The sequence below is a fragment of the bacterium genome (assembly GCA_036504735.1).
Lineage (GTDB): Bacteria > Electryoneota > RPQS01 > RPQS01 > RPQS01 > DASXUQ01.
Genome location: DASXUQ010000002.1, coordinates 1 through 230,686, shown reverse-complemented (window position 1 = coordinate 230,686; position 230,686 = coordinate 1). Strand labels below are relative to the sequence as shown.

The 230,686-nt window shown below is 58.3% G+C and carries 188 protein-coding genes and 2 tRNA genes (1 of these 190 cut by a window edge); 141 read left to right on the top strand and 49 right to left on the bottom strand.

Going from position 1 to position 230,686, the window contains the following annotated elements; translation table 11 throughout:
* The 33 genes from VGL38_01320 to VGL38_01160 all read left to right on the top strand — a co-directional run.
* Window positions 1-967, top strand: the 3' portion of a protein-coding gene (locus VGL38_01320; GenBank protein HEY3294057.1) for a prenyltransferase/squalene oxidase repeat-containing protein. It extends 701 nt beyond the left edge of the window; only the last 967 of its 1,668 coding nucleotides appear in the window; its start codon lies off the left edge, out of view; the stop codon is at window positions 965-967.
* A gap of 9 nt (window positions 968-976) precedes the next feature.
* Window positions 977-1,963, top strand: a complete 987-nt coding sequence (locus VGL38_01315) for a hypothetical protein (GenBank protein ID HEY3294056.1) — start codon at window positions 977-979, stop codon at window positions 1,961-1,963.
* Window positions 1,964-2,014: 51 nt separating this feature from the next.
* Window positions 2,015-2,848: a hypothetical protein gene (locus VGL38_01310; protein ID HEY3294055.1), complete on the top strand. Its 834-nt coding sequence runs from the start codon at window positions 2,015-2,017 to the stop codon at window positions 2,846-2,848.
* Between the two features lie 23 nt (window positions 2,849-2,871).
* Window positions 2,872-3,609 carry a hypothetical protein gene (locus VGL38_01305; GenBank protein HEY3294054.1) on the top strand — a complete coding sequence of 246 codons (738 nt, stop codon included), beginning with the start codon at window positions 2,872-2,874 and terminating at the stop codon, window positions 3,607-3,609.
* 18 nt (window positions 3,610-3,627) lie between these two features.
* Window positions 3,628-4,695: a magnesium/cobalt transporter CorA gene (gene corA, locus VGL38_01300; protein HEY3294053.1), complete on the top strand. Its 1,068-nt coding sequence runs from the start codon at window positions 3,628-3,630 to the stop codon at window positions 4,693-4,695.
* A 178-nt stretch (window positions 4,696-4,873) separates the two neighbouring features.
* Window positions 4,874-5,155: a hypothetical protein gene (locus tag VGL38_01295; GenBank protein ID HEY3294052.1), complete on the top strand. Its 282-nt coding sequence runs from the start codon at window positions 4,874-4,876 to the stop codon at window positions 5,153-5,155.
* A gap of 108 nt (window positions 5,156-5,263) precedes the next feature.
* On the top strand, window positions 5,264-5,944 hold the full coding sequence (locus tag VGL38_01290; GenBank protein ID HEY3294051.1) for a hypothetical protein: 681 nt from the start codon (window positions 5,264-5,266) through the stop codon (window positions 5,942-5,944).
* 65 nt (window positions 5,945-6,009) lie between these two features.
* Complete coding sequence (locus tag VGL38_01285) at window positions 6,010-6,705, top strand: hypothetical protein (protein HEY3294050.1); 696 nt, start codon at window positions 6,010-6,012, stop codon at window positions 6,703-6,705.
* Window positions 6,706-6,751: 46 nt separating this feature from the next.
* The gene (locus VGL38_01280; GenBank protein HEY3294049.1) at window positions 6,752-7,402 is read left to right on the top strand and encodes a hypothetical protein; all 651 of its coding nucleotides are present in this window, start codon (window positions 6,752-6,754) and stop codon (window positions 7,400-7,402) included.
* Window positions 7,403-7,418: 16 nt separating this feature from the next.
* Window positions 7,419-7,802 (top strand): VOC family protein, encoded by a 384-nt coding sequence (locus VGL38_01275; GenBank protein HEY3294048.1) that lies wholly within the window; start codon window positions 7,419-7,421, stop codon window positions 7,800-7,802.
* 59 nt (window positions 7,803-7,861) lie between these two features.
* Window positions 7,862-8,902 (top strand): aldo/keto reductase, encoded by a 1,041-nt coding sequence (locus VGL38_01270; protein HEY3294047.1) that lies wholly within the window; start codon window positions 7,862-7,864, stop codon window positions 8,900-8,902.
* 176 nt (window positions 8,903-9,078) lie between these two features.
* Window positions 9,079-10,377, top strand: coding sequence for a hypothetical protein (locus tag VGL38_01265; GenBank protein ID HEY3294046.1), 1,299 nt, complete (start codon window positions 9,079-9,081; stop codon window positions 10,375-10,377).
* A 105-nt stretch (window positions 10,378-10,482) separates the two neighbouring features.
* Entirely contained in the window at window positions 10,483-10,818 is a 336-nt protein-coding gene (gene yedF / locus VGL38_01260; GenBank protein HEY3294045.1) for a sulfurtransferase-like selenium metabolism protein YedF, read from the top strand.
* A 15-nt stretch (window positions 10,819-10,833) separates the two neighbouring features.
* Entirely contained in the window at window positions 10,834-11,334 is a 501-nt protein-coding gene (locus tag VGL38_01255) for a hypothetical protein (GenBank protein ID HEY3294044.1), read from the top strand.
* 51 nt (window positions 11,335-11,385) lie between these two features.
* A tRNA-Ser gene (locus VGL38_01250) sits at window positions 11,386-11,476 on the top strand.
* Between the two features lie 152 nt (window positions 11,477-11,628).
* A complete protein-coding gene (locus VGL38_01245; GenBank protein HEY3294043.1) occupies window positions 11,629-12,351 on the top strand; it encodes a creatininase family protein in 723 nt (240 codons plus the stop codon).
* Window positions 12,352-12,425: 74 nt separating this feature from the next.
* The gene (locus VGL38_01240) at window positions 12,426-12,857 is read left to right on the top strand and encodes a DUF1801 domain-containing protein (protein ID HEY3294042.1); all 432 of its coding nucleotides are present in this window, start codon (window positions 12,426-12,428) and stop codon (window positions 12,855-12,857) included.
* A gap of 139 nt (window positions 12,858-12,996) precedes the next feature.
* Window positions 12,997-13,434, top strand: a complete 438-nt coding sequence (locus VGL38_01235) for an ester cyclase (GenBank protein HEY3294041.1) — start codon at window positions 12,997-12,999, stop codon at window positions 13,432-13,434.
* 12 nt (window positions 13,435-13,446) lie between these two features.
* Window positions 13,447-13,875 (top strand): ester cyclase, encoded by a 429-nt coding sequence (locus VGL38_01230; GenBank protein HEY3294040.1) that lies wholly within the window; start codon window positions 13,447-13,449, stop codon window positions 13,873-13,875.
* A gap of 26 nt (window positions 13,876-13,901) precedes the next feature.
* On the top strand, window positions 13,902-14,330 hold the full coding sequence (locus VGL38_01225; protein HEY3294039.1) for an ester cyclase: 429 nt from the start codon (window positions 13,902-13,904) through the stop codon (window positions 14,328-14,330).
* A gap of 142 nt (window positions 14,331-14,472) precedes the next feature.
* A tRNA-Ser gene (locus VGL38_01220) sits at window positions 14,473-14,565 on the top strand.
* A 96-nt stretch (window positions 14,566-14,661) separates the two neighbouring features.
* Window positions 14,662-15,762 carry a tyrosine-type recombinase/integrase gene (locus VGL38_01215; GenBank protein HEY3294038.1) on the top strand — a complete coding sequence of 367 codons (1,101 nt, stop codon included), beginning with the start codon at window positions 14,662-14,664 and terminating at the stop codon, window positions 15,760-15,762.
* A gap of 108 nt (window positions 15,763-15,870) precedes the next feature.
* Complete coding sequence (locus VGL38_01210; GenBank protein HEY3294037.1) at window positions 15,871-16,083, top strand: MoaD/ThiS family protein; 213 nt, start codon at window positions 15,871-15,873, stop codon at window positions 16,081-16,083.
* Between the two features lie 81 nt (window positions 16,084-16,164).
* Window positions 16,165-17,313, top strand: coding sequence for a hypothetical protein (locus tag VGL38_01205; GenBank protein HEY3294036.1), 1,149 nt, complete (start codon window positions 16,165-16,167; stop codon window positions 17,311-17,313).
* Window positions 17,282-18,007 (top strand): hypothetical protein, encoded by a 726-nt coding sequence (locus VGL38_01200; GenBank protein HEY3294035.1) that lies wholly within the window; start codon window positions 17,282-17,284, stop codon window positions 18,005-18,007. The genes VGL38_01205 and VGL38_01200 overlap by 32 nt, the downstream gene beginning before the upstream one ends.
* The gene (locus tag VGL38_01195; GenBank protein HEY3294034.1) at window positions 18,007-18,666 is read left to right on the top strand and encodes a ThiF family adenylyltransferase; all 660 of its coding nucleotides are present in this window, start codon (window positions 18,007-18,009) and stop codon (window positions 18,664-18,666) included. Before VGL38_01200 ends, VGL38_01195 begins: the two co-directional genes overlap by 1 nt.
* 642 nt (window positions 18,667-19,308) lie before the next feature.
* Window positions 19,309-19,953: a hypothetical protein gene (locus tag VGL38_01190; GenBank protein HEY3294033.1), complete on the top strand. Its 645-nt coding sequence runs from the start codon at window positions 19,309-19,311 to the stop codon at window positions 19,951-19,953.
* A 574-nt stretch (window positions 19,954-20,527) separates the two neighbouring features.
* Window positions 20,528-20,962, top strand: coding sequence for a hypothetical protein (locus VGL38_01185; protein ID HEY3294032.1), 435 nt, complete (start codon window positions 20,528-20,530; stop codon window positions 20,960-20,962).
* Window positions 20,963-21,022: 60 nt separating this feature from the next.
* Complete coding sequence (locus VGL38_01180; GenBank protein ID HEY3294031.1) at window positions 21,023-22,777, top strand: hypothetical protein; 1,755 nt, start codon at window positions 21,023-21,025, stop codon at window positions 22,775-22,777.
* A 295-nt stretch (window positions 22,778-23,072) separates the two neighbouring features.
* The gene (locus VGL38_01175) at window positions 23,073-25,097 is read left to right on the top strand and encodes a WG repeat-containing protein (GenBank protein HEY3294030.1); all 2,025 of its coding nucleotides are present in this window, start codon (window positions 23,073-23,075) and stop codon (window positions 25,095-25,097) included.
* Window positions 25,098-25,189: 92 nt separating this feature from the next.
* Window positions 25,190-26,260 (top strand): hypothetical protein, encoded by a 1,071-nt coding sequence (locus tag VGL38_01170; protein ID HEY3294029.1) that lies wholly within the window; start codon window positions 25,190-25,192, stop codon window positions 26,258-26,260.
* A gap of 222 nt (window positions 26,261-26,482) precedes the next feature.
* Window positions 26,483-26,980 carry a hypothetical protein gene (locus VGL38_01165; protein HEY3294028.1) on the top strand — a complete coding sequence of 166 codons (498 nt, stop codon included), beginning with the start codon at window positions 26,483-26,485 and terminating at the stop codon, window positions 26,978-26,980.
* Window positions 26,977-27,354 (top strand): hypothetical protein, encoded by a 378-nt coding sequence (locus tag VGL38_01160; GenBank protein HEY3294027.1) that lies wholly within the window; start codon window positions 26,977-26,979, stop codon window positions 27,352-27,354. Before VGL38_01165 ends, VGL38_01160 begins: the two co-directional genes overlap by 4 nt.
* A 660-nt stretch (window positions 27,355-28,014) precedes the next feature.
* Here the strand turns inward: VGL38_01160 and VGL38_01155 are convergent.
* From VGL38_01155 to VGL38_01140, 4 genes are all read right to left on the bottom strand, one after another.
* Window positions 28,015-30,822 (bottom strand): hypothetical protein, encoded by a 2,808-nt coding sequence (locus tag VGL38_01155; GenBank protein HEY3294026.1) that lies wholly within the window; start codon window positions 30,820-30,822, stop codon window positions 28,015-28,017.
* On the bottom strand, window positions 30,740-31,072 hold the full coding sequence (locus tag VGL38_01150; protein HEY3294025.1) for a hypothetical protein: 333 nt from the start codon (window positions 31,070-31,072) through the stop codon (window positions 30,740-30,742). The genes VGL38_01155 and VGL38_01150 overlap by 83 nt, the downstream gene beginning before the upstream one ends.
* A gap of 30 nt (window positions 31,073-31,102) precedes the next feature.
* Window positions 31,103-31,501 (bottom strand): hypothetical protein, encoded by a 399-nt coding sequence (locus tag VGL38_01145; GenBank protein ID HEY3294024.1) that lies wholly within the window; start codon window positions 31,499-31,501, stop codon window positions 31,103-31,105.
* A gap of 436 nt (window positions 31,502-31,937) precedes the next feature.
* Entirely contained in the window at window positions 31,938-33,716 is a 1,779-nt protein-coding gene (locus tag VGL38_01140) for a hypothetical protein (GenBank protein ID HEY3294023.1), read from the bottom strand.
* A gap of 787 nt (window positions 33,717-34,503) precedes the next feature.
* Here VGL38_01140 and VGL38_01135 point away from each other — a divergent pair.
* From VGL38_01135 to VGL38_01060, 16 genes are all read left to right on the top strand, one after another.
* Window positions 34,504-35,271, top strand: a complete 768-nt coding sequence (locus VGL38_01135; protein HEY3294022.1) for a hypothetical protein — start codon at window positions 34,504-34,506, stop codon at window positions 35,269-35,271.
* Between the two features lie 15 nt (window positions 35,272-35,286).
* Entirely contained in the window at window positions 35,287-36,807 is a 1,521-nt protein-coding gene (locus VGL38_01130) for an RNA methylase (GenBank protein ID HEY3294021.1), read from the top strand.
* The gene (locus VGL38_01125) at window positions 36,804-37,931 is read left to right on the top strand and encodes a restriction endonuclease (protein HEY3294020.1); all 1,128 of its coding nucleotides are present in this window, start codon (window positions 36,804-36,806) and stop codon (window positions 37,929-37,931) included. Before VGL38_01130 ends, VGL38_01125 begins: the two co-directional genes overlap by 4 nt.
* A 111-nt stretch (window positions 37,932-38,042) precedes the next feature.
* Window positions 38,043-39,014, top strand: a complete 972-nt coding sequence (locus VGL38_01120) for an AAA family ATPase (GenBank protein ID HEY3294019.1) — start codon at window positions 38,043-38,045, stop codon at window positions 39,012-39,014.
* 3 nt (window positions 39,015-39,017) lie between these two features.
* On the top strand, window positions 39,018-41,510 hold the full coding sequence (locus tag VGL38_01115; GenBank protein HEY3294018.1) for a S8 family peptidase: 2,493 nt from the start codon (window positions 39,018-39,020) through the stop codon (window positions 41,508-41,510).
* A gap of 43 nt (window positions 41,511-41,553) precedes the next feature.
* Entirely contained in the window at window positions 41,554-42,243 is a 690-nt protein-coding gene (locus VGL38_01110; GenBank protein ID HEY3294017.1) for a helix-turn-helix domain-containing protein, read from the top strand.
* A gap of 327 nt (window positions 42,244-42,570) precedes the next feature.
* Window positions 42,571-42,870 (top strand): DUF2087 domain-containing protein, encoded by a 300-nt coding sequence (locus VGL38_01105; protein ID HEY3294016.1) that lies wholly within the window; start codon window positions 42,571-42,573, stop codon window positions 42,868-42,870.
* Window positions 42,871-42,949: 79 nt separating this feature from the next.
* Window positions 42,950-43,366, top strand: coding sequence for a DUF1801 domain-containing protein (locus VGL38_01100; protein HEY3294015.1), 417 nt, complete (start codon window positions 42,950-42,952; stop codon window positions 43,364-43,366).
* A 40-nt stretch (window positions 43,367-43,406) separates the two neighbouring features.
* A complete protein-coding gene (locus tag VGL38_01095) occupies window positions 43,407-43,994 on the top strand; it encodes a hypothetical protein (protein ID HEY3294014.1) in 588 nt (195 codons plus the stop codon).
* A gap of 671 nt (window positions 43,995-44,665) precedes the next feature.
* The gene (locus VGL38_01090; protein HEY3294013.1) at window positions 44,666-45,178 is read left to right on the top strand and encodes a hypothetical protein; all 513 of its coding nucleotides are present in this window, start codon (window positions 44,666-44,668) and stop codon (window positions 45,176-45,178) included.
* 11 nt (window positions 45,179-45,189) lie between these two features.
* Window positions 45,190-45,594, top strand: coding sequence for a hypothetical protein (locus tag VGL38_01085; protein HEY3294012.1), 405 nt, complete (start codon window positions 45,190-45,192; stop codon window positions 45,592-45,594).
* Between the two features lie 21 nt (window positions 45,595-45,615).
* Window positions 45,616-46,257 (top strand): hypothetical protein, encoded by a 642-nt coding sequence (locus VGL38_01080; protein HEY3294011.1) that lies wholly within the window; start codon window positions 45,616-45,618, stop codon window positions 46,255-46,257.
* 238 nt (window positions 46,258-46,495) lie between these two features.
* Window positions 46,496-48,166, top strand: a complete 1,671-nt coding sequence (ettA, locus tag VGL38_01075) for an energy-dependent translational throttle protein EttA (GenBank protein ID HEY3294010.1) — start codon at window positions 46,496-46,498, stop codon at window positions 48,164-48,166.
* Between the two features lie 24 nt (window positions 48,167-48,190).
* Complete coding sequence (locus VGL38_01070; protein ID HEY3294009.1) at window positions 48,191-48,850, top strand: NAD(P)H-binding protein; 660 nt, start codon at window positions 48,191-48,193, stop codon at window positions 48,848-48,850.
* A 404-nt stretch (window positions 48,851-49,254) separates the two neighbouring features.
* Window positions 49,255-50,544, top strand: a complete 1,290-nt coding sequence (locus tag VGL38_01065; GenBank protein HEY3294008.1) for a hypothetical protein — start codon at window positions 49,255-49,257, stop codon at window positions 50,542-50,544.
* Window positions 50,545-50,776: 232 nt separating this feature from the next.
* A complete protein-coding gene (locus VGL38_01060) occupies window positions 50,777-52,960 on the top strand; it encodes a YCF48-related protein (protein HEY3294007.1) in 2,184 nt (727 codons plus the stop codon).
* A 73-nt stretch (window positions 52,961-53,033) separates the two neighbouring features.
* Here VGL38_01060 and VGL38_01055 read toward each other — a convergent pair whose 3' ends face one another.
* The 4 genes from VGL38_01055 to VGL38_01040 are packed head-to-tail and all read right to left on the bottom strand — an operon-like array spanning window position 53,034 to window position 55,555.
* On the bottom strand, window positions 53,034-54,176 hold the full coding sequence (locus tag VGL38_01055) for a cobalamin-independent methionine synthase II family protein (GenBank protein HEY3294006.1): 1,143 nt from the start codon (window positions 54,174-54,176) through the stop codon (window positions 53,034-53,036).
* A 20-nt stretch (window positions 54,177-54,196) separates the two neighbouring features.
* Window positions 54,197-54,937 carry an OsmC family protein gene (locus VGL38_01050; GenBank protein HEY3294005.1) on the bottom strand — a complete coding sequence of 247 codons (741 nt, stop codon included), beginning with the start codon at window positions 54,935-54,937 and terminating at the stop codon, window positions 54,197-54,199.
* Between the two features lie 9 nt (window positions 54,938-54,946).
* A complete protein-coding gene (locus tag VGL38_01045) occupies window positions 54,947-55,306 on the bottom strand; it encodes a DsrE family protein (protein ID HEY3294004.1) in 360 nt (119 codons plus the stop codon).
* A gap of 3 nt (window positions 55,307-55,309) precedes the next feature.
* Window positions 55,310-55,555 carry a sulfurtransferase TusA family protein gene (locus tag VGL38_01040; protein ID HEY3294003.1) on the bottom strand — a complete coding sequence of 82 codons (246 nt, stop codon included), beginning with the start codon at window positions 55,553-55,555 and terminating at the stop codon, window positions 55,310-55,312.
* A gap of 185 nt (window positions 55,556-55,740) precedes the next feature.
* Here VGL38_01040 and lepB point away from each other — a divergent pair, with 185 nt between their 5' ends.
* The 3 genes from lepB to VGL38_01025 all read left to right on the top strand — a co-directional run bounded on the left by lepB (window position 55,741) and on the right by VGL38_01025 (window position 60,084).
* A complete protein-coding gene (gene lepB / locus VGL38_01035; protein ID HEY3294002.1) occupies window positions 55,741-56,454 on the top strand; it encodes a signal peptidase I in 714 nt (237 codons plus the stop codon).
* A gap of 111 nt (window positions 56,455-56,565) precedes the next feature.
* On the top strand, window positions 56,566-57,156 hold the full coding sequence (locus VGL38_01030; protein HEY3294001.1) for a DedA family protein: 591 nt from the start codon (window positions 56,566-56,568) through the stop codon (window positions 57,154-57,156).
* Window positions 57,157-57,339: 183 nt separating this feature from the next.
* The gene (locus VGL38_01025; protein ID HEY3294000.1) at window positions 57,340-60,084 is read left to right on the top strand and encodes a fibronectin type III domain-containing protein; all 2,745 of its coding nucleotides are present in this window, start codon (window positions 57,340-57,342) and stop codon (window positions 60,082-60,084) included.
* A 76-nt stretch (window positions 60,085-60,160) separates the two neighbouring features.
* Here the strand turns inward: VGL38_01025 and VGL38_01020 are convergent, their stop codons facing one another.
* From VGL38_01020 to VGL38_00995, 6 genes are all read right to left on the bottom strand, one after another.
* Window positions 60,161-61,054: a T9SS type A sorting domain-containing protein gene (locus VGL38_01020; GenBank protein ID HEY3293999.1), complete on the bottom strand. Its 894-nt coding sequence runs from the start codon at window positions 61,052-61,054 to the stop codon at window positions 60,161-60,163.
* Window positions 61,055-61,076: 22 nt separating this feature from the next.
* Window positions 61,077-61,613, bottom strand: a complete 537-nt coding sequence (locus VGL38_01015) for a hypothetical protein (GenBank protein ID HEY3293998.1) — start codon at window positions 61,611-61,613, stop codon at window positions 61,077-61,079.
* Between the two features lie 10 nt (window positions 61,614-61,623).
* On the bottom strand, window positions 61,624-63,444 hold the full coding sequence (locus VGL38_01010) for a carbon starvation protein A (GenBank protein HEY3293997.1): 1,821 nt from the start codon (window positions 63,442-63,444) through the stop codon (window positions 61,624-61,626).
* Window positions 63,445-64,084: 640 nt separating this feature from the next.
* On the bottom strand, window positions 64,085-65,809 hold the full coding sequence (locus tag VGL38_01005) for an NAD-dependent malic enzyme (protein ID HEY3293996.1): 1,725 nt from the start codon (window positions 65,807-65,809) through the stop codon (window positions 64,085-64,087).
* Window positions 65,810-66,063: 254 nt separating this feature from the next.
* A complete protein-coding gene (gene moaCB, locus VGL38_01000) occupies window positions 66,064-67,005 on the bottom strand; it encodes a bifunctional molybdenum cofactor biosynthesis protein MoaC/MoaB (GenBank protein ID HEY3293995.1) in 942 nt (313 codons plus the stop codon).
* Window positions 67,006-67,110: 105 nt separating this feature from the next.
* The gene (locus tag VGL38_00995) at window positions 67,111-67,728 is read right to left on the bottom strand and encodes an NTP transferase domain-containing protein (GenBank protein ID HEY3293994.1); all 618 of its coding nucleotides are present in this window, start codon (window positions 67,726-67,728) and stop codon (window positions 67,111-67,113) included.
* Window positions 67,729-67,947: 219 nt separating this feature from the next.
* Here VGL38_00995 and VGL38_00990 point away from each other — a divergent pair, with 219 nt between their 5' ends.
* The 9 genes from VGL38_00990 to VGL38_00950 all read left to right on the top strand — a co-directional run bounded on the left by VGL38_00990 (window position 67,948) and on the right by VGL38_00950 (window position 79,542).
* Complete coding sequence (locus VGL38_00990) at window positions 67,948-68,460, top strand: MarR family winged helix-turn-helix transcriptional regulator (protein ID HEY3293993.1); 513 nt, start codon at window positions 67,948-67,950, stop codon at window positions 68,458-68,460.
* Window positions 68,461-68,483: 23 nt separating this feature from the next.
* Window positions 68,484-69,722, top strand: a complete 1,239-nt coding sequence (locus tag VGL38_00985; protein ID HEY3293992.1) for an FAD/NAD(P)-binding oxidoreductase — start codon at window positions 68,484-68,486, stop codon at window positions 69,720-69,722.
* Window positions 69,719-70,384 carry a DUF1641 domain-containing protein gene (locus VGL38_00980; GenBank protein ID HEY3293991.1) on the top strand — a complete coding sequence of 222 codons (666 nt, stop codon included), beginning with the start codon at window positions 69,719-69,721 and terminating at the stop codon, window positions 70,382-70,384. The genes VGL38_00985 and VGL38_00980 overlap by 4 nt, the downstream gene beginning before the upstream one ends.
* A 253-nt stretch (window positions 70,385-70,637) precedes the next feature.
* Entirely contained in the window at window positions 70,638-70,955 is a 318-nt protein-coding gene (locus VGL38_00975; protein HEY3293990.1) for a TusE/DsrC/DsvC family sulfur relay protein, read from the top strand.
* Between the two features lie 93 nt (window positions 70,956-71,048).
* Window positions 71,049-71,519 carry a DsrE/DsrF/DrsH-like family protein gene (locus tag VGL38_00970; protein ID HEY3293989.1) on the top strand — a complete coding sequence of 157 codons (471 nt, stop codon included), beginning with the start codon at window positions 71,049-71,051 and terminating at the stop codon, window positions 71,517-71,519.
* Between the two features lie 342 nt (window positions 71,520-71,861).
* A complete protein-coding gene (locus tag VGL38_00965; GenBank protein ID HEY3293988.1) occupies window positions 71,862-72,872 on the top strand; it encodes a T9SS type A sorting domain-containing protein in 1,011 nt (336 codons plus the stop codon).
* A 291-nt stretch (window positions 72,873-73,163) separates the two neighbouring features.
* Window positions 73,164-74,678 carry a T9SS type A sorting domain-containing protein gene (locus tag VGL38_00960; GenBank protein ID HEY3293987.1) on the top strand — a complete coding sequence of 505 codons (1,515 nt, stop codon included), beginning with the start codon at window positions 73,164-73,166 and terminating at the stop codon, window positions 74,676-74,678.
* Window positions 74,679-74,932: 254 nt separating this feature from the next.
* Complete coding sequence (locus tag VGL38_00955; GenBank protein ID HEY3293986.1) at window positions 74,933-77,038, top strand: S9 family peptidase; 2,106 nt, start codon at window positions 74,933-74,935, stop codon at window positions 77,036-77,038.
* A 74-nt stretch (window positions 77,039-77,112) separates the two neighbouring features.
* Window positions 77,113-79,542, top strand: a complete 2,430-nt coding sequence (locus VGL38_00950) for a T9SS type A sorting domain-containing protein (protein ID HEY3293985.1) — start codon at window positions 77,113-77,115, stop codon at window positions 79,540-79,542.
* A 406-nt stretch (window positions 79,543-79,948) separates the two neighbouring features.
* On the opposite strand, the gene VGL38_00945 is transcribed toward VGL38_00950, so the two are convergent.
* Window positions 79,949-80,116, bottom strand: coding sequence for a hypothetical protein (locus tag VGL38_00945; protein ID HEY3293984.1), 168 nt, complete (start codon window positions 80,114-80,116; stop codon window positions 79,949-79,951).
* Window positions 80,117-80,456: 340 nt separating this feature from the next.
* Window positions 80,457-80,603, bottom strand: a complete 147-nt coding sequence (locus tag VGL38_00940) for a hypothetical protein (protein ID HEY3293983.1) — start codon at window positions 80,601-80,603, stop codon at window positions 80,457-80,459.
* A 354-nt stretch (window positions 80,604-80,957) separates the two neighbouring features.
* Here VGL38_00940 and VGL38_00935 point away from each other — a divergent pair, with 354 nt between their 5' ends.
* A complete protein-coding gene (locus VGL38_00935; protein HEY3293982.1) occupies window positions 80,958-83,525 on the top strand; it encodes a S8 family serine peptidase in 2,568 nt (855 codons plus the stop codon).
* Window positions 83,526-83,603: 78 nt separating this feature from the next.
* Here the strand turns inward: VGL38_00935 and VGL38_00930 are convergent, their stop codons facing one another.
* From VGL38_00930 to VGL38_00920, 3 genes are all read right to left on the bottom strand, one after another.
* Window positions 83,604-85,322: a glycosyltransferase family 39 protein gene (locus tag VGL38_00930; protein HEY3293981.1), complete on the bottom strand. Its 1,719-nt coding sequence runs from the start codon at window positions 85,320-85,322 to the stop codon at window positions 83,604-83,606.
* 430 nt (window positions 85,323-85,752) lie between these two features.
* Window positions 85,753-89,121, bottom strand: a complete 3,369-nt coding sequence (locus VGL38_00925) for a sialidase family protein (protein ID HEY3293980.1) — start codon at window positions 89,119-89,121, stop codon at window positions 85,753-85,755.
* Window positions 89,122-89,232: 111 nt separating this feature from the next.
* Window positions 89,233-92,721, bottom strand: a complete 3,489-nt coding sequence (locus VGL38_00920; protein ID HEY3293979.1) for a S8 family serine peptidase — start codon at window positions 92,719-92,721, stop codon at window positions 89,233-89,235.
* A gap of 409 nt (window positions 92,722-93,130) precedes the next feature.
* Here VGL38_00920 and VGL38_00915 point away from each other — a divergent pair, with 409 nt between their 5' ends.
* The 7 genes from VGL38_00915 (at window position 93,131) to VGL38_00885 (ending at window position 106,856) form a co-directional block, all read left to right on the top strand.
* The gene (locus VGL38_00915) at window positions 93,131-93,331 is read left to right on the top strand and encodes a helix-turn-helix domain-containing protein (protein HEY3293978.1); all 201 of its coding nucleotides are present in this window, start codon (window positions 93,131-93,133) and stop codon (window positions 93,329-93,331) included.
* Between the two features lie 10 nt (window positions 93,332-93,341).
* Complete coding sequence (locus tag VGL38_00910; protein HEY3293977.1) at window positions 93,342-93,812, top strand: chemotaxis protein CheW; 471 nt, start codon at window positions 93,342-93,344, stop codon at window positions 93,810-93,812.
* Window positions 93,813-93,823: 11 nt separating this feature from the next.
* A complete protein-coding gene (locus VGL38_00905; GenBank protein ID HEY3293976.1) occupies window positions 93,824-94,777 on the top strand; it encodes an HDOD domain-containing protein in 954 nt (317 codons plus the stop codon).
* Between the two features lie 24 nt (window positions 94,778-94,801).
* The gene (locus VGL38_00900; protein HEY3293975.1) at window positions 94,802-95,230 is read left to right on the top strand and encodes a response regulator; all 429 of its coding nucleotides are present in this window, start codon (window positions 94,802-94,804) and stop codon (window positions 95,228-95,230) included.
* A gap of 673 nt (window positions 95,231-95,903) precedes the next feature.
* On the top strand, window positions 95,904-99,422 hold the full coding sequence (locus VGL38_00895) for a hypothetical protein (GenBank protein ID HEY3293974.1): 3,519 nt from the start codon (window positions 95,904-95,906) through the stop codon (window positions 99,420-99,422).
* Between the two features lie 445 nt (window positions 99,423-99,867).
* Window positions 99,868-102,813, top strand: a complete 2,946-nt coding sequence (locus tag VGL38_00890) for a hypothetical protein (GenBank protein ID HEY3293973.1) — start codon at window positions 99,868-99,870, stop codon at window positions 102,811-102,813.
* A gap of 542 nt (window positions 102,814-103,355) precedes the next feature.
* Window positions 103,356-106,856: a hypothetical protein gene (locus VGL38_00885; protein HEY3293972.1), complete on the top strand. Its 3,501-nt coding sequence runs from the start codon at window positions 103,356-103,358 to the stop codon at window positions 106,854-106,856.
* 108 nt (window positions 106,857-106,964) lie between these two features.
* Here VGL38_00885 and phoU read toward each other — a convergent pair whose 3' ends face one another.
* The 10 genes from phoU to VGL38_00835 all read right to left on the bottom strand — a co-directional run bounded on the left by phoU (window position 106,965) and on the right by VGL38_00835 (window position 120,358).
* On the bottom strand, window positions 106,965-107,675 hold the full coding sequence (gene phoU, locus VGL38_00880) for a phosphate signaling complex protein PhoU (GenBank protein ID HEY3293971.1): 711 nt from the start codon (window positions 107,673-107,675) through the stop codon (window positions 106,965-106,967).
* Between the two features lie 18 nt (window positions 107,676-107,693).
* Window positions 107,694-108,437 carry a phosphate ABC transporter ATP-binding protein PstB gene (gene pstB, locus VGL38_00875; GenBank protein HEY3293970.1) on the bottom strand — a complete coding sequence of 248 codons (744 nt, stop codon included), beginning with the start codon at window positions 108,435-108,437 and terminating at the stop codon, window positions 107,694-107,696.
* A 73-nt stretch (window positions 108,438-108,510) separates the two neighbouring features.
* Window positions 108,511-109,368, bottom strand: coding sequence for a phosphate ABC transporter permease PstA (pstA, locus tag VGL38_00870; GenBank protein ID HEY3293969.1), 858 nt, complete (start codon window positions 109,366-109,368; stop codon window positions 108,511-108,513).
* Window positions 109,368-110,333 (bottom strand): phosphate ABC transporter permease subunit PstC, encoded by a 966-nt coding sequence (gene pstC, locus VGL38_00865; GenBank protein HEY3293968.1) that lies wholly within the window; start codon window positions 110,331-110,333, stop codon window positions 109,368-109,370. Before pstC ends, pstA begins: the two co-directional genes overlap by 1 nt.
* Before the next feature lie 98 nt (window positions 110,334-110,431).
* A complete protein-coding gene (pstS, locus tag VGL38_00860) occupies window positions 110,432-111,451 on the bottom strand; it encodes a phosphate ABC transporter substrate-binding protein PstS (protein ID HEY3293967.1) in 1,020 nt (339 codons plus the stop codon).
* Window positions 111,452-111,575: 124 nt separating this feature from the next.
* Window positions 111,576-112,808, bottom strand: a complete 1,233-nt coding sequence (locus VGL38_00855) for a putative porin (protein HEY3293966.1) — start codon at window positions 112,806-112,808, stop codon at window positions 111,576-111,578.
* A 207-nt stretch (window positions 112,809-113,015) separates the two neighbouring features.
* Window positions 113,016-113,711, bottom strand: coding sequence for a response regulator transcription factor (locus tag VGL38_00850; protein ID HEY3293965.1), 696 nt, complete (start codon window positions 113,709-113,711; stop codon window positions 113,016-113,018).
* Between the two features lie 194 nt (window positions 113,712-113,905).
* Window positions 113,906-116,194 carry an OPT family oligopeptide transporter gene (locus VGL38_00845; GenBank protein HEY3293964.1) on the bottom strand — a complete coding sequence of 763 codons (2,289 nt, stop codon included), beginning with the start codon at window positions 116,192-116,194 and terminating at the stop codon, window positions 113,906-113,908.
* A 218-nt stretch (window positions 116,195-116,412) separates the two neighbouring features.
* Complete coding sequence (locus VGL38_00840; protein HEY3293963.1) at window positions 116,413-118,215, bottom strand: DUF3857 domain-containing protein; 1,803 nt, start codon at window positions 118,213-118,215, stop codon at window positions 116,413-116,415.
* A 136-nt stretch (window positions 118,216-118,351) separates the two neighbouring features.
* The gene (locus VGL38_00835) at window positions 118,352-120,358 is read right to left on the bottom strand and encodes a DUF3857 and transglutaminase domain-containing protein (GenBank protein ID HEY3293962.1); all 2,007 of its coding nucleotides are present in this window, start codon (window positions 120,356-120,358) and stop codon (window positions 118,352-118,354) included.
* Between the two features lie 247 nt (window positions 120,359-120,605).
* On the opposite strand from VGL38_00835, the gene VGL38_00830 reads away from it, so the two are divergent.
* Together VGL38_00830 and VGL38_00825 are read left to right on the top strand one after the other, a co-directional pair.
* Window positions 120,606-121,292, top strand: a complete 687-nt coding sequence (locus tag VGL38_00830) for a hypothetical protein (protein ID HEY3293961.1) — start codon at window positions 120,606-120,608, stop codon at window positions 121,290-121,292.
* 519 nt (window positions 121,293-121,811) lie between these two features.
* On the top strand, window positions 121,812-122,012 hold the full coding sequence (locus VGL38_00825; protein ID HEY3293960.1) for a hypothetical protein: 201 nt from the start codon (window positions 121,812-121,814) through the stop codon (window positions 122,010-122,012).
* 249 nt (window positions 122,013-122,261) lie between these two features.
* Here VGL38_00825 and queG read toward each other — a convergent pair whose 3' ends face one another.
* Complete coding sequence (gene queG, locus VGL38_00820; GenBank protein ID HEY3293959.1) at window positions 122,262-123,419, bottom strand: tRNA epoxyqueuosine(34) reductase QueG; 1,158 nt, start codon at window positions 123,417-123,419, stop codon at window positions 122,262-122,264.
* Window positions 123,420-123,531: 112 nt separating this feature from the next.
* On the opposite strand from queG, the gene VGL38_00815 reads away from it, so the two are divergent.
* The 4 genes from VGL38_00815 to VGL38_00800 are packed head-to-tail and all read left to right on the top strand — an operon-like array spanning window position 123,532 to window position 129,377.
* Window positions 123,532-123,966 carry an SRPBCC domain-containing protein gene (locus tag VGL38_00815; GenBank protein HEY3293958.1) on the top strand — a complete coding sequence of 145 codons (435 nt, stop codon included), beginning with the start codon at window positions 123,532-123,534 and terminating at the stop codon, window positions 123,964-123,966.
* Between the two features lie 47 nt (window positions 123,967-124,013).
* Window positions 124,014-124,760 carry a twin-arginine translocase subunit TatC gene (tatC, locus tag VGL38_00810; protein HEY3293957.1) on the top strand — a complete coding sequence of 249 codons (747 nt, stop codon included), beginning with the start codon at window positions 124,014-124,016 and terminating at the stop codon, window positions 124,758-124,760.
* Window positions 124,761-124,792: 32 nt separating this feature from the next.
* Complete coding sequence (locus tag VGL38_00805; protein ID HEY3293956.1) at window positions 124,793-127,081, top strand: leucine-rich repeat domain-containing protein; 2,289 nt, start codon at window positions 124,793-124,795, stop codon at window positions 127,079-127,081.
* Window positions 127,082-127,097: 16 nt separating this feature from the next.
* On the top strand, window positions 127,098-129,377 hold the full coding sequence (locus VGL38_00800; protein HEY3293955.1) for a leucine-rich repeat domain-containing protein: 2,280 nt from the start codon (window positions 127,098-127,100) through the stop codon (window positions 129,375-129,377).
* Between the two features lie 342 nt (window positions 129,378-129,719).
* Here the strand turns inward: VGL38_00800 and VGL38_00795 are convergent, their stop codons facing one another.
* From VGL38_00795 to VGL38_00730, 14 genes are all read right to left on the bottom strand, one after another.
* Window positions 129,720-138,458, bottom strand: a complete 8,739-nt coding sequence (locus tag VGL38_00795; GenBank protein HEY3293954.1) for a T9SS type A sorting domain-containing protein — start codon at window positions 138,456-138,458, stop codon at window positions 129,720-129,722.
* 229 nt (window positions 138,459-138,687) lie between these two features.
* On the bottom strand, window positions 138,688-139,974 hold the full coding sequence (locus tag VGL38_00790) for a carboxypeptidase regulatory-like domain-containing protein (protein ID HEY3293953.1): 1,287 nt from the start codon (window positions 139,972-139,974) through the stop codon (window positions 138,688-138,690).
* Window positions 139,975-140,170: 196 nt separating this feature from the next.
* The gene (locus VGL38_00785; protein HEY3293952.1) at window positions 140,171-140,980 is read right to left on the bottom strand and encodes a hypothetical protein; all 810 of its coding nucleotides are present in this window, start codon (window positions 140,978-140,980) and stop codon (window positions 140,171-140,173) included.
* A gap of 30 nt (window positions 140,981-141,010) precedes the next feature.
* A complete protein-coding gene (locus tag VGL38_00780; protein ID HEY3293951.1) occupies window positions 141,011-142,840 on the bottom strand; it encodes a serine/threonine-protein kinase in 1,830 nt (609 codons plus the stop codon).
* 124 nt (window positions 142,841-142,964) lie between these two features.
* Window positions 142,965-144,089 carry a tetratricopeptide repeat protein gene (locus VGL38_00775; GenBank protein HEY3293950.1) on the bottom strand — a complete coding sequence of 375 codons (1,125 nt, stop codon included), beginning with the start codon at window positions 144,087-144,089 and terminating at the stop codon, window positions 142,965-142,967.
* Window positions 144,086-145,051, bottom strand: coding sequence for a hypothetical protein (locus tag VGL38_00770; protein HEY3293949.1), 966 nt, complete (start codon window positions 145,049-145,051; stop codon window positions 144,086-144,088). The genes VGL38_00775 and VGL38_00770 overlap by 4 nt, the downstream gene beginning before the upstream one ends.
* Window position 145,052: 1 nt before the next feature.
* Window positions 145,053-145,703, bottom strand: a complete 651-nt coding sequence (locus tag VGL38_00765; GenBank protein ID HEY3293948.1) for a tetratricopeptide repeat protein — start codon at window positions 145,701-145,703, stop codon at window positions 145,053-145,055.
* 199 nt (window positions 145,704-145,902) lie between these two features.
* On the bottom strand, window positions 145,903-147,000 hold the full coding sequence (locus VGL38_00760; GenBank protein ID HEY3293947.1) for a tetratricopeptide repeat protein: 1,098 nt from the start codon (window positions 146,998-147,000) through the stop codon (window positions 145,903-145,905).
* Window positions 146,997-148,505 carry a sigma-54-dependent Fis family transcriptional regulator gene (locus tag VGL38_00755; GenBank protein ID HEY3293946.1) on the bottom strand — a complete coding sequence of 503 codons (1,509 nt, stop codon included), beginning with the start codon at window positions 148,503-148,505 and terminating at the stop codon, window positions 146,997-146,999. Before VGL38_00755 ends, VGL38_00760 begins: the two co-directional genes overlap by 4 nt.
* Window positions 148,506-148,720: 215 nt before the next feature.
* Window positions 148,721-149,344 carry a dTMP kinase gene (gene tmk, locus VGL38_00750; protein ID HEY3293945.1) on the bottom strand — a complete coding sequence of 208 codons (624 nt, stop codon included), beginning with the start codon at window positions 149,342-149,344 and terminating at the stop codon, window positions 148,721-148,723.
* 230 nt (window positions 149,345-149,574) lie between these two features.
* Entirely contained in the window at window positions 149,575-150,099 is a 525-nt protein-coding gene (locus VGL38_00745; GenBank protein ID HEY3293944.1) for a transposase, read from the bottom strand.
* Between the two features lie 118 nt (window positions 150,100-150,217).
* The gene (gene lgt / locus VGL38_00740; protein HEY3293943.1) at window positions 150,218-151,060 is read right to left on the bottom strand and encodes a prolipoprotein diacylglyceryl transferase; all 843 of its coding nucleotides are present in this window, start codon (window positions 151,058-151,060) and stop codon (window positions 150,218-150,220) included.
* Window positions 151,061-151,174: 114 nt separating this feature from the next.
* Window positions 151,175-151,678 (bottom strand): hypothetical protein, encoded by a 504-nt coding sequence (locus tag VGL38_00735; protein HEY3293942.1) that lies wholly within the window; start codon window positions 151,676-151,678, stop codon window positions 151,175-151,177.
* 339 nt (window positions 151,679-152,017) lie between these two features.
* Window positions 152,018-152,503, bottom strand: a complete 486-nt coding sequence (locus tag VGL38_00730) for a hypothetical protein (protein HEY3293941.1) — start codon at window positions 152,501-152,503, stop codon at window positions 152,018-152,020.
* 445 nt (window positions 152,504-152,948) lie between these two features.
* Between VGL38_00730 and aceE the strand changes: the two genes are divergently transcribed.
* The 7 genes from aceE to VGL38_00695 all read left to right on the top strand — a co-directional run bounded on the left by aceE (window position 152,949) and on the right by VGL38_00695 (window position 164,141).
* Window positions 152,949-155,657 carry a pyruvate dehydrogenase (acetyl-transferring), homodimeric type gene (aceE, locus tag VGL38_00725; GenBank protein HEY3293940.1) on the top strand — a complete coding sequence of 903 codons (2,709 nt, stop codon included), beginning with the start codon at window positions 152,949-152,951 and terminating at the stop codon, window positions 155,655-155,657.
* Window positions 155,658-156,055: 398 nt separating this feature from the next.
* Window positions 156,056-156,376 carry a hypothetical protein gene (locus VGL38_00720; GenBank protein ID HEY3293939.1) on the top strand — a complete coding sequence of 107 codons (321 nt, stop codon included), beginning with the start codon at window positions 156,056-156,058 and terminating at the stop codon, window positions 156,374-156,376.
* 292 nt (window positions 156,377-156,668) lie between these two features.
* Window positions 156,669-157,973, top strand: coding sequence for a 2-oxo acid dehydrogenase subunit E2 (locus VGL38_00715; GenBank protein ID HEY3293938.1), 1,305 nt, complete (start codon window positions 156,669-156,671; stop codon window positions 157,971-157,973).
* 108 nt (window positions 157,974-158,081) lie between these two features.
* Window positions 158,082-159,647, top strand: a complete 1,566-nt coding sequence (locus VGL38_00710; GenBank protein HEY3293937.1) for a M20/M25/M40 family metallo-hydrolase — start codon at window positions 158,082-158,084, stop codon at window positions 159,645-159,647.
* A gap of 40 nt (window positions 159,648-159,687) precedes the next feature.
* Window positions 159,688-161,004 (top strand): peptide MFS transporter, encoded by a 1,317-nt coding sequence (locus tag VGL38_00705; GenBank protein HEY3293936.1) that lies wholly within the window; start codon window positions 159,688-159,690, stop codon window positions 161,002-161,004.
* Between the two features lie 78 nt (window positions 161,005-161,082).
* Entirely contained in the window at window positions 161,083-161,550 is a 468-nt protein-coding gene (locus VGL38_00700; GenBank protein HEY3293935.1) for a DinB family protein, read from the top strand.
* A 152-nt stretch (window positions 161,551-161,702) separates the two neighbouring features.
* The gene (locus VGL38_00695) at window positions 161,703-164,141 is read left to right on the top strand and encodes a S8 family serine peptidase (protein ID HEY3293934.1); all 2,439 of its coding nucleotides are present in this window, start codon (window positions 161,703-161,705) and stop codon (window positions 164,139-164,141) included.
* Between the two features lie 257 nt (window positions 164,142-164,398).
* Here VGL38_00695 and VGL38_00690 read toward each other — a convergent pair whose 3' ends face one another.
* The 4 genes from VGL38_00690 to VGL38_00675 are packed head-to-tail and all read right to left on the bottom strand — an operon-like array spanning window position 164,399 to window position 169,049.
* Window positions 164,399-165,577, bottom strand: a complete 1,179-nt coding sequence (locus VGL38_00690; GenBank protein ID HEY3293933.1) for a hypothetical protein — start codon at window positions 165,575-165,577, stop codon at window positions 164,399-164,401.
* Window positions 165,578-165,612: 35 nt separating this feature from the next.
* Window positions 165,613-167,682, bottom strand: a complete 2,070-nt coding sequence (locus VGL38_00685) for a copper-translocating P-type ATPase (protein HEY3293932.1) — start codon at window positions 167,680-167,682, stop codon at window positions 165,613-165,615.
* A gap of 44 nt (window positions 167,683-167,726) precedes the next feature.
* Entirely contained in the window at window positions 167,727-167,903 is a 177-nt protein-coding gene (locus tag VGL38_00680) for a YHS domain-containing protein (GenBank protein ID HEY3293931.1), read from the bottom strand.
* Window positions 167,904-167,906: 3 nt separating this feature from the next.
* Window positions 167,907-169,049: a metallophosphoesterase gene (locus VGL38_00675; protein HEY3293930.1), complete on the bottom strand. Its 1,143-nt coding sequence runs from the start codon at window positions 169,047-169,049 to the stop codon at window positions 167,907-167,909.
* A gap of 267 nt (window positions 169,050-169,316) precedes the next feature.
* Between VGL38_00675 and VGL38_00670 the strand changes: the two genes are divergently transcribed.
* From VGL38_00670 to VGL38_00410, 53 genes are all read left to right on the top strand, one after another.
* A complete protein-coding gene (locus VGL38_00670) occupies window positions 169,317-169,868 on the top strand; it encodes a LemA family protein (GenBank protein ID HEY3293929.1) in 552 nt (183 codons plus the stop codon).
* Between the two features lie 121 nt (window positions 169,869-169,989).
* Entirely contained in the window at window positions 169,990-170,355 is a 366-nt protein-coding gene (locus tag VGL38_00665; protein HEY3293928.1) for a GIY-YIG nuclease family protein, read from the top strand.
* A complete protein-coding gene (locus tag VGL38_00660; GenBank protein ID HEY3293927.1) occupies window positions 170,352-171,446 on the top strand; it encodes a M48 family metallopeptidase in 1,095 nt (364 codons plus the stop codon). The genes VGL38_00665 and VGL38_00660 overlap by 4 nt, the downstream gene beginning before the upstream one ends.
* Before the next feature lie 219 nt (window positions 171,447-171,665).
* A complete protein-coding gene (locus VGL38_00655) occupies window positions 171,666-172,169 on the top strand; it encodes a transposase (GenBank protein HEY3293926.1) in 504 nt (167 codons plus the stop codon).
* Window positions 172,170-172,343: 174 nt separating this feature from the next.
* On the top strand, window positions 172,344-174,830 hold the full coding sequence (locus VGL38_00650) for a SpoIIE family protein phosphatase (GenBank protein ID HEY3293925.1): 2,487 nt from the start codon (window positions 172,344-172,346) through the stop codon (window positions 174,828-174,830).
* A 3-nt stretch (window positions 174,831-174,833) separates the two neighbouring features.
* Window positions 174,834-177,476: a PP2C family protein-serine/threonine phosphatase gene (locus tag VGL38_00645; protein HEY3293924.1), complete on the top strand. Its 2,643-nt coding sequence runs from the start codon at window positions 174,834-174,836 to the stop codon at window positions 177,474-177,476.
* 84 nt (window positions 177,477-177,560) lie between these two features.
* Window positions 177,561-179,531, top strand: a complete 1,971-nt coding sequence (gene lysF / locus VGL38_00640) for a homoaconitase (protein HEY3293923.1) — start codon at window positions 177,561-177,563, stop codon at window positions 179,529-179,531.
* A gap of 146 nt (window positions 179,532-179,677) precedes the next feature.
* Complete coding sequence (locus VGL38_00635; protein ID HEY3293922.1) at window positions 179,678-181,117, top strand: DUF4886 domain-containing protein; 1,440 nt, start codon at window positions 179,678-179,680, stop codon at window positions 181,115-181,117.
* Window positions 181,118-181,280: 163 nt separating this feature from the next.
* Complete coding sequence (locus VGL38_00630) at window positions 181,281-182,291, top strand: T9SS type A sorting domain-containing protein (protein ID HEY3293921.1); 1,011 nt, start codon at window positions 181,281-181,283, stop codon at window positions 182,289-182,291.
* A 16-nt stretch (window positions 182,292-182,307) separates the two neighbouring features.
* Window positions 182,308-183,327 (top strand): hypothetical protein, encoded by a 1,020-nt coding sequence (locus VGL38_00625; GenBank protein HEY3293920.1) that lies wholly within the window; start codon window positions 182,308-182,310, stop codon window positions 183,325-183,327.
* Between the two features lie 86 nt (window positions 183,328-183,413).
* Window positions 183,414-183,827 carry a hypothetical protein gene (locus tag VGL38_00620; protein HEY3293919.1) on the top strand — a complete coding sequence of 138 codons (414 nt, stop codon included), beginning with the start codon at window positions 183,414-183,416 and terminating at the stop codon, window positions 183,825-183,827.
* 516 nt (window positions 183,828-184,343) lie between these two features.
* Window positions 184,344-184,646 carry an RNA-binding protein gene (locus tag VGL38_00615; protein HEY3293918.1) on the top strand — a complete coding sequence of 101 codons (303 nt, stop codon included), beginning with the start codon at window positions 184,344-184,346 and terminating at the stop codon, window positions 184,644-184,646.
* Window positions 184,647-184,938: 292 nt separating this feature from the next.
* Window positions 184,939-186,522 (top strand): aldehyde dehydrogenase family protein, encoded by a 1,584-nt coding sequence (locus tag VGL38_00610; GenBank protein HEY3293917.1) that lies wholly within the window; start codon window positions 184,939-184,941, stop codon window positions 186,520-186,522.
* 103 nt (window positions 186,523-186,625) lie between these two features.
* A complete protein-coding gene (locus tag VGL38_00605; protein ID HEY3293916.1) occupies window positions 186,626-187,204 on the top strand; it encodes a transposase in 579 nt (192 codons plus the stop codon).
* Window positions 187,205-187,265: 61 nt separating this feature from the next.
* Entirely contained in the window at window positions 187,266-187,730 is a 465-nt protein-coding gene (locus VGL38_00600; protein ID HEY3293915.1) for a DinB family protein, read from the top strand.
* A gap of 88 nt (window positions 187,731-187,818) precedes the next feature.
* The gene (locus tag VGL38_00595; protein HEY3293914.1) at window positions 187,819-188,163 is read left to right on the top strand and encodes a hypothetical protein; all 345 of its coding nucleotides are present in this window, start codon (window positions 187,819-187,821) and stop codon (window positions 188,161-188,163) included.
* A 142-nt stretch (window positions 188,164-188,305) separates the two neighbouring features.
* Window positions 188,306-188,578, top strand: coding sequence for a hypothetical protein (locus VGL38_00590; protein HEY3293913.1), 273 nt, complete (start codon window positions 188,306-188,308; stop codon window positions 188,576-188,578).
* Window positions 188,579-188,654: 76 nt separating this feature from the next.
* On the top strand, window positions 188,655-189,059 hold the full coding sequence (locus VGL38_00585) for a YidB family protein (protein ID HEY3293912.1): 405 nt from the start codon (window positions 188,655-188,657) through the stop codon (window positions 189,057-189,059).
* 99 nt (window positions 189,060-189,158) lie between these two features.
* Complete coding sequence (locus tag VGL38_00580) at window positions 189,159-189,851, top strand: YbhB/YbcL family Raf kinase inhibitor-like protein (protein ID HEY3293911.1); 693 nt, start codon at window positions 189,159-189,161, stop codon at window positions 189,849-189,851.
* A 39-nt stretch (window positions 189,852-189,890) separates the two neighbouring features.
* Window positions 189,891-190,238 carry a Smr/MutS family protein gene (locus tag VGL38_00575; protein HEY3293910.1) on the top strand — a complete coding sequence of 116 codons (348 nt, stop codon included), beginning with the start codon at window positions 189,891-189,893 and terminating at the stop codon, window positions 190,236-190,238.
* 41 nt (window positions 190,239-190,279) lie between these two features.
* Window positions 190,280-191,422, top strand: a complete 1,143-nt coding sequence (locus VGL38_00570) for a tetratricopeptide repeat protein (GenBank protein ID HEY3293909.1) — start codon at window positions 190,280-190,282, stop codon at window positions 191,420-191,422.
* Between the two features lie 36 nt (window positions 191,423-191,458).
* On the top strand, window positions 191,459-191,770 hold the full coding sequence (locus tag VGL38_00565) for a helix-turn-helix domain-containing protein (protein ID HEY3293908.1): 312 nt from the start codon (window positions 191,459-191,461) through the stop codon (window positions 191,768-191,770).
* Entirely contained in the window at window positions 191,767-192,210 is a 444-nt protein-coding gene (locus VGL38_00560; GenBank protein ID HEY3293907.1) for a type II toxin-antitoxin system VapC family toxin, read from the top strand. Before VGL38_00565 ends, VGL38_00560 begins: the two co-directional genes overlap by 4 nt.
* 53 nt (window positions 192,211-192,263) lie before the next feature.
* The gene (gene bfr, locus VGL38_00555; protein HEY3293906.1) at window positions 192,264-192,743 is read left to right on the top strand and encodes a bacterioferritin; all 480 of its coding nucleotides are present in this window, start codon (window positions 192,264-192,266) and stop codon (window positions 192,741-192,743) included.
* 45 nt (window positions 192,744-192,788) lie between these two features.
* Window positions 192,789-193,526, top strand: a complete 738-nt coding sequence (locus VGL38_00550) for a hypothetical protein (protein ID HEY3293905.1) — start codon at window positions 192,789-192,791, stop codon at window positions 193,524-193,526.
* 20 nt (window positions 193,527-193,546) lie between these two features.
* Window positions 193,547-194,395 (top strand): alpha/beta hydrolase, encoded by an 849-nt coding sequence (locus tag VGL38_00545; protein HEY3293904.1) that lies wholly within the window; start codon window positions 193,547-193,549, stop codon window positions 194,393-194,395.
* Window positions 194,396-194,611: 216 nt separating this feature from the next.
* On the top strand, window positions 194,612-195,964 hold the full coding sequence (gene lat, locus VGL38_00540; GenBank protein HEY3293903.1) for an L-lysine 6-transaminase: 1,353 nt from the start codon (window positions 194,612-194,614) through the stop codon (window positions 195,962-195,964).
* A gap of 127 nt (window positions 195,965-196,091) precedes the next feature.
* Entirely contained in the window at window positions 196,092-196,898 is an 807-nt protein-coding gene (locus tag VGL38_00535) for an NAD+ synthase (GenBank protein ID HEY3293902.1), read from the top strand.
* On the top strand, window positions 196,895-197,629 hold the full coding sequence (gene rsmI, locus VGL38_00530; GenBank protein HEY3293901.1) for a 16S rRNA (cytidine(1402)-2'-O)-methyltransferase: 735 nt from the start codon (window positions 196,895-196,897) through the stop codon (window positions 197,627-197,629). Before VGL38_00535 ends, rsmI begins: the two co-directional genes overlap by 4 nt.
* Complete coding sequence (locus tag VGL38_00525) at window positions 197,626-198,018, top strand: VOC family protein (protein HEY3293900.1); 393 nt, start codon at window positions 197,626-197,628, stop codon at window positions 198,016-198,018. The genes rsmI and VGL38_00525 overlap by 4 nt, the downstream gene beginning before the upstream one ends.
* Window positions 198,015-198,650: a uracil-DNA glycosylase gene (locus VGL38_00520; protein ID HEY3293899.1), complete on the top strand. Its 636-nt coding sequence runs from the start codon at window positions 198,015-198,017 to the stop codon at window positions 198,648-198,650. Before VGL38_00525 ends, VGL38_00520 begins: the two co-directional genes overlap by 4 nt.
* 74 nt (window positions 198,651-198,724) lie before the next feature.
* Window positions 198,725-198,946 (top strand): type II toxin-antitoxin system HicA family toxin, encoded by a 222-nt coding sequence (locus VGL38_00515; protein HEY3293898.1) that lies wholly within the window; start codon window positions 198,725-198,727, stop codon window positions 198,944-198,946.
* Entirely contained in the window at window positions 198,921-199,145 is a 225-nt protein-coding gene (locus VGL38_00510) for a type II toxin-antitoxin system HicB family antitoxin (GenBank protein ID HEY3293897.1), read from the top strand. Before VGL38_00515 ends, VGL38_00510 begins: the two co-directional genes overlap by 26 nt.
* A gap of 16 nt (window positions 199,146-199,161) precedes the next feature.
* Window positions 199,162-199,572, top strand: a complete 411-nt coding sequence (locus tag VGL38_00505) for a hypothetical protein (GenBank protein HEY3293896.1) — start codon at window positions 199,162-199,164, stop codon at window positions 199,570-199,572.
* A gap of 10 nt (window positions 199,573-199,582) precedes the next feature.
* Complete coding sequence (locus tag VGL38_00500; protein HEY3293895.1) at window positions 199,583-200,494, top strand: TIGR01777 family oxidoreductase; 912 nt, start codon at window positions 199,583-199,585, stop codon at window positions 200,492-200,494.
* A gap of 99 nt (window positions 200,495-200,593) precedes the next feature.
* On the top strand, window positions 200,594-201,304 hold the full coding sequence (locus VGL38_00495; protein ID HEY3293894.1) for a hypothetical protein: 711 nt from the start codon (window positions 200,594-200,596) through the stop codon (window positions 201,302-201,304).
* Between the two features lie 18 nt (window positions 201,305-201,322).
* Window positions 201,323-202,828, top strand: coding sequence for a redoxin family protein (locus tag VGL38_00490; GenBank protein ID HEY3293893.1), 1,506 nt, complete (start codon window positions 201,323-201,325; stop codon window positions 202,826-202,828).
* Between the two features lie 43 nt (window positions 202,829-202,871).
* Window positions 202,872-203,741: a 3-hydroxyacyl-CoA dehydrogenase NAD-binding domain-containing protein gene (locus VGL38_00485; protein HEY3293892.1), complete on the top strand. Its 870-nt coding sequence runs from the start codon at window positions 202,872-202,874 to the stop codon at window positions 203,739-203,741.
* Window positions 203,731-204,555, top strand: a complete 825-nt coding sequence (locus tag VGL38_00480; GenBank protein ID HEY3293891.1) for a 3-hydroxyacyl-CoA dehydrogenase family protein — start codon at window positions 203,731-203,733, stop codon at window positions 204,553-204,555. The genes VGL38_00485 and VGL38_00480 overlap by 11 nt, the downstream gene beginning before the upstream one ends.
* Complete coding sequence (locus VGL38_00475; protein ID HEY3293890.1) at window positions 204,552-206,015, top strand: hypothetical protein; 1,464 nt, start codon at window positions 204,552-204,554, stop codon at window positions 206,013-206,015. The genes VGL38_00480 and VGL38_00475 overlap by 4 nt, the downstream gene beginning before the upstream one ends.
* On the top strand, window positions 206,008-206,748 hold the full coding sequence (locus VGL38_00470; GenBank protein ID HEY3293889.1) for an ABC transporter ATP-binding protein: 741 nt from the start codon (window positions 206,008-206,010) through the stop codon (window positions 206,746-206,748). The genes VGL38_00475 and VGL38_00470 overlap by 8 nt, the downstream gene beginning before the upstream one ends.
* Window positions 206,749-206,809: 61 nt before the next feature.
* Window positions 206,810-208,741 carry a S9 family peptidase gene (locus tag VGL38_00465; GenBank protein HEY3293888.1) on the top strand — a complete coding sequence of 644 codons (1,932 nt, stop codon included), beginning with the start codon at window positions 206,810-206,812 and terminating at the stop codon, window positions 208,739-208,741.
* Between the two features lie 86 nt (window positions 208,742-208,827).
* Window positions 208,828-209,394, top strand: a complete 567-nt coding sequence (locus tag VGL38_00460; GenBank protein ID HEY3293887.1) for a hypothetical protein — start codon at window positions 208,828-208,830, stop codon at window positions 209,392-209,394.
* Between the two features lie 91 nt (window positions 209,395-209,485).
* Window positions 209,486-210,763 (top strand): hypothetical protein, encoded by a 1,278-nt coding sequence (locus VGL38_00455; GenBank protein ID HEY3293886.1) that lies wholly within the window; start codon window positions 209,486-209,488, stop codon window positions 210,761-210,763.
* A gap of 184 nt (window positions 210,764-210,947) precedes the next feature.
* Window positions 210,948-211,679, top strand: coding sequence for a phage Gp37/Gp68 family protein (locus tag VGL38_00450; protein ID HEY3293885.1), 732 nt, complete (start codon window positions 210,948-210,950; stop codon window positions 211,677-211,679).
* 559 nt (window positions 211,680-212,238) lie between these two features.
* The gene (locus VGL38_00445) at window positions 212,239-212,841 is read left to right on the top strand and encodes a hypothetical protein (GenBank protein ID HEY3293884.1); all 603 of its coding nucleotides are present in this window, start codon (window positions 212,239-212,241) and stop codon (window positions 212,839-212,841) included.
* Between the two features lie 12 nt (window positions 212,842-212,853).
* Entirely contained in the window at window positions 212,854-214,056 is a 1,203-nt protein-coding gene (locus VGL38_00440; protein HEY3293883.1) for an acetyl-CoA C-acyltransferase, read from the top strand.
* Window positions 214,057-214,113: 57 nt separating this feature from the next.
* A complete protein-coding gene (locus VGL38_00435) occupies window positions 214,114-214,590 on the top strand; it encodes a GNAT family N-acetyltransferase (protein ID HEY3293882.1) in 477 nt (158 codons plus the stop codon).
* A 65-nt stretch (window positions 214,591-214,655) separates the two neighbouring features.
* Window positions 214,656-216,323 (top strand): proprotein convertase P-domain-containing protein, encoded by a 1,668-nt coding sequence (locus VGL38_00430; protein HEY3293881.1) that lies wholly within the window; start codon window positions 214,656-214,658, stop codon window positions 216,321-216,323.
* Between the two features lie 34 nt (window positions 216,324-216,357).
* Window positions 216,358-217,485, top strand: coding sequence for a choice-of-anchor J domain-containing protein (locus tag VGL38_00425; GenBank protein HEY3293880.1), 1,128 nt, complete (start codon window positions 216,358-216,360; stop codon window positions 217,483-217,485).
* 71 nt (window positions 217,486-217,556) lie between these two features.
* Complete coding sequence (locus VGL38_00420; GenBank protein ID HEY3293879.1) at window positions 217,557-219,257, top strand: choice-of-anchor J domain-containing protein; 1,701 nt, start codon at window positions 217,557-217,559, stop codon at window positions 219,255-219,257.
* A gap of 95 nt (window positions 219,258-219,352) precedes the next feature.
* On the top strand, window positions 219,353-220,966 hold the full coding sequence (locus tag VGL38_00415; GenBank protein HEY3293878.1) for a choice-of-anchor J domain-containing protein: 1,614 nt from the start codon (window positions 219,353-219,355) through the stop codon (window positions 220,964-220,966).
* Between the two features lie 438 nt (window positions 220,967-221,404).
* Window positions 221,405-222,544 carry a T9SS type A sorting domain-containing protein gene (locus tag VGL38_00410; protein ID HEY3293877.1) on the top strand — a complete coding sequence of 380 codons (1,140 nt, stop codon included), beginning with the start codon at window positions 221,405-221,407 and terminating at the stop codon, window positions 222,542-222,544.
* A gap of 86 nt (window positions 222,545-222,630) precedes the next feature.
* On the opposite strand, the gene VGL38_00405 is transcribed toward VGL38_00410, so the two are convergent.
* Entirely contained in the window at window positions 222,631-223,572 is a 942-nt protein-coding gene (locus VGL38_00405) for a hypothetical protein (GenBank protein ID HEY3293876.1), read from the bottom strand.
* Window positions 223,573-223,758: 186 nt separating this feature from the next.
* Here VGL38_00405 and gnd point away from each other — a divergent pair, with 186 nt between their 5' ends.
* The 6 genes from gnd to VGL38_00375 all read left to right on the top strand — a co-directional run bounded on the left by gnd (window position 223,759) and on the right by VGL38_00375 (window position 230,511).
* On the top strand, window positions 223,759-224,661 hold the full coding sequence (gnd, locus tag VGL38_00400; GenBank protein HEY3293875.1) for a decarboxylating 6-phosphogluconate dehydrogenase: 903 nt from the start codon (window positions 223,759-223,761) through the stop codon (window positions 224,659-224,661).
* 309 nt (window positions 224,662-224,970) lie between these two features.
* Window positions 224,971-225,924 (top strand): prolyl aminopeptidase, encoded by a 954-nt coding sequence (gene pip / locus VGL38_00395; GenBank protein ID HEY3293874.1) that lies wholly within the window; start codon window positions 224,971-224,973, stop codon window positions 225,922-225,924.
* Entirely contained in the window at window positions 225,921-227,480 is a 1,560-nt protein-coding gene (zwf, locus tag VGL38_00390; protein ID HEY3293873.1) for a glucose-6-phosphate dehydrogenase, read from the top strand. The genes pip and zwf overlap by 4 nt, the downstream gene beginning before the upstream one ends.
* Entirely contained in the window at window positions 227,465-228,523 is a 1,059-nt protein-coding gene (locus tag VGL38_00385; protein HEY3293872.1) for a glucose-6-phosphate dehydrogenase assembly protein OpcA, read from the top strand. The genes zwf and VGL38_00385 overlap by 16 nt, the downstream gene beginning before the upstream one ends.
* Before the next feature lie 50 nt (window positions 228,524-228,573).
* On the top strand, window positions 228,574-229,293 hold the full coding sequence (gene pgl, locus VGL38_00380) for a 6-phosphogluconolactonase (GenBank protein ID HEY3293871.1): 720 nt from the start codon (window positions 228,574-228,576) through the stop codon (window positions 229,291-229,293).
* A gap of 570 nt (window positions 229,294-229,863) precedes the next feature.
* Entirely contained in the window at window positions 229,864-230,511 is a 648-nt protein-coding gene (locus VGL38_00375; GenBank protein ID HEY3293870.1) for a hypothetical protein, read from the top strand.
* Window positions 230,512-230,686 lie beyond the last annotated feature (175 nt).

Sequence of the window (230,686 nt, the reverse complement as noted above, 5' to 3'; positions counted from 1 at the left end):
TCTGCAACTGTGGGACAGTGAAGGCCTTGTGCAGAATCCCTGTGATGTCTCCAACATATTGCACGCCACCGCGCTGCGTACCTTGCTGGTGACCGCCGCCGATCAGGATGTTGCCGCCGGAAGCACGCTCTCCCTCCTGCATCAGGCGCGGATGAGCGGCGGCTGGGCCTTGGGCGGCATGCTGCCGACAGATTTATTGACCTCTGCCCTGGCCCTCGACGCTCTCAGTTTTGCCGGTGATGTTCCCGTCGAAACCTCATGGGCGCGCCGCCGCACTGTGCTGCTTTTCCTGCGTGCCCAGAATTCCGATGGCGGCTGGCCGCTCTATACCGATGGGTGGAGCAAGCCTCTCTGGCCCGGGAAACGCTACGCGAGCCGCATTGACGTCACCGCCGCCGCCGTGCAGGCGCTGGCTTATTCGGGTGTGCAGGAGCCGGGCGAAGAAGACGCGATTGCGCGCGGTCTGGATTTTCTGCTCCACCGCCAAACCCGGCGCGGCCTGTGGCGGGGAGACGTCAATCCTTCGGCGGTGTTCGCGACGGCCCGCACCCTCGAAGCGTTGTTCGCCGCGTCAAACGAGCGCGCGGCAGATGCCGTGCTGCGCGGCGCTAAGGCGCTCATCGCGTTGCAGCAGACCGATGGCGGCTGGGGCGAGAGCCTCGATCTGCCGTCGACTCCGCAGCACACGGCTTGGGCCTTGCGCGCCCTGACGGGCGCTCCCGGTGTGCCACAGGACGTCATCACGAAAGCCAAATTCTATCTTGAAGCCAGCGTCGACCGCTCCGAACTCCTCTGGAACAGTACTTGCCCGGCCTGGCCGCTGCCGCTGGGCGAACACCCCGCGGTGCTCGCCGATCTGGTGACCATGTGGGCTCTGGAGGCGCTGGCCCCTACAGGGATTATCTCCCGCTCGCGTATCCGGGGCGGCACACGCAGCCGTTCTATCTTTGACCGAAGAAGCCGGTAATAAAGCACTGTGAATACGATCTACTACCTCTGCCCGGACGAAAATAAACCCATCGGCGGCATCAAAGTCCTGTACCGCCATGTGGATGTTCTGAACCGCAACAGTTTTCAGGCCGCGATTGTCCATAAGAAAAAGGGCTTCCGCGCCAACTGGTTTGAGAACGACACCCGCGTCGAGTATTGGAACAAGATTGATCCCGACGCCTTCGACTTCGTGGTAATCCCCGAGGTCTACGGACCGCGAGCGACCAATGTGTTCAAAGACGCCAAGAAGATTATCTTCAGCCAGAACGCGTACTACACGTTCATCGGCTACTCGCTGGATCCCCGTGACTTCGAAACCGCCTATCGCGATCCCGGTCTGGTGGGCGTGATGACGGTTTCCGAAGACAGCCGCGATTATCTGGGGTACGTGTTTCCCAATTTGAAGGTGCACCGCATTCACACGGCGGTGGATCCATCCCGCTTCCGCTTCCGTCCGCTTAAAGACAAACCGCTGCGCATCAGTTTTATGGCGCGCAAGCATCCCGAAGAGGCGCGGCAAGTCGTCAATATCCTCAAATTCCGCGACGCGCTCGGCGGCGTGGATGTGCAGAAGATCGACGGCAAGAGCGAACGCGACACGGCGCAGACTCTCGAGGAGTCGCTGATCTTTTTGAGCTTTGGCTATCCCAAGGGCCTGCCCGCCGCGCCCATCGAAGCCATGATGTCCGGCGCACTGGTGATTGGCTACCACGGTTTCGGCGGTCGCGAGTTCTACCGTGAAAGCTTCTGCTGGCCGGTTCCGGTCGGCGACATTTTGAGCGTCGCCCGCACGGTCGAAGACGTTCTGAAACTGTACCGTGTTGCTCCGCAAGGTATGCAGGAAAAGGCCGATGCGGCCCGCGCTTTTGTCTCGAAAGAATATTCCACTGAACGCGAAGAGCATGACATCCTGCAATTCTGGGACGATGTTATGTTTGAACAGGGGCACGACGCCATTGCCGAAGGCATGTAGACGCCGCCCCCGGCCCGTTCCGGTCACTACTACCCTTACGAAAGGATGATCATGCGTTATACGATACGTGTCCTGCTGCCCGCGGTTCTCCTACTGTCGGGCGGTTCGCTGTTTGCCCAGGCCGGTCAGGACGCTTTGCAGAAGGCCCTGGACAAATGCTCGCGGCAGCACACCGATATCCACGATATGACCATCATGCAGGATATCACCATTCCGTCGCCCGAAGGCACCATCACCGCCGAGCAGAAGTCCTTCGAGAAGGGCGACAAGTCGCGCATGGAAATGAACATGCTGCCGCCTCCCGGCGCGGATACCAGCATGATGGCCTCGGGCATGGGCAAGGTCACCACCATCAGTGACGGCAGGAATACGTGGTTGATTTCGCCGATGGTCGGCAAGCAGCAGATTCCGGAGAAGGGCGACCCGAGCAGCGCCAACTGCTGGGGCCTGAAGTTCGAGAACGCGCGCGTCGCCGGCAGCGAAACGGTCAATGGCCGCGAGTGCTGGATTGTCGAGAGCGGCAGGCCGGACAGCATCAATGACCGCTACTGGCTGGACAAGGCCAAGTTCGATGTGCTCAAAGGCGAAAGCAAGGACGGCGAAGGCCACGTGCTGCGCTGGATGCTCTCCGATTTCCGCCCGGTGCTCGGCCACTACGACTATCCCTACAAGATGGAAGTCTTCAGCGGCGACACCGTGGTGGCCACGATGACCGTGCGCACCATTGCGGTGAACACCGGACTCTCCGATACCCTGTTCGATGCCGACCGGATCGAGGTGAAGAAGTCCGACATGGAAGAAATGCTGCGCCAACTGATGCAGCAGCAGGGCGGGGATACCGCCCAAGAGCCGATGCCGGACAGCACCGAACCGCCGAAGAAGTAATCGGCAGCGAAAGACCCTACAGGATGCGCAACACACTCGCGCTGTTTTTTGCCGCGCTGACTCTTGGCACCGTCAGCTTCACGTCCGCCGCGGATCTGCCCGTGGCGCTCTGCGAATTCGAAGCCCGCTGCGCCAGCCGGCATTCGGGCGTGCAGGATCTGACCATCGTCACCGACTTCATCATTCACTCCCCTGACGGGGACGTGCCCTCGGTGCACACGATCCGTCAGAAGGGCGGCAAGATTCGCATGGATGTTTCGCCGCAGGGCGAATCCACGAACTCCACGCGGCCGCTCGAATTCGTCGGCATCAGTGACGACAACATGACGTGGACGCTGAACCGCTCCGGCGGCAAGCATCAGCGCCAGGGCAGCGCCCGCAATCAGCAGGATCCCAATTTCGTCTGCTGGCTGTTCACCCCCGAGAATACGAAGCTTGGCGGGGAAGAGATGCTGCGCGGGCGTGACTGCCGCGTGATCGATGTGCAGATCAGCTCCACCACTCACCGCCTGTGGCTGGATAAGGAAATGCAGGTCGTCCTGCAGCACGAGGAAGTCCAGCAGTCCGGCGCGGTCACGCGCTGGGAAGCGTCCAATTTCCACACGGTGACCGGCGATCTGAAAATTCCGCAGAAGACCGATATGTACATCGGGGACCGGTTGATGGCCACGGTGCTCGTGCAGTCCGTCACCTTCAACACCGGCCTTTCCGATGACCTTTTCGATCCGGGTAAAATGAGTCTCGATCCGGTCGCTCCTTAACTTCGGGCCACGAAGCCTATGCCGCATCGCCACCGCAAGCGGCGCTCACAGAAAGCCGGGCTGCCGCCGGGAACTCCCGTTGCCACCGGAGAGGTCAAGAGCCCGCACACCGTCATTACCGCGCTGCATTACACGCCCGGTTCCATCACCGAGCGCGAGCTGCAAAATGTCGAAGAGGTCTCCGGCTGGCTGGGGCGCGAAGGTGTGCTCTGGCTGGATGTATCCGGCCTCGGCGATGTGCAGGCGTTGGAGCAGATCGGCAAGCAGTTCAATCTGCATCCGCTGATTGTCGAAGACATCGTCAACACCGACCAGCGTCCCAAGTTCGAAGATTACGGCAGCGTCTTCTATATCGTCATTCGCCTGATTGCCTATGGCAACAGCGAGACGGATGTGCAGACCGATCAGATCAGCCTCGTGGTCGGCCAGAATTTCGTGCTCTCTTTCAAGGAGCAGCCGAACGCCATCTTCCAACCTGTCCGCGAGCGCATCCGGCTTACGCAGGGCCGCATCCGGTCCACGGGACCGGACTATCTGTGCTACCGCCTGATGGACGCGGTGGTGGACAACTACTTCTTCACGCTGGAGAAGCTTGGCGATGAAACCGAGGCTCTCGAAGACGCGATCCTCGAAGGCGCGGATCCGGGCGACCTTGCCGAGATTCACCGCCTGCGGCGGCAGATGATCTATCTGCGCAAAGCGGTCTGGCCTCTGCGCGACGTGATCGGTGTGCTGGTGCACGGCGAATCGCCGATCATCACGCGGGAGACGACCGTCTACTTCCGCGACGTCTATGACCATGCGGTGCAGGCCATGGATACGGTGGACACCTACCGCGACATGCTCTCCGCCATCCTCGACATGTATCTGTCCGGCGTGAATTTGCGGCTGAACGCGGTGATGAAGGTGCTCACCGTCATTGCTACCATCTTCTTGCCGCTCTCCTTTCTGGCCAGCCTGTGGGGCATGAACTTCAAGTACATGCCGGAACTGTCTGAGCCTTGGGGCTACCCCGCCGCCCTTGCCTTGATGCTCTGCACCGTCGCCGGCATGCTCTACTACTTCCGCCGCAAAGGCTGGATGTAGACTCAAGAATCAGAACCCCCTTCTTATTCCCCCTTTTTCAAAGGGGGAAGGATCAGAGCTTCGCGGCGGCAGGGCTCTTGGGACTTAGCCCTGCCCCGCCTTGCGAAACCGTCTCATCGGTCGTCGGGTCTCCCCCTTAGCATAAGGGGGCTTTCAGCCTTTTCTGCAAGGAGGCTTTATGTTCATTGTCATGTCTGTCCATCATCCGCACGCAGAGTATGAAGCCGAGCTGATCGATTCCATGCATCGCTTCGGAACGGCGGTGCGCGGCAAACCCGGATGCCGGGAGATCCATACACTGAAGGATGAGAAATCCGGCGCGCTGGTGGGGCTGGCGATCTTCGAATCGCGCGACGCCTGGGACCGTCTGGCGCCGCTGGCCCGCGCCGCCGTGGCCGATGATGATTTTGATCTGTGGGAAGAGGTCGAGCCCGAAGGCTACGTGTTGACGGAAGTCTAACCTGAGTTGGACCGACACTATAATTCGCTTTGAAGCTTGGTCCAATAACCCAGACCCGAGCAAATTATAGAACAGGCGAAGGCTATGCGACCCATAGGGAAAACGGCCATGGAACCTTGCCATGTCCGAAGAGTTTGCATTCTCGGGCTTTGGCTGGTTGCTGTGATTTTCACGTCATGCGCCCGTATTGACAAACCCAAGGCGCAGAATCTGATAGGTATCATTCACGACAAAACTCAAGTTAGTGGGGTTCCCGTGCTGAAACACAAGATTTTGCGCGATGAGGTGTACGACTCGCCTCTCAAAACTCAGATAACGCAAGACGTGCTGGTTCTAGATGACATTACGGAGTCGAAGTTAGAGACTCTACTGTTTGACCTGTATGTTGATGCAAAAGAGCGTTGCGGGTTCAAACATGCCAGTCATCCAAATCGTATTTACATTTACGCCTACGTTAGTGAGGAGCATGCCCGTTCTGGAATGGGCCAATGGATTGGCATGCTACATATGGAAGGTGAAGGCGCGGCACCGAAAACCGAGTTAAATCAAGCGCAGTTGCATCCACAAACAAATGACGAGTCAAAATCCTTTGGCTTGACGGAAAGTCAGAGGAAATCTGTTTTTCAAGAAATCGTTCATGCTGAGGATATTGCGCGGAGTGACGCTGACAAGGCAAAGCTCAAGGCAGTGATCGCTCTCAGGTATGGTGTGACAATTGACAATCTGAGCGACATCGCCGTTGAGGGCATGCAGAAGGATTGGCCGCTTCCGCTGCCTCCTGAAGAGTGAGCTATGAGAGTTCGTGAGGTGTCGAGCTTAGAAAGTATCATTATCAGAATCAGAGGATAGGGGCCGTGAGTGCGCTCGACTTTTTGAACGAGAATAGCGGAGCGTTTACCGTTGTCTTCAGCGGGCTCGTGACAATTGCGACAATTGTGTACGTGATTCTTACGTCGCGGCTAGTTTCCGAAACACGACAGATGCGACGAGCTCAAGCGATGCCTTGCTTGACCGTGTACCCGGTGCCGCACGAGGAAGAGATTAACTGGATCGACATCGTCATTCGGAATATTGGGACTGCCGCCGCACTAGACGTCAAGTTCACAATTATCAGCGGCGAAGAGCATTCGCCTGACACGCCGCTTGCAGATATTGGTTTCTTCAAGAACGGAATCAACTACTTAGCCCCGGGTCAAAAGATACAATTCTTTTATACAAGTATGCTGGGAGCGTTCGAACCGGGGACAAAGCGACAGGTTCCGTGCTTCGAGATCAAAGCCTTATTCCGCGACACGCATGGTGACCAGCACGATGAGGTCTTCAAGATCGATTTGAACGAGTTCAAGGGCTTTTCTCATCTCGGAGACCCACCCCTCTATATGATCGCGAGACAGGTCGAAAAGATGGCGAGTCAGATGGAGAGCGTTGCGCGCGGCACATCGAAGATTCAAATCATTATGCAGACCAAAGACGAGCTAAAGCGAGAGCAGCATGAAGTTATGGTTAAGAAGGGGTATTGTCCGCCTGATGAGCGTGGAGCGGACACGTAGACATCGATCATCCATAGCCGTTTTACTTCAGTTCTCTGTTACTTATGTGGCATTCTCGCTGCTCTTCTGCTCCTGCAAGACGGACCGGCCTGTGCCCCCCGAAGGCTCGGCCCATGTGCGCATGAACACGCCCAATCCGCTGCCGCTGCTTTCCGATTTCGGCCTGAGCTATTACAAGGTGCGCGACGAGGTCTTCGACCGCCACCACATGACCAAGATCTTCGTTACGCTCGTTCTTACCGATGGCGTCACCAAGCCTGCCGTCGAGTCCGTGTTGCGCAAGTATTACCGGGCCGCCGATGCCCGCCGAGGTTTCAAATTCCGCCCGCGCGCCTCGGACATTGAAATCACCGCTTATGCCACACCCGAGCACGCCGCTTCGGAGATGGACCAGTGGCTGGCCATACTCTACAAGGGTCCCGCCGACAGCACGCCCCACCTGCAATGGGATGACGTGCAATGGGCGCAGTTCTCGGTTCCTCGCTCGGACCGCTTTGGCCTGAGCGATGCCCAGCGCCGCATCGTGTTCCGCAAACTGATGCAGGACAAATTTCCCGAGCTGCATCCGCTTGGAGAGTTTTCCGCCGTGGACAGCCTCGTTGCCGTGCATCATCTCTCCCGCGCCGATCTCGATTCCATCGCCGCCGAAGGCGAACAGAAGCATTGGGCCTATCCGCCCATGCAGGTAAACGGTTAATCGCAGAGGAGTCATCATGCCCCGAGTCGTACATTTTGACATTCATGCGGAGAATCCCGAACGCGCTGCGCAATTCTACCGGGATGTGTTCGGCTGGACCATCGTCAAGTGGGAAGGGCCGATGGAGTACTGGCTGATTACCACCGGACCCAAAGAGGAACCCGGTATTAACGGCGGCCTGATGAAACGCCACGGCGCGATCAACGGCGACAGCGTCATCGCCTATGTCTGCACCGTGTCCGTGGACTCGGTGGACGCCTACCTCCAGAAGATCCTCTCCCACGGCGGCAGCGTGGCCATGCCCAAGATGCCCATCCCCGGTGTCGGCTGGATCGCCTACGTCAAGGACACCGACGGCAACATCTTCGGCATCGAGCAGAATGACCCCGCCGCGCGCTAATTTGTCATTTTCGAATTTTCACTTTTTATTTTTTGCTTTTATTCTTCACGGAGTTACTTATGCCTCAATTGAATCATTATCGCCTGCTGGGACGCAGCGGTCTGCGCGTCTCGCCGCTCTGTCTGGGTACCATGACGTTCGGCACCGAGTGGGGTTGGGGTGCCGACAAGGATGAGTGCCGCCGCATGTTTGATCTGTATGCGGAGCGCGGCGGAAATTTTGTGGACACCGCCAACCGCTACACCGAAGGCACCAGCGAAACCTTCGTCGGCGAATTTCTCGAAGGCCGCCGCGAGCAGTTTGTGCTGGCCACCAAGTTTACGGTCTTCACCCGCGAGGGCGATCCCAACTCGGCGGGCAACAGCCGCAAGAACATGGTGCAGTCGGTGGAAGCCAGTCTGCGCCGCCTGCGCACCGAGTACATCGACCTCTACTGGATGCACGCCTGGGATGCGATGACGCCCATCGAAGAGACCATGCGGGGGCTCGACGATCTGGTGCGCGCGGGCAAAATCCTGTATGTCGGCGTCTCCGACACACCGGCCTGGAAAGTCTCTCAGGCCAACACGCTGGCCACCTTGCGCGGCTGGTCGCCCTTCATCGGCTTGCAGGTGCGCTACAGCCTTGCCGACCGTGACATCGAACGCGAACTTGTGCCCATGGCGCGGGAATTGGGAATCGGCATCACACCGTGGGGCGCCCTCGGCGCGGGGGTGCTGACCGGAAAATACAATGCGCCGCACTCCAACGGCGAGAAACCGCGACTGGAAGTCACCGGCGCGGCGCAGGGTCTGACGGAGCGCAAACTGCACCTGGCCGCCGAGGTCCAGCGCATTGCCAAGGATGACAGCCGTTCGCCCGCGCAAATCGCTTTGGCTTGGGTCCTCGCCCAGCCGGGAGTCACCAGTGTGATTCTCGGTGCGCGCAACGTGCAGCAATTGGAAGACAATCTTGCCTGTCTCGATTTTATGCTCTCTTCCGATCTGCTCACTCATCTCAATGAGATCAGCCGCATCGAAATGGGCTTCCCCCACGATTTCCTCGCATCCGAAGGAGTCCAGAAACTCCTTACCGCCGGCGCCGTCATCGAAAAGAGATAATAGAGTGCCTGAAGAGCGGAACCCCCTTCTTATTCCCCCTTTTTCAAAGGGGGAAGGATCAGTCGGGTCTCCCCCCTTAGAATAAGGGGGGACTATGGGGGGTGAGCTCGGGGGTTGCTTTCAGCATTTCCGCAATTTCAGCCTTTCAGATCGTCAGCTTCTCTGAGGAGGCCAACATGGTTGTACGACGGATGAGTCTGATGGCGTTGGTGATCTTGGGCTTTGTGTCTCTGGCACCCGCGCTGGATTTTGAAGGCTTTCGGCAGGCCGCCCGGGATTACGAATTCCGGATGATGCAGAATGTCGAAACCGTGGTGATCACCGGCTCCCGTACCACGTGGAAGGACGGCGTAGCCTATGAGTCCACCTTCACCAATATGGTGAAGGGCGGACGCTGGCGCCGGGAAACCCGCACACTGATTCCGCATCGTGGCCGCATCATCTACGACGGGGCAGCGGAAAAACCGGCGGGTGTGCATCCCGCACCGCCTGCCGACGGCAATGATTCTCCTGCCGCGCTGAAGGACACGCTTCCCAAGAAGAGTCCTCCACCGGCACCACCCGCGCCACCGGCAGCCAAAGAGCAGCCTGCACCGGCACCCACGGCTGCGCCTGCACCGGCTCCCACACCCACGCCTGCGCCGCCGGCCGTAGAAAAGCCCGCGCCCGCGCCGGTACAACCCGCAACCCCCGCGCTACGGGCCCAACAGCCTGTGGTTGAGCCTGCACCGGCCACCCCGCCGCCGCGAGTGCACGAGAGAAGCCCGGTGCAGCCGGCGACGATCATCGATCCGTCTGTTGTGCAGCCCGCCACGCAGCCTCAGAGTGCGCCCAGAACGCCGCCCACATCCTACGTGCCGTATTCTGAGCCGGAGCCATTGCGGCAGTATCCCAAGCCGAATATCTCTACGCCTTATTCGGACTCCATGGTTGTGGTCCGGATCTTCGATGGCGAACTGCTCTGGGAAGTGACCAATGGAGAGTCCCGCCGGATCTATCATCCTGCGGACAAGGATTTCGATTTCCCCGTGGTTCCCGGACATGATTACTGGCGCGATCTGGAATACGAAACGGCGGTGAAGGGCTCGGAGGTCTGGCGTACCCGCGCCTGCTACAAGCTCGAATCGGACAGCGCGCGCCTCTGGGTGGACAAGGACGATTTTTTCCTTGTGGCCCTCGAGCGTAAACGGCTCTTTGACCGGGAGCCTCCCCGCACCGAAGCCAGCGGCTTTTTCAGCATTGCGGATGGCTACACCATTCCGGGCCGGATCGACCGCTACCTTGGCGACCGCCTGATCGAATCCGAGTACATCTCCAACGTCTACTTCAATCGTCCTCTTGAAGACGGGCTCTTTCAGGTTCAGGCGATCAACTACCGGAGTCAGGGCCCGAGCCAGAGCCCGATCCCGAACCCGGCTCAAGGGCCACAAGAGCCCAAGAACCCCGACAAGCGCGATGGGCAACGGCAGCACTGAGGCAAATTCCGACGGTCGGCGCCATCCTCTCCGCCTCAGGCCTCCCGGTCTAAAAAGGGTTTTGCATTTTTGCGCTACAAATCGTACATTTGGTAGATAGATGTCATGAGCAAGACCATTGTGATCAACAGCGAGGTTCTCGGCCACGGGGACGATGAACTCGGCGACAAGCTGATGCGGGCCTTTTTGCGCACGCTTCTAAATGCTGAAAATAAGCCGGATAAGCTTGTTTTTTACAATTCTGGTGTTAGATTATTGGCCGACGGCTCACCCGTTCTGGACCTGCTGAATGAGCTGAACCAGATGGGTGTACTGCTGGTGGCCTGCGGCACCTGTGTCGGACACTTCCGACTGGACGACAAAATTGCCCGTGAGCGGGTCAGTAACATGCAGGAAATTGTGAAGATCCTGCTGGACTCGCAGAGCGTGGTCACCGTTTAAACCACGGAGGTTGCCATGCGGTGGGGTTTAGATCTCTTACTCGCGTTGATCGGCATTGTGCTGGGCTTTGTCACCGTCAACGGCTGGGTGACCGGCTGGGAAGCCACGGTGGTTTCGCTGCTGATCGGTGTGGTGGTGGCCCTGATTCTGGGGCAATACGCCGGAGGCAAATATTTCATGAACGGTTTCGTGACCGGAATCGTTGCCTCGCTGCTCTCGTCTCTGATCGTCTTCATGCAGTTTGACTCCTACTTCGTCCAAATGGCTCAGACTCCTAAGTTCAAAGAGGCCATGGACAAGATGGCGCAAGCGGGCAAGAGCATGAGCATGGACGAAATGAAAGCCATGTCCCGCAACTGGATGCTGATCGGCGCGCCCATCGGCGCGTTGCTGGGTGGTGCGGTGCAAGGCCTGCTCACCCTCGCCGCCGGCAAGGTCTTCGGCAAAAAGCCTGTTGCCCCTGCCGTGGCCGAACCGGAGACCATCTCCGACGACTTGAACAACCCATCCGCATAAGTTCGGTTCTGATTTTGGCTTTTTGATATTTTGGTTTTTAGCTTTCGACCCGGTGAGGTGGCAGAGTGGTCGAATGCGGCGGTCTCGAAAGCCGTTGTACTGCTCGTCAGTACCCAGGGTTCGAATCCCTGCCTCACCGCCAACATGGGATGTTGGATCCCGTGGCCAAGACCCATCCCCAGGGGGATGGGTCTTGCGAAGATGACCGCAGGCTTTGGCGCGGTCGAATCCCATGCAATAAATCCGCCGTAGGTGTACGACCGTCGTACCCGCGAATTTCGGAATGGAAACCCCATGCCCCTCTTCTCGGACATGTCCTTCAAAGACATGCAGGACTATCTGGCGCGCGATGACCGTGTCCTTTTGCCGATCGGTGCCACCGAAGAGCATGGCCCGCATCTGGGGTTAGGCACGGATTACCTCGAGGCAGAGGCCATAGCGGTCGGAGCCGGTCAGATCAGCGGCGTGGCGGTTGCGCCCACGTTGGCTTACGGCGAATCCTGCGCTATGATGGGGTTTTCCGGCACGCTGACGCTGCGTCCGGCCACGCTGACCGCCGTGCTCGAGGACCTGTTCCGCGCATCTTATCATCATGGGTTCCGCCGCATTCTGGTGGTGAATGGCCACGGCGGCAACATCGCCTCGCTTTCCAACGCCGTGCAGACGGTGGCGCAGGACCTGCCGGGTCTGCGCCTGAAGGTCTTCTCATGGTGGCTGGATGCCGAAGTCAATCGCGTCGTAGTCGAGATGATGGGCGAGCAGCAGGGATCGCATGCATCCGCGGCGGAAACCGCGTTTATGCTCGCCGTGCGGCCTGCGGGAGTTAAACTCGAGCGGCTTTCGGGACGCGATGCGCCGGTGAAGCCGTCGCGCGACGTGCCCACCGTGCAGACGTTCGCCGGGCTTTATCCCGACGGTATCATGGGGCTGAATCCCCACCGGGCCACGCGCGAGGCGGGGGAAGCGCTGCTCAAAAAGTCGATTGAGATCTGTGTGCGGGAAGCAATGCAGTGGTAATCTAAAAGCATAATCTGTCGAGATGATTGTGGCACCGGCAGCGGTGCCGGTATAGGATTGGTTGGAGGCAGAAAATGGTGAAGCGAGCTTCATGCGGCGATATCAATGTGCGCGAAGTCGATGAGTACATTGGGAAACTTCCGTGGGAACAGCAGGAACTGGCCGGCGCGCTGCGCAAGTTGGTTCTAAGTGCTTCCCCGCGGCTGGAAGAGACGATCAAGTGGGGCAAGCCTTGGTTCTGCTGCGGCGACGACACGGTCTGCTACCTCGCGGCGCAAAAGGATTACATCAACTTCGGCTTTGCCCGCGGCGCGGAACTCGCGGACCCCGACGGCCTGCTCGAAGGCAGCGGCAAAGGCATGCGGCACATCAAGGTCAAGACTATGAAAGATGTCCGCCGCCGTCCGCTGACCGCACTGGTCAAGGAAGCCGTGAAACTGTGCAACGCCGGCAAAACCGTGCGCCGGATGCCTGCCCGCACCGTATCGCAGCCCGACGAGGACTAAGCGTCAACTCATACGCGTTTTGGGGGCGGAGATGATCCGCCATTCGTAATAAAGCACTTTTGCGAATCGTCCTGTACTGCCGCCGATAGCGGCAGCCGCCTGCTGGTAGTAATGAAACGTTGGGTAGGGAGTCCCGCATATGTCAGCACAGAGCAACCGTACGGGTGTGGTGCGCTACTTTGAAGAGCTGGTGAATCAGAACCGGCTCGATCTGTTGGATGAAATGATGACGCCCGACATCTTCTATCACGGGCCCATCAATGTGGTGAAGGGACTGACGTCGGTCAAGGGCTGGCTGGGGGAGTGGACCCGCGCTTTTCCGGATTGCACCTACGTCGTCGAATATGTTGTCTGTGATGACGAGCGCGCCATGTGCCGCGCGGTCATGAGGGGAACCCACAGCGATGCGTTTCGCGGTGTCGCCGCCACCGGACGGCGGGTCGCTTTGCCAACGGCTTTCAGCATGCAGTTTGCCGCGGATCGAATCAGAGACATCGAAGCCTTTTACGATACCCGGCTGCTGTTCGAACAATTGGGTGTGGCTCTGCCGGCGGCGCTCAATATCTCCCGGGAATAACCGGGAGTACCGATGCCTGATACGGACATAAAAACGGTCGCGGAACAGTTCGTCGACCGCGTATTGCGGGCGCGCGAGTTGGAGGCCATCGAGGAGTACTGCTCGCCGCAACTGGTTTGCCACCTGCCGGAAGGCGCTATGATGGGTCCGGCAGGACTCAAGCGCGTGCTCGCTGCAGGTCTGCTGGCCTTTCCCGATGTGCGCGTGTCGCTGGATCTCTGCATTCGCGAAGGATGCCACGTTGCCTGCCGTCTCACGGTGCGCGCAACCTTTACGGGCCGCTTCGGTGAGGTGATGCCCAACGGACGAAAAATGTCCCTGACGCAGCTTTGGCTGTTTCATTTCGAAGGGCTGACCATCGCCGAAATCGAAGTCGCCTATGATACGCGGCGGGTGCGCGAGCAACTCGGGGCCTGGCTCCCCAACCATTTGAAACATTGACCGACGATCCTGCGAGGAGGGCTCCCGTGTCCGCAGACTCGAACAAGGCACTGGTGCAGCGGCATTTTGACGAGGTATTGAACGCGTGCAGCCTCGCGGCGGTGGACGAAATCTATTCCGACGGCGTTGTGTTTCACGGCCCGCAGGGGGTCATCTGCGGCCGGGGCGCTATCAAAGAGTGGATTGGCATGATGCACTATTCTTTTGAAGGCTTTTGCGCCGAAGTGGGACTGATGATCGCCGAAGAGGACCGCGTGGTGGCCAAAGTCACGGCGCGGGCCTTCCATGCCAAGCCCTTTATGGGAATGCCTGCCTCCCTGCGGCACGTGGTTATGCCGATGACGCTGATTTTCCGTGTGGAAAACGACAAAATCGCCGAACTTGAGAACGTCTACGATTCCAAGGGATTCTCAGAGGATCTGGGAGCCCCTGTTCCTTTGATGAAAAAGTTGTAAATTAGGCTTCGCCACAAGGAGAGATGGCCGAGTGGTCCGATTCCGCCCGGCGGGATCGAGATCTCGTTCCGGCGATGCCGGAACGGACTTAAAGCGCACGCTTGGAAGGCGTGAGCCCTCCCCGAAAATTGTATTTGCCACTGGAGAGATGGCCGAGTGGCTTAAGGCGCACGCTTGGAAGGCGTGAGTACTGGCACAACCGGTACCCCGGGTTCGAATCCCGGTCTCTCCGCCATAAACGCACAACCCCTTGATTTTCTGGGTTGTGCGTTTTATATTTTGGCGTGGGGTGCCCAAATTGTGCCTAACGCTCAGAAAGCCAAAATCGACCATGAATAAGCCAACCAAGCCCGCTGTGCGATCGCGTATCAACCGCAGCGGCACAAGAAGCTATTTTATTGACTACTACCACCCCGAAACCGGCGTACGTATGCGAGAAGTGGTAGGACCCCGAAAAGATGATGCGACCAGACGGTCCGTAGATGTTTACAATGAACTCATAGCGGTGTACGTCGGAGAACCGACCAAGAAGGCCAGCGAAATAAGCCTTCCGGATCTGGTGGAAGCATTCATGCGAGCGAAGAAGGGCCGTGTATCGGATGCTACGATGACGCGGTATAATATTTTGTCACGTCATTTCGTTGACTTCATGGCACGTGCTTATCCTACTGTGGAAAGAGTGCGAGATATTCGGCGTGCCACTGTTGAAGAGTTCCTGGAAGCGATGCGCGAAGGTGGCCAAGAGCCCAAGACGCTGAACGTACAACTGTACCATGTCAAGGCGCTATTCAAGCATGCTGTCGAGGAAGGGCTGCTCGCCGAAAACCCTGCGTATCGGATAAAGCCGTTCCGCAACATCAAAGTCGGCGAAGCCGCGCCTTATTGGACGGAAGACGAAGTCCATCAAATTCTTGGACAGGCGGAACAACCTTACCGTGACATCTACGAGTTCCTGTATTACACGGGCCTTCGTAAAGCGGAGTTAATGTACTTGACGTGGAACGATGTGAACCTAAAGGGCCCAGCGCCTACAATTACCGTGCAGGCGAAGGAAGGGTGGTCGCCAAAGACGATGAAGCGCCGGATCATCCCGCTGAATGAAGCGGCTGTGGCCATTATCAAGCGTCAGTCCAAATCGCCTGCGCACAATTACGTCTTCACAGGTGTCGAAGGAGGGCAAGTGCATCGTGACCGGGTGTATCACGCGTTGAAGGAAATACTTCGCGATTTGGGCTTGGAAGGCGATGTGCACCAGTGGCGGCATACATTTGCGAGTCACTTGGTAATGAAGGGAGTCGGCATAGAGACAGTGTCGAAACTGCTGGGGCACACGACAATTGAAATGACCATGAAATACGCCCATCTCGCTCCAGACCATCTCTCTGCTGCGGTCAAGTTGCTACAACTGTCGGAAACGAAACCACTGAAGTGAACCTTCGTCCCAGATCTTATTCCTGATTCCTGGCATAAGAGGTTACCAAAGAAAGGCTCTGCATTGTGCGGAGCCCATTTTCGTTAACCCTTAGCTAAGGAGAGAAGAATGCGTGTGAAGGTGTTGTGTTTAGGACGCGCCGCGAAGGAGATCGAAATTGGTGAAGGCACCACCGTGGAAGCCGCGATCCAACAGGCCGGTTTCCCCAAGGACAGTTCGTACACGCGGCATGTGAACGGCAGTCCGGCATTCGACAGTGATGTGCTGACCGAAGGGTCGGTGCTGACCCTCGTCCCCCAGGTGAAAGGCGGAGATCAGTAGACAGCATTCCTGACTGCCTACTGTAATGGGAAGAGCCCTGGTCCATTTCGACTGGGGCTCTTCTCATCTCCGGAGAATCCGATGATTCAACAGATTCAGGATCTCGTGCGCTTCTATGCGCAGAAGCATCACGTGCCGATCCAGGTGCTGTCGGACCAATGGCAGACCGAATCGTGGGATCGGGAAGGTCTAGCGGTCACCATACCGAGCAACGCCACGGTGACCAAGACTATCGGCGACATGGCAATTCTGCATGAACCGTCATTCGCAAAGTTCCTGCCGGGAAATCTGATCACATGCGATGAAATGCCCGTGGCTCGGATCGGCAAGCAATGGCTTGTGCTACTGTTTTGCTCTCAGCATCCGCCGGCTATTAGCTTTGCGAAACAGCTACTCGATCAACATCTCCCCAAGCTCTGTCGCACTTACCGCCACGAACATAAGAATCAACTCGTGGAGGCGATAGCAGGTTGTGTTGGTGATCGCAAGCGAGAGCTTCAGTCTTCCATCAGAGAAGACAGCTATGAACTGGAACGCTTGTCCTTGCAAGTGATGCAGCTTTCCCGCAAGCTGGAAACCGACCGACATCTGCTGGAGATGTTCCAGCACAGTCCGCAATGGATTCGGGCTCGAGCGAATCGTACCTTCTGCGATCTGATGAAGCTCGTCCCAGCCGTCTACGAATCCTTCCGCTTTGAAGACGAGTCGGTGATTGGTGTCACGCACGAAGTTGATATTGACTATGATGGCTACACCTACCACTTTGATCCGTACGAAGTTACTGTGAACCTGCGACAGGGAAAAGTGTTCATCGGCGGTGGTACTAACGTCAATGGTTACATTCACCCACACTGCACGGACGAAAAAAGCAATGTTTGCTGGGGCTCGTGTGGTAGCCTAATCCAGAGATTAGCAGGCGAGATAGACCTACTGGGCCTGTTTCAATTGGTGCATACATTCCTGACAAGCTATAACGCATCAGATCCGTACCAAAAGATCGAACGCTGGTCCCCAGACTACGAAGAGCCAGATGATGACGATTCTCCGTACTGTTCATGGTGTGACTCGTACGATGGGCACACGATCAGTGAATGCGACGAATGCCACTTCTGTGAATTCTGTGGCGAATACGTAGACTTGGATCACGACGAGGAAAACTGTCCCAACCGCCCAAAAGAAGAAACCGAGGAGGTAAGCCATGAGCCAGTGGCAGACGAAATCGCGGCGTGAACCGGTGCAACTTGGGATCCGTGTGCAGATAGGTGCGCTGGCCTATCAGCGATTCTTGTCGTGGGTAGACATCGCGAAGGGAGAAGTGTCTTGTCTCGGTCTAGTTGACGAAATCCACGATGCCGATTCGGGAGCGGTCACAGCACTGCTAGTGACAGACTTCTTCCTCGTGAAGCAGCGATGTTCCGCCGATGAGACCACCATGGATGCCGCAGCGGTTTCGCAGCTGATGGTCGACCTCGAACAGCAGGGCATTGATAGCCGGAAGCTTCGGTGCTGGGCACACAGCCACGGGTCTATGTCTGTATTCTGGTCGGGCACGGATGATGACTGCATCAACGGCCTAGCCAACGCGAGCTATCTGCTGTCCCTTGTGGTCAACAAGAAGCGCGACAGCATGTGCCGATTGGACGTTTTCCACCCTGCCCATCTATTTCTGACCGATTTGGTTTGGGAGATTGCCTATCCATTGATCGATGGCATGGCCGAGCAGTGTCTGACCGAATTCAAGGCGAAGGTCTTGGAGGACGGCCACATCTTCAACGGACGCCGGTCGCTGTCGAGAGATACTGAAGAACATGTGCGTGACTTAAGGGCGGCAAATGATCGTGGCATCCTAAGCAACGACGAGTTGCTGGAAGAGATGGAATGGTATTACCCGGAGGAACTCGAACGTGAAGAGAGGCCCTTCTGATGGACAACAGTCTCCGGTTCCTTCGCCAGGCAGATGCTGTCGACATGTCCCGCCTGACCTCGTTGGGTGTGACGCTGATTGGCCTGGGCAGCATCGGTTCGTTTACTGCCCTTGGGCTTGGGAAAATTGGTGTTTGCGGTTTACAAGCCTGGGATGCCGATGTGGTCAGCCCTGAAAACGTGTCTTGCCAGTTATATGGCGACGATCATATCGGCATGACCAAGGCCGGTGCGATGCTACAGTTGATGGAGCAACTCGGTGGCCACACACCGAATGCAACGGCGCAGCTCTACACCGATCAGCCTTTGACAGAAGTCGTGATCTCGGCAGTGGACAGCATGTCGGCTCGCAAACAGATCTGGCAATCGGTGCGGCAGAAGCCGGATGTGAAACTGTACATCGATAGCCGCATGGCTCTGCAGACACTAGTAGTATACTGTGTACGGCCGGGGATCCGGGAAGAACGTGTGGCTTACAGCCAAACGATTGTGCCGGATTCGGAAACACTGCAGGAGCCCTGCACCAATCGCAGCATCGGATACACCTCGATGATGGCCGGCAGCATCCTGACCGGCATGATTAGGCGCTATGTGAATGCGGAAGCGTTGCCCTTCCGCCTGGTTCTTGATCTGGCAACATTCACTTTGATGACTGACTAACCAGGAGGAATCAATTTCCCGCAATGAAAGCCAAGGGCGCATGTGACATCATCGATGCCATCGCCACCGGCGCGAAAACCGCTTGCGACAAAATCCGAGACAACCAGTGTCGCCGAAGTGGTCGCAGCCGTCGCAGGTGATGGTTGACCATAGAAGAGTCCGAGCGGGCTCTTCTTTTACTTTTTCGAAGCAGCTGGAAGCAAAACCGAGGTTTCATCTGAGTCTGTAAGGTAATCCTCAGTCTGGCGAAAATGCATGTATCTGACAATGCTGCAATTACAGTGGTCAGTGGAATATCAGTGACGACATGTACTGACTTGACTTTCCTATTGTAGATTAGTAAGTTAGAATATATCGTACCATGTCATCGCGGGATTCTATCCAGCCGAGCACCTTTAGACGAGCGAATTCTCCGCTTTACGAGCGCAGGGTTCGCTCGTGTTGTTAGTTGTCCGCGTCGATGGACCCAGACAAAAGGTGAAGCAGAAATCACGGCCGGTGAGCCAGGTGCGGTGGCAATCGAATGCTGGAGATGCCTCGGGATCTGCCCAGCTGTAGACGCAGATTCTGCCTTCCGCTTGAAGTGGGACCCCGACATACTGTGGCACGAACAATCTCGACGTCAACATGCACGGATTAAAGATGACGCATATTCTCGTTGCTGTACTACTCGGATTTCTTCTGATCGGCTGTGCCAGCAAAGAGCAGAAGGCACAGAAGCTCTTTGACCAAGGACAATATGAAGAGGTCATTCAATCATATCCCGACGTCGCAATCTCGACGCTCGCAAGGAAGCGACTGCAGCAATTGCATTCAGATTCCGTTGCCCGATCAACACACCCCGCACAACCGCTTTCTGCTGAAAACCATCAACTGCCGGAAGTGAAACGAAGCGAAGACGAACAATTCGCGTGGGGTTCACAGCCGATGCCGTACCTGATTCTGCTTGAAAAGAAGGACGACATTGCCACATATCAAACGCCCCAAGACAAAGCAACGTTCAGCGGCATTCCAGTAGATGCGCGCACCTACTCCTATGATAGAGCCGGATTGTATGGCGAGAAACTGGAGATTACAAGCTCCAGCACGAAGACACGAATACTGGAATTGCTAACGTTGAAGTACGGCAAACCAAAGTCGCAAGAAGTGAATGGTGTGTGCTGTATCAAGACTTGGGACTTGCATGACCTCTCTATCATGGCATCTGAGATGGATATGCCAGGCGATCCGTTGTGGGTACTGTTGATGGCCCCAAAGGATCGCGTCAAACCGGAAAACCGAAAGTGAAGTGATTTGCGGAAGCTCACATAGAACTGCGAAACTAAACGCGGAGTAAGCAAGTGTTCTGTTCCAAGTGTGGCACTCAATTGCCAGAGGATGCGACCTTCTGCTCGAAATGTGGCAATCAGGTGGGCGCATCGTATAGTGGTTCTGCATCACGCAGCAGTGGATGGCTCAAATCCACACGGAGAAGAGTATGGTGGGCCATCGGAATCATGTGGGTATGTGCCTTCTTGTTCTTCGCTGTGTTCTACGCGCCAATTAAGGAGCACATCTTCTACAACATGTTCGGTTACCAAGCTTCGCGAGGGATTAACGAACACATCAAAGAGATGCGCGCTCCGATATTCATGATTTGGGGTGTGCATCCCGCTCCAGAGACAGAATATTCATCCCGTGCGGATAGCGTTGACTACTATGTGCGTTGGAAAGAGTGGTTTACCGAGTTCTTGTACTTCACAGTGCCTGCCATTGTCTTGTTTGGCTTAACATTTGTGCCTCCGGTTGCGTCAGATGCCGGGGGTTCCACTTTCGCAGCTATTCCGGATTCACAGAGAGTTAACACGTCTACGGAGGACTGATGAATTCCTATCGTTACCTGCTGTGTACACTTCTGGTAGCCATTGCACTCGTAGTCTTGGGCTGCAAGTCCGGCCAGACTGCCGCGACGGAAAAGACACAAAATCCGTCCGAGTGGCTGTCACACGAGTTGCCCGTGATAAAGGCAGAGACTGAAGAAGCTAAGAAATATGGTGATCAGGGAGATGATATTGTCCGTGAAGCTGCTCGCACGGGTGTGATAAAGGGTCTAGACATCGCGAAAAGGACGGTCTACGTGGATGGTTCGCTGTGGAGCGCTCTCATGGTTGATCCTACTGGCTCCCAAGTTCTTCAGGGTTCAATGGTGAATTACATTCTTCGCCGCATAAATGAAGACCGCTTCGACATCAAAGTAATTGACTCCTCAACTGGCGAGATGCTGAAGTCAGGCAACGTAGGAAAGAAAGCGCGATAGTGTCGCTGCACAGTCAGATACATCCAGTTGGAACACTTTTCGTCTATTTCGGGAGACCCAATGAAGCAAATACGGATATTGGTTTGGTTATGCCTCGCAGCCTTGTTGATTCAGGGCTGTGGCGAAAATCAGGAATCGCTGGAGAAGAAGGCTCGCAAGGGTAAGTACGATAAGATCCTTGCCTACGTTCAGCAAAAGCAGAACGACACGACGAAGACCGCCATTGTCAGCAAGGCGGTACAGTTGCTCCTCAGTCCCGAGAATCAAAAAGGGGTCGGCAGAGACTACTTAGAAGTCTGTCTGACAACCTTCCAAGGTATGCCAGAGGAACCGTTCTGTGCCCTTGTCAAGAGTTATGCAGCAAGGAACCTTGAAGTCCGTGACATCAATCAGCTATGTAGGTCATATGTCGAAAGTCAAACGACTTGCAAGTGCATCGAAGATTTTGGAAAAGTGCTGGCTGCATCAGATCCTGCTAAGGTGGATAGTTTCTTTCAGCAGGAGATGACGCGACTGGCTCAGAATGGTGGTCTTGAAGGGGTTGCTGGTCTAATCAATACGGGACAAGGGTATGTTTCGCTGCGGACAAAAAGGCTGCCGTACATGGCCGCAGTGGTGGATGCGGCTCGTGCAATCCAAGAGGCAAATTCAAGGAGCGTGATTGCACAACGAAACCTGCCTCGCCTTGAAGATGATGTGAAGTCACTTCACATACAGCCCCTGAATACAGAGTCGCTTGAAGCGTTCATGATTGCGAATGTTGGGTGGGGGCAATATGAAGTTGCCCTCCCGCAGTACACGTACTATGGGCGTCTGCCGTCAGAAAGACACGCTGTGCTGTTCACCAAGGAAACCTCGTTTCAGTCGAAGGGGTGGTTCAACCTTTCAGTAAGACGGCTCCAGGATTCCGAAGTCCGACTGAAAGAAGATTACGGTTCCTTCAATCAAACATGGCCTGTGTACGAAGAGGTTACGTCACAGGAAGTTTCCGAATATCGCCAGAAGCAAGGAATACTTGAGGCCAAGCAAGATTCAATACGGCGGTTGCGCAACGCTGCCGAATCGGAACAAGCGCGGATAGCATCGCTAACTGGTCAGATCAAACAGTTGTTGAGCGGCAAGAGTGAAACATTATCTCAGCGAAGCGTTGAAGCCAGCAAGTCTGAACCAGCGATTTCGCAAAGTGCAGAATCAGATCCGCGTCGCGACGATGTTGCGACAGCCACGTCACAATGCCTACGTCCCGGAATTGCCGCACAAGAATCTTCCGATGCCAAAGCGTTTCTACTGTACGATAAGGCTGTCATGGTAGGAAATGCCATCAAACTTAACTCTGGGAAGGGCACAACGGGTCGGGCTGAAATCGGTGGGATAGAATCGCTCAAAGACTTCACAATTTCGTTCGCCATCAAGGTTCAAGGTATTGCAGACGAGGTGATGCTAGTGCTGCACCCGGCAGATAACTCTGCAATAGGTTGGGCCATCGGTTTCGATGAGTGGGGTATGCGAGGAGATTGCGGCACGCATCGTACATGGTCCTACATTGCGGACTTGTCTCAGAAGGGCTGCAATCGGATTGCAAGCAAGTACGGTCTGGACTTCAATGATGAGCGGTGGCACGCTGTAACTGTAAGGAATCATCATGGTGAACTTCAGGTCGGCATGGATGGTGCGACGATTATGAGTGCATCGGTTTCGCAGCCGTTCGATAAGGGAGTTCTGTCGTTTTCGGCTTGGTCTGGCGGTGAAGGCGCGGTTCATTGGGTCAAAGACGTGTGCATTTGTCCAGGTGATTTGAATTGCGAGGCAGAATAGTCAGGCCCTTTGTTTGTCTGACGACCTTGACGAGAGCATGGTCTTATGTGTTGGAGACGAATAGCATCAAAACATTTGCCGGTTCCTGCTTCGCCCGAGCGCTGATCACGAAGCGCCGGATGTCGACATATCCTGATCACCCGAGAGTCTCGATTGCCCAAGGCATGCTTCGCCGGCAAGCGTAACTGGCTCATCGAATACTGGGAAATGTTGTACGATGCGAGTCATATATCCTTCTGAGATCGCAGCACGACGCGATACCAGAGTTTCAAGTCCACATGTCGCGGAGAATACTATGAAGACATCAGTCCAATCTTTGATGGTGGTTGTTTGGTTTCTCGTGGTCCTGTCGGGATGCTCTCGAAGTGAATCGCCAACATTGTTTTCGATCTATGAAAAGGGCAAGTATGGCTTTATCGACCGAAACGGAGCAGTTGCAATCGTGCCGAAATATGACGCAGTCAGAGAATTCTCTGACGGGATGGCTGCCGTTCGTGTAGGGAATCAATGGGGTCTGGTCGATCCAAAGGGACAGCACGCGATTGCGCCGAAGTATTCCGAGCTTGGCAAACTTTCGGACAACAGAGCTTGCGCGAAAGAAGGTGGGAAATATGGCTATGTGGACGCCAAAGGAGTTATGGTGATCGCGCCGCAATATGACGGAGCTAGCGACTTTTCGGACGGTAGGGCAGCGGTGAAGCAAGGAGACAAATGGGGTTTCATAGATGCACAAGGGAAGATGATAACCGCCTTCGAATTCCGTCTTGCTCAAGACTTCTCACGTGGCTATGCTGCGGTCGCGGTTGATCGCAAGTGGGGATTCATCGACAAGTCCGGAAAAATTGCCGTCGAGGCGAGGTATGATTCGGCGCTCTCCTTTTCAGAGGACATGGCACCTGTAAAATCTGGTGGAAAGTGGGGTTACATAGACACGAAGGGTAAGATTCACATCAACCCTTCGTTCGGTGCCGCATTACCATTCTCAGGAAAACTTGCTTGTGTTCTGGTCAATGGGTTGTATGGCTTTGTAGACACACAGGGACGTGTAACAATTCCAGCCGTATTCCGACGCGCTACGGATTTCAGCAATGGGATCGCCGCCGTGGATAGCGGGCGCGGGTGGCAGTATATACGCAGAGACGGAAGAGTCGCGTTCGACAGTCACTTTGCAGAAGCGCATGCGTTTCGAGGGGATCTTGCCTTGGTCGGAGCGGACACGTGCAGCATGTATATCGACGGGTCAGGTAAGACGGTATGGCGAGGTCAGTGTCGACCGACTGGCATCCAGCGAGATAACAACTCTACGCCTCTGTTTCCTGTTCTTCGGGATAATCTATGGGGCCTCGCCGACGCTCATGGCACACTTCATATCTCCGCACAATATCAAGAAGTCGGCAGATTCGGGGAGAATATGTTACCGGTGAAGTCCCAAGGACATTGGGGATATATTGACTCTGCAGGATCTGTGGTTGTCCCATTGAACTTCGATGCTGCCAATCCGTTCTCGGAAGGGCTGGCAGCAGTGAAGAAGGATGATCGCTGGGGTTACATCGATTGTCATGGCCAGACCGTGATACCCTTCCAATATGCCACCGCGAACGGATTCGCTGGTGGTTTAGCCACTGCCAGTCTCGGTGCCAGTCCTGATAAAGTTGTTTTCATCGACAAGAGTGGTCACGTGGCAATTGCGGACGACTTCGCCGATGCGGCGAATTTCTGTGATGGTTTCGCGTTAGTACGGAAGGACAGTTGCTATTTCATTGATTGCACTGGCCAACCAGTGTTCGGAAGATCCTTTGATGATGCACTCGCCTTTTCTGATGGTCTAGCTGCAGTACGTTTGCATAACAAGTGGGGCTACATTGACGTCCATGGTCAGATAGCGGTTTCACCACAGTACGATGAAGCGAAGCGCTTCTGCAACGGCTTTGGACCCGTTAGGAAAGACTCGAGGTGGGGTTTTATCCGCGAAGACGGAACGCTTGCGATAGAGCATCGATTCCTAGACGCTGAAGCGTTTGGCTGCGGCCGCGCGGCTGTCAGAACTTCTTCCGGTTGGGGATTCATTGACAAGCAAGGGCGCATTGTTATCAAGGCTGAGCACGATTTTGTAGAAAGCTTCAACAATGGAATCGGCATCATCGGAACAGTTAACACTGCGAGCGAGACTAAGTACAAACAGTTTTCACAAGACGCCGGAATGGGCACGATGTTTTTCATGCTACGGAAGGTAGAGAAGCATGTTACCAAGTCCAGAATGTATGTTGATTCTACCGGTACACAAATCACCTTGGCAAGCAAAGCGTTCTCGGTCCAATAGAATCTTATCGCCCGCCAGAGCGTGGACACGTCTGACTACCGTGAACTTGCGGTTACATAACAGGAACTTACAAACAGCACGAGGAATCCCCCATGTCTTACAGAATGATATGTCTGATCGGGCTTGCGCTTGTCGTCGGCCCCCAAGTTGCTGAATGCGGAAAATGGCGACAACAGAAGGTTCCATGCGAAATTCGGCATGAGGCAACAGATATGCTGAAGAATGATCTTTGGGATGTATGTTTTGCCAGCGCCGAAAATGGGTGGATTGTCGGCGGTACGTTTGGGCGTGTATACAGGCAAGGGGTCATTTTCCATACTGTCAATGGCGGGCAAACGTGGGTTGAACAGTCGAAGGGCAAAGGCATTGAAGTCGCAGATCGATTTGGCGCGAAAGCAATTCCAGAACTCTATTGCGTAACCTGCATAGGCGCTAACAACGTCTGGGCATGCGGCGAAGAAGGTGCCATCCTATTCTCGAGCAACGGAGGCGTGGCGTGGCAAGTTCAACCTTCAGGGTCTAAGGAAACGTTGAGATGCATTAGAATGCGAAACGCCAAGAGCGGTTGGGCGTGTGGCGACAAAGGAACACTCCTAGAAACCTCAGATCGCGGTATCACTTGGGCAAAACGTGACATGGAGAACGCAGGCGATTTGAAGTGCCTTGTGATCTTGGATTCGATGAAGGTAATAGCCGTTGGCAGCGGAATCCAGATTACGACTGATGGCGGTCAGCATTGGTCGAAGCCAGAGAATTCGCCGGGGGGACTGTTGAGCGTGACCCGAACAGACAGTTTGAGCATCTGGGCGGTGGGCGAAAACGGAACAATAGCCCATTCATCTGACGGCGGATTGACATGGAAGTCACATGCAAACGGCGAGTGGAAATTTGGAGATATTGGTTTTGCAGATGCGAAGACGGGATGGATAGTTGGCGCTGGTTCGAGTATAATCAACGGCTATGGCGCGTTGTATAAGACAACGGACGGCGGGGAAACATGGAACGTCGATGTGCAAGGGGGTGTCATTGAGGAGACAGATAAGAACGGATGGACTACTGAGAAGGAGTCGCAAATTTGGCGACTGCAGGGACTATGGGTCTCAAAGAGCAAGGCTGCCTGTGCAGTAGGTTTCAGAGGAATGGTAATGAGACATTCCAATTAGTAACACAACTTGCCGGCGCATGCTTATGTTCAGACCCATCAGTCAGCAGGTGCTTTGCCAGTGAGGTAACCTGATAGCCGCAGGCTTCGCACTTCCTGCTTACCTGCTAGAGATATCGTTACAAAACAGTGTGCGTAGCCAAGTTGCTTTCGCCACGAATTGCAGAGGAAGGCCATGTTCATGGCCTTTTCTTTTTGGCATAAGAGGCAAACAGGAGGTGGCATGATCGATCCGTTTGCCCAGCGCGTGTTGGATTTTCTGGATGAACTGGGGGTAAGGCGTTCTGAACTGCGGTATCGTGGCGGCACCGAGGGCAATGTCTTCGACCTGCACCAGAACGTGGTGATTGATACCGAGATGTTCTACTGGGACCTGTCCGGCAACGTTCCAGCGAAGACTCTGGCCGTATGGACTTTCCCATTGTTCGGCGTGCCGGAAGATAAGCTGGCCTTGGTTGCAGAGTATGTCGTCCGGGCAAACTATGGCTGTTGGCATGGGCATCTGGAGATGGAATACTGCCCAGGTGGAAGAGTGGGGTTCTCCACAAGTTTGTGCTGCGATGGAGTTGAACCGGGTTTTGCCGCGCTCCGGAACTGGCTTCACACGAGCTTCTGGCGTACCTGGGAGCATGCCCCGTTCATTCGTAAGGTCATTGCCGGAGAGATGACTCCGGTGGAAGCGCTATCGGCGCTGGAGGAGGCCGCACGGACTACCCGTTGATTTCACCGGAGGCGCCGGCGGAGTTCGCTGGATTGCCGTCGGCGGCAGTTGCGCTGATTCGCCGATCGCGTGAAGAGAAAGTGGAAATGCGCCGGTTGGAGAGAGAACGCGCCTTGGCCGCGGGCGTTGCGGCACAAGCGGTGCTGGATTGCATAGACCAGCGTATAGCTGAACTGGATGCCAGCCGTAATGTGTTGCTGGGTAAGATTGCAGGGCTGATGCCGGGCTACAATCAGGCATTAGATTGGGCATGCACCAACGCGAGATTCAACCCAAGTATAGGCTCGGTGCGGTACTACAAGCGGAATGGTGGGTACTTCACCTTTGGAATGCCGGGTCGCGAAATCTTTGCCGTAAACCGGAAAAATAAATAGCCCCAGCGGTAATGTTGGGTCTATGAGAGGGAAAAGGGCTCGCGAATGCGGGCCTTCTTTTATTATTGCCGCCGTCCGATTTCTGCTAACAATCCACGGTTTTGCCCCGGTTATTGCGCTTACCCAGGTCGTAAAGTTGGATATGCCAACAATGCCGTTTTAGAATGCCCTAAATCCTTGCGTATTTGCCCCGCAGAGCCATTTTCTAACTTCGGACGACCCCAAACTGCTTTAGCGCGGCTAACTTAACAGCGGAGCTTCCAAGGCCTGAAAATCGAATCCGCTGAAAAACCCAAAAAATAAATTTGTACTGTGGTTTTGGGACCTGGTTTGAAAGAATCCTTCCACCCACGGGCTTGGGAGATCCTGGCAGGTTTAGTTGAACCCATCGGTCTTCCCGAAAGCATGCTTTTCCCTTGTAACCGAATAGGAAGTCCCGTAACCGTACGGTAACTGTTGCAAGTGCAGTATTTGCGCAGATGTAACCCTGTAACCGGTTTCTGTCCGACACCCCCGCCAATATTCATGAAGCCAATGCAGATAAAGAAAAATCCCAGTCTTCATAAGCTGGGATTCTTCTATGGAAGTGGGTATCGTTCATTTCGGGTTACAAGGTTACATCACTATGAAGGCCTTGGTTACAACCAGGTAACAGACAAGTTACAATGCCGGGTGATCGGTTACAGAATCTTCTTTCAGCGGCTTCTTCACCTGGTCGTCAGCCCCGATCAATTCGGTCCCGTCAAAGCCAGTCAGCTCCAAGCCCATGGTCTTCGCCTTGTCCACATCAATCAACAAACACTTCTTGATTTTGTCTTCTTCGCGTGAAGGGCCAAGGTAAGGGAAGCGGACAGTGTGATTCGTCGCCTTCACGTAATCGCGGGTCTTGAACTGCTTCAGGTATGCGGCGTCGTCTAGGACTTCCCCGTCAAAACCAAGATGCCGAAGATTGGCTTTGAAGGTTTGGACGGCGGTCTTCAGGTGAAGGGCCAGCACTGGATGCTTAGGATCGGAACCCGTCGGGATCACATGGCTGAAGTCAACATACTTCGTCAGCAGGTTCTTTTCGACCATGATGGCAAGTTGTTCCAATAGCATGTCGGCGGCCAACTTCACCTGCCCGCTATCGTTTCCCGCGATTTCTTCAAGCTGAATCTTCAGTGCCGCTTTAAGATCAATGCGTCCCGACAAATCAACACCCCACTGCATGGCAAACTGTTGCATCAGGTCAAGCCCAAAGACCATGGCGGCCAAATTTGCAGCTGGGCGCGGTTGGATACTGGTTCCAGCCAACAGCGTCCGCATTTTGGCTTCGGCAGCGGCCAGGCCCACTTCCACATCGGCATTTAGACAGAACTGAATGTACCTGTCCATGAAAGCCGTAAGGTCAAGCTGTCGAAGGCTTCGAAATGCCTGCTGCATATCGGGTCGGTTCTTGATGGCATCTGTGAAGCCTGCCACCAGCACACGTTCCATGACAGCCGTCTGGTTCACTTTTGATTCACCGCACACGACCACAGGGGCTTGCAGATGGTAGTGGATGACACCTTGGTCGCCTGTCCCCTTATCTTCGATTTCACCGCGATAGATCTTGCGGATCAGGCGGCCGATATCCAACACTTGAAAGTCGCGCATATCCCATGGCTTGAATTCGTCCAGAACGATGGGAACGGCGTTGGTGCTGCATAGCAGTTTCAACATCGGGAAGGGCTTCATGGTGCAACTGTAGACCGTAGGATCTACATAACCTTGTAGTGTCAGCATCAATTCCAGAAGACTGGTCTTACCCCCACCCGCTGTGCCGTAGCAAAACAGGATGGGGAAACTGCCTGCCACTTCCATGATACGCGGCTTCAATGGCGCGGCAAAGAACCAACCTAGAATTGGCAATATGACTTCTGGCAAATTGACAGTCAGAATGCTGCCGAAGAAGCCGCTGGCCAGCGCTGTATACGCAGTGTCGTCAAGGTGTTGATATTGGACACGCGTGTGCAATGAATCGGCGCTGCGATCATAAGGTATGATTGTTAGCGGGTCGATATAGCCCGCTGCGCTGATGTTGATGTTCTTGGTCACCCATAAGTCGTTCTGCAGACCTATTATTCGTGTCCCTTGCTTGCGGTGGTTCACCTGTGATACAACGTGCTGGCACACGTCAATCAATTGCAGGTCGCTGCCATGGAAGGTACATTCGCTGTGCCCCAGGGCTTTCATAAACTTGGAACGTGTATGCCAATCCACATTTTCTATCCTGACGTCATCCCACGACTGTCCCGACCGGTGATTGATCGTGCACGTCAGAACATCCCCGTCCGGTAACAGAAGAAGTTCCTTCGTCTCGATCGTGAACGGCGTCAGCATTTCGAAGGCGCCTTCTTTCCCCAATCTTCCATAACAACCGTCTTGTTCAACGATGTTGGACTGGATCGGATCACGGCGTGAACCATAGCCAGCGGGCGCATTCGGGGACCCCTTGTGAAGGTCGAACACGACACCTTGCTTCATGAACACGTCATAGGTCTGGGGACCGTGAAAGTGATCCAGGATTTCGTCACGTATGCGGTCAATTTCGTGTTGGCTGAAATTTGCGGCATCACGCTTGCTGATTTGGACAAAGCGCTCCCAACCACCTTTGAAGACGATGTAATTGCTGCCCACACCAAGCCAAGCGTCATACGCGAAGCGTTCCGGGTGCACTTCGAATAGCTGAATCACCGGGCAGTTCTTCACCATCTGTTCCAAGCCCGGCCGGTTCAGATCCAGCAAGGCGGCGCCGGTCTTCTTCGCTACTGTTTTTGTGGATTCCAACGAAAAGGTTAGTTCATCCACCATCTTCGTCCGGACAGGTGTCGCATTGCGCAGCACGTCTATCGCATTGCTAATGGGCTGCCAACTGTCCGGGGACACGAAAGTGCTACGCTTGCCACTAAGCCGGTGTACACCCAGCGGTAGTTTCAGCAAACTGCCGTATGCGGTCCGGTGATCTTGTTTCGGGAACACTTCAACTTCGATGTCAGCAGGGATGGCTTCAGCGCACTGCTTAATTCTTTCTGCGATGCCACGCGCCGCACTTGCGGACACAGGACGGTCGAAGAAGAATAGTAGGTGATAGCCACGCCTGCCACTGAATTCCGGCACGGGTTGAAGACCTAGGGATTCTGCGGCACGAATTAGATTCGTGGCCACTTTCTGTAGTTCCGCGTGTTGTTCATCCGATGGGGACCCGTCGGTAAGTACTTCCTTGCGAAGATCAATGTCAAGGCATAGGAACTTGACTTCGTTCCGATCGTCGATCTGATAAATTCCTATGGTATGATCGCCTGATAAGTGTTTTAGTATTTCGTCTGTGGTAAGGGGTCGTTCAGTCTTTCTGTAGGTTCCGTCGCTATTCTGTACTGCGAAACAATCGTCCCGCGTGATCATTTTGTCCAGCAGTTCTTCTGCTGTCGATTTGCATTCTATTTGCATATAACTTCCTGCGTTTGTCATAAATCATGGCCTTCAGGGCCTTCTGTGCAGCTACGAATTTCTGCACGTTGACGACAGCGGTGCCAAGGCGAACGCTGCGTTCCAATTCCCGCACCGCTTCTGTGTCGTCGAATTCGAAATACATTTCTTCTGTGATGTCGTCTATGACATAGTCGATCATTCGATGGTCTGATGACAGGATCGTAGCGGCAACCGCGAAATCCTTTGTCGAAAATGTTTTGTTGGTCATGTTAGGTGTCCTTATGTTGTGTAGTAGTTCTTATGGTATCTTGGGTAGCATTTGTTGCAGCGCAAATCCCTTGGTATTGCGTCTGGCGTCTTCCCCACAATTGTACTTGGCTGCTTTCGGCACAGCCAGCTTCTTCTGTTGAAGCGTTGTGGCTGTTCGCCTGATCGCCTGGTACAGCGCTCGCGCCAAGTCCTTCTTAACGGGCCAGCGGAACGGGCATAGTGCCATGTCGTCGATTGCCTTCTTCATGTCTTCAGTTTCTAGTGGATCGTAGATTTTCCCGTTGCAGTATAGGAACCGCAATTCGATGTCAGTGCATACTAAGACTGCGCCCTTCGAATTCAATTCAGCGTCGATATCGTCAAGGCTGTATCCAGCCCATATGTTTGGTGTGAACGTGTGTAGTTCGCCTGGTATTCTAGTTATCATGGATCTTCCTCTGTAAGGTAAAAAAAACGGCTGACCACCATACACATGTGATCAGCCGCGAATATTCAGTTCTTGTCTGTCCGGCATTATCGCCGGGTTAGGTGTATGACATGTTCATATGCGCCGTAGGGCGACCGGCGCGGTAAATAAAGTGAATAACGATGCCCATACACCAATATAAACAATTTCGAAGGCGAATGCAACATTGCTGATTTTATTGCACTTACGGCAACCGGAGGCGGGAATTGCAGCGGATGTGTCGTGGTGGATTGGCAGATCTACCTCCGCACCGGAACATTATGAATTACAGTAGATTAGTACAGTGCTGCGGAGATGCGTAGGTCCCGGCGACTATAATGGCGACCGAAACACCTCCGCAACCTCCGCATTTCGGCGTTAGACGTTGTAGATTAGTGACTTGCGCTGCGGATGTTGGTTATCGCTTCCTACGCGGCTTGTCCGGAACGTCTGACAGTGTACTCGCGCCCCAGATTCCTTTCGGAATGACCTTTCCCTTCTTCGTGATGGTGAATGTGAAGTGCTTCTTGTTACCGTCATACCCTGTGTCCAGCGTGTATCCGGCCGAATCGAGTGTCGCTTCGGAGTCTTTCAATCGCTTGGAAAACGTATTTGGACTCTTGTAGTCGAAATCCAATCGGTACTTAGCCGCCACTTTTGCAAGCATCGCTCGGAGCGGGGAAGAAGCGCCCGACAATGAATTCCCGTCACAGGGCAATTCATACGGCCATTTGCCAACGTCAGGTGAGGCCCGATGCAATGCGGCCTCGCGGAATATGGCATCGAGGGTCGCGACAATCGGACTTGCTTCCACCGCCACCGCTCCAACGTAGGCGTCTTGACCTGTAATCCATTTGTCAACCAAGTCCTTGACCTTTGCCTTCGGATCAATGATCGGCAGAATCACGTCCGCAACGAGAGCCATGATTGCGAGGTACTCATTGGACCGTTCCAGTATATGCCCCGGATGCTTCTCCTGCAACCATTGACGCCAGGCTTTCTGTTTGTCCTGCGAGATCGCGTCGAGAACCTTGGCGATGATCTGAATGTGGGCGGACATCATCGTCGAACGGTTGATTCTGATGACGTGGTAATATGTATCGCTCCACAAGGGCATGCCAAACTTCTTGCTGTCGAATTCAATATGGAATGTTCGATTCAGCAACTCGATTCGGTCAAGATTTTCGATTCCAGAAGTATTTAGCAGACAGTGAAGTTCTTCGACGATCATGCTTCGCGCAGCTCCCGGCGCTCTTCGTTCACGCTCGATGCCACTGACGGCAGTCAGGATGAACTGCACTAACGCGGGGGTAAGGTTCTTCGTCTCGATATTATCGATCAGCACCAGCGGATTCTGCGATGCGTCAGTATAGTTTGCAGCCTCCGTCGCGGTCTTGATCTTGCTGTCACCATAGAGGAAAGTCGACATGATGTCCATGGCTCTTGTCTTACCGCGCCCAGAACTGCCCTCACATCGCAGGTGTGGACGGCTCGACGTGAACCCCATCAGCGGATACGCCAACAACCAGCACCCGTACAGCAGCCGATTCTCCGGAGTGCATGCCAGGCGACTAAGAACCAATTCGTCGAATGCGAGGACAGCTTTCTTGAAGCCAGCGGCATTCAACGCTTGGTAGCCCCAAGGCGCAATCTTCGGGCTGGGAAACAGCAACACATCATATGAATTTGCCCCATTTTCTATGCGTTCAATCTTCGCTGGCGATATGCGAAAGATCTGCTGATCGGCGGCGTTCAAGTGTAGGTAAACGACGCGGGCTGCTCGATCCGTCTTAAACCAAGATCTGTGATCAGCACGTTTTGCGTTGGCGATAGCCTTCAGCCGAAAAGCCTCGATGATTCGGCCTGCCTTAGGTGTCCGAGTCGTAATACCGGCCTCCTCCAATAGGAAGGACTTGAACGAGTCCTTACCGATCTGAAGAACCCTGCCCTTCCACGACAACTGCAACCCTTCATCGGCCACATCAAAGGCGAGCCCGCCGTTGTCCGCAAACCACCGGTACATCGTCTGTCCCACTTCCTCGGGCGATTGGGATAGGTTTGCCTCCGCAATCACCTCTGCGAGCCCCATGCCCCCAAGATCACCTTTGAGGAGATCATCGCCGCCCTCGCTATCGGTGGGAGGAACCTGCGTCTTCGGGGCGGATGCCTTCTTCTGTTTGGGTTTGGTTGCCTTCATTCCGCGTGCCTTTCGGGTTCAAGGTGATCGTGCTTACCACTGCATGAACAAGATCGCAAATCTTGGTGTCAAATTCAATACCACACAATGGCTTAGAATTATCGTGCGCGAAGTGCTTAATTGGATACACAGTGTCTGGTTCGGCAATGCACTACTTGAACCTTGCCACAGGCACCGAGTAAACTCTGCACTTGATTGGTCATTGTGGTTGACTATTGAATTACATAATGTTAGATTGTGACCGGTGTTGCCTCTTTCCTCGCGCGACATGGCTGTCCGGCTAAGCCCGGATCATGATGACCTCCGCCTACCCCTTCGGCAACCGAGATTCGTTGGAGGCGGAGAATACCTTGGTCGCCGGGGCTTAGCCTTGAAAGGTATAGAGAACTAATAAATGGCCGAGCCATATTCACTCTGTTCTGGCAAGTCGAGCGGCGTAGCAGAGCAGATTGCTTCACACAACTGGGATTTTCCGGACTCCGTAACAACCAACGGAGTGCATTCGATCCATCCTTATCCAGCTAGGTTTATTCCGGAGATCCCTAAGACTCTAATTCAGACTTTGGGCCTTCCCAGAGACACCTTGGTGTTCGATCCATTCTGTGGATGTGGAACGACGTTGGTTGAAGCACAAGCCCTCGGTTTCCCTTCGGTAGGTCTCGATTTACATCCGATAGCGTGCTTGCTGACACGCGTAAAGACCACACCGCTCCCCACCACTTACTTGGCGGCGTCAGAACTATGCGTTGAAAGCGCACGATCGGCTTCGTCGCAGAGGCAGCCACCAGTGAGTTTGACCATCCCGAACATTGACCACTGGTTCAGCAAGGAAGTACAGTACACCATCACTACGTTGTTACTTGCCATCGACCAGATAACTAACGACGTAACGCGAGATGCCCTGCGGGCCGCGTTATCCAGCATACTTGTGAGAGTATCCTTCCAAGATAGCGACACAAGGTATGCACGAGTTGACAAGGCCGTTAAAGCTGCAGATGTATATGCACTGTTTCAGTCGGCATGCAAGGAGGTGGCTCGCGTACTTCTGCCGCTTGGTTCATCGCGTCCCACCGCGTATGTGGTTCAGAAGGATATCATGGATGCTGTGCCCGGCGACATTCCTGGACCAGTGGGACTGGTGATCACCTCCCCGCCTTATCCAAACGCGTACGAATACTGGTTGTACCACAAATACCGAATGTGGTGGCTTGGTTTTGATCCGCTGGAGGTAAAGAGCAGAGAGATCGGTGCACGTGCACATTTCTTCAAACGTCACCACCACACAGATCAGGACTTTGTGCGGCAGATGAGCCACGTTCTTACCCTTCTTAAGAGTGTTCTCGTGCGGAGTGGTTACATCTGCATCGTAATCGGACGATCAATCATTCACGGGCAAGAAATCGACAATGCCTCGATTATCCGCAACTTGGCAAATGACCAACACTTGCTCTTGGTAGCGGAGATTGAACGTAAAATTGCCAGCAGTCGCAAATCATTCAATCTTTCCCATGCCAGAATCAAGACCGAGAAGCTACTTGTCTTTCGTAAACGATAATATCGCAGCGCTTCGATGACTAAACACTTAGAGCTTGAATGGCACGGCTACAAGTACTTCCCTTATGAGCGTGATCTCGCAGTTCGCGAAGTGACTACGCTATTCTCCCCGGTGAAGATGGAGGAGCGCGAAAACTCGCTGTCAATACACGGTGACTTCGACCCAACATTGGTTGCACGTCTAACGTACTTTTCCAGCGGGAAGAGTGCGAGACGGATTTATCCAACCCAGCAGTTTCTGTTGGAAAGCACCGGGACTATTGAGAACGGCAACGCATCGCGCCGGCAAAATACCCGGTATTCAGTGCATGGCATACACGAGTATAAGGGCAAATTCAATCCGCAAGTGGTTCGCGGCATACTGAACCTGTTGCACATCACCGCTCGGAACAAGGTTCTAGATCCGTTCTGCGGAAGTGGTACTGTGCTCGTAGAGTGTGCCCATTTAGGAATTCGGGCAGACGGGCAAGACTTGAATCCACTGGCTGTGTTTGTGGCGAACGCAAAACTAATTGCGTTAAGCAATCCTGCAGCAGACATCGAACGCACTTCACATAGCGTCATGCGGGCATACGCATCATGCCGTCCACGGCAGTCTTCGAGCGATTCAATCGCGGAGAGAACGCAGTACTTGCAGCGCTGGTTTGATGAGCCGATCTTGGATGAAATCGAAAGGCTGCGCGCGGCCATACTTTCGAAGAGCGGAACTTTCGCTCCGATATTCTTGTGTGTAGCCAGCAATCTGCTGCGTGACTACTCGCTCCAAGAGCCAAGCGACCTTCGTATAAGACGACGCTTTAGTGCAATGCCTAGTACGCCCTTCTTGTCGGCCTACCAAGAAAGATTGCAGGGGTTGATAAGGCAGTTGCATGCGGTCCAGCAAATCATTGGTGTAAGAGATCATCAATGCACGGTGCAACTAGCTGACTCCCGCGAAGTTCCAGATAGGACTCCATCCAGTCCGGAGATGTATGATGCCGCTATCACGAGCCCTCCATACGCGACCGCCTTACCGTATATTGACACGCAGCGATTGAGTCTTGTTTGGTTGAACTTGTCTAGCCCGAAGGACCTTAGAGAACATGAATCTGCCCTAATCGGAAATCGGGAAGTTACAACCGCCACCGCACGCAGCAGTATGTTTGAAGCTATGGTTGTTAATGACGCGCTGTTGCCCGACAGCGTCCATCAGTTTTGCATAGACCTCCAGTCTAAGATGAAAGCGACTGATGGATTCAGAAGGCAAGCAGTCCCGTTACTGATATACCGCTACCTAGCCGACATGAAGGGCATGTTCAGGGCTGTCAGCGAACGCGTGCGTGTCGGCGGGACGTATGCACTTGTTGTCGGCCGTAACCATACGATGATTGGCGGAACACGTACAGCAATTGAAACCCCCGAACTCCTCGTGGAGGTAGCAGCACGGTCAGGCTGGAGTTGCGCCGAGATCATCGACCTTCAAACATATCATCGCTACGGTCTAAATCGGAACAATGCCGTTGCAGAGGAAGCACTTCTAATTCTGAAGCGAAAATGAACACATTCTCCATTCACCCGCTTGTTTACAGCACTGGCACGCTTAACAGCCTGATCAAAATGCTGGAACATGTGTGGGTTCGACAGATGGTGTCTGGCCAAGGGCACATCTACATTGTGTCTGGATTTGGTAATTACAATGGCGGAGTGAGGTTCTATCCAGTGTTCTCGAAGCACGTTGAGAATGGCGGTAGAGTGACTGCGCTATTCGCGGGGAGCACTGCACAGCGGCTAACTAGCAAGCAAGTGGTGGAGGAATTACTGCGCTGCGGTGCCGAGGTTCAGATCGTTAACCGGAAGCGTCTGGTGCACGCAAAGTGCTATGGATGTTCAACGCCACAGGGAAGCCATCTGGTAGTAAGCTCCGGAAACTTCACCGGACCAGGAATGTCCCAGAACGTTGAGGCTTCGATAGTTCTAGACGGCGACTTCACAAGAGGGATTGGCTTCGACTGGAACGGGTTGCTTGAAGGTGTACAACGGCAAGGATGGCAGATCTACACACCGCGATTGAATGCTATGGCGGACCCAGGTTGGAGACTCCTCTATGACGAGGTAGTAGGAGCTCCGACTTTGGAAGACACTGACCGAGTGTCGCTCGTGATTACTCTCGGACACGCGGACACGATACGCATTAATGCTGCTCCAGGCACAGCTGCTGCGAGGGGTACGCAATATTTCTGGCTTAGCAGGGACTGCTTTGATTTCTTCCCGCCTCTAACGATTACCAATCAGCGCGGGGAGAAACAGACATTCTCGTGCATCGTGACGGTCAAATATCCGGATCTTGATATTGTTGACGAGAACTGCAGGGTCACTTTCGAAGCCGAGAATAACTTAGATTTTCGCCTTGGTACAGGGCCTCTACGTGCTCTACGCGCTGCAGATCCAGGTGACCTTGCAGTAATCTCGCGGCTGGATGAAAGGATATATGACCTGCGCATTCTTCGTCAGGGCAGTGCTGGGCACGCTGGCATAGCTCCCTACGCCGTGAATTTCATTGGCCATCGAGGTAAGCGGTATGGATTCGTGTCGAATGAAGTCATCGAGAATGTTCTAAACATCACCCTGGATGTTACAGGCCAGAGAATACGACAGGCGCGGGCACGGCGCACGGGCGAGTAACGCCTAAGAGCGGGAAATGTTTTCGACGAGAAGAAGTTGCGATGCCTGCGTACTTCACTGACTCAGAGCGGGCGTTGCTACACAGTACGGCCAAGATGAAACGAGGTCAATATGGCCACAGCAGAACAGCTTAAATCACTGATCCGTTCACACCTAAGCGGCGATGGAGAGCGCTTCTTTATGACCGCACTTCAGGTGGCGGCGCATGAGGCGTTACAGGGTCATGGTGGGCTTGCTAACGATATCCGCGATATAATTGACAAGGCGCGTAAGGAGCCCAAGCCGATAGTCAAACTGTATCGGCAGGATCTTAAGGGGCTGGTGCTGTCCGAGGAGCCAGATACGCCGAAGTCTGCGCTTGTGGTGCCGGAGGAACTCTGTGTTCGCATCGACCGCATCATTCACGAATATCGGCAACAGGACAAGTTGAAGAGCCATGGGTTGGGGAACCGCAGAAAGGCGCTCCTGATCGGTCCACCCGGTACAGGGAAGTCCATGACTGCAAGAGTGCTTGCCCACGAACTGCGGCTCGAATTGCACAGCATCCAGGTGGACAAGATGGTGACGAAGTTCATGGGCGAGACATCGGCCAAGCTTCGGCAGATATTTGACCTGATGCTTGAAGTGCCAGGGGTCTATCTGTTCGACGAATTCGATGCGATCGGTAGTGATCGTGGTTTGGATAACGATGTCGGCGAAATGCGCCGAGTGCTTAACGCGTTTCTACAGTTCGTGGAGCAGGATCGGTCGGAGAGTTTGATCGTCGCCGCATCGAATAGCCCACACCTGCTTGATGACGCGCTATTCCGACGGTTTGACGACATCCTCTACTATGCCTTGCCACAGACTAAGGACAGGCAACGGATGATAGAGAACATATGTGGTTCTTTTCTGCCTGCGCCAGCCCAATGGAAGACGCTGTTAAGTGTCAGTAACGGGCTTAGCCATGCGGAGATCACTCTTGCTACAAAGGATGCAATCAAGTTAACGATACTGAATGATGAGCGCCGTGTCCATTCGGACCTGCTGATTAGTATGCTGAAGGAGCGAAAGGCTTCACGCAAAGCACCTACAAAGGAGTAATGTATGCCTGGGGAGCAGTACAAGCACATTTTCCTGCGCAATCTGCATGAAACGCAGCGGTACACCAGCCCAACTGGTGGAAGTTCGAAGCGTAGGGTGAGGCAAGATCGAGACCGCGCAGCGCACGGCAACTTCCTTCGGGAGCGGCTGAATCAGGCATGGCGGGATGCCGATGAACGCGCCCAAGAAGCTGCAATATACACTGAACGCGAGGGAGCGTACATCGAGTTCGAAGGCGAACCGGGATTCGATTTGCTATTCAAGAGCCTCGAGAAGCTGGGGCGAGGCGATCAGATTAGGCTGCTGAATGTGCGGGAAGAAGTGAATGAAGACAATGGGCGCCGGACTGTTGCAACCGTCTATGTGCCGTTCAGTCAACGAGGGTACTTTCTCCGCAAGCTGGACAAATATCTTGAAGGCAACAGGCGGGGGCAAAACCTGATCAACAGCATAGCCAACATTCGTAGTGCCGTGCTGGAATCATTCTGGATACGGGAGGAACGAAATCAGATTCCTGGTCAGGAGCCAGGTTGGGTTGAAGTGTGGCTTCGAGACGAAGATGGCACGGCCAGTGGTGAACTTCAGCGTGCCATAGAGCGTGTCGACATTGAAGTGTCTGCAAACAGCCTGTCATTTCCTGAACGGACCGTACGATTGGCGAAGGCAAACCGTGCTGGATTGGAACACATGATTACGTGCTCCGATGTAGTAGCAGAGATGCATCCGGCAAAGGAAGTGTGCAGTTTCTTCCTTGACATGAATAATCTCGATCAGACTTTGTTTGCGGAAGATTTGGGACAGCGAACAAGGTACAACGGAGCCAATGAGGTTGCGATCTGTATCTTAGACACCGGCATTAACAATGGTCACTTGCTGATCGCTCCGTTCCTCGCAGCGGACGACATGCATACTGTGGATCCGGGATGGGGGACGCATGATCATGATGGTCACGGTACTCTAATGGCAGGTACAGCGCTATATGGTGATTTGACCGACCTGCTTCAGAACAACGACGTTGTAACGATCGGTCACTTACTCGAGTCCGCCAAGATACTACCTCCTCCGCCGCGCCAGAATTCGCGGGACCTGTGGGGGTACATTTCTGCACAGGGAGTCAGCCGCGCAGAGATTCGAGCACCTGGGCGCAAGCGCGTTATCTGCATGGCTGTGACTGCTCCGGATCATTCATCAAGGGGAAACCCTACCTCGTGGTCAGCGGAAATCGACAACATCACTTCCGGTGCCGAAGACGAAAGTCGTCGCCTGATGATTATCAGCAGCGGGAACATCATAGAAGAAGCCAAATGGCGTAACTACACCAATAGCAACATCGTGAGTGGGGTGGAGGATCCGGGCCAGTCGTGGAATGCGCTAACCGTGGGGGCCTACACTGAGAAGATTCAGATTCAGGATCCGACCATGGTCGGTTTTGCTCCGGTGGCACCAGCAAGGGGGCTTTCGCCATTCAGCAGAACATCTTCGACATGGCCTACTGCGAAGTGGCCGATCAAGCCTGATGTGGTTTTTGAAGGTGGGAATGTTGCTGTTGGGCCTACCTACGCGACGACACATGAAGATCTGGAGTTGTTATCAACGCACCACAACCCGACGATTGCACAGTTCGCGCCTTTTAACGCAACGAGCGCATCAACCGCACTCGCGGCGAACATGGCAGCACAGATTCAGAATGCTTATCCGAATTCCTGGCCGGAAACTGTCCGAGGCTTGCTTGTACATTCGGCTAACTGGACCGATGAAATGCTGCACCAGTTTCTTCCGACAAATGTTGCCCGACCAGTTTATTCCCAGGTATTGCGTGCATGCGGCTATGGTGTTCCTGATCTTGATCGAGCACTTTACTGTGCATCGAATTCACTGACGCTGATTTCCGAAGCGGAGTTGCAGCCGTTTGATCGGCATCCCACAGATAGTCGATATGTGACCCGTGACATGCATTTGTATCACTTGCCATGGCCGACAGATATCCTCGCGGCACTGGGGCCAACCAACGTCCAGATGCGCGTCACGCTTTCGTATTTTATCCAACCAGGGCCAGGCGAGGTTGGTTGGAAAGACAGATACCGATACCCTTCCCATGGACTCCGCTTTAAGATCAATGGCCCTAGAGAGAGTGAAGTGGATTTCGTTCGTCGTATTAACGCTCTGGCCCGTGACGAGGATACGGATGTTGACACGGAAGGACCGGCGGATAGGTGGAAGATAGGGAAAGCAAGGAACGTCGGATCAATTCATTCTGATATCTGGGAAGGCAGCGCTGCTGATCTCGCGACATCACACCTGATTGCAGTATATCCCACTGTCGGTTGGTGGCGCGAAAGAAGCCACCTGGGAAAATGGGCAAGTCGTTGTCGGTATTCGCTGATCATTTCTATCCGCACGCCTGAAGAAGCGGCCGATATTTACATCCCCGTCGCCCAAGCAGTCCGTGTGACTGTTCCGGTTACCGTACGAACGGATCGAGGCGATCAAGGGTGAGACCACTGCAGGTGCCCATTGATATCATGCGCGAAAGAATCACATGATCGTAAAGCGTCACATCCTCTTTTCTGACGAACCCGACAAAAAGCCTACCAAGCTCGTGTTCGAATTCGATCCGCCGGTCGAAGTCGAAGCTCCGCTTGTTAGCCGGAAAGCGATGTACATCGATGTTCCGGGTTTCCCCATGTCCGCCGATTTTCGGAAGGTCACAGTCACGCCTCCGATCAATGAGAAGGGCAAACTGTACATTCAGGAAGTCGCGAAGCCCGGTGATCTCATATCTCTTGTACTGCGGCCCAAGTACAAGCTGCAGAATTTGGTGCTTGACAGAGTCCATCAGATGACGATCACCGCTCCGAACGATTGCCTCGTTTACTGGTTCATGGTAGGACGGGACGGAGTATTCGTGGTCAGCGGCGATATGGTCAAGGACGATGGAATCCAGAAGAAGCTTCACAGCAACCAGGATGACATCCCGCTGCATGCGTATATGGTTCAGCGCGCCTTGGCCGACACTGAAGTGACGATGAAATCCGTCGAGACGCCACCTGACTTGATGAATACTGAACAGGCAGCCAAGTACTTGGGTATGTCGAAATGGACGCTTTACGATAAGGCTAGGTTAGGCGATATTCCGCGAACGCGGAATAAGAAGTTCCGTAAGGTTGATCTCGACGCCTACCTTCAGTCCAGCGAGAAGAAGGGAAGGCGCGGAAGGCGGAGTTTGTGAAATGCTGCCGCCACTGGCAGTGCAGTACCCGTGTGAGTGCCTAAATTGTGCCTACAATATGGCCAAAATCCCTAAAAGACCCCAACCGAAGCCAAAACAGTATCTGCCAAAATCACACTAAAAAACAACGTGTTATGGAGCTGTGCCTGGCAGAAGTGCCCACTTCAAATTCATCCATCATAGAGTCCCGGTCTCTCCGCAAAAACGCACAAGTCCTTGATTTTTGGGCTTGTGCGTTTTATAATAGGGGTTAATGTGCCCAACATGTGCCATTCGTTGTCCGTTCCTTAATCTGACCATCCCACACTCACTCAGAAAGGAGTCACCGTGCTCCAGCAAAAACTTGATGCTATCCCCGACGCTGAGAAAGAAAGCATCCTGAAAGCGTTCTTCAAAGGAGCCTCCGACGGCCCGCTGAACGCCTACCCGTCACAAGACAAGAAGAAGCTCGTTGTCCTGGCGCACCTTGCGGGAATGTTCGAAAACAACAAGACCTATAGCGCACTTGAGGTAAATCAGAAACTGAAATCGCGGTTTGAAGACGTTGCCACGCTGCGCCGGGATCTGATTGAATTCGGGTTCTTCGAGCGAACTCCGGATGGCAAAACCTACCGCCGTCTTGTTTGATGGGAGTGCGTCGCCATCATCTACAAGTCTGACGGCCTATAGACCATAGAACTTGTCAATAAGAGACAAGGAGCGCACCGTGAATAAGCGGCACCGTACAAGCACAGAAACTGACACCGCTGACGGAAAATCAGCCTCCGAGTTGATCAGCGCGAGAATCGCGGAACTGGCGGATTGGCGCGGGGACGTGCTTCGCCATGTCCGCGAACTCATCAAACAAGCCGATCCGGAAATCACCGAAGAATGGAAATGGGAAGTTCCGGTCTGGTCTCACAACGGGATCATCTGTACCGGTGAGTCGTACAAGAAAGCCGTGAAGCTCACTTTTCCCAAAGGTGCTTCGCTGGGTGATCCAGCGGCTCTTTTCAACGCGAGCCTCGAAGGCAACGCCCGCCGCGCAATAGATATCCATGAAGGAGAAAAGATGGATGAGTCTGCGTTCAGGAATCTCATCCGTGCCGCCGTCTCGCTGAACATGTCGGGGAAGAAGAAGTGAATCTCGAACTGATCGAAAGTTGAGATCATCGGAGGTGTGAATGGTATCTGTTTCTCCCGTTCGCCGCAGCATCCGCCGCCGGCTATGGTATGTGGCGCTCGCAACCACGGCCATATTAGTGATACCCCTGCTCTTGACGATACGGGATGGAGGAGTTGAAGGGGTGGGGTGGAATTGGACCTTCTTCGATTTTGTTTTCATGGGCGTCCTCTTGTTCGGCAGCGGTCTCACCTATGTGCTGATATCAAGGTTGTCAGACAGCAAGGCCTACCGTTTTGCCGTAGGCATCGCGGTGGCGACCGGATTGCTGCTGATTTGGGGGAACGCCGCTGCCGGGATCATTGGGTCCGAGGGCAAACTCCCCACGGTGCTGTATGTCAGCGTGCCTGCCGTCGGATTCATCTGTGCCTTCATCGCGCGCTTTCGGCCCCGTGGAATGGCGCGCGCGCTGTTCGCGACGGCACTCGCTCAAGCGTTGGTTCCCCTTATTGCGCTGATTTTCTGGAGGCCTGCGTTCGATGAACCCCCCGGTATGGTGGGGGTCTTCATTTTGAATGCCTTGTTCATCGCGCTGTTTGTCACATCCGCGTTGCTGTTTCGACGCGCAAGCGCCACGGATCCGGCATAGAACCGAAGAGCCTGGAAGGCGTGAGTGCGGGCACAACCGGTACCCCGGGTTCGAATCCCGGCCTCTCCGCAAAGACCCCTGACGTGAAATGTCGGGGGTTTCTGTTTTAGGGTGTCCTGCCTGCCGAGAATCGCATTCCGTTGACAACGTTTTGCGCCGTTGCAGGTCTGCAACCTGAACCTGATGGGTCAGAAAGTGGCATTTTGGGTCAACGGCCTCGCCGCCGAGAAGAAGCTGCTGCTGATGAAATAAAACAGTCTGGGGGCGGGCTCCCGCCCGTCCACGAATCCGTGATACACATATATAATAAACCTATACTTACCTAAAGTGCCAGCGCGGCCATGTGTGGCAGAGGCTCCCGCCCACAGCCACCATCCGCATGAAAATCTTGTACTTAGTTTGGCATTCCGCCACAAAATCGCGGAGATGCCCGGAAACTGAAGCTGTCCTCTTATTTGGGCGACAAAAACGCTGTTGTTTGGCTATCCCTATCCACCCAATTGAGCTAAAACATGATATAGTCGGTAGTTACGCTGATCACTTGATAACCCGTTCAGGAAGAGTAAGGGACAGCCATTCCTTGACATTTCGCATAAGTTGAACTATACTTAGAACCGATTCCATGGCTTTTAGGAAGGTGTTACATGGCTTAGGCGGACAGGGGAGGTTTTGTGGAGTATTCCATTACGCTTGTGCTGTACGAATGGATGCATGAACGCAGAATCGTCTCGGCTGTTGCCCAAGTGATGGGCATCAGCGGGTCCACGTTGTCGGCCAAGTTGCGCCCCACCGCAGCACAGGCTCGGTTGTCGGCGGATGAACTCGTCTCGCTGTTCGCGGCTATTCGCGAGGTTGGCTATCGCACGGAATTGGAAGGAATTTTGCATGGGTTCAACGAAGCATGTCGGGGAATCGAATCGGTGAAGACCGGTCCGGTTGCGATGGTGCCACAGGTGCTGGCCCTGGCTAAGGGGGTCGGTGTCCTGTCCGATTCGGCAGGCCGGATTTCCAGAATGAATCATGAAGCGGATCTGCAACGGCTCTGCATCATGGTTCGCACGGAGATTCTCCCGATCGTGCTTCAGGTGGAGTGCTTGCTTATGCGGCGGCTGGAAAAAGTGCGGAAGAACAAGCGGCCCGCGCATGCACCCCTTATGTCAGTTGAACCTCAACAGAATGCTTAAGGAGTTCGTGAATGGCCATCAAGCAATTTGCACTGCCTCTCAACGACAAGAGTATCCAGAGCGGCGACATCACCTTCGCGGAACTGGTCGCAAACGCACAACCAGTCACCTTCAAGCTCACCAACATCACGGCCGGTGCAGTGAATGCGCTGAATCTCATCACTCAAAAGGGCGGCACGCTCTACAATCACAACTTTAACGCCACGGCCGGTACCGACTTCCTGACGGTTGCACTAAGCGCCAATCAAATGGCCGCGGTCTTTAACGATGCCGATGACGTAGATCGCGACTACATCGAAGCCTGCTGGACCACGGGTGCTGTGGATACGCCTGCTACATCAAACAGTTACGAGATTCAGTCGGGGCATACTTACAATTTGCATTTTTGGCCACCGAAGTCCAAGAGCGATATTTAGACAGTAGGGATCCTTAGGGCAATGGGATTTGAAACTCTATTGTACTACGCCGGATTTCTCATTGCACTAGCCCTTTGTTGGGGATTGGGCCCGATCTTCTTTTATCCCATGCTGGCGGATGTGGCCTTTGATGTTGCTGGCAACGTCGGACTATTCACGGGCTGGGACGTTCGTTGGATTGTCGTGTCTTATGGCTTTGGAATGCTTCTGTGGGTGCTTGCGTTGGCAGGCGCGCTAACCAAACCTACTTTCATAGCTGTTATGCTCATGGATTTGGGAGCCATCTTTTATCGAATCATACCCCAATTTCAAATGAACGGGAGTGGGCAGGATTTTTGGAATCTCGCCAGCACAGGAATCAACGAGATTTGGATGGTTTCGATCTTTGTGATTGTGGCGTCAATGGCTATTCGAAGTTCCATTATTGCAAAGATGCAAGGTCGGCGTGTTGACCTGCTGACGAACCCCAAGAAGCGATTTCTGCTGCCCGTTGGTGCTTGGGCAGGGTTTCCGCCCTTTATTAGTTGCTTTGAGCATTGGCTGCCGTCTTCATTGGTCGATGGCCGTTTTATGATTGCAGGACAATTAATGGTCTGGGGTTGGGTGGCCTTAGAACTCCCACCCTATCTCACTCACAAACGGCTCATGAAGCGCATGTCTTAGTATGCGGCAATCACTTGTATTTTAAGAGCCTTCGTCAGTCTGACGAAGGCTCTTCTTTGTGGCCGGTGCCGCGGTGGAACTCCTGGTACTGGAGCAGTCTCTCGGTCACTTGCAGGTCCGGTCTTTTTGTCTTAGATTACTATGGGGATTCCGCCCACTCCCGGCAGACCCGGACCAAGCGGCCAGTCCGACCGCCGCACGGATCGAAACACGACAAAATCGACACCAAGCAAACCTCATGGCTCCACAATACATTTTTGTCATGCAGCACCTCGTCAAGCTGTATGGCGCCGACAAGATCCTCGACGACATCAACCTTGCCTTTTATCCGGGAGCCAAGATCGGCCTCGTAGGCGACAACGGCTCCGGAAAATCCACTCTGCTGCGCATTATGGCAGGCTTGGATAAGGACTTTCAGGGATTCGCCGAACCGGCCAAGGGTGTGCGCGCCGTCCTTGTGGCACAGGAGCCCGATCTGGATTTAACCAAGACCGTACGCGAGAATGTGGAAATGGCCTTTGCACCCACACAGGCGCTCCTTGACAAGTACAACAAGCTTGCCGAGGACATGGCCACAATGGATGGCGATGCAATGGAGAAGGCCCTCGAGAGGATGCAGAAGCTGCAGGACGAGATCGATAAGGTGGACGGCTGGAATCTCGAACATCAGGTTGAAGTCGCTTCCGACGCGCTCTTTCTTCCCGATGGCAATATGCCCGTCACCAAAATCTCCGGCGGCGAGCGGCGGCGTGTGGCCCTGTGCAAGGCGCTGATCGAAAAGCCCGACATTCTGCTGCTCGATGAGCCCACCAACCATCTCGATGCGGAAACCGTGCTCTGGCTGGAAAAGCAACTCCGCGAGTTCGAAGGCACCGTCATCATTGCCACTCATGACCGCTACTTCCTCGACAACATCACCAAGTGGATTCTCGAACTGGATGCCGGCAAAGGCATTCCCTGGGAAGGCAACTACTCCTCGTGGCTGGCGCAGAAAATCGATTTGCTCGAAGAACCTGAAAAGAAGCCATCCCCGAAACTGACCTCCCTCAAGCGGGAACTGGCCTGGATTCGCCTCAACCAGCGCGACCGTCTGGCCGAGAGCCAGAAGCATGTCGCCGACTATGAGAAACGTTCGAAGGAAGTCTTCGATCTCCATATTCAGAGCATGGACATTCAAATTGCTCCCGGACCGCACCTCGGCGATCTGGTGCTGGAGATCAACGATCTTTCCAAGAGCTACGGCGACGCGATGCTGATCAAGGATTTCGATCTGATCCTGCCGCCGGGAAGTATCACGGGAATTATCGGTCCCAACGGCGCGGGCAAAACCACGCTCTTCCGCATGATCACCGGCGAAGAAATGCCGGATGCGGGCAAGATCCGCCTCGGACCTTCCGTCGTGCTGGCGTATGTCAATCAATTGCGCGATGATCTGGGCGATGATAAGACCGTATTCGAAGAGATCACCGACGGGGCGGATAGCATCGCCATGGGCGGCAAGGAGATTCCTTCCCGCGCCTATGTCTCGAAATTCAATTTCCGCGGTAAGGATCAGCAGAAGCTGGTCGGCTCGCTTTCGGGCGGCGAACGCAACCGCGTACATTTGGCCAAGCTCCTCCGCAAGGGCGGCAACTTTCTGATCCTCGACGAACCCAGCAACGATCTCGACATCACCACGCTGCGGATGCTGGAAAATGCGCTGCTCGACTTCACCGGCTGCGTCATGGTCATCAGCCATGACCGTTTCTTCCTCGACCGCATCTGCACTCATATTCTCGCCTTTGAAGGCAACGGAGTCGTGCGCTGGTTCGAGGGCAACTTCGAATCCTATGAGCAGCAGCGCCGCACCGAACTCGGCTCCAGCTACGACCGCCCCCGCCGTTCTCTCTACCGCAAACTGACGGCTTAACAAAGCCCAACCGGGAATGGCCCTATGAAAGTCATCCTCTTCGGAGCAACGGGAATGGTCGGGCAGGGTGTCCTGCGGGAGTGCCTGCTTGCAGACGACGTGGAAAGCGTTTTGGCTGTTGTGCGTACCACCACCGGGCAGCGTCACGCAAAGCTGAAGGAGATTGTACACCGGGACTTCTTTGACTTTTCAAGCATCGAAAATCAACTCGCCGGATACGATGCCTGCTTCTTCTGCCTTGGCGTTTCCTCTGTAGGCATGTCCGAACAGAACTACCGCCACCTGACGTATGACCTGGCCGTAAACGCCGCGCAGACTCTGGTCCGGCTGAACCCGCAGATGACCTTTATCTATGTATCCGGTACCGGCACCGACAGCACCGGCAGTGGTCGGAGCATGTGGGCACGGGTGAAGGGCGAAACCGAAAACGCCTTGCTGGCCCTGCCCTTCAAAGCCGCGTTCATGTTCCGCCCCGGTTACATCCAACCGCAACACGGCATTGTCGCCAAGACGAAAGTGTACCGCGTGGCATACATACTGGCTGCGCCGCTCTATCCGCTCTGGAAAGCTCTCTTTCCCAGCTATGTCACCACAACCACACAGGTGGGTCGGGCCATGCTTCAGGTCGCGCGGAACGGTGCACCCAAACGTGTCCTTGAGACCCCGGACATCAACCGCCTGTAAGCAACCCGCTTATAGAGCAGAACCCAATCTTGACTCCCGCGATGCGTGAAGTTGAGGAAGCCTCTCTTTTCGATCCATGAAAGGAGTTGTCTCTTCTTGATCACCATTCTCCTAAAGACCCTTGCCAACTGAAAATGCCTGCATCACCGGATGCGGGCATTTTTATGTTTACGTCTGGAACAAGAAAACGGACCTTCCCGTACTATTGGGGCAGGGCAAGGAAATGTGGAATGAATTAAGACGACATGCTGATTCGCAAGTAAGGAATTCCTGCAACCATTGCCAAACCTGCTCTTCCATGTCCTTCGCACCCACCATCACCTGCGGCCCTACGGCTTAAGGCACTCAATATCCGACTACGCGCGGCATAATCCATAAGCAATATCAGAATGGAGACGATTCTCATGAAGCAGATGATAGTAACCGTTTGTACCGCCTTGCTGTTCATTTCCGCAGCCGCCATAGCGCAGCCGCCCGCCGTCCAATGGACCCACAGCTACACCTTGGATGTGCCTGTTCCCAACGCTATTATTCAAACACTCGATGGGGGCTATGCGGTAGCCGGAGTGTCCCAGATCTACACGCCCTATTTTCAAAAGGTGGATTCTCTCGGCGCTATCCAGTGGCGGACCTTCTCCTTTGCCGCCGGAACGGCGCGCGGCCATGCGGCCAAAGAGGTGATCCAAAACCCGGACAGCAGTTATGCGCTTGTTGGCACCAACTATTACAACCCGTGGGATGCGCGCTACTGGTTCGTCTCCAAGGTCAGCCCTTCCGGCGGAAATGTTTGGGCCAATGTCGTCACTAACGGGTTTGCCTACGGAGACCCCTGGTCGCTCGAGCGTTGCGGCGACGGCGGCTACGTGGTCGGCGGCGAAGCCTACGCGGGTCTCATGCGCGTCAGCACCACCGGACAGAATCTCTTCGAGCGTCTGTATGACGGTGATCTGCGCTATGTGAAGCCGCTTTCCGATGGCACCTACACCGGCGGCGGCAACAACCTGAACAGCGCTACCGCGCCCGATTTTTATCTCGTGCATACCGATCTGTTCGGCACCATGAGCTGGCAGCACACCTACGCGCTGCCGGGTGGCCAGATCTGCTACGGCATGGATGCCACCCGTGATGGCGGTTACATTTTGGTCGGTTCCGATTCCCTCGGTTTGCCCACCAATGACCTCGACATGTTTGTGATGAAGGTCAACAGCGCAGGCGACACGCTCTGGACACGCCGTTACAACGCAGGCTACAGCGATTATGCGTGGGATGTTCGCCAGACGCAAGACGGCGGATACATTCTGCTCGCCTACAATGGCTCGGCGGGGATGCTGATGAAGATCAACTCGGCAGGCGACTCGCTCTGGTCCACGTATGCCAATGCCTGGGCGCTCTCGCCGACAGCCGATGGCGGATACATTGTTGCCGGTTTCAATCCTTCTCAGCTCATTCTCACCAAATACGCGCCGGACCTTGCTCCGCCTTCTCCGCCGCAATCTCTTACTGTTAATGCCACCGATACCGGCCTGACTCTGCGCTGGCACTCTGTGCCCAATGCCACAAGTTACGAGGTCTATTCCGCTGCCTCGGTAAGCGGCCCCTACCTGCTTGATCACTCCGGGACCTTTGCCGATACCACATGGACCTCTCCCGTCGCCGCAGGTCAGAAATACTACTATGTTGCCGCACTGCGCTGAGCCGCCCCGTTTTGGCATTAGCGCCTAATTGCCTACTGCCGCAACGCTTGAGACCTGTTTATCCGAAAGCTGACATTCTTGTCAGCTTTCGTGTTTTTTGCGGGATTATAACGCCCAGCTAATCTCTTTGAAAGATTCGGGAATAAGCTATTGATTTCTGAGAACAACAGCATTATATTCAAGCTATACGACACCTCAGAGGCTTACTGAACTTCGGTCAAAGGAGGGTGACATGATTCGGCAACTTAGCTTGTGCCTCATTTTGTGCTGTGCCTTAAGTGCGACGGCTCTGGCCTACGACTGGAACCTGCAGAACCCGTGGCCCTCATCCCACAATCTGCTCGATGTGGATTTCATCGACGCGAACACCGGTTGGGCCGTAGGCTACTACGGAGAAATCCTGAAGACCGAAGATGGCGGCGCGACGTGGATTTCCCAGCGCCTGCCCGAGGCGATGTGGTGGTTCGATGTGAAGTTCTTTGATGCACAGAATGGCTGGGTGTTCGGCGAAGGCGCCAGTGGCTATCCGCCCGGCAACGCTATGCGCACCACCGATGGCGGCGCGACCTGGACCAGCCATGGTTGTGACGGTTACCGTATCAATAGTGCCAGTTTCGTCACGCCGGATACCGGTTGGGCGGTCAGCGCCAGCACCGTCTTCCATACGGAGGATGGAGGCGAAAACTGGGTTTCTCAGGCAACAGGTGATTGGGGCGCGTATATCGACGTCACTTTCGTGGATGCCCGGCGTGGCTGGGCCTGCGGCGTCAGTGAATCCGATAGTCAGATCGTAGTCTACCGCACCGACGATGGCGGCCTCAACTGGAGCCAAACCGGATTACCCGCCGGACCTTCGGTTTCTCCCACCATCTTCTTCCTTGATTCGGTGAACGGTTGGGTCGGCGGTACCGGCTACCGGGGCGGCACCCCCGTCACCAACCTGTACAAGACTACGGACGGTGGCTTGACCTGGGAGCCGCGTGCACTTGCGCATGATTACGACATCGACCAGATTCGCTTCGTGGATCCTCAGAACGGCTGGATCACAGGCTCGAGCGCGCTGCTGCATACCACAGATGGAGGAACCACGTGGACGCTGCAGAGCACGGAGTTCTATAACAACACGGCGATCGACGCCATTGACCCGAACACCGCGTGGCATGTAGGGCAGTGGGGGCAAATCCGCAAGACCACTAACGGCGGCGCCTCGTGGGCCACGCTGGACCGCGGCCCCCATTGCATATTCCGCTCGGTGAGCTTTGTCAGCGAAACCGAGGGCTGGACCGTCGGCGACGGAGCGCTCGTCCACACCGCGGATGCCGGTGAACATTGGCAGGACGTGACGATGAATCCACAGGCCTATTACGCCAAGGTGGCTTTCATTGATGCGGCTCACGGCTGGCTGGGCGGTTACAACCGAATGGCCCGCACCACCGACGGCGGTCAATCTTGGCAGGAGACTGAGACCGGCTGGAACCAATATATTACCGGTATCCTGCCCATCAGCTCCTCGGAGTTGTGGGTGTGCAGTGATATGTGGTATTCCAATCCGGACGGCGACTCGACGGCCATTCGGCACAGCACCGACGGAGGCCTGAACTGGGAAATCAAATACAGCGGTTTTGGCTCGGGAGTCAGCGACATCTGCATGACCTCATCGTTGGATGGCTGGGCGGTCGGATCCTCCGGGTTGGTCATGCACACTACCAATGGCGGCGCCGACTGGAACCGGGTGCAACTCGGTTCCGACGTCTTCCACTATGCCGACGTTGACTTCCCCGATCCGCGCCACGGCTGGATTGTAGGTCTCACCACCAACCGTGATTCCGTGTGGCTCGGCCGCACGTCTGACGGGGGCGAAACATGGGAACGCCTGTCCTTGGCGATGTTCGGTTACATTAGCGATCTCCGCCGCGTGACCTTTACTGACTCGCTCCATGGCTGGGTGCTCGGATCAGGCTTTCACCCTCCGGAAAGAGTCTTTACCACCGACGATGGCGGTGAAACCTGGGCACCGATGACCTTTGCGGTTGGCGAGTACGTGGATGACATGTGCATCGTCAACAATTCACTCGGTTACCTTGTGGGACAGAACGGCGTGATCATGCGCTGGGGTGCGCCCACGGTGAATGCCGCCAGCTCGAAAGAGGTTGTGCAGAGTTTCGATCTGCAAGCCTATCCCAATCCCTTCAATTCCTGCACACGCATTACCTTTGATTTGCGGCGAAATGGTCCAGCTACATTGCGAGTCCTGAATGTTCTTGGTCAGGAAGTGGCTCGCCTCACCGACGGCATGCAACCTGCCGGACGCCACGAGGTCCTCTGGAACGCCGCCGCCGTTTCCTCCGGCATCTACTTTGCCGTTCTGACCTCCGGCCCGACCCAAATCGTAAATAAGATGGTGCTGATGAAATAGCATCACCTTCACCGCACAAGAAAAGCCCCGCCAGATTGCGGGGCTCTTTTTGCTCTGACCATGAATGCCGGTTTTATGCGCGCAGCACCTTTGCCGCCGCACTGATTGCCGAGAGCTTCTGTCCCGCAATCTCTTCCGTGCTCACCGGCCGATCGGCAAAGGTTCCGAACCCGCAATCCGGATTCAAAAATATCTTCTCTGCCGCCCGCTTCTTCAAAAGTCCGCGCACCTTGTCCACAATGAACTCCACAGACTCGATCTCCGACGTCCGCGGATTCACCACGCCTAAACCAATCTCTTTCTCTTCGGGAAGCGCCGCCAGCACGTCCACACTTCCTGCACGATCTGTGGCATATTCCAGCACAAACTGGTCGACGTTCATCCGCGAAAAATACGGCACCAGTGGATCATACGCTCCCGCCAGCAGTACATCTTCCTTGCGGCTCCAGTTGCCCCGGCAGACATGCAATCCCGTGCGGATCCCGTCCACGCCCTTCACCACCTCGTTAATCAGCTCCACCGCAAAGTTCAGTTCGCTTTCGGGACTTGCCTTCTCCGACAGTGCCGCGCACATGAACGTATGCGTCGCATGTGGCCCGGCGAACGCGACTTCCGACAGCACCGGCTCATCGAACTGCACAAAGGCGCAGCCCGCTTCGCGCAGCGCCAGCAACTCTTCACGCAGCAGCCGCACCACATCTTCGCCGAGACTCTCCTTGGTAGGATAAATCTCCGCCGTGAGACTCTTCACCCACATCGAGCGTGTCAACAGATACGGTCCGGGCAGCGCAACCTTAATCGGTTTCTGCGTGTGCCGTTTCAAAAAAGCCACATCCTCTGCGGCCAACGTCTTCCGTCTCGCAATCTTTCCCGTCACCACCGGATTGCGGATCGCGAAGGCCGGTACATCCAGCGCCTGCAAGATCCGCTCGAAGGCGGCCTTGTCTTCCACGTGGTCGAGCAACTCCGCCAGACTGTAAAGGGTCACGCCATCCGTGCGGTCCGCGATAAACGAATAGAAATTGTCCCGCCGCTGCTCGCCGTCCGTCACCAGATCCGCACCTGCTTCTTCCTGCACCCGCAGTGCGCGCAGCACCTCCGCATCCGCTCCTGTCTGAAACTCTTCCGCGCTGATTTTCCCGCGCTGTTTCCGCCGCAACAGATCGAGCATCGCCGCACTGCGCGGCAGGCTTCCCACTGTGGTTACCGGAAACAGCGGCATCCCGTTTCGATTGGTCATACCACTCTCATGCTGATGTCCATCGCCGCGCCGCGTCCAATGCTATTCAACACAGGCGAAACCTCCACCGTGTGCCGCCAGATTTCCTGTAGCACGTTCTCCTCCGCATCCGCCTGCACATACACCGTGCCGTGAATCTCTTTGAACCCGCTGTGCCCTTCCGTCTCCGTGCCGAGGAACACGAAGATATTGTCGATTTTTCCGCTGAGCACCATCTCGATCTGCTCGACAACAATCCCGCGCCGCGACGCATGGATCTGAAAACCCATCGTCAGGCACGAGCCGACCGCTCCCAGCAGATATTCCACCGCGCTCGGAGCGGCATCCTGCACGTCAAAGCTCGCCGGCTGCCCAGCCTCCCACGCATGATTGCGCGCATACACTTTCGTTGTCGGCCCGCCCGACCATCGCACCCGCGTCTGCCACGCAAAATCCCGTGCGGCTTGTTCCGTCTTCTCTTCGGATGCCGCGTCATCTCCGCGCCGCACGAAGAACTTGTTGGAAGCCTCCGTTTTGCGCCATCCCAAAAACGGATTGCGCGTCATCCGGCACCACGCGGGAAGATCCTCACACACGGAGGTCTCCGTACTGCGAATCTCCAGCACGCCGCCCGGTTGTACCGCATCCATCGCCTTGCGGATCACCAGCAGCAATCCCGATCCGCAATCCAAATTGCCGCCGTCGCATACCGCGCTGGCCGGAATGTCTTCCGTAATCTGAGGAGGCTGTTCAAGCATGAGGAGCCATCAATATGTAATCGAACTTCCACCCGTCACCAGAAACTCCACCACCTTGGCCCCGCCCACAATCGCCGTGTTGCCTGTCAGTTTGCTCTCATTCAGGCCGCGCTTCTTGAAGCACGGCGAGCATACCCAGATCGTCCCGCCGGCTCCGACATAATTATCCATCAATTCCTTCAGCGGCGCAAAGCCTTCCTCGTGAATGCTGTCGGCATATCCCTGCTGCGCGAGCCGTACGCCTTCTGTGCTCAGAAACACCACGGTCTCCACACCCGACGCCACTGAAGCGTTGGCCACCACAAAGCCCACCGTCGCCCGGTCCGCGTCATTCTTGGCATTGGTAATACTGATAAGCAACTTCGCCATGATTTACGTTTCCTTCTTTCGAATAAAGTAACTATTACTCTTAATGCCGGCCGGCCCGGCAACCAATTTATGTCCCGTCATTCCGCACCACGCGGGAATATCCACGACGGCGCCTGTGTCGTCGGCGCGGAATTCCAGAAGCTGACCCGGCTCAATCGCCTTGATCGCTTTCATCAGCGCCATCGCCAGTTCGCCGCATCCCAACCCGGCGGCATCATATACAGAATCGGCTTGAAGTAATTCCATCATGTCCTACAGACCGCGTTTTATTGGCCAAAGTTCCCGATTCGTCCGGACTTTTGCAGAAGTGGATGGCGTGGCTCTGTGATGTCAAAATAAATCTGCGACAGTGGTGCTCGCATCGGGAACCTTTTACTTGTCAAAGTTGTCTAATATGTGACTGTTGTTCATCATTATGACAAACGAGTCCAATTATGTCTCAAAAAGAAAAGAAGATCGCCATCGCCAAGGTGAAATGGCTCCGGCTCTGCCGCGAATGGGGCAAGGCCGCACTTCTCGCGGTCGTCATTGTCCTGCCCCTTCGCTCGTCCATCGCCGACTGGTATGAGGTTCCCACCGGCTCAATGAAGCCTACCATCATGGAAGGGGACCGGGTATTCGTCAATAAGCTTGCCTATGACCTCAAGGTGCCTTTCACCACATGGCACATTGCCACGTGGGGCGCTCCGTCGCGCGGCGATGTGGTGGTGCTTAAGTCTCCCACCGATGGAATCCGGCTGGTCAAACGCGTGATCGGCATTCCGGGAGACGTCATTGCCATGCAGAATGACCGCCTCACGGTCAACGGGCAGCCTGTAGATTACGCGCCCATCGACGAGAGCGCCTTTCACAAGGTCATGGTGAACGATGCCGATCACTACAAGTTCTTTGCAGAGGCTCTGCCGGGTAAAGATCATACGGTAATGATTACTCCCGGCACTCCCGCCATGCGCTCTTTCGGGGCGGTGCAGGTTCCCGCGGGCAGTTATTTTGTAATGGGAGATAACCGTGACAACAGCGCGGATTCGCGCTACATCGGCTTCATCTCCCGTGACCGCATCATGGGACATGCGCTGGCGGTGGTGATGTCTTTCAACTATGACAACTACCACTTGCCCCGCCTGAACCGTTTCCTGCTTCCCTTGTAACCGTCGGCAGACATCTCTTCGCGCAGCACACAGTGGCTCGCCCCAACGGCGAGCCATTTTGCCTTCTACTTTCAGTCTTTCAGAATTTTACAATTTCAGCCTTTTCTTCAAGTGCTCGATCTCGGCCTGTTAGTTCAAACGTGGGGCTATCCCATCGTCGTCGTCGGCACCGCTTTGCAGGGTGATGCTGCGTTGCTGATCTGTGGGTTTCTGGCCCATCAGGGGCACCTGAATGTGTTTCTGGTGTGGCTGACCGGCTCGCTCAGTGCCACGGCGGGCGATGTCATCTACTTTTATCTGGGCCGTCGCTGGGGAGAGAAGGTGCTGAACAAATTGCCCGGCATGGCGAAGACGAGTCTGGCGTGGGCGCGCGATGTGGTGGACCGCCATCCCAGCCGCGTGATGATCTTTATGCGCTATTTTTTCGGCGTGCGCATGGCCATGCCCATCATCTGCGGCATGTCCTCTATTCCCTTTGGCCGTTTTGTCCGCTACAACATCGCCACGGCTATTGTCTGGGCCGGAATCTTTGTCTGGGTCGGCTATCTCTTCGGCCTTGCGGCCAAAAAGTTTGTTGGACAGGTGGAGAAGTTCGAAATCATCTTCACCATCGTTCTGGCCGTGTTGGGAGTAGCCTACGGCCTGATCGCCAAGCGCGTCAGCAAGCGTTACATTCCCACAGATAAGGACAAAACTCCGTAGTCCTGTAATATAACCATTATTCAGACGTTACATAGCCACAATGTGATAAAGTACGGACGGTTCAGCACCGTCCGTACTTATTTTGGGGCATTGGTTGACATTTACGGAATAATGCATTTATTATAAGTTACTTTACTTGTTGACTTTTGGCTGAAATCTTTCATTTTTCGAAGGAGAAAGGCCATGAAGGCTCTCGGAATCGTCCTGCTTGCCCTGCTGATGAGCGCCATCCTGAGCGCTGGCTTTGCCCGCCCGGCTGTCGAACACACCGTTCGCGGCACGGTTCGCCTCGATGACGCCGATCCTGCCGCGACGTTCTCACTTATGGAGCATCGGATGGGCGCGGTTCGTACCACGCTTTCCAACTACGGCGTATGGGGCAACCCCAATGCCACTTCGGGCTATCACGGTTGGGAGTGGCCGATTAACAGCGGAAACAACTTTCTCTTTTCCGCCGGCGTGTGGGTCGGTGCGGAAATTGGTGCTGGCCACCGCGTGAGCACAACCACCGACGGTGACAATGGCACCGAGGAGTTCTGGCCCGAGCATATCGGCACGCACCCTCCACAAAATCCCAGTGCCGACTGGTGGGTGCAGTCCTGCTGTCTGACTCAGTATCGTGGCCGGCTCTATGAGCGCCTGGACTCGATCCGTGCTTACGAAGAGTTCTATGCGGCCTTTCAGGACAGCATTTCCCCTGTCTTTGTTCGCAGCATGGATCCCGACGGCCATGTGCCGCTCAGCGTGCACATCGCGCAGCGTACCCACGTCTGGCCGGGATACATCGCGCGGGACATCATCTTCGTGGATTACCTTATTCACAATATGGGACTCGATCCGCTGCATCACGTGTATCTCGCTCTGTTTGCCGATCCGGATATCGGCGCAGCAGGTGAGACCGGCGACAATGCCTCCGCCCATGACGGCAATTTCTATGATGACACCCGCCTGATGGCCGTGCAGGGCAAATACAATTTCTGGAGAGGCGCACCCACGCCCGGCCTATGGGCGATGAAGGTTACCGGCGCTCCGGTGCCGCTGGATCAGCTTCGCATCACGTTTCGCAACTTTGCCCGTCTAACCGGCGGTGATCCGCCTGTCGATGAGGACAAGTACAGCCTCATGTCCTCCGGAAACTCATCGGACACGTCGAGCCATGTGGACGATTGGCGGATGCTGCTCTGTTTCGGTCCCGCAGCCACCAATGGATTTGAGCTTGCGCCCGACAGCACGCTCTACATCAGCGTGGCCTTTCTCTCGGGTGCTAACCTGGACTCGCTGGATGTCAACGCGGCGCGCGCGCAGGCTCTCTTTGATTCCGGATACAACTACCATCCACCCGCACCCGCCGAGAACTTCCACGTCGTATCCAGTACGTCGGGAACAGTCACGCTCGCCTGGAGTCCGCCCAGCATCGGCACCTTCATCGGTTACAATCTCTTCGGACGTGATTCCGCCGGAGCAGGCCAGCAGGAACAATTCAACACCGCGCTGATCACCGACACCACCTTCACTGTCACCGGGCTGCAAAACGGCACGGACTGGCTCTTCCAACTGGAGACACGCGACACCAGCGGGCAGGGCAGCGTCTATGCCGAAGTGCTGAGCCGTGTGGGCGCCGCGCTTCCGGTGACCGGCCTCAGCGGACACACCGAGCAGGGCGCCGTTACACTGAATTGGAACCCAAGCTCCGAGCCGAATGTGACCGGCTACCGTGTCACTCGAACGACCCGCCTGACCTCGGGTGTCGTGGATACCGCGCTCTTTGCAACCACTGCCCCGGCCTATCAGGACAACACTCCCCGTCGCGGCTATGACAATATCTACCGTGTGCAGGCCGTCAACGACCTCGGAATCTACAGTTTCTACAGCGATTCGGTAGATCTGGTGCCGTGGGCTCCGCAGAGCCGCATTCTGGTGATGGATGAAACCGCGCCCGGCACACCGGCTGCGGGAGCCATTCCCGCCGACAGCGCCACCGCGCTTTATCAACGCCTGATGACGGCCATCGGCCAGCCCTTCGACTACTGCCGCGAACCGGGGTGCGGCACCACCGACTCGCTGGCGCGCTATGATCTGGTCATCTGGTGCAACGAGAACCGCGCCACGTCCAGCAATGACACGCGAGAGGATGCGCTGCGCCGCTATGTTGCCGCGGGCGGCAGACTGCTGCGCATTTCCCGGGAATTCTGCGCGGGAACCCTGCATCTGGCCGAAGGCATCAACCGCGCCACGGCGACGTGGGCATCGCTCGCTCCGCTGCAGCTCGATTCGGTTTACGCGTCGATGTATCATGTGAACCGGCCGGGCATGCAGTTCTCCGGCGCCACCTCAGCGCATTCCGGATTTCCGAGCTTCGCGCTGGACACGGCGCGGGTGCATTTCATCCGCTTCGGCACCAACCGCTATGACTATTTACCGGAGGTGGACCTGCTCTGGCCAACCGGCAACACGAGCGTGCTCTACCGCACCGTAGTGCTGTCCACCGACAGCTCCGGCTTTTCCAACCAGCCGTGTGGAGTGATCGGTCCCGGTGAGATCGTGCTCACTTTCCCGTTGTACTTCCTGCACGAGAGCGACGCGCAGACGATTCTGTCCGCCTGCATCGACACCCTGCGCTCGATGAATCTGGATGTACCAACACCGCCTCCTGCACCGCTTCCGCGCAGCACAGTGCTTCACCCGAGTTATCCCAATCCTTTCAATCCTGTCACCACGCTGCGATTCGATCTGTCGGCGATGAGGCATGTGCGGCTGGCCATCTACAATATGCTCGGGCAGCAGGTGGCTGTGCTGATGGACGGAATGATGCCGGCGGGAGCGCATGAGCTGACATGGAATGCCGGTGAGTATTCCTCCGGTCTTTACTTCGCGGTGCTCGAAGCCGGAGAAGTGCGTCAGACACAGAAGCTGATACTGTTGAAGTAGCTTCTCTTCCCATTGGATCACAACAAAAGAGCCCCGCGCGATGCGGGGCTCTTTGCATAGGCGGTGATCACGGCGGCTACTTCAGCAGCAGCAGCTTCTGCGAGGCATTAAACTGCTCGCCGGTGATGCGGGCCACATAGACTCCTGTGGGGAGCGCCGACGCGTCGAAGGTCAGACGGTGCTCGCCGGTGGCGAACAGATCGCGCGCCAGCGTCTGCCGCTCGCGACCGTTAAGGTCATAGACCGTAACCGTCAGGCGCTGCGGCGCAGTCAGGGTGAAGGAGAGTGTTGTCGCCGGATTGAAGGGGTTGGGATAGGCCGACAGTTTCGCGCTCTGTGGCAGCGGCGCGCGCAGTTCGTCCGCGCCGAGTGTAATCGTGGAGGTGGCGAGGGAATCGCGCGCAGCATCCACGTTTACCGCCCACAGCGAGTACTCATAGGTGGCGCCATGGTTCACCAGCGTATCGGTCCACGCGTAGTTGTGAGGGACGTTGCTGGAGTGTCCGGTTACCGACGCCACCCACGTGCCGTTGCGGAAAATCTCGAAGCGCACGTTGTTGATCTCGCTTAAGGCTACCCAGTTAAGCTGCGCCAGTCGCGGACCGCCATGGGTCAGAAAATTGCCGAGCGCTACCCAGTGCGGGGGAATCACGATCACGCTGGCGATGGAATCGCGTCCCGACGTGCTGCCGGTCTTCAGCGTATAGCGGTAACGGGTCTCGTTGACCGCATGCAGGTCGGTCCAGGAGTATTCCCACGGCTGCGTGGTCGTGCCGTGTCCCGTGATCTGCACCTGCGAGGTGTCGTTGCGCCAGATCTCGAAAAAGTAGTTGTTGGTTTCAGTGGTGGTGCCCCACTGGAAACGCACCTGTCCCGAGCCGGGAATGGCTTCGAAATGCGCGAGGTCCACCGTTCCGAACGCGAGCGCGGCGCACAGAGCAAGTCCGAAAATCAGAGCAAGAGTTCTCATAGGGATTCCCTCCGGTGAGTGGTCAGGCGGTCTTCTTCGGTGCAGTGAGTCCCATGATCAGGCCCAGCGCCACCGACCAGAGCGCGGCCAGACCGATTTGAAAGTCCTTGGGCAAGGAAAACGTAATGGTATGCGCGGGGATCCAGAACCAGAGCAGTGTCAGCCACGCCTTCTGTATTCCGGCCATATCCCAGCGGCGCGCGAGCAGGTTCTCTTCGACGCGATGGATGAACATCATCTGCGGGCCGAAGAACAGATTGGTGTTCACCGACAGCACAAAGGCCATGCCCACGGTGCCCGTCAGAAACTCCGGCACCAGGCTGTGCTCGTTCAGCGAGGCCACAAAGCCGCGCATTCCGGTAAAGCCGAGCTTGATAATAATTCCCAGCACCGCCCAGGCGGCGATTTTCCCCAGCAGAATCGTCAGCGAGCAGGGCAGGGCGGCCTGCTTGACACGCAGCCAGAACGACAGCAATTCACCGAGCGTTCCAAGCAGCGCAAACTGAATCGCCGCGGAGGTGAAGGGAGACCCTGTGACCCATTGAATATACCAATCCATCAACAACAACTCACTTTCGGGCGGTGGAAACACGCACGGGTTCGGGCATCATGGCCGCTGGTCCATAAAGGGTGTCCCACCATTTTTTCATAGAGGTCACAAGCACGAAAACCACACAAATCATCATCACCGCCGTAAGCGCCGAATCCAGATACCCAAGCAGGGGATTGGTGAGGGCCAGTGGCAGGAAGTTGTTGAAGATGTTCTCCCAGCCCGCGGTCAGAGTGGCCACCATGACAAAGGCCATGGGCAGCGCGGTGATCCATGCATAGCGGGCCTTGCCGAGATGAATGATCACGGTGGTGGCGACGCACAAACCGATGCCGGCCAGCAGTTGATTGGCCACGCCGAACATCGGCCAGATGGTGCTGATGGAGCCGGTGTAGATGAAATAGGACCACGACACGCAGACGATCAGGCTGGTGATCAGGTTGCCGGGAAGCCAGTTGTGCTCCCCTAATTTGGGATGCAGGCGGCCCAGCGATTCCTGCACCAGAAAACGGGCGACGCGGGTGCCGGTATCAATGGTGGTGAGGATGAACAGCGCCTCGAACATAATCAGGAAATGATACCAGTAGGACATCAGGCCGCTCATGCCGGGCAGTTTGGAGAAGATGTGGGCGACGCTCACGGCCAGCGACACCGCGCCGCCGGGGCGGCCTTCCACATTCTCGCCCACTTCCCGCGCAAGCTGCGGCAGTTCCACCTGTGTCATGCCCAGCGTTTGGAATTTTGCCGGGGGAACATTGATAGCGAAGTAGTCACCGGTGTTCAGGCAGCACACCGCCACGAGGCAGGTGATGCCAATCAGGCCTTCGGTGATCATCGCGCCGTAGCCGATGGTGCGAATGTCCGATTCGCGGCTGATCATTTTGGGAGTGGTTCCGGAGCCAACCAGTGAATGGAAGCCGCTGATGGCTCCGCAGGCAATGGTAATGAACAGGTACGGGAACAGGGCTCCGGGAATGATCGGTCCGCCACCGGAGGCGAACTTACTCAGCATTGGCGCCTGCATGGTGGGATGCACGATGATGATGCCGACCACAAGCAGCGCGATGGTGCCGAGCTTCATATAGGAACTCAGGTAGTCGCGTGGCACGAGCAGCATCCACACCGGCAGCACGGAGGCCAGAAAGCCGTAGATCACCAGACCGGTGGTGATCTGGGTCTGATTAAAGGTGAAGATGCCCGCCGCGCCGGAATTGGCGATAGTGCGGCCAAAGATCACGGCGGCGAACAGCAGGCTCACCCCGAAGATCGTAGCCTCGGTAATTTTACCGGGGCGGATCTTCTGCGTGTGGAAACCCATGTAGATGGCAATGGGCACCGTGCAACCGATGGTGAACACACCCCACGCACTGTCTTTAAGCGCGTTGACCACCGCCAGACCGAGACCGGAGAGCGAGATGATCACCACAAACAGAATGGCAATTCCCGCCATGAGCCCTGCCAGCGGCCCGATCTCACTGCGGGCAATGTCGGCCAGCGATTTGCCGCCATGCCGCACTGAGGCAAAGAGCAGAATGAAATCATGCACCGCGCCGGCCAGCACCGAGCCGATGAGCATCCACAGAAAGCCCGGCATGAATCCGAATTGCGCCGCCAGCACAGGCCCGATGAGTGGGCCCGCTCCGGCAATGGCGGCAAAATGGTGGCCGAAGAGCACCCACTTGCCGGTCGGCACAAAATTGTTGCCGTCACTCTGTTTGAAGGCCGGAGTGACTCGGGAATCATCGAGCACCGCGACCTTGGTCGCGAGAAACGCGCTGTAGTAGCGGTAGGCAAGGGCCAGCACGCAGAGTGTGCCGACCATGAAGGGAAGAGAATTCATGCGCCTTTGTCCGGGAGCTTACATCGTCACTACGGAGACGTCACGCCTGCAAAACCTGCGAGATGCGTCGATGTGTTCGCATCGAAAATGTTTTTTGACCAAACGAACCACTTAACCCGAAGAAAACGCTGAAAATCTGAGAATCTGAAAGGCTGAAAAAAGACGCCAAAAGCCATAGAAACCAGGATGCCAAAAGAAAAGCGGGAAATTGTCTTCGCACCTGCCTTTTTGCCTCGGCGAATACCCGTGCACCGTCACAATATATGAACGGGTGGGCAGGGTTGTCAAGCGGCATGGAGAACGCAAAATAGGCAATTAGAAATCGGAAATGGGAAAGCGGAGGCTGGGCCTCGCTTTTGGGATGGGCGGCGAGAGGCCCCTTTCGAGATGAACCGAAGCGGCGACCTCCGGTTTGGCGCGGATTATCAGCCCGAAAGGCAGCAATATGGTGTCGGCGGCAAGCCGCCGACACCGCAGTTTTTAGGGATATATGTTCTTTCGCGAGGCGGGCGGATCTAAGATCCGCCCCTCAGATAACCGCTCTGCGGGCGGTTTGAAAGAGCGCAGCAAGCTGCGCAACTACACAAGGATTACCTGAAATGGAAGAATGCGTAGTTGCACAGCTTGCTGTGCGAGTATCTTACTTCATGGGGCGGGAGCGGTAGGGGTAGTAGTGCGGCTCCCACATGGCGGCGTGGATGAGGTGCTCGAGGCGCTCATCGGACTCGCGGATGCCGAGACCCTCCTCGCGGGCCTGGCGGGCGACGGCCATGGCGACTTCGAAGCTGACCTGCCGGATGTGCTTCAGCGACGGCAACAGCATGCCATTCTCGCGCTGCTCGGGAGACACCATCTTGGAAATGGCGCAGCTTGCCGCGTGGAACATGCTGTGCGTAACCCGCGACGCCTGACAGACAATCGCACCCAGACCGACGCCGGGGAAGATGTAGAGGTTATTGCATTGGGAGATGTGCAGCTCGCGGCCATTGGGCAGACGCACCGGCGCGAAGGGACTTCCCGTCGCCATCAGCGCGCGGCCATCGGTGGCGCGCATGACCACATCGGGCGTGGTCTCGCACTTGGCCGTAGGATTGGACAGGGCCAGCACCACGGGACGGTCACAATGCTTCATCAGTTTGCGCAGCAGCGGCTCATCGAAGACGCCGGGCTGAGCGGAAAGGCCGATCAGCGTCGTGATCTTGCCGTGCTCCACCACTTCGGCCAGTGTCGGCGGACGGTCGTGGGGGATCGGCCAGTTGGCGGCCACGTCGCTGGGCTGGCAGAAGGGCGCCTGATACGGCTCCACCTTCATGCCGTCCATCAACAGTCCGGGAAGATCGAAGGCGAAGATGCGGCGGCGGGCCTCATCAAGGGGCGTGCCTTCTTCTTCATGCATCATGGTGCAGATGGCATTGGCCACACCGCTTCCGGCCTGACCGAAGCCGAGGATCGCCACCCGCTCATCACACATGTCGCGCCCGGTAATCTTCTTGGCGGTCATCAGAGCGGCGGCGGCCGTTGCGCCCGTGCCCTGAATATCGTCATTGAAGCAGGGCAGGCGGTGGCTGTAGCGGTCCAGCAGATTGAAGGCATTGTGCTTGCCGAAGTCTTCCCACTGCAACAGCGCGCGGGGAAACATGCGGCGCACACCCTGCACGAAGCGCTCGACGACTTCATAGTAGGCATCGCCGGTCAGACGGCGCTGGCGGATGCCGAGATAGAGATGATCGTCCAGCAGTTGCTGGTTGTTGGTGCCGACGTCGAGGCAGATGGGAAGCGTCGACGCCGGATGAATACCCGCGGCAGCGATGTAGAGCGCCAGCTTGCCGATGGGAATACCCATGCCGTTGGCGCCCAGGTCGCCGAGACCGAGAATGCGCTCGCCGTCGGTGACGACGATCAGCGAAATGTTGGGCAGACCGACGCTCTCCAGAATCTCTTCCACCGCGACGACGTTTTGCGGAGTGATGTAGACGCCGCGGTAGTGGCGCATGATGTGCGACATCTGCGTACAGGCCTGGCCCACGGTAGGCGTATACACAATGGGCAGCATCTCTTCAAGATGACGCATCATCAGCGCGTAAAACAGGGTCTCGTTGCGGTCGAGCAGGGATTCAAGAGCGATGTACTTGCCGAGGTCCGTGCGCTTGGAAGAGTAGTTCTCGTAGGCGCGTTCGATCTGATGTTCGAGGGAACCGACACTGTCGGTAATCAATCCGGTGAGGTGGAATTCATTGCGTTCCTGATAGGGGAAGGCGCTGCCCTTGTTGAGTAGCGGGTCGCGCATCAGGGCATAGCCCTTTTCGGGAACTTCGTAATAAATTTCCTGCGTGAGCGGGTCCACACGCATTTCAAAGCGTTTCATGGTCAATACCCAGTGATGTTCAGTGCCTGCAAGCAGCGTCGGCGGGCGATTCAGACGACCTGTGCATCCGAAGAGTCCGCTTTACAAGCAGTGGCAGAACAGACGTTAAGAGAATGAAAAAGTAATGGCTTGCGGGTTGCACCGCAGAAGAAATATAGTCTTTTTGACTCACTCTTTCAAGTGCAGATTGGAAACGCAAAAGAGCACGCCTTGCCGTGCTCTTTTGACTGTAGGCTGTAGTCAGAACGGACGGATCATCCGGCGGTTTCCGGGCGGGCTTTCTTTTCGGGATGCGCACCGCCCCACAGGATTTTGAAGGAGTGCAGCAGGCCGGGGAAGAGCGCGTCGAGGGCCTCGGCAACGCCCTTCTTGGATCCGGGCAGATTGATGATAATCGTATGGCCGCGAATGCCGGACTTGCCGCGGGTGAGCATGGAGTGCGGTGCGCGTTCCTGACCGTAGGCTCGCAGGGCCTCGGGAATGCCGGGAATCTCGCGCTCGATGACGGTGGTGGTGGCTTCGGGCGTGTGATCCCGCGGGCCGAAACCGGTGCCGCCGGAAGTCAGCACCAAATCCAGCGACATTTTGTCGGCATAGCTCACCAGGGCCGGGGCAATGGCCAGCGGATCACAGGCAACGACTTTGTAGTCTTCCACACGGAGGCCTTCGCCGCGCAGGCGGTCGGCGATGAGTTTGCCCGCCAGATCCTCTTTGTTCCCGGCGGCAATGGCATCGGACACTACCAGCACGGCAGCGCGCAGGGGCTTGGCAAAGCTCTCGCGGTAATCGAAGCGACTGCCTTTCTTGATCACCAGCCGGATGCGGTCGATCTCCAGGGTGTCATCAAAGACCCGGATCATGTCATAGATCGTGAGTGCGGCGGTGGAGGTGGCGGTCAGGGCCTCCATCTCCAAGCCGGTGCGGGCGATGGCTTTGACGGTGGCGGTGACGACGATCTCCTTTTCGCCGATGGCAAAGAGTATTCCGACAAATTCGACCGGCACCGGATGAACAAGGGGGATCAGTTGACTGCAATTCTTGGCAGCCTGAATTCCCGCGACGCGGGCGACTTCAAGCACGTCACCCTTGGGAATGTCCTTGCGCTGAATGCGTTCAATGGTCTCCGGGCGCATATGGACCGTCGCTTCGGCGGTGGAGATGCGCAGCGTGTTAGTCTTGCGAGTAATATCATGCATAATACCGTACTCCCTCATCCTCGTAAGCGCATAATGCCGTAACTATGGATACAATAAGTCTTCAAAGAGCGAAAGCAAAACGGAAAACGCCGAATGGCTGCGATCTCAGATGGAGATGTTGTTGTGTCCGGCCAACTGCTGTAGCCGCTCAAGCTGGGCGGGCGGGTTGACGGTCAGCAGGTGGTTCTCTTCCATCTGGGAAAGGGGAACCCAGATGGGCGGGCATTGCCGGGTAAGATGGCGCAGGGAGGGACAGTCCGACTTCAAAGTCTGGCGCACATCCTCCAGCAGCGAGGCCGGGTAATAGCCCGGGAAGGGATGAAAGGAGGTGCCGCGCGGCACGAGGAACAGGTGCGCGACGGATGGATGGGCTTCTATGAGCTGCCGCAGCAGCGGAATCGTCATAAACGGCTGGTTGCAGGTTGCCACCAGATAGCCGCTATCCAAGGTGCTGGCGAGCAGGACTTCGAGGCTGGACAGCAGGCTGCGCTGGGGATGAGGATCCTCGATCTGGCGGATGCGCTCATCCTGCGGCAGGGGTACGCCGCCATCTCCCACGATGACCACCGAACGGCAGACACTCAGCAGGGGGCGGAGCACATGCTCAAGCATGATTTTTCCATCCCACATGGGTTTCCCCTGCGGTGCAGAGCCGGAATACCGATAATCCGCGCCGATCAGGATAGCGCCGGTGTGCGGCCAAAGAGAAGAAGGTTCGTTCATGGAGCGATCAGCAGCCTAAAGAAACTGGACTTGCCGTTCAATTTACAACATCCTTTTGTCAACATCAATGGTTACAGGGCGTTTGCTTCAGATGGCGGATTGAAGGCCGAAGAGACCGGAGTTCTGCCTCTTGGGCGATAAACAAAACACTTATATAGTTATAAAACAGCAATATAAATAAATACTTTGTTAAAAAAGGGACTTGACATTTTGATAAGGTTGGCGTATCTTCATGCCATGAACTATTCGCAGGGTGAAGTAAAATCCGCCACGGAAGCACTGAGTGCGCAGGCGACTGGCCTCATGGCCCTCACGCATGAGCTGGCCTTGTGCTGTCAGGCCAAGGAAGAACAGATATTTACCCGGTTCCGCCTGTCGGTAGCCGAAGGGCGGGTGCTGCAGTCGGTGGCTAATCGGGGAGCCTCCACGCCGTCGGACGTGGCGCGCGATTTGGATCTGGGTCGCAGCCGGTTAACCTTGCTGGTGGATGGGCTGGTGGTGAAGAAATTCTTGAAGCGCGCAGAATCGGTGGAGGACCGCCGGGTGCGAACCTTGACCTTGACGCCGTCAGGCCGGAAGGTCGCGCGGGATGTGACGGAATTTCAGTTGGATTTTCATGAGCAGTTGCTGAAGAGATTCAAGCCCGAAGAGCGCGAGCAGCTTTTCCGGGTGCTGAACTCTTTGCACGGCGCGATTGAAGTGCTGCGAGAAGAGATAAGGGATAAGGGATAAGGGATAAGGGAAGACACTCCGATATGAAGAGACTTTTGATCTTGGGCGGCGGCACCGGGGGAACGATCATGGCCAACAGGCTGTCGCCGGTGCTCGACAAACGTGAGTGGCAGATCACGCTGATAGACGAATCGCGCGTGCATTACTACCAGCCGGGATTTCTGTTTATCCCCTTCGGAATCTATGCGCCTGATGATGTGATCAAGCCGAGCCGCGATTTCTATCCGTCGGGAGTGGATGTGATCACTGCGGCGGTGGATGTGATCGAACCGAAAGAGAACCGGGTCCGCCTGGCGGATGGGCGGCAGATCGGTTATGACTATTTGATTATTGCGACGGGTAGCCGAATTCATCCCGAAGAGATCGAAGGGATGATGGACGGCGGGTGGCGCAAGAACATTTTCGATTTCTATACCATCGAAGGCTCGACGGCGCTGGCGAACTTCTTCAAGTACTGGGAAGGCGGACGGCTGGTGGTGAGTATTGCCGAGATGCCGATCAAATGCCCGGTGGCCCCGCTGGAATTTGTGTTTTTGGCGGACTGGTGGTTTACGGAGCAGGGGATGCGGGACAAGGTGCGGATCGAGCTGGTGACGCCGCTTCCCGGAGCCTTTACCAAGCCGATTGCCTCGCGGTATCTTGGGGAGTTTCTGCAGCGCAAGAATATTGCCCTGACTACGGAATTTGCCATCGCCGGCGTGGACAGCGCGGCGAACAAGATTGTCTCCTGGGACAAGCGGGAAGTTGGCTACGATGTGCTGGTGACGATTCCTACCAACATGGGGGCGGAGGTGATCGGACGGTCGGGGATGGGAGATGATTTGAATTTCATCCCGACGGAAAAGCACACCTTGCGGTCGCGCGATTACGAGAATGTATTTGTGCTGGGCGATGCGACGAACCTGCCGAGTTCCAAGGCCGGGTCGGTGGCGCACTTCCAGTCGGACGTGCTGGTGGAAAATATCCTGCGGGCGGCGGAAGGGCGGGATCTCAAGGGGACGTTTGACGGCCATGCCAATTGCTTCATCGAATCGGGATTCGGCAAGGGTGTGCTGATCGATTTCAACTATGACGTTGAACCGCTGCCGGGGAAGTTTCCGTTGCCCGGCGTGGGGCCGTTCTCCCTGCTTGAAGAGACGAGGATGAACCACTGGGGCAAGATGACCTTCCGCTGGGTCTACTGGAATCTGCTGCTGAAAGGCGCTGAGATGCCGATTGAAGCCCAGATGACAATGGCCGGAAAGATGAGGCAGACCCGATGAGTGATGATGCACTGGCCGCGCGCCTCGAAGCCATCGAGTCGAAGCTGGACCGGATTACCGAGTACATCGAAGCCGAGAGCCGCCACCGCCGCGACATGCAGGAACTCAAGAGCGATCTGGCCTTGGTGGGCAAGGATCTGTTTCAGGCGGCAGTGATCGAACTGGACGACGTGGCGGAGCATTTCGATTCGCGGGATCTGCTGCGGCTGGTGAAGAAACTGCTGCGCAATACGCGGAATCTGAACCATATGCTGGACCAGATGTCGAGCACGGCGGATTTCTTCGAAGATATGAAGCCCATCGGCAAGCAGATGTTCCAGGAATTGCTGGAGACTCTGGACGAACTGGACCGCAAGGGCTATTTCACCTTCTTCCGCGAGATGACCGGAGTGCTGGACACGATTGTGACCTCCTACTCGGTGGAGGACGTGCGGGCCCTGCGGGAAAATGTGGTGTCGATTCTGAACACGGTCAAGAGCATGACCCAGCCCGACATGCTGAGTTCGATCAATAATGCGACGGGATTTTTCCGCAAGATGGATATCGCTGTGCAGAAGGATGTATCCCTGACGATGCTCATCAGGCAGATGGGCGATCCGGAGGTGCGGCGGGGGATTTACTTTTTGTTGCAGTTTGCCAAGAGCATGGCCAAGCAGGGCTAAGCCCTGCACCCGGGTCGCCTGCTCGGCGGCGTAGGGGTTCTACGTGAAGGCCGCGCGGTCCCCAAGAGCCGGACACTGACCAGGGTTGGATCTGCCGTAGGGGCACGACACGTCGTGCCCGCCTTGTGGGGCGGTCGATGTTACGCGGGCGGATCTAAGATCCACCCCTCCGACAACCGCCGTGCGAGCGGTTACGATATTTGCCAACAGAAGAGATTTCACACGACAAACATCTCATTTTGGAGAATACATTATGGCGACGAAGACATTGGCGGGAAAGACCGTCGAAGTGGACGAGGAAGGATTTCTGAAGAACCCGGCGGATTGGACGGAAGCGATGGCTCCGGAGTTGGCTCTGGAAGATGGGATCTCTGAGCTGACAGACGGACACTGGAAGGTGATCCGGTTTATGCGGGATGATTTTACGGCGAGCGGTCAGATCCCGACCATCCGCCGCATCAAGAACGCGGGCGGGATTCCGACGAATGTGCTTTATGAACTGTTCCCCAACGGTCCGGCGAAGAAGGCGGCACGGGCGGCGGGGCTGGGCAAGCCGCAAGGCTGCGTATGATTTGAAGGATGAAGGATGAAGGCGGAAGGATGAAGGCGGAAGGATGAAGGGGAGACCGGAGTCTGGGAACGAACGTAGACAGGGAGAACTCTGATGGCTGACGACAAAATCAAGAAGGTCTCGATAGTGATTTCGCGCGGATCGCTGGAAGGCATCTATCCGGGGCTGATTATGGGGAACGGTGCGCGGATGGAAGGCATCGAGGCGAATCTGTTTTTCACCTTCTTCGGACTGGAAGCGATCATCACGAAGAAGATGAACCATATCAAAGTGGCGACCGTGGGAAATCCGGGGATGCATATGCCGACGATGCTGGGGATGCTGCCGGGAATGTCGGCCTTTGCCACGGGGATGATGAAAAAGCAGATGGACAAGCTGGACATTCCGCCGATTCCGGAATTCGTGGAGATGGTGCGCGACGCCGGGGCTAAACTATATGCCTGCAAGGCCACGGTGGAGATGTTCGGTCTGAAGAAGGAAGACTTTTGCCCACAAACAGAAGCAATCATCAATGTTGGCAAGTTTTACGAGATATCGGCGGGCGGGCAGATTATCTTCACCTGAAGAAGAATCTGAAAGGCTGAAAATCTGAAAGACTGCAAGGCGACCGGATCATTTCCGGTCGCTTTTCTTGTGAGTTGAACATGCGCGCCTCTTGAGCATGTCGGAAATTTGATAAGCTGAAATATCACATTTTGAATGGAGCGTGACAGACAGTGCGCAATCAGGAGGTTAGCAAGTGTGAGAGATCGCATGGGTGGGGAGCGCACGGCAAATCGCAGATCTGGTTTTGTTGGCGAAAATTTTGCATCTTAGCGTGTTCCCGCCGCACATCATTGCGGCGGAAAGGATTAGAAGGTTAACCCATTGCTGGATTTTCAGCCAGCGATGAATTCCGGAGAAACTATGCGACGTGTGTTTATTACTGTGATGCTTCTTGTTGTGGTGTGTATTGTCCCGGCCTACTCGCAGATGACCCTGGTTGTGTGTGACCCTGCCAATGGCGGGACGGCAGGATTGAGCGACACCTTGTCCTGGATCTACAGCGCGGCGATTGATACGGCGGCGCGGTGGAACAATCCGGGCGCTTGCGTGGCCGTACTGAGTTTCGATCCCCCCAACTTCGAGGTGACGGATCACCGCTTCAGCCACGATTTGCGCGTGATGGCCCTGATGGTAGATCTGCAGGCGAATACGGACTATGTGTGGGCGTTCACCAATATCCGCAGCACGACCGGTGATTCCCTTGGTCTGCCGATTGTAGGAATGTTTACTACGGCCACTTCGGTAGGACAGCGGACCGTGTCAGGGCACGTGACTTATGCGGGCAACTCGGATGGCGCCATTGTGGCCCTGTTGGACCACAACCCGGACGAAGATACCGATCATTACGCACGGGCCGGTGCGGTACTGACCGCCGGTGATGGCAATTATACCGTCAGTTACGTGCGAGACGGCACCTATTGGCCTGTCGTGGTCCGCGACATCAACCACGACGGCGAGATTGATGACCGGGATGAAGGCGGAAACTACGACCCGAATCACGATGGACTCGCGAACAGCATTACCGTCAGCGGCGATAACCTGACGCAGATTGATTTTGAGATGGGGCTGATCGCGAACGGAGCGATTGTCCATCACGGAACGCTGCCGACGGCGATTTCGCTTTCGCAGAACTATCCGAATCCCTTCAACCCGACGACGGAGATTCAGTTCGCGCTGCCGAGCGTGCAGAAGGTGAAGCTGTCGGTGTTTGACATGCTGGGCCGGGAAATTGCGGTGCTGGCCAGCGGCACGATGAGCGCGGGCAGCCACACGGCACAGTTTGACGGCGCGGGCCTGCCTTCAGGAATTTACTTCTACCGTCTGACGGCAGGATCCTTCAGCATGACGCAGAAGATGCTGCTGGTGAAGTAGCAGGGGTACCGTGTCGCCTGCCCGGCGTCGAAGGGGTTCTACATGAAGAGCCGCGCGGAGTGTCATGCTTCGCGCGGCTTCTTTTGCTTGGCAGAGTAGGACGGAATTGCCGAACGGCGGTACGGGTGGTGAGGTCACATACCCACAATACAATGCTTTAGAACCGGAGGATGCGGAGAGCATTCTTTTTGCAATAGACAGACTGCCGATGCTTTCGGCAATGTTGCCGTGTGAGTGCGCATTGTCATAACAACTTCAAGGCAACATTCGATTCACAAAAAGGAATGCGGGATGAACAGGCGATTCTTTCTTTCACTTCTGGCGGCGGCGCTGCTGGCGACCGCGGCCCTGGGACAGATGACGGTAGTTTCAAGCGTACCGGAAAATGGCGCGGTAGGTGTTGCCACGGCCAGTACGGTGAGCTTTACCTTCAGCGAGCCGCTGGATACCTCGCGGCATATCGGGGATGAAGGGCTGTGCGTGAGTTTTCTGGCGCATGACCCGCAGGATTCGATGAGCCTCGCGGGGGTCTCCTACAGCGCCGACCTGCGGACGATGTCTCTGGACCTGGTGCATACCGCGAATACCGATTTTTTGTGGCTGGTGGAACTGGCGTGGAGCGCGACGGGAGACCTGCTTTCTATGCCGTACCCGCTGTGCTACACGACGGCGGCGAGCTTGGGAGAGTTTGCCGTGAGTGGAGCGGTCAGCATGGAGGGCGGCGGTTCACCCGTGGGAGCCGTGATGGGTCTGATGGATGTCAGTCCGTTTGGGGAGCATGGGACCCTGCTTGCCGGAACGGTGATCAGCACTGTGGGCGGAAGTTATACGGCGTCCTTTGTCCGCCCCGGCACCTACTATCCGATTAGTGCACTCGACGGCAATCACGATGGGAGCATGGACGGGGAAATGGATCTGATCGGCTACTATGATCCGGATCACACGGGCACTCCGCAGGCCATTACCGTCACGGACGCAAGTCTTCCCTCGGTGGATATGGTGCTGATGCACTTAAACCACTGGATCACTGCTCATGAGAGCCTCGACACGGTGCGGGCGATGGCAGCGGAATTCGGCAGCGATTTTCAACTGATGACGATCCGGTCGAACAGCGACAGCGTGGGCATAGACGGCAGGGCGCGCGGCTGGTCCTACATTTTCTTCTCACCGGAGCGCCAGCGCTGTTTGAGTCTGAACGTGGAATCCGGGCGCATTTCCCCGGACACGGCACAGAACAACCAGTTCCCGCCGAACATGCTGACGCTGCCGCTGGATTATCTGGACAGCGATACGATTATGGCGATTGCCGAAGAGAATGGCGGAGCGGAAATTCGCACGCAGCACAATATCCAGCAGATCAGCCTGATGGCAGGCAACCTGCAATGGTTCCTTCCGCAAAATCCGAACGCGATCGTTTGGGTTGCCGAATATAGCTGGCACGCGCAAGATTCGCTGTGGGAATCGTGGCGCGTGGCGCTGGATATTCACACCGGCGAAGTGGTGGTTCCCAACGCCGTGAGGCCTGCGCCGGCGGTTACGGCGGAAGGGTTTGCGCTGCTGCCGAATTTCCCGAATCCGTTTAACCCTTCGACGACGGTACCGTTTGTGCTGCCCAAGTCCGCGCACGTGGACTTAAAAGTCTACGACGTGGTGGGGCGCGAGGTGGCGACGCTGGTGAACGGCACACTGCCTGCCGGTGCGCACAGTGCGCGGTTTGAGGCGAATCATCTGCCCAACGGCATCTACTTCTGCCGGCTGCATGCCGGGCCGCAGATGCTGACGCGGAAGGTGCTGCTCCTCAAGTAGGAAAAAGCTGAAATACTGAAACGCCGAAAGTGAAGAGCCGCGCGGGTGTGAAAGCCTGCGCGGCTTTGATTTGTGTGTGCCTCCGGGGAGGTCGTGAGGTTGCAAGCGCGGGAACCGTAACCATGATGCAAGTGCTTGTAGAATGGTTTGTTATAAGCATGGGCGGGCGACAGGCTGCGGCTCGCAATCGTGAGGGAAGTTTTGCATCTTTTATGGATTCAGTCGGTGGCTCACAATTTAACAGGATTGATGCTATGATCCGGTTGCGTTTGGCGATGCTTGCCCTGCTGGCCGTGATGGGGCTGGCGGGCGTTTCGGCGGTGTGTCTGGCTCAGGGGACGGTGAGTGCTCCGGCGCGCACCCACGAGATTACTTTGGACGACTATTTTACGCAGGCGTTTATTTCCGACTGCGCGATTTCGCCGGACGGGCGGTATGTGGTCTACAGCGAAATGCGGTGGGAGCCGTCGGCAGAACGGCGCAACACGGAATTGTGGGTGGTGGACACCAAGAGTGGGGAGTCGCGGCGGTTGACGTTTGATCCGGCGGCGGATTCGGAGCCGCGTTGGAGCCATGACAGCAAGACCATTTATTTCCTGAGTTCTCGCGGCAAGGAAGGGGATCCGGCGCCGCTGAACAAGGAAACGCAGGTGTGGCGGGTGGCGGTGGACGGAGGCGAGCCGCAGGCGGTGACGCGGCTTCAAAAGGGTGTAAGCGCCTATGCCATGTCCCGCGACGGGAAGACGCTGTACTATTCTTCGCCGGTGGAGAAGGTTGCGGAGGATTTCAAAGACCTGCGCGAGGAATACAGCAAGCTGACCTACGGCAAGGGTGTGGACACGCACACGCAGGTGTGGAAACTGGATCTGACAAGCTGGCGCACGGACAAGCTGATTGACGAGCAGCGGTACATTGTGGAATTTGCGGTGTCGCCGGACGAGCAGAAGATTGCGATGATCACGCGCTATGCCGAACCGGATATCTGGAACGAAGGGTTCTCGCGGGTGGACGTGTACGATGCCGCCGCGCAGAAGGTGACCACTCTGGCCGATGAACTCTGGCGCAAGAACACGCCGTCACCTTATGGCTGGCTGGACGGGTTGACGTGGAGCGCGGACTCGAAGAAGCTGGCCTTCCGCGAATCCTTTGACGGGTATCCTTCGGAACTTTTGGTGGCACAGTGGAATGGCGCTACGGTGCAGAGTTTCCGGCTGAAGCGGCCTGAAGAGTTTTCTTTGGGAGATTCACCGCGGATGATGTGGATCGGCACCTCCAGCGATCTGTGCTTTTTGAGCGATGTGAAGGCGCGGGTGCGGGTGGCAGTAATCAGCGGGATTGAGGGGGGAAAGCAGGGCGCGTACCGGGTGCTGACACCGGGAGATATTGTGGCCGAGACCTTCAGCATGACTCCCGACGGAAAGAGTTTTGCAGCGGCGATCAGCGACACGACGCATCCGGCGGATATTTATTTCGGCGCGGTGGCGGGAAAGGGCGGCCTGAAGCGGCTGACGCGGGTGAATCCGCAGATTGACACGTGGAAGCTGCCGCATATTCAGGTGGTGTCCTGGAAGGGCGCGCACGGGGACAACGTGGAAGGGATTCTGGAACTGCCGTATGACTACAAGCCGGGGCAGAAGCTGCCGATGCATGTGGCTTTGCACGGCGGACCGACGGATGCGGATCATCTCTATTTTCAATACTGGATTTATGGACGCGGACTGTGGGCCTCACTCGGCTGGGCCGTGTTTGCACCGAACTACCGTGGCTCGGTGGGTTATGGCGACAAGTTTTTGACGGATCTGGTCGGACATGAGAACGAGATCGAAGTCGAGGACATTCTGACGGGCGTGGACGCAATGGTGGCGCGGGGGATTGCGGACTCTTCCAAGCTGGCGGTGTCGGGCTGGTCCAACGGCGGATATTTGACCAATTGCCTGATCACCAAGACGAACCGCTTTAAGGCGGCCTCGAGCGGCGCGGGCGTGCTTGATATGGCGATGCAGTGGGGCACGGAAGACACGCCGGGGCATGTGATCAATTTCCAGCAGGGGTTCCCGTGGTCTAACCCGAATGCCTACCGCAAGGCTTCCCCGCTGTGGGATGCGGACAAGATTACCACACCGACCCTGATTCACGTGGGCGAGGACGATGAGCGCGTGCCGGCGGTGCATGCCCGCACCTTATTCCGCGCGCTGAATTTCTACCGGAATATTCCGTCGGAACTGGTGATGTATCCGGGACAGGGCCACGGGCTCATGACCTACACGGACCGCAAGGCGAAGCTGGCCTGGGACATAGCGTGGTTTGATAAGTATGTGCTGGGGAAGAAGGCTGAAGGAACGATGAACGATAAACGATGAACGAGGAACGCGAGACCAGAGACCGAAGACTTGAGACTCGAACGGATGCATGTATGCACCTTGGGAGGTGAAGCATGACGAGCACATGGGTGAGGTGGTGGGTGGCGGTGCTGATGGCGCTGCCGGTGTGGGCGGGGACTCCGTTGCCGCAGACGGCTTTCTTTGTCCAGAATGAGGGCCAGTGGGACGGCGCGTTTGCCTTCAAGTACGAGGGGAAGGGGGCGGCGTATTTTTTGACGGAGTCGGGGATGACGGTAGATTTGCATTACCCCCATCTAACTTCCCCCACAAAGTGGGGGAAGGACTTCAGCCGTAGCCGTGATGCAGAGGCAGACAAGGGGCTAAAGCCCCTTGCCCCGGCGGTGCGTGGGCATGTGCTCCGGCTCTCCTATGTGAACGCCAACCCCATCCCCATCCTGACCGGCGAAGACAAGCTCCCCAGCTACAGCAACTACTTCCTGTCTCGTGATAGCTGCAAATGGCGCAGCCGTGTGGGCCATTACCGCAGCATCACCGCCCAAGACGTCTGGCCGGGCATTGACGTTCAGTACCGGATCGCCACTCAAGGCGTTGAAACCGTCTACCGCGTCCACCCCGGTGCCAATGCATCTCTGATCCAGCTTCGCTATGAAGGGCAGGAGGGAACGCTGTCTCTTGCCGGTGATGGTTCTTTGCAGATCCTGACCTCGCTGGGTCTGGTGACAGAAAAAGCTCCCTTTGCCTATCAAAACCTCAATCACACCCAGATCGAAGTCCCCTGCCGCTATGACCTGACCGCTGAAGGCAACTACCGCTTTGTGTTAGGGCTGTACGATACCACACGGGAAGTAATAATTGATCCGCTGGTGTACAGCAGCTATTTCGGTGCCGGATACGGCATGCTGGCGCTGGCCCATGATCCGCAGCATAATCTGCTCGGGGTCGGTGACACCTTTGACGGCAACTTCCCCGTAACGCCCGGCGCCTATCAGACGGTGATGGTGGGCACCACGGATTCCTATGTCGCCAAGTTTGCCCCCGGTGGACAAGACCTGTTCTTTTGCACGTTCATTGGCGGTTCCGCCTATGATGGTGAAGGCTCTGGTGCTGTGGTCTCTGATAGGGATGGCCATGTCTGCGTTGGCGGGATGACTTACAGCACCGACTGGCCTCTAACCTCCGATGCCTTCGACAGCACATTCGGTGGGGAATACGAGGGATTTTTCTTTATGCTCTCATCCGACGGAGCGACGTTGGAATACTCCACTTATGTGGGCGGTGCGGGACGAGACAGGGTGAGCCGCGCCGCCATGGATAGTCTCAGCGGCGACATCTATCTTGCCGGCCAGACGGAGCACGAATCCCAGAGTGATTTCCCGCTCACGCCCGATGCCATGTATCGCCAGACGGTCGGGGCTGCAGGCTGCGTCATGATTTTTGATCCACACGTGCATGCCTTGCTCTACAGCACTATCGTTCCCTCGGAGATCGACCCGAGTTCATTGTACGTGCTTGGCAACCGACGTGTCTGGCTCGCCGGCACAGCCTCTGACAGCGGCTTGGCGGTCACGGACGACGCTTATCAAGCCGATTTTGTGAGTGGGATGGATGGCTTTCTGACGCGGCTGGATTTGTTCCGGGGCGTCGTAGAGTACGGCTCATACTTTGGCGGCAATGACTATGATTTCATGCAGATGTCGCTCGTGGGCGAAGACCGTGTCGCCCTGTTCGGATGGACATTTTCGACCAATTTCCCTCCCGTCACGCCCGGGGCCTTTGACACGACCCGTCGCCTATGGGATAATCTCCCAGATGGGTATATCACCATCCTCCATCTCCCGGCGACCATCGAGTACTCGACAATTCTGGGCGGATCCGGCGGTGATGAAGTCGTTGCCGTGCACAGCACCCCTTCCGGCGACATTCTGGCCTTGGGTAATACGGCCAGTCCGGATTTTCCCTTAACACCCAATGCTATGGACACGACCTACGGCTGGTGGGACATGTTTGTATGCCGCTTAAGCGGCGACTTGGGCCATCTACTGTACGGATCCCGTCTCGGGGGCGATGCCAATGACTATGTGCGTACGGCCGTCTTTGATGAAGGCGATTCGGTGTGGCTGGCAGGATCATCGAGTTCCAGGACGTTCCCGGTGACTCCGGATGCGTTTCAGCCAGTAGCCTCGGCGGGCTACAATAATGTCATGAGCCGCGTCGCCATTGATCAAGGTCCAGATGTCGCCGCTAAGTCCAACCCCTTGCCACAGGATTTCGCCCTTTCTGCCTTCCCCAATCCTTTCAATCCCACCACTACGCTGTCCTTCACGCTGCCTGCACCGTCCGAGGTGACGCTGGAGGTGTTTGATGTGCTGGGGCGGTGTGTGTATCAGAAGGAGTTGGGGAGGATGAGTGCGGGGGAGCAGCAGTACCGGTTTGAGGGATCGGAGCTATCCTCGGGGGTGTATTTTGCCAGATTACAGGCGGGGAGGGATGTGGGGGTGAGGAAGATGATCATGCTCAAATAGGAAATTTGAAATAGGAAATAGGAAAGAAGACGAGCCGATGGGGGTTGGTTGCGGTCGGGTTGTGGATGGGGTGCGGGTTTGTTTGTCTTTCGGCTCAACCCGACTCGGCGGTCTTGGGTGGGGTTGGTTTCGGTCGGGTTGGGGATGGGGTAATTGTCAGGCGGGCCGGTCTTAGACCGGCCCCTACCCCGACGCGGCGGGTGCTTGGGGGGCGGTTTTTGGGGGGCGAGCCCGAGGTGCTTCCCGAAGACGGTAAGCATGACAAATTATGGGGGTGCGCGGGTCGTGGAACCCGCATTAAACGTCAAGAAGACGCCCGTGCTGAGGCAGCGCGGGCGCTTCTATTTCGCCATGCGGAGAATCTCCGGGATGGCAAGTCCATAAGAGTTCAGTTAGGGGAAAAGGGTCAGCGTCCGCTGCTGCCGGACTTTTCCTGGCCTTCCTTGGTGCGGCGATCGTGTTCCGGATCTACCACCCGGCCTTGGCCGTGGGACTCATGGGTCGTGCCCTTGTTGGCTTCGCCGCCCTTTCGTCCCGCTTCTTCGCGCGACATACCGCGTCTTTCGTCTGGCATGATTAACTCCTTGCCTATCCTAAATAATCCGTATCCATACTGTGAGCCATCCTGCGGTGCTCACGTTCTCATCAATGAAAGATGCCGGCTTGGTTGCCAAGCTATTTATACAACTCGCCATAACAATTTGCGGGTTCCACCGTTGGCGACGGGCTTAGATGAAGCAAGATCGACTGAGGGTGCTTCGGGTGGATCGGTGGAGAAGAGGGCGCGCGGGCGGTCGCTGCATATGGAAAGCAAAGCGTCCGAACCGTGACAGTTCGGACGCGAAACTCCAACCTTTGTGCAGCCATTGCGCAACCTCATGGCCCGCGCGCAGGTGCTGCGCAACTATCCGAACTTACGCGTGGCGCTCGCGATCACCTTTCTGATTGGGATCCTGCGGGAGTCCACCGGTCTGGCGATCCTGTCCGCCCTGTGGGGATTTGCTGCTCTGCCCGCGCTTGTCATGTTTCTTATTGCGGGCTTTTTGTCTCTGATCTGGCATAGCTACCTCCGGATTTGCCCCTGCGCAATGTGCGAAAACCGTCCGCGCCGCAGAGGTGCCAGATTATAAACTCTTCGGAAGGATGTGCGGTTTCGGCAGATATTCGGCGACGGGCGGGAATGAATCTTGCGTTGTGAGGTACGGGGTTCAGGATGGCTATGGCATGTGTCAGGGCGGCGATGGGCACGGCAGAGATAATGCCCTGATTACGAAGCAGTAAGGATACGAAAAGTTCTTTTGGCCACTTGTCAGAACCCCTTGCTTTCGCGTCCGTATTTTGTTACACTTAGTCAGATATGATCCCTATCCGCATGTGTGCGAAATGTCTGAAAGCGTAAGTGTTTAAGGAGACCCGTGACTATTCGGCTACAGTTAATACTTATTTTGTTGTTTTTAGCGACTCCGCTGGGGCTGTTGGCGCAGCCGTCTACGCCTCCGCGGGCGACGGTGCCGGATCAGGTGCTGGTGCGATTCAATAAGCCGACAACCCTCGGGCAGGCGCGGCGGGAACTCAATAATGCCTTGTTGAATGTGAGCGAAGCTCTGGTGCCTTCCCTGGATATTTTCCTTGTGAAACTGCCCAAGGCGAGCATTAAGGCGGCGGATGCGGTGGCGATGCTGAAAAGCTATCCGAGCGTCCGCTGGGCACAGCTTGACTATTATCTGGATTTGCGCAGCACGACGCCGGATGATCCGCAATTCGGCAGTCAGTGGAGTCTGAGTCAGCCGAACGACGCCGATATCGACGCGCCGGAAGCCTGGGATATTACCACGGGTGGAACGGATCCCGCGGGCAACGATATTGTGGTGGCGGTGGTGGACAACGGCTGCCAGCTTACGCATCTGGATCTGGCGCCGAATATCTGGGTGAACACGGGCGAAATTCCGGGCAACGGCATCGACGATGACGGCAACGGTTATGTTGACGATGTGAACGGCTGGAACGCCTACAACATCAACGGAACGATTCCGTCGCCGAACGCTCCCTATCACGGCACGCATGTGTCGGGAATCATCGGCGCGGTGGGGAATAACGGACGGCAGGTGTGCGGCATCAACTGGCATGTCAAGCTGATGGAGATCGCCGCGTCGAGCACCTCGACGTCGGTGGTGTCCCGCGGGTATAATTACGCACTGACGCAGAAGACCCGCTGGCTGGCCAGCGGCGGCAGCACGGGTGCGAATGTGGTGGCGACGAATTCGAGTTTCGGACAGGATTTCGGTAATTGCCAGAGCGACAGTTTTCCGATCTGGAATGATCTGTACAACGCGATGGGCGCGGCAGGAATTCTTTCGGCCTGCGCCACGGCGAATCTGAATATCAATGTTGACCTTTACGGCGACGTGCCTACCGGGTGCGCGAGTCCGTATATGTTCTCGGTGACCAATACCAACACGCTGGATCAGAAATATTCGGCGGCGGGTTACGGACGGACGACGATCGACATCGGCGCGCCGGGCACGGCGATTCTAAGTACGATCAACACGGGGACGGGCACGCTGAGCGGCACGTCGATGTCCAGTCCGCACATTGCGGGCGCGGTGGCGTTTCTGCATGCGGCGGCCAGTCCGGGATTTTACCGCTATTATATGGCGCATCCGGATTCGGCGGCGCTGCTGATCAAGAAATTCCTGATGGACAGCGTGGACGTGCTGGCGAGTATGGATACGATGACGGTCTCGCGCGGGCGGGTAAATCTTTATCGCGCGGCGACGGGGATTCATGCGTATACGGGTCCGCAGCCGGTGCAGCCGTTTTTGATTTACATCAACCAGTCGGTGGAAGACTCGGTGACGGGCAACGGCAACGGAGCCCTGGAAAGCGGCGAGACGGCACGGCTGGCCATCACTCTGTGCAACTACGGAGCGAATGCCACAAATGTGGCCGCGACGCTGAGCACGGCCGATCCGTATCTGACCGTTGTGGACAGCCTCGGATCCTTCGGCGCCATTGTCACCAGTGCGTCGCAGAACAATGTGGCTGATCCGTTTGTGGTGCTGGCGGACTCGATGGCGCCGGTGGGGCACATCGCACAGATAACTCTGACGCTGAGCGCGGCGGGCGGCTATAGCGTGGTGGAATATTTCAATCTGGAGATCGGGCGTACGGTGGTATATTGGGCGGACAGCGTGGAGAACGGCGAGAACGGCTGGACGCACGGCGCGGTGCAGCCCAACTACAGCGACGCGTGGCATATCAGCAATGAGATGAGCGCGTCACCTTCGAACTCCTGGAAGTGCGGCGGCGAAGGCCCGGTGCCGTATGTCAACAGCCTCGACGCCGGACTGGTCTCGCCTCCGATTGCGATTACGTCCCATTCGACCCTGTATTTTTCGCAATGGATGGACGCGGAATTATCGAGCATCTATCCGGATTCGGCGCTGGATGGCGGCGTGGTGGAAATTTCGGCGAATGGTGGACCGTTTGACGCCGTAACGCCGGTGGGCGGGTATCCGAAGACCTTCCGCCAGACTCGCAGTTTGTCCTATGTGGGACCGATGCCGGGGCGTCCGTGTTTTTCCGGGATCATCAACTGGGTACAGCGGCAGGTGGACTTGTCGGCCTATGCGGGACAGACGATTCACGTGCGGTTCCGGTTCGGCAGCGACAGCAGCGGCGCGGCTCACGAGGGCTGGTTTGTAGACGACATTTTTGTGCGGGGAGTGGCTCCCGAGCCGCCGCCTCACGTGGATCCGCTGACGGATGTGGCGATCTTCCCGGTGGGAGATGATCTGCAGTTGCTCTGGTCGCCGCCGCCGAGTGGCGCGAATCTTTACGTCATTTACCGGAACAATTTCTTCGACTTCATGCCGTCGGAGTCCGACTCTATCGGCTGGACGGCGGATACGAGCTATGTCGATACGAGTGCGGTCTTGATGCACCCGCAAGCCTATTATGTCATCAAAGCGGTGAAGCCGTAAGGCGTTCACGCGGATGGCATGAAGCGAAAAGCCGGATCTTGGGTCCGGCTTTTCATATTCTGTGGGTCCAACTGATGATCAGAGATGGGGGGATTGAGATGTGTCGGCCAGAGCGGTGACGGACGGGGCCTGTGGATCACGGGCAAGGACCAGCACGGAGTCGGTGCCGGGCGGAAGCCAGCGTGCATAAAGGCGATGATCCTGCAAGTGGTAGCCGGGAAGCGGGCCGAAGGCGGCGACGTATTCATCATCCTTAACATACCACCAGCTTTTGCCGGGAGGGGAGGTGAAACCCTTGGAGTAGAAGTGCCAGCCGTTGTATTCGTAGCCGCCGTCGACCCGGTCGGGCGGAATCCGCTGCACGGTGTTCAAATGGTTCAGAGCGTCCCAGCGGGCGCGGTTCCACGAAAGATAATCGTGCGTGGCACCGACATCATAGAGCGCAAAGGCGGCGAGCAAACCTACGGTGGCCATACGCACCAACGCGGGGGACCTGGCCGGAACGAAGCCGGGAGTCCACAGCAGGATGATGCTGAAAGGGATGAGGTAGAGCAGGTAGCGGTCAAAGAAACCGCTCATGACACAGAGTCCGAGGTACATCAACCATACTCCGAAGGCGAGCATGTAGGCGGCGTTGGCGCGGTTGGCGATGCGGAAGCGGAAACTGCTGCGGACGTGATTGAACACATGCTGGATAAGCGACGCACCGCCGATTACTCCGCCGATGGTAAGCAGTACCCACAACCAGTGCGGAGCATAGGGGGCGTGGGGCATGCCGAGAATGTAGGTGTCGCGCAAGGTCAGCGGGCCAAGGCTATTGGCGGTGAGCATGTTGCGCGCGAGGGGCATAATGGAATGCTCACGGGTGGCAATCAGCGCGGTCATAACGGCGGCAATGAGGGCGAGGCCGATCCAGTGCAGCGGATTGCGCCGGCGGTTGGTGCTTTCGATTTGCAGGGCCAGCGGCAGCAGGAACAGGCCGAGGTAGACGGCGGCGACGGCGGCATTGTCGGCGTATTTCAGCGCCACTGTAAAGACGTTATGGAAGATGCCGACGTACATCAGGCGGAGCCGCGCGTTGTCGTGCATCTCAAAGCCGATGAGCGGTGCGATGCCGAACTGGAAGACGATGAGCGCGCCGATGGTGATGAGCGTGGGAGCGACCGCGCGCCAGATTTCACGGCGGTTCTGTGGGCGGGACGCGAGGCGGACAATGGTCCAGGCGATGGGAACGAGAAAGCCGACTTGCCGGATAAGCGTGGCAATCACCGCAAAGAGAGTGCCGGTCCAGACGCTGGTAGAATGGTCTTCCTGCAGGGCGCGGAGAAACAGCACAAAGGAGATCATGGACGCGGCGAAGAACGGCACGTCGGTCATGAAGGAATAGCAGAGCTGGAAGTAGAGTGGATTGAGGACGAGGCAGAGGGTGCCGATCCAGGCATAGGCGGTGCGGAAGCCGTAGCGGTGGAGGGTGCGGTGGGTGGCGACGACGCCGATGAAGCCGGCGACCAGTCCTGAGATGCGGAGAGCGGTGAAGGAGAAGCCGAAGGGCAGGGCAAAGAGCGCACCCCAAAAGAGTTGCGCAATGAAGGTCGTTTGCGCCCAGCCCTGAAGGAACTGCAGATGGCCACCGCTAACCAGACTGTTTACGGCCTTGCTGTAGCCCCAGTCATCATTGACGGGGAATTCCCCGACAGGGTTGACCAGTAGCGCAAACAGGATCCAGAGCGCACCCACCAGCAGGGATTGGGCCGCAAGCGGCCAAGCTGAGGGGCGGGGAAGGTTCGATAGACGCATAAGTACAGCTCTCGCAGATGAGCCGGAGGCAATAAATTCGGAGCCTAAACGTCAAGAATTCGACAGGGGTCAGGACCAGATGAAGAGGCGGGTGTATTGGGCAGATGATAACTCATGTTGGCACTATTCTAATTTATCCACACTGCCCCGGCGCTTTTGACGCGACGGCAAGTCATTATACACAACCGAATCCAATATGTCAACGATTTGAGTAGTAAAATTTCGAAAAACATGGGTCAATGAATCTTTAACCAGCTCTTCTCAGGAAATAGCGTAAGATGCACAGAGTCAAATACTTTGCTCAAAATAGCACGCTCCTGCAGTCGGTGCCGCCTTTCGACTCGACAGAGGTCTCCGATTGTTGCGAGACAGACTGCACAGACACGCCGGCCTTTGGGGCCGGCGTGTCTTAAATCTCGTGGGAGATGCGTCAGGGTTTGGCGGTGGTGACTTGGTAGAACAATTTTGCGCCGGACGTGTCGGCGGTGGAGACGGTGAGGAACGTGTCTGTGGTGCTTTGCACGAAGGCGAAAGGACCAGCGGGCGAAGTAGACGTGGACACACGGTAGTTCGGCGCGGCAAGGTTGGTCCAGTTCAGCACGATGGTATTGGCGACGCGGTTGATCACCACCGCCGGTGGCAGAGCGGAATAGTATTGTGCGCGGACTAAACGGTTGCCCGGATGCGCGTTGATGGTGGTGGTCGTGTCATCCTCACTGAACCAGAGACTCAGACAGCCATCGAACACGTACGAGTGATGGGCATTGGGCGAACTGATGTCGCGTCCGAATGCTTCATACTGGCCACTGACAGGATTGGAAAGGGCGATGTAGAACGGACTGGTAACCGGCAAAGGCTGGCCGAAAGCGTCGCGCACAAGAACTTCGGACCAGTTGGTTCCGGCGGGCAATCCACCGACAACATTGCCGACCGAGCCGGTGGTGGTTTGCCACAAGATAGTGCCGGGCATGCCGAGAGGACCATCGGCAGCATAGACCGCGACATGCACGGGTGAATGAGCCGAATCGGGCAGGCTGCGGGAGGCGGCAAAGCGCGCGCCACAGAGCACGTAGCTGCCCGGTGGGGGAGTGAATTTCACCGCCCACTGAAACGGCGTGGTCTGATTGCCGTCGGTCCAATTGAAGCGCTCCGCGCTGCCATCATCATAGACCAGTTCCTGCGCGCAGAGATTGTCCACATCGAACTGAAAGAGCGATGCCGGGGCATTGGAGGGAAGATACGATGCCAGTGCGGTGTTGTCTGTAGAACGCAGATAGTATTCAAAGGAGCCGATGCCGAACGCGGCCAGACTGGCGGCGTACTCGCTGGGGTTGACCGTAGGTGTGAGGGTTAGAGAATCGAACGAGGAACCGCCTGATATACGGAAGAACATTTTGACCGAAGCGACGGACGCCACGAGGGATGGATCGCTCACACGGGAAGTAATGCTGCCTGCTCCGGGAGCCATGTCATGCAGCGGGTCATGCAGAATGATCGGCGGCTGATTGGGCAGTGAGATGGAGAAGTTGGCGTCGGAGATGTCAGTGACCAGCGGGAAGTTCTCACTGGTGACCCGCACACGAGCCGTAGTGCTGATGGGTGTGGTGACAGTCCAAAGAAACGGCGTACCCACGGGTTGCCCCGCAGCGAGGGTTTCCCACGTGCCGGCGGGATAGCTGCGATTGAGTTCAATCATCACGGTGCCGGTGAGGTTTTGCGGCGTCCACGCGATGTTGGCATTGCTGCCGGTGAGCCAGTTCTCGCCACCGTTGGGAGAAGTAACCGTAACGGCCCGCGAGGAGATGGCGAAGTTGGTGTTAGAAGAGTCACCAACGGTGGTGTGCGTGACTCCGGTGATGCGGACGCGGCAGGCGGTGCTCAGCGGCGTGGTTACTGTCCACGGAAAGCTTCCGGTGTTAGCCGTGCTGGCCACAAGGGTTTCCCATGTGGCGCCGGGATAACTGCGGTTCAGTTCGATCTTGACGTTTTCGGAAAGGTTGGCCGAGGTCCATGTGATGCTGTTGGCATCGCCGGCGATCCAGATTTCCGCGCCATTGGGTGAAACGACGGTAAGGCTGCGCGCGCCAAGGGTGAAGTTGGCATTCGAGGTGTCACCGACGGTGGTCTGGGTGACGCCGCTGATTCGGACGCGGGCGGTGGAGGAGGTTGGACCTGTTACGGTCCACGGGAATGAACCGCTGTTGGGAGTGCTGGCAACGATGGTCTCCCACGTGGCACCGGGATAGCTGCGGTTGAGTTCGAGTTTGACGTTGTCGGTGAAGTTGGCTGAGGACCATGTGATGGTGTCGGCATCGCCGGTCAGCCATGTTTCGCCGCCGTTGGGTGCGGTGAGCGTGAGGGTCGGAGACAAGGTCCACCACGCGTTGTAGACGTCGCCGCCATCATTGCGCAGGTCCACCCAGACGGAATAGAAACCGCTGCTGCGGAAGGTGGCGCCGCAATAATCTCCGAGGAAATTGGAACTGCTGGGATTGGAAGTGACACTGGAGACGGCGAAGTTCGGCGCCCAGGTAGTGCCACCGTCGGAGGAGATCGTCGCGTAGTTTTTAAACGTGCAGCCCGCGGGATCTTCACGGCGGTCCAGCCATGAAACACCGACGTCACCGTTCACGCGGCTGGTGGCAATCCACTGCCACCACTGCCAGCGATTGGTGACGTCATTGTCGACACGCGCGGCGGCGGACCAACTGGTGCCGCCGTTGGTGGAACGGCTGAAGAAGATGTCCGGATTACCGTTGCGGGCATCAGCCCAGCAGACATAGATCCAGCCACGGCGCGGTCCCGAAGACACATCGCAGGCTATGACGGGATAGGCCGGAGCGCGAAAGGTGCCGCAGGGATTGGCGGGGAAGTTGTCATTGAAGCTGGAGACGCTGACGTCGGTGCCCCAACTGACGCCGCCATTGGTGGAGCGGTCGAACTTGATGCTGCTGCTGGTGTAATCGAACCAGCAGGCATAGACTTCACCGTTCGGACCAACGGTCGGGCAGGAGAATTGGCAATTGGTGGAAGACGAGATTTGAAGCGGCGTGGAAAAACTGGCACCGCCATTTGTGGAACGCGCCATGTAGATCGGGGCGAGGCCCGTGGTGGTGAACTTGGTCCACGTGATGTAATAGTTGTTCAGAAAGGGCGAGCCGGCGCTGGCATCACAGGCGGCATAGGGCTTGTCTTCGAAATCCGAATTGCCGCCGCCGAGGTGTTGAATGACGGTTACCGGGCCGGTCCATGTGGAACCGTTGTCGGTGGAAGTGTGGACGTAGATGCCATTGTCGGGCGTAGTGCGGTCAAAGCCAATGTAGGCGGCAAACATGCGGCCAGTGTTGTCTACTGCGGTGACCGGATCACCGGCGGCTTCAAATTGTCCGCTGGGGCCGCGAGTCACCAGCGCATCGGCCCACGTCGTGCCACCATCCATCGTGCGATAGAAACCTGCGGAGGCGTCGCCGTTGCGGTAATCATTGGAGCCTGCCAGCACATTGTTTGTGTTGGCCGGGCTGGCGCAGATCGGAGTCTCATTCTGATTGTTCCCGATGGCATCCTGATTACAGCGCTGGTTGGCGCCAACCTGTTCGATAGCCATGCCGCCCTGCGGCGCACCTGTGGGTTCAAACAGAACAACACCGGAAAGGGGGACGCGATGAAGTTGCTGAAGAATGGCGCCACGCGTTGCGGTGCGGAAGGAGGCTGCGCCCTGCGAAGGTTGAGTGGCCCCTGCCGATGTGGCCATCCACAGGCAAAGGCCGGAAAGTGCGGCAAACCTAAAAAACCTTTTCAAGATGCCTGTCCTTTCTATGAGATGAACGCGTTGACGGGACGGGAAGAAACGGGTCGCCGCAGGAGTTGGAGACGTCCCGCGGCGATTACGCAGAATAACTCTGTGATGTGTTTACTGTGTCACAGACTGGACCTGATAGAAAGTGCGCGCCGTGACACTGTCGGCACCGGAGACGGTGAGGAAGGTGTCAGCGGTGGTCTGAATGAAATTGAACGGGCCACCGGGAGTGGCGGCATTGTAGACCTTGTAGGCCGGCGCGCCCATGTTATTCCAGAAGAGGCGGACGTCATTGCCGACGCGGTTGATGGTCAAAGCAGGCGGCACAAGACCGAAGCCCTGTGCCCGGATGAGGCGGTTGCCGGCGTGAGTGACTAAGGTGTCGGCGGCGTCTTCGCTGAACCACTGATTGTCACAGGGATCGAATACGTAGGAGTGGTGGGCATTGGCACCGTTGGTGTCGCGGCCAAAGGCTTCGAAGTATCCTTCCTGAATCTCGGAGACGGCAATGTAGAACTCGGAGGACGGGATCAGCAGGGGATTACCGGTGGCATCACGGAAGATCACCTGTGCCCAGTTCGTGCCTGTGGGAAGCCCGCCGACGATATTGCCGACGGAGCCCTTGGTGTAGCTGCCGAGCAGAGTACCGGGCATTCCTGCGGGGCCGTCGGACAGATAGACGGCGACATGCACAGGTGTGTGCGCCGTGTCGGGCAGACTGCGGGAAGCGGCAAAGCGCGCGCCGTACAGGGCAAAGGGTGTGGGCACGGGTCCGAACTTGACCGCCCAGCGGAAGCTGATGCTGTCCGCGCCGGGATAGTTGAACCATTCGGCGGAGCCATCATCATAGCCGAGTTCCGCGCCGCCCAAAGGACCTACGGTGAAGGTGTAGAGAGCGGCGGGCGCCGTAGAAGGGACGCGGCTGACCTGAGAGACATTGTCGGTGGCTTCGACGTAATATTCATAGGAGCCGGGCAGCAGGAATGACAGGCTGCGCGCGTAGTAATCCGGAGCGGCGGCAAAGGGAACGGCGATCTGGGTAAAGGGTGTGGTGCCAACGGCCCGATAATACAGGGAGACGAAGGCAATACTGCTGGAGGTACTGGATGCGCGCACCACGGCGTTGCCTGTGCCGGTGGCGATGTCCCCGAGGGCATCATGCACAATGCGCGGCGGCGCCCCGGCAATGGTGAAGTTGGCATCGGAAACATCGGAGGTCGTGGGCACGGCAAGACTGGTAATGCGGATGCGGGCCTGCGTGGTGGTCGGGCCGGAGACCGTCCAGGCTTCCATGCTGTCATTGAGCAGACTGGGGAACACCATTTCCCAAGTGCCTGCCGGATAAGCGCGGTTTATTTCGATGGAAACGGGGCTGGTGAAGCCTGTAGGCAGCCAGGTGATGTTATGGGAGACGCCGACATTCAACTGCTCGCCGCCGTTGGGTGAAAGTACCGTGACGATGGGCGCGAGAATGGTGAAATTGGCATCGGAAACATCGGTGGCCGACGGAGTGCTGACACTGGTGACGCGAATGCGAGCCTGTGTGGTGGCGGGAACGGTGACGGTCCACGGTTCGCTGCCATCATTGGCGACGTTGGAATAGAGCGTTTCCCACGCACCGGAAGGATAGGTGCGGTTAAGGTCGATATTCACATTGCCGGTGAAGCCGCCGGAGGTCCAACTGAGAGTAATGCTCTGACCGGCCCACGGCGACTCGCCGCCGTTGGGCGACGTGACGGTGACCATCGGCGCGGAAATGGTGAAGTTGTTATCGGAGATGTCATTGATGGCGGGCGTGGTCACGCTGCTGACGCGAATACGCGCGACGGCAGATGCCGGAGCGGTGACCGGCCATGAGTAGGACCCCGTGTTGCTGATGCTGGCGACGATGGTTTCCCATGTGCCGGCAGGATAGCTGCGGTTGAGTTCGAGCTTCACATTGCCGGTGACAGAAGCGGTGGTCCAAGTGATGCTGTGGGTTTCGCCGGTGAACCAGGTTTCACCGCCATTGGGCGACGTGATGGTGTAACCGCTGGCGGCGGCGACGGCGGCTCCGGCATTGACGCGGCCCCAGCCCATGTACTGATCCCAGCCGGGAGTATCTTCGGTAGGATTGCCGACCTGATCATTGGCCGTGCGTTGCAGGATGGATTGCACGGAGTCGGGAGTCAGCGCGTGGTTGCGGGAAATAATCAGCGCACAGACTCCTGCCGCGACGGGGCAGGCACCGGAGGTGCCGCCAAACGACGCGAAGTAGGAACCGGTGCTGTAGCCCGCGCCGGTGCGGGAATCGTCGGTCGCGTACTGGTTGTTGCCGGGAGCGACGACATCCAGCGATGCGCCATAGTTGGACCCCTGTCCCGAGCCCCAATCGGCAGGTGTGCAGCGGTAATCATTGGCATTGGTGGCACCGACGGCGATGACGCTGGACTGAGTGGCCGGCCATGAGACGGCGGTGTTGTTGTTGCCGGAAGAGAAGAGAATGGTCAGTCCGGCATTTTTGGCATTTTGCAGCGCGGTGTTGACGGCACTGGACGGCGACCCGCCGCCCCACGAGTCGGACTGAACCTTGGCGTGATCGCGCGAGTAGTTGATGCAGTTGATAATCCAGCTATCGCTGGTCTGGATCCCGGAGCCTCCGGCGGCGATGTACCCCATCCGCGTGCCGATGAGGCGGCAATTGTAGCCCACGCCGGCAATGCCGGTGGAGTTGTTGGTGACCGCGGCGGCGATTCCCGCGGCGCAGGTGCCGTGGCCGTCATCCTGATAGGTGGTGTTAGGCGTCGGATCACTGTCGCCGTCGGACGCATCATAGCCGGTATTGACATGGCCCGCCAGATCTGGATGAGCAATTTGAACACCGACATCGCAGATGGAAATGACGGCGAAGGTGTCGCCGGTGGTAATGGCCCAGGCTTCGGGGGCGTGGATGTCATGCCGGCTGGCCTGATACAGGTACCATTGGTTGCCGTAAAGGGGATCATTGGTGTTCAGGCGCATGATGCGGTTGAAATCGGGCGCTGCCCAGACGACGGAAGGATCGGACATCAGGGTGTTGGCCAGATCGAGACTCTCCACACCGCTGCCTTTGGCGCGGCCTGCATACACCACGTTCGCGGCCCAGTCATCACAGCGTTTGAGAAGGGTGAGACCATAGCGGCTGAGAATGGATTGCGCAGTGGGCTGCGGAGTCCCGGAGGCAAATTGCACGTAGAGATGCGGAGTCGGAACGTGTTCGAGGCCGTCGTAGAGCAGTACGGGAGCGGCCCAGTCTACCAGCGGCGAGGCTTCGAGGGAAGCGAGGGTGGCGAGCACGGCCTGCTCATCCGAGAACGATTTCAGGCGAATAATGGTCATGCCGAGCGGGGCCTCAACGCGTTCGATGGGCGCGGCGGCCACGGCGGGGAGAGTGGACAGGAAGGTCGCGCGGGCCTCGGCGGACATGGATGGGGCAAAGCCTACGGCAACTTTGGACAGGCTGAGGTCAAAATAGTACGCCTGACCATCGGTGGTCAGCTTGTAGTCACGGGCCGAAGCCACGCCGGCGGACAGCAGCACAAGGATCAGAACCAGACTCATCCCAACGCGGAATCGAACGCTCATCACTCCTCCGGATCCATAAACTTCACAATAATCAATGCTAAACAGGTCACAATGGGCAGGGCAGAAGGGCATCAGCCGCGCCTCCGTGCGCAAAGGATTTTCATGCGGATTTGCCGTGGATTTTGCCAGTCAAGAAGCTGTATTTGCAAGACAAAGAGAAGCTCTTCGGTCTATGAACCGGGCGAAGATAGCAAATCAAGCCAATATACATCGGGCCCTGCGGCAATGCAAGGACAAAACCCGGGCTGGCAAAAAGTTTGGAATGGGGTTGTGATTTGCATAAGGGATCATAGGAGGGGAAACAGTGGGTCCGCAGTGGTGGGAAACCCTATAGAATCGGCAAGGGCACGGGACTTGCAGTTCAGCATAGGAAACCAAGAACGAAATGACCTTTCGGGAGGCTTAACCTTTGGAACAACAGAGAATGGAGCCGGAGCGTATCCGCATGCTTCGGCAGAGATTACAGCTTACGCAAGAAGATTTTGCCCATCTTATCGGCGTGACCTTTTCGACGGTCAATCGCTGGGAGAACGGCAAGTCTGCCCCGAATCGCATTGCCTACCGGCTGTTAGCCGGACTGGAAAAGAAGGCTAAAGCAACGGCGGAATAAGGGGTAGTTTGTGACAACAGCAACTCGGGGCCGGGGCACGGTCGGATCAGGCAAGGGGGACATGTTGTTTGTGTCTTTCGTGCTGGGCGGGACGGATTACGGGGTGGAAGTGGATGAAGTCTACGGCATCTATCACGGATTGCCGATCATTCCGACGCCGGATTCTCCTGCGGTTTATGCCGGGGAGATTCAACTGGTAGATCGCCGGATCCCGATCGTAAATTTACGACGGTTTGCGGGTGTGAGTGATACCTGTGTACCGCCGCATTGGATTGTCATCGTAGATAATGTTAAGGGACCGGTGGGGTTTGTCGTGGACCGGGTATCGGAGGTGGTGAAGTTAACACCGGCCAGCCTCACGATCACGGATGCCACGGCACCGGGACCGGTAGGAAATTATGTTATGGCAGTTGCCAGTCATGAGAACCGGCCGATGTACCTGCCGGATTTCGGTCGACTGCTGCAGGATGCCGTTCAATAGGAACCGTAGCTATGGCCACCACTCCCGCAGAAGTTCGAGTTTTTCCGTTGCCGTCGGCGGCTGCGCCGCTGGCGGTAAGTGACGAAGCGCGGCTCAAACAAGTTAAAGATCAGATTCTGGCCGCCGGAGATCTGCCGACGCTGCCGCTCATTGCGTTGCAAGTCAGCCGGCTGGCTTCCAATCCGCTGACCGGCATGTCGGAGATTGTGCGGATTATCCGCAACGACCCGGCGCTCACGGCCAAGATTCTGCGCGTGGCCAACAGCGCCTTTTACGGAATGCCGCGGCGGATCGAATCGCTGAACATGGCGCTGGTGGTGCTGGGGATGCGCGAACTGAATAACCTGGTGACGTGCATCACCGTGTTGAAAACCTTTCCGCCAGTGCCGGGCTCGCAGCACTTCGACCGTCGCGCCTTCTGGGAGCATTCGGCGGGCTGCGGCGAGATCGCGCGGGTGATTGCCACGCGGCTGCATTTGCGGTTGCACGGGGTGGAGTTCACCGCCGGACTGCTGCACGACGTGGGCAAGATCGTCTTCGAGCAGCATTTGCACAATGATTTCATGGCGGCAGTCAATCTGGCTGCCGAGGAACACCTGTCATCGGTGGAAGCCGAAGGACGGAAGATGGGTGTGGATCATGCCGAGATCGGATCGTGGCTGGCAGAAGTGTGGTGCCTGCCGCCGTCCATCGTGGAAGCGATCCGGTATCACCATCAGCCGATCCACGCGCCGGACCATGCGCCGCTGACGGCTGTGGTGCGGCTGGCGGATCTGTTTACCCGGATGCTGCTGGATCCTCACGGGCGGCCTCATCTGAGTGAGGAACTGGTGCGGGATCCGGCGTGGGATGTTCTGGCCAAACAGAATCCGGAAATTATCAGTCTGGATGTTGTGCGCTTTGCCGAGGAGCTTGAAGAGAATATTGAGCGGGCGCGGGAGTTTATCCGGCTGGCCAGCGACTGAACCAACCAACGGGGGAGTTTGTCTGTGCAGGCGGTACGAGTGCTCGTGGTGGATGATTCCCGTTTTGTGCGGCGGATTATCAAGCTCTTGTTAGAAGCCACAGGGGATTTTGTGGTGGTCGGCGAGGCGGCGGATGGCGAGGATGGCCTGGCCAAGGCCCGGGATCTGCATCCGGACGTCATCACACTGGACGTGGACATGCCGATGCTGGATGGACTGGGAATGCTGCACTGTCTGCGACAGGAGAGCGATGTGCCGGTGGTGTTTGTCACTGGGTTGCCGGGTCTGGCGGATGAGCTGGCGCGGCGTCCACAGGGGTTGGGCGCGGTCGATACGGTGGTGAAGACATTTTCGGATCATGCGCTGGATTTGAGCCTGTTCGGCGATGAGTTAGTCGCCAAGCTGCGAGAGATCTTGTACTCACCGGGAATGAAACGGGACGAACGGGATTGACCGGAAACGGCAAGACCGGGAGGAGAAAAGGGCGGCCTTCATGGAAGGCCGCCCTTTTTTATTCAAGCGATACGGTCCTGGGCTCAAGAATTCAAACGGTGTCGAGTTGCCGTCATGCGTGTGCATCTCATGTGAAAAATTTCATATATTCCTATTTGCAACGGTAAATTGCACTATGGAGATGAGATGTTTACAGGAGTGATGCTATTGCCCTATCCTGGCGTGATATGCGGGTTTAGCGAAATTCGCCGGAGAATAGGTGTAAAGTTGTCCGCTTTAAGCTGTATGTTAAGTGCCGTGGGGCCGTAGGATAGAGGAATTGAGAGGCCACAAAAACGTGTGGGGCAACACTATTTAGAATGATGTAAGAGGGTTCCTTGCAAATACTGAACTTGCAAAATAGGGCGAAGGGGATGGGCGAGCAATAACGAATATATAAAGTTCTGATTATATGGTATTAGTTAAAGAGGCAACCAAGGCTGTCGATGAATTCCAGCCCTTGATCTTTATCATTGACTGGCTAAGACTCAGCCGCTATATTTAGCACCTATTAGCATAAGATGGGTGGATTACGTCCGCTCGATTTTCCTGCGCGTATGATTAATTTTTGAATATGGTGTAAGTCCCAGCTGTGGGTGAACTTCAAATCAACCGAGGAAGAGGAAGAGAAAGCATGGTGAAGCGAACGCTTTGGTATGTATGTCTTGCCCTGATCTTGGCCTTCGGAGCGACGAGTGTGCTCCAAGCAGCCGGAACAGAGAAGAAGGAGCAAAAGGCTCCGTCAGCGGTATCTGTAAAGTCAGTTCGGAAGGCGAGCAAGGCGCAACTGGCTGCGGACGCCGATGTTGCCCAGAAGCTGCACGCGTATGAACTGTATGACCGCGTGAAGAACGGCGGCAGTGTGACGGCAGCGGAGAAGGCGGAAATCGCGCGGTTCGTGGGCGAGCCCAGCCGCGGCGGCAGCGCGTTGGACAACGTGGGCGGGCCGGATGCCTACGGCTACCGTTATGTGGACAACGTCGCGCCGGACACGGCCAGCTACGCGTGGATCGAACTCTGCGGTGATGCGAACGCGACGAACGGCCCTACGGGGGATGATGCTTCGGCATCGGCAACCATCGGTTTTCCCTTTTCGTTTTACGGCACCGCTTACACGTCGTGCTATGTGAGCACCAATGGCATGCTTTCTTTCGGTGGATCCAATACCGCCTGGAATGCGTTAGATCCGACCACGACGGCGCCGACCTATCCTTATTTTGCGCCGTTTTTTGTTGACATGAATACGGGACAGGGGACGAACGGCGGCTGCACCAGCAACGGCACGGCTCCGTGGATTCGCTGGGAGACCTTCGGCACGGCTCCGAACCAGTATTTTGTCGTGGAGTGGAGACGGATGCCGGAATACACGACCGGTAACCTGTTCAGTGTGGAAGCGATTTTGTATCCGAACGGCCAGATGAAGGTTCAGTACCATCAGACGGACTTCATGCTTCCGACGCTGGCTGCGCGCAGTTGGGCGATCAGCGTGGATGCTCCGGGCGCCAACGGCCTGCCCTATTGGTTCTTCAATTCTTCCAACAACACTACGACGGGGCATGCTCCGGCTCCCGGGCGCGTGGTGTGGTTCTATCAGGCTCCCGGCCTGATGCATGACTATAGCTGCACAACGATTGCCAGCCCGGCCCTGCAGCAGTTTGTAGGCCAGACGGTGAGCGTGACGGCAAGCGTCAGCAACGTGGGTCAGACCACCGAAGCGTCTCCGGTGAAATATCAGTTCAACGGTGGTGCGATTGTGTCGGAAGCGACAGCGGCTCTCCCGCAACACGGCGTGGAAAATCACACGTTTGCCACTCAGATCACGATGCCGGCGGTTGCGGGCAGCTACCAGTTGAAAGTGTGGACGGATCTGGTCGGCGATCTGGCACGCGGCAACGACACGGCGAGTGTGAATATCGTTGTTCGGTCCTGCTACAACGTAGACCTGGGCTCAGGCTTTGTTGCGGTGACAGGCCAGGCGAACTGCGGTTTAGGCAATACCTATTCAAGCACATGTCTCGGCAATTATGACGGCGGCGAAGACATGACTTACAAGTGGACCTGCCTGACGGAAGGCGATTATCTGTTCCGCATGGATCCGCACGGCACGACCTATCCGGGCATGCTGCTTTCCAACCATTGTCCGCCGGACAGCCAATGCGTCCGCGACACGATGAATTCGGGCGCGGTTGTGCTGAGCTTCTGCCAGCATTTGATGCCGGGCACCTATTACATTATGATCGACACGTGGCCGTCCCCGAACTGCATTCCCAATTTCGATTTCTCGATCGGTGATTGCGGCACGGGACGCTGCTGCTATGGCGATCCGACCAATCCGAACTGCGCGACCAACACCAACGCGGCTTGTACGGCGCTGAACGGCACGTGGACGATGGGCATCACTTGCGCCACGAACCCCTGCCCCGCCCGTCCGGTCAATGACAACTGCACGAGCGTGACACCGGTGTCCCTGCCCGCGACGTTTACAGGCAACGTAAACAACGCGACGCACGACTGCAGCCTTTATTCCTACGGCGACGGCGAAGTGTGGCACGCCTTCACGACGACCCAGTGTTCGAACGTGACGGTCAGCTACTGCAACACGAACGCGGCGTGGAACTGCTTCGAAACCATCCTGATCAACGGCTGTCCGTGCGCGAGTTCCGTCAGCTCCTCGACGACCGATTACACGACGTGCGCGAACGGCAACATCACGATTCGCTATAACCAACTGCCCGCCGGGACCTATTATCTGCCGGTGGAATACTCGGTATCGTGCAACGATACGGGCGCATATTCAATCGACGTCAGCGCCATCGCCTGCCCGCCGCCTCCGCCGAACGACGCCTGCGCGAACGCGATTCACCTGACCGGTAACGTGGCTGCCCTGCCGTTCGACAATACGACGGCGATGGCCGCGTCCGAGAACACGAACTGCGGCATGGGCCACGACATCTGGTACGCGTGGTCGACGCAGTGCGAAGTCGACGTCAACATGACCACCTGCGGCTCGCTGTTCGACACCAAGATCGCGGCATTCAGCACCAACAGCACGTATGCGTGCCCGGGAGCGACGGACGCGCCGATCATCTGCAACGACGACACATCCTGCGGCAACAACGCGTCAGCGATTACCTTCCATGCGATGCCCGGCAACTACCTGATCCAGGTCGGCGGCTGGAGTACGTCCATCGGTTCGGGCGTGCTCACGATCAACACGTCGGTTCAGTGCTCCTGCGATTCGGCGACTCAGGTCACCGTGTACATGAATCCGAACTCCGCGGGTCACACGTGGGTGCATTTCAATGCTCCGACGACGACCGGCCGGTACAAGATCTACGAAAGCACCGTTAAGAACAACGACAGCGATCCGCGCAACAACGATCCGGCCTTTACGCTGGGTGGTGTTGTCGTGGCCACGACTCCGGGCCTGCAAATGTGGCAGGACACGGCCGCGATCGGTCAGTACAAGAACTACGTCGTACTGCACGACTGCGCGCCGGTGGGCCGCTGCTGCTACGGTGATGTGATGACTCCGAGTTGCGCGGTGGATACCCGCGCCGAATGCGACGCCCTGCAGGGTGTGTGGACGGCCAACACCGATTGTAGCACGCCGTGCCCGACTCCGCACCTGGCCCGCTGCTGCTACGGCGATCCGACCGCTCCGCAGTGCGCGACCAACGCCCACTTCCAGTGCAACGCCCTCGGCGGCGCATGGGATTCGCTGCTGACGTGCGAAGCCAATCCGTGCCCGATTCGTCCGGCCAATGATCTTTGCACCGGCGCGACCGTGATGACGGGTTCGGGTGATTACACCGGCGACAACAGTGGCTGCGTATCGGCGATTACCCCCGCCTTCACCTGCACCACCGCCGGCTACTTTGACGTGTGGTACAGCTTCACGCCGACCAACGGCGGTTCGGACACGGTACGCACCTGCACCGGCACGACCTACGACACTATCGTAGAAGTATTGACGGGCAGCTGCGGCTCATTCACCTCCGTGGCCTGCAACGACGATTACTGCACGACGCAGTCGCAGGTTGCCTGGACCGCTGTGGCCGGAACGACGTACTACATTCGTATGGCCAGCTACTATTCGACGGTCAGCCCGTCCTATCAGGGTCCGTACACACTGACCTTGGTGGCTCAGTAATTTCCGGAAGCACCTTCCGGAAGAGATGACTATTTCTTCCGACTCCACTTCAGCGGCCAGTGCGCAAGCACTGGCCGCTTTCTTTTGTCCGGAGTACGGGAGAGGACAGGAAGAGCTAAGGAAAAGCGCTACTGTATCGTAATGGTGCGAACTTGCGCAGAAATATTCTGTGAAAGTAAACGCATGGATGCCGATTGAACGCCTGATTATTTTAAGCAATGGCGAAACATGCGTTAGGAACCGCAGAAAAACTATTTGCGGTTCATATCGTGTGTTTGCAGAGGAATGTTGACAAGCGGGAAGTGTCGTCCTATATTTAAAGTCAATGCGAAACCGGGAAGGCGAAATCGATGTTATGGTCTTCCCAACGAATATGTGTGCATAGCATTGTAGTGACCAGAGCTTTACGGGTTCCCGGCATCTTGTCAACAGGAGTAGTAAACAAATGGTTAAGCGAAAGATTTGGATGGTCAGCGCGCTGGTGCTGTGTTGTTGTCTGATAGCATCGGCTGCGGGCACGGCCCACGCGAGGAGAGCGGTTCTTAAGACCAAGAAGGTGGATGCAGCGTCTGCGGCGCAGTCCCTTTCGCCGCAGGTGCCGGCGATGAGTGACGCGATGAGCAGCGATCCGCGGGAGGCGCGCGCACGCGACGCGTATCTGCGATGGCAGCAGGCGGGCACTGCGACGCCGGAAGAAAAAGAGCTGATGGATGAGTTCATCTTCAGCCGGGCAAATCGCTCGGACGGGAATCCTCTGGACAATCAGGGCGGTCCGGACGGATCCGGCTACCGCTATGTGGACAGTGTTACGCCGGACACGGCGGTGTTCAGTTGGATTGAACTCTGCGGCGATGCCAACGCGACCGACGGGCCGATTGGTGACGACGGTTCGGCCCTGGCTCCGCTGGGATTTACCTTTCCATTCTATGGCGGCAGTTACACGTCGGTGAATATCGGGACGAACGGCTATCTTGATTTCACGGCGGCGGCCTCGACGTTTACCAATACCTGTCCGTTTGCGGCGGCGAATCCCACCGACGCGATCATTGCGCCGTACTGGGACGATCTGTACGCGGCGAGTGCCGGCGGGTGCGCGAACACGGGAGTCGCGCCGTGGATACGCTACCGGAATTTCGGAACCTATTTTGTGGTGGAGTGGAGCCAGATTCCGCACTACTCGGCTTCGGCTGACCGCTACACGTTTGAAGCGATTTTGTATTCGGACGGCAAGGTGAAGACGCAATACTTGACTATGTCGGCGACGGTGAATCCGAACTCCGCGTCCATCGGCATCGATGCGCCGGGTACGAGCAACGGTGTTGAATACGGAACATGCAACAGCACGACACTGCCCAACGGCACGGCGAACCTGGCGATCTGGTTCTATCCGGGTCCGCCTCCTGCCCACGACTTTGCAACGACGGCGATCATCAGTCCCGCGGCGGTGACGTATCCCGGCGGCGCATCGGTCACGGTGACAGGAACGTTCCGCAACGGCGGCAGCAGCACGGAGTCTTCGCCCATCAAGTACCAGTTCAACGGGGGCGCGATTGTAACGGAGAATACGGGCAGTGTGGCCCCGGCGGCGACCGTGAATCACTCGTTTGCGACGCCGATTACCATCCCGGCGGCTCCCGGCTCCTATGTGCTGGCGGTGTGGTCGGATCTGGCGACGGACGCCAACCGTGCCAACGATACGCTGCGGGTGACGGTGACGACGGCGTGCGGCGTGACCTGCCAGGGCGGCGACGTGCCCGAAGTGACGGAAGTCCGCACCGATCCGCTGTACTATTTGCATGATCCGGACGGCGGGTGTAACAGTTTGCCTCCGGCCTACGGCGCGATTACCTGCGGCCAGACGGTGTGCGGTGTGGGATTCACCTACGTGCGGACCGATACGACGCCCAACCAAATCTATCGGGATACCGACTGGTACCTGTTTACGACCACGCAGGTCGAGACCGTACGCGTGACGGTTACCGCGGAGTTCCCGGTGCAGATCGGCATCGTGAACGGCGTGTCACCCTGCACGGCTCCGGCCTTTATCGTGTCCAACACAAATGCCGGCGTGTGTTTGCCCACGGTGGCGACGGCGGCCTGCCTGGCGCCGGGAACGTACGCGATGTTCGTTTCGCCCAATGTGGTCGGCAACGGAGTACCCGAGCCGCTGCGTTACCGGGCGACGCTGGATTGCATTCCGGGCAATTGTCCGACACCGCCGGTGAACGACTTTTGCGCCAACGCGATTCACCTGAGCGGCACGGTGAGCGGTTTGGCGTGGAACAACTCGGCGGCACAGGCGCTGGCGGAGAATTCCTATTGCGGAATGGGCCATGACATCTGGTACTGCTGGTCCACACCGTGCGACGTGGACGTTAATGTCACGACCTGCGGTTCGAGCTTCGATACCAAGCTGGCCGTGTTTGCGACGGATGCCAACTGCACGTGTCCCGGACCGACCGGGCTGGGGCTGGTGTGTAACGACGATACCTGCGGCCTGCAATCGGCGGTCAGCTTCCACGCGGCACCGGGGAACTACCTGATTCAGGTCGGCGGATTCAGCACCAACTCCGGTTCAGGCGTGCTGAACATCAACACATCGGCTCCGTGTTTCTGCGATGCGCCGACACAGGTCACCGCGATCATGGACACCAGCGGGCACCGCATCTGGGTGCACTTCAACGCTCCGTCCACAACTGGCCGGTATAAGATTTACGAAAGCACGAACAAGAACAACGACGGTGATCCGAGAAGCAGCGATCCGGCGTTCACCTTGCGGGCAACGATTGTAGCGGCCAGCGCCGGCACTCAAACCTGGACAGACACGTCGGCGATTGGTTTGTACAAGAACTACGTGGTGATCCATGATTGCGCCAGCATCGGACGGTGCTGTTACAATGCGGGCTCGAGCTGTGCGGATAACACGTCGGCGGAATGTGCGACTCTTAGCGGGACATGGACGTCAGGGGCGAGCTGCACGGCAAATCCGTGCGCGCAGCTTCCGGCGAACGACGACTGCGGCGGAGCGATCACGATTAGCGGCCCCGGCACGTATACCGGCGATCTCACACTGGCGACGAACAGTACCGTAACCGATCTGTGCTATGGCGACGTGCCGAATCAGGATGAGTGGTACCGGTACACGCCGGCGACCAGCGGCACGGTGACCGTGAGCCTGTGCGCGGGTACGAGCTTCGACTCGATTCTGGACATCCTGACAGGATCATGCCCGTCACCTACGAGCATTGCCTGTGATGACGACTTCTGCGGCGTTGCCAGCGCGAGTGAAGTCACCTTTGCCGCGACGGCCGGGACAACCTACTTTGTGCGGGTGTCGGCCTATGCGGCCGGCGGTGGTGGCCCGTTCTCGATGACGGTCACCGGACCGTAACGGGACAAAAACAGGGCTTGGATTCACAAGCGGCCAGTGCTTCGGTACTGGCCGCTTTCTTTATGTCGGGGAAGATGGACAGGGATGTGTAAGTTAAGGATATTGTTGCTTTTGATATTACAAAGACAAATAATACAGTTGTTTAGTTGATCTAAGCTAATCAATGAGAAAATTATAGAAGAGGCAGCCTCACAAGACGGTTGCGACGAAAATGACCCATCCAATGTTGTTCCTTGCAAATAGGAAACTTGCGTAAAATCACGCGAGCGGGATAGAAAGGGGTGGTTTGGATTCAAGAGATTATTTAACAATCATTAAGGTAGCATTTGAGTTGTTATGGGTAAAAGAGCGGGCACTTTCTAAATCTTATTGACAAGTGAAAGTGACGCCGTTATATTTATATTGACTTAAATCGCTGGAATGCCATTATACCAAGAGGAGAACAAAAGGGGCTGTTGGGAGCAGCCCACATACGGGTTCGTGCTCATCGAATTCTGTAAACACGGGCGAGTATTCACCACCAAACAAGGAGAGGAGAAGACATGCTCAAGCGAACGCTTTGGGTTGTAGTCATTGTGGCTCTATGTTGCAGTCTCGGCGTGTTGGCCGTGTACGCGACTCAAGCAAGCAAGGCTCATCTGTCGACGCAGACAAAAGGGATCGCAGCGCATCCGACGCTGAGTCCCGACAAGGCCGCACCTGAAGGCACATACTCCATTCCCGCCAAGAAAGCAAGCACGGTTGGCCAGGTAATCGCATCGAGGACGGAGTACGATTACGCGAAAGAAAACTACATCCGCCGCCAGGAAGGCTCGCTTCTGAGCAAGGACGAAGAAGCCCTGGTGCAGAGGTACTTCGGATCGCGTGACGACGGAGACAATTCGCTGGATGCCGTGGGGGGGCCGGACGGTTACAACTACTACTTTGTAGACAGCCAGGCACCGGACACCGCGGCCTATTCCTGGGTTGAAATCAAAACCACGGGGACGCGCATTACGGCGCTGAACGGTCAGGATGACCTTGCCGCTGCGTTTACCATTGGATTCTCGTTTCCGTTTTACGGATCCAACTACACGACCGGAAGCATCTGCTCGAACGGCAACATCCAGTTCGGGGGAAGTCTCAACCGGTACTGGAGCAACAGTGCACTGCCGTATGCAGGCGACGCCACGTATGGCCTGGTTGGCCCGGCGATTTTCCCGCTGTGGGACGATCTGATGATCGGCTCCGGCGCGATCGGCGGCGTGTATGTGCAGAACTTCAACAACCAGTACTGTGTGGTCGAGTGGGACTCGGTGACGAACTTCTCGGGCGGCGGAGCGCCGAAGTTCGAAGCCATTCTGTACGCGGATGGCAAGATCAAGTTCCAGTACAACTCGATTGTAAGTCAGAGCCCCACGGTGGGTATTCAGGGCGCGGGCACAGGCACGAACTTTTTGCAGTACCAGTACAACGCGACCGGTCAGCAAGTGGCGACCGGCCGGGCGATCTGGTTCTACCGGTTTGTTCCGCCCACAGCAGAACTGGGGCTGAGCAATCTGACGCCGTGCGGCGCGGTGAATCCCAATCCGGCGGCGAGCGTCTCCTTCCGCGTGACGAATGCGGGAGCGGTGGCCTCGACTCCGGTGACGGCCTATTTCAATTTTGACAACGGCGCGACCACGCAGAACGTGGCTGTTCCGGCGATTGCCCCGAGCAGCTTCTTCGACGTGTTCTTTACGACCACGGTGAACCTGTCGATTGGGAACCATACCTTGAGTGGATGGTTCCTGCCGCATGATAATCCGGCGGGGAACGACTCGGCCTTCTGCGCGCTGACGGTGGCGCGCCTGTGCCCGACGCTGTTACCGGCGGATCTGAGCCTCGATCCGATTCCGACGACTCCGTGGGCCGGATCGGTGACGGGAAATTGCGGCAATGGCGGCAAGTGGGATGGTTCGTTCAGCGCCACGGCGGGGTACACGTACCATTTCGACCTTTGCCCGGACGCACCGGGAGCGGGCACCGCGAGCTTTGACGTTGATATTAAGATCTGCGATGCGGCGGGTACGATTCTGGCGGGGCAGGACGGCGCCTGCACGGCGCTCTCCTATCATCCCAATGACTTCACCTGGACGCCGGTCACATCTGGGACCTATTACGTCGTGCTGGCGCCGTACTCTTCGTACGCCAGCCACACCTGCACCGGAACGGCAGCGAGCACGTTCACGATGCAATACTATGTGGCGACGGAGATCGCGCCGGGAGAAACGTGCGCGAACGCCCTGCCGTTTACACTGGATACGCCCTATAACGGTACGACCGTGGGCTTCCAGGACAACTATGAATCCGTGTGTCCGTACAGCAGCACATCGCCGGATGTGGTCTATAGCTACACGCCGTCCGTTGACCAGTTGGTGACCTTCAGCCTGTGCCAGGGGACGACCGACTACGACACGAAGCTGTTTGTGTTTGCCGGAAGCTGTGATGGCACTCCCGTCGGGTGCAATGACGATGCCTGCACGGCTCCACTCTTTCCCAATCCGTACGTGTCGCGTGTGGCCTGCCTGCAGTTGACGGCGGGCACTACCTACTTCATCGTCGTGGACGGTTACGGCGGCGAATCGGGCAACTACACCTTGCTGGGCACGGCGTGCTTCTGTGACATTCAGGAGCAGGCGGGCGACATCGCCGAGGTGACCGAACCCTGGCCGATCCCCAACAACTTCTCGCAGAACGATCCGGATGGCGGTTGCAACAACCGTCCCGGCACTCCGCTGTTCCAGAATATTCAGTGCGGCGAGACCATCTTCGGCAAGACGTTCATGTACACGGACAACATCAGCGGCCTGCTTTATCGCGACACCGACTGGTATCGTCTGGTCGTGAACACCACCACCTATGCGACGTGGTCGGTGACCGGTGAAGACTCACTGGCGGCGATCATCGTCAAGCATGTGATGGATCCTTGCTCAACGCTCAGTCTGACGGCGGCGGTATCGGCGGGCATGTGCTCGACAGCCACGGTCTCGGCCTGTCTGCTTCCGGGCACCTACTACATGTGGGTAGGCTGCTATAAGTCCAGTCCTTCGGCAGCGCCGTTCGATTACCGGGCTACGCTGACGTGCGGCACCTGTCCCACGGGCCGCTGCTGCTATGGGAGCGATCCGGCCAATCCGCTCTGCGCGGATAACGTGGAGCCGGCCTGCACGGCTCTCGGAGGCGCATGGGATGTCACCATGACTTGCGCGGGCAATCCGTGCCCGACGCACCTTGCCTGTCAGACGGGCAACATCATGCTCACGCAGCCGCCCTACAACGCCGACGAAGCGTGGGCCGGTGTGACCAGCGAAGCGAGCCAGACCTATCTGGCCTATGACAACTACTCGGTCAGCAGCCCGATTGGCAGCGTCCGCTTCTGGGGTCTGGATGCTTACAACGGCGGCAGTTGGGCCACGTGTGACGAAGACCCGATGCCGTTTACCATCAGCTTCCATCTGGACAGCCTCGGCTATCCGGCCTCCGCCGCGGTCTGCTCGTATGACGTGTCGCTGACCCGTGTGGCGACCGGCATGAATTACGTGTCGGGCACGCTGAACTTCCCGGTGTGGGAGTATGATGCCGTGCTGTCGCCGCCGTGCACGCAGTTGTCCGGCTGGATCGAGATCGTTGCCGGCGGTTCGACCACCTGCTGGTTCCTGTGGGCGGCTTCGCCGTTCGGCGACGCCACCATGTGGCAGTGGAACGGCCAGCTTTTGCAGTGGTCGAATCCGGGCTATGGAAGCCTGGCGCTGTGCCTGGCGTCGGGTTGCGATGCCACTGTGCTGGCCTCTCATGTAACCGCGTACATGTCCCCGGACAACGTGCATCCGTGGATTAACTTCCACGCGCCGGTGGACGGTGACTACCGGATTTACAGTACGACGGACAAGACGATCGGCTATCCGAACCCGGGCTGGACACTGGAGACCACGGTGACGGTGACGTCGGGCGAGCATGTCTGGACGGATACGGGCACGGTGCAGACGTACAAGCGGTACGTGGTCATCCACAACTGTCCGTAACATTCCCGGCGTGCCGGTTCACACCGGGAACGCCATGAACCTGAGAGAAAAAAAGCGGCCGATGCTGAAGCATCGGCCGCTTTGCTTGCCTCGCTATGGAAAACGGTGTCAGGGATGCGGCTTCGGTCCGCCGCCGGAATGCCTGCGGGGATCGGCCTCCACGGACAATTCGCGGTGCCGCACCACTTCCCCTTCGACGAGGTACACGACGTCCTGCGCGATATTGGTCGACAGATCGGCGATGCGCTCGAGGTAGCGAATGCAGGAGAGAATCTGAATCCACTGATCGAGGTGTTCGGGATCGCGGCGGATTTCATTCAACACAATGGTGAAGAGTCTGTCCCGCTGCTCATCCACGTCATCATCGGAGAGAATGACGCTCTTGGCGAGTTTGACGTCGGACTCGATCAGGGCATCGAGGCACTGTCGCACCATCTGCGCCGCTTTCTGGGCCATCGCGTTCAGGCCTTTGGGAACCGGCACGGGACCGCGCTCGGACAGGAAGATCACGCGCTCGGCGGTGTTCACGGCGAAGTCACCGATGCGTTCGAGATCGTTGTTCATCTTGAGCACCGCGACGACAAAGCGGAGATCGCGGGCCACGGGCTGGTGCAGCGCGAGGATCTTCAGGCATTCCTCTTCGATATGCACTTCCCGCTGGTCCACGTCCGCGTCTTCGGCAATCACCTGCTCGGCGATGGTGCGGTCATTGGTGCTCAGCGCGGTGATGGCGAGCGAGATGCTCTCCTCGATAATGGTTCCCATTTCGAGGATGATCTTCTTGAGTTTCTCGAGATCTTTTTGGAGATGTGCGGGCATGAGTGTGATCCTAAGGGCTTATCCGAAACGTCCGGTAATGTAATCTTCCGTCTGACGCTTTCGGGGATTTTCGAAAATATCCTTGGTGGTGCCGAACTCCACCAGTTCGCCGAGGAACATGAAGCCGGTGTAGTCGGAGACGCGGGCGGCCTGCTGCATGTTGTGAGTGACGATCACGAAGGTGTACTGCTTGGTGAGATCGGCGACGAGTTGTTCGATTTTGGCCGTCGAGATCGGGTCCAGCGCGGAGGTCGGTTCGTCGAGCAGGAGCACGTCCGGGTGCAGGGCAACCGCCCGGGCAATACAGAGCCGCTGCTGCTGGCCTCCGGACAGGCTCAGAGCGCTCTGGGCGAGTTTGTCCTTGACTTCATCCCACAGAGCGGAATCGCGCAGGGCCTGTTCGACCCGCTCATCCATCCCGTGGCGGGTGAGATGTTCGAAATGGCGAATGGCGAATGCCACGTTTTCGTAAATGGTCATGGGAAAGGGCACGGGTTTCTGGAACACCATGCCGACCTTGCTGCGAAGGCGATGGATCGAGTAATTGCGGTCGATCACATTCTCGCCGTCGAGCAGGACCTTGCCTGTGGCAACCTGACCCGGATAGATTTCGTAGATGCGATTGAAGATGCGCAGCAGGGTGGACTTGCCGCAGCCGGACGGGCCGATCAGCGCGGTGATGGATCGTTCCGGGATGTTCATGTTCAGCGACTGCAGCGCCCTGAACTTGCCGTAATTGAACGTAAGGTCTACCACTTCGATCTTGGTCGGTGTTCCCGCCGGTGTGGGTTCTTGCTGGAACTCGGCTCTTCTGGAGGGTACAGTATGCACAGGACTAACCATTTTGCCGCCGGTTGCGTAACAGGATGATGCGGGAGATGATCCCCAGAGCCAGCACGAGCATGGTCATCACGAAGGCTCCGGCCCAGGCCAGAGCGTGCCAGTACTCGTAGGGACTCATGGCATATTGAAAAATGACCACAGGCACATTGGCCATAGGCTGGTTCAGTTTCAGACTCCAATACGGGTTGTTCAGCGCCGTGAACAGGAGCGGCGCGGTTTCGCCGGAGATGCGGGCCAGCGCCAGCAGGACTCCCGTGAGCACGCCGGACAGCGAGGCGCGGAAGAGCACGTGCCGGATCACTTTGTGCCGTGGCACTCCCAGTGCCAGCGCAGCTTCCTTGGTGGCGGACGGAACTAACTGGAGCATTTCGTCCGTCGTCCGAACCACCACGGGCAGCACGATGAACGCCAGCGCCACCGCGCCCGCGAGGGCGGAAAAGTGTCCCATTTGCTTGACCGTAATGGTATACACGAACAGGCCGATGACAATCGACGGCGCCGAGAGCAGAATGTCGTTCACAAAACGGATGGTATGGCCGAGCCTTGTATGGCGCGCGTATTCGGCGAGATACATTCCGGCGCCGATGCCGATGGGTGTTCCCATAAGCACCGCAAGTCCGCTCATGAGGATGCTGCCCACAAAGGCATTGAGCAGGCCGCCGTCGGATCCGGGGGGCGGAGTCAATTCCGTGAAGAGCCGCCACGTCAGCACCGGCAGGCCTTTGCTTAAGGTGGTCCACAATATCCAGCTTAACCAGAACAGGCCGATGACGGCGGCGAGCGTGGCAAGAGTCCTCGCGGCGCCGTCTGCGAGACGGCGGCGGTAGAGCAGGCGATCATTCACATCCATCAGTTGCCCTCCATGCGCGACATGCGGCGCAGCATCAGGCGGGCAATAGCCAGCACGATGAAGGTGACGACGAACAGCAGGAAGCCGAGGGCAATCAGCGAAGACAGATAAAGCGAGGAATCGGCTTCCGTAAATTCATTAGCGATGGTGGCCGCAATGGAATTGCCGGGTTCGAGCAGCGACGCCGACAGCCGGTGCGAATTGCCCAGCACGAAGGTTACGGCCATGGTCTCGCCGAGGGCGCGGCCCAGCCCGAGAAAGACACCGCCGGTGACCGCCGAGCGGGTGTAGGGCAGAACCACATGCCACACCACCTCCCAGGTGGTGGATCCCAGCGCATAGGCCGACTCTTTCAAGGTGGAGGGGACGGTGGCGAAGACTTCACGCATCACAGCCGCAATAAACGGGATGACCATCACGGCCAGCACGATTCCTGCCGTGAGCATTCCCAGGCCAATCGCGGGACCTCTGAACAGGGTCCCAACCACCGGCAGCGTTCCCAGATGATTGGTCAGCCAGGGATCCACATACTTGGCCATGAAAGGGACAAATACAAAGAGGCCCCACATGCCGTAGATGATGGACGGGATTCCGGCGAGCAGATCAATCGCCGAGGCGACGGGCATGCGCAGCCACTTGGGCGCGATTTCGGTAAGGAACAAGGCAACGCCGAAACTGACCGGCACGGCCATGGTCATGGCGAGCAGCGCGGTGATCAGGGTTCCGTAGATCGGAATGAGCGCGCCGAAGTTTTTCTGCACGGCATCCCACTGGCTGCTCCAGAGAAACTTCCAGCCGAAAGTCAAGAAAGCTTCGCGTCCACCCCAGAGCATGGACAATGCCGCGCCGAGCAGGGCCACGAGCACGAAGACGGCGCAGCCCAGGACAATAAGGTGGAATAGTTTGTCGGCACGCCGATCCCGCAGGTCGAGACGCCGCAGAGGATCAAGGGCCGGACTTTTCACATTCAACATGTGCTGACAGGATGTTTAGACACCGGAAACGGGTGCCGCTGGATTGCAGACAGCACCCGCCCTACCGGATCGGAGATCATGAAAAGGTGTCAGTGAATCTGCTGCGACCAATAGGTCTCGATTTGTTGAACGAGAGCCGGAGGCAGCGGCACATACTGAAGTGTGTGGGCCTGATCCTGACCGTTTTCCAGCGCATACTTGAAGAAGCCAAGCGCGGCCTTGGAATTGGCGGCGTTGGTCGGCTGCTTGTGCATCAGCACAAAGACCGACGCGGCGATGGGCCAGGACTCCGCACCGGGAGCATCGGTGATGATCTGATAAAAGTCGGGCTCCTTGGTCCACTCGGCGCTCTCGGCGGCCTTCTGGAAAGACGCGAGGCTCGGGGTGATGAAGTTGCCCGCGCTGTTTTTGACCTGCGCATAGGCCATCTTGTTTTGCAACGCGTAGGTGAGTTCGACGTAGCCGAGAGCGCCATCGAGCTGATTCACGTAGGCGGACACGCCTTCATTGCCTTTGCCGCCGACACCCGTGGGCCAGTTGACCGACGTGCCTTCTCCGACCTTGGTCTTCCACTCGTCGCTGACCTTGGACAGATAGTTGGCCCAGTTAAAGGTCGTGCCCGAACCATCGGAGCGGTGCACCACGGTAATCAGCTTATCCGGAAGTTTGAGATCGGGGTTCAACTGGGTAATGGCGGCGTCATTCCACTTGATGACTTTGCCGAGAAAGATGTCGGCCAGCAAGGCACCGGTGAATTTCATTTGACCGGCCTGGATTCCGGGGACATGGACCACCGGTACGACGCCGCCGATGACCACGGGGAATTGGGCCAATCCGGCTTCGGACAGTTCCGACGGCTTCAAGGGTTTGTCGCTGGCGCCGAAGTCCACCGTGGACGCCTTGATCTGGGCGATGCCAGCACCGGAGCCGACGGACTGATAGTTGATTTTATCGCCGGTCTTCGCGGCGTAGTCCGCCGCCCATTTGGAGAGCACGGGATAGACAAATGACGAACCGGCTCCCGTGACGTCTGTCGCCAGTGCGGAACCGACAAAAAGCATCAGGGCGAAACTCAGAACAAGCGCGCGAACTTTGATGGGAACTAACATGTAGTCTCCTGATGGACAACTTGGATTATTGATCCGGGTGATCGAGTGTTGACTGCAACCTAATATGCCGTAACAGGCCCGCGGCGTCATGCTCAAAACGCCACGGGACCTGCCCGGCATTTATCTAAAACTTAACTTCGAGGTCGGCCTGAATGCGGTCATAATTCAGATGCCGCGCGCTGCCGGTGTTATCCGGATCCTTGACATTCCGGAAGTAGGTAGCGGCGAGGCGGGTGTTGGCCATGGTGTTAAAGCCCAGACTGATCTTGTGACCGTTGAAATTGGTGCCGCCTCCGGCAGGATCGGAGAAACTGAAAGCGCCGATGGTGGCGTCCTTCTGCAGGACACGGTAATCATAGCTGAAATCCCAGTCGATGGGCATTCCCTTGAACTTCACGAAGGCTCCGGCCAGCCAGCCCATGTTCAACTTCTTGTTATAGGCGGCGGACGTGTCCTTCTTAACGTCGCTGTTGGTGACGAAGTCGAAGAGCACTCCGGGTTCAATTTTGTCGAGCTTGATCTTGGCCATACCGTTGACGTTGATCAGGTTGTAATCGAACTTGTAACCCAGTGTGTCCGTGCCACGGCCCGAGATCGGAACAAGAGAATTGCCGAAGCCGTTGTTGGGCGCATAGAGCGTGGGGTTGCCCTTCACATTGCCGTAGTCGATGTAGGCGACGGCGAGTTGCGCGGCGACAGTGTTGACGGCGAGCTTGCCGCCGAGCTGGGCTTCAAACAGGCCTTGCGTTAAGGCATGTTTCGTCGTACTGCTGGGAGCGCGTTCACCCGCCCAATAACCGCCGGCACGGAAGAAGAGTTCATGCGCGCCGAGCTTGTGGTTCAGCAGCAGGGATGCGCCTTCGACATTCAGATCATTGTCGTAGACCAGCTCGTCACCGTTAGTCTCAAAGGGAACCGGCTGACGTCCCGCGCGGCCATCAAACCACTTGGCGCGGCCCGGATGGAAGTCAACGTAGGCGCGGTCAACCCAGATGGGCTTGGGAGTAAAGCCGCCGGAAAGATCCTGATTGGTGGACACGGGATCGCCCGCGACGGGATTGCTGGTATTGGATGTTCCGGTGCTGGTGGCAAGGCGGAAGTAGGCATCGATATCGGGATTGACGATTGCCTGCAGGCCGAGACGCACGCGGATGCGATTGCGATTGCGGTCGTAGATACGAATCTTGGATGCGGTAGCGCTGTTATAGGCTTCCGCACCTATGAACTCGTAACGGTAGCGGAAATCTCCGCTGAGCTTGATTTTATCCGTCCAGCTCTTGGTCTCTTCGGCAAATAACAGGCTGGGCAGCGCGAGGGCCAGCAGGGCAAAGATAGCGAGAGTGTGTTTCCGATCCATTAAGATGCTTTCAATTGGGTTGGGTTGGCTTTTGTTTTGTCGATTGTAAATTTACCGAACCAAAGTAAACAGACCATAAGGCGACTGTTAAGAAAGTGTAAAGAAACAAAAAAGGCGCGATAATTCGCGCCTGTGCCTCCAAAAGAAAAGCAAAAATCGAAAAGCTGAAAAGAAGACGTTTTTAGGACGGGGTGGACATGGGCTCACTTACTCTTCTACGGCATCGGAGAAGCGGTAACCGACACCGCGAAGGGTTTCGATGTGGGAGCCACGCGGGCCGAGCTTGCGGCGGAGGGACATGACATGCACATCCACGGCGCGGCTGGAATAGTCTACGTTGGAATCCTGCGTGGAATCCATGATCTGCTCGCGGCTGAAGACCCAGCCTGGTCTGCGGGCCAGCATCATCAGGATGCGGAATTCACGGGCCGTGAGCTGCACGTCATTCACACCGACGTACACGGCATGGCGGGCGGGATAGATTACCAGATCGCCGAAATCGAGCGGCGTGTTTTCATCGCCAGGAGCCTTCTTGCGGCGCAGCGCGGCGCGGATGCGTGCCAGGAGCACGCGCATGCTGAAGGGTTTGATCACATAATCGTCCGCGCCGATTTCCAGCCCCGTCACGATGTCGGCTTCGGTGCCCTTGGCCGTGAGCATGATGACCGGCAGATGAGCGGTCTCGGGGTGGGATTTGATCTGGCGGCAGACATCGAGGCCATCGATGCCGGGAAGCATCAGATCGAGAACCACAAGATCGGGCGGCTCATCTTTCAATTTGCGCAGTGCCTTCTCGCCCGTCTGGGCGCGGGTTACTCCGTAGCCCTCTTTGACGAGGTTGTACTCGATCATTTCGAGGATGTCTTCCTCGTCATCTACGATGAGAATATTGGCTTTGCTCATCTTCTGTTCACCTTTACGCAGGTTCTGTTTGTAAAGCAGTTTTTGAATATACGAATAATGAGGCTTATTAACAACTCCTGTGTGCGCAGCATGTTGCTGATGGTGTTGCTGAAGTGATGGGCGGCTAAGATATCTAAGAACAAGAAGAAGGCGCACCGTTTGGTGCGCCTTCTTTCATTTCGAGAAGCACTGGCTTATTGTACGAAGCCGAGGTACATAAGCAACGCGACCACCACACCCATGATGCTCTCGCCTGCGATCCAGCCGGAAGCGATGGGAACAGTGTTCATGTCATTCCACTTCGCCGCTTTGCGTTCAAGAACCCAGACGATGGCCGCACCGAGGAACATGGAGAAGCTGGTGTAGCCGTTGATCGTCATGGCAATGCCCAAGGCCGCCGGGGAAGGCGTGTAGGGCTTGATCTTGGGGAACATGCGATCCAGAATGACAATCGTTACGCCGAGCACGAAGGCGACGATAATCGCCACCACGGCACTGGGCGGCAAGGTCGACAGGCCCTTGGCAAGCACCTTGGCCACACCCTGCCAGACCAGCGCGGACGGGGCGGGGAACTTGTCGCCGCCGAGGATGCTGGCATCGGGGACGAGCAGGAAGTAGGCGGGTACCGCCATAAAGGCACCGGAGATGACGCCGAAGAGCTGGGCGATGAACTGCTTGCGCGGATTAGCGCCGACCATGTAACCGACAAACAGGTTACCGACGGTGTCACTGCACGAAGCAGCCGCACCTGCCGTGACGCTGGCGGTCATCAGATTGGTGGTCATGTTTCCGGGAGAAATGGCGCCAAAGGTGAGCTGGGTGACTTTGCCCAGTGCGCCGATGGGGTTGATGCCGATTTCGGCTCCGGCACGAGCAGCAACCGCCGCGAGAAAGAACGTGAGCAGAACGGCAATGGCACCCATATACCAGTGGATGTTAAACATCCACATCAAGAGCACAATGGAGGCAAGGCCGGTAATCAGAAATCCCGGCACAAACCAGCTCATGGGAATTTCGATGTCATCGAGCGGACCCTTCTTGCCATTCTTCGCCTTCTTGCCGAAACTGGAGAAGATGCTGCCGAAGGTGCGGCCAAGCGTACGCCACTGGAAAGCCAGTGCGAGCAGACCACCGACGACGAGCACGGTAGCGCCCGGCCAGAGACTCCACGCACTGATATTGCGGAAGCCGCCCACGGTTCGCATGTTGGCGGTTTCGGGATCAAACCCCATGTCCTTGAGCATCGCCGGATCTTGATTTGCGGGGAAGGAAAGGCGGGCTTCCCAGTTGATGGCCTTCGAGGCTTCGGCAAGCAGCACGGCGCCGCCGACGCTCTTGTTCAGGGTATCGCGCACCGAAATCACGCCATAGAGCGGATTGGGAGTCGTGCCGTCCAGCAGCTTGGGGGCATTCAGATCCTGCTTCAGTTCCTGAAGATTTTTGTACTGAGCCGGCTGGGTCCACGTATAGCGGAAGGTGTCGAGACGCGAACCATCCGCCATTTCCGGACCCTTGGTGGCTTCTTCGAGCACCACCATAAAGGTGCTGCCGTTCTGCATAGCCATGGGCGCATGAGCCTGCGCCACCGCCGTCACCTGCGGCGGATAATGGTGGATAATCTTGGCATTGATCAGGTTGGGCGCCAGAACCGCGTAGTTGAAGAGGAAGCCGACAAGCATACTCATGCCGACCTTGATCCCCATCAGCGCGCCGATGCCGACGAAGATGAAGCTGGGCTCGAAGGTCAGGGTAAGCTTGGAGAGGGACACACCCTTAATACGCAGCGGCAGGGCATACTGCGGCTTCATCCACGAGCCGATAGCGGTGGTCATGGGCGCGAGAATATCGCGGAACAGGACGAGCACGATGCCCGACAATCCGGCGAAGCCGAGGGCCTTGGCCTTCTTCATGGCGTCACCGCCGGCGGAATACATGGCCTTGAGCGTTTCGCCCGTGGGGACGTTGCCCGGGAAGCGGAGATGGTCCACCTGAATCATCTGCCGCTTGAAGGGGATGGCCATGAACAGACCGGAATAGAGAATGATGCCGATGAGCAAGGTGAGCTGCCACCATACGAACTGGTAGCCGGTGAGCATGGTCAGGGCGGGCACCGCGGAGACGAGGCCGGCCGAGGAGATCCAGCTTGCGGCCACGGCGGCGGTCATCATGATGGTGCTCTCCATCATGCCGAATTCCTTCTTGACGAGGCCCATGCCTTTGAACGCCTTGAAGAGGGCGAACATGATGATGATCGCGGCGATGTCCACGCCCAATCCCCAACCGGATTTCAAGCCGATGTAGAGATTGGAGACGGACATGATGCCGCCGAAGATCATTCCGGAGATGATCGCGCGAGCGGTGAGTTGCGGTTGTGAATCGCCCTGATAAACGTTCTTCAGCCAGTCAAGGTCGCGCTGCAACACGCCGTCTTCCGGCGGTGCTCCTTCGACTTTCTTCCCGGCTACTGCTGCTGGGTCCGGCATGGGGGTGCCTCGTATGGGTTATATGAGAAAAGAGGAAATCGTCTGATCGTACTGGCCTGGAGTCTGAACACACTCTCGATTGTCATCCGGCATTTGTCCTCAAATGCCGGAGCTCTCTTCATCAGTATCCCCGAGAGATCCTGCATCCCGAAGACGGGCTGCAGGATGACAAGGTCCGGATCGTGGTGCGGAGCGAAGTGTGCGCAGCGCCAGCGATGTTACTTCTTGGCGGTCTTGGCGTCTTTGGGTTCGAAGACGACGGTGTTGTCGGGGCGCTTGCCGGCATCGAGCATGAAGGCGCGGAAGGAACTCCAGCTTTCGGGGGGAATCCATTCCTTGGAAAGTTTCAGCGTGCGTTCGAACACGAAGCGGCCATCCTTGACCTCGCTCTTGACGGTGCCCTCATCGAAGTCCCATTTGCGGGTGAGGTTCTTCGGCATATCCTTCACCTGCCACGCGTCGGGAATGGCACATTCGACGTGAAGCGTCGCGGTAATGGGGGAGCGGACTTCCTGGCGGAATTCTCGCGTGGTAAGCGAAAGCGGCGCGTCGGCGACGACATGCTCGAAGGGCGCGATGGACAGTGGCAGGACATGGTAACGGTCCAGCGTATCCATGGCATGAACGGCGGTGAAGCTGAAGTCAATGGCCACCGTGCTGCCATGGCGCGGGGACTCCAGATCCTTGATGGCTGCCTTGGTAATGGTGAAGCCCTTCACGCGGACGTTGCGCTTCAGGATCGCTTCAGGGCCGGATTCGCGCACGGTCTCATACATTCCGAATTCACCCTGCGCCGACAGCGTGCCCGTACCCTTCAGCGTGTCCTGGTTCAGACCGTCGAAGGAGAGCGACAGGGTGATGAAGGGATTCTTGACCTTGGAGGCGAACTCGAAGGGCGGCTCTTTGGTATTGTCCAGCGGGACCAGCCAGTAGCCCAGCAGATCGGCGCTGCCGAATTCGCTGCCCGGTATCACCGGATCGCTGTAGCCGTAGGCGCCGCCGGGAGCGCGCATCGCCACCACGGCGCCGGAGATCTCATGCACACAGGGCACGGGAGCATCGGGCACAAAGCATGGCACCACCTGTGTGGAGAGTCCAAACTGATTGGCGATTTTGGAAACCATCGCGGCCAGTTCGAGGCCGTTGCCGTAGCCGCTGGCGAGAACATCCTTCACCGGGCGGAGCGTCAAACCGAAGTCCGGATGATCGAATTCGTAGCGGTTGAAGCGTCCCTTGACCCACGTCTTGATGGCGTCGAGACGGTTCTCGTCGCCGGAAACGCCGACGAGCGTCTTGCCCAGCGATTCGGGAATCACCAGATCCCCGGCGGAGGCGGCGTCGAGACGCAACTTCAGTTCGGTCTGGATCTGTTCCCAGTTCCTGGCCGAAGTGAAGGCTACATTGGGCAGCAGCACGCGATGGCCTTGCAGATCCTGCTTGTCGTAGCCGGACTGCTCGCCCACGGTCCACGTGTAGGTGGCTCCGCTGACGGCGGGCTCGGGAGCGCCGCGATCCACTTTGTAATTCAGCGTCTGGCCATCGGGAATCTGCACCACGAGGCGGCGGGCGATCACGGGATTCTCTTCCCGCAGATAAACGCGGCCTTCGAGCCACGGGAACTGCGGCTTGGGAGTGTTCAGACAGTAGTGCAGTTCGGTAATGCAGCCGTTTTCAAGGCCCATCAGCGTGACGACCATCTGACGGTAGGGCGCGTAATCGGGAGCCTTGTCGAGGCCATCGGGCACCACGGGATTGTAGGCATTGTGCGGCGTACAGTCAATGGTGCGGCCGTCTTTGGTGTAGGTGCGCGCGGTGAGGATCATCAGCGAATCGCGGCCCGCGAGGTAGTTGATGCGGGGATCGCCGAAGTTGTCGCGGGAGGCTTCATCGGGCAGGTAGCGGAACACGTGGCTTTCGACCGTCTTGCTGCCGTCGGAGCGCAGCACGTAGCTGTCCTCGGTCCAGAGCACGATGCTCGATGCCTTGGGATATTTTTTCAGAGCGGAAAGGTTCTTCTGCACCTCGGGCGGAAGATCCTTGAAATCGGCGAAAGCCGCAGAACACAAAAGCCAAAAAGCCAAAAAGCCAAAAAGCCAAAAGCATCTGGCTGATGCGGGGATTATGTGCAGGGGGGAGTGAACGATCAGGTTCTTCATCTTATTTGCTTCCTTCGCGATCCAAAACCACGTTCAAAGCATCCGCGTTTTTCAGGGCATCGGTCGCTTGTTTCACTTCAGAATAGTCTTTAGCGGGCAGCCAGCGCTCGCTCACATGCCAGATTTCGGACAGTTCCAGACTGCCGCCGTTCTTCTTCCAGCCGCCCTTGGTCCAGGCCACGTCGCCGCCTTCCTTGCGGTCATCCGGCAGCTTGCGCACGGAATAGCCGGAGGGCAGCGAGAGGGTCTCCTTGATGGTGACCTGGCGGGGATTGTAGGAGAAGATAGGCTGCGTACGCTTCTCATCATCGAGACCCGAGAGCAGATTCATCTGGTACCCGCCGGCCCACACCAGCTTCTGACTGAAGGGGGCGTAGTCCATGCGGCTGCCGACGGCGCGTGCATAAGCGGGAACGCGGAAGGCAATGTCCACGGTGAAGGGCTTGTAAAAGTCCCACAGGTCGCCGTAGGTGATCTTGCCCATTTCTGCGGCGGGGTTGGCCTTGAAGAACCAGGCGCGGCAAATGCCTTCCCATTGATCCTGTCCGGCATCACTGAAAGGACGGCGAACGCGGGCGTCCGCCTGCGCCTTGCCCTGAATGTGGACGGTGCCGGTGAGGTTGCCCTCTTTGTCCAGCGCGGTCTTCATGGTAATGGCGAAATCATTCTGCTCGGGCGTGAACTTGCTGATCTGCCCGAGCTTCTCGCCTTCGGGGCTGCCGACAACGACATGCTGCTCGGATTCAGCCCGGCTCCAGAGTTCCATATTGAACGGCGACCACGTGGGATCGAGCATCAGGAAGCTGCCGTCGGGACGCTTGACGGCGACGACGCAGTGATTGAATTGATCGGCGGGAATATCTTCCACACGGGCGCCGGCCTTGGTCATCACCGGATAGGTGGTATAGCCCGCGGCGCGGAGCATGGTGACGAGCATGCCGGCGATGTCCTTGCAGACACCGGCGCGGTCACGGAAGGTCATGGTGCCGGGGTGCAGCGTGTAGCCTTCGCCCTTGCCCATGGAAACGCCGCTGTAGCGGATTTCCTGCGCGACCCAGTGCAGCAGAGCGTAGAACTTGCAGGTGTCGGATTTGCAGCCGGCGGTGATCTTGGCCACTTCGGCCTTGATAGCGGCGTCCGAATCGAACACGTGGGCCTGCTCATTGACGTTGTAGAACCAGCGGGATTTCTCGCCCCAGCTCTTGACGTTGGTGAACACGACCTTGGTGACGACGTCCGGCGCGTCGGGTGCGCGCATCTCCGGTTCGTACGCGGGGATGTTTTCTTTCCAGAACTTGTAAATCAGGCGGTGATTGCCGAAGGTCATTCCCGCGTGGACTTCGCCGTTGTAGGTATCGTACTGCGCGGGCTTGTCTTCCGGCATGGTCACCGTGTAAGATTTGAGCTTGATAGGCGGTGTGGGGCCTTCCAGCACGTCGCTGCCGAAGGTGATGACGTCATAGTAGGTGCCGCGCATCGGCGGAATGTACCGTTCTTCTTCGCCGTTGGACGCGAGGTAGGCAATCATGAAACCCACCATCCGGCATTCGGTTTCCACGGCGTCCCCGACTTCGAGCGGCGGGATCGGCAGGACCTTCATGCGCGCGCCCCAGTAAATCAGATGCGTAGGCTGCGGCAAATCCTGAATGGCCGTCAGCGGGATCTGCTCGACGCGGCCATCCTTGCGGTGGATGCGCGCCGTGGTGATCTCGATCTTGTTGGATGCGGGATCGTAGTCGAAGCGGGCGGCGCGGGTCTTGGCAATGCCGCCGGGAGTCAAAACCTTGGTCAGGGTGTGCGAGCGCTTGTCCGAGAGCCCCGTGGAGTCCACATCCACCCATGTGGAGTCAAACACCAGCACCACGTCGTGTCCTTCGAAGTCCTTGGCTTCGCCGGTCGAGGTGATCAGGTCCTTAAACGGACTCTGCGGTGCGGATTGAGCGTGGACGGAAACGGATGCGAGGAGGAGCAGGAGGAGAGCAAGCGGGAGAAGAAGGTGTCGGTGCATGAATTCTCTGCTGGAAGTGCGACGTTAGGTTGGAAAGGAGTCAGAAAAGACCAGTTGGAGGGATAGAATACCAGAAAACTTAAAATAAAAATAATAGTTGAAGTTAACAAGCGGAATGACTATGATTTAGAATCTCTTGCGTTGAGGTATTGACTTATTATACAATAGTTTAGTTGTGGCCGTTTGCTGAGGTGCCATCTACCACAGCCCGGCGGCACTCTAAGGGCCATTCCGGGAGGTCTTTACGATGTTCAAATGGCTACTGATTATTCTGCTGGTGATCATTGCCGCATTGGGCGGCACACTGGTCTGGCTCTATGCCCGCTCCGCTGCGCCGCCCGCCGTGGCAAAGACGAGCCCGCAGGAGATGGGGGAGGGTCCCAATGTCACGGTGTATGTCCACCAGTCCGCTGTGAATAACCTGCTGCAGGCGATCTTTCCCATTGAAGGCGCAGGGGAGGTCATGCACAAACCGATCTCACTTCCCTATAGCTGGAAGGTGGAAAACCCGCATGTGGAAATGACGGCAGACGGGCCGATCTTCACAGCGGATGCCCAGGTGCACATTCTGGGGAAGACGCACGTGGTTCAGGCACGGGGCAAGGGCGCGATCCGCTACGATTCACTGGCCAAGGAACTGTATATGGATTTGCACCAGCTCGAGGCGCACACCGATGCCAAGGTGCTGGGGATTCCGCTGGACCGGCTGAATCTGGCACCGTCCGATATGAATGTCCGTCTGCTAAGTCATCTGCCCCTGTTCACGCATTTCAGTGTGAAGAAGCCGCTGGATGTGCGGGAGGATGTGGAGTTCTCGATTATCAGCCATCGGGTGCGATTCGAGAAGCAGCAGGCTGTGGTGGACTTTGCGGTGCGCTTCCACGAGCTTTCACAAGGTGCAGGAGACCCCGCAAAGCAGGGACAAAGCAAGTAATTTCAATGAGCAGGAACTCTGGGTCGGCCAATGCGTGAAAGGTTGACCAAGTGAGGGTAAGGGCAAATGGCGAGAATCTGGAAATCGATTATGAGCGACTATGGCTGGATACTGGTGTTGATTGGCTGGTTTGTGGTGATGAAGTTCGTCCTGCCCCGCTTTGGGGTGAGTTCTTGAATGTCGAACTCATGCAGCCTCGAGGATCGAGGCAAGACGACAACCACACAGGTAGAAGCGCCAGCGGAGAAATCGGAAATCAGAAATTAGAAACTAAAGAGGAGTCGGAAGATTCCTTTTTGTTTTGAGTTCGTAATTTTTTGGGTTGGCTTGGTGCAAATCGCCACCTGCGGGGCAAATGCCCAAGGGCGGTGGCGGCAGATCAACCAGTGGTCGACAAGGTTCATCGGATCGACTTTCAAGGTTCTGTAAATTCAAAAGTTTAAGATGCCAGGTGGGGCGGGAATGCTTGGGTCCTGTGTTTGCTCAAGTAAACATCGGGAGGAGAAAAGGAAACCAAGTATGGATCGCCGCTTCTACATACTCATGGGTGTTATCGCTGGTGTTTTCTGCGTGGGGTCGCTCATTTTCGGGGTGGATACACAGAGCATTGCCCGCCGCTCGGCGGTGAGGCAGAAGCAGGAAATCAGTTCACTGCATGAACAGTTGAAACAGGAGGCCACTCCGCGAACAGCCGATGAAGTGGTGGTGGCAGGGTATTGAGGAAGAAGCCGAAGGTAGTGAAGACTCTATGCATGCCAGAACCCCGGTGCTCCGCACACCGGGGTTTTTTCACTCTCGGCCAATCTGAAAGCAGATCGGGCGTAGGGGAGGGTTAAGGTCTGCCGCAACCCTCCCGTGTTACCTATTGCCGGGATCATAACGGGCGGGTTGCGCGTGAGGCATTCTCTGAGGTGTGGCGTCTTCTGCTTAACCCGCCCCTACACCGCGACCGGAGGTCTGCTCGTTGGATCATCCCAGCCGGTCAGCTCCGATTTCTTCGTGCACCGCAGGGTCCTGCTCGGTCTCGGACATAGTTTGGAGGCGCAGGCGGGCTGCCTGTCCGGGGATTTGGGCGGCGGCCCAGGCGGCGTGGAGGCGGACCAACGGGCTGGGGTGTATCAGCAGGGGCTCTAAGGCGTCAAGGGCTTCGGGCGTGGCCCAGTTGCCCAAGGCAACGGCGACATTGCGCAGGAACCCTGCATAGCCGGGGCGCAGAACGGGGGAATGGACGAATTTCTCTTTGAATTCCGCTTCGGAAAGACGGGCCAGACCGGCCAGATGCGGAGCCTGACGCTCGAGGGTAGCGCGGTAGGCGGCTTCCCGGGTTTCAGTGGAAAAGCGCTGATTCCACGGGCAGCAATCCTGACAATCATCACAACCGAAGATATGGTTGCCCATTTTCGAACGCAATGCACGCGGAATAACGCCTTTCAGCTCGATGGTCAGATAAGAAATGCAGAGGGTGCTGTCCAGCACAAAAGCCGTTGGAAAGGCATGGGTGGGGCAGATGTCCAGGCAGCGTGTGCAGGAGCCGCAGGACGGCATCGCGGCGAGGGGCGAAGGCGGCAACTCGAGCGTGGTGATGATCTCCCCGAGAAAGAAGGTCGAGCCCATTTTCGGCGCGATCAGCAGCGTGTTCTTGCCGATGAAGCCGATCCCCGCGCGCTCGCCGAACTCGCGCTCGAGCAGCGGGCCGGTGTCGGTGTAGGCTTTCTGAAAGGATGAAGGATGAAGGATGAAGGATGAAGGAAGACTGGAAATGAAGTCGGCCAGCGCCTCCAACTTTTTGAGTAACACGTCATGGTAGTCGTGGCCCCAGGCATAGGAGGCGATGAGGCCGCGGGAGGGGTCGTTGCGGATATCAGCGGGAAGCCTGCCGGAAAAGTAGGATTGGGCGACGGAGATGATGGTGCGGGCACCCGGCAGAACAAGTTGCGGATCGCTACGGCGGTCAGCGGAGCGGTTCAGGTAGGTCATCGTGCCCGCCTTGCCTTCGGAAAGCCACCGGCGGAACGTGTCCGCGCGGGCGGGGGGCGAAGCCGGAGCAAAGCCAACGCGCTCAAAACCCAATTCACGGGCGCGCGTTTGAATGGCCGTGGCCTGATCTTGTAGTGACGATGCGGTCAAAAGACTTGAATTTCTCGGAATTTAGTTGTAAAATTAGAGAACATGAGCGGCGACACGTCTGCCGTTCTCCTGCCATTTTTCCCGCTCCACTTCCACCAAGGGAAATCCCCACATGCCCAAGGCTTCCAAGACCCTGCTCGGCTTCTACCGGGACCAGACCTACCGCGTACCGCTGAAAACCGTGTGGGAGGCGGCGACTCAGGCGGAGCATCTGAACGGCTTTTTCACCAGTGCCGCCAAGGGCGATATCTGCCCGGACCTCGAGCCGGTGACGTGGCGCTGGGGAAAGCTGTGCGCCGAAATTGACGTGGTGAGCTGCGAGCCGCACAAGGCTTTTGAATTCCGCTGGACCGCGCCGGGGCAGAAGGACCGCACACAGGTGCGGATGGAGTTTTCCCGGGCCAAGGGCCGCACGGTGGTCAAAGTGTTTGAGGCGGGCTGGAAGGAGACCCACGTGGATGGTGCGCTGGAAAACTGCGGCGGCTGGAGTGAATGGCTCTACGGCCCCAAGGCCTACGTACAGCACGGAATCGATCTGAGAAAGTAACAGGATAAATGTACCATTCCTTTTCCGGATTGGCAAGGTCATAGCGCATGGCCGATACTGACGGACCCAGCATGACTTTCTGGGATCATCTTGACGAACTACGGAAGCGCCTGCTGCGCTCGCTTGCGGCGATTGTGGTGGCGTCGATCATTGGATTTCTGCTGTCGGGACCCGCCCAGACCTTTCTGATGCGGCCTTTTTTGGACAAGGTGCAGGGCAGCCTGGCGCTGCTGGCTCCCGCTGACGGCTTTATGGTGCAGATGAAGATTTCGATCATCATCGGCATTGCCATCGCCCTGCCGTTTGTGGCCTTTGAACTGTACGGCTTCATCGGCCCGGGCCTTAAGCCGAAGGAGAAGAGGTGGATCTGGCCAGTGGTGATCATCGCCAATCTGCTCTTCTGGGTCGGGATCGCCTTTGCCTGGTACTGCCTGCCCGTGGCCCTCGAGTTCTTCGGCTCCTACGGCGGCGAAGGGGTGCAGAACCTCTGGTCGCTGAAAAACTATATTAACCTGCTGCTGTTTCTGCTGCTGGCCTTCGGCATCATCTTTCAACTGCCGCTGATCATCGGCATCCTCATTGCCACCGGTCTTGTTCCCTCCAAATTCTTCCGCGAGCACCGACGCTTTGCGATCATTGCCAACTTCGTGATTGCCGCCGTGGCCACACCGACCACGGATATGGTGACGATGCTGGCCATGGCGATCCCGCTGTGCATCCTCTACGAAATGTCCATCTGGGTGGGCATCATCATCGAAAGCCGCCGCAAGGCCAAGCTGCCCGCCGCTCAATAGCTCCGCAACTTCTCACCGTAAGGACTCCGCTTATGAAGTACTTCCTCTGGCTGACGCTCGCCATGACGTGTCTGCTCGTGGTCTCTTGTGTCAAGGACGATGAGACGGTTATCCTCGGCGGCGGACCGTTTGCCGATCCGGCCCTCGAACTTATGGTGCGGGATTATCTCGGCAAGCGGACGGGCGAACTGCTGTCTGCGGATCTGGACACGATTACGGTGTTGTCGCAGAACGGCGGCCGCTCACGCAATAGCTATTCGATTGTCGACCTCGAAGGCATTCAACGGCTGCGGCAACTCAAGTCGCTCACCATAAGCTACGGATCCATCTCGACGTTGCAGCCGCTGGTGCAGATGGCGCACCTTGAGACTCTGACGATCATCAACCAGCACTTGACCGATGCGTCCGCCGTGGCGTCGCTGACGGAACTGAGGCAACTGAACCTGACGAACAACAATCTGACGACGCTCCCGGATCTGTCCGCTCTCGTGCACCTGAATATGTTGTACCTCGATCAGAACTATCTGACCGGTATTCCAATGCACCACAACGCGGATTCGGTCACGTTCCTGTCGTTGTCCCGCAATCGGATCGAGAGTTGGGCGGGGATCGAGAATTATGGGCATGTGTTATGGCTTGGCATAAGCGGTTGCTGGTTCAGCAACCTGTCGGGCCTGCCGTCCCTGGCGAGTTTGCAGAACCTGTATCTGGGAGACAATCGTCTGCGGACGCTGTCGGATCTTCCGGATCTGCCCGCGCTGGCGTCGCTGTCGGTGGCAGGGAACGAGATTGCCACCCTGTCCGGTACAACGGAGCTGCCGCACGTGCGCACGCTGGAAGTTTCGGACAACCCGCTGGCGAATTTGTCCGGATTGGAGCGGTTTACGGGGCTTACCTATCTGCGGGCTTACCATTGCGGCCTCGAACAGATCGGCACGATTAACCCGAACAATACCCTCCTGACTGTGGATTTGTCGTCCAACCGCCTGACGACCCTGACTGGAGCATCGGCCTTGCAGCGTGTCTCGAATCTGAATGTTCGCGACAACCTGCTTGAGTCATGCGAAGGGCTGTCCGATCTTCCCCACCTTGTTTCACTCGACCTGAGCGAGAATCCGCTGCATTCCTTGCAGGGATTGTCCAACCTCGAACAACTCAGTTCGCTCACGTTCGACGGCTGCCACTTCACGGATCTTGGCGGCTGGTCCAATCTGCCGCAACTCTCCCAAATCGCTTTCCATGATTGCATCATCGACAATCTGAGCGGTCTGTCGGGAATGTCCGGTCTGACCTATCTCGGGTTTACGGACGGCGGGCGCATCGGATCCATTCGTGCGCTGCACAGCCTGCCGTCTCTGAGCTCCCTGTATCTGGAGAACATCCAGATCGATTCCATCGGCAGCCTTGCCGACCTGTCCAGTCTGACATCGCTGACGATCATGAACTGCGGGCTGCGGTCCCTGGACAGTATTGGCGGAATGCCGCTGCTGGCGACGCTGGATCTGAGCGTCAACGACCTCACGGCTTTCCCGGCGATGTTTCAGTTGCCGCTATTGCAGACCTTGCGGATGACGAACAATGCCCTGACCAGTCTTCGCGGGCTGGAAGGGCTCACTTCGCTGCGGTCCCTTGAAGTGAACTATAACCGCCTGCGGGATGTGAGCGGGCTGGCGAGTCTGGATGCGCTCGAAACGTTGGACCTGAGCACGAATGAGTTGACCTCGCTGGCCGGATTGCCGCCGCTGCCGAATCTGCTTTCGCTGCGAGCCCGCAGCAATCAATTGACGGATCTGACGCCGGTGACGGGGTATCCCGGACTGCTGGAACTGGATGTGTACGGCAATCAGATCCGGTCCCTGACCGGTCTGACGGAAATCCCCAGTCTGACGAGGCTGGTCTTGAGCAATAATCCCTTGGAATCGCTCGCCGGCGCGGGCAGTCATCCGCAGGTCAGCGATCTGGATGTCAGCGGATGCCCGCTGGGCAGTCTGTCGGGACTCGAGAATTTTCCGGCGACGCAGCAATTATTTGTCTACCAGTGCAATCTGACCAGCCTCGCGCCGGTCGCCGCACTGACGCATCTGACCCGCATGTATGCGTACCAGAACGCCATCCAGAATGTGGAGCCGCTCCGCGACCTGGACTCGCTGACCTATGTGGCGGTCAACGAGAACATGATTTCCGATCTACAGCCGCTGGTGGACAACCTGAGCCTGGCATCCGGCGACGCGATACAGGTGCAGGGAAATCCGCTCAGTTTGCACGCCCTTCAGGATCAAATTCCCACGCTGATTGTACGCGGCGTGTCCGTAAATTACTGACGCTATCAGAAAGAGTATGATGAAGCACCTTCCGCTGGCGATGCTGCTGCTGTGCGCGCTGTTTCTTGTCTCTTGCGTAAAGGATGAGGACGAGCCTGCCGCTCAGAGCGGCCTGTTTGCCGATCCGGGTCTGGAAAGGCTCGTGCGCCGGCACGTCGGCCTGGACAGTTCTCCATTGACGGCGGACATACTGGATACGGTTACGGTGCTCCGCGCACAGTGGGGAAACTCCTACGAAGTGGTGGACCTGACCGGCATCGAGAAACTACCGCATCTGCGCATACTGGAACTGCCGGGCGGGCGTCTCCGCTCCATCGCACCGCTGATGGCCTGCGGTGAACTGGAGCAGCTTGTGTTGAGCCATCAGCCGCTGTTGGATTGCGGGGCTGTGGCCGTCCTCAGCCGATTGCGGATTCTGGACCTTTCCTCCGATTCGCTCACCGCACTGCCTGACTTTTCCCGGCTGCAATCCTTGAGCGAACTCTACCTTCGCCATAACCAGATCTCCCGTGTAACGCTGCTGGCAGGCGTCCCATATCTTCGATTTGTGGACCTATCCTATAATCCTCTGACGGACCTTTCGGGACTGAACTCTGGCTTCTCGCTGCAAACTCTGTATCTTGATAACTGTGGCCTGGAGACGCTGGCCGGACTTGCATCCTTGCCGGTGCTTCAGACCCTGAGCTTGCGGTCGAACCATCTGAGAAGCCTGGCAGACCTCCCCGAACAGCACCTCCTGAAGACGCTTGACCTCTATGAGAATGCGTTGCAGTCGCTGGCCGGGCCGGGCGCATTTCGCAGCGTACAACAACTCTATGTGCATGAAAACGAGTTGACATCGCTCGCCGGATTAGAGCGTTTTCCTGCCTTGCGGTCATTACAAGCAGAGCACAACCACCTTCTGACGTTAGAACTCTCGGCGACGCTCGATTCGCTGGTGGACGTGTCGCTGAGTTACAACCGGCTGACCACACTGAACGGGTTGTCCTATCTACCCGCCCTGCAGTCTTTCAGCGCAGACAACAATTATCTTACCTCGGCGGAAGGAATCTCCAACCTGCCGCGGCTGACGTCGCTGACGTTGCAATCCAATCCGCTGCGCACGCTCACAGGCCTGGAAAACCTGCCTGCCCTGACCAACCTGGCCCTGCGGGACTGTGATATCGTGAACCCCACGGGATGGGCGAATCTTCCCGTTTTAAGCGACATCTATTTCGACGATTGCCGGATCGGTGATCTGAGTGGTCTGTCGGGGCTTCCTGCTTTGCAGCATCTCAGCCTATGGGATGGCAGCCTGGCCGGTATCGAGGCGTTGCACGATTTGCCGGCGCTGACCACCCTGTATTTGCGAGGGGTGCAGGTGGATTCCATCGGCAGCATCACCGATCTTGGCAGCCTGACCAGCCTGAGCCTGACCGAAAGCGGTTTGCAGCACATCGACTCGCTTTGCCGGATGCCGCAACTTCGGTCGCTGAGTGTGTACAACAGCCACCTCAGTACGCTGCCTGCGCTCGTGGACCTGCCCGTGCTGGATTCCGTTAATGTCACCGGCAACCCCCTGACCAGCCTCTTCGGGCTTGCGGGCCTTCCGTCGTTACGGATAATTTTGGCGCGAAACTGCGACGTGGTGAGCTTGAGCGGCCTTTCGAATCTGCCGTCTTTGTATACTCTGGATCTTTCCTGGGGCGAACTTGTTTCGCTGGAGGGCTTGGAGCAGATTCCGTATCTGGCGAATCTGTTCGTGCAGGGCGACAAGCTGACCGATTTCTCGCATGCCGGCGGCCATTCAGCATTGGCGTACATCAGCGCCGGTTACAATCAGATCGGCAGCCTCAGCGGACTTACGGACCTGCCGGCTCTGACCACGCTCGATGTGTCGCACAACCGCCTGACCACGTTTACCGGCGTGGGCAGCTTGCCTGCGCTGACAAACCTCTATGCCTGGGGGTGCCTGCTGACCGATGTGAACGGTCTGGAGAATTTGCCCGCGCTGGAGGATCTGGATATCGATGATGGGCAGGTGCGGGACCTTGCTGCGGTGGCGAGTGCCCCGCATTTGAGAACCCTCTATGCCGATCAGAACAGCATTACGGATCTATCGCCGCTGCGCGCCCTGCCGGAGATTCACTGGCTGTCGCTTGCGCGTAATCAGATCACCGATCTGCAGCCGCTGGTGGAGAATGCGCTGCTGGACAGCGGCGACCATGTGAATATCGGCAACAACCCGCTGGGCATCCCCGCCTTGAGCACCCAAATTCCTGCGCTGGAAGCGCGCGGCGTGAGCCTGGATCACTGATGCGAAAGAGTGCGCCCGTCAGAATGGCGTGTGCGGTCCTGCTTCTCATGATGGGGCTGGGAGCGGTGTCGTGTTTCAACATTTGCCGCGTGTACCCACCTGCACACCCTGAATGCCAGCTATAGCCAGATTGCCATAGGTGCAGGAGACCTCGTGAATGTGTCCCATAATTTGCGGGGCGTGGCTGTGCGGTATTAAGGGCTCCGAAAAATCTTCTGAAACGCAAACAAACGGCCCGCGAAATTTATCGCGGGCCGTTTGCTGTAGGGTGCGGTGCGGCGGAGGGCGGCCGCCGCACCGTGGGCAAGAGGATCTCCTCGGGCAAAGGAGATCCCATGGGCATCATTTGATGAGCTGCAGTTTGCGCACGGCTACAAAGCTGCCGCTCTGCATCCGCACAAAGTACGCGCCGGTGGCTACATTCTGCGCGTTCCAGGAAATACGATGCGTTCCCGCGCGGCGTATGTCGTTGGCCAGCACCGCCACTTCCCGGCCCAGCAGATCGTACACCGTGAGCGTGACGCGGCCATCGTGGGGCAGAGAGAATTCGAGGGTGCTGGTGCTGTTGAAGGGGTTCGGATAGGGCGCGGCGAGCGCATACTCGCGCGGCTGCCGCAAGTCATTGGCCGCGTTCGTCACGGAATCGAGAATCACAAACCGGGCGGCACTGGTGTCGAAGATGGCGCTGTCGCTGACAGACAGAATGATCACCATGCAGCCGCGCGCGGCGGGGCCTGCCACGTGCCAGATCTGTGAGGAGTCGTTGGGCGTGGGCATGAAGAGCGTGTCGATGCGATCCACCGGTGCTCCGCGATAGAGACCGATGGCCACGTCGCCGGCAAAGCCCACACCTACCCAGCGCAGACGAATATCCTGGCCGATGATCAGTGTATCGCCACCGTTGGGCTCCAGCAGGTCAATGTACGGCTGACGCACCGAGACGGGCGTGTCGGTGGTGTCCATTACTGTAGGCCGGTCCGCTACCGCCACACGCAGGGCGACAAAATCCGCTTCGGGGCCGCTTACGGTCCAGAGAAACGAATCGGCGGTGGTCTGCGCCAACGGAGTCCACGGCTGCGAGCGCTCCATGTTGGTCACTTCAAGATTGACCGTGCCCGGGCAGTTGGTGCGCGTCCAGTGAATCCACTTCTGCTGGCCGATGTACCAGACGCTGCCGCCGCCATCCACTTCGAGGGCAATGCTCCGGTTGACGATCACGCGCCGCACCGGACTGAAGCCGAACACCGCCGAATTGGACAGCGACGTCACGCGGAAGCGCAGGGAGTCGGTTTCGGGCTCGGTGACGGGGAACGTGTAGTGCGGGTCGGCGAGAGAATCGGCCAGGGTTTGCCACGTGCCGTTCAAGGAATCGCGGGAGACCTCGAGCCGCACCGCGCCGCTGAAGTTGCTCCACTGCCACGCAAGCTGCAGGGTGTTCCCCACCGTATCTGTGCCGCTGCCCGACGGCGAGGTGAAGGCCAGCGCGGGAGACAGAATGGTGCAGTTGAAGGGAGTCATGCCGGCAATCCACGACGCGTTGAGCGATGTAATGCGGAAGCGCACGATGTTGGATACAGGCGCGGTCACGGTCCATGACATGGTGTTGCCTTCCGTGGTGCCGATCTGCTCCCACGGCCCGCCGGTGCCGCCGCGCGAAATATCGACGCGCACGAAACCGGCGGCAAAGCGGCGATTCCAGGCCAAACCGATCTGATCGCCGACGAGGAACGTATCCGCCGCTTGCGGCTGGCTGAACACAAAGGAGGCCTGTCCGATGCGCACCGCGCCGTCCGTGGTGTCGGCCACGGCGGAGTTGTGCGAGTTCACGATGCGGAAGCGCGCAGTCTCCGACGCGCTGCCCGAAGCGGTCCATGTCCACGTGTTGCCCAAAACATTGGAGGCGAGGGTTTCCCACGATCCTGCCGGCCAGACACGCATGAGCTGAATGGTGACGCCCGCGTTGCTGCCCACACCGCCCCAACGGATTTGCGCCGGAAGCGTCAGCGCCAGAGAGTCTCCCGCCACGGGACTTAAGAGCACAAGGCTGGGCTGCACGAGATGAAGATCGCTGTTAGAACTGTCGCCCACCGTTGCATCGGCGGCCAGCGAAACGCGCACGCGGGCACGATCCGTGATGGCTCCGCTGACGGTCCAGCCGAAGGAGTCCGGGGCAACACCGGCGGCGAGAGTGGTCCACGCACTGTCGGGATAGACGCGGTTCAGTTCGACCTTGACCAGACCGGGCGCGCCCGTACGCAGCCAGCGGATAGCATAGGACTGTCCGATCACCAGCGAATCGCCGCCGCTCGGCGCAAGCAGCGCAAGGTGCGGGTCGCCGATGGAAATGTCATTATCGCTAAGGTCGGAAAGTGAAGGCGACGTGCAACGCACCCGGACGCGGGCGTGGGTGGTCTGACTGTCCGGCACAGACCAACTGAACGAATCCGACGTCACGCCGATAGCGACCATGTACCACGGCCCTGACGGATAGTGATACGTGACATCGAAGGACACCGGCGCGGACAGGTCCGTGCGCAGACAGTGGAAGACTTCCGTGGTGCCGATGCCCATCGCGCCCGCGTTGGGGCTCGTGAGGGTAACGGCGGGCACCAGCACATGCAGGCTGCCCACGGTGTCCGCCAGCGCGGGAATGCGGGTGGAGACGACGCGCAGACTTGCATCCGGCGCGCGCGGCCCGCTGATGATGCCGGACCAACTGTCCTCCGTCACATCCGAAGCCAGCGTTTCCCACGGTCCGTCACTGCCACTGCGGCACAGGTAGAGCGATGCGCCCGTGCTGACATTGTCGCGCGTCCAACTTACGGTCAGCGAATGTCCGGCGAGCACACTGTCGCCGGTGGCAGGCGATGTGATCATCAACGCCGCGGGGAGAATGGCAAAGTCACCGCTGAGCGTGTCGCTGACTTCGGGGGCAGCCACAGAAACTACGCGCAGACGGGCGGCGGAGGTCGGCGGCGAGAGTGCGATCCACGTGATGGCGCTGGCGGTGGTGGTCTCCAGCATCGCCCAGTTATCCGATGGATACTGCAGATTCAATTCCACCCGCACCGTGTCGGTGGCGACGGTATTGCGCGACCAGCGGATAGTATTGGCAACACCCACTGCCAGCGTGTCTCCGGGCGCAGGATAGGTCAGCATGACCTGTGGCTTCTGAAGTTCGAAGTTCATGGCCGACATGCCGTACACCGTCGGATCAGTGTGGGACTGCACCTTGATGCGGCAGGTGAGAGACGGCAGATTCGGCGCCGTCCATGCATACTGGTTCGCGGTGACATCCTGCGCAAGGGTCTCCCACGTGCCCGAAGGAAAAGCGCGGTTGACCAGAACGTCCACCGAAGAGACGCCGGAGCGCGTCCAGGAAATCCACGTGGCTGCTCCCGTGCGCAGCACTTCGCCACCATTGGGCGCGGTCAGGGTGATGCTCGGCTGGAGAATGGTGAAGTTCGAGGCCGAGGTGTCACCCACGGTGGCATCACTCAACAGATACACTTTGATTCGCGCACTGTTGCCGGCGGGAGCGGTTACACTCCAGGCCAGCGTATCGGCGGTGGTGGTGCCGAGAGTTTCCCATGTTCCTGCCGGATAGGTGCGGTTCAACATCACACGCGCATCGCCTGCGGCCAGTGAACGGTTGAAGCGGATGACGTAAGGCGCGCCGACGGTGGCCGTCTCGCCGCCGTTGGGCGTTGTGAGGGTGATCTGCGCGCTGGTAATGCTGAAAGCCGAAGCCGAGGTGTCGCCAATAGTGTTGGTGACGGTAGACACCACGCGCACGCGGGCCGCGCCGGTGGCAGGTCCGGTGACGGTCCATGCCAGAAAGTTGCCGGAGGCGGACGCGGCCAGCGTTTCCCACGTGCCTGCCGGATAGTTGCGCTTCAGTTCCACGCGCACATTGTCCCACATGCCGCTGCGCTGCCAGATAATGTTCTGCGATGAGCCCACGGCCCACACGTCACCGCCGTTAGGAGCGGTCAGGGTGAGCGTGGGAATCACAATCACGAAGTTCGAGTTGGAGGTATCGCCGATGGCAGGCTCCGCCGTCAGAAACGCGCGGATCCGCGCACTGTTGGAGGCCGCGCCTGAGACGCTCCAGGTAAAGCTCGACCCCGACACCGTTGTGGCCAGCGTTTCCCAGTTGCCCGAGGGGTACGTGCGGTTGAGTTGTACCGTCACATTGGTGCTGGCATTGGTGCGCACAAAGGTAACCGGTGTGGTGGAACCGGTGTAGAGCGCCTCGCCGCCATTGGGCGCGGTCAGCACCACGGAGCGGACCTGTAGCGTAAAATTGCTGGTGGAAAGGTCACTGATGGTGCTGTCCGCCGTCAGCCGGATCTTCATGCGGCAACTGCTTGAGGCCGCGCCGGAGGAGGTCCAGGCAAAGGTGTCGGCGGTAACGGCGGAGGTCAGCAACTCCCATGCTCCAGTGGGGTAAGTGCGATTGAGGAGCACGCTTACTGCGCCGGGAGCCGCCGCGCGGGTCCAGCGTACCGTGAGCGTGGAACCCATCGTATAGGTGCTGCCGCCATTGGGCACGGACAGATTCAACGCGGGCTGCACAAGGGAGAAGCTGGCATTGGATTCATCCATCACTGTCGGCACACTGTTCAGCGTTACGCGCACCCGCGCTGTGGCTGATGCCGCGCCGCCGGCAGACCAGGCCAGGCTGGTGCCCGTATCCGCGGCGGCGAGGGTTTCCCACGTGCCACTGGGATAGGTGCGATTGAGGCTGACCAGCACGCCGCCCACTGCATTGGTGCGCGTCCAACTGATCGTATGGCTGCTGCCCAGTCCCCACAGTTCGCCGCCATTGGGTGACGTTACCGTAAGGGAAGGACTGATCAGCGAGAAGCCGGCATTGGACGTGTCGCCGATGTTCGAATTCGCCGTGAGATAGACACGAATCCGGCTGGTGGTTGAAGCCGCGCCGCCCGGCGTCCACGTGAAGAGCGTGTCCGTAACGCTGGTGCTGATGGTCTCCCATGAGCCGCCCGGATAGTTGCGCTTGAGCTGCAGCGTCGCCGCACCGGGGGCATTGACACGCGCAAAGCGGATCGTCTGCGGCGACCCGAGCGTCCACTGCTCGCCGCCGTTGGGCAGCAGTACCGTAAGACCCTGCGCCAACAGCGCAAGGTTGCCGTTGCTGGTATCGCCAATCCCCGGATCGTTGGTTAGGTACACGCGCACCCGCGCCGTTGCGCTGGCGGCTCCGGCCACCGTCCACGTGAGGCTGTTGCCCGATGCGGTGGAGGTCAGCATTTCCCAGCCGAGAGAGGGATAGCTGCGGTTCACCTGCACCGTTACATTGCCCGGCGAATTATTGCGCGACCACGAAATGGTCTGCTGGCTTCCGATGGGCCACGCTTCGCCGCCATTGGGAGATGTAACCAGCAATCCCGGCGCGGTTATGGTAAAGTTGGCCGCCGATGTGTCGCCGACGGTGGGCGAAGCATTCAGGAAGACCCGTACACGCGCCGTGGTGGAGGCATTGCCGCTCACGGTCCACGCATAGCCGTTGGTGGTGGCCGATGCGGTCAGAGTCTCCCATGCGGCCGAGGGGTAGCTGCGGTTGATCTGCACCGTGGCGGCGCCTGCGGCGTTATAGCGCGCCCACGAGATGGTTTGGGTGGTGCCGTTGTCCCACGTCTCGCCACCATTCGGCTCCGACAGGTCCAGCGCCGTGCCGATGCCGAAATTGGCGTTGGATTCATCGGAGAGTGTTCCCAGCCGCGCGGCGAGCACGCGAATTCGCGCTGTGCTGCTGAGCGGTTCGGTCACCAGCCAGGAAAAGGTATCCGCATCCACCACACCCACCGCCAACGGCGTCCACTCGTTCGCCGGATAGTTGCGGTTGATGTAGAGGTTCATCGGACCTTCTACATTCATGCGCGTCCAGCGGATCGTGTGCGTCGTTCCCGGATTCCACGCTTCGCCGCCATTGGGAGAGTTCAGCGTCAGCGACGGCGTGCGAATGGAGAAATTGGCATCGGAGATGTCAAAGACGGTGGAGAAGGAATTGGAAATCACCCGCATCCGCACCGCAGACGAGCCGGAGGCGCGCACATTCCACACCAGGCTATCCACACTCACCGCCGCAGCCAGGGTATCCCACGCGCCGGTGGGATACGCATAACAAAGTTCCACGCGCACAGTGCCGGTAAGGCCGGAATCGGTCCAGCGGGCAATCTGGATACTGCCCGGCACGAGGACCTCGCCGCCATTGGGATTCAGCAGCGTGATTTGCGGATTGATGATCGAGAGATTGCCGTCGCTGGTATCTCCGAGCGCGGAGTTTACCGACGAATAAATCCGGAACCGTATGGTGCTGCCCGTGCCGGTCACCGGCCAGTTGTAGCTGGAAAGATTGGTGGAGGTGATGGTGGTCCAACTACTGGACGGGTAGCTGCGATTAATCTGCAGCACCATCATGTCGCTGACACCCTGCGTGTTCCACGAAATCGTCTGCGTCGCGCCGACCAGCCAGGTTTCGCCGCCGTTGGGCGAGAGCAGCGTTATGCGCGGCTGCACGATGCCGAAATCGCCGTTGGACAGATCGCTGCTGGCCGGAAATTCGACGGACGTGATGCGAATCCGCGCGTGGCTCGTGGCGGGGCCGGTTACGGTACAGTAGTTTCCGCCGTCATTGGGCGTGGACGTTACGATGGTTTCCCAGCTTCCGTTGGGATAGTCGCGGTTGAGTTCGATCCGCACATTGCCGCCGAGGCCGCCCTGTGCCCAAGTGATGTTCTGCGACGCGCCCGTCAGCCAGCTCTCGCCGCCATTGGGAGCGATGACCGTCAGCGCGGGAGTGCTGGTGGCGGTCTGCCAGATGCCGCGCCCGTGAGTCGCCGCGCGCAGTGTGCCGGTAATCGGATGCAAGGTCAAGTCATCGATCACGACGGCGGGCAGGCCGCTCGAATAGCTGTTCCACGTCTGCCCCGCATCGGAACTGGTGTAGACGCCAAGATCCGTGCCGAGATAGAGCCGCGAACCGTCGGACGGGTGAACGATGATCACGTTGCAGGGGACATCGGGCAGAGTGCCGCTGATGTCGGTCCACACGTCGCCGCCGTTTGTGCTCTTGAAGACGTGGCTGATGCCATAGCTTGAAAACGTCGCGTACACTGTGGCCGGATCAGTGGGATGCACCGCTACGCGGGTGACGAAGGCCAGCGGCAAGCCATCGGACGCACCGGTCCATGTCGATCCGCCGTTGGTGGTCCGGTAGATCATCCCGCCGTTTTCGCAGCCGGCATACATCACCGCAGGGTTGGACGGTGCGACCCCAATCGTGCTGATCACATTGTTGGACAGCGCCGGGGAAATTGCAGCCCAGTTAATGCCGCCGTTGGTGGTTTTATAGACGCGGTCGGTGGCGGTGTAGAGCACCTGCGGGTTGGACGGATCCATCACCACCGGCGTCACCCACGCGCCGCTGCCGGTAATTCCGGTCTGAATTGCGCTGAAGGATGAGCCGCCGTTGATCGACTTGTAATGGCTTCCGCGCTCGGTCTCCACATAAATTGTGCTGGGGTTGGTGAAGTCCACGTTGCAGTAGCCGCCGTCGCCGCCGTAGAGGGACGTCCACATGCTGCCCGAACCGCGCAGCGAGCCGTTGTCCTGCGCGCCGCCGTAGATGTAATTGCTGTACTGCTGATCATTGGCCGTGGTGTAGAACTGGTAGGTCGCCAGTCCGGTATTCACACTCGACCATGTATCGCCGCCATTGGTGGAACGGAACATGCCGCCGCCGGTGGCCATCAAAACGGTATTCGGATCATCCGGCTTGAAGGCGAGCGCATGCTGATCGGAATGCGCGTATTGCGGATGACTTGTGGCATAGGTGCCGAAACTCTTCTGCGTCCAGCTCACGCCAAAGTCCGTGGACTTGTAGCAATTCAGTCCGCCTGAATAGACAACGGCGGGAGTGGCGGGAGACTGCGCGCAGACCATGTTGTACCAACCCTGTCCGCCGTACATGTCGGGGGACGTGGCCTGCAAGGTCCAGGCCACACCGCCGTCGGTGGTCCTATAGATTCCCAGCAACGCTGCTCCGGCGGTAACCGTTTGGGAAATTCCTGCGTACAGGGTCTGGCCGTTGGCATGCGAAAGGGTAATGCGGCCCATCTGGGACGCGGACGGCAATCCAGACGTGAGCAGGGTCCAACTGACGCCGCCGTTGCCCGAACGGTAGATGCCGTTGCCCGCGCCGCCCCACGGATAACCCAGCGCGGCATAAAGTACATTCACGGAGTCGCTGCGGATGATCAGATCGCGCGCGTCACCGGCAAGATAGAGCATCCAGTTTGCGCCGCCATCGGTGGATTTGAAGACACCGCCGCCATTGGCGATATTCGTTGCCGCCCACAGAATCTGAGGATTGGTGGGATGGACGATAATCTTGTTGACGGCGCGTCCCTGAAACTGCGTCCAGGACATGCCGGTGACGTTCCACGTGGTTCCGCCGTCGGTGGATTTGAAAATTCCCGCGCCGTAGACGGCATCCACGTTGAACGCGCCTTCTCCCGTGCCCATGTAGACGATATTGGGGTTGGAGGGATCGAGGGCCACCGCGCCCACGGCGAGGCTGGGAAGATTATCCGTCAGTGGAAACCAATTGGCTCCGGCATTGGTGGTCTTCCACAGGCCGCCCGAAGCCGAACCGGCATAGATAATATTGGTGTTGGTCGGATGCCACGCGATGCACAGCATGCGGCCCGCCAGATTGGCCGGACCGGATTGCGTCCACGCTTCATCAAGGGGCTGCGGATGGGAACGGGATTGCTGCTGCCAGGCCGCGAGACGGGCCGAAGCGGGAATCTCTCCTGATGGAAAGGCGCGCTGCGCATAGAACCAATTCAGACGGTCCGACACCCTGGTGCCCGTGCGTTGCAGCAGGTCAGCCGCCTGTCCGGCATTGGAGGGCTGACCCGTGCTCGCGTTTTCTGCGCGCAACACGTTGCAGAGCGGAATCATGGCGGTTGCAACGATCAGCGCCGTGGCGATGATCCGCAGGAGTGGCTTAAGTGTTTGCCGCTGAAGGGCTTTATCGGTTCTGTGCATCGTCTCTTCTGGTCGTTATTCCATAAGTACTCCCTCGGATAAAGGCAAGCCATAGACCAGCGCCACGCGCCGGGTCACCACGAAAACACCTGAGGTGAAACGGTGCCGAAGTTGCTGTGCATCCCGCTATGAAATCTGCGGCGCCCAAAACAACAAGCCCCTTCAAGAGAAGGGGCTTGCCGGGGAGAGCATCGAGACCGTCACGAACGTCTCGACCACCAAACACGGATTACTTCATCAATACCATACGATGAGAGAGACTGAGCCTATTCACCTTCACGCGATAGAAATAGATTCCCGATGCGAACGCGTTGCCGTCCCATGCTACGGTATAGCTACCTGCACTCTGGAAACCGTGGACCACTTCGGCAACCTGCCGACCGGATAAATCGTAGATGGAAAGCTGGACATCACCGGCTTCGGGAATCGAATAGCGAATCGTCGTAGCCGGATTGAAAGGATTGGGATAGTTGCCGGCGGTGATGTAGGACTCCGGCGCGCCGATCACTATGGGTTCACCGGCCGCATCGGGAACCATTGGTCCCATGCCGGTAGTGTCGCCGGGCTGCCGCCAGAACTGGCCGTTGATCTCATAGACAATGACAATCGGCAGCGGTTCACCGGGACACAGAATCTGCCCGCCCACAATGCTCACCTGCTGGCCGTTGACGGGCCGCACCGCGCCATTCTCCGGACTGTAATCCTCGGCGCCGAAATCCAGCCGGAAGTCCGCGCGGGGATCGGTATTGCTGACGGTAATCCAGTAGCTGTGGTGCTCTTCGTGCCAGCCGGGGTCGGCAGTTACAATGATGTGGCCGTTCAGTTCCACGCGAGTCACGCTGTCGGGATCGCAGTCCGAACCGTGGTCGCCGCCGTACCCGCCATGTCCTCCCCGATCCGGGTCCCGCCAGTCGTGACCGTTAATCTGCCAGACGACGACCATCTGCGGCGAGGCGTAGCTGAACAATCCGCCGTGAATCGTGACATGCTGGCCGTCGGTCGGGCGCTCGGCGCCATTGCCGGGAGTGTACCACGGAGGACCGAACGAAAGAATATATTCCGGGCTGGCGTCGTTGTCGGTATTCAGATAGTAGGTCGTCACGCGGTGCAGGCTGTCCGGTCCCACCACGATGGCTGTGCCTTCCAGATCCACCGGCGTCAAACCATCTCCCGGATGGTGCATCGGGTCTTGCAGGTTCAGCGTCACGTGGGTGGTCTGGTTGGCGGCCACATCGATCAGTGCGCTGGCAAATCCTTCGCCGGGTTGGGACGCCGCAATGTTGTATGCGCCCACCGGGACCGAGCGGAAGAGCACTTCCCCGGCCTGATTGGTGTACAGGCCCATATGGAAGTGGTGATGGCCGCCGCCATCGACCGCATCGAGGGTGACAAAGGCTCCCCAGGCAGGTGTTCCGTTGGCGCGATAGACCGTCCCCTGCACCGCTCCCGCCTGTGCAAACACCAGAGTGCTGAACAGCAAGATGAGAGAGACTGCAAGTAGAATACGCTGTACCATCCGAACCTCCTTGGAGCCTACGCTCTGCTCCCGAACTTACTCATGGCAATTGCCTTGCCAACGGTGTAGTTACTGTGCAAGTATACAGTTAACGGTGGCTATCGGTCAACCGGCTGTAATCCCGATGCCCACCTTTGCGCAGGGAATGCGCAGAAACCTAAAAGCCAAAAGGGTAAAAAGCCAAAATTCGGAGGGGTTACCACGCAATGGCCAGCGCAACGCCGCCGGGCTGGGGAGCGAGGGTGATCCGAACGGTTTGGATATGGGGTCGCAGCCAGACGAGGTCGGCCTGGGCGGCGAGGTAAACCAGACTTGCGGCAATCCCTGTCATCCATGTGGCGCGGTAGTCGCGGTTGTAGCGGTCATAGCCGGAGCGGACACGGGCAGGATCGGTTTGCGCCAGATAGTCCTCGCGGGAATCGTGCATCTGTCCGGCTTCATAGATCAGCGCGGCTACGGTCGCGGCTTGGAGGCCGAAAACAACCGCCCCGCGCCACGGATAGCCTTCCTGCCACTGACCGCTGCCGGGGAGCAGCAGATTGGTCAGACGTGCCGTGCGCAGCGAGGGATGCTGCAACAGTTGGCTTTCTTCGCTGCTCCTTCCCGTCCGGTGCGCCGTCTTGACTTCATCGAACAGCACGCGGAACTTGGGACTGACCTGCACCGGATCGAGCGTCAGATTCGGTACGGCATCCAGTGCGCGGGCAAAGTCCGTGCGGGCATCCTCATCGTGCCCCAGCATTATAGCCGCATAGCCCATGAACAGGTTCAACTGCGCCCGCTGATCGGCTGTCAGGGCACTGTTCCCTTGCAGAATCCGCAGCGCCAGCAGTTCGGTCTTTTCATATTGCGCGCTGGCGAACGCGGAATCTACGGCCTGAAGATCGGGAGTGGTTTGGGCAAAGGAGGGAGAGGCTAAAAGCCAAAAGGCCAAAAAGCCAAAAAGCCAAAAGCGCAGATACAGCGATTGTTGCGCTCTTGCCGTTACGATGGAAAACACGCTCATAGCAGTCATGCGGATGGGGAATTCTCCACGCTATTTTTGGATGGAGGCCTGGCCGTGGGAGAGGTCCATCGAGATGGCGACGGTTTCTCCGGCGGCAATCTGGAAATCCTGCTGCAGGGTAGAAAGTTGGGGATGGGAGACACGCACGGAATGATGTCCGGGAGAGACAAACAGCGGGCGAGGCAGGGGAGTGGTCCCGATGTGCTCGCCGTCCAGATACAGTTCGCCCCACGGCTCCACATTCACCCGCACCAGCGCGGCATGGTCGGCCAGGCGGATGTCGGCGCGGGACTGTGCGCTGGACAAATTCAAGGTTACCTGCACCGGAGGAAAGGCGGGGTTGCGCAGCACCAGCGTCTGACTGCCGCCGGGCACGCGCACCGTGCCGCTAAACGGCGTGGTCCCAAGCTGCACGCCATTCAAATACACCTGTGCCCACGGCTCGGTCGTCAGCGCCAAATTCACACTGTCGGGAATAGCAGTCGAGGCCGCGGCAATCTGTGGTGCGGATGATAGGGTTGCCTTGACCCCTTCATCCTTCATCCTTCCGCCTTCATCCTTCCCTTCCGGCGCTGCTCTGAATTCCGGCTCGGAAGGCGTCGCCGGCGGAGTCTTTATCGGGTCCTTAACGTCATCTTTCATCCTTCCGCCTTCATCCTTGGCCGCAGTGTCCGGCTTAACCGGCACCACCGAGGCCGGCGTCTGCCCTTCATCCTTCATCCTTCCACCGTCAACCTTGCCTCCCCACGGGTACCAGAGCATCATCCCACCCCAGAAGGCGATCACGGCCACGGCGGCGGCCAGATATTTCAGGTCGCGTTTGCGGTTGCGCGGGCGAAGGTACTCGGGCTTGATGGCGGTCTTGCGGGGACGGCGGGAGACGAACAGGCCGATAATCACCAGCGGCACCATCAGCAGATCGAAGGTGTGCGTGTCTGCCGGAAACTGCTTGCGCAGCAGCCACAGCGCCAGCAGAATCAGCACCAGAATCAGATAGCGCGACAGGCTCACCTGCGGGCGTGCAACAGGCTCTTCCTTCACCGGCACGCGTTCACCTAAAAGACTGCGGGCTGCATTGGCGGAAGCGGGACGCGCCGCGGGATCTTTCTGCAAAAGTTTAGAGAGCAGTTCGCGCGGACGCTCGGGAAGGTCGACAATCGCCGGATGCTTGAAAGATGGTTCGGCGTCGCGCACGTTGCGCAGCGTCTCCATCATCGTCTGGCCGGCAAAGGGATTTTCGCCCGTGGCGGCTTCATAGAGCACTACGCCCAACGAGAACAGATCCGAGGTCTCGCCCGGCTGGCCGCCTGCCGCCTGCTCGGGCGACATATAGGCGGGCGTGCCCACAATCGCTTCATGGTGCGTCAGCTTGGGAGCATCCCGCAGCGCGGCTAAAGAAAAGTCGGTGATCTTGAAGGTCAGTTCCTGCCCTGAGTCGGCCACCAGAATATTTTCCGGCTTCAGATCGCGGTGCAGAATGCCCACGCTGTGCAGCGCGGCCAGTCCCGCCAGAAGCTGCGAAGCCAGCGCGGTGAAGGCTTCTCCTGCAAAGGTCTCGCCCTGTGCAATGCGCGCGCCCAGCGTGGTGCCGTCCAGCCATTCGAGGAGCATATACAGCCCCTCGTCGGGGTCTTCGCCGTATTCGTAGATCCGCACCAGATTGGGATGATCGAGCCGCGCCACCGCCTTGGCTTCCCGCTCAAAGCGCGCGCGGATCTCTTCATCCTTGGCCAGCGCCGGATTCAAGCATTTGACAAACACCGGCCGCTCGAGCACACTGTCCCGAGCGCGAAAAGCCAGCGTCAAATCTCCGCGCTGGATCAGTTGCCTGTCTGTGAGTCTTTGGGAAAGAGGTTTCAAAAAAAGGATGAAGGCTGAGGGATGAAGGATGAAAGCAATAGCCCGGACGCAGGGAGCGCATCCGGATGGTAGGCAGCAAGGGATACGGAAGGTGCATCCCTTGCTGCCTTAATCATCTAACGAATCAATGCCGTCCGCCGCCGCGACCGCCGTAGCGGCCGCCACGGTTGTGGCGGCCGTAGGGCATGTAGCCGTTGTTGGAGCCGGAATCGAAATTCCAGCGGTCACTGATAATCGGCACACCCGCCGCGCCGTGATAGTCCGGCGAGGAGCGGAAATCGGTGGACGGGGTCACGCTCTGGAAATACTGCGGGACCACACTCTGCTGGTACAGCGGTTCCACGCCGCGATAGACGGGCCTCGTGCGCGGCGAAGAGGGAGTGGGACCGTTGCCGCCCCGGTTGCCGCCGTCTTCATCGCCGTTGTAATAGTAGTCGCCGTAGGTGTGCCGCCGGTGGTGCCTGCCCGCGTTGCCGTACAACTCAGTGTAGCCCTGCGGCGTGATGTCTTCATAATAGGTGGCCACAGGCTGGCCGAAGGACTCGCCGAACGGCTGTCCATACGCGGAATTGGGATTCCCGTAGCCCGGGCCGTATTCCAGATAGCCCTGTGGGCTCTGCGGCGACGGCGCTTCTTCCTCGTTGCCGTCACCATTTTCCTGATCCGGCGTGGGCGCGCTGCCGCGGTTGCGCGCGTTGGGCGTTGCTTCCGCGGGGCCGCCGCGTGTCACCCGCGTGATGCCACCGCGATACGGCGTCTCGGGAGGCGTCGCTTTGGCATAGGCATTCAGCGCTTCATCATGGCGGTTCAGCGAATCGAGGGTCTGGCCTTTCCAGCGCCACACCATCGTGTCCGCGTTGCCCAGCGTCAAACTCTTGTCGAGCGAGGTCAGGGCCTGCCCGTACTGCTTTTGATCGAAGTAAATTCTGCCCTGGATCGCCCAGGAGGTCCGGTCGAAAGGCGCGAGCTGCACGGCCTTGTCGGCGGCGGCGCGGGCCTCTTCATAGCGTTTCAGTCTCTCGAGCGCGCGGGCTTTGCCGATCCACGCGTCGGGAGAATCGGGCTGCAGCGCGAGGGATTCATTGAAGTAATAGAGAGCCGAAGTGGCCAGACCATGTGCCATATCTTGTCTGCCGAAACGCAGAAAATCCTGCGCCTGGCTCGAAGGGTCTGTAGCCGGGCCGGGATCGGCGGCGGCATACAGGCAGACCGTAAGCACGGCGAGTAAGAGAGCTGCTGCACGTTTCATGGCTGTCTCGTGTTTGTCGTATCGGTTGCATTCGGAACGGTGCCGCCCCGGGCGCCTTTGCGAACCGTGTTCACATAGCCGTGGGCACGCTCGCGAATCTGCGCATCGGGGCACGTTTGGCTGATGATATCCAATTGCGTGAGCGCCGTGGAATCGCCCGTGAAAGCCGCCGTAACCACGGCGCCGAACGCGCCGAGCCGGGCCCAGCGACTGGTGTCGGTGTTCACAAGATGCGTCAGGGCCAGCAGGTCGGGCGCTCCCGGATTGCGGGCGATCAGATCCACCGCCTGTTTGGTGACGCTGACGCTGCGCTCGGAAGAGGGCAGCGCCAGAATCTGCCGCGCCGCATCATGCAAAGAGTCCGGCCGCTGCAGCTTGCCATAAAGCGCGCTGGCCGCCAGCAGCCGGCGGCTGAGGTCCGGAGAGCGCAGGGCGCGATAGAGCACGGGAAGCGCTCGCTGATCGGCCGCCAAATCGTTGTACAGCCCGCGCGCTTCCAGCACCGGCGCGGCATTTTCCCAGTCGCCCCACGTAATCAGAGTCTGCGCGGCAAACACCTGCAAGGTGTCGTTGTGCGCAATCAGCGAGCGCAGCGCCTGCTGCGTGGTGTCATTGCGGAACAGGGCCAGCAGTTCCGCGGAGTGAAACCGCAGCAATGGCGGCCCGCCGGGCGTGATGCCCTGCAGCGCCCATTCCTGCAATGTATCCTTAAACGGCGCGATGTTGCCCGTATGGCGCAGATCACGCCAGCAGATTTGGTACACGCGCTCCGGCAGGGAGTCTTCCTTCAGCGCATCCCAGCAGAGCTTGAAGCGGTCCAGCGCCCACTGCGGCGCGGGAGCGGCTTTTCCCACCGGCGGCTTGTGCGCCGTCGAATCGGGCGCGGCAAGGGCCGACGAGAAAAGCCAAAAAGCCAAAAAGCCGAAAAGCCACAATTTCAGATGCCGGAGAGGTGCATGCATACTATCGGCGGAGCACTCCTTCAAAATCCGTGGTTCCCCGCATGGCATCCAGTGTCGAATCACTCTGCGCCCTGGACACGATGGCGGTGTCGAGCTTTACCGCGCTCTTCAGATCGGTGTAGAAGCGCGTGGTATCTCCCTTGGCCAGATAGGTCTTGCCCCGCGCGTAGAAAATCGCCCCCAGATTGGGCCGCAGTTCGAGGGCCTGGTTGTACTCGGCAATGGCGTCGTCATACCGTCCGGTCTCGGCCAGCGCAAGGCCCCGCTCATAGTGGGCCTGGTCCCAGTCGGGTTGAAGCTGCAGTGCGCGGGTAAAGGCCATGTTGGCATCGGGGGCGCGATGCAGTTTCAAATAGAGCATCCCTTTGGACAGCCACGGCTGCGGGTATTTATCATCCAGCGCAATCGCGCTGTCATAAGCCGCCATGGCCTCGGTGGGCTTGCCGAGCAGTTCCAGCGAATACCCTTTCCCCTGCCATGCCTGCGCCGAACGCGGATTCTCCCGCAGCGCCATTTCGAAGGCCTGCAGCGCCTGGTCATACGCCCCCGCCTTGCCCTCTTTGGTTCCTTCCCGCAGCCACTTCACCTCTTTGCGCTGACACGCTGCAAGGAGCAGGGCGAGAACGAGGAGCAACGGAAGAAGAAAACGCATGTAGACCCTTAAGAAAAGGCTGAAAGGCCGAAATTGCTGATAAATGCCCTTTGGTCTCCGAGGCCAAATGCTGTCCTTCGGACTGACGGCCGGAGGCCGCCGCTAGGGGCGGGCAAGGGGCTTCAGCCCCTTGTCTCTGGTCCTTCCCCCTTTGAAAAAGGGGGAATAAGAAGGGGGAATAAGAAGGGGGTTTTGCTTTTTACTCCGTGAGCGCCTTGAAATCGGTGTCGTCCATCAGGCTCTTGAAGTCGCCGTCCTTGCGGGCGGTCTCCTTCATCGTGGGATCCAGCGCAACCGCTCGCCGCAGGTTCGTCAGTGCGGCGGCCTTGTCTCCCTTAAGCGCATATACGCAGGCACGGTCATACCACGCGCCGGGGAATTTCGGCACGAGGTCTATTGTCTTATTATACGCGGCAATCGCCTCATCGTACCGGTTCATCCGCGCGCAGATCACGCCCTGTGCATTCCATGCATCCGGTGAACCGGGCGCGAGAGTTGTGGCGCGATGAATGGATTCCAGCGCGGGTTCCAGACTGTCCATATTAGCAAGCGCCTGTGCGCGGCCAATCCAACCAATCGCGCTGTCCGGCAAAATCTCCGTAATCCGCGTGAACGCCGTCATGGCCTGATCCATCTTGCCGACTTCTCCCGAGGCCAGAGCCTTGGTCAGCCAGCGCTGCGGGTCATTGGGCTTGGCGGCGATCATCTGGTCCAGGAAGGCGAGCATCTGCTCGGTGCGTCCGAGCTGCGCCAGCGCCGCGGCCTTGTTCATCCACAACTGGTCGTTGTCCGGATCGAGCTTGATGGCCTTGTCGAAGGCTTTCAGAGCATCGTCGCCGCGATTCAGATGCATCAGCGTCGCGCCCTTGTTTGACCACGTGGGGCCGTCCTTGGGCTCGATCTCCGTCGCATGGTTGAAAGCCTCCAGAGCATCGGCATAGCGCTGCATGTCCACCAGTGCGCCGCCCTTGTTGGACCACGCCTTCCAGTCGGTGGGATCGAGCATGATGGCCGTGTCGCAGGCAGCGACGCCTTCGGCAGAGCGGTGCATGGCGGCCAGCGCCGCGCCTTTGCCGCGCCACGCTTCGGCATAGGTTGGTTTCAGGCGGATGGCGTTTTCGAACGCGGCAAGGGCCTGTTCCATCTCCCCGGCCTGCACAAATTCAAAGCCCTTGTCATACCAGACCTCCGCCGAGTCGGCGGGGGCGGCTGAGGTTTGCGCAGACGCTGGCGCAACGGCGGCAACGAGGCACATCAGCACCAGGCCGCAGCCCATGCCGGAGAGCACGCGCTTCATAGGCGAGTTCCTTTTTCGTTATCGGGTTTCAGGTCGGCTCCCTCGGGCGATTCGATGCCGTCTTCCCATTCCTTGAGGCGGTAGTGCAGATAGCGGCGCGAGATGCCCAGCACCTCCGCCGTGCGGCTCTTGTTCCCGCCGCACTGGTTCAGCACGAACAGGATATGCCGCTTCTCCGCGCCCTTCCAGCTCAGATCGTCGAGGCTGTCCTGCAAGGCCATGCCTTCGGGCAGCAGCACGTCATCGGCTTCGATCCGGTCGCCGCGCGCGACGACCATCGCCCGGGCGACGGTGTTCTCCAGTTCCCGCACATTACCCGGCCAACCGTAAGAAGTCAGCCGACGCAGCGCGTCGGGAGAGATGCCGCTGGCCCCGCGGCCCTTGGGAGCGTATTTGTCTAAAAAATGCCGGACCAGATGCGGCACATCCGTGGCGCGGGCGCGCAGCGGCGGCATGGTCACCGGCAGAATATACAGGCGGTAAAACAGATCGTCGCGGAAGCGGCCTTCCCTGACTTCCTTGCGCAGATCGCGGTTAGTGGCGGTAATAATCCGCACGTCGGCCTTGCGCACTTTTGTGTCGCCCACCGCGCGGTATTCCCCTTCCTGCAGAAAGCGCAGCAGCTTGGTCTGCAGGTCGGCGGGAATGTCCGCCACTTCATCCAGAAACAGCGAGCCGCCGGCGGCGGCTTCCACCAGGCCCTGCTTATCGGCGGTGGCTCCGGTGAAGGAGCCTTTCTTATGGCCGAAGAGTTCACTTTCGAAAAGCTGATCGGACACATTGCCGCAGTAGAGCGCGAGGAACGGTTTCTCCTTGCGCGGGCTGCGGGTGTGAATCTCCCGCGCGGCCAACTCTTTGCCTGTGCCCGATTCGCCGAGAATCAGCGCGGGCAGATCCGATCCGGCCACGCGTTCGATCAGGTTAAACAGCTCCTGCATGGCGGGAGATGATCCCACCAGTTGCCCGGCCTCTCCGCTCTGATGACTGCGGCGCGCATGCTCATAGCGCCGCGCGTTTTCGATGGCCAGTGTGGAGAAGGCCGCCAGCGTGGACAACGGGCCAAGATTAGCCTTCAGAAAGCGCGTGCGGTCCGAGCGGCTGTCGAGGTAAATCGCGCCGAACACTCCGCCCTTGCCGGAGAGCGGCATGATCACTGCCGACTGAATGCCCTGCAGAATAATCGAGGAGCGGCCCGAGAAGCGCGGGTCTTCAATCGCGCTTTCGGTGAGCACCGGTTCACCCTTGGCAAACACATCGTCGAGCATCGAAGAGGAGACGTCGGCCAGAGTGCGCGGCTGCCCGGCGCCTTTGTAACTCTGCGCGGCCACCTGCGGCAGTCCCTGCTCATCCTTCAAAAAGACCATGGCCGTTTCCGCGCGCATGGCGCTGGCACAGGCGGTCAATACGGCATCCAGCACCTCGGAGAGCGGCCGCAGTTCAAACAGTTTTTGACCCACCGAAAGCACCTGCTCAGTGGTCAGGATGCCGGAAGAAGGTTCTGCCATATTATTTTGTTTTCACACCTTGGAAAAATCCGAAATGCTGAAAGAAATACCCCCCTTGGTCCCCCCTTATTCTAAGGGGGGAGACCAGACCCCCTGAATCCCCCGTAAACGGGGGAGATCCGACGGCCCTTCCCCCTTTGAAAAAGGGGGAATCAGAAGGGGGTTCTTCTCCCTTCTCTTACTGTGGGACCCCGATTTATCACGGGACGGGAAAGTCAGGATAGGGGCAATTTCTCTTCCAGCGCCTGCTTGATCTCTGCAAACACCGCGTCTTCGCTCTGCGTGGCGTCGATCAGCACCATGCGGCCGGGATGGCGCGCGGCGAGGTCGTGATAGGCGGCGCGGGTACGCTCGAAAAAGTCATGGGCATTCTGCTCGAGGCGGTCATTTTCCATTCCCGCCTTGGCGCGCCGCGCACAGGAGGTCGGCCAGTCCAGATCCAGCACAAAGGTCATATCGGGTGCCAGTCCGCCCGTGGCAAAACGGTTGATTGCTTCGATGGCATCGAGGCCCAGTTCGCGCCCGCCGCCCTGATAGGCCGACGACGAATCATCGTAGCGGTCGAGAATCATCACCGCGCGCTCTTTGGCAAGATGTGGCCGCACGGTCTGCTCCACAAGCTGCGCGCGCGAGGCCGAATACAAAAAGAATTCCGCGCGGGCGGTCATCTCACTCCAGCGCGGGTCCAGCAGAATGGCGCGGATGGCTTCTCCCAGCCGCGTCCCGCCCGGTTCACGCGCCACCAGCACATCAAAGCCGCGCGCCTTCAGGTAGTTTTCTGTGCGGGCAATCTGTGTTGACTTCCCGCTGCCGTCGATGCCTTCAAAGGTGAGGAACAAGGTGCTTCTCTTTTTTTGCCCGCCGAGCACCCAACCCCTGCCGAGTCGGGTTGAGCCGGACCATTCATTCACATGCGCCGAGGACACAACCCGACCTAACCCTTGCCGAGTCGGGTTGAGCCGGATCTTTCATTCACACGCGCCGAGGACACAACCCGACCGAAACCTTGCCGAGCCGGGTTGAGCCGGACCATTCATTCACATGCGCCGAGGACACAACCCGACCGAAACTAAGCCTCCGCAGCCCGCCCCGGTCCGAAGACTTCTCCAGTGAAAGGATTCGTCACTGTCACTATGCCATGACCTGCACCGGCATAATCCCGGGCGCTGGACCATAAGTACTTCTCAACCTCATCGGCAAGCCCCCGCCGTAGTGGGTTGTAGTTCATGTACGACAGCCGGGTTGCCGCCGCTTTGGAATTTGGTATGGGAACATCATCGAAGTGCGGGAGCCACAGCGATGATGCCGTGTAGGACTTCGGGCGCGCATATGCCGAGGTTTCGCGCTTGAAGGCCTGCATAAACTTTGAGATGATGAGCCCTTCCTCCACTTGCCGCAATAGGGTGTGGATGTGGTCGGGCATCAGAACATAGCCACAACAATCAAGACCGAACCGCTGCAAGCAGCTTTCAAACCGTTTCAGAATGCGCGTGCAAACCGCCTCCTCCACAAACCATTTCCCTCGCACTGCGGTAACGGTGGTCACGAAGTGGAGGGTGTGAGGGTAAGAGTAAAGTGCGTGCCGACGGCGCATAGTTTCGGCCGGGTTGTGTTCTTCGTCACGGTCAGTACGGCGTTCGGCTCAACCCGGCTCGGCGGTGCGTGGGGTGGCATTTCGGCCGGGTTGTGTACTCGGTTCTGGCTAAGGCATCTTACGGCTCAACCCGGCTCGGCAGGGTTGAGGCATTTGACCGCGCCGCACCTTTCCGGTACGATCTCCACAGCAAGTACGCGCCGCAAACCACCATGATGGCGGACAGGACCTGCGAGACGGTCAGGCGGAAGGCGTCGGTCTGAAAGACGATCATCTCGTTTTCGTACCAGCGCAGGCTCTCATTGAAGAACCGCCACACACCGTACGCCAGCAGAAAAATGCCCGTCATGCGGCCTTCGGGATGGCGATGGCGGTCATAAAACATCATCGCGCCGAACAGCAGCAGCATGGCGGTGGTTTCATAAAGCTGCGTGGGATGGACCGGCGTGTTGGGGAAGATGTACCCCGCCAGGCTGTCCTTGGGAAAGACCACGCACCACGCGGCGTCACACGGTTCGCCGAAACAGCAGCCGTTGAAAAAGCAGCCCACCCGGCCAATGGCAATTCCCAGCGCCGTCGACGGAATAAACAGATCGGTGGTCGACAGGAATGTGTGGCCATGCCGGCGGGAGTAATAATACACCGTGGCGAACGCCGCGGCCACACCGCCCAGCAGCACCAGGCCGGCAATGCCGATCTGCCCGTTGTGCTGCACCGGCGAGATAATGTCCAGCGGATGCTGCGCGAACTCATCCCAGTGGGTGACCACATAGGCGAAGCGCGCACCCACCAGAGAGAAGATCAGAATCATGATGGACAGGTCGAGCGCGTACTTGGCTCCAAAGCCGTGCGCGTCCGCCCGTTTCATGGCAATCCAGATTCCCAGCCCAAACGCCACCGCCATGGCCAGGCCGTAGGTGTGCAGGGAAAAGGGACCGATGGTGAAGAGAATGGGGTACATGCAAAAGAATGCTGAAAGGCTGAAAATCTGAAATGCTGAAAGACGACCCGCGCCGAAGGAGGATGGCGTGCGTTCCTCGTTCATCGTTTATCGTTCATCGTTCCGGACACGTGTTTACATGCCGTTTGAACTCAACAATATACGGTCTTTCTCCGCGACGTTCAAGCGACCTTCGGAAATCAGTTTATCCAGATACTCGGCCCGCAGCCGCGGCAGAATGTCCGGGGTCAACCGCACCCGGTCGGGTCCGGTAAGCCGCGAGCGGAGGAAGTCGGTGAACTCGTGGCCTTCGAAGGGGCCGGACGCCCTGCCGGACGATTCTAAGAATTCTTTCTTTGAATCTAAAATAGAATTCAATAAAGACTCTTTACTCTTAGAATGTGCCGGTGGGCTGTCGGTTGAATGCGATTTCCCCTTTCCGGAAGGGCAGAAGTTAAGCGGGTCCTCGGAACTGAGCAAGTCGCTGATTTCGTTGGACGCATCCCCGTCGGGAAAAAGTGTCAAGATGGTCACCTTATGGTCGGTATTGATGACCGCCAGTCCGTTGGCCCGCAGTGCCCGCAAAAAGTCCCACACTGTGGAGCGGTGCCAGCCCCAATCTTCGGCCAGCCGGACCATGGAACACAAGACTTGATAAGGCTTTAACGTTACGAGTTCACCCCGGATCCGGACCGTGCTCGGATACAGGCTGGCCCGCCTGAGGAGATCATGATAGGCCTCATAAGGTGTCCGCCGGACATTGGGGGGCCAGAGAAAGCTCCCGAAGAGGGAGCAGGGGGCAATGCGAAAAGGTTTGCGCATCATATGGGAAAACCTTTGGTTAATCCATCTGAACATCCGGGCACTAATATACACCTGAAATGCCCCGAACGCAAGCTGCTTTTTGCTTTTTTGTTCAAGTTATGAACACAACAGACCTTGGAGCGCCCTATCCGCCCCGGGGGTCTGCTTTCTGTTCTAAGCCTTTACCAGTTTCTTTTCGAAATCCCTCACTTTGGGAGGCTTCTTGCCCGCACCAAGTTCAATAAAATGTCCCTCGGCTTCGAGGTAAGAGGCCTGTGCCTCCGTGCCGCCGGGCAACTTCTCATTCAGACTGCCATCGGGCCGGATCACCCGCCAGTAGGGAGTAATCCGGGTTTTGCCTTCGGCGCGGTCTTCTTCGGCAGCCTCGGCGGCAATGCGAATGAAGATCCCGGTAGATGTCGGGCAGGCGCACTCGGCTCCGGCCTCTGCCGCAAGCTTGGAGCGCATTTGTGCCGAGGTGATGAGCTTGCCCTTGGGTACCGTGCGGATCATCGCGTCCACATCGTGCGGCGTGGAGACCAGCATGGTGGCTCCGCCCATTCTCTTTTGACCTTCGAGCGGAATCTGCACGATCTTCGGCTGCTGCTCGGTCTGCATCTTCTCCCGCCAGCTCTTGCGGGTGGTGGCTTTGGGTTTCATGAGGGCTCCATGAAGGAATATCTTGCGGTGTTGCTATTTCATAGCACGGCCCAAACCTTCGCGGCGGCAGGGCTCTTGGGACTTGGCCCTGCCCCGCTGGGCGATACCGTCAAAGAGGGCCTGCCGCGCCCAATCCTGCCTAAGCGGGCATGCGAATGCTCCAGACGCATGCCGCGGCGAAGGATAGGCTGTAGTGGGTGCCAGCAAAATATACACACGAAAATCCTCAAAAGCACGAGCATTGTGAATTTATGAACAGGTGCCGGGATGGGAAACCCATACGAGCCACGCCGCGTGAAAGAACAAACTTGAGCAAGTGCCTCCCATTTGACCTTCCGCCTTGAGATCCTTATATTTCAAAGCTTGCGGAGCCCTGTGGACATTGACCTTCAGGTTACGCCGCCGTACTTAATCAAACCGTGTTTTAGAAACTACCGTACCCCTTATGAATGACATTACCCACAAGAGCCCGATAGAGCGGAATGGCCGGGATGGCCACACCATTGATCTGGACCCCACCGAACTGCGTGAATGGATTGATTCTTATGATTATGTGCTGAAGTCGGAAGGTGCCCAGCACGCCGGAGAACTGCTGCGCCGGGTGCGCGGCTATGCCGAACGGCAGGGTGTGCCCGTCACCATGACGCTGAACACACCCTATGTCAATACCATCCCTCTGGAGAATCAGCCGCCTTTTCCCGGAGACCGGGAGATGGAGCGGCGGATCAAAAGCCTCACCCGCTGGAATGCTCTGGCCATGGTGGTGCGGGCCAATCGCCGTGACCCGGTGATCGGCGGGCACATTTCCACCTACCAGTCCATCGCCACCCTCTACGAGATCGGTTACAACCACTTCTTTAGAGGCAAGAATGATCCATCGGGCGGAGACCTGATCTATTTTCAGGGGCACTCCTCTCCGGGCATCTATTCCCGCGCCTTCTTAATTGGCCGCCTGACCGAAGATGATCTGGACAATTTCCGGGCGGAACTGGCTCCCGGCGGCGGACTGTCCTCCTATCCGCATCCGTGGCTGATGCCGGACTTCTGGGAATTTCCCACGGTGTCGATGGGCCTCGGGCCGATCATGGCGATCTATCAGGCGCAGTTCAATCACTATTTGCAGGATCGCGGTCTGAAGTCTGTCTCCCAGCAGAAGATCTGGTGCTTTATGGGCGACGGCGAGTGCGATGAACCCGAAGCTCTCGGCTCAATCTCTCTTGCCGGACGCGAGAAGTTGGACAATCTGATTTTTGTGGTCAACTGCAATTTGCAGCGGCTGGATGGCCCGGTGCGCGGCAACGGCAAGGTGATTCAGGAACTGGAAGCGGTGTTCCGTGGCGCAGGCTGGAATGTGATCAAGGTCATCTGGGGAGAAGACTGGGATCCGTTGCTGGAGCAAGACCATGACGGCGCCCTGCTGCGGCGGATGGAAGATGCCCTCGACGGCGATTATCAGAAGTATTCGGTGGAACCGGGCAGCTACACCCGCGAGCATTTCTTCGGCACCGATCCGCGTCTTCTGAAGATGGTGGAGAATCTCTCCGATGACCAGATCCAGCGCATGCGGCGCGGCGGCCATGATCCGCTGAAGGTCTATGCCGCTTACAAGGCGGCGGTGGAGCACAGAGGAAGCCCTACGGTTATATTGGCCAAGACCATAAAAGGCTATGGCCTCGGAGAAGCCGGCCAGGCGCGCAATGTGGCCCATCAGCAGAAGAAGCTGGAGACGCAGGCGGTGCGCGAATTCGCCGACCGTTTCCAGATCGAGATTCCCCGCGGCTCCGAGGACACGGTTCCCTACTTCAAGCCGCCGGAAGACAGCCCCGAGATGGTCTATATGCGCGAGACCCGCGCGCGGCTGGGCGGCTTTGCTCCCAAGCGGATTGTCAGTTGTCCGGGACTCGATCTGCTGCCTTCCGACTTTATGGATGAGTTCTACAAGGGCACGGAAGGCCGCGAAGTCTCCACCACCATGGTGATGGTGAGGATTATCGCCAAGCTGCTGCGGGATCCCAAGCTCGGCAAGCTGATTGCGCCGATTGTCCCCGATGAAGCGCGGACCTTCGGCATGGAATCGCTCTTCCGGCAGTTCGGCATCTACTCCCATATGGGCCAGCTCTACCAGCCGGTGGATGCGGAGAACCTCTTGTACTACCGCGAGGCTACCGACGGACAGATCCTCGAAGAAGGCATCACCGAAGCCGGAGCGATGAGCGCGTTCATTGCGGCAGGCACCAGCTATGCCAACCACGGCCTGCCGGTGATTCCGTTCTTTCTGCTCTATTCGATGTTCGGACCGCAACGCATCGGTGACCTGCTGTGGGCGGCGGGTGATATTCGCACGCGCGGCTTTTTGATCGGCGCCACGGCGGGACGGACCACGCTGGCCGGAGAAGGCTTGCAGCATCAGGACGGGCACAGCCATCTGCTGGTCTATCCGCATCCCACGCTCCTCGCCTACGATCCGGCCTATGCCTATGAATTGGCGGTGATCATCCGCGACGGCATGAAGCGGATGTACACCGATCAGGAATCGTTGTTCTATTACATCACCGTGATGAACGAGAACTACGCGCAGCCGGCCATGCCCGACGGCTCCGAAGAGGGAATCCTGCGCGGCGCGTACAGGCTTCGCGGTCCGCTCGAGCCGAATGCCAAACCGGACCTGCATCTTTTGGGCAGCGGCACCATTCTGAATGAAGTGGTGCATGCACAAGAGATGCTGGCGGAAAAGTACGGTGTTTCTGCCGATGTGTGGAGCGTGACCAGTTACAAGTCGCTCTACTATGATGCCATGTCCGCCGACCGTTGGAACATGCTGCATCCCTCGGACAAGCCGCGCGTGCCCTATGTCAGCGGCCTGTTTGCCGGATCAACTCAGCCCTTTGTGGCGGCCAGCGACTATGTGAAGGCGCTGCCCGATTCGATCTCGGCGTATTTGCCCGGCCCGCTGCACTCTTTGGGCACCGACGGCTTTGGCCGCTCCGATGGCCGCGATTCCCTGCGGGCCTTCTTCGAAGTGGATCGCCGCTATGTGACCTATGCCGCGCTGTATCAGCTCTTCCGCGCTGGCAAGCTCAAAGCCAATGTCCTGGCGCAGGCCATCAAGGACTTGCAGATCGACCCGGAAAAGGAAGAGCCGGTGAAGGCGTGATCGGAGAAAAGGCTGAAAGAAGACGGGGTGTAGGGGAGGGTTAAGCGCAAAATCTTGCCGCTTGAACAAGGCAACACGCGCAACCCTCCCGCGCAACAACCACCGCACATCCCAATCCCTGCATCCCCAACCCCTGCCGAGCCGGGTTGAGCCGGATCGCATTTTTACATCCACCGAGAACACAACCCGGCCGAAACCATGCCGGGATCATAACGGGCGGGTTGCGCGGGCTGCTGGTCACCGATGATATTCTGTTTCCGGTGATGGATATTCCCGCTTGCAGCGCGGGGCGATTTAGACACCGTCTTTTTGCCCATAGGCGACGGTGTGGCGGTCAGTGTGAAGCGATAATGGAACGGTCTGAATAGATATGAAACGCAGTAACAGGAGATCTAATCATGGTGCTAACCGTATTGGAAGCGGAAGTCTCTCCGAGACAGTGGAATGAACTGAAGGCGGCCTATCAGGAACTGGTTAAGAACTCCGTGCCGGGACAGACACCGGTGCAGAGCCTTCTGTTGCAGAGCGATGAAGACGTCAACGTCTGGCGGCTGATGGGTGTGTGGAACACCCGCGACGACTTCGACGCCGTACGCAAGGCGGGCACGCCGCGCGGCGTGCTGATGTTCCGCAAGCTCGGTGTTGAGCCCGCGATGTCGCTTTTCGAAGTGGTTGCCACCACGATGATTGCCGATGCCATTCCGGCGTCGCAACACTGACCGGGAACGGAACCCCCCTTAGTCCCCCCTTATGCTAAGGGGGGAGACCCGACCCCCCTTACCCCCCGTAAACGGGGGGAGACCCGATCTGCCCTTCCCCCTTTGAAAAAGGGGGAATCAGAAGGGGGTTCTTTCCAAATCCCACTACGCGCCACGCTCCCGCGTGGTGCATCCAATGAATCCAGCAGCGGGAGCGTGCTGGCTAGTGGCCATCACGAAGAGATCCTGCATCTCTGAAAAGGAACATACATACCAACGAACATTTCATTCAAGACTATACGCGGAGACAGTCATGTTAGTGGATTTTAAGCTGCCGGATTTAGGGGAAGGCATTGACAGCGGTGACGTGGTGCGGATGATGGTGAAGGTGGGCGATGAGATCCGTGCCGAGCAGCCGCTGGTGGAATTGGAAACCGGCAAGGCGGTGGTGGAGGTTCCCTCCAATACCGCCGGGCGCGTAGCGGCCATTCTGACCAAGGAAGGCGAGAAGGTCACCGTCGGCCAGCCCTTAGTGAAGATTGAAACCGATGCGTCCGCCGATATTTCCAAGGTGGAAGCTGTGCCCGCGCCGGAGCCCGAGAAGGAGCGTCCGCCGCAAGTCGAACGCAGCGTACCGCCCGCGCGCGATCATGTCTCGCCGCAACTGCGGCAACCGGCACCGGCCTCGCCCGCGCCGGGAACAGCATCTAATGGCGGTTCGCGCGACGGAGTGGATATTCCCGCCTCGCCGATTGTGCGCCGCATGGCGCGCGAACGCGGAATCGATCTCTCCACCGTCAAGGGCAGCGGCTCGGGCGGACGGATTACCGAAGAGGATTTGAAAACCGCGCAAGCGCCGCGACCGATTGCTCCCACTATGGGCGCCGCCGCGCAGTTGCCGGACTTCTCCCGCTGGGGCAACGTCGAACGCAAGCCCATGACCAGCGTGCGGCAGGCCACCGCCGAGCATCTGACGCGCGCCTGGACCACCATTCCGCAGGTCACGCAGTATGATCATGCGGACGTCACCGAACTGGATGTGCTGCGCAAGCGGTATGCGGCCAATGTCGAGCAGATGGGCGGCAAACTCACCGTGACTGCCGTGCTGCTGAAGGTGGTAGCTTCCGCGTTACGGCAGTTCCCGCGCTTCAACACCAGTGTGGACATGCCCGCGCGGGCGATCATTGCCAAGGACTATGTGAATGTCGGCGTGGCGGTGAATACGGAGCGCGGCCTGTTGGTGCCTGTAATCCGCGACGCGGACAAGAAGAATATTCTGGATCTGTCCGTGGAACTGGCCAAGCTTACCGAACGCGCCCATAAGCGCGAACTGAAGCCGGCGGACCTCGAAGGCGGCACGTTCTCGATTACCAATCTCGGCACCATCGGCGGCACGCACTTCACGCCCATCATCAACTGGCCGGAGGTGTCGATCCTCGGCATCAGCCGCGGCGCGATGGAGCCGGTGTGGAAAGAGGACAAGTTCGAACCTCGCCTGCTGCTGCCGCTGTCACTGTCCTATGATCATCGCGTGATCGACGGCGCGGATGGTGCACGGTTCCTCCGCTGGATCTGCGAGGCTCTCGAGCAGCCGTTCTTTCTGGCCTTGGAAGGATAAAAACTTCTCCCCAGCACGCTGATTAGGTGGCCGGTTCCATCCGGCCACGCCCCACATGTTGGTGACAGAAATAGACATGGCAGGCCATGTCCCTATCTCGGATGTCCTATGCGCACTGCTCTTCTCCTCTTCCTTACAGCCTTTCAGCTTTTCAGCCTCTCAGCATTTGGAGCGGCTCCGCCGTATCCGCCCAGCGCGTCCATTCAGGCCGTGGTCAACCAGATCAGCGCGGATAGCCTGCGGGCGTATATCGAGCAGCTTTCATCCTTTCACACACGGCACACCTACAGCGATACCGCCAGTGGCACCGTGGGCATCGGCGCGGCGATGGGGTGGGTAAGGGCGAAGGCCGGCAGCTTCGGCACGGACGGACGTTACTTCGAGCTGGTTCCGTACACGCAAAGCTGGGGCGGGCAGCCGGTTGTGCGGCATAATGTGATGTGCCATGTTGTGGGTACGGAAAATGACTCGGTGCGGTACCTGATCGGCGGACATCTCGATTCCCGCGCGGCCAACATCAGCGACGTCACCAGCCTTGCTCCCGGCGCGGACGACAACGGCAGTTCGTGTGCGGCCTTTCTCGAACTGCTGCGCGTGCTGCCGGATTCCTTTGCCCACAACCTCGATGTGATCTGGTTTACGGGCGAGGAAGAGGGCCTCTATGGCAGCGCGGCCCTGGCGAACGAGATGGCTACGCAGCAAGAGCGCGTGGACGGGATGATCTGCATGGACATGATCGGCCACATTGCGCTGGCCAATGGCGCGGTGGATTCTTCTTCGGTGCGGCTCTATGCGGACGGCGCGTCCGATCAGGGCGGCACCTCCAGCCCTTCGCGTCAGTTGCAGCGGTATCTGCGCTGGGTGGGGGAGAGCTACGTGCCGGACTTCGACATGCACCTGATTGCCGCCGCCGACCGCCCCGGACGGGGCAGCGACCATTTGAGCTTTTCCGCCGCGGGCTTTCCGGCGTTGCGCGTGATCGAGCGCAATGAAGACCTCGCCTTTCAGCACAACCCCAATGATGTGATCGGCAACATGTCGTGCAGCTATGCGCGCAAGGTGGCGATGGTCACCTTTGGCGGACTGCTGACCATGCTGCAATCTCCCGCCCGTCCCGCACCGCCGCTCCTGAACTGGGAAAATGCCACGCTGCTGCACGGACAGATTCCCGACAGCGTAGCCCTTCCCCAAGGCGGGCACTTCTTTCTGGCCATCCGCAACTACTACAGCTCGGATTTCGACTCCATTGTAGATCTGGGCACGGGCCGCGAGTTCAGCTACACCGTTGCCGATCAGGCTGTCATCTACGGTTTCTCCATTTCCCGCTCCAATGCGGCGGGCTTTCCATCGCCGTTCTCTTCAGAGATTCAATCCTTCACGGCGGAGGCCGGCCCTGCGCGCGACCTGCTGCCCAACCGCATCAACCTGCATGCTTATCCCAATCCCTTCAATAATGACGTGACGCTGTCCTATGAGCTGCCCGTTGCCGGCACGGTTCACCTGAGCGTGTTCGACATCATGGGCCGCCGCGTGGCGGATCTGGTCAGCAGGCCATTTTCCGCGGGAACGCAACGCGCGGTGTGGTCACCGCAGCGCGCGGCCAGCGGTATTTATCTGGTCCGGCTGGATACCGACCACGACACCATCACACAAAAAATCCTCTATCTGCGCTGACAAAACCCGCCCGCCTTACCTTCGGCACGGAGATCACACCATGACCCAGAGTTCCACTCTCACTGCGGTCGCTCCACCTGTCAAGCACAAACACCCCGCCGGATTGTATGTGCTGTTCTTCACGGAAATGTGGGAGCGTTTCGGTTTCTACTGCATGCTCTCCATTCTGTCGCTGTACATGAATGAGAGCCTCGGCTTCAGCACCGCCACCGTGGGCCAGATTTACGGCGCGTACATTGCGCTGGTCTATTTCACACCGCTGGCCGGAGGCTTGCTGGCCGACCGCTGGCTGGGTTTCAGCCGGGCGATTCTGCTCGGCGCGGTGTTTATGGGCGCGGGCTATTTCCTGCTGGCGCTGCCGCCGCTGCCCGCATTCTTTGCGGGGCTCTCCTGCGTGATCATCGGCAACGGACTGTTCAAGCCGAACATCTCCACGTTGCTGGGCAATCTGTACCGCGACCGTCCCGAGAAGCGCGACGAAGCTTACAATATCTTTTACATGGGCATCAATGTCGGCGCGCTGTTCTCGCCGCTGGTGGCCTCGTACATGCGCACGAATTTCGGCTGGGGCTTTGCCTTTGCCGCGGCGGGTGTGGGAATGTTCGTCTCGCTGATCCTGTTCTCGCTGCTGCGCAAGCATGTCGCTATAGGCGAAACCGGCAACCTGAATGCGGCGTCGGCTCTGCAGGAGATGGTGCTGACGCCCGCGCAGGAAAAGCGGCGGATCGGCGCGCTGCTGTTGGTGTTTGCCATTGTCACCGTGTTCTGGATGGCCTTCCATCAGAACGGCCTGACGCTGACCTTCTGGGCGCGCGATGCCACCGCTACCAAACTCAAGCCGGAACTTTCGCAGGCAATCAATCCGTTCTTTGTGTTGGCCTTCACACCGCTGTTGGTGGCCGGTTGGGGACTGCTACGCCGCCGGAAAAATGAACCGTCCACCGCGGCTAAGATCGGCATCGGCATGCTGCTCACCGCCGTGGCCTATACCATTATGACGGTTGCCGCCTTCTCCGGCGGGGACACAGGCCGCGTGAGCATTAACTGGCTGATTTCCACCTATGGGGTGCTGACGCTGGGTGAGTTGTGCCTGTCGCCGATGGGATTGTCGCTGGTCAACAAGCTTGCGCCGGCGCGGATGCGCGGCCTGCTGATGGGCGGATGGTTTGCCGCCACAGCCATCGGCAACTATCTGAGCGGCTTGGTGGGCAGCTTCTGGGATCAGATGGCGCACAGCACGCTTTTCATAATTTTGCTGGTAGCGTCCCTTGTGGCGGCGCTGGTGCTGTTTCTGGTGCTGAAGCAGATCCGTCCCACCATTCAGGAAGCGGAGCAGATGGCGTTGAAGAAAGGATGAAGGATGAAGGCGGAAGGATGAAGGAGATCTCGAAGACCCGAAAGAAATACTCGTCATTTTTACATAGGACAATTGCTGATGAATAAGCAGACATTGGACCGGGAGTGGAAGTACTTTTACATGGTGCTGGGCGTCAGCCGCAAATTGGTGGACCAGATTCCGGAAGACAAAATGGACTTCCGACCCACGCCGGAAGTGCGCAGCGCGATGGAACTGATCACGCACGCCTTTAACTTCTTGGCCGAATCGGTGGAGACCGTGACCGCTGGCCGCCATATCGATCACAAAGAGCCGACCTTCGACAGCAAGGCGGCGCTGATGACATGGATGGATGTTCAGGTCGCCGAGGCGTTTGCGGGTTTCGCCAAGCTCACCGACAAGCAGCTCGAAGCAAAGATTGAAGCATGGGGAGAGACCTTCAGCGGGTGGCAGATGCTGGACTTTGCCTATCAGGAACACCTGCATCACCGCGGCCAACTCACCGTGTATCTGCGGCTGATGGGCATCGAGCCGGTGTTCATCTATGACTTCAGCGAACAGCACTGAATCTAAAAACCAAAAGTATAAAAAGCCAAAAAGCCTCAATGAAGACGCCAGTACAGCGGATCGCTTTCCGATCCGATTTTGGCTTTTGACTGTGAGTTCGGACAGAGAGTGAGTGCCACGATGAATGGATGCGGATGCGGCGGGAGACCTGCATGAAACACCTTGCGTTGGTTTTTAGTCTTGTTTTGCTTTACGTGAGCTTTGGGCAGGCGGGAACGCTCAGTCCGGGGCTCGATCAGGTCTTCACCGGCAAAGGCGCAGGGGAGACTCTGCCCGTGCTGATTGTGCTCTCGGACCGCGTGCAAGCCCCGGGCATTGCCGACCGCATGCCGCGCCTCGGACTCAACCTTGCCGAGATTCATCAGGTGGTGATGGACTCGCTTCAGATGCGCGCCGCCGCCACGCAGGGTGCGGTGCTGAAGTCCCTCGATATTCTGAAATCCAGCGGCATGGCAAAAAACGCGCGCGCTTTGTGGATCGGCAATATGATCTCCGCCGAGCTGACCCGCGCCGGGGCCGAACTTGTGGCGAATATGGCCGAGGTCAGCGAGGTCGGTTTAGATGAAACCGTGGCCGTGCGTAAGCCGGTGGAGAGCGCTCCCGCCGAAGCCATGCGTGCCCACGTGGAAGATGCTCTGCTCCGCGCCGGAGCGCGCGACGCGTGGCAGCTTGGGTTTGATGGCCGGGGACGGACCGTGTGCTCCATCAGCGACGGTGTGGACGGCACTCACAGCGCCCTAAGTTCGCACTGGAAAGGCCGGGGCGGCAGTGCCGCGCAGGGCTGGTATGATCCTTCCGGCAGTGGCAGTCCGGCATCGTGCGGCGGCGAAGGCACCCAGATGGCAGGTGCGCTCTGCGGTGCGGATGCGGCGGGTGACACCACCGGCATCGCTCCGGCGGCAGCGTGGATTGCCGCGCGGCTCTTCTGTGGCGCGACGCGGCTCTCCGACGTGCTGCTGGCCCTGCAATGGGCCGTGGATCCCGATGGCCAATCCTCCACCTTTGCCGATGTGCCCGATGCCATCTGCAACGCGTGGGGTATAGAGACTCCTTGCCTGGGCGCGCTTCCACCCAGCGCCTTCGAAGCGGTGGCCAATGCCGAAGCTCTGGGGCCGGTTTTGATTTTCGCCGCGGCAAACACGGGAGCGGCAGGTTCGGGCTCGGTGCGCGCGCCGGAATCTTTGGCCGAATGTTTTGCGGTGGGAAATGCGGACACGCGCGGCGCGAGTGTGGATGTCGCGCCGTCGTCAGGCAAGGGACCGTCGCCTTGTGATCTGTCACTTATCAAGCCGGATCTGGCAGCGCCGGGCACGGCGGTGCGCACTACCGCCAAGTCCAACGGCTACACCCGCGTGAGCGGCACCACGGTGGCGGCGGCGTACGCCGCAGGAACGGTGGCGCTGATGCGGCAGGCCAATCCGAATCTTTCCACCGATGAAATCAAACGGCTGCTGCGCACTTCGGCTACGGATATGGGTGCGCCCGGTGAAGACAATGCGTCCGGTGCGGGACTCTTGAATGCAGGCCGGGCGGTAAATCTGGCGCTGAACAGCGGGCCGAGCGGAACCATTGAAGGCGTGGTGCAATACGGCGGGCAACCGATTTCCGGCGCGGAGGTGATGCTCACGAGCGATCTGGGCACGCAGACGGCCACGGCGTATGGCGGCACGTTCCGTTTCGATCATGTGGTGGCCGGGCATAGCTACGCGCTCCGCGCCGGGCGATTCGGCTTCCGCAATTTTGTGCGCTATGATTCGATTTCCGTAAATGCCGGACTGACCACCACCACGGTGATTGCCCTCGAACGCGGCTTTGAGGATGATGCCACGCAGGACCAGGGATGGAGCCTCGGGGTGGAGGGTGATAATGCTACGGGCGGCGTGTGGGTGCGGGCCAAACCGGTAGGCTCAACTTATCAAGGCTCGCAGATTCAGCCGGACAATGACGCGCCGCCGCATGACGGCTACTGCTTTGTCACGGGCAATGCCAGTTCTCCCACCGCCGATGCCATGGAAGCGGACGTGGATGGTGGCCGCACCACGCTGCGCTCACCGCAGTTCAATTTGAGTGAGCTGTCCGATCCCGAATTGAAGTTTGCCTACTGGTACAGCAATGACAAAGGCCCCAGCGCGGGTTCGGATTTCTTCCGGGTGCAGATCTCCAACGACGGCGGTGCAACGTGGGTGAACATCATCAACACCGCGGCGTCCACACACGGCTGGCGTACGGTCAAGGTTCCGGTCAGCAATTTCCTGCTACCCACCGACCGCATGCTGCTGCAGTTTCTCGCCGAGGATGAAGGCCCCGGCTCGCTGATCGAAGCGGCGGTGGATGACATCTCGATCATCGGCGCGCCCAGCGTCCCCGAGCCCCCGCGTGATTTGACCATGGACGTGCAGTTCGATCAGGTGATGCTCAAGTGGCGGCACTCGGACGGGGCCTCGCTCTACCGCGTATACGTTTCGGGTGATCCGAACAACGTCATCACCCCGGAAAACCTCTACACCACCACCGGCGACACCACGCTCTCCGTCCCCATGAAGGACATCCACTTCGACGAGTTCTACTTTCAGGTGACGGCGGCGAAGTAAAGACAAGGGGCTTAAGCCCCTTGCCCACACGCCTACTAAGCGCCACGCTCCTGCGTGGTGCGCACAGGGAATCCAGCACGCGGACGCGGCCTTACTCATTCCCCTTGCCCCCCGCTGAAGCGGGGGGAGTCTCCGAGCCTTCCCCCTTTGAAAAAGGGGGAATCAGAAGGGGGTTCTTTCTGAGCAACCACCCATACAAAGCGGGCGAACCCTTTCAGGTTCGCCCGCTCGTATTAGGCCTGCTGCAAAAAAAAAGTTCAGCGCGAAATCAATCGCAGATCCAGCGGATAGTTCTGCTGACTGGCAATGGAGAGCGTGGTGTCCAATGTGAAGTAGCCGGACCGGATGGCGATGACTTTTACCCGTGTCAGCGACAAGGTGCCGAGGCTGTTTCCGCTGGCGCCATAGTTGGCAATGGTGGTTCCGGCGGGAGTCGTCAGCGCAAAACTGCCGTCGCTGGGCGTGCGGACCGCGGCGTCGGTGGTGCTGAGCACATCAGGATTGGAGACGTTCTTCAGCAACGTTACGCTGCGGTCGAAACTTGAGACCTGCAGGCGCAGCGTGTACAAGCCGTTGGGACGCGACCCGAGACGGAAGATAGCCGTGCGGTTGCCCGTGCCGAAGGTGGCATGGACAATGGAATCCGTGCGGCTGCTGCCGGGCCATGTCAGCGTCAACAGGGTGGACGCGGTCTCGTGCAGGCCGTACGGCACCGTCACAGAATCGGTGGCCGGATTGGGATAGGCCTGGCCGAGCTGCCACGCGGGCACGCCGGGCGCGCCGCTGCAAGGGGTACAGGTGAAGTGCAGCGCGGTCTGGCTGGAGCCGGGCGGCACATCCACCACTTGACTGGTGTAGAGCACGCTGCCATCGGAACAGTAGATGCGGCAGTAATAACGGTTGGGACTCAGCACGTCGCCGTTGGTGGAGAAATCGCGGGTCATGACAAACAGACCGGCGCCGATTCCCTCGGCCACACCGTTCACCGGAAACTCGGTCAGGTTCACCGTAAACGGCGGCTCGCCGTTGGGACAATCCGGCGGATCGGCGCAGAGCGGCGGCTGAGGATCGGTGCTGTCCGGGCCGCTGCTGTTGCGGTCCCAGAAGATCTTGACCATCACGCTGTCGGAAAGCGGCGTCGTCCCACCACATTCGGTATACAGCACCTGGTCGGCATCATAAAACGTAACCGACGATGACACCATCGGCGCGGCGGGCGAGTTGGACGGTTCGGAGAACTGGTAGACCAGATGCAGGGCCACATCATTCAGCGGGTTGCCCGCAGCATCCTTGACGGTGCCCGCAATCCGCGCCATGCCCTGCGGGATGGTATTGCTATCCGGCGGCGCTGTGGGGTTGCTTTTTTTGGTACAGGAGGCCGTGCCGAGGGAGATCGCCAGCAGAAAAAGAAACAGAAATCGCGTGGATGTGGACATGGGACACCCGGGATAGGACAACGGGCAAGGAAGATTCAGAGGGCAGCGCCGCTTCTCAGCCGCAGGCTGTTCATCACCACAGAGAGGGAGCTGACGCTCATGGCGGCGGAGGCGATGACCGGACTTAAGAGCAGGCCAAAGGCGGGATAGAGGGCGCCGGCGGCGACCGGCACACCGATGGTATTGTAGAGAAAGGCCCAGAACAGATTCTGCCGGATAATGGCGCGCGTGCGGCGGCCCAGATCAATGGCTTCCACCAGCCGCGTCAAATCGCCGCGCAATAGAGTGATGTCCGCACTTTCCATCGCAATGTCGGTTCCTGTGGCCATAGCCACGCCTGCATCGGCTTGTGCAAGTGCCGGAGCATCATTAATTCCATCCCCCGCAAACAGCACGCGCTTTCCCTGCGCCTGCAAATCTCTCACGATCTTCACCTTGTCCGCCGGCAGCACGGGAGCATAGACCCGCTCGATTCCCAGCTCGTTTGCCACGGCGCGCGCCGTCTCTTCCCGGTCGCCGCTGGCCATGATGATGTCGATCCCCATCCGCCGCAGGCTGTCGAGGGCCGCGCGGGTGGTGGGCCGCACGGGATCGGCCACGTACAGCGCGCCGATTTCCTGACCGTCCCGGGCCACGCGAATCTCCGTGCCGTTCCCGTTGGAACGCGCGCTTCCCACGTGAATGCCATTCTCTTCGAGGAAGGCGCGATTGCCGACGGTGACGGTGGTCCCGTTTATTTGCGCGCGCACCCCGCGTCCGGTGACAGTTTCAAAGGCCTCGGCTTTGGGCAGGGCGATCTGCCGCTCGCGGGCAGCATCGAGCACCGCCTGTGCCAGAGGATGCTCGGAGAAGGCTTCCACCGCCGCGGCAAGAGACAGCACATCCTGTTCGCCCGCGCCGCCATTCGCATGGATGGACACAATCTGCGGTTTGCCCAGCGTCAGCGTGCCTGTTTTGTCGAGCACCACCGCTGTGGCGGTGGCGACATGCTCGAGGGCTTCGCCGTTGCGGATCAGAATTCCCATCTGCGCGCCGCGCCCCACGGCCGTGGTGACGGCCATGGGTGTTGCCAGTCCGAGCGCGCAGGGGCAGGCAATGATCAGCACGGCCACGGCATTGACCAGGGCGTGCAGCGCGCGCGGATCCGGTCCCCACAGCGACCATGCCGCAAACGTGATAACGGCCACGGCCATCACCGCCGGAACGAAGATCGCTGAAATACGGTCGGCCAGCTTCTGCACCGGGGCGCGCGAGGTCTGCGCCTCACCCACCAACCGGATGATCTGCGCCAGCAGCGTATCTTTGCCAAGTTTCGTGGCCCGGACTAACAGCGTTCCACCGCTGATGGTGGTGGCGCCAATCACCGCATCCCCCGCCGTCTTGCGCACGGGCGCGCTTTCTCCGGTGATCATCGCTTCATCGGCCAGTGCGCTGCCTTCCACCACCACACCGTCGGCGGGAATCTTCTCGCCGGGCTTGATTCGCAGCAGATCATCGAGCCGCAAGTTTACCAGCGGCACCTCGATCTCCTGTCCGTCCCGCACCACATGCGCGCTGTGGGCCTGCAAGCCGGCCAGACGGCGGATGGCCTGTGAGGTTCTACCCCGCGCCACCAGTTGCAGCCATTCCCCGAGCAGGATCAGGGTGGTGATCACCGCCGCCGTGTCAAAGTACACGGGCAGCATCCCGTGAGCCGATGGCGCGAAGGTCTGCGGTGCAACCAGCACCGCTATGCTGAACAGAAAAGCCGCACCCACGCCAATGCTAATCAGCGTGTACATGTTCGTGGAGTGGGCCTTCAGTCCGGCCCACGCGCTGTAATAGAACGGAATCGCGCCCCACAGCACCACCGGCGCAGTCAATACGGCCTGCAGGAGAGCATTCAGCCGTGGCGCAAGCATTCCGTGAAAGGCCGGAACCATGTCGAGCATGGACAGTGCCATCACTGGCACGGTCAGGACCAGGCAAACCAGAAACCGCCGCCGCAGATTGCGGGTGTGAGAAGATTCTCCTTCCGTCTCGGCGCCGAGAGCGGCGCGCGGTTCCAGCGCCATGCCGCACTTGGGGCAGACGCCGGGCTTATCCGACACCACCTCGGGGTGCATCGGGCAGAAGTACTCCGCCGCCTCTGCCTCTTCTGCGGCGGAGTCTACAGTTTTGGGAAGGTGCCTCCGCCGGCGAAGGACTCAGGGTTTGCCTGAAATTTTTCCTTGCATGACGCCGAGCAGAAGTAATAGGTTTCGTCTTTATAAGTCGCGGTATACATGGCGGAAAGGGGGTCCACCTCCATCCCGCACACAGGATCTAAGGTCTTGCGCGCTTCCATCGGTTACTCCAGAGTAATCAGGACGATTTCCGGCGGGGCCTTCAACCGCATGGGCGGACCCCAGTTCCCGATACCGTCCGAAACAATAATATGGCCGCTGCCGTCCAAGCTGTAATAGCCGTGCTGGAAGCGGTATGTAGCTTTGGTCAGAAGTGTAAACGGCCAAATCTGCCCACCGTGGGTATGTCCCGATACCACCAGGTCCGCTCCCGCTTTGCCCGCTTCGAGGGCTTCATGGGTTTCCGGCTGATGATTCATCAGAATCACCGACTTGTCGGCAGGAATATCCGCGAGGAACTGTGTCACGCTGGGACGTGAGCGGTGCATCGAGATTGCCGTACGGTCTTCGATGCCGGCAATCACCAGACCGTTGGGCAGTTCCACCTTTTCATTCATCAGCATCTGTATGCCCGCCGCCTTGCAGAAGGCCAGTGCGCCTTCCAACCCGGCATAGTACTCATGATTACCGGTGGTGCCGTAGATTCCCAGCGGCGCCTGCATGAGCTTGAAGGAATCGACAAGATGCATAATGTCATCGGCGCTGCGGTCCACGAGGTCACCGGGAAGCAGGATAATATCCGGCTTGAGGCTCATGATCTGGCGGGACATCCGGGCAATTTCCTTGGGGCCGATAATTACCCCGGCGTGAAAATCGGAGGCTAAGGCAATTCTCAGGTGCCGCAGTTCCGGGCTGGAGTGCTTGACCGGGACCTTAACCTCGATCACATTTGCCCGCCCGAAGGCATTTTTGATCCCCCAGGAGCCGAGGAGGACCGCGACGCCAATTACCGTGAGGGCCGAATAGCGGCCAATGGCAAGGATGGTGGCTGGATCCAGCTTGCCCCAGAAGCCCGTGAGCAGCAGAATCAGCTTAATGACATAGAAAAGCAAAGTCAGCCAAAGTAATTCCCACATCAGCCCCAGCCAAACCGATGATATCCAATGCATAGCGTGGACAAGCGGCTCGGGCAGATGCCGCTCCCAAACCCGGGCTAAGATATAGGAAACCGCCAGAAAGACAGCCAGAAAGCGTAAGACCCACAACAGGGTGGGGTCTGAAATGGCAAAGGCGGAAACTAATCGGGCATACAGAAACCAGTGAATCAGGCCGAGAATGCCGATCACAGTGACCAAAAATGGAATCATGACAACAAGGTTGAGTTAAAGTTGGATGAGCTGCGCTCCGCTTACCCTTTGCAGAAATCCGTGAATTTTATATCTTGGAGTGGGCACCTCGCTTGGGAGTCGCGCTCTGCGCTCTATCTTAAAGATAGGGGTAACTGATGAACAAACGCAAGCTCAGCTATTTAAGTTTCCCCGGATTTCTTCAGAAAACGCTGAACGATAAATGATGAACGATGAAGCAGTATCAGACGTTCGCCTGTTCGCGTCTTTACCCTTTGGAGGCTTGATATGTTCGGCCTGATATTTCTGGCACTGATCGTGTTTCTGGTGCTGTGGGCGATTGGCCTGTACAATGGACTGGTGCGGATCCGCAATCAGGTTCGCAACGCGTGGGCACAGATCGATGTGCAGCTCAAGCGGCGGCATGATCTGATCCCGAACCTTGTGGAAACCGTCAAGGACTATATGTCCTACGAGCAGGAGACCTTGACCCGCGTGATCGAAGCCCGTGGCAAGGCGCTCGCGGCGCAAGGGGTGGCGGCGGTGTCCGCGGCGGAAAACCAACTGACCGGCGCGCTCAAGTCTCTGTTTGCCGTGGCGGAGAACTATCCGCAGCTCAAGGCCAACGAGAACGTGCTTAAATTGCAGGAGGAGCTGTCCTCCACCGAGAACAAGATTGCCTTTGCCCGGCAATACTACAATGACTCGGTGATGCGCCTCAATAACCAGATCGAGATGTTCCCCTCGTCCCTCTTTGCCAATACCTTCAACTTCCAGCGCGAGCCGTTCTATCAGGTCCCGGACGAAGAGAAGGAGCCGGTGAAGGTGAATCTGCGGTAGGTCGTCTGCGACGCCATCACCCACTGGTTTGTCATTCCGTTTCCCTGCGTACTCGCAGGGAAACGGAATCCCTGACAACGCCAGCTTCTTCCCCTGGAATGTAACGGGCAGCGGAGGGACAATGGGTCTCTTTTCGATGTTCGACCGCGTGTTCTATGTGTATATCCTTGCCTGCAAGTCGCGCCGGCTGTACATCGGGGTGACAGGCGGCTTGCGGCGGCGTGTATTTGAGCATAAATCCAAGGCATTGGTCGGGTTCACCAAGCGCTACAACATTGACCAACTCGTGTACTATGAAGCTTACAGATATATCCATAACGCCATCCGCAGGGAAAAGCAGCTTAAGAACGGGCCACGAAAGAAGAAGATCGAATTGATCGAGAGCACGAATCCCGAATGGAAGGATCTTGCCGCAGATTGGGCCGAAGAAGAAGCCGCTGTGGTCAGGGATTCCGTTCCCTTTCGAGTACAAAAGGGAACGGAATGACAAGTCCTTCCACCGTCTGTCCCCATTGCGGCAACGAGGATAACGCGCCGGGAGCCCAGATGTGCTCCCTGTGCGGCGAAGTCTTTCCCGATGCGGCGCGGAAGATCGAGCGTGAGCATCCGCCGCTGTTCCATTACCGCAAGGACTTTGCCAAGGAGATCCGCGACAACAAGCTGAACTCCATCGCGCTGATTATCGGCTTTCCGATTCTGCTGACCATGCTGGGCGCGGCTTTCGGCATCTGGTTCCATGTGGGGATCTGGGGAGTTTTCGGCGCGCTGCTGATCGGCCTGCTACTGGTGTTCACCTCGTTTTTCAGCGGCGATCAGACCATTCTCGAGGTCAGCGGTGCGCAGGAGGCCGATCCCGACCGCGACCGGCAACTGATCAATGTGGTCGATGAGATGCGGATTGCGGCGGGGCTGCCCATGCCCAAGGTGTACATCATCGACAGCGATTCGGCCAATGCTTTTGCCACTGGCCGCGATCCGGACGATGCCACGATTTGCGTGACACGCGGCCTGATGGAGACCTTGAACCGCGAGGAGTTGCAGGGTGTCATCGGCCACGAGATGAGCCATGTGCGCAACTGGGACATCCGCTACATGATGCTCGTCGCGGCCATGGTGGGGGCAATCATTCTGATCTCCGATCTGTTCCGCCGCGGCGCATTGTTTGGCGGGCGCGGCCTTGGCCGGGGGCGGGACCGCTCCTTGAGCGGTGCGTTATCGGTTGTCGCGCTGCTGCTGGCAATTCTGGCTCCGTTCATTGCCCTGCTGCTGCAAATGGCCGTCTCCCGCAAGCGGGAATATCTGGCCGATGCCTCGGCGGTGGAATTGACGCGCAATCCGCTGGGCCTGGCCAGCGCTTTGGATAAGATTGAAGCCAGGGCCTTTATGGAGCCGCTGGCCACCGCCAGCAAAGCCACTCAGCACCTGTTCATTGTAAATCCCCTGCATTCCTTCACAGAGCACGCCACCGCGCTGTTCAGCACCCATCCCCCCACACAGGAGCGCATTCGCCTCCTGCGAGCCATGTCAGGAGAAATGGCAACGAATTTGTCTTCTTCCATGCAGGAACGTAAGCTATAGACGCTCGGCGTAGGGGCGGGTTAAGCGCAGGATCTTAGCCTCCTGAACAAAGCCGCCCGCGCAACCCTCCCGCGCAACCCTCCCGTGTATCACTCTGTACGCCGCCACCGGGCATCCTGCCGGGATCTTAGCGGGCGGGTTGCGCTTGTCGCAACCTCGGTTCTGTCACATTGCTCAGCTTAACCCGCCCCTACACCGGGCCGAGAAGAGGGGGCGCTCATGGAACACCTTGCGGCCAGACTAAGGCGCAAGCCACCACGTCATCCTGCGTTCGATTATGCTGCTCCGGGTGTGTATTTTGTTACCATCTGCACTCATGGAAGGGACTGCTGTCTGAGCGAGATTGCAGACAATGTAGCAGGGCTCACGGATATCGGGTGTGTAGTCGCCGCGTGCTGGGAGGCGTTGCCGCACCACTATCCGCATGTTGTGTTGGATGCATTTGTCATCATGCCTGATCATGTCCACGGATTGCTCAAGATGCGACCACCCGCTGAGGACTTCGCCACCAATCCGTGTGGTCCTCCAGTTTCAGAACTCGTCCGCTGGTTCAAAACTCAGTCGACCAAGCACATCAATCGGGAAGGTCTTCATCCAACGGAATTCCGCTGGCAACGAAGTTTCTTTGACCGCGTGCTGCGGAACCGCAAGGAGCTTATTGGAGCGAGGAAGTATATTCGCAATAATCCGCAGCGAAGAAACGTGGACGATACAAATTGCTGATCATATGAATTATCGCCAAGGGTCTGGCGCGGGTGGGTTGCGCCGGGATCCGTCATCGGCGTAAAAAAACTGTCGGTTGAACCCACCCTTGCGACAGTCACTAATTTTCGTATTATAGGATCACATATCATCTCCTCCAGATTCATAAAATTCTTCGTCGTCTTTATAGGCGGCGTGACGTTGACGCTGGGACTGTTGTTCATGGCGCGGGATACGACGCGCGTGTTCAACTGGACATCTTCCGGCTTTACCCTGTGCTCCATTCAGCAGGGGCGGGACAGCACGGTGACGTTCTTCAGCGTGGAAAAGGCTGACTTCACTGCACCGCCCTATCCCGCGCGCGGGGATACGATCCTGATGATCGGCGACTCCGCGGCGCTGGAAAAGCGGTGGGTTAACGCCCTCGAAATGCCGCACGTGCCCGGACGTGAAGTGCTCATAACCTTCCTCCACAAGGGCCAGGTCGAGAGCAGCGTGATTCGCACCCGGGCCAACTCGCCGGTCCTGGTGGCCACCGTGGTGGTGATGCAGGTGCTGCGGATTCTGATCTTCCTTGTGTTTCTTGCGCTCGGATTCTGGGCCTATCTCCAGCGCCGGGACAGTGCCGGAGTGCGGGCTCTGGCGCTCTACTGCTTTGCCATGACCACCTTCACGGTCACGGTGTTTATGCCGATGTACGCCGCCATGGCATCCTTCACGATTCCCGGCGAAGGGTGGCTGGCAGGAGTGCTGCGCACCGTCGGCGTCTTCTTCGGCGCCTACTGGTTCCTGCTGCAACTGCTGTTTCCGCGCCCGGCGCGGCTGATCGTCGCACATCCGTGGCGGACCTATGGGGTGATCTTTGTCCCGCTCGCGATTCTCACCGCCTTTACCTGGGTGCTGGCCTTCGTGTATCCGATGACTCAAGTGCTGTGGACGCGCCCCGCGTTCTATGCCATTGTCACGTCGCAGGCGCTGGCGGGACTCTATGTCTTGCGCCGCAACTACAGGCGCGCCGAATCCAACGTGGAGAAGCGCCAGACACGGCTGGTGCTGATCGGCTCGGGCGTCCCCCTGCTGGTGTTTGTGGTTTACCTGCTCGACTTTTACCGCATCATTCCGGGACTTCCGCGCCTGCCGCTGGTGTGGCGCATGACCATCACCGACGTGATCTTTGCCATTGTGCTGCTTTCCCCGCTCTCGCTGGCCTATGCCTTTGGCAAGTACCGGCTGCTGGAAATCGAGGGCAAATTGCGGCGCGGCACCCGGCGGATTCTGCTGCTGACCGTGCTGTTTGCCGCCGTGCTGGGTATCGCCTATGTGGGCAATCAGCTCATCCACCGGCACTTCTCCGAAGGCAGCCCCATTGCGGTGGTGGTGCTCAGTGTGGTGGTGATCGGCATGTTCCGCCTCGCCGAAATGGGCAAGCACGTGCTGGAAAAGCATCTCTATCCCGAACGGCTGCGGCTGCGCGCCATGCTGCATGACTTCTTGCAGGGCACCGCGGCCATTGCCGATAAGCGGGCGTTCTGGTCGCAGCTTGAAGCGCGGCTGGAAGAAGGCCTGACGGTGGACGGCGTCTATCCGGTGCTGCGCGGATCCACCAACGGCTCCTTTCTGCTGCGGGAGACCGGACCGACGCCCTTCCACATCGACAGCAGCCTGGTGAAGCAACTGATCGGCGATCCCCGTCCGCTGATGGTGGATGAAATCCTGAGTGGCTCCCGCGTCTCTCTTGATGTGCACGAAGCGGCATGGTTGATGCAACACCGCGTCGCGCTGGTGCTGCCGCTGATTACCCACGGCAACCTGATCGGCTTCATTGGTCTCGGACATAAGACCGAGCAGGAAGATTACGCCGCCGAGGAGCTGCGGATTCTCGATTCCCTTGCGCCGCAAGTGGCCTTGGCCAGCGACAACATGCGGCTGATCGAAGAGAATATCGTGAAGCGGCGCATGGAAGAAGAGCTGCAGATGGCGCGCCGCGTGCAAAAAGGGCTGCTTCCCAAAGAGCTTCCGCCGACGCTCGGCCTCGATCTGGCGGTTCATACCGATTTCAGTCTCGAAGTGGCGGGCGACTATTACGACGTGATCTGCTTCGATGATCAGCGCACCCTGTTTGCAGTGGGGGATGTGGCGGGCAAGGGTGCGGGCGCGGCGCTGCTGATGTCCAATTTGCAGGCGTCGCTGCGCGCGCTGGCCGGAGCGGACCTGCCGCTGACGCAACTGATCGGGCGCGTGAACATGCTGATCTATCAGAACACCGAGCCCGAACAGTTCATCACCTTCTTTGTCGGCATCTTTGATCCCCGCGACCAGACCTTGCGCTACGTGAATGCCGGACACAATCCGCCGTTCCTGATCCGCGCCGGCGGCGGCATCGACTATTTGACCGCCGGCGGATTGATTCTCGGCGCGTTTGATGATTCGCGCTATGAACTGGGCACGGCCCGGCTCGCGGCGGATGATGTGCTGGTGCTCTACACGGACGGCATCAGCGAGGCGATGAACGCCGCCGAGGAGGAATTCGGAGAAGAGCGGCTCAGCACCGCCGCCTGCGCCTGTGCGCCGGGCTCCGCCGAGCAGATTCTCAGCGAAATCCTCGGCCAGATCGTTGTGCATCGCGGCCAGCAAACCTACATTGAAGATGACCAAACCCTGCTTGTTGCCAAGGTAATTTAGTCTATGGTTTCGACCAAACAACTTGCCCGGCAAGCCGCCTGGGTGGTGGCCGCCCTGACCTTTCTCTGGATCGTCGCCAAGATCATCTACGGCGCGCAGGGACTGACGCTCATCCCCCGCTATGGCCGGATCAATACGGGCATTGCGCGCGCCGCGCTGAAGGACAAGGCGGTCCATATCATGGTCAACGGCAAGCCTGCCCTGGAAGATGCCGAGACTATCGCCGCGGCCCTCAAAGACACTGTGCTGGTGTTCACCACGGTCAATGCCCTCGACTTCGCGGACAGTCCGCCGCATCCGGCCAGCCGCGATACCATTTTGACCATTGCCGGCAAGCCGGCCACCGATTCCCTGTGGAAAGCCGAGACCAATAACCTCCATCCTGTGGGCTACGCGGTGCAGGTCACCTATCGCCATGGCGGTGAAATCCAGTCGGCGACGCTGGTCTCGCGCGCCTTTCCCCCGGACCGGCTGGCGGTGTTGTGGACGTTCCTGTGGCTGAGCGCATCGGTGGGACTGCTCTATTTTGTCATCGGCCTGTTCACGCTCTACAAGCAGGGGAATACTGAGCAGGCGATGGTGCTGGCGCTGCTCACTCTGGCGCTGTGCATGGTGGTGATGAACATTCTGCCGTCGATGATCCGCGGCATTGCCGGGGAGAAGCTTCCCGAAGTGGCCTGGGGTGAAGGCTTCTTCCGCTATGCGGGTGTGCTGGCAACCTTCGGCACCGCCTACTGGCTGCATCTTGCGTTCATCTTTCCCTTCGCGTCGCCCACGCTGGCCCGCCATCCGCTGAAAGCCTATATTCTGTGCTACGCGCCGCCTGTTCTGGGGCTGCCCGCCAGATTGCTGGGGCCGCGTCTGGCCGAAGGCACGGTGCTCGGATGGCTGGCGGGCGTTGCGGGATTTGCGATGGCGGTCCAGTTCATCGCCGCGATTGTTATTCTGCGCCGCAAGCGCAAACGCACCACCAACACGCTGGAACGCAGGCAGCTTAATGCGGTGTTCCTCGGCTCCATGCTCGGACCGCTGGTAATGCTGGTGCCGGTTCTCCTGATGATTGGGTACGCGCTGGTGGTACAGCGCGATACCGATATTCCCGAAACGGTGATTATCGGCGGCCTGCTCTTCTTCCTCTGTCTGGCGTTTCTGCCGATTCCGCTCTCGCTGTTGTATGCCTTCCGCAAGTACCGCATGATGGAAGTGGAACTGAAGCTGCGGCGCGGCACGCGCTTTGCCGTCACCACCGGCGGGCTGCTGCTGGTGTTCTTCGGCCTGCTTTACGGAATTACCAGCCTGCTGCTGCATACTCTTGCGGTGCACAGCGGCACCGCCGCGCTGGCAACAGGTCTCGTGCTGGCCTTAAGCTTTGCCCCCGTACAGCGCCGCACCCAGCGGCTGGTGGAACAGAAGATCTTCCCCGAGCGCCGGCGGCTGCGGGCCATGCTCGATACCATGATGGATTCCGCCACGGTGATGCCGGACCGCGCGGCCCTGTGGGGCACGCTGCAAAATGGTCTGCGGCAGGGGATGGGCATGGCGGGCGTGACCCCCGTGCTGTTCGATGAACGCGTGCGCGCTTTCCGGCTGGCTGACGGAACCGTGGTGCCGGTGAATCCCGATGGCGATTTTGCGGCGGCACTGTCCAAACAGCCGCGTCCGTGGCTGGCCGATGAGCTTCTGGTGGCCGAGCGCGTGCAGTTGTCGGTGCCGGAAGCCGCTTGGCTGCGCGAACAGCGTGCCTCGGTGCTGCTGCCGATGATTATTCACACGCGGCTCACCGGATTTTTGATCCTGTCCTTCACGCCCGAGCAGGAAGACATGGCGGCGGAAGACTTGAACGTGCTGGCCTCGGTAGTCTCACAGGTCGCCTTGCAGAGTGAAAACCTGCGGCTGCTTGAAGAGAATGTGGAGAAGCGCCGTCTGCAGGAACAGCTCGACATGGCGCGCGAGGTGCAGCAGCGGTTTCTGCCGCAGGTGCTGCCCGTTACGCCCGGGCTGCAGGTGGCTGCGCGTTTCCTCTCCAGTCTCGAAGTTGCGGGAGATTACTACGACATCGTGCCGCTCGCGGAAGGGCGCACACTGATTGCGGTGGGGGACGTGGCGGGCAAGGGCGCGGGCGCGGCGATGATCATGGCCAATGTGCAGGCGGCACTTCGCAGCATGGCTCACGCCGGTGTGCCGCTGCCGGCGATTGTCTCCGGCGTCAATGACGTGCTCTGCGCCAACACCTCGCCCGCGCAGTTCGTCACCTTTTTCGCTACGATCTACAATCCGCTCGATCACACCTTCGTCAGCATTAACGCGGGCCATAACCCGCCGCGCCTGGTACGCACGGATGGTTCCATCGTGCCGCTGACCGCCGGCGGCTTCTGCCTGGCGGTGATCCCTGAAGCGGTCTATGAAGAAGAGACCGTAACCGTCTCCTCCGGCGATATTCTGGTATCCTTCACCGATGGCGTGTGCGAAGCCATGAATGCCGCCGAGGAAGAATTCGGCGAGGAGCGCATCGCCGAACTCTGCCGTGACCGGTGCACCGCCGAGTGCGCCTGTTTGGTCGAGACCATCGAACGGGATGTGGTCACCTTCCACGGCTCCTCCTCCTTTGACGACGACTTCACCCTGGTGGTGGTGAAGGTGATGTGAACGCACCTGCTCTCAGCGTTTCAGTATTTCAGCCTTTCAGCATTTCGAAATGTCGCATCTCCCTCATATCATGGAGTAACACCCATGCCTCAAAACCTCATCGAAAAGATCGCCCAGGCGTTTGCTGTTGGGCTGGAAAACCGGCACGAAGTGCGCGCCGGAGATTATCTGTCGATCCGTCCCGCCCATGTGCTGACCCACGACAACACGGGCGCGGTAATTCCCAAGTTCAAAAGCATCGGCGCGGAAGACGTCGCCGATCCGCGCCAGCCGGTGTTTGCCCTCGACCATAATGTGCAGGACACGACGCCGGAAAACCTCGCCAAGTACGCCAAGATCGAGAACTTCGCGGCGGAGCACGGGATTGACTTCTATCCCGCGGGCCGGGGCATCGGCCACCAGATCATGATCGAGGAAGGCTATGCCTGGCCGTGCACACTGGTAGTGGCGTCAGACAGCCACTCCAACATGTATGGCGGTCTCGGCTGTTTGGGCACGCCGATTGTCCGCACCGACGCGGCGGCGATCTGGGCGACCACGCGCACGTGGTGGCAGGTTCCGCCTGTCGCGCGCGTGGAGCTGAAAGGCAAACTGCGCAAGGGCGTGACGGGCAAGGATGTGATTATCACCCTCTGCGGGATGTTCAACCACGACGAAGTGCTGAACCATGCGATTGAATTCACCGGCGACGGCGTAGCCGCATTGTCGGTCAGTGAGCGCCTGTCCATTGCCAACATGTCCACCGAATGGGGCGCGCTGGCGGGAGTCTTTCCTGTGGACCACACGACCATTCACTGGCTGCATGCGCGCGCGCATTTTGTGCTGAAGCGCGGACTGGAAGGCGTGCCGTCGGATGTGGACGCGCGCAACGGCGTGCATCCGCGGATGAACGAGGCCCGGATTGCCGATCTGGAATTTGATCCCATCGAGGCCGATCCTGATGCCGAGTACGCGGTGGACATCACGCTGGATCTGGACAGCGTGTCTCCCTATGTGTCCGGCCCGAATTCGGTAAAGGTCGCGTCCTCTGCCTTCGAGCTGCGCGAGAAGCAGGTGAAGATCCACAAAGCCTATCTGCTCTCCTGCGTGAATGGCCGCGTCGAGGATCTGGCGGAAGCGGCGGATATTCTGCGCTCGCACAAGATTGCCAAGGATGTAAAGTTCTACATCTCGGCGGCCTCGTCGGAAGTGCGCGCGGAAAGCGAGAAGCGCGGCGACTGGCACGTGCTGGTCAATGCCGGAGCGATTGTGCTGCCTCCCGGTTGCGGCGCCTGCATCGGACTGGGGGAAGGCCTGCTCGAAGACGGCGAAGTCGGCATTTCGGCCACTAATCGCAACTATAAAGGACGGATGGGCTCGGCCAATGCCTTGGCCTATCTGGCGTCTCCCGCTGTCGTGGCAGCTTCGGCGCTCTCCGGCTACATTGATCTGCCCGAACCGGAAGCGGCGGCCAAGCCCATCGGCGAAGTCCGCCCACGCAAAGGCAAAGCCAAGGCGCAGGGAGAGGTAAAAATCCTCCCCGGCTTTTCGGAAATCATTGAAGGCGAACTGCTGTTCTGCCATCAGGACAATCTGAACACCGACGGCATCTACCCCGGCAAGTACACCTACAAGGACGACATGACCCCGGCGCAGCAGGCGGCGGTGGTGATGGAGAACTACGATGCGGCCTTCGGCGACCTCGCACAGCAGGGCGACATTCTGGTGGGCGGATTCAACTTCGGCACGGGAAGTTCGCGCGAACAGGCGGCGACCGCGCTGAAATATCGCGGCATCGCCCTGGTGGTGGCGGGAACATTCAGTGAAACCTACAAGCGCAACGCCATCAACAACGGCTTTTTGGTGATCGAAGTCCCCGAGCTGGTGCGGCTGTTGAAGGACCAGTTCAGCAACGACCTGCCCACCGTGCGCACCGGCATCAGGGCCCGGATTGATTTCCGCAAAGCCACCCTCGAAGCCGATGGCAAGGTCTACTCCATCCCCCCTGTCGGCGCCGCCGCACAGGAACTGGTGCTGGCCGGAAACCTCGAGAAGTGGGTGGAAGAACGGTTGTAGAGCCGCAGCCCGTGACATTGAACTGCCCTGAGATGGTCATCCTGCAACCCGTGCCCCCCTTGTCATCCTGCATCCCGTCTTCGGGATGCAGGATCTCTCGGGAAGCGGCGGAGAAGAGAGATCCTGCATTTGAAGACAAATGCAGGATGACAAGGTGGAAGGACGAAGGCACCAACGGTCATTCGAATCCACACCATAACAAAGTGCGTATCCATATGCAATGGTTAGGTCTTTGTCTGCTCCTCTTCACGTCCACGCTGTTTGCCCAGGAAGCCACCATCTCGGGCCGCGTGCTGCGGCGCGGAGTGGTGCCGATGGCACAGGCGCACGTCCGGTATACCGGACCGGGAAACACCGTCTATGAAACCGTGACGGACAGCGCGGGCTTTTACCGGATTGAAGCGATTCCTTTATCTGTTCCCGAACAAAGCCGTCCGCGCAGGGGCGGCTTTGTTTCTAAGGTGACCAACAGTGTCGGGGCCTCGCGCGGTTTCTATTTTGTCTCGGACAAGCCGCAGGGCCGCGCACAGATCTTCGACATCCTCGGCAGGAATGTGGCTTCCCTCACCTTGCGGCCGCAGCAAGCCGCAGATAGCTGGATCAACACCGGGTTCTGGAATGGCGTCAGTGCAGCGGGTGTCCCGGCGGCGAACGGCATCTACTTTGCCGTGGTGCTCGGTGATCCGGAACAGCGCGCCCTCAAGTTCATCCACCTGCGCAGCGGCTCCGAAGGTCCGCCGCCCCTGGTGACTGGCAGCATTCTGCAAGCTCTTGGCGCGGGCGGCGAACGACGTTCGCGTGCTCGGCGGACGCTGGACGATGCCTTTACCGTAACCCTTACTGCCGATTCTTTCGGTGGCCGCTTTGCGCCGCGCACGTTGGCGCGCGACCTGCACGACGGCGACAACGGCGAGGTGGTGGACACGGTATTCTCGGCGGTGCCGCACAGCATTCTGTTTGTGGGCAACAGCTACACCTATTTCAACGGCGGCGTGGACGTGCATCTGCGCAATCTGTTGCTCGCCGCGCATCCCGACTCCGCTCCGGAAACCTCGAGCGTCACGGTGGGCGGCTATACGCTGGGCGATCATTGGAACTACGACGCCACTCGCGCCGCCATTGCCTCCGGACACTGGGAGATGGTGGTGTTACAGGAGCAGAGTCAGCGGCCTCAGCTCGAACCCGATTCCTTCTATTACTTTGCGCGGCTGATGAACGGCGCGATCCTGAATGTCCGTGCCGAGACCGCCTTCTACATGACCTGGGCCCGGCAGTTTGATCCGCCGATGATCGAACCTTTGGCAGCGGCATACGATTCCATGGGCCGTGAACTCGGTGCACAGGTCGCACCCTGCGGACGGGCTTTTCAGCGCGTGGCCACCGAAGATACCACGATCCATCTGTATGAGTCGGATGGCAGCCATCCCACGGTATGGGGCACCTATCTTGTGTGCTGCGTGTTCTATGCGGCGCTGTTCCACGAAAGCCCCGTCGGCATCAGCTACGTGAATGATCCGCGCATCAGCGATCCACAGCGCGCCTATCTGCAGACCGTGGCCTACGAGACCGTGCGGGCTGCCCCGTAATGGCATGGTCATGCCGGCAAATCGGGCTGAGGACTTTTTCGCTTTTTCGGGGTTCTCCCATTGCTTTTGCCACAATTCGTGCTTAACATATGTGCATAGAGCCGAATACGGCGGATGTGTTGCTGAAAAATATTGTTTTTGTTTAACCTGAAGGGTATGAGCCATGAAACGCTGGATCACCATTGTATGCCTCATCGGGGCGCTTTTGCTGCCTCTGATGGCTCAGTCCTATTCGATTTCCGGGCGGGTGACCGGAGGGCAGTCGAATCTGTTGATGCTCAAGTACGTCGCGGCGGTTCCGCTGGCTTTGGACTCGGCAGCCTCTCTGCTGCAAAATATCACCTTTGCCAACCCTTTCAACAGCCGTTACACGCTGAGTAATCTGGATTCTGGCGGCTATTTCATTATTGCCTTTCAGGACATCCATCAGACCATTCCGCCGATGCCGCAACCGGATGATCCCCGCGGCTTCTACGGCGAAAACGGCATCCCTTCTCTGTTCACGCTGCGGTCCGATACCGCGAACATCGATCTGGTGCTCGATCCGCCCAACACCGGCGGTTTCTCGGGACGGATCAGTTACGCGGGCAACCGCGCCGGCATTACCTACATTCAGGCATTCAACACGGCGACGTTCGATTCCATCCGGGGCTGGGGAATCATTCTCGATACCGCGCAGACGGGCAGCGGCGATTACGTTGCCGTGACGGACACCTTCGGCACGTACTACGCCCGCGCGTTTATCGACCTCAACGGCAATTTCACGCCCGATGCCGATGAACCCTTCGGCATCTACGGCGGTGCGACTCCCGCGCCCATTCATGTGCTGCAGTCGAATTTCCCTGACAGCGTGAACATTGTACTGGTCGACCGGGCGAACACGGTGGACAAGCCTGCGGCGGTGGTTCCGGCGGATGCGGAACTGAGTTCGGTCTATCCGAATCCCTTCAACAATTCGGCGACCATTACCTTCCGGGTTGCGACGGCGGAACGCATCGAGTTGACGCTCTATGATCTGCTGGGCCGGCAGGTGGCCGTACTCGCGCAGGGAAGTTTCTCACCCGGAGAGCACCGTTTAACTCTGGACGGCAGCCGCTTCTCCAGCGGCGCGTACTATGTGCACCTGAACAGCGCCCACACCTCGGCGACCAAGGCTGTGATTCTGCTGAAATAATTTGACAGGAGATCCCATGAGCTGCAAGAGATTTCTGGCTGTAATCATGGGTATTGCCGCAATCTCGATTTCGGTTTTTGGGCAGTGCCTTCCGGCAACGAGCCTGACAGCTTATCTGGCTCCGGGCAACACCAATATCTGGTTGCATTTTTCAGCGCCCGCCGCGGGCAGATACCGTGTCTGGACCACCACCGATCAGAGCATAAACCGCCCATTTCCGGGCACGTGGCTGGTCGCTACCGAACTGAACTTGCCTGCGGGCAACGCGGGATGGACCGACCCGGAGGCGCTGGTGCCTTACAAATGCTACCGCATTACCGCCGCCTGCGGGCAGACAGATTCTCCGCCCTCCAACGAAGTTGGCTACGTGAAGATTCGGTGCAACGGCGGCACGTCTGCGGTGTATACGGCGTTCGGTCTGCCGTTCAAGTTCTGGACTGTGCAGCCGGCGAATTCGCCTGTGTATGGCACCGAATCCCGCAAGCCGTCGAGCATCATCGGCACACAGACCACATGCGGAGACGTGAATCCATCCGACCGCATCGTGCGGCAGGACGTGGGACGTTTTGCTTACCGCAACGTCGCGTTTGACTGCGGCTGGGCGGGCCAGTTAGAGGCGAACCCGGCAGACGTGGAACCGGGACGCGCCTACTGGTACCGCAACAATTCCGGTGCGAATCGGACGCTTATTCTGGTGGGTGAAGCCGATACCACGGCTGTGGGTGTTCCCACCGTGATGATTACCGGCCCGAGCACGCAACTGCTGATTCCCACGCCCTATTCCTGGCGGTATCCGCGGGCGATTCCCATCGACCGCCTTCAGTTGCTGGAGCAGGGCTTCACGGGAGGGGACAGTAAAACATCGGACAAGGTTCTGTCGCAGATCGGTGGACTGGCGGCGGTCTACCACACGGGTACAAATTCCTGGCGCGGCAGCCTCACGGCGGTATCTCCCGGTAATGCCTACTGGATCCAAAACAAACACCCCCGCCACAACTGGACCTACACCTTCCATCCGGTCGCAGGCTCACAGTAGGGCGCATGGACCGCGCCCAGCGATGGCCGCACGCAGAGCGACAGACCTAAGGACTAAGCTGAAGGGTATCTATACCGGAGACGTCGATGCTACGATTCTTTGGGAGTGCCATAGCCGTTCTGTTGCTGACGGCAAGCCTTGCGGCACAGGACAGTGCGAAGGTCCGTCAGGCCGGACAACCGGCGCTGATGCGTGCCACACACCAGAGCGCTGCGCGCCCTGCCGTTGTTCTGCCGAAAACTCCGCCGTCGGAACTGACTTTGTACAATCTGTTCGGTGTCAAGATCCGGGAGATCACCCGCGATCCATTTCCCCGCAGCGAGAGTGACGTTTGCTACCCCTGGCCGGGCATGGTCCCGGGAAGCCGTTGGATTCGGCTGATGCCGCCTTTCCCCGGCGGGCGGGAGACGCTGATTTTGCGGAACTCGATGCAGCAGAACGTGTACGAAACGGGCATGAACAGTCTGGTTTGGCGGACAACGCGGCGGAATCGGCCATAAAACGGTGGTGATGGGACGCGGAATGTGCCGTAGGCGGGAGAGGCATGCGGTCAAATTTTCCATCTGGACTGCCTCGTCCATAGTGAAAAATGGAGAGGCATGGACTCGGGGCCCTCTTGATTGCCCGTAATTTAGCTCGCACTTAGGCACAACCGGTTGGGGTACGGCTGAAGCAGAGACATGCCGATTGTGGACAGTTGCCGAGTCTTGCCTTTTTCCGGGATTTTTCTGGCATGTTTTGAGGCACTTAAGGCTAAGAGAAGGGCTTTCTTGGCCTCTGAATTGCAACAGAAGATAAGACAGAGGGGGTTGCTTTTACGCGTTCGAGTGATTATATTAGACTTTGGTTGATTGGAGTTTATCCAAGCAATCGGATTGGTAACAGGCCCTAAGGCCTTCTCGCAGGCCCGTTGTCACGGGGGAACTTGGTTTGTCAAATCCCTTTCGGCTTCGCGATGGTACAGTAAAGGTGGCAAGAACAGGGGGCACCATCCCCAAGTCCGGAAAGGATCAAAAATGGTAAACATTTACGTTGGCAACCTTGCCTACTCAGTGACGGAAGACGACCTTCGCGCTGCTTTTGAGCAGTACGGTGCAGTGGATCGCGCCAGCGTGATCACCGACCGCATGACGGGCCGCTCCAAGGGATTCGGTTTCGTGGAAATGGGCAACGAAGCGGAAGCGCGCGCTGCCATCACCAAGATGAACGAGACCGAGTTGAAGGGCCGCAATATCGTTGTGAATGAAGCCCGTCCGCAGACGGATCGTCCCCGCCGCACGTCATCGTCATCCTCCCGCCGTGGTGGCAACGACTGGTAGTCGCGAGGTTCCCGTATTCGGTTACCAAGCCGCGTGGCAGTCGCCATGCGGCTTTTTCTTTGCCTGCCCAACGCTGAGCAATTCCGGGCCATTCGGACTCTAACATAGTAAGGGGGTTGCAAGCGGGGGAAGGCCTTGGTAAATTCAGCAAAAGAGGTGCGGCACCGTGAGTTGAAAGTCACAGCGGATTTTCGTAAATTACAAGGTTTAGAAGACCCAAACATACCCCCTCGGTAATTTCATCTCAGTCCCAGCCACATGCTGGATATTTCAACCTTTGAAGGAGCAGGATATGAGTCCTGAAACCAAGGCCAAGGCTCCGAAAGCGAAGACTAACGGCCAGGCAGTGACCTACAAGTTCAAGCACGAAACCAAAAAGTACCAGAATTTCATCGCGGGCAAGTGGTGCGATGCGTCCAGCGGAGAAGTCTCCGAGAATCGCAACCCGGCTAACATCGAAGATCTTATCGGTACCTTCCCCCGCAGTGGTCCGGCTGACGTGGACCGCGCGGTTAAGTCGGCTAAGAAGGCGTTTGAATGGTGGCGTCTTGTTCCCCCGCCGCAGAAGGCGCAGCTCTTCTTCCGGCTGGTGGAAATCATGAAAGAGCGCAAAGAGAAATTTGCGTTCGACATGACCCGCGAAATGGGCAAACCCATTTTCGAAACCCGCGGCGACGTGCAGGAAGGCATCGACACCGCCTTCTATGCCTGCGGCGAAGGCTATCGCATGTTCGGCAAGACCGTGCCGTCCGAACTTCCCAGCAAGTTTAACATGACCGTGCGCATGCCCATGGGCGTGGCCGGTCTGGTGACGCCGTGGAATTTCCCCATGGCCATTCCCACGTGGAAGTCGTTCCCGGCGCTGATGTGCGGCAACACGGTCGTCATCAAGCCGGCGGAAATCACGCCGCTGTCGGTGTGGAATCTGGTCAATGCGATTCTCGACGCCGGCTTCCCGCCGGAAGTCATCAACGTGGTCTTCGGATCGGGCACCAAGGTCGGCAATGCCATCGTGTCCCATCCGGACGTCAAGGCGATCTCCTTCACCGGATCCAACGGTGTGGGCCGCAAGATCATGGAAATGGCCGCGCCGCAGCTCAAGCGGATTTCGATGGAACTGGGCGGCAAGAACTGCACGATCATCTGCAATGATGCCAACCTCGATCTGGCCGTGGACGCCTGCGTGTGGGCCGGTTTCGGCACCACCGGACAGCGCTGCACCGCCACCTCGCGCGTGATCGTTGAAGAAGGCATCCATGACGAATTCGTGGAGAAGTTCATCAAGGCCGCCAAGAAGCTGAAAATTGGCTACGGCAACGATCCCGGCGTGTTGATGGGCCCGGCAGTGTCCGAGTCGCAGATGAACACCGACCTCGAGTACATCGAGATCGGCAAGAAGGAAGACGGCGCCACGCTGGTTCTGGGCGGCAAGCGCAAGACCGGCATCGAATACAAGAACGGCTGGTTCGTGGAGCCCACGATCTTTACGGGCGTCACGCCGAAGATGCGGATTGCGCAGGAAGAGATCTTCGGCCCGGTGGTGTCCGTGATCAGGGTTAAGAACTACGACGAAGCTCTGAAGGTCGGCAACGACATCGAGTACGGCCTGTCCAGCGCCGTGTTCACGCAGGACGTGAACCGCGCCTATCGCGCCTTCCGCGAACTGGAAACCGGCATCACCTATATCAATTCCGCCACCATCGGTGCGGAAGCCCATCTGCCCTTCGGCGGCATGAAGGGTACGGGCAACGGCCACCGCGAAGGCGGCTGGGGTGCGTACGAATTCTTCTCGGAAGTTAAGACCTGCTACGTCGACTACAGCGGCACGCTGCAGAAGGCGCAGATCGACACCGACGAAACCGCCAAGAAGAAGTAGTTTCGGCGTAAGAGGCCACATTCGCGCGGGGTAAGGACACCCCGCGCAGCGAAGAGTATTGCGCCGGGCGGATACCCAGCGATCCGCCCGGCGCAAGCACGGCATGTTCTTCGGAGGACGAACGGCACTAACCTCGCCGCGCGGGGTGTCCTTACCCCGCGCGCCACACGCACATGCTACGACGGCACCAACTCTATCAAGGGATCGGCAGCGTGCATTTCGTGACCACGGTCACCCGGCGGCGGGGATTTGGTTTCGCGACGCGCAACTGTGTACCGAGTTGCTGTCGATATTCGAAAGCTATCGGGATCGAACTGGGCTCGCGTGTCTCGGTTACGTGTTGATGCCCGACCATTTGCACACGGTCCTGATCCAGACGACGGAGGAAGGAACGCCATCGCGGATGATGGAGCATTTCAAACGGTTCACGAGCCGCAGATTGCTGCACCTTCATTGCCCGCAGGCGGAAGGTTGGCGGGACCTTTTCGATGATGTGCCGGTTCCCGGACCGAATGCTATCTGGACTAAGCTGAACTATCTGCACTGGAATCCGTGTCACAAGGGACTGTGTACTTCGCCGGAGCAGTACCAATGGTCAAGTGCGCGATGGTATTGGCTTCAAAAGCCGGGGATTATTCAGCTCTCCGATCCCCCTTTTCCCTTGTTTGGACGCGCGGGGTAAGGACACCCCGCGCGGCGAAAGGTGGCGAGCGCAATCAGAAGAATTCGAAAAGGGCGACCACATGCGCGAAGCGGAGCGGATTGTCGATCAGTTGAATCGCTGCTTTGACGGCCCGGCGTGGCATGGCGATTCCGTTATGGAAATCCTGCAGGGCGTGACGGCGCAGCAGGCGGCGGCGCATCCGATGGCCGAGGCCCACTCGATCTGGGAAATCGTGCGGCACATGGCAGCCTGGCAGGATGTGGCGCGGCGGCGGATCGGCGGCGAGCGGTTCAATCCTACCGCCGAAGAGAACTGGTCGCTCATAACGGACACCTCCGACGCCGCATGGCAGCAGATGCTCGCGGCACTGCGCGCGTCACACACCGCTCTGAAAGAGGCCGCCGCGAGTCTGGGCGGTACGGAACTGGACAACGACGATGCGGGCCTCGAAATGGCGCCCTACTTTCTCCTGCACGGAGTGGTTCAGCATAACGTGTATCACGCGGGACAGATTGCCCTGCTCAAAAAGTTTACGGTACTTTAAGAACGTAACCGCCGGCGGCGGACGAAGAGTCCGCAGCCACCGCACCTTGTAATCTTACTTTTCGGCACATTCTTAACAAAGGAGATACGTGGAAAAGCCCGTGACGATAGATGAAAAATTGGCAGAGTTTCAGAAGCGGCGGACGCATGCGGATCTGTTCCGCGAAGAGATCATCTCGCTGAAAAAGGCCGGCGAGCGGCGCGAGTCCAATCCACAGCTTAATTCGATGATCGTATTTGTGGAAGACCTGGAAAAGGACATTCGCGGCCAGATCTCGAAGATCATGTCTTTTGCCGGCTCCGGCACCGGTTCGGAATCCGCCGAAGAAGTGGGAATGGCCATCGAAATGGCGTACCGCCTGGCCAATGCCGGCTGGGGCGCGGAACATAACGAAACCAAACGTCTCGGTGCCATGGCCGCCCTGCGCGGCTGAGGACGCGCGGCGGCCCTAAGACCACCGGCAGCACAGAGAAATTTATGCGCGGGGTGGCGGCGCATAATAGTTCGGTGCTCAATCTGGTTGATACGCACATTCTGTGTTCTTTGACAATTGACAAGTGGGAAAAGGAGAGACCATGTCCGGCAGACAGTTTTTGATCCTGGTGCTGGTGGTGGCGATTGCCGCCTTTGCCGGTGGCGCGTTTTCGGTGCGGTGGCTGCAAAGCTCATCGCCGCAGAAATCCCTTGCCGCCCGCGAACTTCACCTCGTGGACGAGAGCGGCACAGAGCGGGCCAGTTTTCAAATCAATTTGGCCGATGCGCCAAGCTTGATCTTACGCGACAAACAGGGTCATCGCCGCGCCATGCTCTCCTTTACGGAGAATGGAGAACCGATCTGGAGTGAATAGAGAAAGTGATTAAACGCACCTTTACCGAATGCAAAGAATCCGTTACGGCAATCGTGAAGTTAAGGAGACTCTCATCATGACACTCTTCGGTGGATCCCAAACAGGTACTCGCGGACGCACCGGTCCCGCGTTGTATACCATGCTGGCGACGGGCGTATTGACCTACATGGCCAGCCATCCCAATGCGCTGCGCGGCCTGCTGGATAAGTTCCATAACGCAGGCGAAGGTGACGCCGCCCACTCCTGGGTAGGAAACGGACCCAATGCCCCGATTCACCCGCAAGCGGTTCAGCAGGCGCTGGGGCGTCAGGACATCGAGCAGATCGCCCAGCAGAGCGGCCTGTCACCGCAGGAAACCGTGGAAGGTTTGCCGCATGTTCTGCCCAACGTGGTGGACAAGTTGACGCCGCACGGCGAGGTCCCGCCACCGAACATTCTTCAGCAGGGAATCAATTTCCTTAAGAACAGCCTTCGGAAGTAGCGAGCCGACGCTCGAGCCGGTTGATGAACCGGATGTAAAGTATGCATCAGAGGGGCATCAGCAAAAGACTTACAGTAAACCTTATGGTGGAGATTGAACATGCGTAGAGTAATGCTTATTCTCGCGGTGTGCGCGCTGGCTGCGGTCACCCTTGTTTCCTGTAACCGGGCCAAACAGAACACCGCAGGCACTATGAATACCAATACCACCGGAGTGAATACTCCGGCGCCGATGGGCACGACGGATACGACGTCAGGAACCAACATGAGAAGCGGAACCAATACCATGACTATCATGGTGACCAGTACCGCCTTCACCGACAGTTCCATGATCCCTAAGCAGTACACCTGTGAAGGCAAGGATATGTCGCCGCCCATCGCGTGGAGCGGCGCACCGGCGAACACCAAGAGCCTGGCGCTGATCATGGACGATCCTGACGCGCCGAACGGAACATGGACGCACTGGGTCGTGTGGAACATTCCGCCGAGCATTACCTCACTGGATGAAGGACTGGCCAAGAATGCCACCGTTGCCGGTGTCAAGCAGGGACAGAATAGCTGGCCCAAGACCGGTTACGGCGGTCCCTGTCCCCCTCCGGGAAAGGCGCACCGCTATTACTTCACGGTGTATGCGCTCGACAACATGCTGAATCTTTCCGACAACGCCAGCCGCACGGCGCTGGAAAGCGCCATGCAGGGGCACATTCTGTCCCAGGGGCATCTGCTGGCCATGTATGGCCGGGGCGGCAGCAGCGCCACCGGCGGCACGAGCAGCAAACGCGGCCAAGGATAACGATTACAACAACAGAGACTGCGCTCCAACGTTCCTTCTATGCCCGAAATTCTTCGCATCGTCAATTTAGAAACCGGACTGCCTACGGGCGAGGAAGCTCTGCGGCGGCTTTCGGAAGCGATTGAAGCGGCGAAGCGGGACCGTGTGAAAGCATTGAAGGTGATCCACGGATACGGATCAAGCGGAACGGGCGGAGTCCTCCGCCAGCGGGTCCAAAAATCGCTGGCCAACCGGCGCAATCAGGGCAAGATCCGGGCGTGCGTGTTCGGCGAGAAATGGAACAGTTTTGAAGAAGTGGCGCGCGACGTGCTGGATCAATGCCCTGAACTGCGGCGGGATTCGGATCTGAACCGCGGCAATGCGGGGATTTCCATAATATTGCTCTGACAGTATGTATGCAATTTGGCTCCGAATAGGGAGACGTACTTATGGCGGAAACTTCCCGCTGGCAAGAGACAACCGAGACCGGACAGAAGGCCTTTCACGATGGCCGCTACGAGGAAGCTCACCGGCTCTTCTCGCTGGCGTCCCTGTATGCGGAGAAGGACTTCGGACCGCAGGACCCGCGCACTGCGGCCAGTCTGAATAATCTTGGCGAAGTGCTGCGCATGCAGGAGAAATGGCTGGAGGCGGAGAAGAATTTCAAACGCGCCCTGACCATTCTCGAACGTACCCTTGGCGCGACTCATCCGTTCGTGATTCAAACTATTAACCGGCTGGCCCAGTTCTATAGGGACCGCGGCCGCATCTCACAGGCGGAGTTGATGCTTTCCCGCGCGCTCTCCATGCAGGAACGCGCGCTGGGATCATGGCATGTGGACGTCGGCAAGGCGCTGCAAAATCTGGCCGAATTGCAGATCGAGCAGAAGCGGTTCGATGATGCCGATCAGCTCCTGATTCGGGTAATGACCATCCGGGAGCAGGCGCTGGGCAAAGAACATCCCGACATGGCCGAGACCATGCTTGCGCAGGCGTCCGTCCTTGCGGCCCGCGGCAAATACACCAAAGCCGAGCGCATCGCCACGGAAGCCATGGCCCTGCATGAAAAGGCGCTGGGTCCCAAGGATCCGGTCATCGCCGAAGACCTGGCGCGGCTGGCGGACTTCTACATGGCCCACCAGGCTTTTGAGAGCGCCGAAGCTCCCTTGCGCCGCGCCGCGATGATTCTGCAGGAAGTGCACGGCGAGAATCACGACGAGTCCGTGGCGGCTTGGAAGAAAGTCGCCGGGCTCTGCCAGATTCTGCGGCGGGACACGGAAGCGGCCGATCTCTACCGCCAGATTATTGCCCGGGACGAACAGCGTCTCGGCAAGGATCACCCCGATGTTGCCGCGAGTCTGCAGAAACTCGCCGCTGTTCTCTGTGTGCCCGGAACCTACACCGAGGCCGAAGACCTCTACCTGCGCGCGCTGGCCATCTTCGAATCCCATTCTCACGCCGGCGCGGCCCCGTGTCTGAAGGAACTCGGCCAGCTCTACACTGCTACGGGCAAGTTCGAAGAAGCCGCGGAGGTTGAAGCGCGTCTGATCGCGCTGCAGGCCCCGCCGGTCACCCCCAAGTCACCAGCCTGATATACCGGATGCCTGTCGAACCAAAGTGAGAGTGCGATGGTTCAAAGCGACTATATCACCACGGCGGACGTGGCGAAACTGCTCAAGATCAGTGCCTCAACGGCGCAGCGCATGGCCCGCGAGGGACGGATCAGCGCCCTGAAAGTGGGCAAACTCTGGCGCTTTCCCGCGCAGAGTCCCGGCATTCTGCTCTACAAGGAGCAGCAGAAGATCACGCGCCAGCCGCCCACGGATGCGGCGATGGATGCCGACCCGCGCAACGGCCTGAAAGGCTTTTTGAAGCTGGCCTGCGAGATCGGCTTCATGGATCATGTGGACCGCGAGACGTTGACCGGAGGCCGCCGATGAAGTGCCTCGATACCAGTGTGCTGATCTACGCGGCGGACACGGCTTCGCCGCATCATGGGCGGGCGGTGGAATTTCTCGAACAGTCGGTGAGCGGCAAGTGGGCGGCCTGCGTGTGTGAACAGAGCTTGCATGAATTTGCCGCGCTGACGACAAGCGAGCGCTTTGCGCGCCGTCCCCTCGCTCCGGTTACGGTAGAGAAGATGATCGAGCGGCTGACGCGCTATCCGCAGCCGGTGGTGCTCTATTCGGACGACGCCATTCTGCGCCGCGCCTTCAAGCTGATGGAAAAGAACCCTGCCCGCATCACGTTCGGCGCCGCGCACCTCGCGGCCACCATGCTCGCCCACGGCGTCAAGACGCTGGTCACTCCCGACCGCAACGCCTTTGCCGCCCTCCGCGAAATCGGCATCGAAAACCCGTTCGAAACATTATTTGCATAGATCCCTGCGGACGCGCAAGTCTTTGCACCCAATCACTAAAGAAAGGGACGTACATGAAGGGTAACGACAAAATTATTGAAGCGCTGAACCGGCTGCTGGCGGATGAACTCACCGCCATCAATCAGTACATGGTTCAGTCCGAGATGTGTGACAACTGGGGCTACACCAAGTTGCACAAGCAGCTCGAAAAGCACGCCATCGACGAGATGCATCATGCCGAGTGGCACATCGGGCGGATCATCTTCCTCGAGGGAATGCCGATTGTCTCGAATCTGAATGCCATCAAGATCGGCCGCACGGTGCAGGAAATGATCGTGAATAACAACCAGTCCGAACTGGACGCGATTGGCTCCTACAACAATGTGATCACGCTGGCCCATGAGGTCAAGGACCAGGGCACAGTGGAACTGCTGATGAAGATTTTGAAGGACGAAGAGCGCCACCGCGACTGGGGCGAAGCGCAACTGGATCAGATCGAGCAGATGGGCATCCAGAACTACCTCGCCAAGCAATCCGAAGGCGCGACGGCCTGACCGGCTAAAAACTTTTCTTGCAGCACACAAACACGGGAGGGACCCATGGTGTGGACATGTGCAGCGCTACTTGTGTTCTTTGTGAGTCTTCCGGCCATAGCGTCGGACTACGTTCCATATGTGGCCGGTGGCGTGATGGTGGTGGGCGCCGGGCATGCCAAGCCCTGGTGGCAAGGTGATTCTCCGCGTCTTGCCACGGCCAGTTCCTACACCGGCCATGAAACCCTGCAGTCTTTGCGGCGGCATGTGGGACCGGGCGGCATAGCCGAAGTCGGTGTAGAGCACGGACGGCTCAGTGCGCACCTTGCTTACCGGCACAGCAATGCCATGCGCTCGGATGGCGTGTCCTATAAGCCAAGTGGCATGACCTCCGCCGACAATGAGCGGGCCGAATCGCACTGGACGGATGACCGGATCTCCCTCGGTGCGCGGTTTGATCTTCTATACATCGAACGTTACCGGGTGCGTCCTGCCATTGGAGCGGGAGCATCGCTGGGATGGTTCACGCAGGAGATCGAACAGAAGGACTACTCGACACATTATCCTGATGCCGTGCCGTCCTATCACACCCGCATGCGCAGCGGTCCGAAACCGGGTTACTTTGTGGAATCGTTGCTGGCGATCTATCTGGCCCGGAATTGGGATTTGCTGCTGGACGCGCGGTTCGAGGGAATCAAGGCAGATGTGGATCGCTTCGCCGACACGGGTGCGCACGAATACACCAAATGGCTGAATGAGTGGATCGGGCAGGTGAGCGTCCGCTACAGTTTTGTGCGGCACTGACAGAAGGAATCCGGCGCGCGATGAGCCTTGAGCAGTTACCGTGGTATGAGCGCGCCAATCTGGACATTCAGGAGTTCTCCGCGGCGGGTGTGCGCACCTTCGCCGTGGTAGAAGGGAAGCCGGATAGTTTTCCTGTGATCTTCCTGCATGGACTGCCGGGCGGAGCATTTATTTGGACGTCGGTCATTAAAGCATTGGGCCGTTCACGGCTGGCCATTGCGCCCGATCTTCCCGGCTGGGGAAAATCCTTCTCGCGCTTTGCTAAAGCCCCGCCGGATCTGTCTGCGGAAGGCATGCAGCGCTGGCTGAAAGGCTTGCTTGCCGCCCAATCGATTCAGCGGTTCGATCTGGTGGCGCACGGCGACAGTTCATGGCCCGCACTTGATCTCTTGCTTACCGATCCGGCACGTGTCCGCCGTCTGAGTCTCATCAGTGCTCCCTTGTGGGAAAGCCCGGCACGTGGCGGAGTGAGGTCGAAGCTCTTCGGCAAAGCCAAGTGGTCGCCGAAGACGATCTCCCGCTGGGTGCAGCAGAATGCCGCGCTGAGTGAGAGTGCCAAAACCGAATCGCAACTGCAGTTTGCCCAGCTTCTCGGTACGGAACAGGGCACGCGCACGTCGCCCACGCTGGCCGAAGCGGGGACTGCCGACCGTATTCGCCGTTACCGTGCCGCGCTGAAAGAGTACCAAGGTGCCAAGCTGCTGATCTGGGGGCGGAATGATCCCCGCGCGGCGGAAAAGAACATTGCGGAGCTTCAGGCTGAAGTGGAAGATGCGGACATTCAGCGCATCGATAATGCCGGACACTTTCCGATGCTGGATGCGCCGGATGAAGTGGCCACGTTGGAGAAAGAGTTTCTGGGGGAGTGAGTTTGTCTGGACTACCTTGCACGACGATAGAAATCTGAAAAGGACACCATGCTTGTGATGCAAAACCTCCATGAGTTTGCCCAGCGGCAAACGGGATCGCAGGACCCGCCACGCCTGTAGTTGTGGTTCGCGGCGGCGGTCGCTCTGCGCCCGCCCGGCCTATTCCTACAGTCTGGTACCCGTTTGTTTATCTGGCAACCTATGGAGACAGCAGCCATGACGAAAATCACTCCGGATAATGTCCACGAGACTCTCGGCAAGCACATGCTCGCGGACGGCTTCGATCTGGTCTTCGACCTCGAAAATTCCCGCGGATCCTATTTCTACGATCTGCGTACGGGCAAAAAATACCTTGACTTCTTCAGCTTCTTCGCCTCATCTCCGGTAGGCTTCAATCATCCGAAGCTGACCACGCCGGCCATGATCGAGCGCCTGGGCAAGCTGGCCGTCAATAACATCACCAACTCGGATCTCTATACCATCGAGATGGCCGAGTTCGTGGATACTTTCTTCCGCGTGGCCGTGCCGTCTTACATGAAGTACTCCTTCTACGTAGCCGGCGGCGCGCTGGCCGTGGAAAATGCCATTAAGGCCGCGATGGACTGGAAAGTCCGCAAGAACTTCGCCAAGGGCTACCGCCGCGAAATCGGCAATAAGGTCATGCACTTTCAGGAAGCCTTCCATGGCCGCACTGGCTATACGATGTCCCTGACCAACACCGCCGATCCGAACAAGTACAAGTTCTTCGCCAAGTTCGACTGGCCGCGCATTGTGAATCCCAAGGTCACCTTCCCGCTCACCGAGGGCAACCTCGAAGCCGTGGAGAAGGTGGAGCGCCTGGCCATCGCCCAGATGAAGACCGCGTTCATGGAAAACCGCGACGAAATCTGCGCCATCATCATTGAGCCCATTCAGGGCGAAGGCGGCGACAATCATTTCCGTTCCGAATTCATGCATGAACTGCGGGCGCTGGCGACGGAACATGAAGCCATGCTGATCGTCGATGAAGTGCAGTCGGGCATTGCCCTGTCCGGCAAGATGTGGGCGCACCAGCACTACGGCATCGAACCGGATATGATCTGCTTCGGCAAGAAGACGCAGGTCTGCGGCTTCCTCTGCGGTTCGCGGATCGATGACGTCGAAGACAACGTCTTCCATGTACCGAGCCGCTTGAACTCCACCTGGGGCGGCAACTTGATCGACATGTTCCGCTTCAAGCTCTATCTGGACATCATCGCCGAAGAGAAGCTGGTAGATCAGGCCGCGAAGATGGGCGAAGTTCTGCTCTCCGGCTTGAAGCAGCTCGGCGACGACTTCCCGCAGCTCGTGTCCAACGTGCGTGGCCGTGGCCTGATGTGCGCGATTGATCTGCCGAACGGCGCGTTGCGCGATGCCTTGCGCTGCGACCTGTATGAAAACGGCGTAGTCATGCTGGGCAGCGGCACGCATTCGGTGCGCTTCCGTCCGCCGCTCACCATCTCCGCTTCGGAGATCGCCGAAGGCCTGGACGTCATGCGCAAGTCGCTGGAAAAGCTGGCGGCGCAAGCGGAAGCACAGTTAGTGCTGTAACGGCTCGCTTCGGTCAGGATGGACAAATACGGTTGAGGCGAGGCGTCATCGAATGCCCCGCCTCAACCCACTTTTCGAACAGAGTAAATCTTGGAGAAGCGGTCCACGGCGGACCGCACGTAAACTTATGGGTTTTGTCAGTAATGCGGCAGAGGCCGCGCAGCGCATCCGGAACTGGTTGAAGACACGGTTGCAGGAGACCGGGCGGCAGGAGTATATTCTCGGTCTGTCGGGCGGCATTGACTCGGCCCTTGCGGCCTATATGGCGGTGGATGCCGTGGGCGCGGAGGGGCTCTACTGCGTGCTGCTGCCCTACCGCACCAGTTCTCCCGAATCCTTAAGCGATGCCGAGCATGTGGTGAGAGACCTGGGCGTGCAGAGCCGCGTGGTGGACATCAGCGCCATGGCCGACGCCTTTGAGTCGCAAGCGGAAGAGTTGTCGCCCGTGCGGCGCGGGAACCTGTGCGCGCGGCTGCGGATGATCACGCTCTTCGATCAGTCCCACTCCAAGGGACTGGTGCTCGGCACATCCAACAAGACGGAAACGCTGCTCGGCTACGGCACGCTCTTCGGCGATGCGGCCTGGTCTTTGAATCCGCTCGGCGATCTGTACAAAACCGATGTGCGCCTGCTGTCGAAGTATTACGGCGTTCCGCAGGCGATTCAGGACAAGATTCCCAGCGCCGACCTGTGGAAGGGCCAGACCGACGAAGGTGAACTGGGCCACAGCTATGCCGAGATCGACGCGCTGCTGGTGAAGATGGTGGATGAGAAGAAATCGCGCGCGGAAATTTTAGCCGATGGCACAGACCCCAAGCTTGTAGACCGCGTGGTGTCGCTGATGCGCGGTTCGGCATTCAAACGGCAGCCCGCGCCCATCGCGTGGCTCTCGCCGCCGTTCAGCGCGTCCCACGTGGAGGACCCGCGCTGGTGAGCGAAGAGCGCACGGGGACCTTAGTGCTGGTGGCTACGCCCATCGGCAATCTGGCGGATTTGAGCATGCGCGCAGTGGAAGAACTCAAGCGTGCGAACCTGATTCTGTGTGAGGATACGCGGCATTCGGCCACGCTCTTCCGGCACTACGATATTTCCACACCGACGACGTCCTACGGCAGTCACAATATTCGCGGCAAGATTCCCTGGATTCTCGAACAGTTGCGCCTCGGACATCGCGTCGCATTGGTCTGTGATGCCGGCACACCGGGGATCTCCGATCCCGGTTCGGTGCTGGCGCGCCAGGCTATGGATGAAGGCTTCAAGGTGGAAGCTATCCCCGGAGCCAGCGCGATTGTGATGGCTCTGGTGCTGTCCGGACTGCCTACCGACCGCTTTGTGTTCGACGGCTTTCTGCCGCACAAGAAGGGCCGCCAGACGCGCTTGAAGGAACTGGCGGTAGAGCCGCGGACCATTGTGCTTTATGAAAGTCCGCACCGGATTTTGAAAACACTGGCGGAATTGCAGGAGTATCTCGGCGACCGTCAGGCGGCCATTGCCCGCGAACTCACCAAGGTCTACGAAGAGGTGCGGCGCGGCACGCTGTCCGAGTTACTTGCCCACTTTACCTCGCACGCCGTTCGGGGAGAATTCGTACTCATCGTTGCGGGGACGGATTATCGCCAACGCAAAGGAGACGAGAACCCAACCGGGATGGATGACCTGCCATGAACGAACCTTTTCCAAGGCCGGAACTGTATACCACGATTCTCCGTGTCCGCAATGTCGAAGAGTCCGTCGCGTGGTATCGCAGGGTGTTTGATTTGTCGCCGGAGCACTACGATGCGCGCTACCGTCTGGCCGTTTTGTCGGGTGTCAAAGGACAGCGGATTACGCTGCGCGAAGCGGCGGGTGGTCAGGCCGTCACGACGTCCGGCTTGCACAGCGTTTATGTGGTCTTTATGACGCCGAGCGCTGACGAGTCCCACGCACGGCTGACCGAGATGGGCGAGAAGGTCAGCGAGGTGCAGGATCAGCCCGGGGTGCGCCTGTTCTGGCTGTATGATCCCGACGGCCATCCGCTGTGCATCCTGCAATTCGTGATCGACTGGGGCGCATGATTCCGCAGGATCTGTGGCGGCTGATCACGCGGCACGTCTTCGCGTATCCTTCGAGCGCGACGCTGTTCAACCCGTACGCCGCATGCCATGCCGGGGCGGACCGCGCCGACGCCTGCGCCATCCGCCGGAAAAATCTGCGCGGTTATCTGAGCAGCTTTCCCGAACCGCCGGGGATTCTGCTGGTGGGCGAAGCTTCCGGGCCGTGGGGCTGCCGCTTTTCGGGAGTGCCTTTTACCAGTGAACGGCAACTGTGCTCGGGCGAACTGCCCTTTGCCGGGCGGCAATCCAGCACCCATGACGAGCCGCACCACGAGCGCACCGCGGGCATCTTCTGGGATGTGATGGCAAGGCATCATCCGCGCTGCTTCATCTGGAATGCCGTGCCGCTGCATCCGCATCCGGCAGGAGAGCCGTTTTCCCTGCGGCGGCCCAGCCGGAGTGACGTCAAGGCCTTTGCGGAATTGCTGAACGGACTGGTCGAACGGCTGGCGCCTGCACAAATCATTGCGGTGGGACGCATTGCCCAGCGCGCGGTTCAGGATGTCGGACAGACTCCCGTCTATGTCCGTCATCCGTCGCACGGAGGGATGCGGGAATTTCGCACAGGAATCGACAGGATTCTGTGCACGTAACTGATGACCTTGAAAAAGGCCCCGTCTGATGTGGTCGGCGGAAGCGAACCTTGGAAAGGCACCCGATGCCATTCATGAAAGACATTATTAAGCTCATCACGAGCGACGGCTGGCAACTCATCTCGCTGCGCGGCGCGCACTGGCAGTATGTCCACTCCTCCAAACCGGGGCGAGTGACCATTTCCGGGCAGCTAAACCATCTGGTAGGAAGCGGAACCGCGCGCAGCATTGCGCGGCAGGCCCAGCTTACGTTCAAGGAGAAAAGGCACGATGGCTCATTATCTGGCAGTCGTTGAGCCGGAGGACGGAAATTTCTCGGCCTACTTTCCGGACTTGCCCGGCTGCATTGCAACCGGAGCGACCCGCGAGGAGTTGGAGGAAAATATCCGCGTCGCATTGCGGCGTCATGTGCAGGGGCTGATCGAGGATAACCAGCCGATTCCCGAGTCCCGCGCGTTCGCCGAGTTTATTACCGTAATTCCGGGCCAATCCTAAGCCGCAGGGAGACGCTGTGTTCTTTGCCCTATTGGTGGCCAGCCTGGCCATCTCGCTGGTGGTGTGCTTCATTCTGGCGCGCATCTTTCGCCGTCCGGTAGATCGCATTCTCGAGCGCCTGATCGGCGAACAGATTCACTCCGAATGGGTGAAGTATCTCCGCTTCGCGATCTATGTGGTGGGGATTTCCGGCGGCGTTCAGGTCTGGAAACTGGAGCGTTACATCTCCGCCGAGGCTCCGGACCAGAAGATTCTCGAATTGACGTCCGAACGCTGGGTGCTGGAGATTTACCGGACGGTCATCGGAACGCTTCAGGCCGTGGCGTGGATGCTGCTGGTGTTCTTCCTTGTGGCCTTGATCGCGTTTGTAATTGTCAAAGGGCGGGAAGCAAAACAGGCGATGCGCTCTACGGAGCGTTCATCCTGAGGGAGACGCCATGCGCGTTCTGGTCTCCGGATCCACAGGTCTGATCGGCTCGGCGCTGATGCCTGCGCTCCGTGCGGGCGGCCACGGCGTGATCCGCCTCGTGCGCCCGGGCAGCCGGGCCGGAGCCGATGCGGTGGTGTGGGACCCCGCCTCCGGGAAGCTGGACTCCGCCGCGCTGGAGGGAGCCGATGCTGCCATCCATTTGGCCGGGGAAAATATCGCGGCCCACCGTTGGACTACGGCGGAAAAGCAGCGAATTATGAATAGCCGCGCGCAAGGCACGCGGCTTTTGTGCGAGACTCTGGCCGCACTCACGGTGCCGCCCCAGGTGGTCGTCTCGGCCTCGGCCATCGGCATTTATGGTGAGCGCGGCGATGATCTGCTGGATGAAAGCCAGCCCGCCGGCAAGGGATTCCTCTGCGAGGTCGTGCGGGAGTGGGAATTGGCTACTCTGCCGGCATCAAGGCAGGGGATCCGGGTGGTGAATTTGCGATTCGGGATTGTACTCAGCCCCAAGGGCGGCTCTCTGGCGGAGTTGCTGCCCCTGTTCCGCATCGGCATCGGAGGGCCGCTGGCTGGAGGACGGCAGTATTTCAGTTGGGTGACGATTCAGGATGTGGTGCGGGTGCTTCAGTTTGCCCTGACGACGGACGCGCTATCCGGCCCGGTGAATACCGTCGCACCGAATCCGGTCCGGCAGCGGGATTTCGCGCGGGTGCTGGGCAGGGTGTTGCACCGGCCCTCGTGGGTGGATGTGCCGCGCGCTGCGCTGCATCTGCGGCTGGGGAAGGAACTGGCCGAATCGCTGCTCTGGAGTCAGCGCGTGGCGCCGCGTAAACTGCTGGACGCAGGCTACTCATTTGAATACCCCGAGCTTGAAGCAGGACTGAAGAGTTTGCTGGGGAAATCAGGTTCATCGTGACAAATTTGGAATTCCTGCTCTTGCCTTGACTTTTTGGGGGATGTATCTTACATTCTTGTGTTTCAGGATTTTCCATAGTAATTAAACATATGTTCAACCATGCACCGAGAACGCCTGAACCACGCCTTCTTCATCGGTCTGTTCCTGATCATCGCCGGCTGCGGTGGCGGACCGGAACGCATCATTCTGCGGGGCGGCACAGAGCATTTGCCCCTGCTCGATGACCGTGTGATGCGTTACCGGGAGACGGTCGGTACCGAAGAGCACACGTACACCATGCATATGTACTACGCAGGGGGCCGGGCTATCCGTGTCTACCCTGTGGTGGTCAAAGGGATTGACCTCGGGCAATGCATGTTTCGCAGCAAGGGCGACTTGGTCTATTTCGGCACAAACAATCCCCGCACTGCGCTATCTGCTCTTCCCGAATACCGCCAGTTGTGGGTGGATGAAACCGCCAAGCCGGGGGAAGAGTGGGAAGATATGGACACCGGTACAAAGACGCTGTTCGAGGGTTTCGAAACTGTGACCGTACCGGCAGGCACCTTTGACAACTGCTACAAGACCACCACCATCGTGCTGCCCACGTTCATGGATTCTCTGAATGCCTGGCGCGAGCGCGGTGAGTTTACGCCCGAAGAGTATAATGACTGGTCGGCAGGCGCGAATGACCGCGTGGTGCGCTGGTTTGCACCGGGCGTGGGGCTCGTCAAAGAGCAGATCAACGGTTCGGATCATGTGCGGGAACTGGAAGAGGTTGTCAAGCCCGGCACGGGGCGGGTGAATGCAGATACGACGCAGACAGATTAGACAAACAGCAAGGTAAAGATGAAGAGACTTTCGGGATGGATCGCGTTGGCACTGATGGGAATGTGCGTCGCGCCGGCGTGCGCGGCGGATTTTTCGGTGCGCGTCTACAAACCCAGCGCCGCGGAATTGTCGTTGCAGGCTGCGACCGATTCGGCCAAAGCCTACGACCAGCAAAAGGCTATTCTGCGCGACTATCAGGCGAAGTACCCCACGGACATGGGGGTGCAGCTACGGGTGGCGACGGTGCTGGCGGTGGACAATCTGGATTCCGCGCGGAACTATTATCGGTCTCGCGCCGAGCAGGGCCCGAGCAACGTGGTGGCCGTCTTCATTACGGGGCGTCTGTCGCAGAGTCCCGATGATCAGCGCAAGTATGCCGACCTGCTGTTGAAAAAGGATCCCGACAGTTACTGGGGCAATCTGCTCATCGCAGGCGCTTATGCCGCTGCGGGAGATTCGGGACTGGGCAAGGCGGAAGTTGCTCTGCGCAAAGCCATCGCCAAAGATAATTCCCTGCCGTGGGCGGTGGAATCGCTGGGCAATGTTCTGGCCCGGCGCGGCGACCGTCAAGCCGCCGATGAGGTCTTTGCCAAGCTGGCCGAAATGCAGCCCGACAATTTCGTGCCGCTGATTTACCGCATCCGTCTGGCCGGTGATCAGGCTCAGGCCGTGAAGTTGCTCGACGATTTTCTGGCTCGCAATCCGAACAATGTGGACGCGCTCTACACCAAGGCGCGCGCGCAGCGGGAGCAGTCCGACTGGCAGGGCCATATTGCCACCATGCGCAAGCTGGTATCGGTCTCGCATACCGGTGATCATGCCTATGACCTGGGATGCGGCTATGCTCTGGCCGGTGAAAAAGATTCTGCCTTCACGTGGCTCTTCACCGCGGCGGATCTGGGCTTCTGTGACATCGAACAGTACAAAAAAGATGAAGACCTGATTCCGCTGCGGGATGATTCCCGCTGGAATGATCTGCTGGCCAAGGTGCAGATGGCGGATCGCGCGCGGCTCATGGCCATGTCCAAACAGGCGCAGGCCTCGGCGCCGCAGCGCAATGCCGATCCGTCGGCGGCGCCGTCCGCCGAGCAGCGGCTGAATCTCCCCGCGCCGGATTTTACCCTCAATGATCTGGCCAGCAACAAGAAAATCTCGCTGGCCAGTCTGCGCGGCAAGGTGGTGATTCTCGATTTCTGGGCGACGTGGTGCGGGCCGTGCCGCATGAGCATGCCGCTGCTGGACAAGTTCTACACCGATGCATCCAAGCCCAAGGATGTGGTGGTGTACGGCGTGAATGTCTTCGAGCGCAGCGGCACCGACAAGCTCAAGCCGTTCCTCACCCAGCAGAATGTGCATTTCCCCGTGCTGCTTGGCACCAATGACATGGCGACGGACTATGGTGTGAACAGCATCCCCACGCTGGTGGTAATCGACAAGGACGGCAAAATTGCCTACCGTCACGTCGGCTACAGCCCGTCTTTGCAGGATATGTTGAAACAGCAAACCAAGTCGTTGCTGAAATAAGTTTTCGCGCGCGTCGCACTCACCCTACAGGATATCACGGTTCATGGCCTTAACGTTCAACAAAATTACCGTTTTCGGCGCGGGCACGATGGGCGCGGGGATTGCGCAGGTGTGCGCCACCGCGGGCATCCATGTCACTGTCTGCGATCCGTCGCCCGAAGCGGCCAAGCGCGCGCAGAAGCAGATTGACGCCGACCTGCGCGCCGGCGTCGAGGCCAAGCGCCTCAGCCGCGAGCAGGAAAGCGAGATCCGCGCGCGCATCCGCTACGTCAGCGGCATGGGCGACTGCGGCGACGCCGATCTGGTGATCGAAGCGGTGTTCGAACGGCTCGACGTCAAGCAGGAACTGTTTGTTCGGCTCGATGCGCAGCTCAAGCCGCCCACCGTGCTGGCCACCAACACCAGTTCGCTTTCGGTGACCTCCATCGCCGCCAAGACGCGCTTTTCCGACCGCGTGTGCGGGCTGCACTTCTTCAATCCTCCCACGCGCATGAAGCTCGTGGAAGTGGTGGCCGCACAGCAGACCTCTACCGAAGTGATCTCCCGTTGCGTAAGCTTCATCAAGGAGATCGGCAAGGAACCCGCCAAGGTGCAGGACACGCCGGGATTCATCGTCAACCGCTGCGCGCGGCCTTTCTATGGCGAAGCGTTGCGCTGCCTCGGTGAAGGTGTTGCCGATATCAAGACCATCGATCAGATTCTGCGTGAAGGCGGCGGTTTCAAAATGGGCGCGTTCGAACTGATTGACATGATCGGTGTGGATATCAACTATGCGACGACGCGCTCGATCTGGGAAGGTTACTTCCACGATTTGCGCTTCCGTCCGCATCTCATTCAAAAGAAAATGGTGGAGGCCGGGCGTCTTGGCCGCAAGTCGGGACGCGGTTTCTACGAGTACCCCAATGCCGGATAATCAGCTCCCCCTCGACCAGCCCGAACTGTACGCGCTGGGCCGAATCCTTATCGCCGGACCCGTGGCCGACGCCCGCCCCTTTGCCGACAAGGTTGCCGCCGCCGGACACAGCGTCACGCTGCTGGTGCCCGAGGAGGACATCGAATTCGCCGGCAAGGCCCACAAGGTGCTGGCTCCCGAAGAAGCCATCGATCCCGCAGAATACAGCATGGCCATCGAATTGCATTGCGCCAGTCTCGAAGCCAAGGCCGATGTGCTCTTCTACCTCGACGATTCCTTGAATGAAGACACGCTGATTCTGACCTACACGCTGGCCATTTCCACAGGCGAACTTGCGCGGGAAATGATGATGCCCGAGCGCGTGGTGGGAATCTCCATTCTGCCGCCCATCAGCGAAACGAAGTTCGTCGAACTCATGGTCACGCCGCACACCTCCGCCGAAGCGCTGAGCAGGGCCGGGGAGTTCTTCAAAGGCATGGGTTTGGGCTCGGCGCAGGTGACCGACAGCCCCGGCGGCGTGCTGGGCCGCACCGTCTGCTGTCTGGTCAATGAGGCCGCCATGGCGCTGCAGGAGCGCATTGCCTCCGCCGAAGAGATCGATCAGGCGATGAAGCTCGGCGTCAACTATCCCTTCGGTCCTCTGGCGTGGGGTGACCGCATCGGTCTCGACCGTGTGCTCGCCGTGATGGATGGCCTCTATGCCGAATTCAAAGAAGAACGCTACCGTCCCGCGCCGCTGCTCAAGCGTCTGGTACGCGCGGGCCACATCGGTGTGCGCGCCGGCACCGGATTCTTTACCCATCGCCACGCATGACCGATCCGATTCTTCTCCTCGAGATGCAGCGGCTGCGGAGCAGCGTGGTCCGTCTGTGGACCAACCGGCAACAAATGCGGCGCGCGGCCTGGTTCGTGCTCTTCTTCGGCTTCTATCTCTGGTTCAACATCTTCCGCCATGTGGCCGCGCATCAGGCGCGTTTTCTCGAACAGTGGCATTTTATCCGCTATGCCTTTCCGCTGCTGCTGACACTTCTCGCGGCCATGCTCGGATCCTTTGACCGCATGAACCGCCTGCTGGCCCGCTGGTCCAGCGGCTCGTGGAGTGTGCTGCCGGTCGAACCCCGCAGCATCGCCCAATCGCTGCTCGGCTCCATGTTTCTCATGGACAGCGTGTGGGTGGCCGTCGCGCTGGTGATCAGCATCGGACTGTCCTTTGTCTCCGGGCTGGTCTGGTGGAAGGAGTTTCCGTTTCTGCTGCTGGGCACAGTGCTGCTGATAGCGGCGGCGAGCATCGCCAAAACCTTCTCGACGCTCGTGCTGCGGCTGGGCAGTGCCCGCATGCTGCAATGGCAGAACTGGATCCTGAAGTGGCTGGGTGCGCTGCTCACGATGCTCTTCGTGCAGCCGCTGGTGGGCTTCTGGCTGCTGGCCGAATATGCGCGGCAAAACGATGTGCTCTCTATGACCGTCGCCGCGCTGGTGGTCATCGCACTCTCCGTGGCCGCGCTGGTGCTGCTGGCGCGGCATCTGCTGGTGCGCAAATGGAGCGCCATTGCTGCGTCCTTCGAAATTCAGCAGACGCAGCACCGCGCCAAAGAAACGGTGCCGCTGGCCACCTTCATCGCCGACCGCATGCGCTCGCCGGTGACGCGGTTTGTCACCCTCGACAACCTGCGCGCCGGCATTCAAATGTCAAGCTGGGGTCAGGCACGGAATATCGGCGGCCGCCGTCTCTACATGATGATTGCGTTTCTCGTCGCCATCTCCGCGTTGCTGGCCCTCACCGCTTTAGCCACGCACGAGGAGAATGCGCCGGTTCTGATGGTGGTGTTTTTCGGCAGCTGGTCGGCGTTGATCCTGAATGTCATGCTCCAGCCCGTGTTTCCCGTGTACCGCCTGCTGCGCCAGATGCCGGTCACTTTCGGCGCCTGGCTGCGGGCAATTTCCGCTTTGCCGCTGGCGATTACCGGAACCATGCTGCTTGCCAGTGGCGTGCTGATCGTGTCGGTGGAGCCGTCCGCTGCCTTGCGGTCGTGCGCCATCCTGCTGGGGATTTATGCCGGAGTGGTGCCGGTGCGCCTGCTGGTCGTGTCGGCTTTTCCGGATGCGCAGCAGACCACGGAATTCGTCTACATGGGAGTGGTCGGCGCCGGAGGGCTGCTGGTTTACACGGTGAGTTGGGTAGCGGCGGTGCCGTTGGTGCTGGCCGCTGATATTTATCTATTCCGCAGGGCGTCGCACATGTGGCGCTACCGCGAAGAGGGGCTGCATGTCTGACATACACCTGTTGCGCGTCCACGAACTTTCCAAGGCACTCGGCGGCAAGCCGGTGCTGCATCAGATTTCTCTGGAACTCCAGCGCGGCGAATTCCTTGGCCTCATCGGCCCCAACGGCGCGGGCAAAACCACGCTGCTGCATTGCATTACCGGCCAGTGGACCGCGCCCGCGGGCAGCGTTACCATTGACGGCATCGACGTCGCCACCGATCCGCTTGCGGCCAAGCGCGTCTTAAGCTGCGCCTTCGAGCCCGGTGACTTCATCGAGCGCCTCACCGGGCGGCAGCACCTCGATTTCATGGCGGGCATCCGCAATTTGAAGTCTCCCGCAGAAGAAATTTACATGCTGGCCGAACTGGTGGACCTTGGCGAGAGCCTCGACACCGAACTGGGTGCGTATTCTTTTGGCATGAAGCAGAAGCTGGCGATCATGCTGGCGCTGCTCGGCCATCCGCCGTTTGTGGTGCTGGATGAATCGCTGAACGGCCTCGATCCGGTGGTGGGCTACCGCGTCAAGAATCATCTGAAGGATCTGGCCGCGGAGGGCAGGACCGGAATCCTGCTGGCCTCGCACATGCTGGAGTCTCTGGAGCGTTATTGCACGCGCATCTCCATGATCCGCGAGGGCCGCATCTACCGCCACTGGACTCAGGAAGAACTCGAAGCCGAAGCCGCCGCCAGTGGCAAGCATCTCGAAGATCTGTTCGTGGAATTAATGGGCGTCGAGGAGTGAGCACCAACACGCTTTGCACCCGATAGAATATTTCGTCGTCAATTTGCAGAGAGAACCTTTCATGCGTATTCGAACTGTTTTTGTCGCACTGCTGATCCTGTCGGCAACGGCCTTCGCCCAGAGCGGCAAGGACGCGCCGAGCCTGCTCAATCAGGGCAAGTACATTCCCGACATTGCCACCTTTCTGAACATCGGCGGCTGCATGCCCGACGGGCTGTCGTGGGACGGCAAGGATGTCTATTTCTCCTCGACCATGTCCGGGGCCTCGCAGGTCTACCGCATTACCGAAGAGGGCTGGCCCTATCAGTTGACTACCTTCGATGACGGCGTGGAGTTCTTCACGTTGTCCTATGGCGGCAACATGGCGGTGGTCGGCGCATCGGTGGGCGGCGATGAAAACGCGCAGCTCTATCTGCTGGATACGAAGACGGGCCGCACCTGCCGCCTGACCGACAATGGCAAGGTGCAGTTCGGCTCCGTGGTCTGGACGCGCGATGACAAGAGCATCTACTTCCGCTCCAACGAAGAGAACGGCAAGGACTTCTTCATCTACCGCATGTCCATTGCCGACGGCAAGTACAGCAAGGTGTTCGGCGATACGGCGCACGTGCGCGGCTCCAATGCCATTGCCGATCTGTCCGTAGACGGCACGAAGATGATTGTTGCCAACTACTCCTCCAACGTCAACAACGACCTTTATTTTGTGGATCTGGCCACGGGCAAGTATGCACTGATGACGCCGCACAAGGGCGACGTGCAGTTCGGCAATGTCACGCTGATGCCCGACAACAAGACGGTCTACCTTACCTCTAACGACAATTCCGAAGGCATCTCCCGCCCGGCCAAAATGGTGGCCGATCTGAAGAAGAAGCCGGATCCGAAGAAGGTGGTGGAGTGGATCAAGGACGGCTGGCTCGATCCCAAGTGGGACACCGAAAGTTACGGTTTCTCCCGCGATTTCAAATATCAGGTGGCCATCACCAATGAAGACGGTTACAACCGTCTGAAGATGCGCGACGCGGACTCGAAGAAGGAGTTGCCCAATCCGCCGCTCGACGGCCTGCTGGGCGGCGGCTCCTTCGATCAGAACGGCGAGTGTCTGATCTCCTTCTCCAGCCCGACCCGCGCGCCGGACGTTTGGAAGTGGAATCCGCAGACCAAAGACCTGAAGCAGCTCACCCATTCGATTTATGCGGGCATCGACCGCGGCCTGTTCCGCGAGCCCAAGCTGGTCCGCTTCAAGAGTTTTGACGGTTTGGAAATCCCCGCGTTCCTCTATCTGCCGCCCGACTACAAGGAAGGCCAGGCGGTGCCGTTTATCATTGACGCGCACGGCGGCCCGGAAGGCCAGTTCCAGCCGGCATTCATCCGCAACTTCCAGTACCTGATGCTCAACGGCTACGGCATTCTCGCGCCCAATCCGCGCGGCTCCTCGGGCTATGGCCGCACCTTTATGAGCCTTGACAATTACAAGAAGCGCAAAGATTCGCTGAAGGATTACAAAGCCGCGGCGGACTGGCTGGTGGCGCAGGGCTACACCAAACCCGGCATGATGGGCATTCGCGGCGGCTCCTACGGCGGCTACGTGGTGCTGGGCATGATCACCGAATATCCCGACCTCTTCAGCGCGGCCATCGACATCGTGGGCATCGCCAATTTCAAAACGTTCCTGAAAAATACCGCCGCTTACCGCCGCGCGATCCGCGAAGCCGAATACGGCCCGCTCGCCGACAGCACGTTTTTGGATCAGATCTCGCCGATCCACAAGGCCAATCTGGTCAAGACACCGCTGCTCATCGTGCACGGCGCCAATGACCCTCGCGTGCCTGTGGGTGAAGCCCGGCAGATGCTGGCCGCCGTGGCGCAGAACGGCACGGTGGTGGACTCGCTGATCTTTGCCGATGAAGGCCACGGCAGCGGCAAGCGCGTCAACTCCATCAAGGAATACCGCAAGCACGTCGAGTTCTTCGACCGCTTCTTAAAGCCCCGGTAGGGACACGGCTTGCCGTGTCCGTCCTGCAATCTCGATGACCGTCCGTCTGTGTCGCACGATCTTTCATGAATCTTAGGGAGAATGTCATGGCGCACCTTCTGCGCGTTAGCCTGTTGCTTGGCTTGTGTCTGCTGCTCGCCGGCTGCATTTCGGTCGAGAAAAAAGAGTACCACTTCAAGCTGAACGGTGACGGCACCGGCACGGGCACCATCCGCTTCGTCAACATTCTTTCGACGGACAACGACGGCAAGGATGTCTCCTTCAAGGACTTTGCCGAGTTGGTGACCGACTATCTGAACGGCACCAAGTTCGAGGAGGACTATCCCGCCTTCCATGTGACGGGCAAAAAGCTGCTCGAAGAGCGCGGCCAGTTGGTAGGAGAAGTCACCTTCACCTTTACTTCGCTGGACAGCGCGGGCTTTTTGCAGAGCGCCAAGTGCGACTGCTGCCCGGTAATCTATTTCATCAACACCGAAAAGAGCACGGAAACGGTCAGCGAGAGCAGCGGCAAGGTGATCACCGGCGTCGCCCCGTCCCCCTTCATCGAGTGGGAGCCCAAAACCCGCGACTTCGCCCTGAAAACCACCCTGATGGAAGACACCTCCAACTCCCGCAGCATGCTCGAACACTACCGGTCCTGGGTGAAGAAGTAGGGACGCCTTCACACACAACACGAGCGAATACGACGTGAGTCCAAAGTATGGTTTGCCGTGGATTCCTACGAATTTATTTTGACATAATCCTATGCCAGCAAAAGAACATGTCATTCGAGTCTTCGTCGCTTCTCCCAGCGACGTCGCGCCAGAACGTGAGTGTCTCGAGGCAGTGATCCGGGAGCTAAACATTTCGTGGAGTAAGTTCCTCGGGCTTCGTCTGGAGTTGTTGCGATGGGAAACGGATGTGCGCCCAGGATTTGGCGACTATCCTCAAGATGTTATCAATTCCCAAATCGGCGACGACTATGACATCTTTATCGGCATCATGTGGTCGCGATTCGGCATACCAACGGGGCAATTCGGCTCGGGGACGGAAGAGGAATTTTCTCGCGCATACAAGAGGTTCAAAGGTGATGCTTCCTCTGTGCGCCTACTCATGTATTTCAAGAGCGCAGATATCCCGAGAGACCAAATTGACCCATCGCAGATTCGAAAGGTAAACGCCTTTCGGGCTTCTGTCAGTAAGAAGGGTGGTCTATACTACTCCTATAATGATCTGGACTGGTTCGCGCAATACGTGAGAATTCACCTTAGCAAGGAAATTCAACATTGGCGTAGTGCCGTAACTGCCGCTACGGCTGGTTGCATCGCATCCGCGCCTGCTTCGGCAAAACAGGCGAGACAGGCCTTACAGCGTCAAGTCAATCGCGATAAGGACTTGAACGCGGAAATCGCTCGACTTATTAACGAAGGAGATCCGAACTTCTCATTGGCCACTCAGGCGGGGACAAAGGTGCATGACGCTCGTCTGAAGATGTTCGGTGCAGCGAAACGTCTGGCGGATGGATTGAAGCGAATGAGAAATAAGTTTGATAAAGATCCAGTCCGTTTGCGAAAAACGGCCCTTGTCAAATTTGACCGGTTTTGTTCTGAGGTTAATAAGGCAATTGAGATACAAAATGTCGAAATGCCTGCCTTTCGTCGCGCTATGTCCAAAGCTATCGAGAGCACTGCTCAGATAGTGCTCTTATCAGTAGACGATCAGTCAGAGGAGATGACGAAGGTGCTCGCCGCTTTCGGACACGATGTCGCTGGGTACATTACCCAGCTCGCAGAGCGTGAAGCCGAGAGTCATAGTCTCGAAGGAATGTATGGCTCGATGGACTTTCTGCGTCAACTTCGTCCTGTTACCTTTAATTCTCTAGTTGACCACTTTAGCCGAATGCGGCTGGAGTATGCCGCCATGCAATGTATCAACCGAGACCTTCTCGAGGCCATTCAGACCGCCTTGGTGAACCGTCAAGGTAAATCGTCAATTGCTTTGACAAAGGAAACTGTAAAGAAGCCACGGCGAATTTCGAAGTAATCGGCGTGTGACCCCTTTCAACGACCTGGTCTCTGAGACCCTTGTAGACCTAGGTCCTCAGCGAGGCACACCTCCCGCGCCTTCTTTCTGAGTCATCCACATGCGGCGTGATGTGTGCAGCGCACAGATCACCGCACATGAAGACGTACCGATGGGCTGATGACTATGAAACGAGCGGGATGGTGTGATGGCGAAGTCGGATATTGAATGGACGAACTCGACGTGGAACCCAGTCACCGGTTGTACGAAGATCAGTCCGGGTTGCAAGAACTGTTATGCCGAGCGGATGTCCAAACGGCTGAAGGCTATGGGACAGCCGCACTATACCGGCGGATTCTGCGTGGCGCTGCATGAAGATGCGCTGGACAAGCCGATCACGTGGCGGCGTCCGCAAAGAGTGTTCGTCAACTCCATGAGCGACCTCTTCCACGAAAAGGTGCCGCTGGAGTTCATTCAACGCATCTTCGATACGATGAACACAGCGGACTGGCATCAGTATCAGATTCTCACCAAGCGCGCGCAGCGGCTGGAAGAGCTTAGCCCGCAGCTCGATTGGGCCGATCACATCTGGATGGGTGTCAGCGTCGAGAATGAGGATGTGGTTTCCCGTATAGATCATCTTCGGAATTCGGCTGCCAAGATCAAGTTTCTTTCCTGTGAACCGCTGCTTGGACCGCTTCGTAAATTGAATTTGAAGGGGATAAACTGGGTGATCGTCGGCGGTGAATCCGGCCCCGGTGCGCGACCGATGGAGGAGGAGTGGGTGCTGGACATACGTGACCAGTGCCAGAGTGCCGGTGTGCCATTCTTCTTCAAACAATGGGGTGGAGTGTTTAAGAAGCGAGCCGGTCGGCGGCTTCAAGGCCGCACCCATGATGAGCTTCCTGTCAGCATCCAGGGCCTTCGCATGCGTTAAGGACATTGTTCGCGAGCGCAGCAAGCTGCGCAACTACCCCGGTCTATGCATGGCCGTAGTTGCACAGCTTGCTGTGCGGGACTGCCTCGAGAGGCATGCCTCTTCCCCCCCCAAATCCGAGTTATCCACATGCGGCGGGATCTGTCCGGACGTGGGCAAGTGCTGTAAACATAGAACTGCGCTTGCTGTTTCGCAGCGGGAGGAATGCTGCAAACACAATGGCTTGACTATTTGTTCAAACTCGGCTTGACAAACGCACCTCCGGAATGTATATTTGGGTACGTCCGTTCAAAGCCAAAGTTCGTCGGTTGGCGTGGGGGGTAGGGGGGAGAGATTCAAAGAGTTTATTCTAAGAATTCTCTTTGAATAATATATTATTCAAGAAAGAATATTCTAAGAATGTGCCGGACGCCTGCCGGCGGCACACCCCGTCCGGCAGCCCGTTTCCCTATGAAAAACGGCGTCGAAAGTACATCCGGCGCACCGCCCGCCCATAGCGGACCTGAACCACGCACCTGTGGTTTCCTATTTCTAATTTCCTATTTTAAATTTTATTCACATGCCTTATTTTTTCGAAGAACTCGACGCCGATACGCGGCGCTACATGGTGCTCGAATGCCAGCGGGATATGGCCCGGGACCATTTCGTGCTCTACAAACGGCTGACCGAAGAGGGCCGCGCGGCCTATCGCAAGCTGCTGCTGCGGGCGCTGGAGGCGGGCGATGAGCAGACGCTGACCGAAAGCCTGGCGCAGCCCGAATTCTTTATCAGTTCCGAGCCTTACTCGCGCGGCGGCAAAGTGGCGCAGCGCAAGGTCAGCCATCCGGCCGCGGCCAGCCTGATCGCCGAAACGGAATTCAACGCGTATTACATGCGCGGCCTCTGCCGCAAACTCATGGCCGAAGGCGTCACCCGCGTGATGGTCTACCGCGCCAAGGAGACCGAAAACCCGCGCGAAGGCAAGCGCGTCACTCCCGGCGACATCTGGTTCACCTGCGAAGCCCTCGACGATCTGCGGCTGCGCGAGAGCGAGATGAGCACCAAGCGCGGCTTTCTGCGCGGTCCCCGCAGCGGCATCAGTCTGCGCCGCGTGCCGCCGGGGATCACCGAGGATGAACAGATTCTGGCTTCCGATATCAAACCGTTACCTCCCATCTTCTAATCACAAGGCTATATGGCTGACGTTTTTATCTGCGATGCGCTGCGCACGCCGGTCGGCAAACACGGCGGCATTCTGAAGACCATCCGCCCCGATGACATGGCGGCGTTGGTGCTGGAGAAGATTGTGCAGCGTAATCACATCGATCCGGCCTTTGTGGACGAAGTCTATCTCGGCTGCGCCAATCAGGCGGGCGAGGACAACCGCAACATCGCGCGCATGGCCACGCTGCTGGCGGGCTATCCGAACAGCGTGCCCGCGGTCACGGTCAACCGCCTCTGCGCTTCCGGCCTCGAAGCCGCCGCCTGCGCCTACCGGGCCATCAAGTCCGGCGAGGGCCGCTGCTACATCGCGGGCGGCGTCGAATCCATGACCCGCGCACCGTTCTCCGTGCCTAAGCAGGAGAAGCCGTTCGCCTTCGGCAATCTCACCGCCTATGATACGACGCTTGGCTGGCGTTATCCCAATCCCAGGCTGAAAGAACTCTTCCCGCTGGAGTCCATGGGCGAGACCGCGGAAAATATCGCCGAGAAGTGGAAGATCAAGCGCGAGATGCAGGACCAGTTCGCGCTGGAGTCTCATCAAAAAGCTGTGATGGCGTACGAAGCCAAATTCCTGCAGGACGAAGTCATTCCGGTGGAGATCCCCGACGCGCGCGAAGGCTCGGTGTTCGTGGACCGCGATGAAAACCCCCGCGCCGACGCCAACCTCGAATCGCTGGCCTCTCTGAAGCCGGTCTTCCGCAAGGGCGGCACGGTCACCGCCGGCAATTCTTCGGGCTTGAATGACGGTGCGGCGGCGGTGCTGATCTGTTCGGCGGAGTTTGCCCGCGAACACAATCTCAAACCGCTGGCCAAAATCCTCGGCACCGCGTCCGTGGGCGTGGATCCGCGCTACATGGGCATCGGCCCGGTGTTTGCGGTCGAGAGATTGCTGGCGCGCACGGGAGTCTCCAAGTTCGAAGTCGGCCTGTGGGAAATCAACGAAGCCTTTGCCGCGCAGATGCTGGCGGTCATCGCCGAACTGGATCTGCCCTTCGACCGCGTCAATCCGTGGGGCGGCGCGATTGCCATCGGTCATCCCCTCGGTATGAGCGGCGCCCGGCTGGTCGGCACGCTGGCCCACCAGATGCACCGCTTCACCGTCAAGTATGGCGTCGCCGCCCTGTGCGTCGGCGTCGGCCAGGGACAGGCCATACTGCTCGAATGGGCCGAATAACCGCTTTTCCTTTTTCACACTATACGCGAAGAGAAGGGTCAACCGTACGCATTCGCTATGAATATCACACCGGCGCGGACCGAGGATCTTGCGGATCTGGCAGAACTGATCGCAGAATATCAGAACCTCGACGAAACTTCGGAGACTATTCCTGATGACGAAACCACCCGGGAGTTTCTGCGGAAACTCCTCACCGGCGACGGGCACAGCGCCCTGTTCATCGGACGGACGTCAAGCGGCGAACTGATCGGCTTCGTCCACATTTACTGTGTGCCTTCCGCGCTGGATTCCTGCCGCGTGGTGCGCATCACCGATCTGTTTATTCATCCCGACTACCGCAGGCAGGGCTTCGGACGCCAACTGTTCGACCACGCCTTGCGCTGGGCGCGCTCGCAGAAACATCCGCGCGTCGTCTGGTTCGTAGAGAACCTGAACCTCGAAGCGCAGTATATGTTCGACCGTGTCGCCGGCGCCGCCCAGACGGGCTGGCTCGGCTATTCGCTGCTTCTGTCCGGCCACAAGGACGGACTCTAAGCCCTGTTTCCTTTTCCTCCCGCCATGCACGCATCCGTGTATTCTATGACTACCGTGGAGACTCCATGAGAAAAGTACCTTTCGCGCTGGCCGCCCTGCTGCTGCTCTCCGCGGCGATCTTCGCCACAAAGCCGGCAAAGCAAGCGCCGCCGCCGTTCGTGCCGCAACCGGCTCCGCAAAAATATGCCACGAATTCTCCATATCACGATGCGCCGCCGTGGAGACAGGATGTGTCCTTGCGCCGCGGTGGGCAGTCTCTGGATGCTCTCTACACCAGCACCGATACCGTGTCCATTCCCGAAGTGGGCCGGGTGACCTCGACCATCAATATCCCCGACGACGTCACGATCAGCCAGCTCGACATTCATCTCGTGATCTCTCACACGTGGATGCGCGATCTGCGCGTGGCACTGCATGCGCCGGGGACTCCCGATGCCCGGGAAATCGTGCTCTTCGATCTTCTGCCGTTCGATTCTATTCAACACATGGACGGCTGGTTCAATGACGCCTCCGGCACGGGAATCTTAGAGGCCGATACGCCGTACGTTTGCTCCTGGCGGCCCATCGATTCGCTGAGCCGCTTCACCGGCCTCTCCGCGCAGGGAGTGTGGATGCTGCGGATTCTGGATCAGTTCGCGGGGGACAGCGGCGCGCTGGATGGCTGGGGAATCGACGTCAATCCCAGCACGGCGCTGCAAGGGAATGTGGTGAACAGCCTGACGCGCGCTCCGGTGCGCAATGGCACCGTGCAGATGCCGGGGTTCTGCTATTCCAGCCTCATCGACGTCAACGGCCACTATTCCTTTTTGCAGGTTCCCACCGATACTTTTTCCCTTCAGTTCTCCAAGCCCAGCTATCGTCCCCATCCGGCGGACACACTTTCATTTCAGGAATGGGACACGCTGACGGTGAGCGGAGTCTCGGTGCCGCCGGGCGGAAATATGCAGCTCGACACCGCCATGACCACCGTGGCCAACTTCTATGAATTCGCCTCCGCGTTCGCTCCGGACTCGATTCCGGATGCGGACTCGCTTAGCCCCGACTCCGTCGTGGCGGGCGTCCTTACGAAGACCCTCGACGTCGCGCAGGATATTTCCATCAGTGATCTCGATGTGGTGCTGAACATCACTCACCCCTATGACGGCGATCTCAGCATCTTTCTGGAAAGTCCCGGCGCCGTTATTATCCCGCTGGTGGAAAATGCCGGCGCCCACACGCGGAATTTCGTCAACTGCCGCCTCAGTGATCAGGCGTCGACTCCGGTCAGTGAAGGAACCGGCCCGTTCACGGGCACGTACCGTCCGGCGGCGAGGCTTGACACGTTAAACGGGACCTCGACCCAGGGAGCTTGGGTGCTCACCGTGGCGGATGGCTCGTACCACGACAAGGGCGTCTTGATTAGTTTCGCCCTCGAGGTTCGCACCGGTGATCTGCCGGTAACTCCGCCAAGTCGCCGGACGCTTCCGCAGTCCTTCGCCTTTGAAGGGAATTTTCCCAATCCCTTTAACAGCCGGACGGAGTTCCGGTTTGAACTGCCCGCCCGCAGCCGCGTGGATCTGGTGCTCTACAACACCCTTGGCCAGCGCGTGGCGGATATCCTGCAGGAAACCGTGGAGGCCGGACCGCACACCATCGGTTTTGATGCTCACGGTCTGGCGTCCGGTCTCTATGTGGCGCGCATGACGGTGAATGGCAGTACGTCTCAGAGTAAAAAGATTCTGCTGCTTCGATAAACTGCACTCAGTACATTTTTCGGGAGGGATGCACATGAACAGGTGGTATGTGGCGGGACTGCTGATTGTTCTTGCCGCCACAGCGCAGAGCCCATTCGCCCAAAGCGTGGTGCTCTCGGAAAGTTTCGACTACACGGCGGATGGCCTGCTGCCGATGGGCTGGTCACAGATCAGTCTCGACAACGGCCACAATGATGAGATCTTTCGCGGCGGGCCCACGATCTGGCAGGCCATCAGCCGCGTGGGGATCTCCACTCACACCGGCGAAGGCACCAGCATCAATGCCTACAATTCGAACGGCGCGGCGAACGATGACTGGATGATCCTGCCGCGATTCGACACCCTGCTGGTTCCCATTGTCTTCAGCTACTGGGTGTCGTCCCACCAGAGCCCGTATCTCGAGAATTTCGAGGTGCGGATCTCCACCACCGATTCGCTGCCGGCCCATTTTACGCATCTTGTTCGCAGCGTCACGCGCACGCCTCACTTGTGGACCCAGTACACCGACGACATCTCCGCCTATGCCGGCGCGCCCTTCTTTCTGGCATTCCATCACACCTCGCGGGATGACTTCGCCATCAAGATCGATGATGTGCAACTCACCGCCCATATTCCGTATGGCGCGTTGGGCGGAACGGTGCTGAATGGCTCTACCCAGTTGCCGCTCGGCAATGCCGCCGTAACCATTCTCGGCACCACCCGCGCAGGTGCGACCGCCGCGGATGGTAGCTATTTGATCGACTCCATTCCCGCCGGTATTTACAATGTGCGGTTTACCAAGGCGCATTTTGACACCTTGATCCGCAGCAACATCGGAGTGGCGCGCAATGATACGGCCCCGCTGTATGTGTCGCTGACCCCCGCCAATGCCGTGGCCCTGCGCCCGGACGTTGCCGAAGATTTCATGTTCAAAGGCAACTATCCGAATCCCTTCAATGCTCAGACCGAATTCAGTTTCGACCTCGCCCGCGCCGGCCACGTGGAACTGAATCTGTTCGACCTGCTGGGCCGCAAGGTGGCGCAGGTGACAAACGGAGCGTTTGCGCCGGGGTCTCATGCTATTCCCTATGATGCGCGCGATCTTGCATCCGGAGTGTACATTGCCCGCCTGACCTTCAATCACCGTCTCGCCCAAAGCTCCAAGCTGGCGCTGTTGCGATAGCCCGGACAGCTTGTTACCCGTTTCTCTACAGAACACCCCACTTCCAATAACCTGTCTTTTAGGAGAAGTTTATGAAAAGGTTGTTGACTCTGTTTACCTTCCTGTTGACGGCCTCGGTGCTGTTTGCCGGGACCATTGCCACCAAGCACGATTCGTTCGCGCCTGCCCAGAAACACCGTGGCCCGCTGGCCGCTCACGTGATTGCCGCCGCACCCTCCGGGCTGCCGCGTGTGGGCACGCGCGATCCGAATACGCTCGATGACGTCATTATCTCGGAAGATTTCGAAGCGATTCCCGCCGGGCAACTCCCGGCAGGCTGGACGCAGGTAGACGTGGATCACGGCTCGACCACAAACCAGGCCTGCCCCGGATTGTCCGAATGGAAAGTGATCGTTGATCCGGGCGCACCGAGCCGGATTGCGGCGCACAGCGGAACGCATTTCGTCGGCAACCACTACAACGACAATCAACTGGCCAATAACGACTGGCTGATTCTCCCGCAGCAGACTCTGACGGATTCCATCTTCCTGAGCTACTGGATCGCCTCGCAGGATCCGGCCTGGCGCGAGAATTACGAAGTGCGCGTGTCGACCACCGGTGCGCAGCCGGCGGACTTCACCCACCTGATTTACACGGCCACCAACATCGACACGGCATTCATCTCGCATCGCCACGATCTGACCGCGTATGCGGGTGCGCCGTTCTACGTTGCGTTCCACTACAACGCGACGGACAGGTTCATAATCAAGCTGGACGATGTGCTGCTGGAAGGCACCTTTACCTCGCCCCACGGCACCATCGCCGGAACCATTACGGATGACCAGTCCCACGCTCCGCTGGCCAATGCCGCCGTCACAGTGACCGGCCTCGGCTTCACGGCGTTCACCGATGCTGCCGGGCACTATCTGATCTCCTCCGTTCCCGCTGACACCTATGCGGTGACTGTCCGCTACGATTACTATCCGTTGTTCACGCAGAATGACGTCATCGTCGCCGGCACAGACACCACCGTGCTGGATGTGGAATTACACTCCCCGGAATTTTACACCACCGATTTTGCATCCACCGGCGGCAATGTGCATATTGCCGACCTTGACACCGCCCGGCAGACCATTATGGTTTCGACGGAAAACCTATCCATTGCCGATTTGGATGTCACGGTCAATATCACGCACACGTGGGACGCCGACTTAACCCTGTGGCTGACCTCACCGGGCGGCCATCGGATTCGGTTGGCAGCGAATGTCGGAGGCAACGCCGCGGAGAATTTCGTGGATTGCCGCTTCGATGACGAAGCCACCACGCCCATCGGCGAAGGGGTGGCTCCCTTTACCGGCAGCTTCATTCCCGAAGAGCCGCTCAGCGTCCTCGATGGTGAAATGGCCGCCGGAACCTGGACCCTCCTCGCCTATGACGGTGCGGCGGATGATACGGGGCACATTGGCACCGTCACGCTGCATGTCAAGACCCTCGGCTCGGAAGCGGCGGATGCTCCGCGCATCCTGCCGCAGAGCTTTGTGTTCGACGGCAACTATCCGAATCCATTCAACAGCCAGACCGAGTTCCGCTTCTCGCTGCCGGGCACCAGCCCCGTGCAGCTCACGCTGTATAATCTGGTCGGCCAGGAAGTGGCGCGGTTGGTGAACGGCACGCTGTCGGCGGGCACGCATACGGTGGCCTTCAATGCCTCCGGTCTGACCTCGGGCGTGTACTTTGCGCGTCTGTCCGCCTCCGGTGTGACCGCCACGCACAAGATGATGCTGCTGAAATAGTCCGTCTCCCCTCTCCCTTTCCTCATTCCATTATGGGGAAAGGGAGAAGGGGATAGAGGTCTTTCGTTTTCACCCTGTCACATGAGCGCCAAACCATGCGTCTTTGCCGAATCATACTTTGTGCAGCCTTGGCCGTGATGGCGGGCTATGGCCTGCGCGCGCAGGCGGCTCCCCGCACCCGGTCTGCTTTAGATGACGTGGTGCTCTTCGAGACCTTCGAATCCACTGCGCCGGGACAGTTGCCTGTAGGTTGGACTGAGGTGGACCGGGACAGCGGCTACTGTTCATGGTTCGACCGCCGCTCCACGTGGGAAGTTTACTCCCGGCCTGAGTTCCCGGCGCACAGCGGCACGCGCTTCGCCATGTGTCATTACAATGATCAGCAGCTTCCCAATGACGACTGGCTGGTGCTGCCGGTGATCACGGCAACCGGTGAGATTACTCTGGATTACTGGGCGGCCGCGCAAGATGCAGGCTACCCCGAATCCTTCGAAGTCCGCGCCTCCACGGGCGGCACTCAGCCGGAGGATTTCACCACCGTGCTTGCCACGGAGACCGGCATCTCCTCCGAGTGGACGCACTTCACTCAGGATCTGTCCGGCCTTTCCGGTTCGTCGTTTCGCATTGCCTTCCATTATGTATCGGTTGACCGCTTTGCTCTAAAGCTTGACGACGTACAGATTGCCGCCTCCGGCCTGGTTTCTGGCGCCATTGCGGGCACGGTGGTGGACGATTCCGCGCGGGTGATTTCCTACGCGGCGGTGCAGATCAACTCGCTGGGGCGTTCGGTGCGTACGGACAGCATGGGAGCGTTTCTTCTTGCCGGACTTCCTCCGGCAAGCTATACGGTCCGGGTCAGCCACGAATTCTTCAATGGCCGCGTCATCCCCGGTGTGACCGTTGCCGCCACCGATACCACACGGCTGCAGCCTGTCCTGACGCCTCTGGCACTTGGCATGCGGCATTACGCGACGACCTATTCTCCGAGGCCCATCACCGATTTCGATACCACCGTGATGCGTCTGGACATGCGGGATACCGTGGTGATCTGGGATCTTGATGTGACCGTGAACCTGACCCATTCCTCTGTGGGAGATCTGGATATCTGGCTGCGCGGACCGGATTCCACCCGCGTGCTGCTCGCGGCGCATGACTCGCTGATCGTTGGCCAGAACATGACCTATTGCCAATTCGATGATCAGGCGGATCTGCCCTTCACCGCGGGGCAGGCTCCCTACACAGGTCATTTCCGACCCGTCGAGCCCCTCAGCCGCTTCAATGGAGACAGCCTGATTCGCCGCCGGGGAGCGGACGTGCATGGCCGCGAGTGGTTTTTGTATGTGCATGACGCTGCCGCGATTGACGAAGGCTCGCTGATCGGTGTCAGCATGGACGTGGTCTGGCAGTTGCCGCAATCGGCGCCGGATCATCCCGTGGCTTTGCCGCAGACGTTCTCCTTTGCAGGGAATTATCCCAATCCCTTCAATTCGGAAACCCATTTCAAATTCAGTCTCGCGGCGCCGGGGCGGGTGGACTTGACGCTTTACAATCTGCTCGGACAACAGACGGCGAAGGTCATCGATCGCGTTCTACAGGCTGGCAGTTACGACGTGGCGTACGATGCCTCCGGTTTAGCCTCGGGAGTTTATCTCGCCCGACTTTCTGCGCAGGGTGCATCGCAAACCCGCAAAGTGCTTCTGATAAGGTAAGCGCCATTCTATAGCATATGAGAAGCGTTGGCCATGAAGGCTAACGCTTCTTTTTTGGTGGACTTCCGTGGCAACCAGAGTGACCCAGCTAAATATGCCTCTCAATTTGTACTGTCCCGCCAAGTATCTGGGAGAAGTTGTTATGATATTCAATATTTAATAACTGCGGCTATATTCAAAAAAACGAAAGCCATAGTTCCGTGCCGCGATTAAACAGACTCGCGAAAGCAGACATTTACATCCATAGTTGCTATTCGGCGACATCCCGCGTATATTTGGATGTGTTTTATCAAGTACGCAACTGCAGCTTGTCAGCCCGATATTAACTTGTGGAGTTTGGTCATGGCAAAAGGTATGAGATTTATCCTGGTCACGTGCTTATTGGTTCTCACGTCACTAACAACCTTACAGAGTGCTTACGCGCAGACGGATCCCTGTTTGATTCCTCCCGGCGGTTTCCGCACCTACACCCAAGGCGGGTGGGGCGCCAGTTGCCACGGTGGCAACCCGGGATGTATTCGCGATGACAACTGGTCTGCGATCTTTCCGCTTCCGAACGGCTTGATTGTGGGCGGCACCTATACGATCCAATTGACCACGTCAGCGGCCGCGAACGCCTTTATCCCGGCGGGCGGCACGCCCGGCGTCCTTACCGCAAACCTCGTGAATCCGACGTCTTCCCCGGCGGGTGTGTTTGCCGGGCAGTTGGTCGCCTTAGCTCTGACTCTGGAATTCTCCAACGCCGGCGTGCCGGGCTTCAACCCCGCGTTCGGCAGCCTGGTGGTTCAGAGCGGCGTGCATAATCCCACGGGTGCGTTTGCCGGCTGGTCGGTCAGTTCGATTTTCGCGCTGGCCAATCAGGTGCTGGGCGGAAATGTCGGCGCACTGCCCGCGGGCATCAGCGTCTCCGATCTGAACAACGTTCTGACCTCGATCAACCAGAATTTCGATAACGGCACGGTCAGCGAGGGCTACCTCATGATCGAAGGCTGCGATCAGATTCTGCCCGTTGAAATGGCGTCCTTTGAAGCGTCTGTGTCCGATGGCGCGGTCGTGGTGGAATGGCGCACGGCATCCGAATCGCAGGTCTCCTCCTTCGAAATCAGCCGCAGCGTCAACGGCAGCGACTGGCAGTCTCTGGTGACGGTTAACAGCCAGGGCAGCAGCCCCAGCGGCTTCTCCTATCGTTACACCGATGCCAGCGTCATCGCGGGTACGCCGTACAGCTATCGCCTGGCCATCCACGAACTGGACGGCTCGACGGTTCAGTTCAGCCATATCGCGTCCGCCACGCCGAATGCCGCCCATCAGGCCGCTTCGTACGAACTGGCGCAGAACTATCCGAATCCCTTCAACCCGACCACGACCATTTCCTATACGCTGAAGGAAGCCGGAATGGTCAACATCACGGTGTTTGATGTTATGGGCCGCACGGTCGCCACGCTGGCTCGCAGCGCCCAGACCTCGGGTGTGCATTCGGTCAGCTTCGACGGCACCGGCCTTTCGAGCGGCGTGTACTTCTACCGCCTCGAGTCCGGCTCGTTCACCGACATGCGCAAGATGATGCTGCTGAAGTAATCGCTTCCGCACAGGATTCTGCTTACAAAAAGAAGGCTCCCGCCACGGCGGGAGCCTTCTTCATCTCATATCCTTCGGCGCAGGAACTACTTCTTCAGCTTGTAGCCCGCCGGAATTTCGTACTTGGCCGCATCGGTTGCGCTGGTCGAAGCTTCGGTCAACGTGCTTGTCACGCTGAACTTGACCTTCACTTCGTATTCGGGCTTCTGCTCCTTGGGAGCTTCCTTCTTCCGCCCGAAGGGCAGCTTGCCCATCAGCTCATTCTTGGCGCCTTCGGCAATGGCCTTGCCGATATCCGGCCCCTTAAGCTGGTTGCGTTTGATCTCCATCAGGCTCTGTACGGGTTCCCCCGGTGCCTTGCGCGCGGCTTCAATCAGCTCCTTGAACTGTTTCTGGTACATGGCCGAGGCCTGCATCAAGCCGGGCGTCAGGGCCTCTTTGTCCAATCCGAGAGCCTTGACATAGCGCTCACCGAATTCGGTAATCTCCTTGGCTCCGGGCACATCGGGGCTGTTCCAGGTATCGATGGTCATGATAACCTTGTCCATCGAATCGGCCTTGCTGACCCCTGTGGCCTCGATGCGGACATTGCGGCAATTCCAGCCGCCGATCATCTTCGGCTGGGCCTCGGATTTGTCCACCACGGTCCACGTGTACATTTCCTCCCGCGCGGTATCCGGGCGCTCGCCTTCGGCCTTTTCCACTTCGGCATTGCCCTTTTTGAGCATCTCGCGGAACTGCTCGAAGGTCATCTCGGTATAGGTTTTATCCTTGGGGTTGATCGACCACACAAGCTGCTTATCCAGCCGGACGATGCTGCCCGATTCTACCGTCTTGCCGCCAGTGGCAGTCTTCATCATTCCCCGCGTCCACTTCAGCGTGGATTCCGTCGCGTGACGGTCCGCGGAGTAGTACTCAATCGTCGTTCCCTCATTTGCCCCCATAAACTGAGAGCTAACCGTTTGTTTGCGAGTCACATCGGCATTTGCCGCTGTCACGCACACCAGCAAAATCAACAGCCATTTCATGCAAAAATGTCCTTTCTATTCCACCGGAATAATCTGGAATTGTCATGTCAAGGTGTATCTAAATAAGTCAAATTTTCCGGTAAGATCCAAATGATAACGACCTGTAGCGGAGCAGTTGCAGATCACACAAAAAAGTGTTAATTTTTCGACAGATACAACCTTACCAAGGGCTTGCTGAGGTTTGCCATGCAAATTGGAATGTTGGGCTTGGGCCGCATGGGCGGCAATATGACGGAGAGACTGCTGCGCGATGGTCACTCGGTAGTGGCGGCAAACCGCACGGCAGAGGCGGTTGCGGCGGCCGTCAAAAAGGGAGCTATCGGAGCGGCGAACCTCGCGGGGATCGTCAGTACGCTGAAGGGCCGCCGGGTAATCTGGCTGATGATCCCTTCCGGAGATCCGGTGGAGCAGGCCGTGCTGGAACTGTCAGGCCTCTTGAGCCCCGGGGATATTGTGATTGACGGTGGCAACTCCTTTTATAGGGATTCCGTGCGCCGCGCCGGACTGCTGAAGGAGAAGGGGATCCACTTCCTCGATTCCGGAACTTCGGGCGGGGTGTGGGGTCTGAAGGAGGGCTACTGCCTGATGATCGGCGGCGATCCCGAGCCTTTCTCCTATGTGGAACCGGTTTTCAAGAGCCTTGCTCCGGTCAAAGGCTATCTGCATACCGGCCCGGTGGGTTCGGGACATTTTGTGAAGATGGTCCATAATGGAGTCGAGTACGGGATGATGCAAGCTTATGCCGAGGGTTTTGAGATCCTCAAGGAAGGCCCGTTCCCGCTCAATCTGACCGAGGTCTCGGAACTCTGGCAACACGGCAGCGTGGTGCGCTCCTGGCTGCTGGAACTGGCCACGGACGCGTTGCGCGCCGACCCCGGCCTCGATCACGTCAAAGCCTGGGTGGATGATTCCGGCGAGGGCCGCTGGACCGTGGAGCAGGCCATCGAAACCGGAGTCCCCGCCTATGCCATTGCCGCCTCACTGTTTGCCCGTTTTGCCTCGCGTCACGACAATGCATTCGGCCTCCGCCTGCTCTCCGCCCTGCGCAACCAGTTCGGCGGCCACGCGATGAAGACGATAGATTCCTGACAGTCGGGGATCATGAAACGCGGATTGCTCTGCTGCTCGTCAGCGACCCGATACCCCCCTTTTATCCCCCCTTATGCTAAGGGGGGAAACTCCGATCCTTCCCCCTTTGAAAAAGGGGGAATCAGAAGGGGGTTCCTTCCATATCCACTAGGCGCCACGCTCCCGCGTGGTGCAACCTTGCGAATTCAGCACGCGGGAGCGAGCTGGATAGGCGGTGGGTTTGAGGAATAAGAGGGGGTTCTGCCCGCCACCGGCAGAAGAATCACGACGGCTTGCCATCACACATTTTCTAAATTGTGAGAACTGCATATGTCCCGCCATATTCTCTATCCGCCCATTGAGCCCTATGCCACTGGCCGGCTCAAGGTCTCCGATCTGCATGAAATCTTCTATGAAGAGGTCGGCAATCCCAACGGGCAGCCGGCGGTGTTTCTGCACGGCGGGCCGGGAGTCGGCATCATTCCCGATTACCGCCGCTTCTTCGATCCGCAGAAATACCGCGTGGTGCTGGTGGACCAGCGCGGCTCAGGCCGCAGCACTCCCCATGCGGAACTGCGGGAGAATACCACGTGGGACCTGGTAGAAGATCTGGAGAAGGTGCGCCGCCATCTGGGCATTGACCGCTGGGTGGTGCTCGGCGGCAGTTGGGGCAGCACACTCGCGCTCTGCTATGCCATCTCCCATCCCGCTCATGTCAAGGGTGTAATTATCCGCGGCGTATTTCTCGCGCGGCCTTCCGAGACGGTGTGGACGCACAAGTTCGGCATGTCGGAAATCTATCCCGATGAATGGGTGCGTTTCCAGAGCCTGATTCCCGAAGCTGAGCGCGACGACATGGTCAAAGCCTACTATGTGCGCCTGACAGGTGAAGACAAGGAACTGCAATTGAAAGCGGCACAGGCGTGGGACCGCTGGGAGTCGGCCACCATGTGCCTTTTTCCCGATCCCGCGACTCTCGAGGTCTTCGAAGAGCCGCAGCGGGCACTGTCTGTGGGCCGCATCGAGTGCGCCTACACCTATCATGATTTCTTCATGAAGTCCGACAACTGGATTCTGGAAAATGCTTCCGCCATGCGCAACATACCGCTGCGCATGGTGCAGGGCCGCTATGACGTTATCTGCCCGGTGCGCGCGGCGTGGGATCTGCATCAGGTATTGCCCAACTCCGATTTGCGGATCATTCCCGATGGATCGCACTCGCCTCTCGATGACGGAATGATTGATCAGCTCGTGCAAGCCACCATCGACTTCCAAACCCTATGACCGACGTTTCCGAATCCTTAATGGAACTGGCCGCCAATCCCTTTCGCAGCGGATTGATTGCCGAAAGGCCGCCGGATCCCTGTGGACTGGTGATCTTCGGCGCGGTGGGCGACCTGGCGCGGCGCAAGTTGTTTCCCGCGCTGATGAGCCTGATGCAGGAAGGCAAACTGCCCGAGAGCACCTTCATGATCGGGGTGACGCGGCGGGAGATGTCCAAAGAGGAGATGTGCAAAACCATCTTCGATTCCGCGCAGGAGTTCGCGCCCGATGTGGTGCAGGATGAGCGGTTCCGCGAGCAGTTTGCCGCGCGGATCTTTCCCTGCACCGACGATCCGGGCACGGGCGAAGGTTTCGCGCAGCTTCAGGACATGCTCAAGGACCTGTCCGAAAAGCGCGGCACCCGGGGCAATGTGCTCTTTTATCTGGCAGTGCCGCCGTCTGCTTTCGAACCGATTGTCACCGAACTCGGCAAAGGCGGCCTGAACAAGCCGACCGATGGCGCATGGGCGCGGATCATCGTCGAAAAACCGTTCGGGCATGATTTGGATTCCGCGCGCAAGCTGGCACATACGCTGCAGGAGGTCTTTCCCGAGGAGCAGGTGTACCGCATTGACCATTACATGGGCAAAGAGGCGGTGCAGAATATTCTTGTGCTACGGCTGGCCAACACGATTCTCGAACCGCTGTGGAATAATCATTACATCGATCACGTGCAGATTACCGCGGCGGAAGCCCTCGGCGTCGAAGACCGCGCGGCCTACTATGAAGAGACCGGCGCGCTGCGGGACATGATGCAGAATCATCTGCTGCAGATCCTCTCGATGATTGCCCTCGAACCGCCGGCGTCGCTCGATCCCGAAGCTGTGCGCAACGAGAAGACCAAGGTGCTGCAGGCCATTCGCCGCTACACGCCGGATGATGTGAAGTCGTCGGTCATTCGCGGGCAATACGCGGCGGGGACTGTCGGCGGCAAGAACGTGCCGGGTTATCGGGAAGAGAAGGGCGTCGATCCCAAGTCCCGCACCGAAACCTTCTGTGCGCTGCGGTTGTGGGTGGACAACTGGCGCTGGCACGGTGTGCCCTTTTATCTGCGCACCGGCAAGCGATTGCCCAAGCGGATTACCGAAGTGGCCATTCAGTTCAAGCCCGTACCGCACATGATCTTCCCGGTGTCTCCGGTGGATCTTGTTGAGCCCAATGTGCTCTCGATCCGCATTCAGCCCGGCGAGGGAATTATTCTCAAGTTCATCGTCAAGCTTCCCGGTCATGCGGTGCGGTTGCGCAGTGTGAGCATGGAATTCCGCTACGGCGCGTCCTTCGGCGGAAGGATCTCCGATGCCTATGAACGCCTGTTGCTGGATGCCATGCTCGGTGATCCGACGCTCTTTGCCCGCTTCGATGCGGTGGAAGAAGGCTGGAAGTTCGCCATGCCGCTTCTGAACACGTGGCAGGCCGAGCAGGATGGACCGCTGCCGCACTATCCGGCGGGATCCTGGGGACCTTCTGAGGCGGATCAGTTGATTGAGCAGGATGGCCGCGAGTGGAGGATTCTCTGATGGCGCAGGATTCGGCCTATCCGCTGGTTGAACCGCGGGACGTGGATGTCTCGGCCATCGAGCGCGAGTTGGAGGAGATCTGGCGGTGCTGCGCCGAGGCGGAGGGTGGGCAGGCGGTCATGCGCGCCGCCGCCTTTACGCTGATTTATGCGGTACGCGGTGCGGCGGACGGCGGGATGATCAATGATATGCTGGTGGAATTGACCCTGCGGCATCCGTCGCGAGCCATTCTGCTGCACCTGAATGATGAAGCCGGGGAGAAGGCCTTCCGCGCCTGGGTGACGGCCTATTGTCACCGCCCCGCGCCCGGAGCCGCGCCGGTGTGCAGCGACTTTGTAACCCTTGAAGCCTGCAAGCAGGAACCTTCCGCCGTTGTCTCCACGCTGCTTTCTCTCTTCCGCTCCGGAATGCCGACGGTCCTGGCATGGGACAGTTCTCTGCCGTCCGATCATCCCGTGCTGTTGAAGCTCGGTTCGGAACTGGAGCGGGTGATCGTCTCCGCGATTTCCCCCTGCGCTCCGGCATCGAAGCTCGCGACTCTGTTTGCGCTGACGGATGCTCTCGGCGGGAAGCCGATCGTCACCGATCTTGCCGAGTCCTTTGTGCGCCCGTGGCAGATGGCGGTGGCCGGGCTCTTCGACGCCGATCCTTCCGCCGCGCAGCGGATCAGCCATATTCAGTTATCCTATAGCGGATCGAAAATCCCCGCCGAGATGCTGCTGCTGGCGGCGTGGATGTCGGTGATCCTCGGCTGGAAGACCCAGCGTATTACCCTGCACGGCCACTCTCCTGCCATTGTTTTTGCCGGTGATCACATCATTTCCTTTGCCACTCAGTCCGGTCCCGAGGCCAAAGAGGCGGTGGACTTCTATATGAAGTCTGCCAACGGGGAGGAAACCACGCTGCGCTGTGAGGAGCCCAGCGGCGAGAACCGCCTGACCGAACTGCTGCACCTTCAGCTCCAGATCTGGGGCCGGGATCCGCTGCGTGATGAATCCCTCCATCGTGCCCGCCTCTGGCTGAAGGAATTGTTGTTCTCCTGATTTCCTTTCAGCGTTTCAGCCTTTCAGATTTTCAGCGTTTTCTTCTTCCCATGCCCCCAGAAATTGTGTTTTGCGAAACTCCCGAGGATGTTGCCGATGCGGCGGCGGCTCTGATTTTTGAGGATCAGGCCGCGGCGGTCGAGGACTCCGGTATCTATCATATTGCCCTTTCCGGCGGGCGCACTCCCAGACTGCTCTATGAGCAGTTGGCCTCCGAGGAGTGGGAGAAGACCATGGCGTGGGCAAGCTGGGAGATTTTCTGGGGGGATGAACGGGCTGTGCCGCCGGACAATCCGGAGTCCAATTTCCATCTGGCGCAGACCACATTATTAAATAGGGTGGAGGTGGGAGGAGTCTTTCGGATGCAGGCCGAGCTGCCCAACCTGCAGGAGGCGGCGGAGGACTACGCGCGGACGCTCCGTGCGCGCTTCGGGTTCGGTATCCCGGCTTTCGAAACCCTCCTTTTGGGGATGGGGCCGGACGGCCATACCGCCTCGCTGTTTCCCGGCCACCCGGCCTTGCAGTCAAAGGCCTTGGTGGAGGTGGTGGAGGTTAAAGCACCCGTTCCCAAGAGGCTGACGCTGACGCTCCCCGTCCTGAACCGCGCCCGCCACGCGATTTTCCTGGTCACTGGAGAGGACAAGGCCGAAAAGGTGCGGGAGATCCTCGGAGGGAAGGATGCCACCTATCCTGCCGCTTTGGTTCGCCCCGAGGAGGGTCAGTGTACGTGGCTGCTCGATGAGGCTGCCTCCTATTTGATTCGCTCGTGACCACTCCTCTCTTTTTGCTGCCGTCTGGCCGCCATTAGCTCTGTCTTGAACGGAACGTCCGCCGCAGAGGACAACCGACCGCACAGATTCGAGACAAGTTGAGGCGCACTGAGAGTAAATCTTGCGCGCTGAGCGGAATGAGTCAAATGGCTCTGACCCTGCAAAGCCTGTTTTTCCGGAGCTTCCGAAAGATTTCGGAGGCATGCATCCTTCTTCTGTGGTCAGAATTGCCTATTTTTATATATTCATTTTCTTCGTATATTATGGGTCATAGAACATAGCTCCGGGTTGGCGGGAGTACCAAGCTTCTCAAAGACTTGCCCGTTTCGCATTCCTTACCCCTTCCTGCGCCTCGAACGTCCTGATTCCGAGTGAAACAAAGTTTGTCTCTAAGCTTACCATAATTAGATATTTGCAAAGAATATCTCATTCTATGGCATACATAGATTTAGATTGTGTAAGCAGAATTGGTGATCTGAGAGCAAATTTTATGATGGACGTGGCGTAAAACGGCAGGATGTCAGGCTTGACTTTTTCAGAAAAAGTGGTTAATTTAAGAGCTTGTTAAGTGTGGCACAAGTGACGTCTCTACCCCCTATGTTTACTACTCGGTTCTTCCCTCTCGCGCTCGTTCTGGCTCTAAGTACGCTCCTCGTTTTCTCGACGGGCTGCTCCAGCCGGGCCGCATCTGCTCAGAAGCTGTTCGACAGCGGTGAGTATCAGAAAGTTGTTGAACGGTATCCGGATTTGGAAGTGGCCCTCCGGGCTCACGCGAAACTGGCCGAACAACTGCTGCAAAAGAAGGATTATACTGCGATTATGCGGGAATACAGCGACACCCCTGCCGCTTACAAGGCCCGCCTCGAAATGGCGCAGAAGATGTTTGACGAAGGCAAGTATCAGGCGCTGCTCGATTCCTTCCCCTCTTCACCCTTGGCGGTGACGGCTAAGGGCAAGCTCGCCGATTCGCTGATCGCGGCCGGTCAGTCAGACAAAGTGTTGGCTTGGTATCCCGAGACGCCTCAGGCCAAGCAACTCAAGGAAGAACAGGCCAAGGTCGAATTCGCCAAAGTTCAAAAACTTCCCAAGAAGGACAAGGCTCAGGGCCTCGAAGAATTCTTGAAGAAGTACCCGGGTACGGAGTCGTCCAAGGAAGCCAGTGACATGCTGGCTAAGATCCGCGACGCGGAACAAAAACAAGCAAATAAGAAGAAATAGTTCGGTTAGCTCGCACTGACCAGAACATGTTCCTTTAGCAAAGCACACCGGAAACCTGCCCCGATGTCGCGCTGCGAGACAGTTAGGCAGGTGAAACTCTCTTTTTCCATATTTTCTCCAGGGAGGAGATTCGCTCCATGAAACGCACAGTTGCTGTCATCGCTGCCCTCGCCGT

What these genes read in the sequence shown, in the direction of transcription:
- VGL38_00425 (HEY3293880.1), top strand. Translation starts at nt 216,358, where the DNA reads ATGAACAGGTGGTATGTGGCGGGACTGCTGATTGTTCTTGCCGCCACA.
- VGL38_01115 (HEY3294018.1), top strand. Translation starts at nt 39,018, where the DNA reads ATGCCTGGGGAGCAGTACAAGCACATTTTCCTGCGCAATCTGCATGAA.
- VGL38_00475 (HEY3293890.1), top strand. Translation starts at nt 204,552, where the DNA reads ATGACCGATCCGATTCTTCTCCTCGAGATGCAGCGGCTGCGGAGCAGC.
- VGL38_00445 (HEY3293884.1), top strand. Translation starts at nt 212,239, where the DNA reads ATGCCTTATTTTTTCGAAGAACTCGACGCCGATACGCGGCGCTACATG.
- VGL38_00805 (HEY3293956.1), top strand. Translation starts at nt 124,793, where the DNA reads ATGAAGTACTTCCTCTGGCTGACGCTCGCCATGACGTGTCTGCTCGTG.
- VGL38_00560 (HEY3293907.1), top strand. Translation starts at nt 191,767, where the DNA reads ATGAAGTGCCTCGATACCAGTGTGCTGATCTACGCGGCGGACACGGCT.
- zwf (HEY3293873.1), top strand. Translation starts at nt 225,921, where the DNA reads ATGACCGACGTTTCCGAATCCTTAATGGAACTGGCCGCCAATCCCTTT.
- VGL38_01010 (HEY3293997.1), bottom strand. Translation starts at nt 63,444, where the DNA reads ATGAATTCTCTTCCCTTCATGGTCGGCACACTCTGCGTGCTGGCCCTT.
- VGL38_01270 (HEY3294047.1), top strand. Translation starts at nt 7,862, where the DNA reads ATGCCTCAATTGAATCATTATCGCCTGCTGGGACGCAGCGGTCTGCGC.
- VGL38_00920 (HEY3293979.1), bottom strand. Translation starts at nt 92,721, where the DNA reads ATGAGCGTTCGATTCCGCGTTGGGATGAGTCTGGTTCTGATCCTTGTG.
- VGL38_01025 (HEY3294000.1), top strand. Translation starts at nt 57,340, where the DNA reads ATGAAGGCTCTCGGAATCGTCCTGCTTGCCCTGCTGATGAGCGCCATC.
- VGL38_01185 (HEY3294032.1), top strand. Translation starts at nt 20,528, where the DNA reads ATGAATTCCTATCGTTACCTGCTGTGTACACTTCTGGTAGCCATTGCA.
- VGL38_00960 (HEY3293987.1), top strand. Translation starts at nt 73,164, where the DNA reads ATGAACAGGCGATTCTTTCTTTCACTTCTGGCGGCGGCGCTGCTGGCG.
- VGL38_00600 (HEY3293915.1), top strand. Translation starts at nt 187,266, where the DNA reads ATGCGCGAAGCGGAGCGGATTGTCGATCAGTTGAATCGCTGCTTTGAC.
- VGL38_01170 (HEY3294029.1), top strand. Translation starts at nt 25,190, where the DNA reads ATGTCTTACAGAATGATATGTCTGATCGGGCTTGCGCTTGTCGTCGGC.
- bfr (HEY3293906.1), top strand. Translation starts at nt 192,264, where the DNA reads ATGAAGGGTAACGACAAAATTATTGAAGCGCTGAACCGGCTGCTGGCG.
- VGL38_00550 (HEY3293905.1), top strand. Translation starts at nt 192,789, where the DNA reads ATGGTGTGGACATGTGCAGCGCTACTTGTGTTCTTTGTGAGTCTTCCG.
- corA (HEY3294053.1), top strand. Translation starts at nt 3,628, where the DNA reads ATGCCGCATCGCCACCGCAAGCGGCGCTCACAGAAAGCCGGGCTGCCG.
- VGL38_00715 (HEY3293938.1), top strand. Translation starts at nt 156,669, where the DNA reads ATGTTAGTGGATTTTAAGCTGCCGGATTTAGGGGAAGGCATTGACAGC.
- VGL38_00970 (HEY3293989.1), top strand. Translation starts at nt 71,049, where the DNA reads ATGGCTGACGACAAAATCAAGAAGGTCTCGATAGTGATTTCGCGCGGA.
- VGL38_01095 (HEY3294014.1), top strand. Translation starts at nt 43,407, where the DNA reads ATGGTATCTGTTTCTCCCGTTCGCCGCAGCATCCGCCGCCGGCTATGG.
- VGL38_01295 (HEY3294052.1), top strand. Translation starts at nt 4,874, where the DNA reads ATGTTCATTGTCATGTCTGTCCATCATCCGCACGCAGAGTATGAAGCC.
- VGL38_00735 (HEY3293942.1), bottom strand. Translation starts at nt 151,678, where the DNA reads ATGGTCCGGCTGGCCGAAGATTGGGGCTGGCACCGCTCCACAGTGTGG.
- pip (HEY3293874.1), top strand. Translation starts at nt 224,971, where the DNA reads ATGTCCCGCCATATTCTCTATCCGCCCATTGAGCCCTATGCCACTGGC.
- VGL38_00980 (HEY3293991.1), top strand. Translation starts at nt 69,719, where the DNA reads ATGAGTGATGATGCACTGGCCGCGCGCCTCGAAGCCATCGAGTCGAAG.
- VGL38_01190 (HEY3294033.1), top strand. Translation starts at nt 19,309, where the DNA reads ATGACGCATATTCTCGTTGCTGTACTACTCGGATTTCTTCTGATCGGC.
- VGL38_00790 (HEY3293953.1), bottom strand. Translation starts at nt 139,974, where the DNA reads ATGGTACAGCGTATTCTACTTGCAGTCTCTCTCATCTTGCTGTTCAGC.
- VGL38_01130 (HEY3294021.1), top strand. Translation starts at nt 35,287, where the DNA reads ATGACTAAACACTTAGAGCTTGAATGGCACGGCTACAAGTACTTCCCT.
- VGL38_01040 (HEY3294003.1), bottom strand. Translation starts at nt 55,555, where the DNA reads ATGATGGAATTACTTCAAGCCGATTCTGTATATGATGCCGCCGGGTTG.
- VGL38_00500 (HEY3293895.1), top strand. Translation starts at nt 199,583, where the DNA reads ATGCGCGTTCTGGTCTCCGGATCCACAGGTCTGATCGGCTCGGCGCTG.
- VGL38_01140 (HEY3294023.1), bottom strand. Translation starts at nt 33,716, where the DNA reads ATGAAGGCAACCAAACCCAAACAGAAGAAGGCATCCGCCCCGAAGACG.
- VGL38_00680 (HEY3293931.1), bottom strand. Translation starts at nt 167,903, where the DNA reads ATGGAAGCGCGCAAGACCTTAGATCCTGTGTGCGGGATGGAGGTGGAC.
- VGL38_00720 (HEY3293939.1), top strand. Translation starts at nt 156,056, where the DNA reads ATGGTGCTAACCGTATTGGAAGCGGAAGTCTCTCCGAGACAGTGGAAT.
- VGL38_00535 (HEY3293902.1), top strand. Translation starts at nt 196,092, where the DNA reads ATGGGTTTTGTCAGTAATGCGGCAGAGGCCGCGCAGCGCATCCGGAAC.
- VGL38_00645 (HEY3293924.1), top strand. Translation starts at nt 174,834, where the DNA reads ATGGTTTCGACCAAACAACTTGCCCGGCAAGCCGCCTGGGTGGTGGCC.
- VGL38_00485 (HEY3293892.1), top strand. Translation starts at nt 202,872, where the DNA reads ATGGCCTTAACGTTCAACAAAATTACCGTTTTCGGCGCGGGCACGATG.
- VGL38_00795 (HEY3293954.1), bottom strand. Translation starts at nt 138,458, where the DNA reads ATGCACAGAACCGATAAAGCCCTTCAGCGGCAAACACTTAAGCCACTC.
- VGL38_00830 (HEY3293961.1), top strand. Translation starts at nt 120,606, where the DNA reads ATGTTCAAATGGCTACTGATTATTCTGCTGGTGATCATTGCCGCATTG.
- VGL38_01110 (HEY3294017.1), top strand. Translation starts at nt 41,554, where the DNA reads ATGATCGTAAAGCGTCACATCCTCTTTTCTGACGAACCCGACAAAAAG.
- VGL38_00490 (HEY3293893.1), top strand. Translation starts at nt 201,323, where the DNA reads ATGAAGAGACTTTCGGGATGGATCGCGTTGGCACTGATGGGAATGTGC.
- VGL38_00420 (HEY3293879.1), top strand. Translation starts at nt 217,557, where the DNA reads ATGAAAAGGTTGTTGACTCTGTTTACCTTCCTGTTGACGGCCTCGGTG.
- VGL38_01180 (HEY3294031.1), top strand. Translation starts at nt 21,023, where the DNA reads ATGAAGCAAATACGGATATTGGTTTGGTTATGCCTCGCAGCCTTGTTG.
- VGL38_00585 (HEY3293912.1), top strand. Translation starts at nt 188,655, where the DNA reads ATGACACTCTTCGGTGGATCCCAAACAGGTACTCGCGGACGCACCGGT.
- VGL38_00625 (HEY3293920.1), top strand. Translation starts at nt 182,308, where the DNA reads ATGAGCTGCAAGAGATTTCTGGCTGTAATCATGGGTATTGCCGCAATC.
- VGL38_00675 (HEY3293930.1), bottom strand. Translation starts at nt 169,049, where the DNA reads ATGATTCCATTTTTGGTCACTGTGATCGGCATTCTCGGCCTGATTCAC.
- lat (HEY3293903.1), top strand. Translation starts at nt 194,612, where the DNA reads ATGACGAAAATCACTCCGGATAATGTCCACGAGACTCTCGGCAAGCAC.
- lepB (HEY3294002.1), top strand. Translation starts at nt 55,741, where the DNA reads ATGTCTCAAAAAGAAAAGAAGATCGCCATCGCCAAGGTGAAATGGCTC.
- VGL38_00815 (HEY3293958.1), top strand. Translation starts at nt 123,532, where the DNA reads ATGCCCAAGGCTTCCAAGACCCTGCTCGGCTTCTACCGGGACCAGACC.
- VGL38_01305 (HEY3294054.1), top strand. Translation starts at nt 2,872, where the DNA reads ATGCGCAACACACTCGCGCTGTTTTTTGCCGCGCTGACTCTTGGCACC.
- VGL38_00785 (HEY3293952.1), bottom strand. Translation starts at nt 140,980, where the DNA reads ATGAGCGTGTTTTCCATCGTAACGGCAAGAGCGCAACAATCGCTGTAT.
- VGL38_00620 (HEY3293919.1), top strand. Translation starts at nt 183,414, where the DNA reads ATGCTACGATTCTTTGGGAGTGCCATAGCCGTTCTGTTGCTGACGGCA.
- VGL38_00435 (HEY3293882.1), top strand. Translation starts at nt 214,114, where the DNA reads ATGAATATCACACCGGCGCGGACCGAGGATCTTGCGGATCTGGCAGAA.
- VGL38_00590 (HEY3293913.1), top strand. Translation starts at nt 188,306, where the DNA reads ATGTCCGGCAGACAGTTTTTGATCCTGGTGCTGGTGGTGGCGATTGCC.
- moaCB (HEY3293995.1), bottom strand. Translation starts at nt 67,005, where the DNA reads ATGCATGATATTACTCGCAAGACTAACACGCTGCGCATCTCCACCGCC.
- gnd (HEY3293875.1), top strand. Translation starts at nt 223,759, where the DNA reads ATGCAAATTGGAATGTTGGGCTTGGGCCGCATGGGCGGCAATATGACG.
- VGL38_00950 (HEY3293985.1), top strand. Translation starts at nt 77,113, where the DNA reads ATGACGAGCACATGGGTGAGGTGGTGGGTGGCGGTGCTGATGGCGCTG.
- VGL38_00695 (HEY3293934.1), top strand. Translation starts at nt 161,703, where the DNA reads ATGAAACACCTTGCGTTGGTTTTTAGTCTTGTTTTGCTTTACGTGAGC.
- VGL38_01240 (HEY3294042.1), top strand. Translation starts at nt 12,426, where the DNA reads ATGGTGAAGCGAGCTTCATGCGGCGATATCAATGTGCGCGAAGTCGAT.
- VGL38_00605 (HEY3293916.1), top strand. Translation starts at nt 186,626, where the DNA reads ATGTTCTTCGGAGGACGAACGGCACTAACCTCGCCGCGCGGGGTGTCC.
- VGL38_01235 (HEY3294041.1), top strand. Translation starts at nt 12,997, where the DNA reads ATGTCAGCACAGAGCAACCGTACGGGTGTGGTGCGCTACTTTGAAGAG.
- VGL38_00455 (HEY3293886.1), top strand. Translation starts at nt 209,486, where the DNA reads ATGCCAGCAAAAGAACATGTCATTCGAGTCTTCGTCGCTTCTCCCAGC.
- VGL38_00520 (HEY3293899.1), top strand. Translation starts at nt 198,015, where the DNA reads ATGATTCCGCAGGATCTGTGGCGGCTGATCACGCGGCACGTCTTCGCG.
- VGL38_00945 (HEY3293984.1), bottom strand. Translation starts at nt 80,116, where the DNA reads ATGCCAGACGAAAGACGCGGTATGTCGCGCGAAGAAGCGGGACGAAAG.
- phoU (HEY3293971.1), bottom strand. Translation starts at nt 107,675, where the DNA reads ATGCCCGCACATCTCCAAAAAGATCTCGAGAAACTCAAGAAGATCATC.
- VGL38_00855 (HEY3293966.1), bottom strand. Translation starts at nt 112,808, where the DNA reads ATGGATCGGAAACACACTCTCGCTATCTTTGCCCTGCTGGCCCTCGCG.
- VGL38_00465 (HEY3293888.1), top strand. Translation starts at nt 206,810, where the DNA reads ATGCGTATTCGAACTGTTTTTGTCGCACTGCTGATCCTGTCGGCAACG.
- VGL38_00885 (HEY3293972.1), top strand. Translation starts at nt 103,356, where the DNA reads ATGCTCAAGCGAACGCTTTGGGTTGTAGTCATTGTGGCTCTATGTTGC.
- VGL38_00460 (HEY3293887.1), top strand. Translation starts at nt 208,828, where the DNA reads ATGGCGCACCTTCTGCGCGTTAGCCTGTTGCTTGGCTTGTGTCTGCTG.
- VGL38_01290 (HEY3294051.1), top strand. Translation starts at nt 5,264, where the DNA reads ATGGAACCTTGCCATGTCCGAAGAGTTTGCATTCTCGGGCTTTGGCTG.
- ettA (HEY3294010.1), top strand. Translation starts at nt 46,496, where the DNA reads ATGGCTCCACAATACATTTTTGTCATGCAGCACCTCGTCAAGCTGTAT.
- VGL38_00665 (HEY3293928.1), top strand. Translation starts at nt 169,990, where the DNA reads ATGGGTCTCTTTTCGATGTTCGACCGCGTGTTCTATGTGTATATCCTT.
- VGL38_01065 (HEY3294008.1), top strand. Translation starts at nt 49,255, where the DNA reads ATGAAGCAGATGATAGTAACCGTTTGTACCGCCTTGCTGTTCATTTCC.
- VGL38_01205 (HEY3294036.1), top strand. Translation starts at nt 16,165, where the DNA reads ATGATTCAACAGATTCAGGATCTCGTGCGCTTCTATGCGCAGAAGCAT.
- VGL38_00515 (HEY3293898.1), top strand. Translation starts at nt 198,725, where the DNA reads ATGAAAGACATTATTAAGCTCATCACGAGCGACGGCTGGCAACTCATC.
- VGL38_00845 (HEY3293964.1), bottom strand. Translation starts at nt 116,194, where the DNA reads ATGCCGGACCCAGCAGCAGTAGCCGGGAAGAAAGTCGAAGGAGCACCG.
- VGL38_01150 (HEY3294025.1), bottom strand. Translation starts at nt 31,072, where the DNA reads ATGACCAACAAAACATTTTCGACAAAGGATTTCGCGGTTGCCGCTACG.
- VGL38_00430 (HEY3293881.1), top strand. Translation starts at nt 214,656, where the DNA reads ATGAGAAAAGTACCTTTCGCGCTGGCCGCCCTGCTGCTGCTCTCCGCG.
- VGL38_00995 (HEY3293994.1), bottom strand. Translation starts at nt 67,728, where the DNA reads ATGAACGAACCTTCTTCTCTTTGGCCGCACACCGGCGCTATCCTGATC.
- VGL38_00730 (HEY3293941.1), bottom strand. Translation starts at nt 152,503, where the DNA reads ATGAAACCCAAAGCCACCACCCGCAAGAGCTGGCGGGAGAAGATGCAG.
- VGL38_00890 (HEY3293973.1), top strand. Translation starts at nt 99,868, where the DNA reads ATGGTTAAGCGAAAGATTTGGATGGTCAGCGCGCTGGTGCTGTGTTGT.
- VGL38_00825 (HEY3293960.1), top strand. Translation starts at nt 121,812, where the DNA reads ATGGATCGCCGCTTCTACATACTCATGGGTGTTATCGCTGGTGTTTTC.
- VGL38_01145 (HEY3294024.1), bottom strand. Translation starts at nt 31,501, where the DNA reads ATGATAACTAGAATACCAGGCGAACTACACACGTTCACACCAAACATA.
- VGL38_00655 (HEY3293926.1), top strand. Translation starts at nt 171,666, where the DNA reads ATGGAACACCTTGCGGCCAGACTAAGGCGCAAGCCACCACGTCATCCT.
- VGL38_01020 (HEY3293999.1), bottom strand. Translation starts at nt 61,054, where the DNA reads ATGAGAACTCTTGCTCTGATTTTCGGACTTGCTCTGTGCGCCGCGCTC.
- VGL38_01120 (HEY3294019.1), top strand. Translation starts at nt 38,043, where the DNA reads ATGGCCACAGCAGAACAGCTTAAATCACTGATCCGTTCACACCTAAGC.
- VGL38_01125 (HEY3294020.1), top strand. Translation starts at nt 36,804, where the DNA reads ATGAACACATTCTCCATTCACCCGCTTGTTTACAGCACTGGCACGCTT.
- VGL38_00480 (HEY3293891.1), top strand. Translation starts at nt 203,731, where the DNA reads ATGCCGGATAATCAGCTCCCCCTCGACCAGCCCGAACTGTACGCGCTG.
- lysF (HEY3293923.1), top strand. Translation starts at nt 177,561, where the DNA reads ATGCCTCAAAACCTCATCGAAAAGATCGCCCAGGCGTTTGCTGTTGGG.
- VGL38_01195 (HEY3294034.1), top strand. Translation starts at nt 18,007, where the DNA reads ATGGACAACAGTCTCCGGTTCCTTCGCCAGGCAGATGCTGTCGACATG.
- VGL38_00545 (HEY3293904.1), top strand. Translation starts at nt 193,547, where the DNA reads ATGAGCCTTGAGCAGTTACCGTGGTATGAGCGCGCCAATCTGGACATT.
- VGL38_00895 (HEY3293974.1), top strand. Translation starts at nt 95,904, where the DNA reads ATGGTGAAGCGAACGCTTTGGTATGTATGTCTTGCCCTGATCTTGGCC.
- VGL38_01060 (HEY3294007.1), top strand. Translation starts at nt 50,777, where the DNA reads ATGATTCGGCAACTTAGCTTGTGCCTCATTTTGTGCTGTGCCTTAAGT.
- VGL38_00575 (HEY3293910.1), top strand. Translation starts at nt 189,891, where the DNA reads ATGCCCGAAATTCTTCGCATCGTCAATTTAGAAACCGGACTGCCTACG.
- tatC (HEY3293957.1), top strand. Translation starts at nt 124,014, where the DNA reads ATGGCCGATACTGACGGACCCAGCATGACTTTCTGGGATCATCTTGAC.
- VGL38_00630 (HEY3293921.1), top strand. Translation starts at nt 181,281, where the DNA reads ATGAAACGCTGGATCACCATTGTATGCCTCATCGGGGCGCTTTTGCTG.
- VGL38_01275 (HEY3294048.1), top strand. Translation starts at nt 7,419, where the DNA reads ATGCCCCGAGTCGTACATTTTGACATTCATGCGGAGAATCCCGAACGC.
- VGL38_00660 (HEY3293927.1), top strand. Translation starts at nt 170,352, where the DNA reads ATGACAAGTCCTTCCACCGTCTGTCCCCATTGCGGCAACGAGGATAAC.
- VGL38_01070 (HEY3294009.1), top strand. Translation starts at nt 48,191, where the DNA reads ATGAAAGTCATCCTCTTCGGAGCAACGGGAATGGTCGGGCAGGGTGTC.
- VGL38_00905 (HEY3293976.1), top strand. Translation starts at nt 93,824, where the DNA reads ATGGCCACCACTCCCGCAGAAGTTCGAGTTTTTCCGTTGCCGTCGGCG.
- VGL38_01245 (HEY3294043.1), top strand. Translation starts at nt 11,629, where the DNA reads ATGCCCCTCTTCTCGGACATGTCCTTCAAAGACATGCAGGACTATCTG.
- VGL38_01255 (HEY3294044.1), top strand. Translation starts at nt 10,834, where the DNA reads ATGCGGTGGGGTTTAGATCTCTTACTCGCGTTGATCGGCATTGTGCTG.
- lgt (HEY3293943.1), bottom strand. Translation starts at nt 151,060, where the DNA reads ATGTACCCCATTCTCTTCACCATCGGTCCCTTTTCCCTGCACACCTAC.
- pstA (HEY3293969.1), bottom strand. Translation starts at nt 109,368, where the DNA reads ATGGATGTGAATGATCGCCTGCTCTACCGCCGCCGTCTCGCAGACGGC.
- VGL38_00760 (HEY3293947.1), bottom strand. Translation starts at nt 147,000, where the DNA reads ATGAAGCGCGTGCTCTCCGGCATGGGCTGCGGCCTGGTGCTGATGTGC.
- VGL38_00615 (HEY3293918.1), top strand. Translation starts at nt 184,344, where the DNA reads ATGGTAAACATTTACGTTGGCAACCTTGCCTACTCAGTGACGGAAGAC.
- VGL38_01045 (HEY3294004.1), bottom strand. Translation starts at nt 55,306, where the DNA reads ATGGCGAAGTTGCTTATCAGTATTACCAATGCCAAGAATGACGCGGAC.
- VGL38_01215 (HEY3294038.1), top strand. Translation starts at nt 14,662, where the DNA reads ATGAATAAGCCAACCAAGCCCGCTGTGCGATCGCGTATCAACCGCAGC.
- VGL38_01265 (HEY3294046.1), top strand. Translation starts at nt 9,079, where the DNA reads ATGGTTGTACGACGGATGAGTCTGATGGCGTTGGTGATCTTGGGCTTT.
- VGL38_00580 (HEY3293911.1), top strand. Translation starts at nt 189,159, where the DNA reads ATGCGTAGAGTAATGCTTATTCTCGCGGTGTGCGCGCTGGCTGCGGTC.
- pgl (HEY3293871.1), top strand. Translation starts at nt 228,574, where the DNA reads ATGCCCCCAGAAATTGTGTTTTGCGAAACTCCCGAGGATGTTGCCGAT.
- VGL38_00700 (HEY3293935.1), top strand. Translation starts at nt 161,083, where the DNA reads ATGAATAAGCAGACATTGGACCGGGAGTGGAAGTACTTTTACATGGTG.
- VGL38_00415 (HEY3293878.1), top strand. Translation starts at nt 219,353, where the DNA reads ATGCGTCTTTGCCGAATCATACTTTGTGCAGCCTTGGCCGTGATGGCG.
- VGL38_01175 (HEY3294030.1), top strand. Translation starts at nt 23,073, where the DNA reads ATGAAGACATCAGTCCAATCTTTGATGGTGGTTGTTTGGTTTCTCGTG.
- VGL38_00565 (HEY3293908.1), top strand. Translation starts at nt 191,459, where the DNA reads ATGGTTCAAAGCGACTATATCACCACGGCGGACGTGGCGAAACTGCTC.
- VGL38_01005 (HEY3293996.1), bottom strand. Translation starts at nt 65,809, where the DNA reads ATGAAACGCTTTGAAATGCGTGTGGACCCGCTCACGCAGGAAATTTAT.
- VGL38_00685 (HEY3293932.1), bottom strand. Translation starts at nt 167,682, where the DNA reads ATGCACCCCGAGGTGGTGTCGGATAAGCCCGGCGTCTGCCCCAAGTGC.
- VGL38_00930 (HEY3293981.1), bottom strand. Translation starts at nt 85,322, where the DNA reads ATGCGTCTATCGAACCTTCCCCGCCCCTCAGCTTGGCCGCTTGCGGCC.
- VGL38_00525 (HEY3293900.1), top strand. Translation starts at nt 197,626, where the DNA reads ATGAACGAACCTTTTCCAAGGCCGGAACTGTATACCACGATTCTCCGT.
- VGL38_00705 (HEY3293936.1), top strand. Translation starts at nt 159,688, where the DNA reads ATGACCCAGAGTTCCACTCTCACTGCGGTCGCTCCACCTGTCAAGCAC.
- pstS (HEY3293967.1), bottom strand. Translation starts at nt 111,451, where the DNA reads ATGTTAGTTCCCATCAAAGTTCGCGCGCTTGTTCTGAGTTTCGCCCTG.
- VGL38_00835 (HEY3293962.1), bottom strand. Translation starts at nt 120,358, where the DNA reads ATGCACCGACACCTTCTTCTCCCGCTTGCTCTCCTCCTGCTCCTCCTC.
- VGL38_01015 (HEY3293998.1), bottom strand. Translation starts at nt 61,613, where the DNA reads ATGGATTGGTATATTCAATGGGTCACAGGGTCTCCCTTCACCTCCGCG.
- VGL38_00570 (HEY3293909.1), top strand. Translation starts at nt 190,280, where the DNA reads ATGGCGGAAACTTCCCGCTGGCAAGAGACAACCGAGACCGGACAGAAG.
- VGL38_00985 (HEY3293992.1), top strand. Translation starts at nt 68,484, where the DNA reads ATGAAGAGACTTTTGATCTTGGGCGGCGGCACCGGGGGAACGATCATG.
- VGL38_00635 (HEY3293922.1), top strand. Translation starts at nt 179,678, where the DNA reads ATGACAAGGTGGAAGGACGAAGGCACCAACGGTCATTCGAATCCACAC.
- VGL38_00405 (HEY3293876.1), bottom strand. Translation starts at nt 223,572, where the DNA reads ATGAAATGGCTGTTGATTTTGCTGGTGTGCGTGACAGCGGCAAATGCC.
- VGL38_00965 (HEY3293988.1), top strand. Translation starts at nt 71,862, where the DNA reads ATGCGACGTGTGTTTATTACTGTGATGCTTCTTGTTGTGGTGTGTATT.
- VGL38_00940 (HEY3293983.1), bottom strand. Translation starts at nt 80,603, where the DNA reads ATGCCAGATCAGAGACAAAAAGCCCGCAATAAGAAACATGACAAGCGC.
- yedF (HEY3294045.1), top strand. Translation starts at nt 10,483, where the DNA reads ATGAGCAAGACCATTGTGATCAACAGCGAGGTTCTCGGCCACGGGGAC.
- VGL38_00755 (HEY3293946.1), bottom strand. Translation starts at nt 148,505, where the DNA reads ATGGCAGAACCTTCTTCCGGCATCCTGACCACTGAGCAGGTGCTTTCG.
- VGL38_00690 (HEY3293933.1), bottom strand. Translation starts at nt 165,577, where the DNA reads ATGTCCACATCCACGCGATTTCTGTTTCTTTTTCTGCTGGCGATCTCC.
- VGL38_00770 (HEY3293949.1), bottom strand. Translation starts at nt 145,051, where the DNA reads ATGCATGCACCTCTCCGGCATCTGAAATTGTGGCTTTTCGGCTTTTTG.
- VGL38_01200 (HEY3294035.1), top strand. Translation starts at nt 17,282, where the DNA reads ATGAGCCAGTGGCAGACGAAATCGCGGCGTGAACCGGTGCAACTTGGG.
- VGL38_00850 (HEY3293965.1), bottom strand. Translation starts at nt 113,711, where the DNA reads ATGAGCAAAGCCAATATTCTCATCGTAGATGACGAGGAAGACATCCTC.
- aceE (HEY3293940.1), top strand. Translation starts at nt 152,949, where the DNA reads ATGAATGACATTACCCACAAGAGCCCGATAGAGCGGAATGGCCGGGAT.
- VGL38_01230 (HEY3294040.1), top strand. Translation starts at nt 13,447, where the DNA reads ATGCCTGATACGGACATAAAAACGGTCGCGGAACAGTTCGTCGACCGC.
- VGL38_00440 (HEY3293883.1), top strand. Translation starts at nt 212,854, where the DNA reads ATGGCTGACGTTTTTATCTGCGATGCGCTGCGCACGCCGGTCGGCAAA.
- VGL38_01085 (HEY3294012.1), top strand. Translation starts at nt 45,190, where the DNA reads ATGGCCATCAAGCAATTTGCACTGCCTCTCAACGACAAGAGTATCCAG.
- VGL38_01155 (HEY3294026.1), bottom strand. Translation starts at nt 30,822, where the DNA reads ATGCAAATAGAATGCAAATCGACAGCAGAAGAACTGCTGGACAAAATG.
- VGL38_00775 (HEY3293950.1), bottom strand. Translation starts at nt 144,089, where the DNA reads ATGAAACGTGCAGCAGCTCTCTTACTCGCCGTGCTTACGGTCTGCCTG.
- VGL38_00495 (HEY3293894.1), top strand. Translation starts at nt 200,594, where the DNA reads ATGCACCGAGAACGCCTGAACCACGCCTTCTTCATCGGTCTGTTCCTG.
- VGL38_00610 (HEY3293917.1), top strand. Translation starts at nt 184,939, where the DNA reads ATGAGTCCTGAAACCAAGGCCAAGGCTCCGAAAGCGAAGACTAACGGC.
- VGL38_01210 (HEY3294037.1), top strand. Translation starts at nt 15,871, where the DNA reads ATGCGTGTGAAGGTGTTGTGTTTAGGACGCGCCGCGAAGGAGATCGAA.
- VGL38_01310 (HEY3294055.1), top strand. Translation starts at nt 2,015, where the DNA reads ATGCGTTATACGATACGTGTCCTGCTGCCCGCGGTTCTCCTACTGTCG.
- VGL38_01165 (HEY3294028.1), top strand. Translation starts at nt 26,483, where the DNA reads ATGATCGATCCGTTTGCCCAGCGCGTGTTGGATTTTCTGGATGAACTG.
- VGL38_00470 (HEY3293889.1), top strand. Translation starts at nt 206,008, where the DNA reads ATGTCTGACATACACCTGTTGCGCGTCCACGAACTTTCCAAGGCACTC.
- VGL38_01080 (HEY3294011.1), top strand. Translation starts at nt 45,616, where the DNA reads ATGGGATTTGAAACTCTATTGTACTACGCCGGATTTCTCATTGCACTA.
- VGL38_00765 (HEY3293948.1), bottom strand. Translation starts at nt 145,703, where the DNA reads ATGCGTTTTCTTCTTCCGTTGCTCCTCGTTCTCGCCCTGCTCCTTGCA.
- VGL38_00710 (HEY3293937.1), top strand. Translation starts at nt 158,082, where the DNA reads ATGCGCACTGCTCTTCTCCTCTTCCTTACAGCCTTTCAGCTTTTCAGC.
- VGL38_00510 (HEY3293897.1), top strand. Translation starts at nt 198,921, where the DNA reads ATGGCTCATTATCTGGCAGTCGTTGAGCCGGAGGACGGAAATTTCTCG.
- VGL38_00670 (HEY3293929.1), top strand. Translation starts at nt 169,317, where the DNA reads ATGTTCGGCCTGATATTTCTGGCACTGATCGTGTTTCTGGTGCTGTGG.
- VGL38_00975 (HEY3293990.1), top strand. Translation starts at nt 70,638, where the DNA reads ATGGCGACGAAGACATTGGCGGGAAAGACCGTCGAAGTGGACGAGGAA.
- VGL38_00745 (HEY3293944.1), bottom strand. Translation starts at nt 150,099, where the DNA reads ATGCGCCGTCGGCACGCACTTTACTCTTACCCTCACACCCTCCACTTC.
- VGL38_00955 (HEY3293986.1), top strand. Translation starts at nt 74,933, where the DNA reads ATGATCCGGTTGCGTTTGGCGATGCTTGCCCTGCTGGCCGTGATGGGG.
- VGL38_01050 (HEY3294005.1), bottom strand. Translation starts at nt 54,937, where the DNA reads ATGCTTGAACAGCCTCCTCAGATTACGGAAGACATTCCGGCCAGCGCG.
- VGL38_00800 (HEY3293955.1), top strand. Translation starts at nt 127,098, where the DNA reads ATGATGAAGCACCTTCCGCTGGCGATGCTGCTGCTGTGCGCGCTGTTT.